Raw genomic sequence first — 227908 nt, 5'->3', positions numbered from 1 at the left:
CCCTCGGCGAGCCGCTCCAGCAGGTCGCCGGCCGTGTCGCCGGGCCGGATCCGCTCGGTCATCACCCCGAACGTCGGGCCGGCGTCGAGCTCCTTGACGATGCGGAACGTCGTCGCGCCGCTGACCTCGTCGCCCGCCCAGATCGCGTGCTGCACCGGGGCGGCACCGCGCCAGCCCGGGAGCACCGAGAAGTGCAGGTTGACCCAGCCGTGGACCGGGATGTCGAGGGCGCTCTGGGGCAGCAGCGCGCCGTAGGCCACGACCGGGCAGACGTCGGGCTGCAGGGCCCTCAGGGCCTCCTGGAACTCCGGGTCGCGCGGGTGCTCGGGCTTCAGGACCGGGATGCCGAGCTCCTCGGCACGCTGGCCGACCGGGCTGGCGACGAGCTTGCGGCCGCGGCCGGCGGGCGCGTCGGGTCGCGTGACCACGCCGACCAGTTCGTGGCCGGAGGCGGCGAGGGCGTCGAGGGAGGGGACGGCGACCTCGGGGGTGCCGGCGAAGACGAGTCTCATGTCGGGATCAGAATCCGAATCCGTTGGTGGCGTGCGGGCTGACCTTGACGGTCGGCTTCTCCAGCCCGAACCAGTCGCTCTCGCGGATCGCCTTCATGGCGGCCTTGCGGGCGTCGCCGTCGAGGCGGTCGACGAACAGGATGCCGTCGAGGTGGTCGGTCTCGTGCTGGATGGCCCGCGCGAGCAGCTCGGAGCCCTCGATGGTCACGGGGTCGCCGTACATGGTGAAGCCGCGGGCGACGACGTGCAGTGCGCGCTTGGTGTCGAAGGCCAGGTCGGGGATGGACAGGCAGCCCTCCGGGCCGTCCTGGCACTCGTCGCTGAGGTCGAGGACGGGGTTGATCAGGTGGCCCAGCTCGCCGTCGACGTACCAGGTGAAGGCGCGCAGGCCCACCCCGATCTGGGGCGCGGCGAGGCCGGCGCCGGGGGCGTCGAGCATGGTGTCGGTGAGGTCCTCGACGAGCTTGCGCAGCTCCTTGTCGAAGTCGACGACCTCGGTCGCGGGCTTGCGCAGGACGGGGTCGCCGAAGAGGCGGATCGGCTGGATGGCCACGGGACTCCTTGCGCTGGGCCACAGGTGGGGATGCGGAAGACAGTCTAGGGACGGCCTGTCGGGCGACGGTCAGAGGCTGGTGGGGTCCACCTGGATGCGGACCGGATCGAGCTTGCGCGCCGACCGGAGCCGCTGCAGGTCGCCGAGCGCCCGGGACAGGGCGGCGCCCTGGTTACGTGGCACGCGGACCACCACGCGGCTCTCGGTGCCGCCCTTGGTCTCACGCTCGACCGGCCCGAGCACCTCGGCGTGCTCGGGGGCGGCGAGGAGGGTGAGGGCGTCGTCCACGGCCCCGGGCTCCCCCGCGATCGTCGCCAGCCGACTCGCCGGCGGCAGGTGGGCCTCCAGGCGCTGCTGGGTCTCGCGGGCCGCGAACCCGCTCATGTCCCAGCGGACCAGCGCCTGGAGGGCGGGGTGGCTGGCGTCGCCGACCACGATCACCTGGCCGCCGGGGCGGACGAGACCGGCGGCGTTGGCCCAGCGCCGCAACGCCTCCTCGTCGGAGCGCAGGTCGGTGCCGCCGAGCGTCAGCCAGGCGTCCATGAGCACGACGGCGGCGTAGCCCTCGTGGGCGGTCGGCTCGGCGCCGGGTGTGGCGACCACGATCGCGCTGCGGTCCGTGACGGTGGCCAGGACCCGGTCGCCGCTGGAGGTGCGCACGAGGGTCTTGGGGAACGTCCGGCCGAGCTCCTCGGCCGTGCGGGCGTCGCCGATGACGGGGGCGCGGAGGCCGCGGTGGCCGCACTCCCCGCACGCCCAGGCGTCGGCCACCGTGCCGCACCAGCGGCAGGAGGGTGGGGTGGCGGGGCCGGTGAGCTCCAACGGGCCTGTGCAGGCGGCGCAACGGGCCGGCGTGCGGCAGCGCTCGCAGGCGAGCGAGGCGACGTAGCCGTGACGGGGGGTCTGGACGAGCACCGGCCCCTGCTCGAGGGCCTGGCGGATCGTCTCGTGGGCCTCCCGCGGGACCCGGCTGGCGCGGGCGTGGGCGTCGCGGTCCTGCGCACGGTCGGCCGCGCCGGCGACGTGGACCCGCGCCCGGCGGCGTGCGACGTCGCGGGTGGGCGAGAGCTCGGCCGCCCAGCCGGTGCGGAGGAGGTACTCGGCCTCGACGGTGCGGGCGAAGCCGCCGAGGAGCGCCCCGGCGTCCTCGTTGCCGGCGCGGAGCAGGAGCGTCTCGCGGGTGTGGGGGTAGGGCGCGCGGGGCTCGGCGTGGAGGTCGTCGCCGTCGTCCCAGACCACGACGAGGCCGAGGTCGTGGACGGGCGCGAAGGCGGCGGCGCGGGTGCCGACGACGACCTTGCGGGCGCCGCGGCTGATCGCGAGGAAGTCGCGGTAGCGGGCCGCCGGCCCGGAGTCGGCGGTGAGGGTGACGTGGTGGCCGGGCCCGAGGACCCGGGTGAGGGCGTCGTCGACGCGGGCGACGTCCTTGCCGTCGGGGACGCAGATCAGCGTGCCCCGCCCCGAAGCGGCGGTCGCAGCCGCGGCGTGGGCGATGAGCAGCGGCCAGTCCTCCCCCGGGGCGGCCGCCCAGACGGCCCGGGGGTCCTTGCCCTCGGTGAGCCTGGCCAGGAAGGCGGCGGCGTGGGCGTGGTCGGCCCACGCGGCGTGCGCGGCCGTGGCGTCGTAGGGCGGGGGGCCGTCGGGAGCCGGCGAGGGCTGCTTCTCGGTCGTCGCGTGCCGCGCGGGCACCGCAAGCCGGAGCACGTCGGAGCGGGTGCCGGCGTAGCGCTCCGCGAGCTCGGCGCTCAACCGCTCGATGGCCGGGCTGAGCACGGGCTCGGGGCTGACCACGCGCCTGAGGTGGGACAGCCGGCCCTGGTGGTCGGTCGTCGCCGCGCGCTCGACGACGTAGCCGTCGACGTCCTGGCCGGCGAAGCGGACCTTGACCCGGGCGCCCGGGACCGCAGCCTCGGCCATCGCGGCCGGCACGGAGTAGTCGAAGGGGCGGTCGAGGTGGGCCAGCGGCACGTCGACCAGCACCCGTGCGACCGGGTCGGTGGCCGCCGTCTCCTGCTCGGCGGCCTTGCGGGCCCGCGTGGCCCGCGCCTTGGCCTGGCTCTGCCTGACCGTCGCCCGGACCATCCCCGGCAGCAGCTCGGGCTGGTGCTCGTCGGGGCTGGTCATGCGCGACTTTCTACCAGCGGGGGCCGACGGCGGGGTGACCGCCGCCGGTGACCCGGTGTGGGACTCAGAGTCCGGCGGCGGCCTTCAGCGCTTCGGCACGGTCGGTCCGCTCCCAGGTGAACTCGGGGAGCTCGCGGCCGAAGTGACCGTACGCCGCGGTCTTGGCGTAGATCGGGCGCAGCAGGTCGAGGTCGCGGATGATCGCGGCGGGACGCAGGTCGAAGACCGACAGGACGGCCTCCTGGATCTTCTCGTCCGGGACCGCGCCGGTGCCGAAGGTCTCGATGAAGACGCCGACGGGCTGGGCCTTGCCGATGGCGTAGGCGACCTGCGCCTCGCAGCGGCGGGCCAGACCGGCGGCCACGACGTTCTTGGCGACCCAGCGCATGGCGTAGGCGGCCGAACGGTCGACCTTCGACGGGTCCTTGCCCGAGAAGGCGCCGCCGCCGTGGCGGGCCATGCCGCCGTAGGTGTCGACGATGATCTTGCGGCCGGTCAGGCCGGCGTCGCCCATGGGGCCGCCGACGACGAAGCGGCCGGTCGGGTTGACCAGGAGGCGGTAGCCCTCGGAGGGGATCTCGAAGGTGTCGAGGACCGGGTCGATGACGTGCTTCTTGATGTCGGCCTCGAGGGTGTCGAGCTCGGTCTCCTCAGCGTGCTGCGTGGAGAGGACGACGGTGTCGACCCGGACCGGACGGTTCTCGGCGTCGTACTCGATGGTGACCTGTGTCTTGCCGTCGGGGCGGAGGTACTCCAGCGTCTTGTCCTTGCGGACCTCGGAGAGCTTCTCGGCCAGGCGCTGCGCGATCACGATCGGCAGCGGCATCAGCACCGCGGTGTCGTCGCAGGCGTAGCCGAACATCAGGCCCTGGTCGCCGGCGCCCTGCTTGTCCATCGCGTCCACGGAGCCGGTGCGGCTCTCGTGGCCGGTGTCGACGCCCTGCGCGATGTCGCCGGACTGGCCGCCGATGGCGACCATGACGCCGCACGACGCGCCGTCGAAACCCTTGAGGGAGGAGTCGTAGCCGATCTCGAGGATGCGCTCACGCACGACCTTCTTGATGTCGACGTAGCCGGTGGTGTCGACCTCACCGGCGACGACGACGAGCCCGGTGGTGAGCAGGGTCTCGACGGCGACGCGGCTGTACTCGTCCTGCGCCAGCATGGCGTCGAGGACCGAGTCGCTGATCTGGTCGGCGATCTTGTCCGGGTGACCCTCGGTCACGGACTCCGACGTGAAGAGACGTCCAGGCACTGTGCTTCTCACTCCCGTAGTTGGTGGTGCAGCAACGATATCGGGCGTCCCACAAGGCGGGACGACGTCTCAATCCTGCAGCCTGCGAGCCACTTCGTCCCAAATGACGTGGGCCAGCGCGCCCTTCGACCCGTGGGGTACGTCGACCGTCGCGCCGTCGGCGGCCAGGATGACCGCCTCGTTGTCGGGGCTGCCGAAGACCGCTCCCCCGCTCACGTCGTTGACCACGAGCAGGTCGCAGCCCTTGCGGGCCAGCTTGGCGCGGGCCAGGTCGGCGACCGACCCGGAGGCGTCGCCGGTCTCGGCGGCGAAGCCCACGATGACGCTCCCGGAACGCGCCCGCTGGGTGGAGATCTCGTGGAGGATGTCGGGGTTCTGGGTCAGCTCGATCGCCGGGGAGCTGCCGTCGGCGGCCTTCTTGATCTTGTGGGTGCTGACGTCGACCGGCCGGAAGTCGGCCGGCGCGGCGGCCATCACGACCGCGTCGGCGGCGGCCGCGGCGGCCACGACCTCCTCGCGCAGCTGGGCCGTCGTCTCGACCCGGACCACCTTGACGCCGGCCGGATCGGGCAGCGAGACGTTGGCGGCGACGAGGGTGACCTCGGCGCCACGGGCGGCCGCGGCACGGGCCAGGGCATAGCCCTGCAGGCCCGAGGAGCGGTTGCCGAGGAAGCGGACGGGGTCGAGGTACTCGCGGGTGCCGCCGGCCGACACCACGACCGAGCGGCCGGACAGGTCGTTCAGACCGGCGGCCACACCGGACGACGACCGGGTGAGCACCTCGAGGCAGTAGTCGAAGATCTCGGCGGGCTCCGGGAGCCGGCCCTTGCCGGTGTCCTTGCCGGTCAGCCGGCCCTCGGCGGGCTCGATCACCAGCGCACCCCGGGCGCGCAGCGTGGCGACGTTGGCCTGCGTCGCGGGGTGCTCCCACATCTCGGTGTGCATCGCGGGCGCGAAGACGACCGGGCAGCGTGCGGTCAGCAGCGTGTTGGTGAGCAGGTCGTCGGCCAGCCCGTGGGCGGCCTTGGCCAGCAGGTCGGCGGTCGCCGGGGCGACGACGACCAGGTCGGCCTCCTGGCCGATCCGGACGTGCGGGACCTCGTGGACGGACGTCCACACGTCGGTGGAGACGGGCTTGCCCGACAGGGCCGCCCAGGTCGGGGCGCCCACGAACTCCAGGGCGGCCGCGGTGGGCACGACGGTCACGTCGTGGCCGGACTCGGTGAACCGGCGCAGCAGCTCGCAGGACTTGTACGCCGCGATGCCGCCGGAGACCCCCAGCACGATTCGCTTCTGGACGGCAGAGTGCCGCTCCCCGACAGGGGGAACGGCACTCGCAGGGTCGGTGGTGCTGGTCAACGCTGGACCGGCTCGGTCACTCGCCGGCGCTGAACGACGACTCGAGGGCGGCCTTGGCGGCAGCCTCCTCGGCGGCGAGCTCGGCGGGGTCGATGTCCTCACACGTCAGCAGGTCCTCGTTGATCTCGCGGAGCGCGATCGAGAGGGGCTTCTCCTGCACGTGGGTGTCGACGAGGGGGCCGACGTACTCGAGCAGGCCCTCGCCCAGCTGGGAGTAGTAGGCGTTGATCTGGCGCGCACGCTTGGCGCTGTAGAGGACCAGCTTGTACTTGCTGTCGGTCTTGGTGAGCAGGTCGTCGATCGAGGGGTTGGTGACACCCTCGGCGGCGATGTTGGGCGAAGACACGCGTGAGCCTCACAAGTTGTCGAATGGGGGGTGCACCGATGGGTGCGCATGGTCGTGCACCATCAAGGTTACCAACTCGTCGGCTGCAGCGTGAACTTCGTGGTTGACGATCGTCACGTCGAACTCCTGCTCGGCCGCCAGCTCCTCGCGCGCGGTGTCGAGCCGGCGCTCCCGCTCCTCCTCGGTCTCGGTGCCGCGGCCGACGAGCCGGCGGACGAGCTCCTCCCACGAGGGCGGGGCCAGGAAGACGAACAGGGCGTCCGGCATGGTCTCGCGGACCTGGCGCGCACCCTGGAGGTCGATCTCGAGCATCGAGGGCCGTCCCGCGGCGAGCGCCTCCTCGACGGGGCCGCGCGGCGTGCCGTAACGGGCGGCCTTGTGCACGACCGCCCACTCCAGCAGCTGGCCGTCGGCGACCATGGCGTCGAACTCCTCGTCGGAGATGAACCAGTAGTGGACGCCGTGGACCTCGCCGGGACGCGGCTTGCGGGTCGTGGCGGAGACCGAGATCCAGACGTCGGGGTGGAGCTCACGCACGGCCGCGGCCACGGTCCCCTTGCCGACGGCGGTGGGTCCGGCCAGGACGAGCAGGCGCGAGCGGGGCTCAGCCACGCCCGGCGAACTCGCGCTCGAGCGCGGCGACCTGCTTGGTCCCGAGCCCGCGGACGCGGCGGCTCTCGGCGATGCCGAGCCGCTCCATCATCTGCCGGGCGCGGACCTTGCCGAGGCCGGGCAGCGACTGGAGCAGGTCGACGACGCGCATCTTGCCGATGACCTCGTTGACCTGGCCCTCGTGGAGCACGTCGAGGATCGAGGCCCCGGAGTTCTTGAGCCGGTTCTTGACCTCGGCCCGCTCCCGACGGGAGGCGGCGGCCTTGTCGAGGGCCGCCTGGCGCTGTTCGGGGGTGAGCGGGGGCAGAGCCACGGGCGCTGGTCCTTAGGTCGAGAGAAGTCGTGCGGGCCGGTGAGGGGTCACACTAGTCAGAACCGCGAGGGTCCAGCAATTGCGGGCCTGAACTGGTCTTTTTGCCGCTCCGGGCTAGAGCGTCAGGGGTGTCTGGCACACGTCGCGGGCCTCCTGGTCCAGGGCCTGGAGCGCCGCGAGGGTCTCCCCGCCGCCGAGCTCGCGTGCCGCCGCGTCGATCGCGGCTTTGTCGTCGGCGCTGAGCCCCGCGGGCGGATGAGCCCGGTCGTACGTCGCGGGGTCGACGCCCGCATCGTCGAGGGCCTTCTTCAGCGCCTGGACGCGGCCGACGACCTGCTGCCACTCGTCGGTGATGTCGCTGGGCGCCTTGGACTGGAGGTCCTCGAAGATGCCCAGTGCCTGGATCAGCGAGTCCTGCGACCCGGTGGAGGAGATCTTGGTGAGCTCCTCCTGGTGGTCCTTGACCGCGCTGCAGTAGCTCTCCTGGGTGTCCTGGCAGCCGGCCAGGACCGGCACGAGGGTGAGGGCGGCGAGGAGCGCGGCCGTCCGCGTGAGGCGCCGCATCAGCCGGCCAGCCCGGCGAGCTCGTCGTTGGTGCGCAGGGCCGCGTCGCGGAGCGCACCGGCATCCGGGCCGTGGCGCAGCAGCTCGCGCGAGGAGCTGGGCAGCACGGCCCCGGCCGAGGCGCCGAAGATCCGCTTCAGGTCGGCGACGGTGCCGCCCTGGGCGCCGTACCCGGGGGCGAGCACGGGTCCGTTGAACGCGAGGTCCTCCCCGGTCTCGCCGATGGTGGCCCCGATGACCGCGCCGAAGGAGCCGAGCGGTGACGCGTCGGCGTTGAGCCGGCGGAGGTGGTCAAGGACGGTGCCGGCGACGGTGGCGCCGGACGCGGCGGTGGCGTGCTGGACCTCGGGGCCCTCCTTGTTGGAGGTCAGGGCCAGCACGAACACCCCGGCACCGTGCTTGCGTGCGGTGTCGATCATCGGGTCGAGCGAGCCGAAGCCGAGGTAGGGGCTGGCCGTGATCGCGTCGGAGGCGAGCGGGGAGGCGGGGTCGAGGTAGGCGTCGGCGTAGGCCTGCGAGGTGGAGCCGATGTCCCCCCGCTTGACGTCGAGGAGGATCAGCGCGCCAGCATCGCGGCAGGCGGCGATCAGCCGCTCCAGCACGGCGATCCCGCGGGAGCCGAACCGCTCGTAGAACGCCGACTGCGGCTTCACGACCGACACGTGCGGCGCAAGCCCCTCGGCGGCGGTCATCGCGAACCGCTCGAGACCGGCCACGTCGTCGTCGAGGCCCCACTCGCGGAGCAGGGCCGCGTGCGGGTCGATGCCCGCGCACAGCGGGCCGCGGGCGGCGACCGCCTCGTGGAGTCGGGTTCCGAACGGTGTCATCCGATGACCTCCCGGTCAGTCGTCAGGGCGCGGGCCAGCCGCGCGGCGGTCGTGGGGTCGTGGAGCAGGGCGGTGCCGACCTGCACGGCGGTGGCTCCGGCAGCGAGGAAGGAGCGGGCGTCGGCCTCGTCGGCGATGCCGCCACAACCGACGATCGCCGCGTCGGGCAGGGCGTCGCGGACCTCGGTGACGCAGCGCAGGGCGAGCGGCCGGATCGCAGGTCCGCTGAGGCCGGCGGGGCGGCCGTCGGGCATCGCTGCGGGCAGGGCGTTGCCGACCACGACGGCGGCGGCGCCGGCCTCCAGGACGGTGCGCGCCGACTCGACCACGCGGATCAGGTCGGGGCGGACCTTGGCGAGGAGCGGGAGCCCGCGCGGCAGCTCCCGGTGCACGGCGGCGACGACGTTTGCCGCGTGGAACGGCTCGCGGACGTCGAGCACCCCCGAGGCGACCGCGTCGGGCGAGGACAGGTTGACCTCGACGGCGGCGACGCCGGGCGCGCGGCCGAGGCGGCGGGCCAGCTCGGCGTACTCGCCCAGGGTGGTGCCCGCGATCGAGACGACGACGCGGGCGCCCTGCTGGACGAGCTGCGGCAGCTCGCTGGCCAGGAACGGCTCGAGGCCGGGGTTCTGGAGCCCGACCGCGTGCACGAGCCCCGACGGCGTCTCCAGGATCCGCGGGACCGGTCCGCCCGCGCGGGGGTTGAGGGTGATCGTGCGGGTGACGAAGGCGCCCAGCTCGGCGAGGTCGACGTACGCCGCGAGCTCGCGGCCGGTGCCTCCGCACCCGGAGGCGACCATCACGGGGTTGGCCAGGGTCAGCCCGCCGAGGTCGATGCTCACGTCGGCTCGCCCGCCTCACCGAGCAGCTCGGCCCAGCGCACCCGGTCGCCGCGGAGCACCGGTCCGTCGGCGCAGGCGCGCACGCGGCGGGCCACGCCGTCCTCGCCGACGACGGGCACCGGGCAGCCCTGGCACAGGCCCGTGGCGCACGTCAGCGGCTGCTCGACGGCAGTCTGGCTCCAGGCGCCGTGCGCCTCGGCGGCCTCGGCGACCGCGTGCAGGGTGCGCAGCGGCCCGGCGGCGTAGACGACCTCGGCCTGCGCCCGGCCGAGCACGTCGTCGACGACGTCGGCCACCTCGCCGCGCAGACCGACCGAGCCGTCGCGGGTGACGACGGTGACCGCACGGGCGGAGCGGCGGGCCTCGAGGGCGGACAGCAGGTGTGCCTCGTCGGCCCCGGCCACGAGCAGGTTGACCGCACACCCGCGCTCACGGAGCCGCTCCGCGAGCGGGAACAGCGGCGCGGCGGCGTACCCCTCCCCCACGAGCAGGCAGCTGACCGGCTCCTTGGGCAGGGCGAACGGTCGACCGAGCGGGCCGGTGACCTCCAGCCGGGCGCCCGGGGCCAGCGACCCCAGCCACTGGCTGCCGGGACCGGTCGGCTCGACGACGAGCTGCAGGGTGGCGCCGTAGCCGCCGACGGGCTTGACCTGGTGGATCCAGAACGCGCGTCGGGCCAGCCGGGTCGTGTCCGACCCGGGGGCGCCGATCGAGACGGCCACGAAGTTGCCGGGACGGAACCGCTCGGGCACGCCGGGCGCCACCACGGTCAGGTGGCGGTAGGCGCCGACCTTCTTGGTCGCGAGCAGCTCACCCGTGACGTGCAGCGGGGTGCGCGTCGCGGTGGTGGGCTCGGCGACCGGGCTCACGGCGTACGGACCCCGCGGAGGATGCGCGTGGGCCACAGGGGGCCCTCGTAGATGAAGGCGGTGTAGCCCTGCAGCAGGGTCGCACCCGCGTCGAGCCGGGCCCGGGCGTCGTCGACGGTGGTGATGCCGCCGACCGAGACGAGGGTGAGGTCCGGGCCGACCTGCTTGCGCAGCAGGGTGAGTACGTCGAGGGCCCGCTCGGTCAGCGGGGCGCCGGACAGGCCGCCGGCACCGATCGCCTCGACCCTGGCCGCATCGGTGCGGAGCCCCTCGCGGGAGATCGTGGTGTTCGTGGCAATGATCCCGTCGAGCCCGATGGCCCCGGCCATGTCGGCGACTGCGACCACGTCGTCGTCGGACAGGTCCGGGGCGATCTTGACCAGCAGCGGCACCCGGGCGGAGGTGACCGCGTCGGCGGTGCGGCGTACGTGCTCGAGGAGGGGCTGGAGGCGCTCCACCGCCTGGAGGTTGCGCAGTCCCGGCGTGTTGGGCGAGCTGACGTTGACGACGAGGTAGTCGGCGTGCGGCGCGAGCAGCCGCGCGCTCTTCTCGTAGTCGGCGAGCACCGCCGGGACGTCGTCCTCGGGCACGACCTTGGTCTTGCCGATGTTGACGCCCAGCACCGGGCCGCCCTGCTCGCGGCTGCGACGTCCGCGGGCGGCCAGGCGGTCGGCCACGACCTCGGCGCCGTCGTTGTTGAAGCCCATTCGGTTGATGACCGCCCGGTCCTCGGGCAGCCGGAACAGCCGCGGCTTGGGGTTGCCGGGCTGGCCCTCCCCCGTGACCGTGCCGATCTCGACGTGGCCGAAGCCGAGCGCGGCCAGCCCGTCGATGCCGACGGCGTTCTTGTCGAAGCCGGCCGCCATGCCCAGGACGTTGGGGAAGGTCAGCCCCATCGCCTCGACCGGGGTGCCGTGGCGCGGCAGCCGGGCCAGGACCGGACCGGCCGCACGGATGGCCCCGAAGCCGGCGTGGTGCGCCCGCTCGGGGTCGGTGCGGGTCAGCAGGTGGTCGAACAGCAGGCGGTAGGCCGTCACGAGCCCCCCACGCCGTCCGCGTTGCGCAGCGCCCAGTCCTGCAGGCTGCGGACGCCGATGTCCCCGCGCTCCAGCGCCTCGATGCCCTGCACGGCCGCGCCGAGACCCTGCACGGTGGTGATGCACGGGATGTTGGCCATGATCGCGGCGGTGCGGATCTCGTAGCCGTCCACGCGCGCCGAGCCACCGCTGGTGGAGCCGTGCGGGGTGTTGATGACGAGGTCGATGTCGCCGGCCAGGATCATCCCGACCGTGGTCGGCTCACCGCCCGGCCCCTCGCCCTCGAAGTGCTTGCGGACGACGGTCGCCTTCACGCCGTTGCGGCGCAGCACCTCGGCGGTGCCCTGGGTCGCGATGATCTCGAAGCCGTGGTCGGAGAGCACCTTGATCGGGAAGATCATGTGCCGCTTGTCGCGGTTGGCCATCGAGACGAAGACCTTGCCGCTGGTGGGCAGCGAGCCGAACGCCGCGGTCTGGGCCTTCGCGAAGGCCGTGCCGAAGTCGGCGTCGAGGCCCATCACCTCCCCGGTCGACTTCATCTCCGGGCCGAGGACCGTGTCGACCTGCTTGCCGTCGGGGGTGCGGAACCGGTTGAACGGCATCACCGCCTCCTTGACCGCGATCGGCTGGTGGGGCGGCAACGAGCCACCGTCACCCGTCGCCGGCAGCACGCCGGCCTGGCGCAGCGAGGCGATCGACTCGCCGAGCATCACCCGGGCCGCGGCCTTGGCCAGCGGCGTCGCCGTCGCCTTGGACACGAACGGCACCGTGCGGCTGGCGCGCGGGTTGGCCTCGAGGACGTAGAGGACGTCCGAGCCGAGGGCGTACTGGATGTTGAGCAGGCCGCGCACGCCCACGCCCCGGGCGATGGCCTCGGTGGCCTCGCGGATCCGGCGGATCTCGGCGTCGCCGAGGGTGATCGGCGGCAGCGCACACGAGGAGTCGCCGGAGTGGATGCCGGCCTCCTCGATGTGCTCCATGACGCCGCCGAGGAAGAGCTCCTCGCCGTCGAAGATCGCGTCGACGTCGATCTCGACCGCGTCGTCGATGAACCGGTCGACCAGCACCGGGTGCTCGGGACTGATCTCGGTGGCTCGCTCGATGTAGCCCTCGAGCGCGACGTCGTCGTAGACGATCTCCATGCCGCGGCCGCCCAGGACGTACGACGGGCGCACCAGCACGGGGTAGGCGATCTCGTCGGCGATCCGCTTGGCGTCGGCGAACGACGTCGCCATGCCGTGCTTGGGCGCGGGCAGCCCGGCCTCGGCGAGCACGCGGCCGAAGGCGCCGCGCTCCTCGGCGAGGTGGATCGCGTCGGGCGAGGTGCCAACGATGCGGACGCCGTTGGCCTCCAGCCCCTTCGCGAGACCCAGCGGGGTCTGGCCGCCGAGCTGGCAGATGACGCCGGCGATCGGCCCGGCCTGCGACTCCGCGTGCACGATCTCGAGGACGTCCTCGAGGGTCAGCGGCTCGAAGTAGAGGCGGTCGGAGGTGTCGTAGTCGGTCGAGACGGTCTCGGGGTTGCAGTTGACCATGATCGTCTCGTAGCCGGCCTCGGACAGCGCCAGGGAGGCGTGGACGCAGGAGTAGTCGAACTCGATGCCCTGCCCGATCCGGTTGGGCCCGGAGCCGAGGATGATCACGGCTTCCTTCTCCCGCGGCGCGACCTCGGTCTCCTCGTCGTAGGAGGAGTAGTGGTACGGCGTGGTCGCGGCGAACTCCGCCGCGCACGTGTCGACGGTCTTGTAGACCGGCCGGATGCCCAGCGCCTGCCGGACGCCGCGGACGACGTCCTCGCGCATGCCACGGATCTGGCCGAGCTGGGCGTCGGAGAAGCCGTGCCGCTTGGCCAGGCGCAGCGTCGCCTCGTCGAGCCGCGTGGCGGAGGCGACCTGCTCGGCGACCTCGTGGATGAGAAAGAGCTGGTCGACGAACCAGGGGTCGATCCTGGTGGCGTCGAAGACCTGCTCGGGGGTGGCACCGACGCGGATCGCGTCCATGACCTCCTTGAGCCGGCCGTCGTGGGGCGTGGCGACGCGGACCAGGAGCTCCTCGAGGCGGGCCGCCCGGTCCAGGTCGTCGGGGAGCGGGGTGAAGTCGAAGACGGCATTCTTGCTCTCCAGCGAGCGCAGCGACTTCTGGAGCGCCTCAGTGAAGTTGCGGCCGATCGACATCGCCTCGCCGACCGACTTCATGTGCGTGGTCAGCGTCGGGTCGGCGCCCGGGAACTTCTCGAACGCGAACCGCGGCACCTTCACCACGACGTAGTCCAGCGACGGCTCGAAGCTGGCCGGGGTCTCGCGGGTGATGTCGTTGGGGATCTCGTCGAGGGTGTAGCCGATGGCGACCTTGGCCGCGATCTTGGCGATCGGGAAGCCGGTGGCCTTGGAGGCCAGGGCGCTGGACCGGGAGACCCGCGGGTTCATCTCGATCACGATCAGCCGGCCGTCGGCCGGGTTGACGGCGTACTGGATGTTGCAGCCGCCGGTGTCGACGCCGACCGAGCGGATGATGCCGATGGCGAGGTCACGCATCGCTTGGTACTCGCGGTCGGTCAGCGTCATCGCCGGCGCGACCGTGATCGAGTCGCCGGTGTGCACGCCCATCGGGTCGAGGTTCTCGATCGAGCAGATGATCACCACGTTGTCGGCGGTGTCGCGCATGACCTCGAGCTCGTACTCCTTCCAGCCGAGGATCGACTCCTCGAGGAGCACCTCGGTGGTGGGGCTGGCGGCGAGGCCCGCGCCGGCGATGCGGCGCAGGTCCTGCTCGTCGTAGGCCATGCCGGAGCCGGTGCCGCCCATGGTGAACGACGGGCGCACCACCATCGGGTAGCCGAGCTCGGCGGCGGCGGCCAGGCAGTCGTCCATCGTGTGGCAGATGACCGACTTGGAGCACTCGCCGCCGAGGTCCTCGACGATCTTCTTGAAGACCTGGCGGTTCTCACCGCGGTCGATCGCCTCGATGGAGGCACCGATCAGCTCGACGTCGTACTTCTCCAGGACGCCGGCCGCGTCGAGGGCCATCGCGGCGTTCAGCGCCGTCTGGCCGCCCAGGGTCGCCAGCAGCGCGTCGGGGCGCTCCTTGGCGATCACCTTCTCGACGTACTCCGGCGTGATCGGCTCGACGTAGGTCGCGTCGGCGAACTCCGGGTCGGTCATGATCGTCGCCGGGTTGGAGTTGACCAGGATCACCCGGATGCCCTCGTCCTTCAGGACGCGGCAGGCCTGGGTCCCGGAGTAGTCGAACTCGCAGGCCTGGCCGATGATGATCGGCCCGGAGCCGATCACCATGACCGACTTGATGTCCTCGCGCTTGGGCATCAGGAAGTCCTCTCCATGAGCTCGACGAACCGGTCGAAGAGGTACGCCGCGTCGTGCGGGCCGGCGGCGGCCTCGGGGTGGTACTGGACCGAGAACGCCCTCAGGTCGCCCTCGGGGGTGCGCAGCTCGAGGCCCTCGACGACGTCGTCGTTGAGGCAGACGTGGCTGACCGTCGCGACGCCGTAGGGCGTCTGCGTCGGGCCGTCGAGCGGCGCGTCCACGGCGAAGCCGTGGTTGTGCGCGGTGACCTCGACCTTGTTGGTCGTGCGGTCCATCACCGGCTGGTTGATGCCGCGGTGGCCGTACTTCAGCTTGTAGGTGCCGAAGCCGAGCGCGCGGCCGAAGAGCTGGTTGCCGAAGCAGATCCCGAAGTAGGGCAGCCCCTGGGCGAGCGCGCCCTGGAGCAGCTCGACCTGGCCGACGGTGGCCGCCGGGTCACCGGGCCCGTTGGAGAAGAACAGCCCGTCGGGCTGGACAGCGAGCACGTCCTCCAGGGTGGACGCGGCCGGCAGGACGTGGACCTCGATCCCGCGCTCGGCCATCCGGTAGGGGGTCATCGACTTGATGCCGAGGTCGAGGGCCGCGACGGTGAAGCGCTTCTCCCCCACCGCCGGGACGACGTACGCCGCGTCCGTGGACACCTCGCCGGCGAGCTCGGCGCCCGCCATCTCGGCCGAGGCCAGCACGCGCTCGAGCAGCGCGGCCGGGTCGGACTCCGTGGTGGAGATCCCGACCCGCATCGCACCGCGCTCGCGCAGGTGGCGGGTCAGCGCCCGGGTGTCGACGCCGGAGATCCCGACGACGCCCTGCTCGCGCAGCTCGTCGTCGAGGGTGCGCCGGGAGCGCCAGTTGGAGGGCACGCGGGCGGGGTCGCGGACGACGTAGCCCGAGACCCAGATCCGGCGCGACTCGGGGTCCTCGTCGTTGATGCCGGTGTTGCCGATGTGCGGCGCCGTCATCACGACCACCTGGCGGTGGTAGGACGGGTCGGTGAGCGTCTCCTGGTAGCCGGTCATGCCGGTGTTGAAGACCGCCTCGCCGAAGGTCTCGCCCTCGGCGCCGTAGGCCTGGCCCCGGAAGGCGCGGCCGTCCTCGAGGACGAGCAGGGCCGACGTCACCCCGGCGCTCACTGGAGCTTCCCGTCGAGCACCGTGGCGGTGCCGCGCAGGAACGTCGCGACGACCCGGCCGGGCAGCTCCATCCCGGCGTACGGCGTGTTGCGCGAGAGCGACGCGGACTCGCTCGCCTCGATGGTGCGGCGGACCGAGGGGTCGTAGAGCACGACGTTGGCCGGCTCCCCCACCTCGATCGGGCGACCGTGGTCGGTCACGCGACCGATCCGGGCCGGGGCGTGCGACATCCGCTCGGCGACGCCGGCCCAGTCGAGCAGGCCCGGGTCGACCATCGTCTGCTGGACGATCGAGAGCGCGGTCTCGAGGCCGAGCATGCCGAAGGCGGCGGCCGCCCACTCGCAGTCCTTGTCCTCGTGGGGGTGCGGGGCGTGGTCGGTGGCGACGATGTCGATCGTGCCGTCGGCCAGGCCGGCGCGCAGCGCCTCCACATCGGCCTGCGAGCGCAGCGGCGGGTTGACCTTGTAGATCGGGTCGTACGTCGCGGCCAGGTCGTCGGTCAGCAGCAGGTGGTGGGGGCACGCCTCGGCGGTGACGTTCCAGCCCTTGCGCTTGGCGTCACGGACGATCTCGACCGACCCGGCGGTGGACACGTGGCAGACGTGCAACCGCGAGTCGACGTGGGCAGCGAGCAGGCAGTCGCGGGCGATGATCGCCTCCTCGGCGACGGCCGGCCAGCCGGCGAGCCCGAGGCGGCCGGAGAGCTCGCCCTCGTTCATCTGGGCGCCCTCGGTCAGGCGCGGCTCCTGGGCGTGCTGGGCGATGACGCCGTCGAACGCCTTGACGTACTCCAGCGCGCGGCGCATCAGCACCGCGTCACTGACGCACTTGCCGTCGTCGGAGAAGACCCGGACGCGGGCGGCCGAGTCGGCCATCGCGCCGAGCTCGGCGAGCTGCTCGCCCTTCAGCCCGACGGTGACGGCACCGATGGGATAGACGTCGCAGTGGCCGGCCTCGCGGCCCAGCCGCCAGACCTGCTCGACGACGCCGGCGGTGTCGGCGACCGGCTCGGTGTTGGCCATCGCGTGGACGGCGGTGAAGCCGCCCATCGCAGCGGCGCGGGTGCCGGTCTCGACCGTCTCGGCGTCCTCACGGCCCGGCTCACGCAGGTGGGTGTGGAGGTCGACGAGGCCGGGCAGCGCGACCAGGCCGGTGGCGTCGATGGTCTCGACGGGCTCGACCGACGAGAGCGACGCCGCGGTGATCGTCCCGATCTCCTTGACCACGCCGTCGGCGAGGAGCAGGTCGGTCGGCTCGCCGCCGAGGACGGCGACGTTCTGGATGAGGTAGCTGGTCACTCGGTCTCTCCGATCGAAGGCTCGGAACCACCGAGCAGCAGGTACAGGACGGCCATCCGGACGGCGACACCGTTGGTCACCTGCTCGACGATGACCGAGCGGTCGGAATCGGCCACGTCGGCGGTGATCTCCATGCCGCGGACCATCGGGCCGGGGTGCATCACGATCGTGTGGTCCTGGAGCATCGCCATCCGCCTGCCGTCGAGGCCGTAGCGGCGGGAGTACTCCCGGGCCGTGGGGAAGAAGCCACCGTGCATCCGCTCGCGCTGGACGCGCAGCATCATCACGGCGTCGGCCTTGGGCAGCACGCTGTCGAGGTCGTACGACGTCTCGACCGGCCAGCCCTCGATCCCCACCGGGAAGAGGGTCGGCGGGGCCACCAGGGTGACCTCCGCGCCCAGCGTGCGGAGCAGCAGCGCGTTGGAGCGGGCGACCCGGCTGTGCAGGACGTCGCCGACGATCGCGACCTTGCGGCCCTCGAGGCCGCCGGGCTTCGACTCGCCGATGTGGCGCCACATGGTGAAGGCGTCGAGCAGGGCCTGCGTGGGGTGCTCGTGGGTGCCGTCGCCGGCGTTGACCACGCTGGAGCGCACCCAGCCCGAGTGGGCCAGCCGGTGCGGGGCACCGCTGGCGCCGTGCCGGACCACGACCGCGTCGGCGCCCATGGCCTCGAGCGTGAGCGCCGTGTCCTTGAGGCTCTCTCCCTTGGACAGGCTGGAGCCCTTGGCCGAGAAGTTGATGACGTCGGCCGAGAGCCGCTTGGCCGCGGCCTCGAAGGAGATGCGCGTGCGGGTGGAGTCCTCGAAGAAGAGGTTGACCACCGTGCGGCCGCGCAGGGCCGGCAGCTTCTTGATCGGCCGGTCGGCCAGCGAGCGGAGCTCCTCGGCGGTGCGCAGCACCAGCTCGGCGTCGTCGCGGGTCAGGTCGGCCGCACTGAGCAGGTGTCGCTTCACGCGTCGGCTCCGTCCGTCGTCACGCTGCCGTGGATGGTCACCGCGTCGACGTCGTCGATGCCCTCGAGCCGGACCTTGACCCGCTCGACCAGCGAGGTCGGGAGGTTCTTGCCGACGAAGTCGGCGCGGATCGGCAGCTCGCGGTGCCCGCGGTCGACCAGCACGGCCAGCCGGACCGCCTTGGGCCGTCCGAGGTCGTTGAGCGCGTCGAGCGCGGCGCGGATGGTGCGGCCGGAGAACAGCACGTCGTCGACGAGGACGACGGTCTTGCCGTCGATGCCGCCGGCGGGGATCTGCGTCGGCAGCAGCGCGCGGGCCGGCTTCATGCGGAGGTCGTCGCGGTACATCGTCACGTCGAGCGAGCCGACGGGCACGTCGTACCCCTCGACGGAGGCGATCCGCTCGGCGATCCGCTGGGCCAGCGGGACGCCCCGGCTCGGGATGCCGAGGAGGACGAGGTCGCCGGCGCCCTTGTTGCGCTCGAGGATCTCGTGGGAGATGCGGGTGAGGGCCCGGGTGATGTCACGGGCGTCGAGGACGGTGCGGCCATCGGTCGCGGCGTCGGGTGAAGCCTCGGGTGTTGCCTGGGGCGCAGTCACAGAACTGCAGACCTCCTTCTCCGCCTCACGGGACGGCTCGTTAAAGGATGTCGAACGGCCCCGACCCTACCAGTCGGCGACGTCGACGAGGACCTTGCCGACCACGCCGGACTGGACGGCGTCGTGGGCGGCGGCCAGCTGGTCCAGCGGGTAGTGGTGGAGCGGTACACCGGCGTCCGCGCCCACACGGAGGGCACCGGCTGCGACCGCGGCGGAGACATCCTCGACCGCGGCCCGTCGCAGCGACTCGTCGAGTGTGTAGAGGATCACGAACTGGTAGCGCAGGTTCTTGGAGAAGGTCGACCGCAACGGCACGGTGAGCTCGTCGCCGCCGTTGTTGGCGTAGATCGCGATCGTCGCGTGGACGCGGGTGACGGCCAGGTCGATCTCGTTGTTCTGCGCGGGGGCGACCTCCACGACGAGGTCGATGCCGCCCGGGGCGGCCGCCAGGATCTGCTCCTCGGGGTGTCCCTCCCGGTAGTTGACGACGTGGTGCGCGCCGGCGGCGGTGGCGAGCGCGGCCTTCTCGGGGCTGCTGACCGTGGTGACGACGGTCGCCCCGGCCCAGCGGGCGAGCTGGATCGCGGCATTGCCGACGGCGCCGGCGCCGCCCTGGACCAGGACCGTGCGACCGGTGAGCGCGCCGGGGCCGAGCCGGGTGGGTCCGCCCTCACCCGAGGTCAGGGCGCGATGGGCGGTGACCGCGGGGACGCCGAGGCTGGCACCGAGGTCGAAGTCGGCACCGTCGGGCAGCGGCACGACCCGGTCGGCCGGCTGGACGGTGAACTCGGCAGCCGCCCCGTGGGCGCGGCCGTGCTGGGCCAGCACCAGCCACACCCGCTGCCCGACCGCCAGACCGGTGACGCCCTCCCCCACGGCGTCGACGACCCCGGCGCCGTCCTGGCCGGGGGTGACCTCGTCGTAGGCCAGCTGGGGCGCCGTGCGGAACTTCCAGTCGGTCGGATTGACGCCGGCCCGGGCCACTCTGACCCGGACCTCACCCGGCCCGGGCTCGGGCAGGTCGCGCTCGACCACGCGCAGGACGGACGACGGACCGGTCTCGGTGTGGACGACAGCACGCATGGCCCCGACGCTAGCTCAGGACAGGAGCCCCGCTTCGAGGTTGGTGCGCAGCCAGTCGACGTACTTGCCCTGCGACCACCCCCACCCCTCGACCAGGAGGTGGTGGACCTCGGGGCTGGTGAGGGTCCACACCAGGGCCGACGCCTCGTCCACCCCCTGGCGCAGCGGACCGCGGTCATGCATCCACCGGGTGATCGCCGTCGTCGCCTCGCGCCGCCGGCGCAGGTGGAGGTCCTCCCGCACGGCCGCCAGCTCGGGGTCGACGGCGGCGGCGGCGCGGAGCATGTCGTCCAGCGGTCGCACCCGGGCCAGGTCGGCTCCCACACGCTCGGCCAGGAGCGCGACCTGGCGCCGCTGGTCCTCCTCGTCGCGCACGACGGCCGCGCCACCGCTCGCCGCCAGGGTCTCCAGACCGGGATCGGGCTCGCGCGACATCACGGCGCCCAGCAGGCCGCGCTTGGAGCCGAAGAGGTGGAAGACCAGGTCCTCGCTCACCCCGGCATCGCCCGCGATCACCCGCACCGACGCCCGGCCGAAGCCCAGCTCGAGGAAGCGCGTCGTGGCCGCGTCGAGGATGCGGTCGCGGCTCTGTCGGGCCCGCTCGGCGCGCACGGCGGAGCGATAGGGGCGTCGGGGTTTGACAGGCTCGGACATCGGGACCACTCTAGGAGGAGATTCATTCAAGTTCTACCCGAATCAATTTGAGGAGCCTCCCATGAGGAGCGCCTACAGCCTCGCCTACCGTCTCGGCATCACCCCCTGGCAGCGCGCCGGCGCAGTCGAGCGGCTCGGGCTCACCGCGATCCTCGACCGCGAGCAGGCCGAGCGCGACGGACGGCTGGGCCGGGCCCTCGACATCGGGTGCGGATCGGGGCTGCACACCATGGAGCTCTCGCGGCGCGGCTGGGACGCCGTGGGCATCGACGAGGCCCGACCGGCCGTCGACCGCGCCATGCGCCGCGAGGGACCCGAGACCCGCTTCGTCATCGGCGACGTCGCGTACCTCCCGGGGACGGGCATCGGGCAGGACTTCGACCTCTACCTCGACATCGGCTGCTTCGAGGGCCTCACCGGCGCACGTCGCCGGGCCCTGGGCCGCGGCGTGACCCAGCTGGCCAACCCCGGCGCGGCCATCCTGATCTGCACCAGGCCGCGCGGCGCCGGTCTCCTGCGCCGGCGGGGTGCGGACCTCGCCGCCCTCGAGGACGCCTTCCCCGGCTGGCAGATCCGCCAGATCGACCCCCAGGAGGCCAGTGCACACGCTGCCCGGCCGCCGGGGGCTCCCCAGTGGTTCCGACTGGAGCGGCCGGCGCAAGCCGCCGCCTGACGGACCACGAGGGTCGGTCGGGGGACGCATCACCGGCCGGCCCGGGTCCGCCCTCTCAGAGCGCGGAGGCCATCCCCGCGCATGCCTTGAGCCACTGCATCCGGGTGTGGTGGGAGAGCTGGGCGTAGGGCACGACCGATCCGGCCACGAGCGCCGGGTCGTAGGGCACCCGGTAGACGGCACGGGTGCGCTGCTCGTAGACCTCGACCAGGTCGTTGGCGAGCTTGGCGTCCACCTGCGCCGACGGGTCGGAGAGGACCGTGACCGTCTTGTGCTTGAGGTTGGCGTAACCGGCGTCCTGGAGGGCGTCGAGCATCCACAGCCCGCTGTAGCCGGTGTCCTCGCGGACGGTGCTGGTCACCACGAGCAGGTCGGCGGAGTCCGCCGCGGCCAGCCAGTTCTCGGCCCGCATGTTGTTGCCGGTGTCGATGAGGATCACGCGGTAGAAGCGCTCGAGCAGCTTGTGGACGGCCTCGAAGTCGTCGGCCTTGATCGTGCCGGTCACGTCGGGTCGCTCGTCGGAGGCGAGGACGTCGAAGTGGGCGTCGCCCTGGCTGCGCACGAACGCGCCGAGGTCGCCGATCCGCGACTGGTAGACGTCGCTGAAGCGTGAGAGGTCCTCGAGCAGCTCGCGCGTGGTGTTGCGGTGGGTGCTGCGAGTGCCCCGGATGCCGAGCGTGCCGCGGGTCTCGTTGTTGTCCCACGCGACCACGCCGCCACCGCGGACGGTGCCGAACGTGTAGCCCGCGGCGAGGACACCGGTGGTCTTGGCGGCCCCACCCTTGGGGTTGATGAAGGCGATCGTGCGGGGGCCGTCGAAGTCCTTCTGGATGGTCTGCCGGTCCAGCTCGTAGGCCACCTCGGCCGGGCCCATCTTCGGGCTGATCAGACCGCCGCTCCAGCGCCGCACTCCCCCGCGCCAGCCCCACGTCGCCGGGCCGAGCTCCTTGTCGCCGTCACGGCGGTCGAGGAAGTCGGTGGCGGTCATGAACCGCCGCACCTCGCCCTCGGGCTCCGCCTCCGTGGGCAGCACGTCGGTGGCGACCGGCGCGCTGGCCCGGACCGGCTCGACGGGTGGCTGGGTGAAGACCGGCTGGGCCGCAGGCTGGACCGGCGCCTGGGCCGGAGGGAGGTTGACCGGGGGGCCGCTCGGCGGCCGCGGGGCGTGGCTGCCCGTGGGGCCCCCGAGCGGGTCGGTCAGGGGGTCGCCGTACACCGTGCGCTGGGGCGGGCCGGCCGGAGGCGGCGTCAGCCCACCGGGCCGGGTGTCGTGGCGACGCGCGGCGTAGGCGCCGAGCTCCTCGGTCGTGTACAGCCGGTCGCTGGTGTCGGACATCTCGTGCTCGGCGCGCTGTCCGGCGGCGCCGTGGGACGGGTCCTGCGTCATGGGGTCTCCTCCGTTGGTGGTCGTCGCCGAGGGGGCGTCACCGGCCGGCCGAACTACGCGTTGGGGCACCCATCGACAGGATCAGGCGCGCACAGAGGACGCGAAGGCCCCTCACCGAGAACATGAGCGGACTGTGCCCCGGTCGGAGAGCGGCCAAACCCCGCGCCAGACCGCCGGTCAGCGGACGATCACGGGGCCGGTCACACGCCCAGGTCCGCCAGTGCCGCCTCGATCGCGCGGTGGAACGTCGGGTAGGCGAAGTGCATCCCGCGGAGGGTGGCGACCGGGATCTCGGCGTGCACGGCGGCCGCGACGAGACCGAGGACCTCGCCGCCGAACGGGCCGACCGTGGTGCCGCCGACGAGGATGCCGCGATCGCTGTCGGCCACGAGCTTCACGATCCCCTCGTTGCCGGCCTGGTGGATCCAGCCGCGGCTCGACTCGGGCATCTCGGCGTGCCCGGTGACGACGGCGATCCCGGCGTCGCGGGCCTGCCGCTCGGTGAGCCCGACCGACCCCACCTCGGGGTCGGTGAACGTCACCCGGCTGACCGCACGGTAGTCGGCGAGCGGCCCGTCCTGGTCGAGGAGGTCGCGGACGGCGACCGCTGCCTGGTACATCGACACGTGGGTGAAGGCGCCCCTGCCGGTGATGTCGCCGACGGCCCAGAGCCGCTCCCCCGCCCGCATCCGCTCGTCGGTGTCGACCACGCGGCCGGCCGGGTCCAGGCCGACGGTCTCGAGACCCACGTCGGCGAGGTTGGTACGACGACCGGCCGCGACCAGCAGCTGCTCGGACACGACGATCTCGCCGTCGACGAGCACGCGGAAGGTCCCGTCGTGGTCGACCCGGTCGATGGTGACACCGGTGCGGACGTCCACCCCGTCCTCGACGAGGACCCGGTGGATCACCGCGCTGGCCTCGGGCTCCTCGGGCCCGAGGATGCGCTCGGCGACCTCGAGCAGGGTGACCCGGACCCCGAAGCGGGCGAAGACCTGGGTCAGCTCGGCGCCGATCGGCCCGCCGCCGATCACGACCAGCGACGCGGGCAGCTCGGCCAGCCGGACCACCTCCCGGTTGGTCCAGTGGGGGGTCGCGGCCAGGCCGTCGATCGGGAGGGTGGCCGGCTCGGTGCCGGCGTTGAGGACCACCCCGCGGGCAGCGACGTACGTGGTCGTGCCGACGCGGACCCGGCCCGGCCCGTCGAGCCGCCCGTGGCCGCGCACGATCCGGACGCCCGCCTCGGCGAGCCGGGTGGCGTGGGACTCGTCGTCCCAGTGGTTGGTGGCCTGCTTGTCGATCCGGGTGGCGACCCTGCTCCAGTCGGGGCGCACCTCGACGTCGCCGGCGAGGTCCTGGGCACGCCGCGCCTCGGCGAGCGCGTCGGCGGCCCGGATCATCATCTTGGACGGAATGCAGCCGTAGAACGGGCACTCGCCCCCGACCAGGCCGCGTTCGACCCCGACCACGGACAACCCGGCCTCGGCGAGCTTCTGGGCGGCGTGCTCGCCTCCGGGCCCCAGGCCCACCACGACGACGTCGACGTGCTCGGTCTGCTCAGCCCCGTGATCGCTCATGCCGCCAGCCTCGCAGGCGGCTGGTGACTAGCGCGAGAGGTGCCGGGCGCGCGCGAAGCAGAACAGGCCGTAGCAGGCGATGCCCGCGGCGATCACCATGAGCAGCACCGGCCCGTAGGGCTGCTGCAGCACCTTGTGCAGGGCATCGTCGAGACCGCCCGCCTTCTTCGGCTTGTGGCTGGTCGCCGCGTAGACGAACAGGCCGCCGATGACGATGAAGGCCGCACCCTTGGCCATGTAGCCGACCTTGCCGAACCAGATGTAGGCCTTGCCCGCGTCGCCGCCCTGCCCCTCGGCGCTGAGGTGCTCGCGGAACTTCTCGGTCCAGGCACGGCGGATGTTGTTGAGACCGTAGGCGACGATCGCGACGCCGACCAGGCCGATGATCCAGGTGCCGCCCGGCCAGTCCATGATCTTGGAGGTCGTCGACTGCCCGCCCTTGCCGGAGGACCCGCTGCCGGTGGCGACCTTGAAGGCCGAGACCCCCACGGCGCCGTAGATCGCGGCCTTGCCGGCCGAGACGGCCCGCTTGCGCATGCGCTTGCCGCCCTCCTCGTCCCGGTGGCCCAGGGCCGCCTCGAGGAGGCGCCAGATGACGAGCAGGACCATGCCGACCGCGACGAGCCAGACCAGCACGCCCCCGAAGGGCTGCTGGGCGAGCTTGTGGAGCGCGCCCTGGCTCGAGGCCTTGCCGGAGGAGTTGCCCAGCGCCAGCTCTGCGGCGATCCACGCGATCATCAGGTTGACGATGCCGTAGGCCACCATGCCGATGCGGACCGCGTGGTCCAGCCAGTCGCTGTTCTCCGCCTGGCGGCCAGCGCGCTCCGCCTGGTCTGCAATCCCACCCATATCTCCCATGACCTCTTCGTCCCCCTCACAGGGGGACTTGAAACCGTGAGGAAGGACGCAGGCAGGGCTAGAGCGTCGCCTTGTCGCGCGCGATCTTGCCGAGGACGCCGTTGACGAACGCCGGCGACTCGTCGGTGGACAGCTCCGACACGAGGGCCATCGCCTCGGTCACCGCGACGGCGTCGGGCACGTCGTCGGCGTACAGGACCTCGAAGACGCCCAGGCGCAGCACGTTGCGGTCGACCGCGGGCATGCGGGTGAGCGTCCAGCCCTGGGAGTACGTCGACAGCAGCTCGTCGATCCGCTCCTGGTGCTGGACCACGCCGCGCACGAGCGTCGCGGTGTAGGCGTTGGTCGGGCCCTCACCGTCGGCGATGGCACGCTCGAGCGCCTCGACCGGGCTCTCGTCGCGGAGCTCGGAGGCGAAGAGGACGTCCAGTGCGCGCTTGCGAGCCTTGGTGCGGGCAGACATCAGGACTTGACGCGACCCATGTAGGAGGAGTCGCGGGTGTCGACCTTGACCTTCTCGCCCTGGTTGATGAACAGCGGGACCTGGATCTCGTGGCCGGTCTCGAGGGTGGCCGGCTTGGTGCGGCCCGTGGCGCTGTCGCCGGCCAGGCCGGGCTCGGTGAAGGTGATGACCAGCTCGACCGAGGCGGGCATCTCGATGAACAGGACGCGGCCCTCGTTGGTGGCGACCACGACTTCCTGGTTCTCCAGGAGGAAGTTGGCGGCGCCGCCCACGATCTCGGGGCTGATCTCGAGCTGCTCGTAGCTCTGGACGTCCATGAAGACGTAGGACGTGCCGTCGTTGTAGAGGTACTGCATCGAGCGGCGGTCGACCGTCGCGGTCTCGACCTTGGTGCCGGCGTTGAAGGTCTTGTCGACGGTCTTGTTCGACTCGACGTTCTTCAGCTTGGTCCGCACGAACGCGGGGCCCTTGCCCGGCTTGACGTGCTGGAACTCCACGACGGCCCAGAGCTGACCGTCGATGTTGAGAACCATGCCGTTCTTGAGGTCGTTGGTCGATGCCATGCGCGCGTCTCAGCCTTACTGATCGAGAGAGTGGGGGTGCTGCCCACAGCGTGCGGGCAACAGCCGCCGAGTCTATCGGCACCGCGCGGCATTGGCCGAATGCACTAGCGGAAGTCCCACACCACCTGGACCGTGACTGACAGGTCGTCGTGACCGGTGCGGATCGGCAGGGCCCTGACCGCGTCCATGGTCGCGGCCCGCGCGTAGACCAGCGGCCGCGGAGGCTCGGGGTTGGAGGCGCGCACCTCGTGCAGCGTCACGACCGAGCCGAGCTCCTCGCCGGCCGCCTCGGCGTAGTCCTGCGCCTTGGCGGTCGCCTCGGCCACAGCGGCCTTGCGCGCCTTCGCCATCGCAGCCTCGGGATCGCCGACCAGCAGCCGGATGTTCTCGACCCGTACGTCGTTGCCGCCGGTCGCCACGGCCGCGCTCACCGCGGCGCCACCGAGCCTGAGCTCCTTGACGAGCACCGACGCACGCTGGCCGACGTGGTAGCCGCGGATCGTCGGCGGCGAGTACGGGTGGTAGTCGTAGACCGGCTCCATGGAGAGCCCCGTGGTCTGCACGTCGCCCCGCTTCACGCCGTACTTCGCCAGCGACGCCAGCACCCGCTCCATCACGGCGCTGGAGTCGGTCAGCGCGGTGTCGAGGTCGAGCCGGGTGACCCCCACCGACAGCCCGAACGAGAGCTGGTCCGGGATCGCCGTCGCCTTGCCGGTCCCGGTCATCGTCAGGGTCCGGTGCTGGGTCGACGCCTGCGCGGCGGGTGCGGCCTGGGCGGGGCTGCTGCCGCCGTTGCCGCCCAGGAGGTACGCCGTCACCAGCGCCATCAGCACCAGCCCCGACACCAGCAACCCCTTCACGCTGACACTCACCCTGCTGTTCATCGCCCTGCTCCTCGCCTCGACTCGGTCCGCGGGTGGGACGGGTGGCTTCGCGACGTGGTTCCTTGGCGTCCGCATTGCGCCCGCTTCGCGGGCGGATTCCGCTGCGCGGGGCAGCCTCCCCGGGGGGTCCTCCACCCGGCTGGGCCGGTGGGGCGCTCCCGTGGACCCCACGCACGTCGCAGGGTCGGACGCGTCGCCGCCCCCTGACGCCCGCGGTGGGTTACGGCCCGCTGGGGCGGCGCCACGCACGACTTTTACGCGCCGTGCGTGGGGTCCCCGTCCGCGCCCCACCGTCCCGGCTGCTTCCCGGCCACCGGGCGGGCGGGGATCAAGGGGTCGGTCGACCACCCGGTCTGCGCTGCCGCAAGACAGGGGACATGCCGCGTCAGCCCAGGACGGGTCAGCTGGCGACCCTTCACCCCGCCCGCCCGAGAGCCCGGGGACGGCCCGGGGACGGCGGGACGCGCACGCGGGGCCGAGGCGCGTCGCATAAAAGTCGCGCGCGGCGCCGCCCTAGCGGGCCCTCACCACCGCGGACGTCGGGGGCGGCGACGCGTCCGACCAAGCGACGTGCCTCGCGTCCCGCGGGAGCGGGACGCCGGCCCCACCCCGGAGCCCGACGTCCCGGGAAGGCAGCCCCGCGCAGCGGCAACCGCCCGCGAAGCGGGCGAAGGCAAAAACGTGTAACGCAGCCCACAGCTCCCGACATGTACGCAGTGAAGGCGACCGACCGGACGCCGGGACTGGAGATACACGATGCACTTCACCAAGGCCACCAAGGTGCTCGGAGCCACGGCCGCCCTGGCCGTGATCGGCGCGAGCGGCGCGTACGCCGCCAGCAACGGGCACGATGCACCCGTCACCGAGCACTCCCACCCCGCTCACCCGGCCCACCCGGTGCACCCCACGCACCCCGCGCACCCGACCAAGGGCGCGCACCCCACGCACCCGGCCCACCCGGCTCACCCGGTGCACCCCTCGACGCCGGCCACCACCGAGGACCCGACCGACCCGCCGGAGACCGACGACCCCGCTGACGACCAGGACGAGACCGAGGCTCCCGACCCGGCCGAGCCCACCGAGACCGACTCCCCGGACGACCAGGGCGATGACGACCAGGGCGAGAACGCAGACGACCAGGGTGACGACGACCAGGGTGACCAGGGCGACGGCGACCACGCCGACCACCAGGGCTCGGGCGACCACCACACCGACCACGGTGACGACCAGGGCGACGACGACCAGGGCGACCAGGGCGACGACAACCAGGACTGATCTGGTTCACCACTGGACGCTCCGACGGGTGTCGACCCCCTGCGATACCGTCGGAGCGTCCCGGACCGAAGGAACAGCACCATGAAGCAAGCCACCCCGCGACCGCTCGCTCTCGAGCCGCCGTCGGTCACGGTGGACGACGTCTTCATCGCCCGCCTCGCGGCGTTGGCGGTCGCGTCCCGGGCAGCCGTCGTGCCGGTCCGGCCGGCGACGCTCAAGATCGCCGCGGCGGCTGCAAGCGTGGCCGTCATCGCGGCGGGTGGCGCCTACGCTGCCGACCGGATCAACGGGCCGGCGCCGCACCACCACGTGCCGCCGGCGAGCAACCCCAGCGACGACAGCTCCCCGACCGATGACGGCACGAAGGACCGCTCCGAGGCACCCGGTCGCACGACCGACCCGTCTCCCGACGACGCGCAGGACGAGCACACCGGCGGCGACCAGGGTCCGGCCGGCGCGCCGGCTGCTCCCCCGTCCACGCCCGAGGCTCCGCCGGCATCGAGTGGCCCCGACGACCACGGCGGCGACGGTGCCGACGACCAGGGCCAGGACGACCAGGGCCAGGACGACCAGGGCCAGGACGACCAGGGCGGCGACCAGGGCCAGGACGACAACCAAGGGGACGACCAGGGCGGCGACCAGAGCGGCGACCAGGGCGGGCCGCCCGATCAGCAACAGCCCAGCAGCGGCCCGACCCATGCCACGGACGGCGGGGACGGCGGGAGCGACCACGGCGGGGAAGACCACGGCGGGGGCGACCAGGATGACACCGGGCACGGAAGCGGCGAGGACTGAGGACGTGGGTGTCCACCGAGCCTGATCTGGTCGAGCGTGCGCGGCGGGGGGATCCCGCCGCGTGGCGCGAGCTGTACGAGTCCCTGAGCGGTCGGCTGCTGCTCTGGCTGCGCGCCCGGCCCAGCGGCGACTCCGCCGCCGACCCCGAGGACCTGGTCATGGAGACCTGGCTGGTCGCGGCCGACCGGATCGCGGACTTCGACGGCGACGCGGACGCCTTCGCCGGCTGGCTCTTCGGCATCGCCCGCAACCAGGCGGCCAACGCCCGGCGTCGCAGCCAGCGTCGCGCGACCGACCCGGTCGACGTGACCGAGCACGACATCTGGGGCGCCCAGGAGGACACCGACGTCGCCGGTGAGGACTGGGTCCGCCGCACCCTCGCGACCCTGCCCACGCGTCAGGGCGAGGTGCTCTCGCTCATGGAGGTCGTCGGTCTCGACGTCGCCGGCACCGCCGAGGCCCTCGGCATGAGCGCGACCGCGGTGCGGGTCAACCGGCACCGGGGCCTGGCCCGGCTCCGCAAGCAGGGAGCGATGGACCGCACCGGCACTCAGTCGGTGACGAGCAGCCCCAGCGCGATCCGGTAGCCGTCGATGCCGCGACCGGCGACCACCTCGACGGCGTGCGGGGTGACCACCGAGGTGTGCCGGAACTCCTCCGGCCGCTGCGTCGGGTCGGAGATGTGCACCTCGACCAGGGGCGCGGTGAGCTGCGCGCACGCGTCGTAGAGCGCATAGGAGTAGTGCGTCCAGGCGGCGGCGTTGAGGACGACCGGCGTGACGTCGTCGGCCGCGGTGTTCAGCCAGTCGAGCAGCTCGCCCTCGTGGTTGGTCTGGCGGACCTCCACGTCGAGTCCGAGCTCGCGTCCCCACTCGACGCACTGGTGGGCGAGCTCGGCGTACGTCGTGTGGCCGTAGATCTCCGGCTGGCGCCGTCCGAGCCGCCCGAGGTTGGGGCCGTTGAGGACGAGCACCTTCATCGGGGCCCTCATCGCGACACCGCCCGTCCGGTCGCGAGCACCTCGTAGGCACTGCGCAGGTCGACCTCGGACGGCCCCGAGAGCACGGTGGGGACGGCCAGGTCGGAGAGCACGACGAACCGCAGCTGGGAGCCGCGGGCCTTCTTGTCGACCTTCATCGCGGCGTGCAGCTCCTCGAAGGACGCACCGGAGTAGGTCGTGGGCAGCCCGACGTGGGCGAAGGTCGAGTGGTGGCGGGCCACGACCTCGGGCGCGAGAGTGCCGGCGCGGGCGGCGAGCTCGGCGACGTAGACGCACCCCATCGCGACGGCCTCGCCGTGGCGGACGGTGTAGTCCTCGGCGCGCTCGATCGCGTGGGCCATCGTGTGGCCGTAGTTGAGCACCTCGCGGCCGGGGTGGCCCCCGGAGCCGCCGGTCTCCTTGAGGTCGGAGACCACGACGTCGATCTTGACCCGGATGGCACGCTCGACGAGCTCGCGCAGCACCGCGGAGTCGGCGGTGAGGCTGGCCGGGTCGGCCGCCTCGACGAGGTCGAGGATCCGCGGGTCGGCGATGAAGCCGCACTTGACGACCTCACCGAGGCCGGCAACGAGCTCGGCACGGGGCAGCGAACGGAGGTGGGCGAGGTCGCAGAGGACACCGGCGGGCTCGTGGAAGGAGCCGACGAGGTTCTTGCCGCTGCGGGTGTTGATGCCGGTCTTGCCGCCGACCGCGGCGTCGACCATGCCGAGCAGCGTGGTCGGCACGTGCACGACCCGGACACCACGCAGCCAGGTGGCGGCCACGAAGCCACCCACGTCGGTGGTGGCGCCACCGCCGAACGTGACGATCGCGTCGGAGCGGGTGAAGCCGGCCTCGCCGAGCGCCTCCCAGCAGGACGCCACGACGGTCGCGGCCTTCGCACGCTCGCCGTCGGGGATCGGCAGCACCGTGACGTCGTACGCCGTGGCGAGCGACTCGAGCACGGGGCGCACGAGCTCGCCGAGGTCGTCGGAGAAGATCACCGCGACGCGCTGCACCCCACCGCCGAGCACCTGCGGCAACCGCTCGGAGAGGTCGGTGCCGACGACGACGTCGTACGGCGCGGCGCCGGTCACCGGCAGGACGGTGTCAGACACGTTCACTCACGCTCGCTCACCCAGGGCCTTCCCGATCTCCCCCGCGACGTCGCCGGGGGTGCGTCCATCAGTGTCCACGACGAGGGTGGCCACGGACTCGTAGATGGCCGAGCGCTCGTCGAGCAGGGTCTTGATCCGGCTCCGGACGTTGCCCAGCAGGAGCGGGCGCGACGAGCCCAGGCCCACCCGCTTGACCGCGTCGGAGAGGCCGACGCGCAGGAACACGACGTGGTGGTCGGCCAGCAGCGCCCGCGTCGACTCGTCGAGCACGGCACCACCACCGAGGGCGAGCACGCCCTCGTGGTCGGCCAGCGCGGCGGCGACCGCCTGCCGCTCGAGCTCGCGGAAGTGCGCCTCCCCGGAGTCCACGAAGATGTCGGCGACCGAGCGCCCCTCGAGGGACTCCACGTCGTGGTCGGTGTCCCGCACCGGGACGCCCCACTCGTCGGCGAGCAGGCGGGCCACGGTGGTCTTGCCGGCACCCATGGGGCCGACCAGGACCACCGGCCAGCGGCGGGTCACGCGAACCTCAGCGAGTCCAGGTAGCCCCGGACGTTGCGCCGGGTCTCCCCCACGGAGTCGCCACCGAACTTCTCGAGCACCGCCTCGGCCAGCACCAGCGCGACCATCGCCTCGGCCACGATGCCGGCGGCGGGGACGGCGCACACGTCGGAGCGCTGGTGGTGGGCCACCGCCTCCTCACCCGTGCTGACATCGACGGTGCGCAGCGCACGGGGGACGGTGGCGATCGGCTTCATCGCGGCGCGCACACGGAGCACCTCGCCGGTGCTCATGCCGCCCTCGGTGCCGCCGGAGCGACCGCTGACCCGGCGGATGCCGTCGTCGGTGGGGACGATCTCGTCGTGGGCGAGCGATCCCGGCGTGCCGGCGAGCTCGAAGCCGTCGCCGACCTCGACGCCCTTGATGGCCTGGATGCCCATGAGCGCGCCGGCGAGGCGCGCGTCGAGGCGACGGTCCCAGTGGACGTGGGAGCCCAGGCCCGGCGGCAGGCCGTGCACCACGACCTCCACGACGCCGCCGAGGGTGTCGCCGTCCTTGTGGGCCTGGTCGATCGCGGCCACCATCCGGCCGCTCGTCTCGGCGTCGAGGCACCGCACGGGGTCCTCGTCGAGCCGGGCGACGTCGTCGGGGGCCGGCCACACGCCGGCGGGGGCACGGACGGCGCCGAGCTGGATGACGTGGGAGACGATCCGGGCCCCGGTCGCCTGCTCCAGGAAGTTGGAGGCAACCCGGCCCAGGGCCACCCGCGCGGCGGTCTCGCGGGCGGAGGCCCGCTCGAGGATCGGGCGGGCCTCGTCGAAGTCGTACTTCTGCATGCCGACGAGGTCGGCGTGGCCCGGGCGCGGCCGGGTGAGCGCGGCGTTGCGGGCCAGCGCGTCGAGCTCGGCACGGTCGACCGGGTCGGCCGACATGACCTTCTCCCACTTGGGCCACTCGGTGTTGCCGACCTGGATGGCGACCGGGCCGCCCATCGTCTCGCCGTGGCGGACCCCGCCGGTGATGGTGACCTCGTCCTGCTCGAACTTCATCCGCGCGCCGCGGCCGTAGCCGAGGCGCCGGCGGGCCAGCGAGTCCGCGATGTCACTCGAGGTGACCTGCACATGGGCGGGCAGCCCCTCGAGGATGGCGACCAGGGAGGGGCCGTGGGACTCGCCTGCAGTGAGCCAACGAAGCATGCCGGCAGTCTTTCACGACCGAACCGCTCCGAATTCAGGCTCCCCCGGCCACGAGATGGCTCCAGATCCGTGCTCCGGCAACCACGCCGAGCAGGGCACCGGCCAGCATCGCCGGGCCGAAGGGGTACGGCGTCCTCAGCAGCGCCCGGTCGCGCCGGGCGACGGCGAGCGCGAGCCCCGGCACGCCGAAGAGCAGGAACGAGCTGTAGGTGCCGACGAGCAGCTGGCCCCAGCCGAGGTGCCCGAGCACGAGGCCGAGCACCGCGGAGAGCCGGACGTCGCCGAAGCCCATCCCGGCCGAGCGGACCCACCACAGCACCCAGAAGAACGAGCGAACGGCCACCAGCCCGACCAGGGCCCGGACCAGGGCGTCCCGGTCGCCCTCGACGGCCGAGACGGCCACCACGAGGACGAGCGCCACGACGGTCGCCGGCACGACCACGATCGACGGCAGCAGCCGGGTGCGGAGGTCGACGTACGCGAGCAGGACGCCGACGGGGACGAGCGGCACGAGGTAGACCAGTGGCCAGTCCCAGCCGACGGCCCAGCCCACGAGGGCACCGGACAGCGCCGCGATCGCCACGGCCCACGCCCCGAGGTGGGGCCGGGCGGCCAGGTCGACGTAGAGGGGCTTGGGCCCCTCCTTCTCGACGAGCGCGGGATCCGGCTCGGGCTCGGGGAGCCGGGCGACCCAGCGGGGCACGAGGGCCCCGCCCAGGCCGGCGAGGAGGGCGCTGATCGCGACGGCGAGGAGGGTGCTCATGCGTGGCGCTCCGCGAGAGCGGCCTCGCCGGCAGCACGCAGGGCGTCGACCGGACAGGCCACACCGGTGAAGAGCTCGAACTGGAGCACCGCCTGGTGGACGAGCAGGTCCAGCCCGCCGACCAGCACCCGGTCGGCGGCCGACGCCGCCAGCGGCGTGGGCCACGGGTCGTAGAGCGCCTCGAAGACCAACGGCACGTCGGCGCACCGAGCCACGAGCTCGGGGTCCTGGGCAGCGGCCGGGATGGTGGAGACCACGACCTCGCCCGTGACCGGGTCGCCGGCCAGCGACCCGACCAGCACCTGCGGCCCCGCGGGGTGCCGAGCGATGGCGGCCACCGCCTCAGCGGCCCGCTCCGGGGAGCGCACCATCAGGGTCACCGTCCGGGCGCCGAGCTCCACGAGCGCCAAGCCGGTCGAGGCGGCCGTCGCTCCCCCGCCCAGGACGGTGCCGGCCGTGACCGGCCCGTCCCAGCGCTCGCGCACCGCCGCGACGGCGCCCGGCAGGTCGGTGTTGTCGACCTGCACGATCGCGCCGTCCTCCAGCAGCACCGTGTTGGCGGCGCCCGCGAGCCTGGCCCGGTCGGTGACCGACGGTGCCAGGTCGAGCACCGTGCGCTTCAGCGGCATCGTCAGCGACAGCCCGCGCCACGTCGCGTCGAGGCCGGCCAGGAAGCCCGGCAGGCCGTCGGCGGCGACGAGGTGCGCGTCGTACTGCCAGTCGAGGCCGACGGCGGCGTACCCGGCGCGGTGCAGGACGGGCGACAACGAGTGCGCGATGGGGTCCCCGAGGACCCCGCACCTCATCGCCATTGGCAGGGCCGGTGGCAGGTCAGCAGGCACCCGCGGACTCGGTCTCGCAGTACTGCCTCAGCTCGTCCTTGTAGCGCAGGAACTCGTCGTAGGTCTCGGCGAACTTGGTCTGGCCGGTCGCGAGGTTGACGGTGACGTAGTAGTACCAGTTGCCGTCGGCCGGGTGCGTGGCCGCAGCGATCGCGGCGTCTCCGGGTGCCTCGATCGGGGTCGGCGGCAGGCCGGGGTGCACGTAGGTGTTGTACGGCGAGTCGATCTGCAGGTCGTCGGTCGTCGGGACCGCGCCGAGCTGGTTGTCGGTGGCGTAGTTGACCGTCGAGTCGATCTGGAGCAGGCCGTTGGTCTCGGTGCCGGTGATCCGGTTGTAGATGACCCGGGCGATCTTGGGCATGTCGGAGCCCCGGCCCTCGGACTGCACGAGGCTGGCCACCGTCATCAGCTGGGCGGGGGTGTAGCCCAGGCGCTGGGCAGCACCCTCGAGGTCGGCGTCGTCGGCCGCCTGCTTCCAGCGGTCCACCATGTCGGTGAGCATCTGCGCCGGCTTCTCGGTGGGGCCGAAGTCGTAGGTCGAGGGGAAGAGGTAGCCCTCGGGGTTGCCCTGGGCGTAGTCGGGCAGACCGAGCTGGTCGGGGTTGTCCAGCACCTTCTGGAACTGGCCGGCCGAGAAGTCGGTCTTCTTCGCCAGGAGCGCCACGATGTCGACGACCCGCAGGCCCTCGGGGATCGTGACGGTGTCCTTGACGATGTTGGCCGGGTCGATCAGGACCGCCAGGGCGTCGGCCGCCGGCATCTCCTTCTGGAGCTGGTAGAAGCCGACCTGGATGCCGGTCGACCTGGGCTCGGCGGCTGCGGCGTCGGTGAACGCCTGGACCGAGGCGATCACGCCGGCGGCCTTCAGGTTGCGGCCCATCGCGGCGATGCTGTCGCCGTCGTGGACCTCGAAGGAGACCTTGCCGTGGGCGGGGCCGTTGAAGTCCTCGGCCGAGCTGAAGTGGCTGCTGATGAAGTCGACGCCCCTGGTCACGACGAAGTAGAAGCCGCCGACGACGACGGCCAGCGCGACGAGCACGGCGAGGCAGCCCTTGAGCCCGCGTCCCTTGCGTCGTCGTCCGCCGACCGGCGGGAGGAGATCGTCCTCCTGCTCATCGGCGCCGTCGTGGGGGCCCTCGGGCTCGGTGGGGCGCTCACTCATGCGTCATCACTCTCAGTCACAGGCGTCTCCTCGACGATCTCGCCCGGCGCGGCCCCCGTCGCGCGTTCGGTGTCCAGTGCGTGTTGCAGGATCAGTACGGCGGCGGCCTGGTCGACCACCGCACGTCGTTTGCCGCCCTTGCGGCCTCGGTCGCGCAGCATAGCCTCCGCGGACACGGTGGTCAGGCGCTCGTCGACCAGCCGCACCGGCACCGGCGCGATGCGCGCGGCCAGCCGCTCGGCGAACTCCCGGGTCTTCGCGGCCGCGGGCCCCTCGCCGCCGGAGAGCGACCGGGGCAACCCCATGACGACCTCGACCGCCTCCTCCTCGGCGAGGATCTGCGCGAGCCGCTTGAGGTCGCCCTTCCCCCGGCGCACCGTCTCCACAGGGGTCGCGAGGAACCCGGACGGGTCGCTGCGCGCGACGCCGATCCGGGCGTCCCCGGGGTCGATCCCGAGCCGGACGCCGAAGCGCATCAGGCGTTGCTCACCGTGGCGACGGCGGCCGCCAGCGCCTCGTCGATCCGGGAGGTGTCGGTGCCGCCGCCCTGGGCGACGTCGTCCTTGCCGCCGCCCTTGCCGCCGACCAGCGGGCCGACCGCGCGGACCAGGTCGTTGGCGCTGACGCCGCGCTCGCGGGCGAGGTCGTTGACCGCCGCGACGACCGACACCTTGCCGTCGGCCGCCCCGATGATGACGACCGCGCCGGGCGCGCCCTGCGGGAGCCGGCCCCGGACGTCCAGCGCGAGGGTGCGTACGTCGCCCCCGCCGGCGCCGTCGGCCCGGTGGGCCACGACCTGCACGCCGTTGACGTCGACGGCGGACGCGGCGAGCTGGCCGGCCGCGGCCAGCAGCTGGCCGACGCGGGCCTTCTCGATCTCCTTCTCCGCCTGGCGGAGCCGCTCGACCAGGTCGCCCACGCGGCCGACGAGGTCGTCGGGCTGGGTCTTGAGCAGGCCGGTGAGCTGCGCGACGACGTCGCGCTCCCTGGCGAGGTAGCCGAAGCCCTCGACGCCGGTGAGCGCCTCGATGCGCCGGTTGCCCGAGCCCACGGAGGACTCGCCCGTGATCACGATCGTCCCGATCTGGGAGGAGTGCTCCACGTGCGTGCCGCCGCAGAGCTCGCGCGACCACGGGCCGCCGATCTCGACGACGCGCACCTTGCTGTCGTCGTAGGTCTCGCCGAACAGCGCGATCGCGCCCCACTCCTTGGCCTCGGGCAGGGTCATGTACTGCCAGCCGACGGGCAGGTCGGCACGCAGCGCGTTGTTGGAGACCGTCTCGAGGTCGCGGACCTGCTGCTCGGACAGTCCGGTGGTCCAGCCGAAGTCGAGGCGGAGGTAGCCGGGCCGGTTGTAGGAGCCGGACTGCAGCGCACTGGGGCCGAGCACCTCGCGCAGCGCCGCGTGCACCACGTGGGTGCCGGAGTGCGCCTGGCGGGCGCCGGTGCGCCACTCGGGGTCGACCTGGGCGAGCAGCCTCGAGCCGGGGTGGAACTCGCCGTCGACGACCCGCACCTGGTGGACCACGAGGCCGCGGACCGGGCGCTGGACGTCGAGGACCTCGAGGCGTCCCCCGTCGAACTCGATGGTGCCGGCATCGGCGACCTGGCCGCCGGACTCGGCGTAGAACGGCGTGCGGTCCAGGACCAGCTCGCCGATGTCGCCCTGGGCCAGGACCGTCGCGGGCGCGCCGCCGCTGAGCAGCGCCAGCGCCTTCGACTCGGTCTGGAGGGTCTCGTAGGCCAGCCACTCGGTCGGCCCGTGCTCGTCGAGGATGCCGCGGTAGACGCCGGTGTCGGCGTGCTGGCCCTTCTTGGAGCGCGCGTCGTCCTTGGCGCGCTGGCGCTGCTCGGCCATCAGCCCGCGGAAGCCGTCCTCGTCGACGCTGAGGCCGGCCTCGGACGCCATCTCGAGCGTGAGGTCGATCGGGAACCCGTAGGTGTCGTGCAGCGCGAAGGCCTTGGCCCCCGACAGCCGCGTCTCGCCGCTCGACCTGACCTCCTGCGCGGCGAGGTCGAAGATCTGGGTGCCGGCCTGGAGCGTCTTGCGGAACGCGTCCTCCTCGGCGTACGCGACCCGCGCGATGCGGTCCCAGTCGCGGGAGAGGTCGGAGTAGGTCTCGGCCATCTTGTCGCGGCTGACCGGCATCAGCTCGGGCAGCGCCCGGTCGTCGTACCCCAGGAGCCGCATGGAGCGGACCGCGCGGCGCAGCAGGCGGCGCAGGACGTAGCCGCGGCCCTCGTTGCCGGGCGTCACGCCGTCACCGATGAGCATCATCGAGGAGCGGACGTGGTCGGCCACGACGCGGAAGCGGACGTCGTCCTCGTGGTTGGCACCGTACTTCTTGCCGCTGAGCTCCATCGCCCGCTCGATGACGGGGAACATCACGTCGATCTCGTACATGTTCTGCTTGCCCTGGAGCAGGAACGCGACCCGGTCCAGGCCCATGCCGGTGTCGATGTTCTTCTTCGGCAGCGAGCCGGCGATGTCGAAGTCCTCCTTGGACCGCACAGCGCTGAGCTCGTCCTGCATGAAGACGAGGTTCCAGAACTCCAGCAGCCGGTCCTCGAGCGCGACCGGCATGTCCGGGCCGAGGGTCGCCGGGTCGAAGTCGGGACCCCACGCGGGCCCGCGGTCGTAGAGGATCTCCGAGCACGGGCCACCCGGGCCCGGGACGCCCATCGACCAGTAGTTCTCCTTGCGCCCGAGGCGGACGATGCGCTCGTCGGGCAGCCCGGTGACCTTGCGCCAGAAGCCCACCGCCTCGTCGTCGCCGATCAGCACCGAGGGGTAGAGGCGGGACTCGTCGAGGCCGAAGCCGCCGTCGGCGACCGGCTTGGTGATCAGGTCCCAGGCCAGCTCGATGGCGCCTTCCTTGAAGTAGTCGCCGAAGGAGAAGTTGCCGCACATCTCGAAGAAGGTGCCGTGGCGCGTGGTCTTGCCGACGTCCTCGATGTCGGGGGTGCGCACGCACTTCTGGACGCTGGTGGCGCGGGTGTACGGCGGCGTCTCCTGGCCGAGGAAGTAGGGCTTGAACGGCACCATCCCGGCGGGCACGAAGAGCAGGTTGGGGTCGTCGGCCAGCAGGCTCGCGGACGGCACGGCCGTGTGACCGGCCGCCTCGAAGTGCGAGACGAACCGGCGTCGGATCTCCGCGGTGTCCATCAGGTGGTGCCTTCCTGCTTCTCGGTGGCCAGATTCTGGGTGGCCAGATGCTGGCGGGTGGGGGTGGTGACGGCACGGTGCCGGCCACCCGTCAGCTCAGGTGTCCCATGAGGCACGAGCCCGTAGCGCTCGCGCAACTCGGTTTCCTTCTCGACGCGGCCCTGGGCGACCTCGTCGCGGAGCAGCCGCGCGCCGACCTCGAGGCCGGCGAGCCGGTCCTTGAGGCCGTCCACGGTGAGGACCTCGGCGGCGCGACGGCCGCGCACCATCGCGTAGACGCCGGCGCCCGCGCCCGCTGCGAACCAGAAGCCGCGCCTCATGCCGCGGACCCCTCATCGGTGATGGTCGACCGCTGGCGGGCCTCCCAGTCGCGTCGGGCCTCGCGAACGTCGGCACGGCGCTGCTTGCGGGCGCGCTTGACCTCGCGGCGCATCTCGAACCGGATCCGGTTGCGCACCTCGGGAGCCAGGGCACGGCGTACGCCGTGGGCGAGCGAGGCCGCCTTCACGACCGTCTCGCGGAGCACCAGGTCGGCGAAGAGCGCGCCGTCGATGCGTTCGACCGACGTGCCCGGAGCAGCCGCGGCGGGATCCGCCTCGCCGAGGTGGGTGATGACGTAGCCGGTCTCCAGGACGGGCCGGGTCCGCTCGGGAGCGGTCAACCGGCGCTCGATCTCCTCGACCTGGGCGCGCAGCGCGGCGGCTTCGGCACGCGCCGACGCCAGCTCCCGTGCAGTGCCGGCCCGGACGCGCAGCAGCGCGACGAGCAGCACGACGGCGAGCAGCGCGGGCACACCCACGACGACGGGCACGATCCACTGCTGCATGGTGACCGACCCTATCGCGGGTCCCGGCGGCCTCCGCCCTTCGGCCCGGTCCCGCGGATCAGGCCGCGGACCCGCTCCCACCGGTCCTTGATGCCGGCCTCCGCGCCGAGGGCGGTGGGCCGGTAGTACTCGGCGTCCTTGACGACGTCGGGGGCGTACTGCTGCTCCGCGATGCCGTACGGCGCGTCGTGGCTGTACTGGTAGGTCGAGCCGTGACCCAGCTTCTTCGCCCCCGCGTAGTGCGCGTCGCGCAGGTGGGACGGGACCGGGCCGATCTTGCCGGCCCGCACGTCGGCGCTCGCGGCCGCGATGGCCGTCGTGACGGCGTTGGACTTGGGCGCGACGGCCAGCGCGATGGTCGCGTGGGCCAGGTTGAGCCCGGCCTCGGGCATCCCGATCAGCTGGACCGCCTGCGCGGCGGCCACCGCGGTCGTCAGCGCGGTCGGGTCGGCGAGCCCGATGTCCTCGCTGGCCAGGATCACGAGCCGTCGGGCGATGAAGCGGGGGTCCTCCCCCGCCTCCATCATCCGGGCCAGGTAGTGCAGGGCCGCATCGGCGTCGGAGCCGCGCACCGACTTGATGAACGCGCTCGTCACGTCGTAGTGCTGGTCCCCCTGGCGGTCGTAGCGGACCGCGGCCTGGTCGACGGCGGTCTCCGCGGTCGCGAGGTCCACGACGGCGAGACCCTGCGACGTGGCCGCGCCTGCGGCCGCCTCCAGGTAGGTCAGCGACCGTCGGGCGTCCCCGCCGGCGAGCCGGACCAGGTGGTCGAGGGCGTCGTCCTCCACCGTGACCGTGCCGCCGAGGCCGCGCTCGTCGGCGAGCGCGTGGGCCAGCACCCCCCGGATGTCGTCGTCGGTGAGCGACTCCAGCCGCAGCAGGAGGCTGCGCGAGAGCAGCGGGGAGATGACGGAGAAGAACGGGTTCTCCGTGGTGGCGCCGACCAGCGTCACCCAGCGGTTCTCCACGCCGGGCAGCAGGGCGTCCTGCTGGGCCTTGTTGAAGCGGTGCACCTCGTCGACGAACAGGACGGTCTCGCGGCCACCGTTGACGAGCTCCGCACGCGCCTGGTCGATGGCGGCGCGGACCTCCTTGACGCCCGCCGAGACGGCCGAGACCTCCACGAAACGGCGGTCGGTCTGCTGGCTGACGATCGAGGCGATCGTGGTCTTCCCGGTGCCGGGCGGCCCCCAGAGCAGCAGCGACATCGACTGGTCGCCCTCGATCAGGCGCCGAAGGGGCGCGCCGGGCGCCCTCAGCTGCTCCTGGCCCACGAGCTCGTCGAGGGTGCGCGGTCGCATCCGCACCGCCAGCGGTGCCGACGCGTGCGTGTTGGTGTTGAGGGAGCCGCCCCCGGTCGAGCCGGGAACGGCGAACAGGCCGTCCACAGCGCACACCGTACGGCGTGCGTGGGACGGCCTGTTCGAGGGACGTGCTCGGTCAGTGCCGGATCAGGCGGAGACCATCGACTGCGACTTCACGTCGAACCACTCGCCGGCGTAGCCGGGGCCCTCGTGGAGCGGGATCGGCGTGGAGCCGGGCACGGGGCTGCCGGTGCGGTCGACGCCGAGCAGGTTGCCGGTGACCGGGTTGTCCGGGTGGTTGCCGAGCTCGCCCGCGAAGTGGCAGGCGACCTTGTGGCGGGGACCGATCTGCAGCAGCGGCGGCTCGACCTTGGCGCAGATCTCCTGCGCCAGCGAGCACCGGGTGCGGAACCGGCAGCCGGACGGCGGGTTGATCGGGCTGGGCACGTCACCCTCGAGCCGGATGCGCTCGCGACGACCACCGATGGCGGCCTGCTTCACGTCGGGCACCGCGGAGAGCAGCGCCTGGGTGTAGGGGTGGTGCGCCCGGTTGTAGATCGTCTCGCGGTCCGCGATCTCCACGATCTTGCCGAGGTACATGACCGCGACCTCGGGGCAGAAGTGCCGGACGACGGCCAGGTCGTGGGCGATGAACAGGAACGCGATGTTGAACTCGCGCTGCAGGTCCTGGAGCAGGTTGATGACCTGCGCCTGGATCGACACGTCCAGCGCCGACACGGGCTCGTCGGCCACGAGCAGCTTGGGGTTCAGCGTGAGCGCGCGGGCGATGCCGATGCGCTGGCGCTGACCGCCGGAGAACTCGTTGGGGTAGCGGTTGTAGTGCTCGGGGTTCAGGCCCACGACCTCGAGCAGCTCCTGGACGCGGCCCAGGATCTGCTTCTTCGGGACGATCTTGTGCACCTCGAGGGGCGCACCCACGATCGAGCCGACCGTGTGACGGGGGTTCAGTGAGGTGTAGGGGTCCTGGAAGATCATCTGCACGTTGCGGCGCAGCGGCTTGAGCTGCCGCGGCGACATGTGCGCGATGTCCTCCTGGATGTCACCGAACTTCATCGAGCCCGCGGTCGGGGTGTAGAGCCGCGTGATGAGGCGACCGGTCGTGGACTTGCCACAACCCGACTCCCCCACCAGGCCCAGCGAGCCGCCGGACGGCACCTGGAAGGAGATGCCGTCGACCGCCTGGACGTGGCCGATGGTGCGGCGGATGACGCCCGAGGACTTCACCGGGAAGTACATCTTGAGGTTCTCCACCTCGAGCACCGGCTTGGCGTGGGGGTCCAGCTGCGTCGCGGTGTGTCCCTGGGCGGCGATCTCCTCGAAGGTCAGTCGCCCGGAACCCTCCGGCTGCATCGGCGTGTCGACGACCTCGCCCTCGGGGTCGGCCTGGCCGCGGTCGGGCCTCACGTCGGACATCAGTTCTTCTCCTCGACGAGATCGGGAGCGATCTCCGGCAGCACCTCGGCCTGGTAGACGGCGTCGGCGTTGGCCAGGTGGCATCGCTTGACATGTCCTTCACCGCGCGAGCCGGGCAGCAGCTCGGGCAGCTCGGTCGAGCACAGGCTCGCCGGCACCTTGTCGGTGTGGACGCAACGGGGGTGGAAGGCACAACCGGTCGGCGGGTTGAGCAGGCTCGGCGGGTTGCCCGGGATCGGGATCAGGCGCGCGTTGGTGTCGGCCTGGACGTCCGGGACGCTGGAGAGAAGGCCCCACGTGTAGGGCATCTCCGGGTGAGTCAGGATGTCCTTGCCCTTGCCGTACTCCACGCAGCGACCGGCGTACATCACGAGGACGTCGTCGGCCATCTCGGCGATGACGCCGAGGTCGTGGGTGATGATGATGACGGCGGAGTTGAACTCGCGCTGCAGGTCCTGGAGCAGGTCGAGGATCTGCGCCTGCACCGTCACGTCCAGCGCGGTGGTCGGCTCGTCGGCGATGAGCAGCGACGGGTCGTTGATGAGGCCCATCGCGATCATGGCGCGCTGACGCATGCCGCCGGAGAACTGGTGCGGGAAGTCATCCACGCGACGGTCGGGCTGCGGGATGCCGACCCGGTCGAGCATCTCGATGGCCTTGCGCCGGGCGTCCCGCTTGGAGGCGCTCGGGTGGTGGACCATGTAGGCCTCGGCCAGCTGGCCCCCGATCTTGTAGAACGGGTGCAGCGCGGCCAGGGCGTCCTGGAAGATCATCGCGACCTGGTTGCCGCGCAGCTTGCGCATGCGCGCCTCGGACAGCCCGACGACCTCGGTGCCCCCGACGCGGATCGAGCCGGAGATCCGGCTCGACTTGGCGTCGTGGAGGCCCAGGACGGCCATGCTCGACACGGACTTGCCCGAACCGGACTCGCCCACGATGCCGAGGGTCTCGCCCATCTTCACGGAGTAGCTGAGGTTCGACACCGCGGTGAGCAGGCCGTCCTCGGTCGGGAACTTGACCGTCAGGTCCTCGACGACCAGGAAGGGCTCGCCGGAATCGGCACCGCGGCCAGGAGTGGCGACGGTGCTGGTCTGCTCGGTCACGAAAGCCTCACCCTCGGATCAAGAATGCTGTAGATGACGTCGACAAGAATGTTGCTCATGATCAGCACCGCGGCGCTGAACAGGGCGGTGGCCGACACCACGGGAAGGTCGCGAGCGCCGACCGCCTGGAGGCTCCAGAAGCCGATGCCCTGGATGTCGAAGATGCGCTCGGTGAAGATCGTACCGGCGAGCAGGGTGCCGAAGTCGATGCCGAAGATGGTCACGATCGGCACCAGGGCAGCCCGCAGGCCGTGCTTGTAGACCACCGTCCGCGGCGGCAGGCCCTTGGCCTTCGCGGTGCGGATGTAGTCCTCGCTGAGCGCCTCGACCATGGCGCCGCGACTGTATCGGGTGTACTGCGTGCACCCGTAGATGCCCAGCGCGATCCAGGCGAGCAACATCCCGGAGAACCACTTGGCCGGGTTGGCGGTGATCGGGTGGTACCCCGGATTGCTCAGTCCTGGCACCTCGAAGATGACGGTGCAGTAGAGCCACGCGAGCAGGGCGAACAGGTAGTAGGGAATCGAGCTGAGGAACAGGAAGCTCGAGACCAGGGCCTTGTCCGACACGCTGCCGCGTCTCCGCGCGGCGGCGACCCCGATGGGCACGCCGAAGGCGAGGTAGAGGAAGGCTCCGCCGATGGCCACGGAGAACGTGGCGGGGAGCCGGCCCTTCATCTCGGTCCACACCGGGACCTTGGTGCGGTAGGAGTAGCCCAGGCAGGGCGCCGGGCAGTCGTAGGCCGTCGGGCCGATCTTGATCGTGCGGCCGACGAAGACGCCCTTGGCGAACTTGCCGTACTCCTCGTAGACCGGGTTGTCGTACCCGAGCGAGTGCTCGAAGGTCGCGAGCCGGGCAGGACTGCACCGGTTGTTGGTCTCGCGGTCACAGATGGGTTGGGCCGGGCTCGAGGGGCCATACCAGAACAGCAGGAAGATCGCCATGGAGACCAGGGCGACCACCACCACTCCGGCAAGCAGGCGCTTGACGACGTAGGCGAACATCGGGGGACTCTCTCCGCGTAGACAAACTCTGGGCTGACCGGTGGGGGCCCCTGGGATCCAGGAGCCCCCACCGTCAGTACTACTTCAAACCGACTGGGATGTCGATCACTGCATCACGAACAGGTCCTTGTAGTCGGGGGCGGCAATTTCGCCGTCGCCGACCGGGTTACCGATCTTGGACCCGTACACGAAGAGCTCGTTGCGGAACGCGGTGGGGATGATCGGGAAGTACTTCGTCCCGATCTCCTCGTCCAGCGCACCCCAGGCGTCAGCCTGCTGGTCGAGCGGCTTCGTGGTGATGGCGGCCATCTCGTCGTCGATGGACTTCTCGGAGAACTGCTCGGTGTTGTAAGCAGCACCCGTGCGGACCAGCGGCGGGAGCATGGTGAGACCCGACGGCCAGTCGGAGCACCAGTTGACGCCACGGAGGTTCAGCGTCTTGTTGATCTTGTCGTCCGGGTTCAGCCAGATGTTGTACGGCGAGTCCTGGACCGGGATGCCCTTGACGGTGAAGCCCGCCTCGGCCATGCCCTTGACGAGGACCTTCTGGCCGGCGACGGCCAGCGGGTCGGGCTCGTAGTAGACCATCGTGAGCTTGAACTCGCCCGGCTCGTAGCCGGCCTGCTTCAGCAGCTCCTTGGACTTCTCCGGGTCGTACTTGAACTGCTCACCGTCGGCGAAGTACTCGTGCTTGCCGGCCATGCCCGGAGGCATGATGGAGTTCGCGGGGACACGGGTGACACCCGGGACCTCACCAGTCGCCAGCCACATGTCCTCGTAGGGGTACGCGTACGCGATCGCCTTGCGGACGTTGATGTCGGTGATCTTGGTGTAGTCGGGCGACAGGAAGCTGGTGCACTGGGCCGACTGCTGGACCAGGCGGTCACCGAGCTCGGTGTTCGCGCGGTCGTAGTTGTTCGAGCCGAGAGCCGTCGACAGCGAGGTCTGCGACTCCGTGTTGTCGCTCAGCATGATCTGGTCGACCTTGGCCTGGTCCTGGTTGAACTTGAAGACCCACTTGTCGGCGTACTGGTGGCGCGCCGGGTCAGAGTTGGGGTCCCACTGGTCGTTCTTGACCAGGACGAGCTCCTCGTTGGGGCGGAAGGACTCCACCTTGTAGGGGCCGTTCGACATGATGTGCTGACCGTAGTCCGGCGGCTGGCTGGCCTTGCCCAGCGGCGACGGGCCCATGGCCATGAAGGCGCCCCAGTAGTCCATGTCCGGGAACGGCTTCGCCATCTTGATGGTGATGTCGTTGCCCGAGACGGAGACGCCGTCCCACTTCTTGCCCTTGTCGGTGTAGGGGCCCTTGTACTTGCCAGCGTCCAGGAAGTACGTCTGGGAGTACTCGGTGCCGGGACCGGCCGGGAAGGTGTCGGAGTCCATCGAGCGCTGGATGCCCCAGGCGACTTCCTCGGGGGTGATCGGCGAACCGTCCTCCCACTTGGCGTCGTCACGGAGCGTGAAGGTCCACTCGGTGTAGTCGTCGTTGTGGCTGCCCAGGTCGGTCGCGAGGTCCGGGACGAGGGTCATCTCGCCGGTCTTCGGGTCACGGGCGTACTGCGTGAGCGAACGGCTCGTGAGCGCCTGCTGGATGGAGTTGCCCGTGACGGACCAGCCGTCGGTGGGGTCCATCGAGTCCGGGCCCGGGTCGCCGGGGAGGTACACCGTGATGGTGCCACCAGCGGTGGCGCCCTCGACGTCGGCGGCGGGCGCCTGGCGGGAGGCGTCCTTCCCGACCTCAGGAGCCTTGGTGTAGCTCTTGCTCGAAGAGGGGTTACTGCTGCCACCCGAACCGCCACACGCGGCAAGGGCGAACAGCGCAGCACCGGCGACTACCGCCAGCGGCTTGCTCCGTCTCATTGTCCAGCCTTTCTTTCTGAGTTCGCGCCCCCGAGGAGAATCGGGGACGACGTCGAGGAGTCGCCGCTAGCGGCGGGTCTTGGGGTCGAGCGCATCGCGCACGGCGTCACCCAAGAGGTTGAGAGCCAGGACCAGCGCGACGATGCCGATCATGGGCTCCCAGAGGTAGAGCGGGTAGCTCTCGAAGAACGGGGTCGCCTTGTTGATCGTCTGGCCCCACGAGATGCCGGACGTGACGCCGATGCCGAGGAAGGCGAAGCCGGCCTCGGCGGCCACGAAGGCGGGGAGCGCCAGCGAGACGCTGACGACGATCGGGGCGGTGAGGTTGGGCAGCAGCTCCTTGATCAGGATTCGCGAGGTCGGCATGCCGATCACGCGTGCCGCCTGGACGAACTCCCGCTCACGCAGCGAGAGCACCTCGCCGCGGATCAGTCGTGCCACGCCCATCCAGCCGAAGCCGGCCAGGACCACGATCAGCGCCCAGAACTGGATGCGCGGGTAGTTGTCGCTGGCGTTGAAGCGCTGGTTGATGATCGGGGCGATCACCAGGGCGGCGAGCAGGAACGGGATCGTCAGGAAGAAGTCGATGACGAACGAGATCGTCTTGTCGACGATGCCGCCCATGTAGCCGGCGACCAAGCCCATGAGGATGCCGAAGACCGAGCTGAACAGCGTCGCGGTCGCGGAGATCTCCAGCGAGGTGCGGGCGCCGTAGACCCAGTAGGCGAGGTTGTCGGTCGCGGACTGCGGCGCGATGCCGAACGGGTGGTTGGGGTCGAACCCGTGGAGCGGGGGGCCCTTGAGGGGCAGGCCGCCGCCGAGGGTGTCGAGGTACTGGCTGGGCAGCACCGTCTCCGTGGAGACGTTGAAGAGCGCGCAGATCGGGCCGGCGAAGACCGCCACGATCACGAAGAAGAGGGTGACCACCGCGCAGACGACCGCGATCTTGTCGCGGACCAGTCGGCCCATGGCGATGCGCATCGGCGACTTGCCGGTGATGCCCTGCGCCTTCTTCTCAGGACCCTCGTTGGAGGGTTCGTCACTCAGGTGTCCCAGCGTCTCGGGCCCGGCTGTCTGTGCCGACATGCTCTCCCCATCATCGTCAGAGGCCGGGGATTTCCCGGCCTGCGCCGTGTGCGCCGAAGCGAGACTCTATGTGACGCGGACCGCACGAGCGATCACCTACGCGTAACGATCTGGTCTCGACCAACGGCGTACGTTTTGTTGTTTTTCAGCCCTCGGTGGGCGTGTTCTTCAGGGGCCGGGCGTCGACGCCGGCCTCCTTGCGCTGCTCCGCCGTGATGGGGGCAGGAGCTGCCGTCAGCGGATCGAACCCGCCGCCGGACTTGGGGAAGGCAATCACGTCGCGGATCGAGTCGGTGCCCGCGAGCAGGGCGCAGATCCGGTCCATGCCCACGGCGATGCCGCCGTGCGGCGGCGCGCCGAACTTGAAGGCGTCGAGCAGGAAGCCGAACTTCTCCTCGGCCTGCTCCTCGGTGAGCCCCATGACCGCGAAGACGCGCTTCTGGACGTCCTCGCGGTGGATCCGGATCGAGCCGCCGCCGAGCTCGTTGCCGTTGCAGACGATGTCGTAGGCGTACGCCAGGGCGCTGCCCGGGTCGGTGTCGAAGGTGTCGGCGTACTCCGGCTTCGGACCGGTGAACGCGTGGTGCACCGCCGTCCAGGCGCCCGCACCCACCGCGACGTCACCGCTGGCGACGGCGTCGGAGCTCGGCTCGAACATGGGGGCGTCGACGACCCAGGTGAAGGCGAAGGCGCTCTCGTCGATCAGGCCGCAGCGGCGGCCGATCTCGAGGCGCGCCGCGCCGAGCAGCGCCCGGCTCGACTTGGTGGGACCGGCGGCGAAGAAGATGCAGTCACCGGGCTTCGCGCCGACGTGGGCGGCCAGGCCGGCCTTCTCCTCGTCGGTGATGTTCTTGGCGACCGGTCCCCCGAGCTCGCCGTCCTCCTGGACGAGCACGTAGGCCAGTCCCTTGGCGCCGCGCTGCTTGGCCCACTCCTGCCAGGCGTCGAGCTGCTTGCGGGGCTGGCTCGCACCGCCGGGCATGACGACGGCGCCGACGTACTCGGACTGGAAGACGCGGAACGGCGTGTCCTTGAAGTACGCCGTGCACTCGACGAGCTCGTTGCCCATCCGGAGGTCGGGCTTGTCGGAGCCGTACTTCTCCATCGCGTCGGCGTAGGTCATCCGCGGGATCGGGCGCGGGATGTCGACGTCGATGAGCTTCCACATCGCGGCGAGGACGTCCTCCATCAGCTCGATGACGTCGTCCTGCTCGACGAAGCTCATCTCGATGTCGAGCTGGGTGAACTCCGGCTGCCGGTCGGCCCGGAAGTCCTCGTCGCGGTAGCAGCGCGCGATCTGGTAGTAGCGCTCCATGCCGGCGACCATGAGCAGCTGCTTGAACAGCTGGGGGCTCTGCGGCAGGGCGTACCAGCTGCCGGGCTGCAGGCGGGCCGGCACCAGGAAGTCACGGGCGCCCTCGGGCGTCGAGCGGGTCAGAGTCGGCGTCTCGATCTCGACGAACCGGTGGTTGTCCAGCACGTCGCGCGCGGCCTTGTTGACCTTGCTGCGCAGGCGCAGGGCGTGGTTGGGGCCGGTGCGGCGCAGGTCGAGGTAGCGGTGCTTGAGCCGGGCCTCCTCCCCCACGTCGATGTGGTCGTCGATGGGGAAGGGCAGCGGAGCCGCGGCGCTGAGCACCTCGAGGTCGGTCGCGATGACCTCGATCTCGCCCGAGGGGAGGTTGGGGTTGGCGTTGCCCGCGGGACGCTTGGAGACGGTGCCGGTGACCCGGATGCAGTACTCGCTGCGCAGGGAGTGGGCCACCTCCTCGTCGCGGACGACCACCTGCACCAGGCCGCTGGCCTCGCGCAGGTCGAGGAAGGCCACCCCACCGTGATCGCGGCGCCTGGCCACCCACCCGGCGAGGGTGACGGTCTGGTCGACGTGCTCGGCGCGGAGGGCGCCGGCGTCATGCGTGCGAATCACTGCTGCTTCTCCTTGGTGACCTGCGGGCGCAGGTCCTCGGTGGGTGGGGTCCAGGCCGCCGGATCGGCGGTCACCTGCTCCCCCGTGCGGATGTCCTTCACCTCGTGGCCGCCCTCGGGGCCGGTGAACCAGACGTAGGGGATGCCGCGCCGCTCGGCGTAGCGGATCTGCTTGCCGAACTTCTGCGGGCTGGCCGCGACCTCGCACGGGATGCCGCGGGCGCGGAGCGCATCGGCGATCTCGTCGGAGGCGGACCGTGACTCCTCGTCGGCGAGGGCCACGAGGACGGCGCTGGGCACCGACCGGTCGGCCCCCAGGACGCCCTTGTTGAACAGCGGCACCAGCACCCGGCTGACGCCGAGGGAGATGCCGACGCCGGGGTAGGTCGTACGGCCGTCGCTCGCCAGCGCGTCGTAACGACCGCCGGAGCAGATCGAGCCGAGCGACTCGCTGCCGACCAGCCGGGTCTCGAAGACCGTGCCGGTGTAGTAGTCGAGGCCGCGGGCGATGGAGAGGTCCGCGACCACCGTGACGGTGTCACTGACCAGCGGCGCGCAGCCCCGGACCAGGGCGGCGAGCTCCTCGAGGCCCTCGTCGAGCAGCGGGTGACTGACGCCGAGGGCGCGGACCTGCTCCACGAAGGAGTCGTCGGTGGCCTGGATCGTGGCGAGCCGCAGGCACAGGTCGGCCTGGGAGTCGTCGAGCCCGACCTCGTCGACGAGCAGCTTGCGGACCGCCTCGACCGGCAGCTTGTCGAGCTTGTCGACCACGCGCATGACCTCGTCGAGGTCGGTCGCGCCGAGGCCGGTGTAGAAGCCCTGGATCAGCTTGCGGTTGTTGACCTGCAGGCGGAAGGCCGGGAGGAAGTCGAAGGCCTTGAGGGCGTCGATCATGACGCGGGCGATCTCGACGTCGTGGTGGAACGGCAGCGCGTCGCGGCCCACGATGTCGATGTCGGCCTGGGTGAACTCGCGGTAGCGGCCGTCCTGGGGCCGCTCGCCACGCCACGCCTTCTGGATCTGGAACCGGCGGAACGGGAACTCCAGCTTGCCGGCGTTCTCGAGCACGTAGCGGGCGAACGGCACGGTCAGGTCGAAGTGCAGCCCGAGCCCCGCGTCGCTGGTGGTGTCGTCGGCCTGCAGGCGGCGCAGGACGTAGACCTCCTTGGAGGTGTCTCCCTTGCGGAGCAGCTGGTCCAGCGGCTCGACGGCGCGCGTCTCGATGCCGGCGAAGCCGTGCAGCTCGAAGGTGCGGCGCAGGGAGTCGATCACCTGCTGCTCGACGAAGCGCTGGGCGGGCAACAGCTCGGGGAACCCGCTGAGCGGGGTCGGCTTGGCGTTCATGGTGTGTCAGAGACCTCGGGTCACTCGACCCGCATCGCCCTCACGCTGGAGGTCGAGCAGGAAGGGGTTGGTCGCGCGTTCGCGACCGATGGACGTCTGGTCGCCGTGGCCGGGGAGCACCACGATGTCGTCGGCGAGGGGCAGCACCTTGGTCGTGAGGCTGCGCAGCATCGTGGCGTGGTCACCGCCCGGGAGGTCCGTGCGGCCGATCGAGCCCTGGAAGAGCAGGTCGCCGGAGAACATCAGCTCCGAGATGTCCTGCTCCGGGTAGGGCGTGCGGAAGGTGACCGACCCCTCGGTATGCCCCGGGGTGTGGTCGACCACGAAGCGCAGCCCGGCCAGCTCGAGGTGCTGGTCGTCGGCGAGCTCCTGCACGTCGTCCGGCTCGGCCCACTGGTAGTTGCCGCCGAGCAGCATCTGGGACGTCTCGCGCGACATGCCGGCCATCGGGTCGGTCAGCAGGTGCCGGTCACTGGGGTGGATCCACGCGGTGGCGTCGTACGTGCCGGCGACGGGGGCCACGCACCACATGTGGTCGACGTGGCCGTGGGTCACCAGGACGGCGACCGGCTTGAGCCGGTGCTCGCGGACGACCTCGGCGACGCCGTCGGCGGAGTCCTTGCCGGGGTCGATGACCACGCACTCCGCACCCGGGCCGGTGGCGGCGACGTAACAGTTCGTCCCCCACGGCCCAGCGGGGAATCCTGCGATCAGCACCGCACCACACTATCCATGCGGGACGGTGTTCGTCGCACCGGTGCGGGCCCGCAGTGCCGGCCGCCGCGGCGGGTGTGCGGCGAGCGCTGGGCCGATCTCTGACTAGCATGGGGCCTGCGTCCGGACAGCGAGCGAACAAGATCGAGCGGAGTACACCTGTGACGAGCCACCAGTGGGGTCGAGTCGACGACGACGGGACCGTCTACGTGACGACCGCCGAGGGTGAGCGCTCCGTCGGCCAGTACCCCGAGGGCACGCCCGAGGAGGCCCTCGCCTTCTTCACCGAGCGGTACGCCGCGCTGGCGTTCGAGGTCGAGCTCCTGGAGCAGCGGATCAAGTCCGGCGTGCTCTCCCCGGAGGAGGCCGTCGAGTCGGTCAAGACCGTGCACACGCAGGTCAGCGACGCCAACGCCGTGGGCGACCTGGCCGCGCTCGACACCCGTCTGACCGCGCTCACCCCGGTCATCGAGGAGCAGCGCGAGGCCCGCAAGGTCGAGAAGGCACAGCGTGCCGCCGAGTCGCGTGCCGAGAAGGAGAAGATCGTCGCCGAGGCCGAGAAGCTGGCCGAGAGCAACGACTGGCGCAACGGCGCCAACCGCCTCCGCGAGCTGCTCGACCAGTGGAAGGCACTCCCCCGCATCGACCGGTCCTCCGACGACGCGCTGTGGCGTCGCTTCTCGACCGCCCGCACGGCCTACACCCGCCGCCGCAAGTCGCACTTCGCCGAGCAGCACGAGAAGCGCGACGGCGCCCGGGTCATCAAGGAGAAGCTGGCCACCGAGGCCGAGAGCCTCGCCGGGTCGACCGAGTGGGGCCCGACCGCCGGCCGCTACCGCGACCTGATGAAGCAGTGGAAGGCCGCCGGCCCCGCGCCGCGCGACGTCGACGACGCCCTGTGGAAGCGCTTCCGCGGCGCCCAGGACGCCTTCTTCGGCGCCCGCGACGCCGCCGCGGCCGAGCAGGACCAGGAGTTCGCCGCCAACGCCGAGGTCAAGGAGAAGCTCCTCGTCGAGGCCGAGGCCCTGGTGCCCGTCACCGACCTCGAGGCCGCCAAGCGGGCCTTCCGCGACATCGCCGACCGCTGGGACGCGGCCGGCAAGGTGCCGCGCGACCGCATGAAGGAGCTCGAGGGCCGCATCCGCAAGGTGGAGCAGGCGATCCGCGGGCTCGAGGACGAGCAGTGGCGCAAGTCCGACCCGGAGAAGTCCGCACGCGCCGACGACATGGTCAGCAAGCTCGAGGCCGCCATCGCCCAGGTGCAGGCCGACCTCGACAAGGCGCGCGCCGCCGGCAACGACAAGAAGGTCAAGGACCTCGAGGAGAACATCGCCTCGCGCCAGGCGTTCCTCGAGATGGCCAAGCGCGCCTCGGACGAGTTCTCGAGCTGACCTACTGCGTCACGCGGTAGGCGTCGAACACGCCGGGGACCGAGCGCACGGCCCGGAGCACGTTGTCGAGGTGCTTGGCCTCGGCCATCTCGAAGGTGAAGCGGCTCTTGGCGACCCGGTCGCGGGTGGTGGAGAGCGAGGCGCTGAGGATGTTCACGTGGGCGTCCGAGAGGACCATCGTGATGTCCGAGAGCAGCCGTGCGCGGTCGAGCGCCTCGACCTGGATGTTGACCAGGAACGTCGACTGGCCGGTCGGGGCCCACTCGACCTCGAGCAGCCGCTCGGGCTGCTCCTTCAGCGCGGAGGCGTTGGTGCAGTCCTGGCGGTGCACCGAGACTCCCCCGCCCTTGGTGACGAAGCCCAGGATCGCGTCGGGCGGGACGGGGGTGCAGCACTTGGCGAGCTTGACCCACACGTCGGCGGCGCCCTTGACGATGACCCCGGAGTCGCCGCCGGCCTGCACGCGTGAACGGCTGCGGCGACCGGTGATGGTGACGCCCTCGGCGAGGTCCTCCGCGGCCCCGTCGTTGCCGCCGTGCAGGTCCACCACCCGGCGTACGACGGCCTGGGCGCTGACGTTGCCCTCGCCGACGGCGGCGTAGAGCGCGGAGACGTCGGCGAGCTTGAAGTGGACGGCGGCCAGGGTCAGCGACTCGTGGGACATCAGGCGCTTGAGGGGCAGCCCCTCCTTGCGCATGAGCTTGGCGATCTGCTCCTTGCCCTGGTCGATCGCCTCCTCGCGCCGCTCCTTGGTGAACCACTGGCGGATCTTGGAGCGGGCGCGCGGCGACTTCACGAACGTCAGCCAGTCGCGCGACGGGCCGGCGGTCGCCGACTTGGAGGTGAACACCTCGACCACGTCGCCGTTGTCCAGCGTGGACTCCAGCGGGACGAGGCGGCCGTTGACCCGCGCGCCGATCGTGTGGTGGCCGACCTCGGTGTGGACGGCGTAGGCGAAGTCGACCGGCGTCGCTGCGGTCGGCAGCGCGATCACGTCACCGCGCGGGGTGAAGACGTAGACCTCGGCCCGGTTGATCTCGAAGCGCAGGGACTCCAGGAACTCGCCCGGATCCTCGACCTCGCTCTGCCAGTCGAGCAACTGCCGGACCCAGGTCATGTCGCCGGAGTTCTCGAAGTCGGCCGCGCGGCGGTCGGTGTCGACGCCGTTGCGGCCGTCCTCCTTGTACTTCCAGTGCGCGGCGACGCCGTACTCGGCGCGACGGTGCATCGCGAAGGTGCGGATCTGCAGCTCGACCGGCTTGCCCTGCGGGCCGATGACCGTCGTGTGCAGCGACTGGTACATGTTGAACTTCGGCATCGCGACGTAGTCCTTGAAACGCCCGAGGACGGGGTTCCAGCGGGAGTGCAGGACGCCGAGCACGGAGTAGCAGTCGCGGTCCTCCTCGACGAGGACACGGATGCCGACCAGGTCGTAGATGTCGGAGAACTCCCGGCCGCCGACGATCATCTTCTGGTAGATCGAGTAGTAGTGCTTCGGGCGGCCGGTGACGGTCGCCTTGACCTTCGCCTCGCGCAGGTCGGTCTGCACCTGGGCGATCACCTCGGCGAGGAACTGGTCGCGCGAGGGCGACCGCTCGGCCACCATCCGCACGATCTCGTCGTAGATCTTCGGGTGCAGGGTCGCGAACGCGAGGTCCTCGAGCTCCCACTTGAGGGTGTTCATGCCGAGCCGGTGGGCCAGAGGCGCGTAGATGTCGAGGGTCTCGCGGGAGGTGCGCTCCTGGCTGGCCTGCGGGACGTAGCGCAGCGTGCGCATGTTGTGGAGCCGGTCGGCGAGCTTGATGACCAGGACCCGGATGTCGCGCGACATCGCGACGATCATCTTGCGGATGGTCTCCGCCTGTGCGGAGTCACCGTACTTGACCTTGTCGAGCTTGGTGACGCCGTCGACGAGGTGGGCGACCTCGTCGCCGAAGTCGCGGCGCACCTCCTCCAGGGTGTACGGCGTGTCCTCCACCGTGTCGTGGAGCAGCGAGGCGACCAGCGTCGGCTCGGTCATGCCGATGTCCGCGAGGATCGTGGTGACCGCGAGCGGGTGGGTGATGTAGGGATCGCCGCTCTTGCGCATCTGCGAGCCGTGCATCTTCTCGGCCATGAGATAGGCGCGCTCGAGCAACGCCAGGTCGGCCTTCGGGTGGTTGGCCTTCACGGCGCGGAACAGCGGCTCCAGCACCGGGTTGCCGGGCTGGTTGCGCGAGCCCATCCGGGCCAGCCGGGCGCGGACGCTACGGGTGGCCGGAGGAGGCTCGGGCGCGCGCTCCGGCTCCTGCTGTTGCTGCGGAGCGGTGCGTTCCTCGGTCACAGTTGCAGTCTAGGGGCCAGTGCCCGCGGCTCAGACCGTCATCAGGGTCGTGACCGGCAGGTCACCGATGGTCTCGCGTCCCGGCAGGAAACCCAGCTCCATGAGCACCGCGACCGCGTGGGCCGTGGCCCCGCACGCCTCGATCAGCTCGCGCGTCGCCCGGACCGTGCCGCCGGTGGCGAGCACGTCGTCGACCATCAGCACCCGGTCTCCGGGCGCGACGGCGTCGCGGTGCAGCTCGAGGGTCGCCTCGCCGTACTCCAGCGCGAACGAGACGGCGTGGGTCTCGCGGGGCAGCTTGCCGACCTTGCGGACCGGGACGAAGCCGATACCGAGGGCCAGTGCCACGGGGGCGGCGAGGATGAACCCGCGGGCCTCCATGCCGGCGACCTTGTCCACGACGACGTTGCCGTCGGCGTCCCGACCGGCCGAGGCGAGCGCCTCGATCACGGTCCGGAACGCGTCGTGGTCGGCCAGGAGCGGCGTGATGTCCTTGAAGACGATCCCCGGCTCGGGGAAGTCGTGGACGTCGAGGACCAGCCGCTCGAGCGACGCGCGCGCCGCGGCCAGTCCGTCGCTCACTTCTTGCCCCGCTTGGACTTCGTCTGACGGCTCGGCTGCTGGCGACCCGACGCACCGCTGTCACGCACGGGCCCACGGGCCTGCGGCGTGATCCGGCCACGACCGGCGGCCTCGGGGGTGCGCGGTGCTGCCACGGGAGCGGCCTCCTCGGACCGGACCGCGCCGCGCCGCTCCTCCGGCGAGCCGGGCTCGGCCTGGACCGGCATGTCCTCGGTGAAGGCGGGAACCGACGCGTAGCGGTCGGCCTCCTTGATCTTGCGGGCCGCGTCGCGCTTCTCGGCCTGCATGACCTCGGACTCCCCCGCCTTCATCTGCACGAGCAGCGGGGTGGCGATGAAGATCGAGGAGTAGGCGCCCGCGGCCATGCCGACGAACAGCGCGAGCGCGAGGTCCTTCAGCGAGCCCGACCCGAGCTGGACGGCGCCGACGTACAGGATCGCGCCGACCGGGATGAGCGCCACGAACGAGGTGTTGATCGAGCGCACCAGGGTCTGGTTGACGGCGAGGTTGGCCGCGGCGGCGTACGTCGTACGGCGCTCCCGGAGGTTCTTGGTGTTCTCGCGGACCTTGTCGAAGACCACCACCGTGTCGTAGAGCGAGAAACCGAGGATGGTGAGCACACCCGTGACCGTGGCCGGGGTGACCTCGAACCCGGACAGGGCATAGACGCCGACCGTGATGAGGACGTCGTGGGCCAGCGCGACGATCGCCGCGACGGACATCTTCCACTCACGGAAGTAGGCCCAGATGAAGAGCACCACGAGGACCAGGAAGACCACCAGGCCGATCAGCGACCGCTTGGCGACCTCCTTGCCCCAGCTCGCGCCGATTTCGTCCTGCGACAGGGCGTCGGGCTTGGCGTCGACGGTGTCGAGGATCGTCTTGGAGACCGTGGCGCTCTCCGCGTCGGTGAGCGGCTCGGTCTGCACGATGATCGTGTTGGTGCCGGAGGTGGTGACCACCGGGGACTTGGCGTTGTCGATGCCGGTGTCGGCGACGGCGGCACGGAGCTTGTCGGCGTTGTCCTGGGTGACCTGGCTGCTCTCCAGGTTGACCTTGTACTGGGCACCACCGACGAACTCGATGCCCATGTCGAGGCCCTTGAGGGACAGGCCCCCGACGGCGAGCAGGACGATGACCCCGGACAGGGCGTACCAGAGCCACTTGCGACCGATGAAGTCGATCGAGCGGCGGCCGGTGTACAGGTCGTTGCCGAGACGCGAGAACTTGCCCATCAGGCCCTCCCTCCCACGGTGATGCGGTCGATACCGAGGTTCTCTGCGTCCAGGCCGGAGAGCTTGTGTCCCTTGTTGAAGAAGGGGCGCCGGGCCAGGAGCGAGACCATCGGATGGGTGAACCAGAAGAAGATCGCCAGGTCGATGACCGTGGAGAGGCCCAGCGCGAACGCGAAGCCCTTCACGACGCCGGCGGCGAAGATGTACAGGACGACGGCGGCCAGCAGCGAGATGCTGTCGGCGGCCAGGCAGGTGTTCCGCGCGCGGACCCAGCCGGCCTCGACCGCGACGCGCATCGACTTGCCGTCGCGCATCTCGTCACGGATGCGTTCGAAGAACACGATGAACGAGTCGGCCGTGATGCCGACCGCGACGATCAGGCCCGCGATGCCCGGGAGCGACAGCGTGAATCCGGCACCCTTCGAGAGCAGCAGCACCATGGAGTACGTCGTGGCGCCGGCCACCAGCAGCGAGGCGATGACGACGAGCCCGAGGCCGCGGTAGTAGACGAGGCAGTAGAGCATCACCAGGATCAGGCCGGCGATGCCCGCCGTGATGCCGGCGGAGAGCTGATCACCCGCGAGCGAGGGACCGACCGTCTCGACGGACGTGCCGTTCTTGTCGAAGGCGATCGGCAGCGCGCCGTACTTCAGCGACGTGGCGAGGCTCTGGGCGGTCGACTCGGTGAAGTTGCCCTCGATCTGGGCCTGGCCGTTGGTGATCAGGCCGTTCATCGTCGGGGCCGAGAGGACCTGGCCGTCGAGCACGACCGCGAACTGGTCCTGGGTGCCGTAGAGAGCCTTGGAGATCTTGGTGAACTCGTCGGTGCCGGTGCCGTTGAAGGCGAGCGAGACGACCCAGTTGACCTGGTTGGACGGGATCTGCGCGGACGCGCTCTTCAGGTCGGTGCCCTCGATCATGGCGGCCGAGAGGAGGTACTTGATCCCCTGGTCGTCACACGTGATCAGCGGCTTGGAGGAGTCGTCCTCGACGATCGGCGCGGAGCCGTCGGTCGGGCACTGGAACTTGTTGTAGGCAGCCACCGACGCGGCGTCGGGGTTGTCCTTCCACTTCAGCGGGTCGCCGACCAGGTCGCCACCGTCCGGCGCCGGCGTGGCCGACGGGGTGGAGGAGGCGCTGTCCGAGGGGCTGGCCGACGCGCTGGCCGAGGGGCTCGCGGACGACCCGGCCTTCTTCTTCCCGTCGAGCAGGAAGGGGGCGCGGTTCTTGCCGCTGGACTTGGGCTTCTGGGAGGCCTTCGCCGACGGGCTCGCGCTGCCCGAAGTGCTGGGAGTGGGCTGCGTGGTCACGCCGGCGCCGGGGTCGGTCGCCGGGGCGCCGCCGCAGGAGGCGTCACGCGTCGAGCAGGCCACGAGGCGGAAGCGCAGCTGCGCCTGGCGCTTCACGGTCTCGACGAGGTCGCGCCGGCTCTCGCCGGGGATCTCGACGACGATGTACTGGTTGCCCTGCGTGGTCACCTCCGCCTCGGAGACACCGGAGCCGTTGACCCGCTGGTCGATGATGTTCGCGGCTTCCTTGAGGTTCTCCGGGGTGGGGTTGCCGGTCGCCGTCAGGGTGATCCGGGTGCCTCCCTGCAGGTCCAGGCCCAGGGCGGGCTTCCAGGCGCCACCGAGGGCCACCAGACCGTAGGAGATCGCCAGTCCGAGGAAGAACACCGCGAGGGTGCGTCCCGGGCGAGCGGTCTTGCGTGCCATGTCAGTTCTCCTCCGGCTCGAGGTGCTCGAGCCCTGGGTTGGCGACCGATCCGATGGCGCCGCGGGCGACCTTGATGGTCACCCCGTCGGCGATCTCGACCCGGACGTGGTCCTCCTCCGTCTCGCGGAGGGTGCCGAAAATGCCCGAGGTCAGCATGACCTCGTCACCGGTCTTCAACGCTTGCTGCATCGTGGCGAGTTCCCGCTGACGCTTGCTCTGGGGCCGGATCAGCAGGAACCAGAACAGGAGGGCGATGCCCACCAGGGGCAGCAGGGAGACGATCTCCGGCACGAAACAACCTCTCGACCGTGCAGAAATGGGTGTGGGCAGCCGGGACGGGCCGACCGACGGGCAAGCATAGCCGCGACTGTGATCTGGGCCGCTATCGGTGCCTGCCCGTTGCAGAGTCGTTGTGAACGACCCCGGATCACTCCTCGAACAGGGGCTCCTCGACCGCCTGCGGGGCGGTCGAGGCCGGCGGCGTGAGGCCGAGGTGGAGCCATGCGGCGGCCGTGGCGACCCGACCGCGGGGGGTCCGGGCGAGGAAGCCGTTGCGCACCAGGAAGGGCTCGGCGACCTCCTCGACGGTCTCGCGCTCCTCGCCGACGGCGACCGCGAGGGTCGACACGCCGACCGGTCCCCCGCCGAAGCGGCGGCAGAGCACGTCGATCACCGCCCGGTCGAGCCGGTCGAGACCGAGCTCGTCGACCTCGTAGAGGTCGAGCGCCGACCGGGCCACGCCGAGGGTCACGACGCCGTCGGCGCGCACCTGGGCGTAGTCGCGGACGCGACGCAGCAGGCGGTTGGCGATCCGGGGCGTGCCGCGTGACCGCGAGGCGATCTCGGCGGCGCCGTCGGACGTCAGCTCGACCCCGAGCAGTCCGGAGGAGCGGTGCACGATGAGGTCGAGCTCGTGCGGCTCGTAGAACTCCAGGTGGCCGGTGAACCCGAACCGGTCGCGCAGCGGCCCCGGCAGCAGCCCGGCCCGCGTGGTCGCGCCGACGAGGGTGAACGGCGGGATCTCCAGCGGGATGGCCGTGGCGCCGGGCCCCTTGCCGATGACCACGTCGACCCGGAAGTCCTCCATCGCCATGTAGAGCATCTCCTCGGCGGGCCGGGACATGCGGTGGATCTCGTCGACGAACAGCACGTCGCCGTCGTTCATGCCGGAGAGGATCGCGGCGAGGTCGCCCGCGTGGGTGATCGCCGGGCCGCTGGTCAGGCGCAGCGGCGTGGCCATCTCGTGGGCGATGATCATCGCCAGCGTGGTCTTGCCGAGCCCGGGCGGACCGGAGAGCAGCACGTGGTCGGGGGCGCGGCCGCGCTGGCGGGCCGCCTCGAGCACCAGGCCGAGCTGCTCCCGCACCCGCGACTGGCCCACGACCTCGTCCAGCGTGCGGGGGCGCAACGCCGCCTCGACCGCACGCTCGTCGCCCTCGGCCTCGGCGGCGGTCAGCGACCGGAGGTGTTGCTCCTCGGCGGCGTCCAGGTCCTCGTCGTACATGGATCAGGCCTTGCTCAGCGACTGGAGTGCGGCGCGCAGGAGCGAGGGTACGTCGGGGCTGGGGCCGGCAAGGTCGGACACGGACTCGACCGCCTTCTCGGCGTCACGCGCGGGCCAGCCGAGCCCGACCAGGCCCTGGTGGACCTGGTCGCGCCAGGGCGCGGCGCCGGCGTGAGCGCCGATCGAGCGACCGCCGGTGGGGACGCCGATCCGGTCCTTGAGCTCGAGGATGATGCGCTGGGCGCCCTTCTGGCCGATGCCGGGCACCCGGGTCAGGGTCTTGACGTCGTCCGAGGCGATGGCGCGGCGGAGGTCGTCGGGTGCGAGCACTGCCGTGATCGCCTGCGCCACCTTGGGTCCGACCCCCGAGGCGGTCTGCACGAGCTCGAAGATCTGCTTCTCGTCCTCGTCCGCGAAGCCGAAGAGGGTCAGGGAGTCCTCGCGGACCACCATGCTCGTCGGCAGCGTCGCCGCGTGCCCGGGCCGGAGACTCGCGAGGGTGCCGGGGGTGCACATGAGCTCGAGCCCCACTCCCCCGACCTCGAGCACCGCGCTGTTGAGGGTGACCGCGGCGACCTGGCCGCGCACGAACGCGATCACGACGTTCTCCTTCCGGCGGCGGCGAGCGCCGCGTCGATGCGGGCCTGCGCGCCACCCCGCCAGATGTGGGTGATGGCCAGCGCCAGCGCGTCGGCGGCGTCGGCGGGCTTGGGCGGGGCGTCGAGGCGCAGGATGCGGGCCACCATCGCCCCGACCTGCGCCTTGTCGGCGCGGCCGTTGCCGGAGACCGCGGCCTTCACCTCGCTCGGTGTGTGCAGGGCGACGGGCAGGCCACGCCGGGCCGCGCACACCAGCGCGATGCCGCTCGCCTGGGCTGTCCCCATGACCGTGCTCACGTCGGAGCGCGCGAAGACTCGCTCCACCGCGACCGCGTCGGGCTGGTGCTCGTCGAGCCAGGCGTCGATGCCCTTCTCGATCGTCACCAACCGTTGCGCGACCGGCAGCTGGGCAGAGGTGCGCACGACGTTGACGTCGATGAGCGTGAGCGGACGACCGACCATGCCCTCGACCACGCCCAGCCCGCAGCGGGTCAGGCCGGGGTCGATCCCCAGCACGCGCATCGGTCGCATCCTGCCGCCTTCCGTCCGAACATCTGTTCGGAGAACACGCTAACCGTGACGGACGGCGTACGGCGGGGCGACACGCGGCTCAGGCGTCCTCCAACTGCTCCATGATCTCGTCGGAGACGTCGAAGTTGGCGTAGAGGTTCTGGACGTCGTCGAGGTCCTCCAGGACGTCGACGAGGCGGAACATCTTGGCCGCGGCGTCCTTGTCGAGCTGGACCTGCATGTCCGGGACGAACTGCGCGTCGGCGGAGTCGTAGTCGATGCCGGCCGCCTGCAGCGCCGTGCGGACGCCGACCAGGTCGGTGGCCTCGGAGACGACCTCGAAGGAGTCACCCAGGTCGTTGACCGCGTCGGCGCCGGCCTCGAGGGTGGCCTCGAGGAGGTCGTCCTCGGTGATGGTCTTGCCGTCCTGCTCGACCGGCACGACGACGACGCCCTTGCGGTTGAAGAGGAAGGACACCGAGCCCGGGTCGGCGAGCGAGCCGCCGTTGCGGGACATGGCGGTGCGGACCTCCATGGCGGCGCGGTTCTTGTTGTCGGTGAGGCACTCGATCAGCATCGCGACGCCGGCCGGGCCGTAGCCCTCGTACATGATCGTCTGGTAGTCCGCGCCACCCGTCTCCGCACCGGAGCCGCGCTTGACGGCGCGGTCGATGTTGTCGTTGGGGACCGAGGACTTCTTGGCCTTCTGGATGGCGTCGTAGAGCGTGGGGTTGCCGGTGGGGTCACCGCCGCCCATGCGGGCCGCGACCTCGACGTTCTTGATCAGCTTGGCGAACATCTTGCCGCGCTTGGCGTCGACGATCGCCTTCTTGTGCTTCGTGGTCGCCCATTTGGAGTGGCCGGACATGCTTCCCTACCTCAGCTGCTTGCGCTTACGACTGCCGGACGAGATCGACGAAGTAGCGATGGACGCGATCGTCCGCGTCGACCTCGGGGTGGAACGAGGTGGCCATCAGGTGGCCGGCTCGAACCGCGACGATCCTACCTGCGGCCTCCCCCGACTGGATCGTCGCGAGGGCCTCGACACCCGGGCCGAGCTGCTCGACCCACGGCGCGCGGATGAACACCGCGTGCACCGGCGCGTCGAAGCCGTCGAAGTCGAGGTCACCCTCGAACGAGTGCACCTGCCGCCCGAAGGCGTTGCGCCGCACGGTGATGTCGAGGCCGCCCAGGGTCTCCTGGTCGTGCGCGCCGTCCTCGATCCGGTCGGCCAGCATGATCATCCCCGCGCAGGTCCCGAACGTCGGCATCCCGCCCCGGATCCGCTCCTGGAGCGGCTCGAACAGCTCGAACGTCCGGGCCAGCTTCGCCATCGTCGTCGACTCACCACCGGGAATGACCAGCCCGTCGCACTGGGCCAGCTCCGACGGGCGACGTACGCCGATCGCGGCGACGCCGATCTCCGTCAGCATCCGGAGGTGTTCGCGGACGTCGCCCTGGAGGGCGAAGACGCCGATGGTCCGTGGGGTCGTAGGCACCCGTGGATCGTAGGGTGCTGCCCTACGCAACCGTGAAGGTGATGCTCTGTGTTGTCACATTGCCGAAGTTGTCAGTGACCTGGATGCTGAGGGTGTAGGAGCCGGCCGCACCATACGCTGCGGTGGCGGTCCCGTTGACCGACCAGTTGTTGCCCACCACAGTCGCGTTGCGCCACTGCGTGGAGCAGTTCGAAGCATTCCATCCGTTGTTCCAGCACGTGGTCGTCGCTCCGACCGTCCGACGGAAGTCGAACTGCGTCGTGATGGGCGCCGACACATCGGTTCTGGTGCCACAGGCGGGCGCGGCGGCGCACGAGGTGCCAACGCTGGTCGCGTTCCTTGGGACGCTTGCCGCGTCGACAGGCGCGGTAAAGGCGAGCACGGGCAAGTCGATCTCTCCGCAGGTTGCAGCCTGATTGTTGCCATTGGTCCTGAACTTCCACGTTGTCGTGGCGTTCGATTTCCAGGCGGTGTAGGCGGTTGGGTACCCCACGCCCGTGACGGTGACCAACTTGTTTCGGTTGCCCACCGGAGTGGCGAAACTGATCGTGAGCTTCTTGTCTGTGCCAACGTCTGTGATCGCTGACGTCGCCACAATGGGAGAAATCGTGATGTCGTAGCCCAGCGTGGGCGCGGCGTTCGCCGGCCAGGTGTAAGCAACTGTCTGGCCGGTCGAGTCCGTGCCCAACGCGCACGTCTGGCTGTAGGTGGGTGCGGGAACTGTGTAGCTGGCTGCGGTCACACCGTTGAAACCCGCGTCGTCGCTAAAGTAGGCCCCCGTGTCTTGGGCAGGCGTGGTCCCGTGAAGCACCGTCCCCACGAGGACAAGGGCCACTCCAGCACCCAGCGCATTGCCCTTGCCGGCACCGGGGCGTCGCGACGGGGAACGCAGCGCGAGGAGAACCAGCCCACCCGCGAGGAGTCCGCCCAGGAAGACACCCGCGCGACCGGAGGTCCAGGCGACGACGTAGCCGGCGTACGGCACGTCGAAGACGACCCGCTCGGCCTGCCCCACGTCGTAGACCTGCTGGTCAACCGTGCCGTTGGCGTCGCCCTTGAGCGTGAGAAGAGCGTGTGCGCCCTTGGGCTGGATCTCCACGATGCGGTGCGTGACCCGGGTGCCGTTCAGGGTCTTGACGCTCACGATCTGCCCGACCTCGAGATCAGTCGCCGGCACCGTGTGCGACAGGGCGAGGGCACCCGTCGCGATCGTCGGCTCCATCGAGCCGGACCGCACGATCAGCGGTTTGACGTGGAGGACCAGCCCCGCGAGCAGGAAGAGCAGGCAGACCGTGCCAAGGACGGCGCCGACCGTCAGCGCCACCTCTTGCGAGGTGGCGCCGACCCTGCGCCAGTCAGGGCGCTTCACGGCAGGGTCACTCCGACCTGGGCAGCGGTGAAGGAGAACGCTGCCGACGTGGTCTTGGTCTGGAAGGAGTTGTCGGTGGCGAGCGGCAGGGACGCCACGACGCACATCCATTCAGCGGCGCTCGCCAGGAGGGGACGAGCCGTGGAGACGACGGTCTTGCTCGTGTCCAGAAGCGCGGCAGTGAACGTCTGGGTCGGTGCGGGAGTGCCGCCCGTGCAGGAGCCGGTTCGGGTGCCCAGCAAAGCCGAGCCGGTGTTGGTCGCCGGGGTGGTGGCATCCTGAGCGCCGTCGTACACGGCGAACTGGACGGCGCCGTTCAGCGCCCCCGTCGCCAGGCCCGAGACCTTGTAGGTCAGCGGGGTGACACCGGAGTTGCTGACCTTGACCGCCCACGCGTAGCTCTCCCCGGGGATCAGGTTGGAGACCGTGAAGCCGACCGGGCTGTACGTCCCGCCCGTGCCGTCGGTGGTCGTGTTGGTCGCCGCGTCGAGCCTGAGGTCGATACTGCCGGACGTGAAGCTGCCGCCCTGGAGGGTGGCGTTGTCGGTCCAGTACGCCGTGGTGCCCACCGCACCGATACCGGCGACGATGCCCAGGCTGAGGAAGGCCCGGACCCGGACCGACGAGACCAGGGACCACACGTTGGTCGCGAACTTGTTCATGCCCGCGCCTCCTTCCAGGAAGCCAGCTCGGTCAGGCGTACGGCGATGTCGAAGCGCAAAGAGCGATCCATCGATCTCGCCCCAGCGTCGGGCAGCAACCGGACACGAACCTTCACCGGCACCACCTCGCCACGGTGAGCGAGCATGTGGACCACACCGGTCCGGCCGGCGACGCGCACCGGGGTCCACGCTCCGTTGGCGAAAACGCTCATGCGCAGCCGGCCGGCCTCGAGCCACCTGGTCGGGTCGCTGACGGTGAACGTCACCCGCAGACGGGCGTCCTCGCCGCTCTGGTTGCGGGCATAGAAGGTCCGGGTCTCGTCGTCTCCAGGCACCCAGCGCGCTCCTCGCGAGAACAACGGCTTGGTGAGGTCGGTCGCCCAGATCCTGCCGGTGCTGCTCAGGACCAGCTTGGGCCAGCTCTTGGCAGCCGTGGCCGGCGCCAGCGTCAGGCTGAGGGCGACCATCACCACGGCGAGGAGTGCGGCCACCCGGGGGGTCATGTCCTCACATCCACCGGTTGGTCTGACTGCCCGGCGGCAACCGGCTGCTCGATGTGGAGCACGACCGGCTTGCGCCGTCGCTCCTTGATCGCGCCGCGGAAGTTCGCTCCGGCATATCCGATCAGACCAAGCACCACCAGGATGCTCAATGCCTCGCGCTGCTGGCTGGTGACGAACGAGGTGACGTATCCGAGGTACGGGATGGAGTACCAGCGCTCGCCCTTGACCTGGACGGGCAGCACCCAACTGGCGTCCATCGCATCGTTGGCGTCCCCCTGGGTGCGCCACCGGGCCTGTCCGGTGGCGTCGATGCCTTGAGCAACGACGCGGTGGGTCACGACCGTCGGGTCTCCGGACTTGATCTGGTAGGTGATCACATCACCCGGTCTGATCTGGTCCTGAGCAACTGGGCGAACCACCACCAGGGTGCCGGGAGGCATCGTGGGCGTCATCGAAGACGTCTCAATGACGTAGGGCGTGGCGCCGGCCAGACGCGGCACGATCAGCGCCGCGGCGAGCACCGCAGCGACAAACAACATGACGAACCACGACAGGACCGTCAGCGACCACCGAGCGGTCTCAGCAACTCTGCTCATGGATGGCTCACCCTTTCATCACCGACCCGGATCGTGACGCTGCTGCCCCTACAGGTGCGAACGGCGATCAGTTCGGGTTGTCCTGGGTGAGCGTGACGGTCAGGGTGTCGAGCGTGGACGTGATTCCCTGCGTGTCATTGGCATTCACCGGAGGGATACCGGCCTCGTCGGTACCGAACGGCACAGTGACCACGTACTTGATCGTGATCACCTTGTTGTCGTCGGCGGACGTCACGTGGTCGCCGTCGACCAGATCGGCGGTGCCGAGCTTGTACGTCGTGACCACATCAAGATCCAGGCTCGGTGAGGCCGGGGACGGCGTGTAGGTCACGGTGGTGGGTGCATCCAACGTTGCCGAGAGGTTGTCGCCTGTCGCGTCCAACGTCGTCGTGCACTGCTTCGTGAGCACGTCGCCCGGCACAATCAGAGCAACGGTTGCACCTGCATTCGCGGCGCCAGCGTTATAGACCCAGTTCGTGTCACACGTCGGGTTGGTCAGGCTCAGAGTTCCGGACGCGAACGAGCCACCGTTGACATCGCCCGTAGCCGTCCAGTAGGCAAGCGACCCGGCTCCGCCCAGCAGCAGCGAACCTGCCGCAGCGGCCGCCAGTGCGCCCTTGGTTGCCTTCTTCATGGTGGTTGCCCCTCACCGGTGTCCCCGAGGAGCTCACCGAGTGGTGGCCCCTTATCGGCGACTCTCGGGTGCACGCGAGGGAAAAGACATAGTTGTTACTCAGACGTGGATCTCCTGTGGAGAAGACTTGTCCACGCGTGGCCGGGGCGTGGGACGGGTGTTACTCGCGTGACGAAGCCCCGACGACGGTCGTCCACACCGCCGGGAGGAAGCTGAGGCCGACGAGGAGCGCCCAGAACCACGCCGGGATCTGGGGGTCCATGCTGACCGCGTAGCTGCCGTGCGGGTCCGCACGACGGACGTCGACGCTGGCGACCTGCCCGCTCCGCACCACCGCCGAGTCGGCGCCGTCCCAGCTGCTCATCCGGATGGGGAAGACACCGGTGCCGACGTACGACGCTCGCGCCCCTCCCCCGTCGATCGGCACGAACGCGAGCTGCTCGGCCTGGACGAGGGGCTGGTAGATCATCAGTGCCGCGGTCAGCGCCAGGGACGCACCGCCCACCACGACCGAGAGCCGCCACGACCGTCGCACGACACGGACGAGGAGGGCGATCACGAGGGCGCCGAGCAGCAGCACCGGAGCCGCCTGCACGATCCAGCCGATGCCGCGCCAGACATGGACCACCCGACCGACGACGTCGGACGGCTCCACGCGCCAGGGGTCCTTGCCGCTGATGGCGCCCTGCGTCGACAGCGTGCCGTCGTCGTGGACGGCGCGGACCAGGTGGCTGTAGGTCTGCTCGGGATGGCCGGGAGGGTGGAAGGTGATGAAGTCACCGGCTCGGAGGTCGCCTGCGTCGACGGGGCGCACCCACAGCAGCGACCCGACCGGCGCGCGGGTGCCCATCGACGGAGACTCGACCCGCTCGAGGTGGCCGCCGGTGACCCGCCATCCCACGACGGACGCGAGCCCGAGGACGACGACCGCGAGGAGCAAGCGGCTGACGACCCGACTGACGCGGCGCGAGTTCATGCCACGACCACTGCGTCGGCGCCGGTCCAGGCGAAGGCCAGCGACCACGGGCTGCCGGTCGGCACGGACTCGACGGTCCAGCTGATCGGAACGTAGAGGCGCAGCCCCGCGGCGTCGGGGTCGTACGTCGAGCCGCGGCTGATCGTCAGCGTCGACGACTGACTCCCACCGGCGGCTGGCGCGGCGACGGGTCGCGACGAGTTGTCGGCAAAGGTCCCGAGCCCGAGACCCGACACCGGTGTCGACGCCGGCGAGGTGAACGACCAGGTGACGTCGAACATCGTGCACGGCGAGGCGGTCGTGCCGGGGACGGTGCCGGCGAACGTCGTGGTGCCGGTGTCGTCGAGCTTCCACTGCTCGGTGGCGGAGGACGCGAAGGTGTCGAAGGCCGTCTGGGAGGCGGGATTGGTGGACGGTGCGTTCGGTGCCTGGCTGGTGTGGAAGACGACGAAGTTCGACAGCGATCCCGCGAAGTAGTTGCTCAGCCCGGTCCCGTAGGGGCGCGCGGCCAGCGGAGACCAGCCGAGGTGCCAGTAGCCGGTCGAAGAGGTTCCTCCGAGGCCGACGCCGGCACTCGGGCTCCCGGACACGCCGTCGACGTAGAGCCTCCATGTGGTGGTGGTGACAGTCAGCACGGAGGTGACGTCCACCCGGGCGTAGGCGAAGTGCCACTCGCCGTCGTTGAAGGTGCCCGGTGGGGAGCCCGTGGCGGACGTCGCGCTGTAGCCGAAGCCCAGGCGGCCGGCTGCGTCCATGTAGAGGAGGTGATCCACGTTGGCCGTGCTCGTGGTGTCGGGTTTGTCGGTGAACCCGAACAGGGCTCCCCCGGCTGTGCTGGTGGTCTTGAACCAGACACCCCAGCCGTAAGCAGCTCCGAGGCTGAAGCCCGAGGGGGTCGACTGCTGAGTCACGGCCGCCGCGAAGGCAGTCGAGCCATCGAGGGACATCGCCCTGGATCCGGTCCACGGACCCGCCGCCTGAAAGCTCGTGGCGTAGCGCGGGAGCAGGGGGTTGGCGTTCGATGCCTTGGCATTGGCGAGCTGCACCGGCGCACACGAGGACGCCTTCACCGCAGCCGAGAGCCGGCCGCTCCCCAAGTCGCCCAAGTTGCTGATGGTGTCCGACCCGACCATCGAGCCGGCGCAGGTCTGGGTCCCCGACACGCGAGGCCCGGCCGAACAGGACGTCGATCCGTACGCGTGGGTGAAGGCAAGCGAGGCTGCCCTCGCGGAGCCCGGGTCGTTGGCGAGGGTGGACACGGTCCAGCCCGACCGGGTCGTCCCAGTGGCGAGCCACGCGGTGAGCAGGGCGACCACCGCCGCGACCACGAGGGCCCGCAACGGACTCGGCAGCCGGACCTGAGTCACTTCACCAGCGTCCAGGTCATCGGCTGGGTGACGGTGACGGCCTGGTCGAGCACGTTGGCCGAGCCGCTGAGCGCCACGGTCAGCCGGCAGGTCGCCGATCCGTTCGCGGCGAGGGCACCCGTGTGCGTCAGCGTGGCGCCGATGCTGGCCGGGGCGACGGCGGACTGCACGAGGTCGGTCCACGCAGTCCCCGAGCTGTACGTCGATCCGGCCGAGCAGCTGATCGCCACCGTGAGGTCACCATTGGTGCAGACGTTGGCGACGGCCGGTGTCCCGGTGCCGGCGACCGGCGACTGGGTGCAGGTGCCGGGAGCGACCGCGAAGCTGGTCGCGGCCGCCGCGCCCACGTTGGCGAACGTGACGTCGACTGTCTGGCTCCCGCCAGGGGTGAGCGGAGTGCCCGTGCCGCCGTAGACGTTGATCGTGGTGCAGGTCGAGCTGTTGGTCGCGTTGGTGCTGGAGTAGCAGTCAACGCCGCCCGAGCTCTCCTTCAGGATCACCGCCGTCGCGGTGGCGGCAGTGTTCGTGTCGTTGCTGACGACCGCACTGGTCCACGACGACAGCGTCCCGTTCACCGACAGCGCGAGCGCGAGCGCGCTGACTCCGCAGACTGCCCAGACGCCGGGCAGGAAGCGTGGTCGGCCCATGTCAATCCTCCCCCGAGGTGGCCGGAGCCGGATCAGGTCGCGCTGAGCGTCCAGGTCAATGGCTGGCTGACGGTGGTGTTGGAGACGCTCGCGGGCGCAGTCGCCGCCAGTGAAACCGTGATCCGACAGGTGATCTGGTCATCCGGTGAGATGGTCGCGACGTGGGCGTCCTCGGCCTGGTGCGAGGGATCGTCAGCCGCCCACACGAGGTCGGTGTAGAGGTTCTGGTCGTCGTACGTCGCGCCGTCGCTGCACGTCACGGATACCTGGAAGTTGTCGTCCGCGCACAGGGTCGTGCCCGGGTCGGGATCGACGCAGGTGCCGGGAGTGAGCTTGAGCCGCGCTGCATCTCCCGAGCCTGTGTTGGTGAACGTGACGTCCACGTCGCGCGTGTCGCCGGGCGAGAGCTTGGTCGTCGTCCCGCCGAACTTGTTGATCGAGCAGGTGATCGAGTTGTCCGAATCGGCCACCGTGTCACACGTCGCGACGCCGTCGGTCTCCGACAGCGCTACCGCGAGCGCCGACTCCGCGTTGTTGGTGCCGTTGTTGATGACGGCCTGCGTCCAACTGGACAGCGTCCCGTTGACGCCGAGCACGAGCACGAGAGACGCGAGCGCCCCCGTCCCCCAGGCGACCGGTGCGAATCTGGCGCCTGCGGCGCCGCGTGCGACCTTCATTGGTTTCACCCCCGTGAGAACCCGGGGTCGCCCTCTCGGCCCCGGAACCGAGCGCTACGAAAGCCGAGACTTGAGGAAATCTTGCGAAAAGGAATGGCAAATGACCCGGACGGACCACGCCAAAGTAAAGACCGTGGCCCGATGAGGTCATCGGGCCACGGTCGAAAGGTCTAACGGGGTGAGGTCACCAACCGCGCTCGGAGAGGCGGTGCGGCTGGGGCAGCTCCTCGACGTTGATGCCGACCATGGCCTCGCCCAAGCCACGCGAGACCTTGGCGACCACGTCGGGGTCGTCGAAGAACGTGGTGGCCTTCACGATCGCCTCGGCGCGCTGCTCGGGGTTGCCGGACTTGAAGATGCCCGAGCCCACGAAGACGCCCTCGGCGCCGAGCTGCATCATCATCGCCGCGTCCGCGGGGGTCGCGATGCCGCCGGCGGTGAACAGCACGACGGGGAGCTTGCCGTTGGCGGCGACCTCCTTGACCAGCTCGTACGGCGCCTGCAGCTCCTTGGCCGCCACGTAGAGCTCATCGCCCTCGAGCGCCGCGAGCCGCCGGATCTCGGCGCGGATGGTGCGCATGTGGGTGACGGCGTTGGACACGTCACCGGTGCCGGCCTCGCCCTTGGAGCGGATCATCGCTGCACCCTCGGTGATCCGGCGCAGCGCCTCACCCAGGTTGGTCGCACCACACACGAACGGCACCGTGAAGGCCCACTTGTCGATGTGGTTGGCGTAGTCCGCGGGGGTCAGAACCTCGGACTCGTCGATGTAGTCGACACCGAGGGACTGGAGCACCTGGGCCTCGGCGAAGTGGCCGATCCGGGCCTTGGCCATGACGGGGATGGAGACGGCCTCGATGATCGAGTCGATCATGTCCGGGTCACTCATCCGGGACACGCCACCCTGAGCGCGGATGTCGGCGGGCACCCGCTCGAGGGCCATCACGGCGACCGCGCCGGCGTCCTCGGCGATCTTGGCCTGCTCGGCGGTGACCACGTCCATGATGACGCCGCCCTTGAGCATCTCTGCCATGCCGCGCTTCACGCGCGTGGTGCCGGTGTTTCCGTCTGCGGGGGTGTTCTCGACCATGCCTCGATCCTAGTGCGACACGCCCGGGCGTCTCGCATCGGGAGCGGTCAGGACGCCGCCTCGGCCAGCGCCTGCTGACGCACCACCCAGATCCGCTGGGCAACCGTGACGGTGCTCGCGACCGACAGGGCCCACAGGGCGACGTACAGCAGGATCGGGAGGTCGAACAGGCCACTGAGGCCGGTCATCACCAGGATCGCGACGAGGCGGTCGGCGCGCTCGGCGATACCGACCTTGGCCTGGAAGCCGAGGCCCTCGGCGCGGGCCCGGGCGTACGACGTCACCGAGCCCATGACCGTGCAGACCAGCGCCAGGACGAGGTAGAGCGTGCTGTCGCCCGGCCCGGCGAAGTAGAGCGCGAGCCCGCCGAAGATGGCACCGTCGCCGACCCGGTCGAGCGTCGAGTCGAGGAACGCCCCGAACTTGCTCGACTTGCCGGTCAGCCGGGCCATGTAGCCGTCGATGAGGTCGCTGAAGACGAACGCGGTGATCACCAGGACACCGGTGAGCAGCTTCCCCTGCGGGAAGAACACCAGCGCGCCGGCACAGACGCCGAGCGTCCCCACGAGCGTGACGGCGTCGGCGCTGACGCCGAGCTTGATGAGCAGGTGGGCAACCGGGGAGATGACCTTCGTCCAGAAGGCGCGGAAACGTTCCATCATGGCGCGAGCAGGCTACCCGTAGCCGGTCCCGGGGTTGGTGATCAGGCGTAGTGTCACCAGTACGGAGCCATTCAGGCTTCCGATCAGAGGACCGCACATGAGCGACAAGTCGCCGCGGCAGGGCATGACCAAGAAGACCGGCAAGTCCATCAAGGAGAAACGCGCGGACAAGCGCGCCAAGGGCCACGAGGAGACGTTCTCCGAGAAGCTCGTCACCAAGAAGAAGTGACGCTCCTGTCGCTGGGGGTCATCGGGTCCTCGGCCAAGGAGAACGAGCACCGGCTGCCGCTCCACCCGGACCACCTCGCGCTCCTCGACGCCGACCTGCGCGCACGGATCACGCTCGAGCACGGGTACGCCGCGCGCTTCGGCGTGCGCGACGAGGACCTGGCCGACGTGGTCGCCGGGTTCGCCTCCCGCGAGGAGCTGCTGACCGGCTCCGACGTCGTGCTCCTCCCCAAGCCGCAGCACGCCGACGTCGCCGCGCTGGGCCCCGGCCAGGTGCTGTGGGGCTGGCCGCACTGCGTCCAGGACACCGAGCTCACGCAGCTCGCGATCGACCGGCGCCTGACGCTGATCGCCTTCGAGGCGATGAACCACTGGACCCGCGACGGCAACGTCGGCGTCCACGTCTTCCACAAGAACAACGAGCTCGCCGGCTACTGCTCGGTGCTCCACACGATGGAGCTGGCGGGCATCACCGGAGACTACGGCCGACGGCTGAGCGCCGTCGTGATCGGCTTCGGCGCGACCGCGCGCGGGGCGGTCACCGCGCTCAAGGCGCACGGCGTCCACGACGTCGCGGTGCTCACCAACCGCCAGGTCGCCGCGGTCGGCTCACCGATCCACTCTGTGCGGATCCGGCAGTTCGACCACGACCCCGACTCCCCCCGCGTCAGCCACGTGATCACCGACCGCGGCCGCGAGCCGCTGGCGGCGTACCTCGCGGAGAACGACATCATCGTCAACTGCACCCTGCAGGACACCGCGGCTCCGCTCATCTACCTCGGCGAGGAGGACCTCGGCGCGTTCCGGCCCGGGAGCCTGATCGTCGACGTCTCCTGCGACCTGGCGATGGGCTTCACCTTCGCGCGCCCGACGACGTTCGACGAGCCGACCTTCGACGTCGGCAACGTGCACTACTACGCCGTCGACCACACCCCGTCGTACCTCTGGAGCTCGGCGACCTGGGAGAACAGCAACGCTCTCATCCCGTTCCTGCGGCCGGTGCTCGAGGGCGGGGCGTCGTGGGACGCCAACGAGACGCTCAGCCGGGCCATCGAGATCCGCGAGGGACGCATCGTCAACCCGCGGATCCTCGACTTCCAGGGGCGTCTCGCGGCGCACCCCCACCTGGTCTCCTGACGGCTCACACCAGCTCGGGCAGCCTCAGGTGGGCCACGACGACGTCACACTCGGCCACGTCCAGTACGTCGACCCCCGCGTCGCGGAGTCCCGCGTCGCGGATCGCCCAGCTGCGCTCGCGGCTGGCCGCCAGCGACTCGGCGCTGTCGTAGACGGTGGTGTTGCAGGCGCGGCCGTTCTCCCGGTCGACCAGCAGGCTGGCGCTGCAGAATCCCGCCAGTGACTCCATCTCGGGGATCATCGCGTCGCGGTAGATCCCGATGCCGCGCTCGACGTCCCCGTGGTTGACCCGCAGCCACGTCACCCGGCAGCAGGCACCCGCGGTGACCATGTGCCGCCGGTGCATGACCGCGACCTCCCACTCGGCGAGCTCGGGCGTCGCGCCCAGGATCTCCGCGCCCCGGAGCCGGGCGTTGGCCAGCCGCGGCAGGCTGGCCCGCATGGCCTCCTTGGAGTCCCAGGAGCTGGTGACGATGCTCAGGCCGGTGTCGCGGTCCACGACCATCGACAGGCCGATGCAGCCGTCGAGACGGGAGGTGGTCGGCAGCACCTCGTCGCGGACGAAGTCGACTCCCTCGTCCTGACGGTCGGCGTCGCCGTGGAACGTGATGGAACGTGCGTACATGGGTCCTCCGGTGTCATGAAGGGGCTGGCGGGCCACGGCCGGCCCCCCGCACGGGGAGGGGGCCGGCCGGGTCGCCGGGTCAGACCAGCTCGGGCACCCTCAGGTGGGCAATGGCCAGCTCGAACTCGGCGATGTCGAGGAACTCGACACCCATCTCGCGGGTGGCGGTCTCGCGCATCCGGGCCGCGTCCTCACTGGTGGCGTCGAGCGCCGCCTGCGAGTCGAACACGGCGGTGCCGCAGGTGCGGCCGCCCGCGCGGTCGATGAGGAAGCTGGCGCTGCAGAAACCGTCCATCCCCTCGAGCTGCGTCAGCACACGGGACTTCCAGAACTCGACGGTCCCGTCGAGGTCACTCGCCCGGGTCCAGGTGATCCGGCAGCAGGCGCCCGGTGAGGTCTGGTGGTCGCGGTGCATCACGGCCACTTCCCACTCCTCGACGGTGGGGGTGCCGCCGAGCACCTCGCCGCCGCGGGCGCGGTACGACGCGAGCCGGTCGCCGCTCGCGCGCATGGAGGCCTCGTCGTGCCAGGAGCTGGTGGCGATGCACTGGCCGGAGGAGCGGTCGACGACCAGCGACATGCCGGCGCAGCCGTCCATGGCCGTGATCGCCGGCATGACCTCGTCGCGGATGTAGGCGATGCCGGCGTCGATGTTGCCGGGTTCGCCCTTGATCGTGGTGGAGCGCGCGTACATCAGTAGGCCTCCTTGGGGGCATCGGGGGCGGCACCCCGACGGCGCCGCCGCTCTCGACACGATGCTCCCGACCACCCCGATGGGCAATGGCCCGGACGGGTCAGGGCGCCCCGAGGGCGTCGCAGACCTGGGCCACCGACGCGGGGGCCCCGGCGACCGACCAGACGACTCCGCCGGCCTCGACCTGGCGGGCCACGCCCCCGACGCCCCGGATGATCGCGGCCCCCGGGAGCCGGTCCCAGTCGGCGACGGTGTGCTGGAAGCTCACCCCCATCTGCCCCTGCGCGATCGCCATCGCGTCCATGGTCCCGGAGCCGAGCATCCGCAGGGTGGCGACCCCGGCCGCGGCCCGGGCGAAGGCCGCCGCGATCGCAGGGTCGTCGAAGGGCGGGTGCAGGTAGGTGGTCGCGCACGTCTCCCCCAGGGGTACGTCGACCAGCGCGGGCAGCTCGTGCCCGTTGCGCGTCGAGGGCAGCTCCGGGCCGCCGACGAAGAGGTCGTCGTCGTGCGGGTGGAACACCGCGCCCAGCAGCACGTCGTCCTCGTCGACCAGGGCGAGGGCCGAGCACCACCAGGTGAGTCCGCGGTGGAAGTTGTAGGTGCCGTCGACCGGGTCGATGACCCAGGTGCGACCGCTGGTGCCGGCCCGGTCGGTGCCCTCCTCGCCCACGATCGCGTCGTGCGGCCGCTCGGCGGCCAGGCGGTCGACGACGAGCCGCTCGGCGGCCTTGTCGGCCGCGGTCACGATGTCGGAGATCGACGTCTTGTGCTCGGCGGCCAGCCCCTCGGCGCGCATCCGCTGGGCGAGCCGGCCGGCCTCGCGGACCAGGTCGGCGGCCAGCGCCGCGTCGTCGAGGAGGTCGCTCACGCCGTCCAGGCCTTCGCCAGCAGCCCGCGGGTGTCGCCGAGCAGCTCGGGCAGGGTCTTGGTGCGCCCGATGATCGGCATGAAGTTCTGGTCGCCGGGCCAGCGGGGCACCACGTGCTGGTGCAGGTGGGCGGCGATGCCGGCTCCCGCGACGAACCCCTGGTTCATGCCGATGTTGAAGCCTCCGGCCCCGGACACCGACCGGACCACCTGCATCGCGTGCCGGGTGAGGTCGGCGATCTCGGCCGCCTCCTCGTCGGTGGTCTCGGTGTAGTCCGCGATGTGGCGGTAGGGGCAGACCATCAGGTGGCCCGGCGCGTAGGGGTAGAGGTTGAGCACGACGTAGGCGAGCTCACCCCGGTGCACCACCAGCCCGTCCTCGTCGGACAGCGTGGGCACCCGGCAGAACGGGCACTCCCCCGACGACCCGTCGGCCGGCTTGTTCTCCCCCCGGATGTAGGCCATCCGGTGGGGAGTCCACAGCCGGTCGAGGGCGTCGGGGTCACCCACGCCGTCCTGGAAGAGCCCCTCGTCGGGCAAGGCTCAGACCTGCTCGCGCGACTCGACCGCGGCGACCACGCGGGCGATCGCGTCCTCGATCGAGACGCCGTTCTCCTGCCGGCCGTCGCGATAGCGGAACGACACCGCTCCGGCCGCGATGTCGTCGCCGCCGGCGATCATCATGAACGGCACCTTCTGCAGCTGCGCGTTGCGGATCTTCTTCTGCATCCGGTCGTCGGAGTCGTCGACCTCGACCCGGATGCCGGCCTTCTGCAGCTGCTTCGCGACGTCGTAGAGGTAGTCGACGTGCGCCTCGGCGACCGGGATCGCCTGCACCTGCACCGGAGCGAGCCACGGGGGGAACGCGCCGGCGTAGTGCTCGACCAGCACGCCGATGAACCGCTCGATCGAGCCGAACTTGGCGGAGTGGATCATCACCGGCTGCTGGCGCGAGCCGTCGGGGGCGACGTACTCGAGGTTGAACCGGTCAGCGGAGGGCTGGTTGAAGTCGTACTGGATCGTCGACATCTGCCAGGTCCGGCCGATCGCGTCGCGCGCCTGGACCGACACCTTCGGTCCGTAGTAGGCCGCGCCGCCGGGGTCGGGGACGAGCTCGAGGCCCGACTCGATGCAGACGTCCTCCAGCACCTTGGTCGCGATCTCCCAGTCCTCGTCCGAGCCGATGAACTTGTCGGGCTTGGAGTCGTCACGCGTCGACAGCTCGAGGTAGAAGTCGTCGAGGCCGAAGTCGCGGAAGAGTCCGAGGCAGAAGTCCAGGAGGTGCTTGATCTCCGCCGGCGCCTGCTCCTTGGTGACGTAGGAGTGCGAGTCGTCCTGGGCGAAGCCGCGCACGCGGGTCAGGCCGTGGATGACACCGGACTTCTCGTGGCGGTAGACCGAGCCGAACTCGAAGAGCCGCAGGGGCAGCTCGCGGTAGGAGCGCTGGCGCGACCGGAAGATCAGGTTGTGCATCGGGCAGTTCATCGCCTTGAGGCGGTAGTCCATGCCGTCGACGTCGAGCGGAGGGAACATCCCCTCGCCGTAGTAGGGCAGGTGACCGGAGGTGTAGAAAAGCCCCTCCTTGGCGATGTGCGGCGTGCCGACGTACTCGAAGCCCTCCTCGATGTGCCGGCGGCGGACGTAGTCCTCCATCTCCCGCTTGATCACGCCGCCCTTCGGGTGGAAGACCGGGAGGCCGGAGCCGATCTCGTCGGGGAAGCTGAAGAGGTCGAGGTCGCGACCGAGCTTGCGGTGATCGCGGCGCTCGGCCTCCTCGATCCGGAAGAGGTGCTGCTCGAGCGCCTCCTTGGACTCCCAGGCCGTGCCGTAGATGCGCTGGAGCTGCTTGTTCTTCTCGTCGCCGCGCCAGTACGCCGCCGCCGAGCGCATCAGCTTGAAAGCCGGGATGCGCTTGGTGGTGGGCAGGTGCGGGCCGCGGCACAGGTCGCTCCACGCGACCTCGCCCTTGCGGTTGATGTTGTCGTAGATCGTCAGCTCGCCGGCGCCGACCTCCACGCTGGCGCCCTCGGCCGCGTCGTCGGACTTGCCGGAGCCCTTGAGGCCGATGAGCTCGACCTTGTAGGGCTCGTCCTTGAGCTCGTTGAGCGCGTCGGCGTCGGTCGTGACGCGCCGGTCGAACTTCTGGCCCTCCTTGATGATCTTGCGCATCGCGCTCTCGATCTTCGTGAGGTCCTCGGGGACGAACGGGGTCTCGACATCGAAGTCGTAGTAGAAGCCGTTCTCCACCGGCGGTCCGATGCCGAGGCGGGCCTCGGGCCACAGCTGCTGGACGGCCTGCGCCATCACGTGTGCGGTGGAGTGCCGCAGGATGTCGCGGCCGTCCTTGCTGTCGATCGCGACACCCTCGACCTCCGCGCCGTCGGCCAGCTCGTGGGCCAGGTCGCGCAGGGCGCCGTCCACGCGGGCAGCGATGATCGACGGGTCGTCGGCGAAGAGCTCCCACGCCTTCGTGCCCGTCGTCACGGTCTTCTCCTCACGCGCATCGGCGTGGACGAGGGCGACCTTGATGTCGGACACAGGAGTGCTCCTTGGATCGGTGGACACGGCTCGGTCGAGCCGGACCCCGCGATCGTATCCGTCGGCTCCGGGCCGTCGCCCCCCGGTTTCGGGTCACCGGTCCTACCCAATCCCGATGACCCGGTGCCGCGTCTGCCCGCGCCACTCGCCCTCGACCGGGGATGGTGACCACCTCATCTCCCCCGCGTGGGAGGAATACGTGCTAGTGGCCGGGGGACACATGTGTGACGCGACGCTGGACAAAGGATTCCGACCGGGAGCGGGCCGCCGCTGGTGGCTGAAGGTGCTGGCCAGGCTGGCGCGCACCGTAGCCGCGCCGCGCGCGTCCAGGTTCACACCGGCTCCGGGTCCGCAGCTCATTCCTGGTTGCTGAGCGCGCGTACCTGGTACGCGCTGGACGACCGGCCGGGCCCGACCCCCGACCGGGCCCGGTCGGTGCCACCCCACCTCAGCGCCTGGTGGCCTTGAAGGTCGCGTCGGCGCCGGTGCACGCCACCTGGGAGAACGTGCCCTTGGCGACCGTCTTCGAGGTGAACGTGCCCTTCACCTTGGCCACGACGATGTCGTAGTCCGGGTGCTTGATGACGTTGCGGAACGTGCCGTCGTCCTTGACCTTCACGTTCTTGAAGGTCGTGGTGGTCCCGCACGAGTCGACCACCTTGATGGACGTGATCAGGTGCTGGGTTTCGACCGCGATCTTGATGGTGCCGTCGCCGTCCGAGGTCCCCCCGGCGTACGTCGCCCCCGCCTTCGGGAGCGCGGCCGACGCGGCGGTGGCGAGCGCGAAGGTCAGTGCGACCGCGAGCACGACGAGCTTGGTGAGTCTGGACATGGATCCCCCTTGGATTCGTCCCCCGTGCCCACGAGGGTAGGAAGGCACGGCGGGCCACGACATGGCCCTCACGGGCCACGGGCGTCCTGGGGTGTGGCGTTGACCCAGGGCAAGAAAAAAGACCCGCAGGTGGGGGACTTCTCCCCCGAACTGCGGGTCCTGATGGTGGGCGATACTGGGTTCGAACCAGTGACCTCTTCGGTGTGAACGAAGCGCGCTACCACTGCGCCAATCGCCCCTGCGGTGCGGTGCGAAACCTTAGCGTATGCCCGCGCCGCCATCACATTCCGGGATCGCCGTCACGAGTGGCGGGTTGGTGCGTCTCCTCGACAGACCGGTGCACGGGGGCCGGCAGGACCGAGGAACCGAGCACCCACATGACCCAGCAGCCCGTCCCGCAGCAACCGATGTCCCAGGCACTGTCGCAGGAGCTGACCCTGCACTGCCTCGACGGCCGCGGCCGCAGCCTCGAGCTCGCGGCATCGTTCGGCTACGACCCGCGCGACCCGTACGCCGTGTGGATCACGTTCCCCAACCCCGCCGGTGACGTGCGGTGGGCGATGAGCCGCTCCACGCTGCGCCGCGGCATGACCGACCCGGCCGGCCAGGGCGACCTCCAGGCGTGGCCCAGCATCGACGAGGACGGCCGCGCCGTGGTCGTGCTCGAGTTCCACTCCCCCGACGGCCGACTGGTCGCCCAGGCCCACACCGACGCGGTGCACCAGTTCCTGACCCGCTCCCTGGCCCTGGTCCCGGCCGGGACCGAGAGCGATCACCTCGACCTCGACGGGCTCGTGGCGGCCCTGCTCGGCTCAGCGGCCCAGTAGCTCCGGCTCGCGCTTGCGCCAGGTCGCCATCGCTTCGAGCGTGACCGGCCCGGGCGCGGGCAGCTCGATGTCGTCCCAGTGCGAGACCGCCTGCACGTCGCGGGTGGTCGAGACGAGGAAGACCTCGCTGGCCCGCTCGACGACCTCGATCGGCTCGTCGACCTCCCGACCGCCGTACCACTCGAGCAGCAGCGCCCGCGTCACGCCGGCCAGGCAGCCGCTCGCCAGCGTCGGCGTCCGCAGCTCGCCGTCGAGCACGTAGAAGACGTTGGTGCCGGTGCCCTCGCAGAGGTTGCCGGCGGTGTTGGCGAAGATCGCCTCGCTCGCCCCCCGCTCGTGCGCGGCGGCCAGCGCGACGACGTTCTCGGCGTACGACGTGGTCTTCAGGCCGGCCAGCGCGCCCCGCTCGTTGCGCGGGTAGGGCACGGTCGCCACGCGCGTCGTCTCGGGCCATTCCCCCATCGCGTCCGCGACGACGATCAGGGTCGGGGGCGCGTCGCCGCGGCCGGAGCCCAGCGGCGCCGGTCCGCCCGTGTAGGTGATCCTGATCCGGCCCAGCGGCAGGTCCTGGCCCTCGAGCACGGCGGCCACCCCACGGCGTACGGCGTCGGTGTCGACCTCGGGCAGCGCGAGGCCCGCGGCGGAGCGGGCGAGCCGCTCCAGGTGGAGCGTCAGGGCGAACGGCTGGCCGTCGACGACCTTGACCGCCTCGAAGACTCCGTCGCCCACGGTGAGCCCGTGATCGGTCACTCCGACGGCCGGGGCGGTCGGGTCGGACAGGACTTCACCGTTCATCCAGGCGCGCATGGCGCCCACTCTAGGAGGGTGAACGAGCCGTGCACGGCGGGCGAACACGCCCGAGGGGGGCCGATTTTGCACGCCCGTGGGGTTCGGCTAATGTTCCTTTCGCACCGAGGCCCCCGGGCCGCGGATCGCAAGCGGACGTAGCTCAGTTGGTAGAGCGCAACCTTGCCAAGGTTGAGGTCGCGAGTTCGAGCCTCGTCGTCCGCTCGGAGAGGTCTCTCTCTTGGTTTGACCTCCACGGTGGAGTGGCCGAGAGGCGAGGCAACGGACTGCAAATCCGTCTACACGGGTTCAAATCCCGTCTCCACCTCGAACATCATCGATCCCCTTGTGGGATCGTTGTTGCTCTCGGGCGATTGGCGCAGTGGTAGCGCGCTTCCTTGACACGGAAGAGGTCACTGGTTCAAACCCAGTATCGCCCACTTCCAAACCCGCTGGTCAGAGGCACATTCCTCGGCCAGCGGGTTTCTTTGTGCCCTCTATGTGCCCGCCGGGTCGCCGTTCCGACCCGAATACTCGGGTCTGAGGGTGGTGTACGTAAGACTGGCGTCGTCATGCTCAATCACAGCAGCCGAGGGGACGCGGGCGTGGTTTCGCCGACCGCCAGACACCGAGAAGTCATCATCTCGCAGACCAAGACCCGCCAGCGCGTCCGGGATCTCGCCGAGGTGTACACGCATGAGCGAGAAGTCACCGCCATGCTCGACCTGGTGTCCGACATGTTCCCTTCACTTGATCGCCCGCGAGACATAGGCCGCACATTCCTTGAGCCAGCCTGCGGGGCTGGGAACTTTCTGGTCGGCATCCTCGATCGGAAGTTGGCCTACGTGAAGTTCGGCGGGCTCTACCGCAGCGTCGCAACTTTCGAGACAGCCGTGTTGAGGGCACTCTCCTCCATCTACGGAATCGACATCGACCCAGAGAACGTGGAGCAGTCGCGCCAGTTTCTCAAGGCCGACATCGCGCACCACATGAATCTTCAACTCAACACCGTCCCAGTTTCGGACGGCTTCTGGCTCGCGGTGGAGGCGATCCTGGGCACGAACGTCATCCGAGCCGACACCTTGAAGGACGGTCAGAGGATTCGCCTCGTTGAGTACCACTGGCAGCGCAAGACCGGATATGTCATCCGGGACTGGTCGCCATTGGAGGAGCCCAACGCACAGTTCGACCTATTCGGCGAAGTCCCTGACGAGTGCCAGCGCGATGAGGTAGCCATTCACTACAGCCTGCTAGCGGACAGTCCAGAGGCAGTCAGGGTCGAGAGGCACGGGGGAAGGACCAAATGAGCGTCCACGAGTTGGCAAGACAGATCAGGACGGGGCAGCACATCCCGGACATCCTCGATTGCCTGGCGCAACTGTCGAACGACGAGGTTCCGACGCCGCCCAAGTTGGCACGCGCGATGCTCGACATTCTCCCGGACGAGGTCTGGAGCAAGATCGATTACGTATGGCTCGACCCGTTCTGCAAGTCGGGCATCTTCCTCCGTGAAGTGGCGGCACGGCTACTCGAAGGGCTGAGCGAACAGATCCCAGACTTCAACCAGCGGCGTGACCACATTTACCGCGACATGCTCTGGGGGACGTCGATCACAGAGATGACTGGGATGATCTCGCGTCGCTCGCTCTACTACAGCCGCGATGGCAGCGGGCCTGTCTCTGTGATCAAGTTCGACCATTCGCAGGGCCACCTGCCGTATGTCCGCGCCGAACACACCTTCCCAAAGAAGAAGGACGGCACCGTGACAGGCGGCTGCACGCGATGCGGCGCTCCTTTAAGCCTGGAACGCGGCGAGAGCCGTGAGAACTACGCCTACTCGTTCATTCACGGGGCTTACCCGACCGAGGAGATGAAGAACATGAAGTTCGACGTGATCGTCGGGAACCCGCCCTACCAGGCTGGTGACAAGAAGAACGAGGATGATCGGGCCGCCCCGGTGTACGACCGCTTCGTGACCCAGGCCATCGATATGAACCCGCGCTATGTCGTCATGGTGACCCCCTCGCGGTGGTTCACCGGAGGCTGGGGTTTGAACGAGTACCGCAAGCGGATGCTGGCGGACCGGCGACTGCGGGTCATGGTCGACAATCCGAAACTGTTCGACTGTTTCCCAGGTGTCGAGATCAAGGGCGGGGTCTCGTACTTCCTTTGGGATCGCAACCACAACGGCGACTGCGAGTTCTCGACACGCATCGAAGGGGTCATCAGGTCGACCGTGACCCGAGACCTTCGCGAGGGCGACGGCGTGCTCATGCGCGACAACAGGGCCGCTGAGATCGTTCACAAGGTCAAGGAACGCCATGAGGGCCGCTGGGTTGAGGACGTGTGCGGCCCGCAGATGCCGTTCGGGCACATGCGCACCAACTTCTCGGGCGATCACCCTGTCAAGCAGCCCGGTGACGTGGCCCTTGTGCTCGGATCTCGGGGCGGCTACATCTCTCCCGATGTCATCGACAAGAACCACGACTGGGTGGACCAATGGAAGGTGCTGATGCCCAAGGCAGGGGACGGCCACGGACGCGAAGAGTCGTTCGTCTTGGGCGAGCCAATCGCGTTGGCTCCAGGTTCCGCCTGCACGCAGACGTACATCGTCGCTGGCCTATTCGACACCCGCGAGGAGACCGAGAATTACGCCCACTACCTCGCCACAAAGTTCGTCCGGTTCCTTGTACAACCCCGCAAGGCCAGCCAAGACATCTTCGACGAGCGGTTCCGATTTGTGCCGATGTTGGACATGACCCGCTTGTGGACCGATGAGGACCTCTACGACCGCTTCGACCTCACCGAGGATGAGCGGGCCTACATCGAGCGGACCATCAAGCCTCGGTCGGTGAATCTGTCGCTTGACTCCCCCATCCCGGCCAGCCATCTGCCAGGCGGCGCCAAGTACAAGCCCAAGGGGAGCGACGCCGATGAGTGAACCTTTGGACTCGGCCGAGGTTGAAACCGTCGCATCTCCGGCGTCGCAGAAACGCATCTACGTCTACCGGATCATCAACGAGAACGACGTCGACTGGGAGCGCCACGTCGGCTCAACCAAGTCGACCGGGCGGGGCTTGCTGAAGGTGGGCGAAACCACCAAGCCGACGGCTAGAGAGCGGATCTACCAGCAACTCGGCACCGCCTATCCGGGATTGGCCGGGGTGGAGATACTGATCGACGAGCCCGCGCAGCGCGCGGACGGCACATGGTTCGGGGATCGTGACGTCCATGCCGTCCTGAAGGCGCAAGGCATCAAGGCGATCCGGGGGCCGAAGAAGGACTCCGAGAAGTTCGAAGCAACGCTCGACGAGGTGAAGGCCGCGATCGTCGCGGTGCGAAACGGCACAACCTTTGAGTCGAGCCGAACTCTGGACTTCCCAATGCGCCCGGAACAGGAGGACGCGGTCGCGCTTACGGCCGGGTACTTCGCAGCGCACGCGGACGACAAGCACACCCCGAAGTTCTTGTGGAACGCGAAGATGCGGTTCGGCAAGACCTTCACGGCGTACCAGGTGGCCCGCGAGATGGGTTGGAAACGGGTCCTCGTCCTGACCTACAAGCCCGCGGTGCAAACGGCCTGGAAGGATGACCTGCTCAGCCATGTCGACTTCGAAGGCTGGCAGTTCGTCGACAGGGACACTCCGGTGGCGCAGGCGACCGCACTGGCAAACGACGAGCAGACGCCTCTGGTTTGGTTTGCCTCGTTCCAGGATCTGGGAGGGAAGGATGCCGAGGGTGCGATCAAGGAGCGCAACGAGACGATCCATCTGACCGATTGGGATTGCATCGTCCTTGACGAGTACCACTTCGGGGCATGGCGCGAGGGAGCGCGAGAACTCTACGACCCGGCCGACAAGGGCCTTGCCGAAGTGGAGGAGCCGGACGACTGGGTTACCGCGGAAGACGACTTGGGGCTGGACACCAAACACGTCCTCTACTTGTCAGGCACTCCGTTTCGGGCCATCACCGGCGGGGAGTTCACCGAGGACCAAATTTTCAACTGGACCTACGTCGACGAACAGCGCGAGAAGGCCAAGTGGGAAGGCGACAGCAACCCCTACATCGACCTGCCGCAGATGCGGATGTACGCCTACGAGATGGGAGCGAGCGCTGCTCACTGGGCCGAAGACGGTGAGTTCAACGGCTTCTCCCTCAGCGAGTACTTCCGCGCCCGCAGGGCCGACCCGGAGTCGAAGTCCCGCAGGGTCGAGACGGGTACCTATGTGTTCGATGACCCCACACGCGTCTCGGAGTTCCTAGAGATGCTGCGCGGCAAGTTGACCGACCAGATGAAGAGCCAGGTCCTCGGCGGGTCAGGGAAGAAGGCCCCCTTCCCCTACGAGTCCCCGGACTTCACAGACGCCATCAAGCACTCGGTCTGGTACATGGCCGACGTCGCGGCATGCTTTGCGATGCGTGACCTCTTGCAGTCTCACCCCTACTTCAAGGGCTTCGAGATCGTCGTCGCTGCTGGGTCCGGGGCGGGCATGGGGGCGGCGGCCAAGCCACCCGTCGAGCAGGCGATCGACCGGGCATCCAAGCAGCACAAGTCCGGCTCCATCACTTTGTCGTGCGGCAAGTTGATGACGGGCGTAACGATCCGCGAGTGGGGTGCGATCCTTATGCTGCGTTCGCTGAAGTCTCCGGAGTCCTACTTCCAGGCCGCATTCAGGGTTCAGTCGCCGTGGTCCTATCGAGAGCCGGACGGCAGCGTGGTCGTCTTGAAGGACCCTGTGCTGGTCTTCGAGTTCGACCCCAACCGCGCCCTCGGCCTCGTCGCCGAGTACGGCCTGAAACTGGGTACAACCGGCGACACCACGCCGCAGCAGGCGATCGGCGAACTCATCAACTATCTCCCCATCTTCCAGTTCTCTGGCGGGGCCATGCTGCAACTCGACGCTGCGGACGTGCTCAACATCGCCACAACAGGTGTTGGCGCGTCTGCACTGGCTCGCCGCTGGAACGACCCCCTTTTGGTGGAGGTCAACGAGCACACGCTCAGCGCGTTGCTCGACCAGCCCGACCTGCTGGAAGCACTGGAGCAGATCGAGGACTTCCGCAACCTGGCGAACATGGCCGAGCAGGTTGTGACATCGACCAAGAAGTTGAAGAAGGCCGAGCGCGATAAGGGCAAGAAGAACCTCGACGACGACGAGAAGAAGGAGAAGAAGGAGTCCAACAGCGTCAAGAAGCAGATCCGCGAGAAGTTGCAGAAGTTCCTCGCCAAGATCCCCGTCTTCATGTACGTGACCGACTTCCGGGAAGAGGCGCTGAAGGACATCATTGAGTCGCTCGACTCCGACCTCTTCACCCGAGTAACTGGCCTCACGGTCGAGGACTTCCGACTGCTCAACAAGATCGGCGTCTTCAACGCGAGTCAGATGGACGCAGCAATCTGGCAGTTCCGTTCCTTCGAGAACGCATCCCTTCACTACGCCGACGTCGACGGGGTTGGCGACCTGCATGGCAAGGTCGGTCTCTGGGACACCACGGTCGACGCCGACGAGATGCTTGAAGCCGAGCAGGCGGTCGGCTGATGGCACTCGAAATGGGGCTGTGGCGGGCTGACGGCGACAAACTCAGCCGGATCACACCGACTGCCGTTGGCCTGGAGTCGCAGTTGGAGAACTACATCGAGTCAGACCCGTCGATGCTCGGCGAAGGCTTGCTCATCGTGGGACGACAGGTGCCAACGGCTCACGGCGGGTTCATCGACCTGCTCGCCGTGGACGATTCCGGAAACGTCCACGTCATCGAGTTGAAGCGCGACAAGACACCACGCGACGTAACCGCGCAGACCATCGACTACGGGTCATGGGTGTCCTCTCTCGGCCACTCTGACATCACCGAGATCTTTGCCGTCTACAAGCCGGGGGTCCCCTTCGAGGAGGCCTTCGCCGAGCAGTTCGGCGAGGCTCCGCCTGAAGAACTCAACGCCGCTCAGGTGTTCACCATCGTCGCCGCATCGGTCGACAACGCGACGGAGCGCATCGTCCGGTTTCTCAACGAGTCCTTCGGCGTGCCGATCAACGTGGTCTTCTTCCGTCACTTCGAGGACGGGGGTGTGTCTTATCTGGCCCGAACTTGGCTCGTCGAACGCGAGACTCAGGCCCCAGCGGGCGGCTCGGCGAAGAAGAAGTCGAAGGAGCCTTGGAACGGCCACGACTGGTACGTCTCGTTCGGCGAGTTCCCCAACGGACGCCAGTGGGTCGATGCGATGAAGTACGGCTTCGTGTCGGCCGGCGGCGATAAGTGGTTCTCCCGGACCCTGAAGAACCTGCCCGTCGGGGCGCGCGTCTTTGCTTGCATCCCCAAGGTCGGTTACGTGGGGGTGGGCCACGTGCTTGCGGAGGCGAAGCGGTTCGACGAGGCAACTGTCGAAGTCGACGGCGTGGAGAAGCGCCTCGCGGACCTCGACCTGGTAGGCAACTACAGCCACGACGGAGACGAGGCAGACGAGTTCGCCGAGTGGGCCGTCCCAGTCCAGTGGACTCGGGCAGTACCCCGCGAGCAGGGCTTCTGGAAGACCGGCATGTTCGCCAACCAGAACAGTGCGGCGAAGTTGCGTCAACAGTTCACCATCGAGCAGGTGCTCGCGGCCTTCGAGATCACCGACTGATGGCCGAGGCCAAGTGCGCCATCTGTGGCGTGAACGACGCCAGCGGGGTCGGCGAGCACGTGTGGCCCAAGTGGTTCCTCAAGCAAATGGACGCGTCGGGAAAGCCGCCGAATGCCTGGTCCCGGAACGGCAAGCCGATCCTCAAGCCCGGCGGACAACAGGTGAAACTGCCCCAAAGAACGCGAGTCTTCTTGCCTGTCTGCATCCCCTGCAACAACAAACTGGGCGCGAGGTTCGAGGACCCCGCAGTTGCGGCTATCAAGCAGTTGGCCGCAAACCGCTGGGCAGGATCCCATAGCGCCACCGAGTGGCGGGCCGTCGGCATGTGGTGGGCGAAGATTGGATTGATGCTCGGTCATACCGCTGCTTCGTACAATCATCGCGATCTGAATGACCAAATGATCCGCTTTGAAGGCCGACCACCTGACTACTCATGGATGGTGGACGGTTCACCGCCGCCAAATCACCTTTCTGTCTTTGTGCATCACACCTCCATGCAGGCAGGTGAGACGGAAGCGGTTCTGGGTGTACCTGAACATGTGCAAAGGTTTGACGGCTCAGTGTCGGTGAGCCACGTCTTCCAGATCGCGACGCCGGACCTGGCGGTTGCGGTCGTTTCGCACCCCGGAATGACAATCGTTCACCCACTGGTCGAGCGCGGGGAAGCCTGGGAACTACTACGTGACCCTCCCTTACTCGGCGACCTAGCGTCGCTCCCTCAGTTCGGGCACAGGCGCGTTGTCTTCCGTCAGGGGCTCCTGGTCAATGAGGGATTCCAGATCGACTCAAGCGAGACTTCTCGGTTGCTTTCGATTTTCGCCCATGAGATAGAACAGGCCCCTGAGGTCTATCCCGGCTACCAGCCGGAGCAGCCGCAACCGCCTAGGTGGCGACGAGTGATGAACCGGGTGCTGCGCCGTCCAGACAGTTGATCGATGAAGCGGGCGGTCCGGCAATCCACGCGATCCGCGAAGTTGGCGGCAGTTCACGACTGATCAGGTGCTCGCATCGTTTGTGATCGCGGACTGATGCCTACAGAGGACTTGGTTTCGTACCGCTATCGATTGCCGCCGCGATCGAGGTCGACAGTCACGTGAGGCGCTGGCTCCGGAGTTGGCACCGTTTGCATGCTGAAAACTTGCAGGCCGACCGCGACCAGAACAAGGGCGAAGGCACCCACCCGGTAAAACCACTGCAACTTGTCTGTCGACTGCATCGTCTCGCGTCGGCTGAGGAATCGGACCAGGCCGTTCGGCTGGTACGCGCTTCCGGCAGTGATAGCCGTCGCGTGCCCGCCAACCGGGAGGACCTTGGTTATCTCTTGCTCGATCTTCTCCGTCTGACCCACGGAGGCGCGTAGCAACTGGTGGTACCAGGCCAGGTCCACGAAGTAGAAGGCATACCAGAGCAGGAGGCCAACCACTAGGAGCAGCGAACCAACGCTCACACCGAACGCCGTCGCACCTTCTCGCGAGGCGACGCCCGCCGCGCCGATGCTGAATGTCGCGACCGTCAGTGCCAAGCCCCGGATGCGCCATTCGATCTCGTTGAAGTGCTGATTGACCTGCGTGGCCTGCTTCCACATCTCGATGTAGTGCCCCACTCGCTCGCTGTCGCTGAGCGCCGTCGCGTCGGGCTCGGTCTCACTCGCGCTCGTTCCAGGCATCTGCGTTTCACTCACGCCGACACCCGATCGAGGCCGAAGACCGGCAGCAACTCGGCAAAACCCCGTTGAAGGACAACCGTCGGACGTACCTCGGGCCTCAGACTCAGTTCCTTCTCACGCTGAACATCCTTGTCAGTCCAGTGCGTAACGCGTCGCAACAGTTCGTACTCCGCCTTCTCGTGGGCTTCGCCGTACTTCGCGTGCACGTCGAGGACACCGACGGACTGCGCCATCGCGATGTCCTTCATCAGGCTGTCGCCGACGTAGACCACCTGGTCCGGCTGTACACCGCAGTCATCAAGGATCGAGCGAAGGATCTCGGCGTTGGGCTTCATGACTCCCCGCGGAAGCGGGAGGTGCTTTGTGTGCCTGAGGCCGTACTCGTCGTCCGCCTTGGTTCGGACTTGTTCACGGGTCAGACCGTTCGGTAGGTCGTGGTCAGGCGCAGAGTAGAGCCGGTCGATCAGTCCATCCAGTCCGGTCCATCGGATGCGCCACTCGGTCCAATACGCGAGGGACTCGGTGTAGGCAGCAACCGCAATCCCAGCCGCCTTCAGGCTTGTGAGGGTGTCCAGTACCCCTGGATACAGGCGGGTCATGGCGCGCCGACGGGAGTGCAACTGGTGGAGGGCCTCGTCGTACCGCTGGGACGGCGGCACAGTCCCGCTGGCCTCGACTAATGCAGGTACCTCATCCAGAAGGAAAGAGTACTCGGCTGTGCCGCGAGCCTGATGAACCGCGCGGATCTGCGGCTCCAACACCTCGGCCGGCACCCCGCTGATCTCAGTCAACCGGTCCAGCATGGCCGAGAAGGACGCGTGCCAGGCAGCGAACCAGTCCCACAGGGTGTTGTCGAGGTCCGTCACCAGGAGGCGGGGGCGCGAGTCAGTTCGGCTGTTCACGTCTGCAACCGTAACGAGCCCAACCGACATTCCTTGACTCACGCGGCCCGTCACAGGCGATCGATCAGACGTCGCAGGTGAGACCAAGGCTCTGCGCTCGGCGGCTGACGCGAGGCCCACCAAGCGGGCAGCGTCGGCGGGAAGTCGCTGTCGATCATCGATCGCAAACGCTGCGCCTTCTGTGGTGACGAGTGCCTGAGATAGGAAACGACCGCCCGAGAGCGGGCACGCCAACCAACTCCGCCGACCTCGTCGATGGCATCGGTGCAGTCTGGGCATACGTGGCCTTCGACGCGGTCCGGGCTGGGCATGCCGCCGAGGGACGTCCGATCGACGAGCACCGCCCGCCAGGTCGCCAACTGGGTTGCCCCGACGCTCCCACGTCGCGACACCTCGATCGCCGGGCGGGAGATCGTCGCGACGCCGCACATCAGGCATGCGGTCGAGGGAGAGGCGATGATCACCGGCCCCGCCTTCAACGCGAGGCGGTCGCGAAGGGCTGCGCCGAAGGCAGCCCGTAGCGCGGCGCGATCCGACATCCCCACGTGCGCCCATGCGTAAGGCGAGCACTCGCGTCGCGCTATGTGGTTTGAACCACGGAAACCGACGTTCTGGCCGAGGCTCTGGAGGCGCGCCAGCATCACGGGAACGTCGACAGCCCGCATGGTTTGCCCGATGACGGCCAGCCCCCACAGCGTCCACTCGATGCGGTCGATGACGACCGGGATGCCGAGGCGGCTATTGAGGTACGGGTGCCCATCAGCCAACTCCACGGCGTGCCCGTGCAACGCCTGGCAGTCATGACAGCGGGCGTACGGCGCGCGCCTTGTCTTCTTCGGCTCGATCACCTCAGCGAATACGTCCACCGGCACGGCCACGCCGCAGACCTCGCAGGCCAGGTGTCCAACCGGGAGCGGGATCGGGTCGTCGGGGACCTGCGACCGCAGATGTTCGGCGCGCTCGGTAGTCATCTTTCGCGGGCTCTCATCGCTTGTCACCCATCGATCGGGTCGCGACCACGCCCGAAAACCCCGCCGACCGTATTCGGGTGTTGCACACCGCCGCGTGATCGAGCGGCCACCAGCACGGCTCACCCGACTTCACGCCGTGAGCCGGGCACGCGGTGTCGAGGACGCGGCGGAAGGCGGCGGACGACGCGCGCTGGGCGTTCTCGATGCGCAGGGCCTCGCGCTGGTCCTCGTTGACCTGGTGGCGGTCGAGGACGGCAGTAGGGCCGAGCCGGCCAGCGGCCTCCGCCCACTTCGTGTCCGTCCGGCTGCGCTGCGCGACGAGGCGGTCGCGGCGGCTGTCGATGCTGCGCGGACCGGCGTGGTCGCCGATCTGGTGGGCGAGCGATGCGCCGACGTTGCGGCGGTTCGGTGCGGGCATGGGCACCCCTCGGTGCTCTCAGGCCCGGCCCATCTGCCAGCGGCGGTTGAAGTCATGGCAAGGAAATCACCTTGGAGGAGACGTGTCGAGCCCTAGCATCCGCGCATGAGCGAAGCACGTGTTAGCGACACCGCACACAAGGTCTGGATCGCCCTCGCGGTCGCGGGCATGGTCTTTGTATTCGCCTGCTTTGTGAACGGCTGGGAGGTTCCCTGGAAGAGCAAGGTGCTCTTCGACTGCCCCCCGAAGGGTGACGGTCTCTACGTCGAACTCGACCCGCATGAATACCAGCCTGACTGTAAGTACTTCGGCCCTCCAGAGAGTGAACGCTGAGCGGACTCCGCGGGTGCTGACCGGTCGAGAGCGCACGTTAGTAAGGCGCGCACCGTACTACGTAGATCGGGCCAACCCTCTAGTAGTGGTTGAGGGTTGGTGGGAGACTGGCCGCGAGAGAGAACCGCGAGTGACACCGATCGGAGACACATGACCACCGCGACCATCGCGAAGTCCCACACTCTGACCTACGAGGAGAAGCGCCAGGCGCTGCTTGCTCAGGGCAGCCCCGTCCGCCTGTTCGACCAGTACGCAAAGTTCAAGGCCGCGACCGAGGGCCGTCGCCTGTCCCACTGACCGGGCCGGGACCTTCCGGCGTGTCCCACGTCCCGTGTCCCGGCCCGTACCTAAAGGTACGGAGGCCGGGACGCGAGACACGGGGCACAGGACCGGAGCCCGGCCCATGCCGGGACGGGACCGGCTTCCCGAGCCCGTCCCGCGCCGGGACAGGGACGGGACCGGCCTGCCAGCGTGCCGACGGGTGTCGGTGCCACCCTTCGCCCCGATGCCCTCAGATAGCCGATTCCGCTACTGGCCCTTGCGCAGCCGGTGGCCCGCCTCGACCATCGCCTTCGGCGGGTGCCCGGCGATCTCCTTCGCCTTCGCCCACGCCTCGCGGTAGGTGAGGTCGGTGGAGATGTCGTTCTCGGCCAGCCAGGCGCGCACCGTCTCCGGGGTCCAGTCCTCGACCTCGACCTCGACTTCTGTCGAGCCGATCAACTTCTTGCCGGTGCTCAGCACCGCCTTCGCCCGCTCGATCTGCTCGGCCACCTTGTGCCGGACGAACTCCTCACTCGCGCCCGACCACGATCTGCGGACCTGCTTCTCGACGTACTCCGGGTGCGTGACCTCGTAGCGAGCGATGAACTCACGAGTCGCCTTCTCCATCTCACGGAAGATGTGGCCCATCGGACTGTCATCCGGGCGGGCCTCCCAGAAGGGGTCGGAGTCGCCGTCCTTCATGATCCGGTCGATCACCTCGTCCGGCGTGTCGTCGGGGAAGTCATCCACGTCGATCCACCCCGGCTTGTGATCGGGGTGGCCGTTGTCCTCGTGGCCCCGGCAGGTCACGAGCCAGCAGTCGATCATCTTCTGACTGCACACAGAGCATCCGGCGTCGCGGCCCTCGTCCTTACTCACCGTCAGTGTCCCGTGGTGCGGGTCCACCAGCAGACGCACTTTCGCGAAGGACGCCCCGTCGTTCGAGACGTGCGACCACGGGCAGTCGATGTCGATCGCGAGGTCGAGGGTGGTCGGGTACTTCCCACCGCGCCACGCCTTCGCGAAGTCGGCCCGGACGCCAGCCGACTTGAGCCCGGCGAGGATCACCTTCGCCACGTCGCGGGCTTCGACGATGAAGTCGTCCAGCCAGCCGCCCTCCTTGCGGAGCGAGATCACGTTGCTCATGCCGTCGCCTCCTTCCGTGCGCGGGCGTACGCCTCGCGCATCTCGGCCATGACTTCCTCGTGGGTGGGTTCTTCGCGTTCGAGGCGAGGCGGGTGCTCGCGCTGCCACTGGTGCCAGCAGGGCTGAGAACAGAAGCGGTAGCCGCGCCCCAGCGGGGCACCGCACGTCTCGCACACGAAGGCGTCTGCCGTGCCAGGCTGGGCGGGCGGTGAAGTCGCGGGGGCCGGGTCGCTGGCCCGGTCCTCGCTCACTGGTCGTCCTCGAAGACCTCGGCCACGACGGACGCGCCGACCGGAGCCGTCTTGACGTTGCCGTTGAACTTCGGCTGGCCGTAGACGAACTCCTGGCGTGCGACGCCAGTCGGGATCGCCTTCAACTTCGACGTGATCTCGTCGCGGTCCACGCGAACCGCGCGGACGCCCGGAATCTTGTAACCGGTGATGACCCCGCGGCTGATCATGTTGCGGATGGTGCGGTCGGTGACGCCGAGCATGTCGGCCCCGGCCTGCTGCGTGATCAGACGCATGCCGAGCATGGTCATGAGAAAGGCCCCGAGCAGGGCCTGGAAACGGATGAAGATCATGCTGCTGCTCCTCAAGTGAAGATGAGAAGCGCCTTTGATCTCGTGACGGCACCTTGTCCGCTACGGGGCCGACGTGTTCCCCCGCCGAGTGCGGGACTACAGAGGTCGTCGTCTGCGGTGGTCTTACCGTCCTCCCCGCTCATGTAGGAGAGGCAGCGCGATGTTGCTGGTTCCAAGGTTACCCGACGTTCCTGGCCGTCCGGGTCACCTCAACAGCACGCTCGGGCTACTGGTCGTCCTCGGGATCGAGGTCGGGCAGGCCCTCCGGCATCTCGTCGTACAGGTCCCTGCTGAGCCAATCGACCATCGGGCTCGACAGCCTGTCCGGTGGCAACGCGAGGGCGTCGAGCCGGGCCTGATCGAAGTTCTCCTGCGGGCCGTAAACCTGATCCGCGAACGCTAGATTCACGATCCTCACCTTGTCCTCTCGAATCGGATCACCGAACATGCACCAGACCTTGCGCACCCGGTCCGGCGTGTAGAGGTACAGATTCGTCGCCCGGTAGAACTTGCCCGGCTCCCCGAAGGTGCGGACCAGCCTCGCGACCCGCAATGAGTCGTCACGAGTGAAGCCGGGCGTCGTTCCTCCTCGGACGTACCAATGCGGCACGTCGGGCATGGACTTGGCGAACCGCCACTTCAACGTCGGCGCGAGGTCCCACCACCAGCGGAGGTCCTCGCGCCCCATCACCCGGTGCTCTCCATCGCGAGCAGGAGCAGCGCGGCGACCTTCTCGCACTGCTCATCCGTCAGGGGCGGCAGGCTGGCCGCTACCTCCTGCGGAGTCACTGCTTCGACCCGCCGTAGCCCGCCGCCATGCGCTCGGTGATCTCCCTCATCCGGTCCTCGGCCGCATGCTGGTATCTCTGGCTCGCGACCGTGGTCGAGTGGCCGGCCTGCCGCATGACCTCAGCCGTGGTCGCGCCGGTCTGGGCGAACTTCGTCAGGTGCGCGTGGCGCAGGTCGTGGAACCGCAGCGTCGGCAGCCCCGCTTTCGCCCGAGCCTTGTAGAACACCTTCGCGAGGGTGGACTGGCGCAGGTGCTTCGCCGGGTCGTCCTTCGACGGGAACAGCAACTCCGGCCCGGCGTGCTGCAACAGGTGCTCGCGCAGTGCCGGGAGGACGTGCGAGGGAATCCACACGTCGCGCTCCCCCGCCGCGCTCTTGGTGGACTTCACCACGAACTCACCGCGCACGAGGACCACAGCCCGACGCACGTGCACGATGCCGTCCTTGGTGTCCACATCGGCACGGCGCAACTCGGTCAACTCCCCGAACCGCAGCCCGCACCAGTACGCCAGCAGCATCATCGCCTTGTAACGGTCGGGCATCGCCGCCACGAGGGCATCGAACTGGGCATCGGTCGGCAGGGTCACGCGGTGCTTGCGGTCCACCGAGCCCGCGCCCCGGACCTTCGCCGGGTTCGCGGTCAGGTGCTCGTCCTCGACCGCCGTCGCGAGGATCGCTCGGAGCAGCGAGTAGGCACGGGCGCGGGTCGTCTCCTTGTCCTCGGGCAGCGTCTTGTACCACTCGTTCACGAGGGCCTTGGTGATCGTGTGCACCGGGCGCTTGCCGAACGTCGGGTTGATGTACGTCGCCAGCAAGGACTCGTACCCCTCGACCGTCCGAGCCGCCAACGGGCGACCGCGCACGCGGCGCTCCTTGAGCCAGCGGGCGACGTACTCATCGAACCGAACGGCCATCGTCGCCTCGACCGGTGACCACTTCCCCCGGCTCACGTCGGCGTGCATCATCGCCAGCCAGGCGTTCGCGTCGCGCTTCGTGAGGAACGTCTGAGGTGCCGGGCGGCGTACGCCGTCGGGGAAGGTGTAGCGCGCCTGCCACCGCCCCGACTTCATCTTGCGAAGCGTCCCCGTGCTTGCTCTCGGCATGGGCTAGGTCTCCGTTCCTCGTGCCCGCTATGTGCCCTCTAAGTGTACCCTTCCGTTCCCTTTGGTTCCTGCCGGTTCCACCGCGTTTCCGCAGGTCAGAGGGCCTTTCCGCAGGTCACTCCGCATACGTGGATTCACTTTCAAACCCAGTATCGCCCACCAGAGTTTCAGCAGATCAGAGACACAGAAGCCCCTCAGCCGATCAGGCCGAGGGGCTTTCTTGTTGCCGAGCGGCGACCCCTGCGACGCGGCTTCATCGTGGCTTCATCCGCCCCACCTACGCTGAGTCTTCAACGACCGGCGCTCGGCAGACGCCAAGGTCCGCCGAGGTACGCCGAGGGAGGTCAGACGTGACGACCGCAACCGACGAACCGGTCGGAGGCTGATGCCGATGTGGCTCTCCTTCCAGCGCGACTGGTTCCTGTCGGTCAACCACTTCGCCCGGTACACCCCGCTGCTGCACGCTCCCTTCGAGGTCTACGCGAAGTACGGCGTCGCGCTCTTCGCGGCCGCGCTGCTGCTGTCCTGGTGGCTGGCTCGTCGTGAGTCGCCACGGGTGATGGCCGCTGCCCTGTGGGCACCCGTGGGCACCCTGGTCGCCGTCGGGCTCAACCAGCCGTTGGTCGGGCACTTCCATGAGGCCCGGCCCTACACGCTCTTCCCCCACGCACTGCTGCTCGTCTCGCGCAGCCAGGACTTCGCGTTCCCCAGCGACCACGCCGTGATGGCCGGCGCGGTCGCTGCCGGTGTACTGCTTGCGCACCGCCGGTTGGGGACGCTCACCGCGGTCGCCGCCGTGCTCATGGCGTTCACGCGGGTCTACGTCGGCGTCCACCTGCCCCTGGACGTCGTGGTCGGCCTGCTGTTCGGAGCGGCCGTGACCACCCTCGGCTACCTGCTGTTCCACAGGCCGATTGCCGCCCTCGTGGCGAGGCTGTCCCGTACGGCCATCGGGCCCCTGCTGACGCGTGCCCACCCGGTCGACGCTGGATGATGGGTCATCACGGCAGTCCGTGATCCGTCCGAGCTGGTGCGGCTGGCCGCTCCCTGGCCTGCTGGCCACCACCGTCACGGGTGACCAGAACACCCGGCCGAGCGGATACTGGAGGCATGGCCACCAACTCCCCCGGCCCGGCGGTGACCGGGTCGTGATCCAGCCGCTGCACGTCGTCGGGAGCCGGCCCGCCGGCCCCACCTCCGGCGCGCTGCTCGGCCTCCTCGCGGGCAGCCTGGTCTTCGCGGCCTGGTTCAACGACCACCTGCTCGGGATCGCCGTGGCCGGGGTCGCCCTGGGACTCATCGCGTGCGTGCTGTCAGCGGCACCCGGATGGGAGCGGTTCGGCGCGGCCCTCCTGGTGGGCACGGCGGTCGCCGCGGCCGCGTGGTGGGTCGCCTTCCACCTGGGTGGCTGACGGCGGGCTCAGGCCGGCTGGCGGCGCCGCCCGCGCGGCATGGCCGATCGCGCCTCAGCGGTGACCCATGAACCGAACCACCGCCTCGAAAGGTTCGCTCCCCACCGCCCGGCCGGCCCAGCGGTGAGGCACGAACCCTTTCGGTCGGTGAAGCGGTTCACACCTCACCGCTCCACCCGACCAGGGGCCGACTCGAGGCTCAGGCGTCCACGGCGAGGATCGGCGTGATCCACGACTGGTGGGTGGCGGCGTTCTTGGTGATGGCCAGCAGCTCGTCGACGTGCGGCTCGAGGCCGGTGACCTTGTCGAGGGGGACGCCGATGATCAGCTGGAAGCCGAGCCCCTTCCAGGCCTCGACGGCGCGGCCGGCGAACTCCGAGTCGGCCTTCACGAAGCCCTCGTCGAGGAAGACGGGTGCAAAGCGCGGGCGTGACCGCATCTCGTCGCCGAGCCGAAACCGCAGCGCCGACCCCACGATGAACGCGACCAGCTCCTGGCTCTCGCCGCCGCTCTTCTCCCCCAGAGTCCGGTAGGTCGCCTTCATCTCGCCCGTGGTGTGGTCGTAGCGCTCGGCGCTGATCTCCACGTGGCGGCGTACGTCGAGGAGCCGGTCGCGGTCGGAGCCGCCGACGGGCTGCTCGCCGGACTGGGTGGGCTTGCGCAGCTGCTGCATGAAGCGGCTCAGGTCGGTGAACCGCTGCTCGAGGTCGGCCTCGGCCAGGTCGGTCGTCGACTCGGCGGCCAGGGCGCGCAGGTCCTTCATGAAGACCTGCACGTGGGCCGGGCTGAGGCGGCGCAGCCGGATCCGCAGCCGGTGGCCGGACGCACCGAACTCCAGCCGCCGCAGGATCGCGTTGATCGGCTCCAGACGGTCCTCGATCTCCTCGATCGAGGCGGCCATGGCGCCGACGAGCGGCACGAGGTCCTGGCCGCTCCACTCAGTGAGCCGGCGGCGCCACTCGGCGCGGCGCTGGGCCAGCCCCTTGCCGCGGATCTCCTCGAGGATGCGGGCGAAGTCCGGGTAGGAATCAGCGCTCGCCACGAGGTTGGGCGAGTCCCAGTGGAAGGTGTAGACCCGGAAGATCGCGACCAGGTCCTCCTCGGCCCGTCGGATCTCGGTCTGGGCATCGGACACGGCCGCCTGCAGGCGCTCGGTCAGCCGGTGGGCGTTGGCCTGGAAGCGGTCGATGTCGTCGGGGTCGTCGGGCGTGACCGCGGCGGCCAGCTCGACGGCGAGCGAGGCGTCCTGCTCGTCCGTCAGCGTGACCGTCCCGGCGCGCTCGAGCGCCTCGATCCGGTCGTTCACGAGGTCCTCGGACTCGACCAGCTCGCCGTGGCGGGCGGTCAGCTCCTCGCGACGCCGGTCCAGCTCGAAGCGGGCCCGCTGGGCGCGGTCCAGCCGCTCCACGAGCGTGTCGATCTGTCCCTGCAGCACCTGGAGGCGGTCGTCGGCAGCGAGGATCTCCTCGCGGCGACGCTCGAGCTCGGAGATGCGGCGGTCGCTGCCCTCGACGTCGAAGTCGTCGAAGCGCGCCGCGGCGACGGCGTCGTACGCCGCGCGGAGCCGCTCGTGGACGCTGCGGGTGCGGTCGATCTCGCGCACGTCGTCCTCGATCGCGCCGAGCCGCTGCTCCAACGCCGCGATCTCCCGGTCGATGTCGGCGATCGCGTCCTCATTGGAGAAGCCGATGATGTCGCGGACGTCGTTGCGGCCGTGGGCGCCGCGGCGGCCGCTGCGGGTCTGCCCCGCCAGGGTCACCCGCAGCCCGTCGCCGTCGAGGTCCGACGCCGTCTCCACGCAGAGCGCATCGCGCGCGGGATCCGCGACGTGGGCCTGGACCCAGCCCGAGAACGGCGAGTCCTTGTGGAGCAGCTTGCCGGAGATACGTTCAGGGTCACCGGGGCCGCGGTCGGGCAGGTCGAGCGCCACGCCCTCGAAGGTGAGCCGACCGCGCAGCCGCAGCCCGTCGATGCCCCGGGAGAACTCCTCGAACCGGTCGAGCGGCACGAGCATCACCCGGGCCGAGCCACCCAGCACGGTCTCGACGGCCGTCCGCCAGCGCGCCTCCTCCGGCGCGACGTCGACCAGCTCGGCCACGAACGGCAGCTCCTCGACGTCCAGCCCGCTGGCGCGCGCCACCTCGGCGCGCAGCTCGTGCATGCGGGCGGGCATCCGGCCGGCGCGACCCTCGAGGGAGGCCCGCTCGCGGCGCAGCTCGCTCAGCCGCTGGCTGAGCGGGAACCCCTTGTCCCGGGTGGCGTCGCGCTCGTGGGTCAGGCGAGCCAGGTCGTCCGCGGCGGTGCTCAGCCAGCGTCGGGCCCGCTCCTGCAGGGCCGAGAACGCCTCCACCGACATGAGGGCCTCGTCGACCTTGGCCGCGTCGTCGTCCGCGGCGTCGATCAGCGGCAGCAGTCGCTCCTGCAGCACCGCGCGACGGCCGAGCCGGTCCTCCCGGACCACGGCCTCCTGCTCCAGCGACAGCGCGAGCGACTGGAGCGTGCCGCCACCGGCTGCGCGGTGCTCCTCCTTGGCCGCCTCCAGGTCGGCCTGCAGCTCGGTCTCGGTCGAGACCGAGGCCGACAGCTCCTCGGTGGTCCGCGCCCGGGCCGCGCGGTTGTCCGCGACGGCAGCGCCGAGCAGCCGGGCGTGGGTGCGCAGCAGCCAGAGCCGCAACGGGCTGTCGCCCGGCAGCGTGACGCCGTAGGAGTCGAGCTCGGCGAGGCGGGCGCGGGCCGCGACCTGCCGCTGGTGGAGGTCGGAGATCGGGTCGAGCAGCTCGAGCTTCTGCTCCTCGGTGCGCATCGCGGTGTAGGCGGTGTCGAGGTCGTCGAAGTGCTCGATGGCACGGTCGGCGGCGGCGTACGTCGAGGGCTGCTCGAGGACCATGTCCTTGTAGAGCTCGTCGACGCTGCGGACGTGGTTGCCCGCCTGGATCCGGGCCAGCAGGCGCAGCGCCTTGGCCCCGTCGCCGTTGGCGCCGATCCCCAGGCGGGCGTGGAGCACCGCCGAGAAGTCGGCGTAGGTGCGGTGGACGCGGATGCCCGGGAAGAGCTTCTTGAGGGTGTTGGCGTGGAAGCGCTCCGGGACGGCGACCTCGAGCGTCTCGAGCGCGAGGGAGCCCTCGTGGGTCGCGAGCTGCATCTGCACGTCGCTGGAGCGGACGGCGCGCCTCGGCACGTAGTAGGTGCGGAGCGCGGTGAACCGGCCACCGCGGTCGTTGACGAAGGTCATCGCCACGGCACCCCAGGTGTCGGTGCCCCTGCCCCGGAGGAGCTGCTCGACGGGGCGTCCCGTCTTGGGGTCGTCGACGACGTCGACCGCACCGCGCAGGTAGGACAGGAGGGTGCGCTGGCCCGCGCTGCGGGCGCGACCGCCGACGGCGTCGTTGGAGGCGCCGTTGAACTTCGTGTCCGACGGCATCATCAGCGCGGTGTAGGCGTCGAGGATGGTGGACTTCCCGACGCCCGAGGCGCCGGAGATCATCGTCGCCTCGCCCCGCAGCGGGATCGTGGTCAGCCCGACGAAGCCGCCCCAGTTGACCAGCTGCAGCAGCGTGGCGCGCCACTGGACGGTGTCGTCCGTCGGGTGGTCGACCATCCCCTGCTCGAACAGGCCCTCGCTCATGCGTCCGTCCCCCCGGTCTCGTCGTCGGCCCCCTCGTTGGCGTAGCCGAAGAGCTCGCGCTCCTCGTCGAGCTCGCCGCGCCCGGCGCTGGCGTCGTTGGCCGCGCGCAACGCCTCGAGCAGCTCGCGGAGCAGCTCGAGCGGCAGCAGCGGCTCGACGGCCTCACTGATCTCGTAGCGGTCGTCCCCGACGGAGCCGATCAGCAGCCCCGACTTCACGACGCCGGCGACCGCGTTGCGGGCCCGGCGCTCGTCGCCGGCCGCGTCGGTGGCGTGGGCGGGGCGGAAGCTGGCGACGTACTCGACGAGGTCCTCACGGTCGACGTAGGTCTTGCCGTCTCCCCCGGCGTGCCCGGCACGGAGCCGGTCGCGCAGGTGCACCAGCACCAGCGTCTCCTCACGCGACCAAGCCGCGTCGTAGAGCAGCGTCGGGAACTTGCTGCCGGTCTCGGAGACGGCCTGCCGCTTCCACGCGACCTCTCGGACGCGGTCGACGGCGAGGTCGAGGAACACGTCGTTGAGCCGCGAGCGCAGGACCCGCTCGTGCTCGACCAGGATCCGCCAGTCGCGGGGATGCGTGCGGCTGCTGATGAACCGCTGCCGGAGCAGCGTCACGAGGGCGTGCCGCTGGGCGTACTCCAGGCCGCCCTCGTCCCCCTCGAACAGCGAGACGGACCGGTCGTCGAACTCGCCCTCCAGGTCGGTGTCGGCGTCGTGCTCGGTGTCGATGGTCATGCTCCGGTGTCGCTCTCGGGTCGGTCGGGGTCGGGCAGTCGGGTGCGGGGCACGGCGAAGGCGCGCCGTGACCCGTCGGGGCGTACGGCGTCGTAGGCCTCGAGGTCCTCCTCGCTGCCCCAGTCGCGGCCCGCCGCCAGGTGCAGCAGGCCGAAGATCTCCACCGGACGCCGCAGCGAGGGCTCGAGCCCGCTGAACAGCTCGCCGAGGGACCCGGCCGGGAGCAGCGAGGACAGCGTGGCGTCGAGGCGCTGCCGCAGCTCGGCCAGCTGGGGCCCGCCCTGGGCCATCAGGTCGGCCAGCGAGACCGGCGGGGCCTGGCTGGGGTCGGACTCCTCGATCGGGTCGGGCAGCACGTCGTCGGCGGGGTCGTAGAACCGCTCGCGCAGGTGCTCGACCGTGGCCCGCCGCGGGAGCAGTGGCACGTCGTGGGTCGCGCGCGGGCCGGTCGTGGCGAGCCAGCCCATCAGCTCGGACTCGAGCTGCCGCAGGGTCTGCTCGAGCTGGCGGTCCCGGACGGCGTCGTGGGAGACGATGTAGTCCTTCAGGGTCGCGGTGACCCGGGACCGCTGGGTCAGCACCCGGTCGAGGCCGTCGCGCACGAGGTGGACGGTGCCGCGCAGCTCCGCCCGGTCGGCGTCGCTGAGGATCCCGTCGGACAGCGGGTGGTCCAGCAGCGCGGTGAGGTCCTCGCGCAGCTGCGCCACCAGGGCGTCGTCGCGCAGGAGGGCGAACGCGCCCTCGAAGGCCCGGCCCTCGTGCGTGGAGGTCATCAGGGAGTCCGCGCGGGCGAGGTAGTCGTCGATGACCTCGCCGGCGGGTCGGTCCTCGGCGCGGAAGGCCGCGAGGACCTCCCCGCGGATCGCGGCGAAGCGCTCCTCGACCCGGGCGAAATCGCTGGGCAGGGCCGAGATCAGGCTCAGCAGCTCGGTGAACCCCTCGGCCATGAAGTCCTCGGTCGCGCCGACCATCTCGGCCCCGTCGACCAGCCGGTCCCGCTCGGCCTGGAGCCGGGCGATCTCCTCGTTGAGGATCGTCACGCGGGCCGTGCGGTCGGGGTTGGCCTCGGAGTTGAAGCGGCGCACGCTGCCGAGGATGGTCGCGATCCGGTGCTCGCTCAGCGTGGCCCGGTCGCGGGCGAGGCTCTTGACCAGCTCGAGCGCCTGCTGGGCGTGAGAGGTCAGGGAGTAGACCTCGTTGTCGCGCTCGTCGAGCGAGCGCACCAGCCACTGGCCGCGCATCCACCGGCGGCAGACCTCGTGGCCGCTGCCGACAGGCACGTCGGACTCCCCCGTGCGCCGCACCTGGGCGAGGTGCTCCTCGACCTGCGCGTGCAACCGCGCCGTCGGGATCGGCTTGTTGTTGCGCCCGAACGCCGCCCGGAAGATGGCGATCACCACCGGTGCCTGACGCTGGTGCAGCAGCGTCAGCGTCGGCTGGGAGAACGCCCCACGCACCCGGGCGAGCTCACCCGCGACCTCGCTCATCGACACCTCTCCATGGCCTTGTCCGACCGCCCAGCATGTCAGAGCGGGCCGACGGAGCCACGTCCGGGCGTCAGTCGGGCACAGGCACCGCGGTGTCCGTCGCAGCAGCGCGGGCCGCGCGCTCCTGACGGTCCATCAGCAGCATCAGCTCGATCAGCCCGGCGTGCCACCAGGCGTGCCCGTCGCGACCGCTCTCGGCGACGATGCAGAAGCACCGGTCGCAGGTGAAGAAGCCCCCGTGCGTGGCTGGATCAGAGCTCATCATTGTCCCCCGTGATGACCGCGTCCGAGACGGCCCCGCATGGCACGACCGCGATGGCACGAAGATACGGGACGTGACCCGAACGGACTAGGTGAACCACAGGAAAATTGCAGGTGGGGACCAGAACACACATCGTCCGGAAATAAGCAGAACCGCCGGCGTCTCGGGTCACCGGCGGTTCTGATGACTACGTTAGCGGCCGGTCCTGCAAGCCAGCCTCGGGATTCCCTCAAGAAACCCTCAAGGTTCCGAAAGTGAAGTTTCCAGCGGAAATGCGACGGTACGGCGGACCCCGGCGTACCGTCGAAGGATCCGGGCGCTTCTCGTGTCCCGCCACCAAGGCGCCTCCGCTCCCGGACCAATGCCCCAGAATCGCGGCGCCCGTGACCCTGACCGTTCGCTCCTCGATGAGTCCCCCCACCGTCCGCGTGCAGGTGCGCGGCGATCTCGACCTGTTCTCGGCCCGACGGGTGGGCATGCGCATCGACCGCGCCCGCCAGCAGGGGTGCCACCAGGTGCTGGTCGACGCCGGCGGGGTGACGTTCGTCAACGGGTCGGCGCTCGGGGTCTTCATCCGGACGCTCCGCGCGCTCACGGAGGAGTCCGGGTCGATGCAGTTCACGTCGGTGAGCCCGAGCTTCGAGCGGCTCTGCGCCCTCACCGGGATCGACACGGTGCTGGGTCTGGGCTCGCTCACCGTCCCCGAAACCCCCGTGGATCGGGGACGATGAGCAGTGCCGTTGCAGGCGCGACCATCGTGACGTCCCCGCCCGAGGCGGCGACACACCCGAACGGGTGACGATCAGTCCGGTCCGCCCGACGGCAGCGTGAACTCGAACACGGTGCCCTGCCCACCCGGGTTGTCGCGGGCGCCGATGCTCCCGCCGAGCCGGGTCACGATCCGACGGCAGATCGCGAGTCCGAGCCCGGTGCCCTCGTAGGCGCCGGTGTTGGCGCGGTGGAACTCCGTGAAGACCTTCTCGTGCTCGCCGGGAGGCACCCCGATGCCGTTGTCGGCCACGGCGGTCACGACGAGCCCGTCCTCGACCCGGCCGAAGACCTCGATCTTGGGCTCGACCCCGGGGGCGACGTACTTGACCGCGTTGCCGATCAGGTTGTCGAGCAGCTGACGCACGAGGACCGGGTCGGCGTGCACGGGCGGCAGGTCGCGCACGGTGACGAGCCCCTCGACCTCGCGCGAGGCGGCCACGTCGCGCACGATCGGCGCCAGGTCGACGCGTGCGAGCTCGAGGTCGGCGGCGTCGCTGGTGGCGTAGGCCAGCAGGTCCCGGACCAGCTCCCCCATGCGGCCGGCCGAGGAGCGGACGCGGTCGACGAAGTCGCGCAGCAGCGACGGGTCGAACTCCCCCGCCTCCATCTCGTCACCGATCAGCTCGGTCCAGCCGTCGATGGCGGCCAGCGGGTTGCGCAGGTCGTGGGCGACGACGCCCGCGAAGTTCGTGAGGTCCTCACGGCGGCGGTAGTCGTCGGTGACGTCGTGGAAGAGCAGCATCGCCCGGGCGCGGTCCTGGTCCTCGTCCCGCGGCAGGGGGACGGCCGAGATGGTGAGGACGCGACCCTGACCGTCGTCGCCGACGAGCACCTCGACGTTGCGCACGGTCTCGCCGCGCAGCGCACGCTGGGAGGGACGCTGCCCCTCCGGGATGGGTGAGCCGTCGGCGAAGGTCCCGGCCAGGCTCGGCAGCCCGGGCAGCGGACCGTCCGGGCCGTTGCCCATCGCCTCGCTCGCGGCGGGGTTGCGCATCAGGAAGGCACCGGTGTCGTCGATGACCGTGAGGCCCTCGGTCATCGAGGTGATGACCGAGTTGAGCAGCTCGGCCTGGTAGACCGCCTCCTGCTCGTTGCGCCGCACCTCGGCCTCGAGGCGGCGGCGCTCGTCGAGGCCCGTGGAGAGGCTCAGCCCCGTGACCACGATGGTCACGATGTAGAACTGCGCGAGCAACGCCCCGACCTGCGGATCCTCGACCGCGGCGAACGGCCCGATGTGGTTGAGCGTGAGCCGGATCGTGGCGATGCCGTTGAGGGTCGCGTACGCCGCCGAGACCACCGTCGTGTACCGCATGCCGACCCACACGACACCGGCCACGAGGGGGAAGGCGAGGGGCAGGTCGTCGAAGGTGAACGCGAGCGCGTACATCGCGATGGTGAAGGCCCCAGCGGTGGCGAGCTCGGGACGGCCGGCGGGTCCGATCACCGGCTCGTCGGCCGGCACGGAACGCAGTCGGGCCACCAGGAGCCCGGCGGGCACGACCATCAGCACGCCGCACAGGTTGCGGCCCAGCCAGAGCACCGCGCCGGTGCCGTCGAAGCCTCCGGCGAGCAGGGAGGTCCCGGCCGCCCCGAGGGCCGCCCCGAGGCCCGTCGCGACCACGGCGGTGGACAGGAACCGCACCAGCACCCCGGGCGAGTCGAGCGGGCGGTCGCCCCCGGCCCCCCACAGCTCCGGGCAGTAGCGCCGGACCAGGGCCACGGCGGCGAGGGTCTGCGCCACGTTGGTCACGACGAGGAGCAGGCCGATGTCGTACGGCGCCCCGGTGACCACGTTGACGGCGTACGTCGCGATCGCGAGCAGGGCCGTGTCGACCGATCGGGGTCCGGCGCCGCGGAGCAGGAACCAGAGCACGGCAAGACCGCCGGCCGGCCAGATCAGCGCGAAGGTCGTCCCCTCGCCGATCGTCCACCGACCGACGAACCCCAGTGCGACGTAGGCCGCCACGAACCCCGCCACCACGGTCGGTGACGAGTCCACGACGCCCTGTCGTCGGGTCCCCGACATGAGTTTCCCCTTACTGGGCCCCCACCCCGGACCGAGGCTAGTGGGAAATCCCGGACCCGTCGGGGAAACGCGCGAGTGGTCCGGCTCAGTCGTCGGAGGCGAAGTCCTCGTCGTGGGTGCCGGGCCGCGGCGCCCAGGGCAGCTCGCGCGCCGGGCGGACGACGATCAGCCGGTCGCCGCGCGCCAGCTGGGTGACCACCGGGTCGAAGTAGCGGTAGACCTTCTCGTCGCGCACCACCGCGATGACCTGGTCGGGCAGCGCCTGCGGCTGCTGGCCGACCTCGTTGACCAGCAGGTCGCGCTCGGCGACCTCGAGGCCCTCGCCGTAGGTCAGCAGGTCCTCCATGACCGAGCCGAGCATCGGCGACATCGAGGACAGGCCGAGCAGCCGGCCTACCGCGTCGGAGGAGGTGATCACCGAGTTGGCGCCGGACTGCTTCATCAGCGGCGCGTTCTCCTGCTCACGGACCGCCGCGACGATCCACGCGTCGGGGTTGAGCTGGCGGACCGTCAGGGTGGCGAGCACGTTGGAGTCGTCGCGGTTGGTCGTGATGATGACCTGGTCGGCCTCGGCGACGCCGGCGCGGCGGAGCACCTCGCGCCGGGTGGCGTCGCCCGTGACGACGGCCAGGCCGTCGGAGTGGGCGTCCTCGAGCGCGATCTTGCTGGGGTCCACGACGACGATGCCGTCGCGGTCCTGGCCGTTGTTGACGAGGGTCTCGACGGCGCTGCGACCCTTCGTGCCGTAGCCGATGATGACGACGTGGTGACCCATGGTCTTCCTCCAGCGGGCGACCCGGAAGAGCTCGCGGCCCTGCGAGGCGAGCACCTCCAGGGTGGTTCCGATCAGCAGCACGAGGAAGCCGATGCGGGCGGGTGTGATGACGAAGGCGTTGACGAGGCGGGCGCGCTCGGAGACCGGGGCGATGTCGCCGTAGCCGGTCGTGCTGAGCGTGACCGTCGTGTAGTAGATCGCGTCGGCGAGGTCGACGACCCCGGTCGGGTCGTTGCCGTCGCGGTAGCCGCTGCGATCGGCGTACACGATCACGACGGTGCCGACGAGGATGATGACGGCTGCGAGGAGCCGGCGGGTCAGGGCGTACCACGGGGACCGCACGGGCTCGGGCAGGGAGACCTTGCCGCTGGCGCGCCCTGCCATCAGGTCGCTCGGGTCGTCAGGCACGGTCGAGAATCTAGTCGACCGACCGGGTCAACCGGGCGGTGGTCGTGGTGGTCTGGGGGAAGACCGTGTCGAACGCCGCGTTGACCGCGGCACCGATGAGCACGGCGATGCTGACGAGGTAGAGCCAGATGAGCACCGCGATCGGCGCCGCCAACGGACCGTAGATCGACTTCGAGTCGGCGGCGGTGACGGTGAGGATCGCGCGCAGGACGTAGGAGCCCAGCACCCACACGACCAGCGAGAACGTCGCGCCGGGCAGGTTGAAGCTCCAGTTGGTCCGCACCGGGACCGACACGTGGTAGAGCGTGGCGAGGAAGCAGACGCAGATCACCACGACCACGGGCCAGTAGAAGTGCAGGACGAAGTCGAAGCTCGGCGGCAGCCAGTCGTCGACCAGGCCCGGACCCGCCACGACGAGTGGGATCGACAGCACGCCGGTGACCATGGCCAGCACGTAGAGGCCGAAGGACAGCGCGCGGGTCTTGATGATCCCGCGGTGCCCGCCGAGGCCGTGCATGATCGTGATGGTGTCGACGAAGACGTTGAGGGCGCGCGAGCCGGACCACAGGGCGAGCACGAAGCCGAGCGAGATCACGTCGAACCGTCCGCCGCGCAGCACGTCGTCCAGGGTCGGGATGATGATCCGGTTGACCGCGGTCTCGGTCAGGGCCCGCCGCGACAGGTCGATCAGGGCCGCCCGGACGTCGGTGACCTGGGCCGGCGAGAACTGGTCGGTCACGTAGCCGATCGCACCCGCGAGCGCGAAGATCAGCGGCGGCACGCTCAGGACCGCGAAGAACGCCGCCTCCGCGGCCAGTCCGGTCACCCGGTGGCGCAGGCACGAGCTCACCGTCGTGACGACCAGGCGCCAGAGAGTGTCGAGCGCCCGGTGGAGGCGATCGTCCGGGGCCGCCTCGGACGGCTGGTTCTCCGAGGGCGGCATGGCTCTACGGTATCCACATGGGCACTGACATCCGGGTATCCACCAACCAGGCGCCGCCGCTGGTCGGTCACAACGTCGTCACCGCCGACCGGGCGCTCGTCGAGGCGATCACCCGTCACGGCTCCGCCGACGTCGTCGAGGACCTGGCCCCGCTGGGTGCCGAGGCGGGGTCGGCCGAGGCCCGCGAGCACGGCATCCTCGCCAACGAGAACCACCCCCAGCTCACGCCGTACGACCGCTACGGCAACCGGATCGACGAGGTCCGCTTCCACCCGTCCTGGCACTGGCTGATGGAGCGGGCGGTGGGCCACGGGCTCGCCGCGACGCCGTGGGAGCAGGACTCCCCCCACGCCCACGTGCGCCGCGCGGCCGGGTTCATGGCCTGGTCGCACACCGAGCCGGGCCACGGCTGCCCGATCTCGATGACCTACGCCTCCGTGCCGGCGCTGCGCGCCGACGACGCGATCGCCAAGGAGTGGACGCCGCTGCTCGCCTCCACCACCTACGACCCCGGCCTGCGTCCCCCCGCCACCAAGCGCGGCGCCCTCGCCGGCATGGGGATGACCGAGAAGCAGGGCGGCTCCGACGTGCGGGCCAACGTCACCGAGGCGCGGCCGACCTCGGTCGACGGCGAGTACACCCTGCACGGGCACAAGTGGTTCACCTCGGCCCCGATGAACGACATGTTCCTCGTGCTGGCCCAGGCGGCCGACGGCGTGACCTGCTTCGTGGTCCCGCGGGTGCTGGCCGACGGCAGCCGCAACCGACTGGACGTCGTACGCCTCAAGGACAAGCTGGGCAACCGCTCCAACGCCTCCTCGGAGCTGGAGTTCGACGGGACGATCGGGCAGCGCCTCGGCGACGAGGGCCGCGGCGTGCGGACCATCATCGAGATGGTCGCGGCCACCCGCCTCGACTGCGTCCTCGGCTCGACGTCGCTGATGCGCCGCGCGCTGTCCGAGGCGTCCTGGCACGCCGCGCACCGCTCGGCGTTCGGCTCCCTGCTCATCGACAAGCCGCTCATGCAGAACGTGCTGGCCGACCTCGCGATCGAGACCGAGGCCGCCACGGCGCTGGCGATGCGGCTGGCCGCCGCCGTCGACGGTCTCGACAAGCTCGACGACCGGGATGCCGCCCACGAGGCGGCGTTGCGCCGGATCGCGCTGCCGCTGGCGAAGTTCTGGGTCTGCAAGAGGACCCCGTTCATGGTGGCCGAGGCCCTGGAGTGCCTCGGCGGCAACGGCTACGTCGAGGAGTCGGTGATGCCGCTGCTCTATCGCGAGGCCCCGCTCAACTCCGTGTGGGAGGGCTCCGGCAACGTCAACGCACTCGACGTCCTGCGCGCGCTCTCCCGCGAGCCCGAGGTGCTGACGGCCTGGATCACCGAGGTCGGCCGGGCCCGCGGCGCCGACGCCCGCCTGGACCGCGCCGTCGACGAGACCCTCGCGATGCTCGGCGACTCCGCCACGCTCGAGGTCAACGCCCGCCGGCTCGCCGGCCGGATGGCGGCGTGCCTGCAGGGTGCCCTGCTCGTGCAGTTCGCGCCGACCGAGGTGGCCGACGCGTTCTGCGCCTCGCGGCTCGGCACGTCGTACGACGGGGTGTTCGGCGCGCTCGAGAGCGGGGACCTGCGGGCCATCGTGGACCGCGCGACCCCCGCCCTCTGAGCGAGCGGGTCAGACCAGCGCGGGATCCCGCTGCGGCTCGACCGCCGGCCGGGGCTCGTGGTCGTCGACCATCGTGGTCTCGTCGAAGGGCAGGTCCCCGGCCAGCACCCGGTCCAGGCGCGCCCGGTCGAGGCCACCGGTCCAGTGCGCCACCAGCACCGTGGCGACCGAGTTGCCGGCGAAGTTGGTCAGCGCCCGGGCCTCGGACATGAAGCGGTCGATGCCGACGATCAGGCCGACGCCGTCCACCAGCTCGGGGCGGTGAGAGCTGAGCCCGCCGGCCAGGGTGGCCATGCCGGCGCCCGTGACGCCGGCGGCGCCCTTCGAGGCGATCATCATGAAGAGGAGCAGGCTGATCTGCTCGCCGAGGCTCAGCGGGTCGCCGGTGGCTGCCGCGATGAACAGCGAGGCCATCGTCAGGTAGATCGCGGTGCCGTCGAGGTTGAAGGAGTAGCCCGTCGGGACGACGACGCCCACGGTCGGCTTGTCGACGCCGGCGTGCTCCATCTTCGCGATCAGCCGCGGCAGCGCCGACTCCGAGGAGGAGGTGGACAGGATCAGCAGGAACTCGCGGCCGAGGTAGCGGAAGAGGCTGAGGATGTTGACCCCCGTGGTCACCCTGAGAATCGTGCCGAGGACCACGAAGACGAACAGGGCGCAGGTGATGTAGAAGCCGAGCATCAGCACGGCCAGGCTCTTGAGGGCGTCCACGCCGGTCTCACCGACCACGGCGGCCATGGCGCCGAACGCGCCCACCGGGGCGGCCCACATGATCATCGAGAGGACCCGGAACACGAGCTTCTGCAGGTGCCCGACGCCACGCAGGACCGGCTCCCCCGTGGAGCCCATCGCCTGCACGGCGAAGCCGACGAGCAGCGCGACGAGCAGCGTCTGCAGCACCTCACCCGAGGTCAGCGACGACAGCATCGACGTCGGGATGATCCCGACGAGGAAGTCGACCGTGGAGCCGTGCGCACCGGCCGCCTGCTCCGCGCCGGCGCTGGCGACCTCGTCCGTCAACTGCAGCCCGGAGCCGGGGTGCAGCACGTTGCCGACGACCAGGCCGATCGCGAGGGCGACGGTCGACATCACGAGGAAGTAGCCGAGCGCGAGGCCGCCGACCTTGCCGACCCGCGCGGCGCTGCGGACCGAGCCGACGCCGAGCACGATCGTGCAGAAGATCACCGGCTGGATCATCATCTTGATCAGCGCGACGAACGCGGTGCCCAGCGGCTTGAGCTGGACGGCGAAGTCCGGGGCGACGAGGCCGACCAGGATGCCGAGGCCGACGGCGACGATGACGGCGACGTAGAGGTAGTGCGTCCGGCTGCGGGGTACCGCCCGGTTCGTGGTGGAGGGAGTGGTCATGCGCTCACTGTGTCGACGGCTGTGACGGGCGTCACCGTTGTGGTCGTTGAGTTCACGACCCGCTGACCGGCCGCGCGGTGCGGCACAATGCGCCCATGCAAGCGAGGGAGCCGTCCGTCGCGCGCCAGATCCTGGTGCTGCAGGTGGCGGTCGTCCTCGTGCTGGTGGTCGCCTCACTGGCGCTCGCGGCGTACGACGCCCGGCGCCACGCCCGGGCGACCGCCACCGAGCGGGCGGTGGCCGTGGCCACCACGCTGGCCGACTCCCCCGCGCTCCTCGCCGCCCTCGACGACGCCGACCCGAGCGTCGCGATCCAGCCGATGGCCGAGCGGGTCCGGCACGACGCGGAGGTCGACTTCGTCACCGTCATGAACCTCGACCTGATCCGCTACAGCCACCCCGACCCGTCCCAGATCGGCCGGCACTTCGTCGGCGACGTCGGCGGTGCGCCCGAGGGCCGCACCTTCACCCAGGAGTACGCCGGCACGCTCGGCCCGTCGATGCGCGCGGTCGTGCCGGTGCGGGACGGCTCGGGCGACGTCGTGGCCCTCGTGTCGGTCGGCATCACCATCGACCGGATCGACCGGGACCTCCGGGGCGACGTCCTGCTCATCGGGCTGGCCGCGCTGGCAGTGCTGGCGGTCGGCCTGGCCGGCACCTGGCTGGTCGGGCGGCGGTTGCGGCGCGCCACCCACGGGATGGGTGAGCGCGAGATCACCCGGATGTACGAGTACTACTCCGCCGTCCTGCACGCCGTCCGCGAGGGGCTGCTGCTCCTCGACGACCAGGGGCGCGTGCAGCTGGCCAACGACGAGGCGGCACGGCTCCTCCACCTGCCGCCCGACGTGATCGGCCGGTCCGTGCACGACCTGGGCCTGCCGCCGGGACTGGTCGCCGCGGCACTCGGTCGGACGGCGGAGAGCGACGACATCTACGTCGCGGGCGAGCACGTGCTCGTCGTCAGCTCGGCCCCCGCGACCTGGCAGGGCCGCGAGGTCGGCGCCGTGGTGACCCTGCGCGACCACACCGAGCTGCGGTCGGTGACCGGCGAGCTGGACGTGGTGCGCGGGCTCACCGACTCGCTGCGCTCGCAGAACCACGAGGCCGCCAACCGGCTGCACACCGTGGTCTCCCTGATCGAGATGGGACGTCCCGAGGAGGCGGTGGCCTTCGCGACCGAGGAGCTCGAGGTGGCCCAGCTGCTCACCGACCGGATGGTCGGCGCCGTCGGCGACCCGGTCGTGGCCGCCCTGCTGCTCGGCAAGCGCTCGGACGCCGCCGAGCGTGGCATCGACCTGGCCATCGACGGTGAGCTGTCCGCCGAGGCAGCCGTGCCGGCCCGCGACCTGGTGACCGTCCTGGGCAACCTCGTCGACAACGCCTTCGATGCCGTCGCGGGCGAGCCGGTCCGTCGCGTGGCGGTCCGGCTCGACGGCTCGGGCGACACGGTCCGGGTCGTCGTCGGCGACAGCGGCCCGGGGCTCACCGAGGCGGAGGCAGCCCGCGTCCTCGAGCGCGGCTGGACCACCAAGGCCACCCGTGCCGTCGGCGGGCGCGGCATCGGACTGGCCCTGGTCGGACAGGTCGCACGCCGGCACGGCGGCAGCGTCGAGATCGGCACGTCGCCCCTGGGCGGCGCGGAGTTCCGGGTCACCCTGCGCGCGACCGGTGGTGCCGCATGACGATCCGGGTGCTCGTCGTGGAGGACGAGCAGCTGGCGGCCGAGGCGCACGCGGCGTACACCGCCCGCGTCGAGGGCTTCGAGGTCGCCGGCGTCGCGCGCTCCGCCCAGGAGGCGGCCCGCCTGCTCAACACCGACCGTCACGTCGACCTGCTCCTGCTCGACATGCACCTGCCCGACGGGCACGGGCTCGGCCTGCTCCAGAAGCTCCGCGCCGCCGGGCACCTGTGCGACGTGATCGCCGTGACCTCCGCCCGCGACGCCGACGTCGTGCGGCACGCGATGGCGCAGGGCGTCGTGCTCTACCTGCTGAAGCCGTTCACCTTCGCGACGTTCCGCGCCAAGCTCGAGCAGTACGCCGCCTACCGCGCGCAGCTCGCCGCCGCACCCGCCGAGGTCGTGCAGGACGAGGTCGACCGGCTCTTCGGGTCGCTGCGCCACACCCCCGGCGGGGAGCTCCCCAAGGGCATGAGCGCCGAGACGCTGCGCGACATCACCGAGGCCCTGCGGGCCGCCCCGCAGCCGCTGTCGGCGAGCGAGGCGGCCGAGGCCGTCGGGGCGTCCCGGGTGACCGCGCGGCGCTACCTCGAGCACCTCGCCGACACCGGGCGGGCCGAGCGCCGGCCGCGCTACGGCGGCAGCGGCCGGCCCGAGGTGGAGTACCGCTGGCGCTAGGTCAGCTGAGCTCGAGACCGGGGTAGAGCGGGTGCTTGTCGAGCATCTCGGCGCTGGCGTCGCGCACCTTGGCGGCGATGCCCTCGCCCAGCGTGTAGCTGGCCTGCGAGGGAGTCCCGGCCTTGGTGGTCCCGGCCTCGGTGTTGCTGAGGACGTGCACGATCAGCTCCGCCACGTTGTCGAACTCGTCGTGGCCGAAGCCGCGCGTGGTGAGGGCGGGCGTGCCCAGCCGGACGCCCGAGGTGTACCAGGCGCCGTTGGGGTCGTTGGGGACGCTGTTGCGGTTGGTCACCACGCCCGCGTCGAGCAGCGCCGACTCGGCCTGGCGGCCGGTCAGGCCGAACGACGAGACGTCCAGCAGCACGATGTGGTTGTCGGTGCCGCCGGTGACCAGGTTGGCGCCGCGGGTCAGGAAGCCCTCGGCCAGCGACTTGGCGTTGTCGGCGATCTTCTGGGCGTAGGTCTGGAACGCGGGCTGGCGCGCCTCGGCGAGGGCGACCGCCTTGGCGGCCATCACGTGCGACAGCGGGCCGCCGAGCACCATCGGGCAGCCGCGGTCGACCGACGGGGCGTACTCCTCCTGGGCCAGGACGAGGCCACCGCGCGGGCCGCGCAGCGACTTGTGGGTGGTCGTGGTGGTGACATGGGCGAACGGGACCGGGTCCTCGTCGCCGGTGAAGACCTTGCCCGCGACCAGGCCGGCGAAGTGCGCCATGTCGACCATCAGGGTCGCGCCGACCTCGTCGGCGATCTCGCGCATCTTGGCGAAGTTCACGCGCCGGGGGTAGGCCGAGTAGCCGGCGACCAGCACCAGCGGCTTGAACTCGCGGGCCTTCGCGGCGACCTTGTCGTAGTCGAGCAGGCCGGTCTCCGGGTCGGTGCCGTACTGCTGCTGGTGGAACATCTTGCCGCTGATGTTGGGGCGGAAGCCGTGGGTGAGGTGGCCGCCGGAGTCCAGGGACATGCCGAGCAGGCGCTGGTTGCCGAGCTCGTGGCGCAGCGTCTCCCAGTCCTCGTCGGTCAGCTCGTTGACGTTCTTGGCGCCCAGCTTCTCCAGCGCGGGTCCCTCGATGCGATGAGCGAGGATCGACCAGAACGCGACCAGGTTGGCGTCGATGCCGGAGTGCGGCTGGGCGTAGGCGTAGGGGGCGCCGAACAGCTCGCGGGCGTGCTCGGCGGCCAGCGCCTCGACGGTGTCGACGTTCTGGCAGCCGGCGTAGAAGCGGTGCCCGACGGTGCCCTCGGCGTACTTGTCGCTGAACCAGGTGCCCATCGTCATCAGGACCGCGGGCGAGGCGTAGTTCTCGCTCGCGATCAGCTTGAGCGAGGCCCGCTGGTCGGCCAGCTCCTGCCGGGTGGCCTCGGCGATGCGGGGTTCGACCGAGGCGATGACCTCGAGGGCCTGCTGGTAGGCGCTGCTCGTCAGCTGGGAGAGATCGCTCATGGGCACAGCCTAGGGCTGCGGCCCGTGTGACGTGGACCGCACCCCGGGGCGTGGCAGGCGGGAGACGGCGTACCGCGTCTCGCATCGTGGTCGTCGTGTCCACATCATGGGATTTCACCTTGTGGGAAGGGCGTCCGACCCGTGAGACTCCTTGACATGATCAGCGCTGCAACGTCCGCCTTCCTCGTGGTACGCCGCCACGTGGACTTCGGGCGCACCCGCAGCATGATGTGTTGGCCTTCCTGACCAGCCGCCCACCGCGCAGCTGACCCGGCCGGGCCCGAGTCCCCGAGGACGTGGACTCCCCCCGACCGAGCGTCGCGCGCCACCCGTCAAGGAATGCCTTTCCCATGACCGACCTCCGCCACACCGCCAAGCGACCGGCCCACACCGAGATCCCGCGCCCCAAGCGCGGCGAGGGCCAGTGGGCGCTGGGCTACACCGAGCCGCTGAACAAGAACGAGCAGTCCAAGAAGGACGACGGCCCGCTCAACGTGCAGGCCCGGATCCTCAACATCTACTCCAAGCGCGGCTTCGCCTCCATCGACCCGGCCGACCTGCGCGGCCGCTTCCGCTGGATGGGCCTCTACACCCAGCGCGCCCCGGGCTTCGACGGCGGCAAGACCGCGATGCTCGAGGAGGAGGAGCTCGACGACGAGTTCTTCATGATGCGGGTCCGCAGCGACGGCGCCCTCCTCTCCCACGACGCGGTCCGCGCCCTGGGCACGATCGGCGTCGACTTCGCCCGGGACACCGCCGACGTCACCGACCGCGAGAACATCCAGTACCACTGGATCCGCATCGAGGACGTCCCCGCGATCTGGGAGCGGCTCGAGGCCGCCGGCCTGTCCACCCTCGAGGCGTGCGGCGACAGCCCGCGCCCCTTCCTCGGCTCGCCGGTCGCCGGCGTGGCCAAGGACGAGATCATCGACGGCACCGCGGCGCTGGAGGAGATCAAGCGCCGCTACATCGGCAACCCCGACTTCGCGAACTTCCCCCGCAAGTTCAAGACCGCGCTGACCGGGCACCCCTCGCACGACGTGGCGCCCGAGGTCAACGACATCGCCTTCGTCGGGACCGTCCACCCCGAGCACGGCCCCGGCTTCGACCTGTGGGTCGGCGGCGGCCTGTCGACCAACCCGATGCTCGCCCAGAAGATGGGCGTCTGGATCCCGCTGGACGAGGTGGCCGACGCCTGGGAGGGCGTCGCGTCGATCTTCCGCGACTACGGCTACCGCCGGCTGCGCTCGCGCGCCCGCCTGAAGTTCCTCGTCCAGGACTGGGGTGTCGAGAAGTTCCGCGAGGTGCTCGAGAACGAGTTCCTCGGCCGCAAGCTCGTCTCCTGCCCCTCTCCGCCGTCGCCCGTCGGGCACCGCGACCACATCGGCGTGCACGAGCAGAAGGACGGCAACCTCTACGTCGGCATCGCGCCGACGGCCGGCCGTGTCTCCGGCACGATGCTGGTCCAGCTCGCCGACCTGATCGAGCAGTACGGCGTCGCCGGCGCCCGGCTCACGCCGTACCAGAAGATCGTGCTGGTGGGGGTCTCCCCCGACGTCGTCGACGCGCTGGTCGAGGCGCTGGACGGCATCGGCCTGTCGGCCCGTCCGTCGGGCTGGCGCCGCAACACGATGGCCTGCACCGGCATCGAGTTCTGCAAGCTCGCCATCGTCGACACCAAGAACCGCGCCCGCGACCTGGTCGCCGAGCTCGAGAAGCGCTTCCCCGACCTCGACGTGCCGATCACCGTCAACGTCAACGGCTGCCCCAACGCCTGCGCCCGGACCCAGGTCGCGGACATCGGGCTCAAGGGCCAGCTCGTGATGTCCGACGGCGAGCAGGTCGAGGGCTTCCAGGTGCACCTCGGCGGCGCGACCGGCCTCAACGCCAACTTCGGCCGCAAGCTCCGCGCCCACAAGGTCACCAGCAAGGGCCTCGACGACTACATCACCAACGTCGTGAACGCCTTCCTGGCCGACCGCGAGGACGGCGAGTCGTTCGCGACCTGGGTGGCGCGCGCCGACGAGGACCTGCTGCGCGGCGAGCGCGTCGACGTGCCCGAAGTCGCGGCGGTCTGAGATGTCGGAGCGCGCGATTCCCTTCCACTGCCCCTTCTGCGGCGACGAGGACCTGCGCCCGCACGAGGTCGTGTCCGAGACCGGGGAGACCACCTCCCCGCACGGTACGTGGGAATGCCGGTCGTGCCTGCGCGCCTTCTCCCTGAAGATGCTCGGCTTGATCCGACCCAGCCTGGGAGCCCCCGAATGACTGCAGCCACCACCCGCAAGGCCCGCGCCTTCCGCGGCACCCACACCGAGGGCCGCACGCCCGAGGAGCTGCGCGAGCTGGTGTCCCACGCGGGCGCCGAGCTCGAGCTGGCCCCGGCGGAGCACATCATCGAATGGGCCGTCGCGACGTTCGGTGACCGCTTCTGCGTGACCTCCTCGATGGGCGACGCGGTGCTGGCCCACCTCGCCGCCAAGGTCGCGCCGGGCGTCGACGTGGTCTTCCTCGACACCGGTTACCACTTCGTCGAAACCATCGGCACGCGCGACGCCGTCGAGGCGACGATGGACGTCAACCTGATCACGATCACGCCGGTGCAGAGCGTGGCCGAGCAGGACGCGGCGTACGGCAAGGACCTCTACAAGACCGACCCCGACCTGTGCTGCAAGCTGCGCAAGGTCACGCCCCTGGCCGAGTCGCTCGACCAGTACGACGCGTGGGCGACCGGGCTGCGCCGCGCCGAGACCCACAACCGGGTCATCGCGCCGGTCATCGGCTGGGACGCCAAGAAGGGCAAGGTCAAGGTCTCGCCGCTGGCGCGCTGGTCCGACGAGCAGGTCGAGCAGTACATCGCCGACAACGGGATCCTGGTGAACCCGCTCGTCTACGACGGCTACCCCTCGATCGGCTGCTGGCCATGCACGCGCCGCGTCGCGCCCGGCGAGGACCCGCGCAGCGGGCGCTGGGCCGGCACCAACAAGACCGAGTGCGGGATCCACTCATGACCCCGACTCCCACCCTCTCCCCCGAGATCGACAGCGCTGTCGGTCGACACCACATCACCACCCCGGCACCTGCCGGCAACACGAGGAGGCCGCACTGATGGCAGCTCCTGCACTGGTGGCCCTGGCTCACGGAAGTCGTGATCCCCGGTCCGCCGCGACGATCAAGGCCCTGGTCGACGAGGTCCGCGCGCTGCGCCCGGACCTTCGCATCGAGCAGGCGTTCCTCGAGCTCTCCAAGCCGTCGTTCAACACGGTCGTGGACAGGCTCGTCAAGGCCGGGCACGACGAGATCGTCGTCGTCCCGTTGCTGCTCACCGAGGCCTACCACGCCAAGGTCGACGTGCCCTCGGCCGTCGCCGAGGCGTCTGCCCGCCACGAGGGTCTGCAGATCCGGGCCACCAGCATCCTCGGCCTCGAGGCGTGCTTCCTCGAGGTGCTCGACGTCCGGATGCGCGAGGCCCTCAAGGCCCACCGCGTGCGGGAGCTCGACGCCCTGGTCCTCGCGGCCGCCGGCTCCTCGGACCCGCTGGCCAACCAGGCCGTGGCACGGCTCGCCCGCGTCTGGGGCCAGCGCCACAAGCTGCCCGTCACCGCGGCGTTCGCCTCCGCCGCCCCGCCGGCGACGGGTGAGGCGGTCCGCCAGTTCCGTGCCGAGGGCCGCCGCCACATCGCCGTCGCCTCGCTTTTCCTGGCCCCGGGCTTCCTCCCGGACCGGGCCGCCGAGCTCGCCGTCGAGGCCGGAGCCATCGCGGTGTCCGAGCCGCTCGGCGCCCACCCCGAGGTGGCCCGCACGATCCTGGCCCGCTACGCCGTCGGCGCCGTCGAGCTCGTCCCCGTCTGAGTCGCGAGAGGGCACTTGGGGGCACTCTGAACGCGCCGAGAGGGCCCTTGGAGGCACTCTCGCAGGACTGAGAGTGCCTCCGAGTGCCGCCTCACGCGGCTGAGAGTGCCTGCGAGTGCCTTCTCAGCCGACGAGTCGCGCCAGCAGGTGGTCGAGGGTGCCGGCGGGGTCGAGGGTGAGCCCGCCGTGCACCGGGCCGGGCTGCAGCACGGTGCTCTTGGGCGCGCGGAGGAAGCCGAACCGCTGCCCGATCGGCTTGCCGGCCGCCACTCCCCCGCGCGCGTCGCCGGCGCAGACGCCGTCGACGAAGTCGAGCGCGTCGCAGACCTGGTCGAGGTCGATGCCCGGGTCGAGGGCAGCAAGCCGGTCACGGTCGACGGCCCACGCGACGGCGAGGAAGTCCGAGGCCTGGCAGTAGAGGACCACCCCGACGTTGAGGAACTCCTCGCGGTCGACCCGGGGCACGCAGCGCAGGACGACGTACTGGTAGGCGAGGTGGCCGCTCACGCGGACGCCTCGACCGGCAGCCAGGCGCGCGCGGCGAGGCGCGCGGTGAGGAACGCGACGTACGCCGCCCGCACGGCGTCGGGCGTCTCCGCACCGGGGACGGGCTCGAGCCAGGCGTCGGGCACCTCGGCCAGGACCTCCGCGAACGTGTCCGGCCCGAGCAGGGCGCGGATCGCGTCGTCGGCGGCGGGCAGCCCGTGGGCGTGGGTCCCCAGGACGTGGTCGGAGGGGTCCCACGGCTGTGCGGCGAAGCGCTCGGCCGCGCCGTCCTTGAGCAGCGCGCCACCGGGCCAGGCGTGGTGGAAGTACAGCGAGGCGCCGTGGTCGATCACCCACAGGGCGCCGTGCCAGAACAGCAGGTTGGGGTTGCGCCAGGAGCGGTCGACGTTGGCGCAGAACGCGTCGAGCCACAGCACCCTGGCCGCGATGCCCGAGGCGGTGGGCAGGTCGCCGTCGAACCCGAAGGCCCCCGGCAGGAAGTCGACGCCGAGGTTGAGGCCGGGGCTGGCGTTGAGCAGGTCCTGGACCTCCTCGTCCGCCTCGTAGCGGGCGATCTCGGGATCCAGGTCAAGGGCGACCAGGCGCGGGGTGCGCAGGCCGATCCGCCGGGCGAGCTCGCCCACGACCACCTCGGCGACGAGCACGCGGACGCCCTGCCCGGCACCGCGGAACTTGCACACGTAGGTGCCGAGGTCGTCGGCCTCGACGATCCCGGGCAGGCTGCCGCCCTCGCGCAGCGGGGTGACGTAGCGCGTGACGCCGACCGTCTCGATCATCGCGTGGGCGCCTCGGTGGTCAGTCGCTCGCGCTCGGCCTCGATGTCGAAGTCCGCCTCGGGCCACCGGGGACGCATCGCCTTGAGCGTGTCGTGCAGCAGGTTGCCGATGGTGAGGTTGCGGTACCACTTCTTGTCGCTGGGGATCACGTGCCAGGGCGCGTGCTCGGTGTTGGTCCGCTCCAGGGCGATCTCGTACGCCTCCCGGTAGGCCGACCACTTCTGGCGCTCGTCGATGTCGCCCGGGTTGAACTTCCAGTACTTCGTCTCGTCGTCGAGCCGCGCCAGCAGGCGGGTCTTCTGCTCCTCGGCCGAGATGTGCAGCATGCACTTGACGATCGTCGTGCCGCCCTCGACCAGCTCGCGTTCGAAGTCGTTGATCGCGTCGTAGCGGCGCTCGATCTCCTCGGGCGGGGCGAACCCCCGCACCCGGGCGATCAGCACGTCCTCGTAGTGGGACCGGTCGAAGACGCCCACGATCCCCTGCTGGGGCAGGGCCTTGCGGATCCGCCAGAGGAAGTCGTGCTCCTTCTCCTCGTCGGTGGGCGCTTTGAAGGAGGTGATGCGCACGCCCTGCGGGTCCACGAGGCCGACGGTCTTGCGCAGCACCCCGCCCTTGCCCGAGGTGTCCATCCCCTGGAGGACGAGCAGGATCCGGCGCTGCGAGCCGCCCTTGCCCTCGGCGTACAGGCGCTCCTGCAGGGTCGACAGGTCGTCACCCAGCGCGAACAGCGCTGCCTTCCCCTTCTTCTTGCCCCCGTCGAAGCCGGGCGCCGTGTTGGTCTCGAGGGCGCTCAGGTCGACCGGGCCGGCCGGCAGTCGGTGCTGGTGCTCGGTCATGGGCACATCATGTCCTAGCTAGCCGAGGACCCGCCGCACGTCGAGGGTGCAGCCGACGACGGTGTCGACGCTGCCGTCCTCCTGGGGCTCGTCGAACCAGAGCCCCTCGGTGAAGCCGGCCTTGGCCAGGATCCGCAACGACGCGGCGTTGCGGTGGTCGGGGGCGGCGAAGAACTGCTCGGAGGTGGGGAAGCGCTTGTGGGCGCGGAGCATCCAGGCCCACAGGACACGTACGCCGAGCCCGCGGCCGGTCCACACCGGGTCGCCGATCGCGTAGTCGACGCCGATCGCCGCCGGGTCCGGGCCCAGGAGGGCGTAGTCGGGGTAGTCGCCGATCCGGTAGTCCTGCACGAAGCCCACGGAACGGCCGTTGACCTCGACCACCCACATCCGGGTGGGGGTCATGCCGTCGATGCTGGGGCCGTACTTGGCCGCGACGGTCTCGACGGTGGCCGCGCCGTCGGAGGCCCACCACTTGTGGACGTGCTGCTCCTGGCGCCACCGGGTGACGGCCGGCAGGTCGCCGCGGGTCATCGCCCGCACGGTGACCACCCAGTCGTGGTCGACCGCGAAGTGCTTCACCTCGCCGGACAGGTCCAGCGGCACCGGCTCCGCGTGCCGGCTGGCGGCCATCCGTCGGGCCGCGGCCGCCCACGACTCCCCCGCATGCACGACGCCCGCGAGCTCACGACCACGGTCGTGCACCACGACGTGCTCCGGATGCTGGGCCACGCCCCGAGACTAGGGGACGTCGGGCTCTTGCCGGCCGGACGCGGCCAGCTCCTCGCGGACGACGGCGAAGGCCAGGCCCGAGGGGTAACCCTTGCGCGCGAGCAGTCCGACGAGCCGCCGCGTGGCGACGGTGTCGTCGACGCGGGACAGGGTGCGCAGCTTCTTGCGGACCAGGACCCGGGCCGCGGTCTCCTCGTCGGCCGGGTCGATCTCGTCGAGCGCCTCCTTGGCGACCTCGTCGTCGATGCCCTTGCGGCGCAGCTCCTGGGCGAGGGCCCGGCGGGCCAGGCCCTTGCCCGGCTGGCGGCTGGCGATCCAGGACCGCGCGAAGGCGTCGTCGTCGACGAGCCCGACCTCCTCGAACCGGTCGAGGAGGCGGGTCGCGATCTCGTCGGGGACGCCCTTCTTGCCCAGCTTGTCGCTGAGCTCCTTGCGGCTGCGCGCCTGCCCGGTGAGCTGGTCGAGCAGGATCTTGCGGGCCACCGACTCGGGGTCGGCGTCCGGGCCGAGCGCCTGCTCGTCCACGGGCGGCGGCGGGAGGGGCGTGGATGCACCACGCGTCCACGCCGCCACGCCGTCCGCGACGTCGCCCAGCCAGCCAGGGGCTGGACGAGTCTCGCGCTCCGCCGCCATGTCTCTCGCCTCATCAGGTCTCGACACGCCGGTTCACCGCCTTCGCGGGCTCAGGCGGTGACGGCTCGCTCGACCACCACCAGGACGTCCGCTGGCGCGTCCGTCCTCAGAAGTCATCGACACCCAGCGGGTCGGCCATCGGGTCGGCCGGCTGGTCGACCGTCGGGCCGACTCCGAGCTTCTCGAGGATCTTCTTCTCCAGCTCGTCGGCCAGGTCGGGGTTGTCGCGCAGGAAGTTGCGCGCGTTCTCCTTGCCCTGGCCGAGCTGGTCGCCCTCGTAGGTGTACCAGGCGCCGGCCTTGCGGACGAGGCCCGCCTCGACGCCGACGTCGATCAGGCCACCCTCGCGGCTGATGCCCTTGCCGTACATGATGTCGAACTCCGCCTGCTTGAACGGCGGGGCGACCTTGTTCTTGACGACCTTGACGCGGGTGCGGTTGCCGACCATGTCGGTGCCGTCCTTGAGCGTCTCGATGCGGCGCACGTCGAGGCGGACCGAGGCGTAGAACTTCAGCGCCTTGCCACCGGTGGTGGTCTCGGGCGAGCCGAACATGACGCCGATCTTCTCGCGCAGCTGGTTGATGAAGATCATGGTGGTGCCGGAGTTGTTGAGGGCACCGGTCATCTTGCGCAGCGCCTGGCTCATCAGGCGGGCCTGCAGGCCGACGTGGCTGTCGCCCATCTCGCCCTCGATCTCGGCCCGCGGCACGAGCGCGGCGACGGAGTCGATGACGATCAGGTCGAGCGCGCCGGAGCGGATCAGCATGTCGGCGATCTCCAGGGCCTGCTCACCGGAGTCGGGCTGGGAGACGAGGAGGGCGTCGGTGTCGACGCCGAGGTTCTTGGCGTAGTCGGGGTCGAGGGCGTGCTCGGCGTCGATGAAGGCCACGATGCCGCCGGCACGCTGGGCGTTGGCCACCGCGTGCAGGGCGACCGTCGTCTTGCCGGAGGACTCCGGGCCGTAGATCTCCACGACCCGCCCACGCGGGAAGCCGCCGAGGCCGAGCGCGACGTCGAGGGCGATCGAGCCGCTCGGGATGATCTGCAGCGGCGCGCGCACCTCGTCGCCGAGCCGCATGACCGAGCCCTTGCCGAACTGCTTCTCGATGTTGGCGAGGGCCGCGTCCAGGGCCTTCTCGCGGTCTGCACCAGCCATGGTGTTTCCCTTCTTCTGGGGCTTCGCGCCGCCGGGTCGTGGTCTTTTCGTCTGAGTAGTCATCGTCGTGAGAGACGCTAGAGGAGACCTCCGACAGAACCGGGACGGAGCCTGCTCCGCACCTGTTCGCTGGGGACAACGTCGACCTGCGCGCCACCTGTGGACACACAGTAGCCCGAACACGTGTTCGACTCGCGCACGACGTACGGCGTGTCGCGGGGACCCACTCAGGAGAGCGGCAGCCGCACCAGGAACCGGCAGCCGAACGCCGCCTCGGCGTCGGGGACGTTCTCGACCAGCACCCGGCCCCGGTGGGCCTCGACGATGCCCTTGACGATCGCGAGCCCGAGGCCGGCCCCGCGTCCCACCTCGGCGGGGCCGTGCTCGGGCGTGCGGGCACTGCTCCCCTGCCAGGCCAGGTCGAAGACCCGCTCCATGTCCTCGGGCGGGATCCCGCCGCAGCCGTCGGTGACGCTCAGCTCGATCCCGTCGGCCACCGAGCGGCCGTGGATCTCCACGACCCCGTCGGCCGGCGTGTGCCGGATCGCGTTCATGATCAGGTTGGAGACCACCCGCGAGAGGCCGGCCGGGTCGGCGCAGACCTCGATGCCCTCCTCGACGCTGCCGCCGAGCCGCACGCTCCGGGCCCGGGCGACGGGGTCGGCCCCCGCGATCGCCTCGCTGACCAGGTCGCCCACCATCAGGGTCTCGGGCGAGAGCCGCAGGACGCCGGCATGGATCCGGGAGAGCTCGAAGAGGTCGTCGACCATCCGCACCATCCGGTCGACCTCGGCGCGGATCTGGCGGCGGTAGCGCTCCGGGTCCGGGGCCATCCCGTCCTCGAGCGCCTCGGTCATCGCCCGCATCCCGGCCAGCGGGGTGCGCAGGTCGTGGGAGACCCAGGAGACCAGCTCACGGCGCGACTCCTCCAGCCGCGCCTCCCGGACCCGCGACTCCTCGAGCCGCTGGCTGGTTCGGGCCAGCTCGTCGGACAGGGCCTGGAACTCCGTGGGACCGCGCCGCGCGGCCGTGAACGAGCCGGGCGTCGCCAGCCGGCGTGCGTCCTCCCGCAGCGACAGGGACCAGTGCACGACGGCGGCGCCGAGGGCCAGCGCGACCACGACCGACACGAGCCCGGACACGACCGCGACCAGGCTGACCACGCCCCAGTCGTGGTCGGAGATGAACATGAGGCGGGAGGCGGCGACCACGCCGACGAGCACCGAGAACGTCGCGACCACGGCCACCAGCGAGAGCTGCCACCGGATCGAGCGCCGGCGCAGCAGCCAGGCGGCGAGGAGGCCGAGCGCACCGACGGCGACCGCGGACGCGGCGGCCACGCCGGCGATCTGGAGCTGGTCCGACGTCATGATGCCTCCCAGCGGTAGCCGACTCCCCAGACCGTGAGCAGGCGCTCGGGCCGGGTGGGGTCGCGTTCGATCTTCTCGCGCAGGCGGCGTACGTGGACGGTCACCGTCGAGCGGTCGCCGATCGACCAGCCCCACACCTGTTGGAGCAGGTCCTCGCGCGAGAACGCCGTGCCGGGGTGGGCGAGCAGGAAGCGCAGCAGGTCGAACTCGCGGCCGGTCAGGGCGAGGACGGCGCCGTCGCGCGTCGCCTCGTGCCGCACGCTGTCGACGCGGAGGTCGCCGTCGGTCAGGACCTCGGGGACCTGCGGTCCCGGCTCGCCCGTACGACGGAGCACGGAGTCGACGCGGAGCGCCAGCTCGCGGGGGCTGAACGGCTTGGTGACGTAGTCGTCGGCACCGTGCTCGAGGCCGACCACGCGGTCGGTCTCGTCGCCGAGGGCGGTGAGCATGATGACCGGCACGTTGCTCGACTGGCGCAGCCGCCGGCACACCTCGAGGCCGTCGATGCCCGGCAGCATCAGGTCGAGCACCACCAGGTCGGCCGGGGTCTCCTGCATGGTGCGCAGCGCGGTCTCGCCGTCACCGGCCTCGAGGACCTGGTGCTCGTGGGCGCGCAGGTAGGAGACCACGACCTCGCGGACGGTGTGGTCGTCGTCAACGACCAGGACGCAGGCCACGGGCGCTCCTCTCCCCGCGCGCGGTCCGCCACCGGACCAGCGACGCGACCGTCACTGCTGCCAAGACTAGTGCGGCGAGCACGAGCCACCCGGTCGTGTAGTCGCGGTCCAGCAGGGTGGCGTTGTCGCTCCGCGCGCCGAACCGGCCGAGCACCGGCACGGCGAGCAGGGTCGTCGCGCCCAGCACGACCAGGCCGACGACGGCAGGGGCGCGGGCCGGTCCCGGGAGCAGCCGCGCCCCGAGGGCGACGACCACCAGCACGACCGGCGCCAGGACGAAGTCGTGCAGGACCACACCGCCGGCCAGCCACGTCCCCGCCGCGACGAGCTGGCCGAGGTCCTGGCGGCTGAGCAGCAGCCACGCGCCGTACAGGCCGAGGAGGGCGCCGAGTGCGCCGAGCAGGCGCCGGATCATGCGTCCACCTCCAGCCGGGTGACCCACTTGGTCTGCAGGACACCGGGCCGGTCCGGGGCGATCAGCCGGGCCGGGTAGCCGTGGTCGACCGCGAGCGTCTCGCCGTCGAGGGCGAGCGCGAGCAGGGTGCGCGGGTCGTCGGCGAAGTTCGCCTGCAGCAGCGTCTCGCGGTAGTGGCCGGACTGCTGGAGCGACACGACGCGTACGTCGCTCCCCTCGGGCACACCCGCGAGGTCGAGGAGCGACCGGACCGGCACGCCGGTCCACGACCCGCTCGCGCTCCAGCCCTCGACGCACGCGATGGGCAGGTCGTGGGTGACCTGCGGCATGGCGAGCAGCTGGTCGCGGGTGAAGGACAGGGTGGACGCGCCGCGGACGACCTCGAGCCGGTAGGCGGAGCTGGTCGCGGTGGCGGTCACGCCCGCGGCCCGGGCCGACTTGTTGATCGGGATCCCGGCCGGGCCGTCGCCGGACCGGACCCCGAAGACCGAGACCCGGCGGAGCACCGGCACCGTGGAGCCGGCGGTCACCAGGACCGCGACCCCGGTCGCCAGCCAGGTCGTGCGGAGCAGGCCGCGGCGGCTGAGCACGCCGGGCTCGGTGGAGGTGGGCCGGTCGTGGACGGTGTCCTCGACGTCCGCGCCGAGGGCGTGCCGGATGACCGGCAGCTTCACCGCGATGTGCACGACCAGCGCGCCGATGGTGATCCAGCCGACGGCGTAGTGGGTGGTGCGGAACGAGAAGGCCCACGGGTACCACTGCGCGGAGTTGGCCAGACCCGAGGCGAGCAGGAAGACGGCTCCCGCGACGAGGACGCCGATGGAGGCCCGCTCGGTGGCATCGACCACGGCGGCCCTCAGGGCGCGAGGGGGACGCAGGAACAGCCGCGGGTAGACGGTCCAGAGCTTGACCAGCAGCAGTGGGACGGCTGCGGTGCCGCTGATGACGTGCAGTCCCTGGGTGACGCGGTAGCCCCACGCGGGGCTGGTCGGGAACGGGATCGGCTGGTCGGGCAGCTGCGCGTAGTGGCTGATCAGTCCCGTCACGAACGCGAGGCCGAAGCAGATGCCCAGCCACAGGCCGACGCGGGCCGTGACGGCCGCGCTGCGCAGCCGACTGGTGAAGTCGCGGTCCGAGGGGATCCTCACGCCGCCTCCTCCAGGACGGCCGACCAGCGCTCGCCGTGGGCGTGCGTGCCGACGACCGCGAGCCCGGCCCGGGCGGCGACCTCGTGGATGGCGTCGATACCGACGACCGACCAGCGGAACGGCCGGCTGCGGGCGTCGCCGCACTCCAGCGCCGCCCACACGGACTCCACGCCCACGCCCGGCCCGGCGAGCTCGACGACGATCCGGCCACGCGGGTCGAGCACCTCGCGGAGCCGGCGCAGCAGCGCGACCGGGTCTCCCCCGATGCCGACGTTGCCGTCGGCCAGCAGCGCGCTCTGCCAGCGACCCTCCCCGGGCAGCCGGTCGAAGATGTCGCGGACCAGCGCTGCGACGCCGCGGCCACGGGTCTGCAGGACGGCCTCACGGACGACGTCGATGCCGAGCACGACGTGGCCGAGCTCGGCGAGCCGGGCCGTCAGCCGGCCGGGGCCGCAGCCGACGTCGAGCGTGGCGCCGATGCAGTGCCTCAGGAGCGAGTGGTCGACGTCGTCGGCGTCGCGGGTCCAGTCGGCGACCGGCAGCGGGAGCGGCTCGGCCCCGATGCCGACCACCGAGCACGGGTGGCCCCGGAGGGCACGCGAGAACACCTCGGAGAAGGAGAGCTCGGGCAGGCTGTCGATGCTCATCGCGCAGTCACCGCCGACCAGGCCCGGGAGAAGTGGCTGTCGGGGACCGTCGCCGCCACGTGGTGCGCGTCGGCGACGGTGTCGACGTCGCGCAGCATCGCGGTCGTCCCGACACTGGCGCCGGCGCCGAGCAGCGCCGCGCGGGTGTCGTCGTACGTCGTGGGCGTGGACATCGGCACCCGGGCCAGCACACCGGCGGCGCGGGGGTCGCGCAGCGCGAGCACCCACCAGCCGCCGTCCTCGGCGGGTCCCAGGACCGCGTCGTGACCGTCGGTGCCGCTCGCTGCCTCGAGCAGCATCCCGGCGGTGACCTGCGGGGTGTCCATCCCGATCTGGACGACCGGGCCCGCGCCGACGTCGTGGTGGGCGTTGACCAGCCGCTCGGCGAAGCCGTCCCCGCGCTGGACGTGCACGGTCCAGCCGCGGACCGCGTCGGCGAGCTCGGCGCCGCGGACCGCCCCGGCGAGCTCGCCGTCGAGGGAGAGGTGGCAGCGCCCGGCCCCGGCGGCCGCGGTGCAGGCGAGCAGCGAGTCGAGGAGGGATGAGGCGGCGACCTCGGCCGCGGCGGCCATGCCGATGACGGCGCCGAGCCGGGTCTTGACCCGGCCGGCAACGGGCGCCTTGGCCACGACCAGCATCCGGGCGGTGCTCACGCCAGCACCTTCGCGAAGTCGCGGGCCGTGCGGAGCGTGCCGCGGACCGACCCGGAGACCTTGGACCGGGTCCCCTCGGCGCGCGGGTGGTAGGACACGTCGTGCTCCTCGAAGCGCCAGCCGGCACGGGTCGCCTTCTGGAGCAGCTCGACGGGGTAGCCGAAGCGCCGGTCCCGCACGTCGAGGGCGAGCAGCTCGGCCCGGCGGGCGACCCGCATCGGGGCGATGTCGTGGGCCGGCAGGTCGATCCGGCGGCGCAGCCAGGACACGATCAGCGCGTTGCCGGCACGCGCGTGCCAGGGCCAGACGCCGGCGCGGACGGGGCGGCGGCGACCGACGGCGAGGTCGGCGCGGCCGGCGCGGACTGCCTCCAGCAGCGGCAGGAGCTCGTCGGGGTCGAAGGAGCCGTCGCCGTCCATGAAGGCGACGTGGTCGCTGGTCGCCGCCTCGAGCCCGGCATGAACAGCGGCGCCGTAGCCGGGCACCGACTCGTGCACGACGGCGGCGCCCAGCCGGCGCGCGACCGCCGCGGTGTCGTCGCGGGAGCCGTTGTCGACGACGATCACGGCGAACTCCGCGGGCACGCGCGGCAGCAGCGCCGCCAGGGCGGCGGCCTCGTCCTTGCAGGGCAGGACGAGGTCGCAGACGGTCTCCATGTGTGCACCGTAGGGGCGGGTCCGGCCACGGGACGGGCCAAAGGCTTACGAAGGAATGACGGTGCGCGCGCTGGCACCGCTCGCGCTCACCCGCCCCCTAGCCTTGCCGTCATGGCGACGGAGCGGTCCACGGGCGTCGGGCTGTCCGCGGCGCTCGTGCTCGTGCTGGCCGCCACCGTGATCCCACCACTGACCGGCTGGGACGTGCATGCCCGCGACACCGGCGCCGACGTCTTCCCGCCCCTGCACGGCTACGTCCAGGCCAAGCTCGGCCCCGGCACCATCCCGGCCCTCGTGCTCGCCCTGCTCGGGTGGCGGCACGCCCGGGCGCTGGCCGACTGCCTCCCGTGGCGTCGCCTGCTCGTCACGTCGTACGCCGCCGGGCTGGGGTGGCTGCTGTCGCTGGCGTACGTCGACGGCGCCGCGGGGATCTCCCGGGTGCTGGGCAACCACTACGAGTACCTGCGGACGGCGCGGCAGGTCACGTCGGTCCACACGCTCCTTCAGGTCTACGTCGACCGCATCCCGGAAGGATCGGCTGGTCAGTGGCCGGTGCACGTCGCCGGCCACCCGCCGGGGACGCTGCTGTTCTTCGTGCTGCTCGACCGGATCGGGCTCGGCGGCGACTACGCGGCAGGCCTGGTCGTGACGGTGCTCGCGGCGACCACCGCCCTCGCGGTGATGGTCACCCTGCGGCTGCTCGGGGGCGAGGCGGTCGCCCGTCGGGCAGCCCCCTTCCTCGTGCTCGGCCCGGCCGCGGTCTTCATGGCCGTCTCGGCCGACGCCCTGATGGGCGCCGTCGTGGCCTGGGGTCTTGCCGCCCTGGCCGCCGGCGCGACCGCCGCCTCACGCGGCCGGATGGTCGCCTGGTCGACACTGGCCGGGCTGCTGCTGGGCTACGCGTGCCTGATGTCCTACGGGCTGCCGCTGGTCGGCCTGCTCGCCGTGGCCGTCCTCGTCCTCGCCCGCTCGTGGCGGCCGCTGCCGGTCGCCGCAGTCCTCGCGCTGGCCGTGGTCCTCGCCTTCGCCGCCGGCGGCTTCCGGCTGTGGGAGGCCTACCCCGTGCTGGCCGACCGCTACTGGGCCGGCATCGCGGCGGTCCGCCCCGCGTCGTACTGGATGTGGGGCAACCTCGCCGCGCTCGTCATCTCCGCGGGCCCGGTGCTCGGCGCCGGGCTCGCGAACCTCCGTCGCACCACCGACCGGCTCGTCCTCTGGCTGGCGGGGTCGGCGGTCGCGGCCGTGCTGCTGGCCGACGCGTCGCGGATGAGCAAGGCCGAGGTCGAGCGGATCTGGCTGCCGTTCGTCCCGTGGCTGCTGCTCACCACGGCGCTGCTGCCCGAGCGGTGGCGCCGGCCTGCGCTGGCCCTCCAGCTGGTCACGGCGCTGCTCGTGCAGCACCTGCTGTACACCAGCTGGTAGCTAGCGGCGGAGCGGCGCGGTCGCGAACGCCCGCAGCCCCTCCTCGGGTCGCACCAGCGCGCTGAACCCCAGGTGGGCCCGCGCCCGCTCGGGCGAGGCGACGATGTGCCGGACGTCGCCGAGGCGGTAACCGCCGGTGACCTCGGGCGCGAGGTCGCGACCGGTGCCCTCGGCGACCCGCTCGGCAACCTCGCGGATGGCGACCGGGTGACCCGAGGCGACGTTGTACGCCGCGTAGTGGCCGCCCCGCTCCCCCGCCACCGCCCGGATGGAGGCGACGTTGGCGCGCGCGACGTCGTCGACGTGCACGAAGTCGCGCATCTGGCCGCCGTCCTCGTAGACCTGCGGCGCCTCACCCCGCTCGAGCGAGCTGCGGAACATCGCCGCGACGCCGGAGTAGGGAGTGTCGCGGGGCATGCCCGGCCCGTAGACGTTGTGGTAGCGCAGCGCGATCGCGGCGGCGTCGGCCTGCCGCACCCACGCGGAGGTGTAGTGCTCCTGCGCGACCTTGCTGGCGGCGTACGTGCTGCGCGGGTCCAGACGGGCCGTCTCGTCGACGAGCGCCCAGCCCAGGGGGCCGTCGCAGACGGGGCAGTGGTTGTCGAAGTCGCCGGCGTCCAGCGCCTCCCGGGACCGCGGCGCCGGCACCTGGTCGCCGTGGTCGGCACAGGCGTAGCGACCCTCACCGTAGACGACCATCGACGAGGCGACCACGAGCCGATCGACCCCCGCGCCGTGCATCGCGGACAGCAGCGCGGCGGTGCCGAGGTCGTTGTGCGCGGCGTAGTCGGGCAGGTCGGAGACCTTCACGCCCGCCCCGACGAGCGCGGCCTGGTGACAGACCACGTCGACCCCGCGCAGCAGGTCGCGCCACTGCTCGGCGTCGCGGACGTCGACGCGGTGGGTGCCGGCCGGCGCGACGGCGGAGCCGTGGGCCATCGGCAGCATCACGTCGACGGGGACGACCTCGTCGCCGGCCTCGGCCAGCTGCCGGGCGATGGCGCTGCCGATGAACCCGGCCGAGCCGGTGAGCAGGACCCTCACGGGCTGACGCCCGGGATCGCGTAGGTCAGGTCGAGGCCGTCGGCCCACGTGGAGCAGGTGCAGCCGTCGGGATCGGGCAGGGACGCGATGGTCGTGGTCAGCAGCCCGGTGAGCCGGTCGAGGTTGGCCTTGAACAGGGCGAACACCTCCTCCTGCCCGACGCCGACGCCGCTCTCGGCGCCGGCGTCCATGTCGGTCACCAGCGCGATCGGCGTGTAGCACTGCCGCATCTCCCGGGCCAGCGCCGCCTCCGGAGCACCGGTCATGTTGATCAGGGTCCAGCCCTCGCCCGCGTAGGCACGCGACTCGGCCCGGGTGGAGAAGCGCGGGCCCTCGATCACGACCATGGTGCCGCCGTGGGTGATGCTGATGTCGTTGCTGGCCCCCGTCACGGCGGCGGCAAGCCGCGCGCAGTAGGGGTCGCCGAACGGCACGTGCACCGCGCCACGCTCGACGTAGGACGGGACGCGACGCCAGGTGCGGTCCACGAGCTGGTCCGGCACGACGATGTCGCCCGGCGCCACCTCGTCGCGCAGGCCGCCGACCGCGCACGGGGCGAGCACCTGCCGAACGCCCAGCGAGCGCAGCGCCCACAGGTTGGCGCGGTAGGGGATCGAGTGCGGCGCGTGGTCGTGGTGCGGCCCGTGCCGGGGGACGAACGCGACCCTGCGACCCGCGACCGTCCCGACCGCGATCGGCGCCGAGGGGGCGCCGTACGGCGTCTCGACGACGTGCTCGGTCGGGTCGTCGAGGAAGGAGTAGAAGCCGGTGCCGCCGATCACGGCGACGTCGGCCACGCTGTCCGGCGAGGGGGCGCTCATGCCGGCGATCCTGCCAGCCGGGTCCTGAGCGCCGCCCCGAGCACGACGAGCACGAGGGCGCCGGCGAGCAGCGACAGGACCGCGTAGCCCCACTCCCCCACCACGAAGCCGGCGAGGCCACCCGCGGCCGCCGCGGTCACGCCGGTGACGAGGTCCGAGACGCCCTGGACGTCGGTGCGCGCGTCGAGCGGCGCGTGGTCGGCGACCATCGTCGAGGCGGACACCGTGGCGAAGGACCAGCCGAGGCCGAGGAGGAACAGGCCGACGAAGATCTGCCACGAGGAGCCGTCCGGGGAGTCCGCGCAGACGACCAGCGAGATCGCGAGCAGGACACCGCCGACGGCGAGGGTCTGCGGGCGGCCGAACCTGTCGGCGAGCCAGCCGACGACCGGCGAGAACGCGAACATGCCGAGGACGTGCACGCTGATCACGATGCCGATCACCCGGAGCTCGGCGCCGCCGTGCGCCATGTGGAGCGGCGTCATCACCATCACCGCGACCATCGCGGCGTGCGCGCAGCCCATCGCCGCCATCGCCTGGCCGAGGATCGGCCGCTCCCGGACGGCCTCGATCGCCCGGCCCCAGCTGGTGCCCTGAGGCGGGGTGGCCGCGACGCCGGCGGCCTCGCGGCTGAGCAGGAGCGGGTCGGGGCGGAGGAACACGCCGACCACCAGCGCGGCCGCCAGCATGCCGATGCTGCCCAGCGCGAACGGCCCGGTGAGCTCGGGGATGTGGAGCCGGTCCGCGAGCGCGCCGGCGGGCCCGGTCAGGTTGGGGCCGGCGACCGCGCCGATGGTGGTGGCCCACACGACCGTCGACAGGGACCGGGCGCGGTGGGCGGCCGGCGCGAGGTCGGTGGCGGCGTACCGCGAGCCGCTGTTGGCCGCGGACGTCGCACCCAGGAACACCGCGCCGACGAGCAGCAGGGACATCGAGCCGAGCACGCCCGCCACCACCGCGAGCAGGGCGCCAGCGGCCCCGAGCAGGTAGCCGGTGACGAGGCCGACCCGCCGCCCCCGCCGCGACATCAGCCGGGCGAGCAGGAAGGCCCACCCGGCCGTGCCGAGCACCTGCGCGGTCTGGCTGAGGCCGGCGAGCTTCTCGGAGCCGGACAGGTCCCGGGCCAGCAGCGACGCGGTGGCGATGCCGATCGTGATGCCGACGGCACCGACGACCTGGGCGGCCATCAGCGTGCGGATCGTGCGGCGCTGGGCCTGCTCGAGATTCACCGCTGGGTTCAACGGTCGGACGCCGGGAGGTCCAGCGCGCGCCAGACGGCCGCCCAGACCTGCTTGGGCGGGACGCCCGCGTCCAGCGCCTCGGCGGCGGTGCGCCCGCCGAGGTCGGCCATCACGAACTGGCCCGCCCACGCCTTCGCATACGCCGTCCCCAGGGCCAGCTCCATCCGCTCCCAGAACTCCGTGTGCCTCATGTGTCCTTCCGCATTGCTCCACTCACGTCGTGCAGATGGTGCACCACGTCGTGCAGGTGGTAGCGACCGAGGCTCTCGACGGTGAACCCGCTGCCGTTGCTGCGGATGCCCGCGCGCCCCCACGCGTCGTCGGGCACGGCGGCGTACCGCTCGGCGACGGCGTTCGCCGCGACGGTCAGCTCGCGCCCGACGACGACCGGGTCCTGGAGGTCGTAGCGCTGCTGGACGGCGGTCTCGTCCTGGTCCCAGTTGGCGAAGTGCGGGACGTCCTCCTCGAGCATCAGGCGGACCCGCTCGTCGAAGACCCGGTGCACGTCGCGGACGTGGCAGGCGTACTCCGTCGGCGACCACACCTGCGGCGCCGGCCGCTTCGTCAGGCCGGGCCCACCGTCCAGCACGCGGGCCCACGACGCGGCGTTGGCCAGCAGCCGCCCCGCGAGGTCACGTGCCGGGACGTCTGCGGCCACGAAGCCGCACTCGGGGCAGGGCCGGTCGAGCACCCAGGTCCAGTCCTTGGTGTCGGGGGTGACAGGTTCCATGCGCCCATTCTGGCAAGGTCTGCCCCCATGGAGATCCGTCTGGCCACATCCGCCGACCTGCCCGCGATCGCGGCGATCTACGACGCGGAGGTGCTCGGCGGGATCGCGACCTTCGCGACCGTCCCGCCGGGGATCGACTACTGGGAGAGCCGGCTGCACTCCCCCGCCACCGGCGACCACGTGTTCGTCGCCGAGTCCGACGGCGCGGTGGTCGGCTACGCCTACTCCGGCTCCTACCGTCCCCGCGACGCCTACGCCCGCACCCGCGAGACCTCGGTCTACCTCGCCGACGCGGCCCGGGGCCGCGGCACCGGCCGGGCCCTGTACGACGCCCTCCTGGCGACCCTGCGCGCCGACGGGATGCGCCTGGTGGTGGCCGTGGTGGCGCTCCCCAACGATGCCAGCGTCGCCCTGCACCGCGCGTGCGGCTTCAGCAGCGTCGGCGTGCTGCACGACGTGGGCCACAAGTTCGGCCGGTGGATCGACACCGAGCTGTTCGAGCTGCTGCTCACCTGATTGGGGTATCCGGGTTCGCTCACCGGTCCCCACGTCGTCGCTGCGTGTCACAGTGCCGATCGGGGAGCCGAACGGGCGCGCGCGGTGAGGGGAGGCGTGGATGTCGACTGACGAGACCGTCCGCGTCAGCCCGCCTGCGACCGGGGGCGGCGACCTCACCCCGGCACTGCTCGCGAAGGACGTGTGGGACGACTCCGACCTCGCGGCCGTGGGCATCCCGGTCCGCGACGTGCCGTTCGTGACCGTCGGTGCCGGCATCGGCTCCTTCGTGACGGTCGACTACCTGCGCATCGCGGGCGTCCCGGCGTCCAGCATCAAGGTGCTGGGCAACAACGAGACCCCGTGGTCGACGTACGAGTACCTCACCCGCAACTCGCAGATCCCGCGCAACGAGCGGCTCCGCTCGGACTCCGCGTCCTGCCCGGACTGCATCTGGGGCTTCCCCAGCTACGCGATCCGCGAGGCCTGGTCAGCGAAGGGCCTCCGGGCCAAGCTGGCGCCGCTGTGGAACGTGCTCACCGAGCCCATCCTCTCCGACTACTGGACCCCGCGCGCCGGCCAGGTCTTCGAGTCCCTGGAGAAGGAGGCGGCGCGGATCGGCTACTACGAGTGCCTCGAGAAGGGCCTGGTCCGCGTGGTGCGCCGTCGCAACGGGGGCGGCTACTTCACCATCCTGACGCCGCCGGCGGGCACGTCACCGACCAAGCGGGTCGCCTACCGCAGCCGCTTCGTGCACGTCGCGGTCGGCTACCCCGGCCTGAAGTTCCTGCAGGACCTCCAGGACTACCGCGACACCTACCAGGACTACGCGAGCGTCGTGAACGCCTACGAGCCGCACGAGGGGCTGTACGCCGAGCTGCTGCGCCGCCCGACCACGGTGGTGATCCGCGGCAGCGGCATCGTGGCGTCGCGGATCCTGCAGCGGCTGATCGACGACCGCGACCGGCACGGCAGCCAGACCACCATCGTGCACGTCTTCCGCACCTACGTGACCGGCTCGCACGGCCCGAGCATCTTCATGCGGCGCCGCGGTGGCGACGGGTGGGCCTACCAGGGCTTCAACTACCCCAAGTCGGTGTGGGGCGGCCAGCTGAAGAGCCGGATGCGCCGGCTGGAGGGCGAGGACCGGGCCGCGCTCTACAAGACCATCGGCGGGACCAACACGCCGGTCCGCTCGCTGTGGCAGGAGCAGCAGTCCCGCGGCCGCAAGGAGGGCTGGTACCGCACCGTCACCGGCACCGTGCAGTCCGTCGTGCCGGCCGGCGACGGCGCGGGCGGCGGCACCGTCACGCGCATCATGACCGACCAGGGCGTGCTCGAGCTGCAGGCCGGCTACGTCATCGACTGCACCGGGCTCGAGGCCGACATCGGCGAGCACCGGCTGTTCGCCGACCTGCTCGAGCACACCGGCGCGGGCCGCAACCCTCTGGGTCGCCTCGATGTCGAGCGCACCTTCGAGGTCCGCGGCACCGCCAACGGCGACGGTCGCCTGTACGCGTCGGGCACCGCCACCCTCGGTGGCTACTTCCCCGGCGTCGACACGTTCCTGGGTCTCCAGATCGCCGCGCAGGAGATCGCCGACGACCTGGCCCGCCAGGGCTTCGGGAAGCGGATCGGCCCGGTCCGCTCGGTGGTCCAGTGGCTGCGCTGGGCGCGCGGGAAGGCGGTCTGAGCATGCTGCCGACCCTCCTCGGGCGTCTCCAGACGCGCGTCTTCCTGATCGCCGTCGTGGGCGGGCTGTGGGCGCTGGTCATCGCCCCGCTGCTGCCCGGCGGCGGCACGCTGACCGACCGCTACCGCGCGATGTACGCCGTGCTCGCGATCGTGCTGGTCCTCGGCCTGGTGTGGGAGGTCGTCTACCACCTGCTCCAGCAGTTCCGCTGGGAGAAGGACTGGCCGACACTCTTCGCGCTCCTCGTGGGCGTGCCCGAGGGGCTGGCGGCGTACGCCGTGGCCCGCAGCGGTGTCCTGTCCTGGGCCGAGGACATCACGCCGGCGGCGTTCGTCGTCGGCTTCGGCACCACCTGGCTGGTGACTTGGCTCGTCGTGAGCGGGCCGATGCGCGCCCTGACCGTCCACTGGCGGTTCCGCGGAGGGAGACTGGTGTGACCGAGATGTCCGTCCCGACGGCGGGTTCAACGTCGTCGTGGACCTCGATGCGGGTGGTGCTGGCGCCGGGTGACCTCGTGGTCGCCCGGGAGGGCCTGGCCATCCTCGTGGCCGACCCACGCACCCCCGGCCAGGAGTCGGTCGTCGACCGGTTGCAGGAGCTGTGCACCGAGGTGGGCAGGTCCGTGGCCCCCGGCGCGGCCCGGGACCTGGTCCGCGCGTGCGCGATGCTCCTGGCCAACAGCGCTCCGCCCGACGTGCCGGCGCTCGGGGTCGTGACCGTCGACCGGGACCACCTGGTCGTGACCCTCACCGACGGCATGCGGATGGCGGTGACCGGCCCGGACGGTACCAGCGACCTGGTCTCGACCGACGACTCGCTGCTGCCGGTCAACCGGGTGCTGCGGCCCGGGGTCATGCGCGTGGTCGTCGGACCCGACCCCGGTCGCCTGGACCCCGACCGTCGCAGCAACCTCTCCGGCGGCGTCGTCCGCGCCGGCGGGGTCTTCCTCGAGCCCACCGCGCCGGTGGCGCAGGACGGGCACCTGCACGAGACGCTCGTGGACCTGGAGCCCGTGCCCCAGCCGGAGCCGGAGCCCGAGCCCCTGCCCGAGCCACCGACGTTCACCACGTTCTCGCTCGAGCCGGAGCCGGAGCCCGAGCCCCAGCCCCAGCCCCAAGCAGCTGCGCCGACCCCTGCTCCGACGCCCGTGCCCATGCCGGACGTCGACGAGGACGGCCCGCTGGTGCGCGGCATCGTCTGCTCCCGCGGCCACTTCAACCCACCGGACGCCCGCTTCTGCGAGCGCTGCGGGATCTCCACGGTCCAGCAGACCCACAACGTCATCACCGGTCACCGGCCCCCGCTGGGGGTGCTGGTCCTCGACGACGGCTCCGTGCACGCGCTGATCCGCGACTACGTGATCGGCCGCGACCCGGGTGCCGCGGACGACGTACGGGACGGGCGCGCCACGGCCCTCGTGCTGGAGGACCCCGACCTGTCCCTGTCCCGCGTGCACGCCCGCCTCGTCCTGGACGGCTGGGACGTGCGGGTGGAGGACGCCGGGTCGGTCAACGGGACCTACGTCGCCGATCCCGGCTCCGAGGAGTGGCGCCGGCTCGAGGCGGACGTGCCGACCACGATCCCGGCGGGCTCGCGGCTGCGGATGGGCGCGCGCACGATGACGTTCGAGTCGCACCACAAGCTCTGAGCGATGCCCCGACGGCCCGAGCCGTCAGGGCGTCGCGAGGTCAGCGTCGGACGATGTACTCGCGGTAGCGGGCGTGGTCCGTGGGCGAGCCGTCGCAGTTGATCAGGCCCTCGTAGACGTCGGTGAGGCGCTGTGTGCCCTCCAGGCGCACGGGGAGCCCGTCGGCGTCCTTGCGGACGACCCGCAGGGGCGACCACACGATCGTCGAGGTGTCGCGCCCCTTGGTGCCCGGGACGTCCTTGCCCGTCTGGGTGTCCTGGCAGACCCCCTCGAAGACCGACTTGCCGCCCTTGGGCGGGATGACCACGAAGTGCTTGCCGTCGTAGGTGTAGCGGAACACCGAGCCGCTCGAGGAGTGGATCACGCCGGCGCACGACTGGTGCTTGCACTTCTTCAGGTCCAGCGTCCAGACGCGGTGCTCCTTCTTGGGCCCCTTCGGGGTGTAGGTGCTGGACAGCAGCACTCGCGTGAAGTCGTACTTGCCGGAGGGCGTCAGCTCCTCCAGGGTCTTCGGCGTGGGCGACGGGTCGTCGACCGGCTGGGCCGACGGCGAGTCGCTGGCCGCCGGCGGCGTCGCCGTGTGGTCGGGTCCGCCCCCGGTCTTGGCCGCCACGGTGGCCACGGTGGCGACGACCACTGCCCCCACGACGCCGCCGATGAGGGCGAGCCGCTTGGTGCCGGACTTCGCGGCCTTGACCGCCTGCGAGGACACGATCGAGGCGGTGTCGACCAGGACGGTCGGCGCTGCGGTGGAGCCGAGGCCCGCAGCGGCCAGCGGCGCGGTGGCCGCGACCAGGGCCGCGATCGAGGCCCGCTGGAGCCAGGCCGGGCCGAAGCGGCGGCGAGCCGCCTCCTCCAGCTCCGCGAGGAACGCGCGAGCGTCCTGCGGTCGCTGGGCGGGGTCCTTGGCCATGCTGCGCCGGAGCAGGTCCTGCAGGTCGGCGCCGTGGCCGTCGAGCAGCGGCACCTCCTCCTCGACGTGCCGGCGCACGGTCGTGGCCAGGTCGGAGCCGGCGTACGGCGGGTGGCCGGCCAGCAAGGTGTAGAGGACCGCGGCCGTGGAGTAGACGTCACTGGCGCGGCTGAGGCTGCCCCCGACGCCCGCCTCGGGGCTCATGAAGGCCGGGGTGCCGACGAAGCCGGCCTCGCCCGTCGGAGCGGCCAGCCCGAAGTCGACGAGCTTCGAGGTGCCTTGCAGGTCGGCCAGGATGTTGCGCGGCGACACGTCGCGGTGCAGCAGCCCGCGGTCGTGGGCGAAGGCCAGCCCGAGCACCGCCTCGCGGATCACGCCCACGGACTGCTCGGGGGTCAGGGTGCCGTGCTGCTCGAGGATGCGGTCGAGCGAGGCGCCGTCGACCCACTCCTCGGCGAGCCAGGCGCGGTCGTCCTCCTCGACGAAGTCGTAGACCTCGACGACGTGCGGGCTCTCGAGCCCGGCCAGGATCTCGGCCTCCGCGCGCAGTCGCTCGCGCATCTCGGCCGACCGGGAGATCGCCTCGGACAGGACCTTGATCGCCGCGGGCCGGTCCAGGGCCACGTGCCGGGCCCGGTAGACCGTGCTGGTGCTTCCCTCGGCCACTCGCTGGAGGACCTCGTAAGGCCCGTACATCTCGCTCATTGCGTCCCCCCTGACGCCCCCGAATGATTGAGTGCGCGGCCGTTCGGGGACGGGCCGCCCGATCCGAAGGTAGGGCGCGCGGCGCCTGATCGGCGGTCGTGCGCGACCGTTCCCCCAATCGCGGTACGCCGTTCCGCAGGGACTCGAGCCGGGCCGTGACGGCTCTACGATCGCCGGATGGACGAGGGGGCCGTGCCTGCCGGGTACGAGCTCGTCCGCGTCCTCGGCGCCGGTGGTTTCGGCGAGGTGGTCCTGGCCCGGCACACCGCACTCCACCGGATGGTGGCCGTCAAACGCATCCACGCGGTGGCGCTCGCCGACGCCGACAGCGTGGCCCGCTTCCAACGGGAGGCGAAGCTGCTCGCCTCCCTCGACTGCCCCTCGGTCGTGCGCGTCTACGACCTGACCGTGGGGACGCGGCAGGCCCACCTCGTCATGGAGTACGTGCCCGGCGAGGCGCTCTCCGACATCGTCGCCCGCGGGCCGCTCCCGGGCCCCGAGGCGGTGCCGGTGCTGCGGGACGTGGCGGACGCGCTCACCACGGCCGCCGGGCACGGGATCGTGCACCGCGACGTCAAGCCGCACAACGTCTTCGTGCTCCCCGACGGGCACGCGAAGCTCGGGGACTTCGGGCTCGCCCGGGCCGTCTCGGACCCGTCGGTCTTCCGGACCGACGCCGCGTCGGCGATCGGCACCCCGGCGTACTTCCCGCCCGAGCTGGGGCTCGGCCAGGGCGAGCCGGACGCGCGCTCGGACGCCTACAGCTTCGCGATCGTGGCCTACGAGGCCCTCACGGGACGGCGACCGTACGACGCCCCCGACGCCCTGGCCCTGATCAGCGCGCACTGGCGGCTGGAGCCCCCCGACCCGCGCAGCCTCCTGCCCGGGCTGCCGGCCAAGGCGGCGAGCGTGCTGCTCGCCGGCCTCGCCAAGGACCCCGCGGGCCGGCCGCTCCCGGACGAGCTGGTCGCCCGGCTCGAGGCGATCCCGACCTCCGCGTGGCCGGCCGTCGAGCGCCGGCCGGCACCACCTCGCGCGACCCAACGCAGCGCCCCGACCGTCCGGGTCGAGGCGCCCACGGCCCCCGCTCCACCGCCACCGCGGCGCCGGCCACGGCGCCGCCTCCTCGTGGGCGCGGCCGGCCTCGCCGTGCTGCTGGGCGTCGGCGGCGTCGCCTGGGCGACCCACCGGCCCGCCCCCGCGATCACGGTTGACTCGGTCCGGCTCACCAGCGACCCGGACCCCGCCTCGGTGGTGTGCCCCGACGGCACGGTGCGGCTGGACGCCGCGTTCGCGACCAACGGGGGCACCGGGTCGTTCACCGTCCGCTGGACCGGGCCGGACGGGACGACGCTCTCCGAGCGGCGCGTCGCGGGCCGGTCGGGGCAGCACACCGTGCGGAGCACGCTCCGGCTCGACCTCAGCGGGCCGCGGCCGATCACCGGTGACGTCACCGTCGTGGTCGTCGGGAGCGACGTACGGGCGAGCCGGGCGGTGCGCTACCGCTGTCCCTCGCGCTGATCCACCCGCGGGCGCTCGCAACGCCGGGTGAGCATCGCGTCGAGCCGCTCGTCGTTGTCGTGCGCGCTCCCCCGGACCTCCAGCACGGGCCCCGTCCCCGCCGCGGGGTGCGGCCCGTCCGCGACGCCGCGCACGAGCACGAGGGAGCCGCCGTCGAGGCCCGTCCGCTCGAGGAGATCGTCCTCGGTGGTCTGGCTGGCGGCGATGCCGGCCTCCTCCAGCCGACGCTCGAGGGTGCTCGCCCGGCGCGTCTCGCGACGGCCGCCGCGGGTGACGAGCTGCAGGGGTACGCCGAGCCGCTCGGCCACCCGGGCCGCCTGCTCGACCGCCGCCGTCCCGTCCGCCGTGGTGCCGACCCGTGCGGCGACGCCGGTGACGGTGGTCGCCGCGTCGGGGACGTGCAGCGTCACCACGACCGCGTCGTCGTGCTCGGCCGCCGCCGCGGCCAGGGCCGATCCGGCCGCCGCCAGCACCACGTCCGCGCCGGTCGCCTCGGCATGCACCCGCGCCTCGGCGACGGGATCGTCGGCCAGCTCGGAGTGGACGTGCACGACGGCGCCGGCGGCCGTGGCCCGCCGGGCCAGGGACTGGGTCGCCTCGAGCGAGGTCGCGAACGCGGCCAGGTCGGCCAGGCGCCCCGAGCCCACCTCGACCCGGCGGAGCGGGCGGGCCTCGATCCGGCTGATGACCAGCTCGCTGTCCTCGCCGGTGCCGAGCAGCCGAACGCCCCAGTCGACGAGCTGCCCGTCGGGAGCGTCGGCGCCCTCCGCCAGCACCAGCACCCGGTGCTCGGCCGACAGCCCGAGCGCGGCCCGCTCGGCCTCGAGGATGTCCCGCTGGACGGCCCGGTCCGGGTAGATCAGCCGCAGCAGCGGCTCGGTCATCACCGTGGTCAGGATCGCCATCAGGACCATGACGGTGAAGAGGCGCTCGTCGAGGACACCGACGCTCAGGCCGACGTTGAGCACGACCAGCTCCGTCAGGCCGCGGGTGTTCATCAGCACGCCGATGGCGGCGGCGCGCCGGGACCGGATACCCAGCCCCCGGGCGGCCGCGGCCGCACCCAGGAACTTGCCGAAGCAGGCCACGGCCATGACCGCGAGCAGCTCGACCAGTCCCGAACGGCCCAGGGCCGTCACGTCGACGTTGAGACCGGTCACCACGAAGAAGACGGGGAGCAGCAGCAGCACCGTCACCTGTTCGACCCGCTCGAGGATCTCCTGCGAGAGCCGCTCGGCGCCGCGCCGCGGCATGGCCGCCCCGAAGAGGAAGGCCCCGAAGATCGCATGGATCCCGATCCGGTCGGTGAGGAAGCTCGAGAAGAGCACCCCGACCAGGACGACGGCGAAGATGTCCGGCGTCAGTCCGCCGGCCGCGTCACGTCGGTCGACCAGGACACGCAGCCGGGGACGCACGACCAGGAACATCACGACCACGAACCCGACGGACTCCGCGACCATCCGCACCAGGTCGGCGCCACCCGAGGAGCGCACGATCGCGAGCACCACCGCGAGCATGATCCAGGCGAGCACGTCGTCGACGGCCGCGCAGGCCAGCGCGAGCGCGCCGGTGGGCGTGCGCTGCATGCGCCTCTCCTGCAGGATCCGGGCCAGGACCGGGAAGGCGGTCACGGACATGGCGGCGCCGAGGAACAGCGCGAACGGCACCAGGTCGACGTGCTGTCCCGCCACCGTGTCGTGGCGGCCGTGCAGCCACAGCGCGAGGACGGTGCCGAGACCGAAGGGCAGCGCCACCGAGCAGGCCGAGATCGTGCCGGCCGTCGCGCCCTTGCCGCGGATCAGCCCGAGATCCAGCTCGAGCCCCACGACGAACATGTAGATGGTCAGGCCCAGGGCCGCCACCACGGCGAGGTAGGGCCGGACGTCGGGCGGGAACAGGTCGTCGGTCGGGTTGCCGGGCAGCGCGCCCAGCAGGGAGGGCCCCAGGGCGAGGGCGGCCAGGATCTCGGCGACGACCGTCGGCTGGCGGAGGCGGCGTACGAGGGGGCCCAGCAGGCGCGCGACGAGCACGATCACGGCGATGTCGAGGAAGACCAGGGCGATGGTCTCCTGCGTGTCGTGAGCAGCCATCAGCGCTCCCCCCGTCTCTTGGCACACCTTGGCCGCCGAGATCTCGAAAGTACCCCGGCGACTCGGGCGCGGGGATCACCTGAATCGGTGTCGTCGGCGTCCGCCGAGCGGTGCGATGCTTCCCCCAGGGGGACGGTTCGGAGGACTGATGGACGGGGTGGCTGACTACACCTTCGTGGAGTTCCTGGGCGCCGCAGGTCACGGCAGCCGCTACCTCGCGAGGACACCCGCGCGGCTCGGTGTGAGTGCCCCCTGGGTCGCGGTCAAGGTGTTCTCCGGGGCCACCGACGAGGACGCGTTGCGACGCGCGACGCGCGAGCTCCGGGCCTTCGCCGCGGTCAGCTCGCCCTTCCTCGTGACCCTGCTGGACGCCGGCCGCGACGGCCCGACCTTCTTCTACGCCGTGGAGCACTGCGCGGGCGGCTCGCTGGAGTCGCCGAACCACCGGCTCACCCGTGGCGAGCGGCTGCTGGCCGTCGCCCGGGCGGCACGCGGCGCCCACGCCCTGCACCTGGCGGGCCTGGTGCACCGGGGCATCAACCCGGGCAACATCCTGCTCGCCGACGACGGGGCACGGCTGGCCGACCTGGGGCTCGCCCAGGCCCTGGACCCGTCCGCGTCGGTCACCGGGCTGGGACCCGCGACGTCGGTGGAGTACCTCGACCCGGGCGTGCTGGCCGGCGAGGTCGCCACCCCGGCCTCGGACATCTGGTCGCTCGGCGTGACCCTGCACCGGGCCCTGACCGGCACCGGCGTGCACGGCGAGCTGCCCGTCCACGACCCGCTCCTCGCCGTACGACGCGTGCTCGGTCAGCCCCCGAGGCTCTCCGAGTCGCTCACCGACGACGAGGCCAACCTCGTCGGCCGCTGCCTCGCGCCGGAGCCGGAGCGACGGCCCGGGAGCGCGCTGGAGCTCGCCGAGGAGATCGAGCTGATCCAGGGGTTCGCCCAGGTCAGATGAGCGTCAGGTGAGCAGCAGCTTGTCGAGGCGGCGGCGCACGACCATCAGGCCGACCAGGCCCATGACGACGAGGTAGACGACCGAGGCGGCCGAGCCCCACGACAGGGCGCCGGTGGTCAGCTCGCGGCAGAGCACCACGCCGCGGTAGAGCGGGGTGAGCTCGACGATCCAGCGCACCGCGCCGGGGAAGGCCGTGACCGGGAAGAACGTCGCCGAGAACAGGAACATCGGCAGCGTCGCCAGGGTCACGAACTCGAAGTCCTGCCAGCTCCGCATGTAGGTCGTCAGCGCCATGCAGACCCCGCCGAACGCCAGCCCGATCAGGAGCGCGGCCGGCACGACCAGCACCGCCCACCAGGAGCTGACCAGCCCCATCGCCAGCATCACGACCAGGAAGCCCGCGGAGTAGATGCCGCCCCGGAGCAGCGACCAGCTCAGCTCTCCGCGCGCGATGTCCATCGTGGTCAGCGGCGTGGCCAGCATCTGGTCGAAGAGCTTGTTGTACTTGAGCTTGAAGAAGAAGTTGAACGTCGAGTCGAGCAGCGAGCCGTTCATCGCCGAGGCCGCGAGCATGCCCGGCGCGACGAACTCGGCGTAGGGGATGGTCTGGCCGTTGAACTCGAAGCCGCTGATCAGCTGGCCGACGCCGACGCCGATCGAGAAGAGGTAGAAGACCGGCTCGAGGAAGCCGGAGACGAAGATGTACCAGGCACGGCGGTAGGCCAGGTAGTTGCGGTAGAGCAGCAGCCCGGTGGCCTCGCCGGCCGAGACCGGGGAGGCGGCGGCGCGGCCGACGCTGGTCGTGAGCATCGCCATCAGAGAATCATCCGCTTCTGGAGTCGGTGGACGGCGGCGAACCAACCGGCCAGGGCCAGCACCGTCAGGTAGACGAGGTGGACCAGCACCATCGACCCGTCGACCTGGCCGAGGGTGAGCATCCGGGTGAGGTCGACGCCGTGCCACAGCGGGGTGACCTTGGCGACCGCCTCGAGGAAGGGGCTCAGGTTGGCGATCGGGAAGAAGGCGCCCGAGAAGAGGAAGAGCGGGATCATCCCGAGCCGGAAGACCAGCGAGAACGCCGACTCGTCCTTCAGGCCCGCGGTGAAGGCGTAGATCGGGGTCGCAAAGGCCATCCCGATGAGGAGCTGGACGAGGAACGCCGCGATCACCCCGGGGACCGAGGCGAACACGCCGAACGGCGCCATCACCGCGAAGAACACCGCGCACGTCGTCGCGACGCGGAACGCCACGAAGCCGAGGTGGGCCAGGATCACCTCGGGCACGCCCAGCGGGGTGGCGATCATGCCGTAGTAGGACTTGTGCCACTTGATCATGCCCATGACGGGGTAGGTCACCTCGCCGAACACGGTCGTCATGGCCTGGGCCGCGACCATGCCGGGAGCCACGAACGCGAGGTAGGACGTCGCGCCCTCGAGCTTGGCGGGGTCACCCTTGATGAACCCGCCGAGCAGCACGCCCATCGCGACGACGTACAGCAACGGGGTCACGAAGGACGAGATCGCGCTGCCCTTCCAGGTGCGCTTGTAGGCGATCGCCCAGTAGTCGAAGAGGCGGGCCGCGCCCGCGAAGACGTTGGTCTGGGGCTGGACCTCGACGCTCATCAGTCCACCAGCGTCCGGCCGGTGAGGCGCAGGAAGACGTCCTCGAGGGTGGAGCGCCGCACCAGGACGGCCACCGGCTCGAGACCGCGCTCGTGGACCTTGGCGATGACCTCCTCGCCGTCGTTGCTGTAGACGAGCAGGCGGTCGGGCAGCACCTCGACGCGGTCGCCGAGGTCGGCGACCTTCTCGGCCAGCTGCTCGTGGCTGTCGCCCTCGGCCGCCACCCCGAACCGGAGCTCGGCGACCTCCCGGGTGGAGTGCTCGCGGATGAGCGAGAGCGGGGAGCCCTCGGCCACGATCAGGCCCTTGTCCATGACCACCAGCCGGTCGCAGAGCTGCTCGGCCTCGTCCATGTAGTGGGTCGTGAGGACGAGGGTCACGCCCTGCTGCTTGAGCCGGAAGAGCCGGTCCCACACGACGTGGCGGGCCTGCGGGTCGAGGCCGGTGGTCGGCTCGTCGAGCAGCAGCAGGTCGGGCTTGTTGATCAGGCTGCGGGCGATGGTGAGGCGCCGCTTCATGCCGCCCGAGAGGTCCTCGACCATCGCGTCGGCCTTCTCGGTCAGCTGCACGAACTCCAGCAGCTCCTCGACGCGCGAGCGGACCTCCTTGCGCGGCAGGCCGAAGTAGCGGCCGTAGACGAAGAGGTTGTCGCGCACCGTGAGCTCGGTGTCGAGGGTGTCCTCCTGCGGGCAGACCCCCAGTCGGCTGCGCACGGCCGGGCCGTCGGTGTCCGGGTCGAGACCGATCACCCGGAGCTCGCCCCCGCTGACCGGCGAGACCGCCGCGATCATCCGCATCGTCGAGGACTTGCCGGCACCGTTGGGACCGAGGAAGCCGAAGGCCTCACCGCGACGGACGTCGACGTCGATGCCCCTGACGGCCTCGAAGTCGCCGAAGCTCTTGCGGAGCCCTTGGGCATGGATCATGGAATCGGTGTCAGCCACGTCACGAGACCCTAATTGTTCCCGCCGACAGTCCCCACCGAAAAACCCAGAAAGGCAGAGGAATCGCGGGCCGGAGCCGGGAACCGGACGGATCGCTCGGGGCTCGTGTCTTCAGTGCTCGATTCTTCAGGACCTGGTGGCAAGGAGGGACGCATGGACGAGACAGCCGAGCTGGCGGAGCTGTACGACGCGTCGTACCGGCGCCTGGTCGTCCAGCTCTACGCCGTGTGCGGGGACCTGGCCGACGCCGAGGACGCGGTGCAGGAGGCCTTCGTGACCGCGATCCGCAAGGGCCGGGGTCTCCGCGAGGTCGCCAACCCCGAGGCCTGGATCCGCACCGCCGCGCTGAACCGGCTGCGGCACTCCTGGCGGCACTCCTCGGTCGTCCGCCGCTACCAGCCGCGCGTGCCGGGTCCGCAGGCGCCGGTCGAGGCCGGCCCCGACCGGGTCGCGATCGTGACCGCGCTGGCGCAGGTCGAGCGCGACCAGCGCGAGGTGGTGGTGCTGCACTACCTCGCCGACCTCGGCATCGCCGAGATCGCCACCGAGCTGGGGGTGCCCGAGGGCACCGTGAAGTCCCGGCTGGCCCGGGCACGGTCCCGGCTGGCGCCCCTCCTCGACGAGAAGGAGGACCGTCATGTCTGAGCTGGACCTGCTCCGCGGCCTGGGCGACGAGCTCGTCCCGCCCGACTTCGACGCCCTCGTCACGACCGCCCGCCGGCGGACGCGTCGTACGGCCACCACGACGGTCGTCGCCGCCGCTGCGGCGCTCGCGCTCGTCGCCGGCGCGACCTTCCTGGCCCTCTCCGACGACGACGGCCGGCCGACGCCGGTCGGCCCGCCGAAGATCATCACCCATCCGCTGACCTACGCGGAGGGCGCGATCATCCACTACGGCGACCAGGACGTCACCGCCGCCAGTGCCGTGGTCGAGCTCGACGTGACCGACGACGGCGTCCTCGCCCGTCTCGACGACGGCGGGATCTGGTTCACCGACGGGACCGACCTCGAGCAGGTCGGGACGCTCGGGCAGCCGACACCGGCGTTCACGGAGATGCCGCAAGGCCCGCCGAACGTCCCTCCGGGCTTCGTCGTCTCCCCCAACACGGGCTCGCAGGCCGCGTGGTTCGAGTTCCCGGAGCCGGGGAAGCCGGAGCTGGTGGTGTTCGACACCCACACGGGTGAGGAGTCCCTGCGGACGCCGGTCGACGTGGGCAGGGCCGGGTACGCCGTGCTCGCCGCGGTCACCGACACCTCGGCGTACTGGTACACCAGCCACGAGCCCGACAGCCTCGGCGAGTACGACGTGCTCGTCCCCGACGCGCGGATCGACCTGGCCACGGGCGTGCAGGGCCCCGACGACACGCACCAGTTCACCGCCGAGACGCAGGTGCAGAACACGCCCCGCACGATGATGGTGAGCCACGCCCAAGGCAACGAGCCGGTGCGGTACGCGGTCAGCGACGGCATCTTCTGGCAGTTCGGCGTGGGCAAGCACAAAGTGGAGCCCGCGGGCGCCCAGCCGCTCGACGCCCGCGACGGGGGGACCAGCGCGCCCTTCACCTTCACGCCTCCCCCGGGCCAGCCCGAGTCCGGCGTCGACTGGCTGACCCAGTGGCTCGACGACGACACCGTCGTGATCGTCGCGAACGCCCACGGCCAGGACGACCTGATCGAGTGCCACGTCTCCACCCGGGCGTGCGACCTGGCCCTCGAGGTGCCCGAGGCGGCGGTCATGCCGGAGATCGGCTGAGGCCGTGCCCGGCCGGGGCGCCACCGCTGCGCTCGCCCTGGTGGTCGTCCTGTCCTGCGTCGCCGCGGCGGGCTGCCGGGACGATCACGCCAGTGCGCCGCGGGCGGACGCGGACGAGGCCAGCCCGACGCCGTCGGTCTCGCCGGCCCCGCGACCTCCACGCGTGGTGACGCTGGGCTTCGCGGGCGACGTCCACTTCCAGCTCAACCTGACGTCGCTGCTCGACGACGACACCCTCGGCCCGATCACGCCGGCCCTGCGGGACCCCGACCTGACGATGGTCAACCTCGAGACCGCGATCACCGGTGACGGCGTCCGGGACCCCAAGGAGCTCGAGGTGCCCGACCAGCGCTACTGGTACCGCGCACCGCCGCGGGCCCTCGACCTGCTCGCTCGGAGCGGCGTCGACGTGGTCACGATGGCCAACAACCACGGCGCGGACTACGGCCCCGAGGGGCTCGCCGACACGCTGCGGGCGGCCAGACACGGCCCCGTGCGGGTGGTGGGGATCGGCCGCGACCGCGCCGCGGCCTTCACGCCGTACCGCGTCTCCCTCCACCACACCCGTCTCGCCGTCTTCGCCGCCGACGCGACGCCGCGCGAGGGCGCGAGCTCCGTGTGGGAGGCCGGCGCCCACACCCCCGGGATCGCCGCCGTCCGCGACCGGGAGTCGTTCCGGCGGCTCCTGCGGGGGCTGCGCGCCGCCGACCCGGACGAGGTGGCGGTGGTCTACCTGCACTGGGGCGTCCAGGAACAGTCCTGTCCGAGCTCGACCCAGCGACGGATGGCGCACGCCCTCGCGGCTGCCGGCGCCGACGTGGTCGTGGGAGCGCACACCCACGTCCAGCAGGGCGCGGGGTGGCTCGGCGACACCTACGTCGCCTACGGCCTGGGCAACTTCGTCTGGTACGTCAACCACCACCCCGACACCGGCGTGCTCCGGGTGCGGCTGGAGGACGGGCACGCCGTGTCGGACGACTGGGTGCCGGCGGAGATCCAGCTGTTCGGGCGGCCCCTCCCCCGGCACGGTCGCGAGCGCGCCGCGGCGGTCACCCGGTGGCGGGCGCTCCGGGCGTGCGCCGGCCTGGCGGCGCGACCCGACGACCTGCCGGCCTTCCGCGGATCGGTGCACCGGGTCGACTCCGTGGTCGATGCTCGCTGTCCCGTGGGGAGGGAGGACCTTCGGGCCCTGCGGCTGTCCTACGTGGGCTTCGACCGGCGTCGCCACCGGGGCGAGCTGGTCGTCGCCGCCCGCTACGCCCGCGACGTGGTGGCCGCCTTCGCCGTCCTGTACGACGCGCGGTGGCCGATCCGGCAGATGCGACCGGTCGGCGACTTCGGCGGCGACGACGACCGGTCGATGGCCGCCGACAACACCTCGGGCCACAACTGCCGCCGCGTCGCCGGGAGCCACGCCTGGTCGGCCCACGCCTTCGGGGCGGCGGTCGACATCAACCCGGTGGAGAACCCCTACCTGCTCGACGGGTCGGTCCGGCCGCCGGGCGGTCGCCGCTTCGCGCACCTCGACCGGTCCCGCGGGTCGCCCGTCCCGCGCGGCGCCATCCGCGACGGCGACGTCGTGGTCGAGGCGTTCGCCGCGATCGGGTGGGAGTGGGGCGGCGCCTGGGCGGAGCCGGACTACCAGCACTTCGCAGCGCCGCGTCGGTGAGTGCTGCTAGGCCACTAGCTCGAGGTCGACGTCGATGTGGCTGGTGTAGAGCTCGACGACGATCGCTCGTGCGGTGTCCGTGGTGCTGGGTTCGACGGGTAGCGCGGGGGCGCGCGAGTGGTGTCGATGTCCGGTGGGGGTGGTGATCTCGACGGTGTGCTGGTCGGGCCAGGTGCTGGTCGTGCGATGTCGCCAACCGGGTTGTTCCTTGGCGTAGTTGCAGGCCTCGCAGAGTCCCTGGCCGCCGTCGAGGGAGGTGGTGCCGCCGGCGGCCCTGGGGGTGACGTGGTCGCCGTGGCGTGGGGGTGCGTCGCACCACGGGGTGCGGCAGGTGTCGCCGTCGCGGGCGTGGAGGAGGCGGCGCAGGTTGCCGGTGAAGACGATGTCGGTGGAGTCCATCGCGACCAGGGTGTTGGTCCAGGGGTCGGCGTAGATCCGGCGGACCAGGACGTCTTCCTCGGCCTCGGCGATGAGGTCCGCGGCGGTGCCGGGGGTGATCGGGCCGTAGCCGACGAGGTGGGGCGGGGTGGTCCGGTCGCGGCCGAGGAGCATGTCGGCGCTCATCACGAGCTGGACCCCGACCCGGCGGGTGCCGGCCAGCGCGGGCGCGTCGAGGCGGTTGCAGAGCTCGTCGGCCATGATCTGGTCGCGACTGCGGTCATCCCCGGCTGCGCGGAGCACGGCGGCGCGCTGCCGCAGCTCGGTGATCGCGCAGTGCGCGTCGGCGGCAGGCAGGTCGGCGGAGATCCGGGCCATCCCGTCGCCCAGCGGCCGCAATGTGACGCGGCGTCGGGTGCGGGCCCGGTGGGCGCGCTCCTCGGCGCCGGCGACGTCGAGCTCGTAGGCGATCCGGCGGGCCGCGACCAGGACGTCGTGGTTCCCCAGCCCGGCCAGCTGCGGGCCGAGGGTGGCGTCCAGGCAGTCCCGGGCCTCGCGGCTGAGGTCGGCGGACTCGCGGACGACGATCTGGGCGCGCTGCTCGTTGATGTCGCCGCGGGCCAGCGCCGCGTAGGTGTGCGGCATGTCCTGCAGGGCCAGGGCCAGCGCGAGGTGCTCGCGGCCGGCGTGCGGGGACTCCCGGCGGGCCATCGCGACCTCGTGCCCGACGGCGCGTGCCAGCCGCTCGGCCGGCACTCCCACGGCGCGCTCCGCAGTGACGCGCCGGCGGTGCAGCTCGGCGGTCAGCCGGGCCTTCGCGGCGGCCGATGCCGAGGTCAGCCGCTCCTGCGCGGCGAGCTCGTCGACGATCTGGGCGTCGGACAGCTCAGCCGGCTCGATGTCCCCGAGCAGGCCCACCCACATCGAGGCGTGGTCGATCGCCACCTCGGGGGTCGCCGCCTGTTCGAACATGTCTTCGATTATACGCTTGACTGCCGACACTGGGAAGGCCCGACCCTCACCTGGTTCTGCTCCCGCCGAACCGATCGGGTCGTCTCCCGGGCGGCCGGACCCACGCGCGCACTCAACCAGGCACGACCGCGCACCACCCGGCATGAGCGGACGGTGCAGTGGATACTCCCGGCATGACTGACTCGGGTGAAGGCGGCGAGGCCGCTTCCTTGAGCGCCATCGGCCTCGATGCTCAGGTCCCGCAGAACGTCCGGTACGTCGCCCCGAAGTCGCCGGGGGCAGGGGCGGCGTACCGCTCGAGCCCGGGACGCTCGTCGTACGGCGCGGTGACGGCGTCGAGGAGAGCAGTGAGCGGCGCGAGGTCGCCGGCGGTGGCGGCGGCGAGGGCCTCCTCGACGAGGTGGTTGCGGGGCACGTAGACGGGGTTGACCGCGTCCATCGCCGTGGCCGACGGCGAGAGCGCCAGCCAGCGCGCGACCCACGCGTCGAACCCCGCGAGGTCGAGGAAGAGGGCGCGGGCGGGCTCGACGTCACCCCGGGCCGCCACGCCGAGGGCGCGGTAGCCAGACGTGTGGTCGACGTGGCCGGCCTTCATCAGGCCCAGCAGCTCCTCGACGAGCGGCGACACGACGGAGGCGTCGAGGCCGGCCGGCAGGCCGAGCTTCTCCCGCATCCCGGCGGACCAGGCGGCGGAGTAGTGGACACGGAACTCCCCCAGCGCGGCGACCGCGATCTCGACCGCCTGCTCCTGGTCGTCGTGCAGGAGCGGCAGCAGAGCCTCGGCCAGCCGGGCGAGGTTCCACTCGGCGATGAGCGGCTGGTTGGCGTAGGCGTAGCGGCCCTGCTCGTCGATCGAGCTGAACACCGTCGCCGGGTCGAAGGCGTCGAGGAACGCGCAGGGCCCGTAGTCGATCGTCTCCCCCGAGATCGTCATGTTGTCGGTGTTCATCACGCCGTGGATGAAGCCGACGAGCATCCACCGCGCGACGAGCGAGGCCTGTGCGGCGACGACCGCCTCGAAGAGGGCGAGGTACGGCGCCTCCGCGGCCGCGGCGCCCGGGTGGTGGCGCGCGATCGCGTGGTCGGCGAGCCGGCGCAGCAGGTCGCGGTCACCGGTGGCAGCGGCGTACTGGAAGCTCCCCACCCGCAGGTGGCTGCTCGCGACCCGCGCCAGCACGGCACCCGGCAGGATGCTCTCGCGACGCACCGGACGTCCGGTCGCGACGACGGCCAGCGACCGGGTGGTCGGGATCCCGAGGGCGTGCATCGCCTCGCTGACGACGTGCTCGCGGAGCATCGGACCCACCGCGGCGAGCCCGTCGCCGCCGCGGGCGAACGGGGTGCGACCCGAGCCCTTGAGGTGCAGGTCGCGCAGCCGGCCGTCCGCATCGGTGAGCTCGCCGAGCAGCAGCGCCCGCCCGTCACCGAGCCGCGGCGAGAACCCGCCGAACTGGTGCCCGGAGTAGGCCTGCGCCACCGGCGAGGACCCTTCCGGCACCGCGTTGCCGACCAGCAGCCGCACGCCCTCGGGGGCACGCAGCGCCTCGGGGTCGAGGCCGAGCTCGACGGCGAGCGGCTCGTTGAGGACCAGCAGGCGCGGGTCCGGCGCGTCCTCGGCCTGCCAGGGCACGGCCATCTCCGGCAGCTCCCGGGCGAAGCGGGAGCCCAGGGTCACGGTCGGGGCAGGTACGACGCTCACGCCTCCGAGGGTACGTGGGCCCACCGCCACCGCCGTCAGCCCACGAGGTCGACCAGGGCGGCCACGGCTTCAGCCGGAGGTGGCAGCTCGGCGATGGCTCCGGCGATACGTCGGGCGGAGGCGGCGTACGACGGGTCCTGCAGGAGGGTGGGAAGCTTCGCCGCGGCCTGCGCCACGGAGCCCGGTCCCTGGCCGACGGTGTAGCCGGCCCCCACCGCCGCGACGTGGTCGCCGTTGACCACCTGGTCGAAGGAGAAGAGCGGCGCCACCGCCTGCGGCACGCCCGCGACCAGGGCACCCATCGTCGTGCCGAAGCCACCGTGCCCGAGCATCGCGGCGGCCCGCGCGAGCACGGCGTCCTGGGGGAACCACGGCAGGACGAGGGCGTTCGCCGGCACTGCTCCGAGCTCCACCGGCTCCCGGGTCCGTCCGACCGTGAGCAGGACCCGCACATCGGCCCCGGCGAGGGCGTCGAGCGCCTGCCGGAAGACACCGGCGAAGGGCGGCAACGAGCCGGTCACCGAGCCGAAGGTGACGTAGACCAACGGGGCCTCGGGGTCGCCCCAGTCCGGGAGCCCCTGGGCGGGCACGTCTGGCGCCGGCTCGTGGAACCGCCGCGGGCCACCCGCGGGCACCATGCCGTCCGGGTGGTCGAGCGCCTCGGGCACGAGGCTGAACATGGTCTCGCCCGCGAGCGCCGTCGTCAGCCGTCCCTCGTCGAGCCCGGCGAGCCGCCCCAGCTCCTCCAGTGGGTCGCCGATGATCGCCGCGAAGTGGGAGGCCACCTCGTGCATCCCGATGCAGACGTGCACGGTCGGTACGCCGGCGCGTGCCGCGGCCGCCAGCGACGCGAGCTCCGCCGACTCCCGCAGCACGACGTCGGGTCGCCACCGCTCCACGGTGTCGACCAGCGCCGGCAGCCCGGCCTGCGCGTCGATCCGGGCGAACACCTCGCCGACGACCAGGTCGTCGGCCTCCTGGAAGGACAGCGTCGGCAACCGGGCCATGACCGGCCCGACGAGCTCGGGCGGGGCGTCGGCGAAGGGCTCGTGCGCGAACCCGGCACGCGTCACCGCCGCGGCGTACGACGTCGGCGCCGCCACCCGCACCTCATGACCCGCGTCCGCGCACGCGCGCGCGAAGGGCCGCAGGGGGCCGAAGTGGCCGTCGTTGGCCGTCGTCGCACACAGCACGCGCACCTCGCGAGGGTCCCACCCGGCGAGAGTCCGGGCAACGGCTCTCCACTCGACCACGGCTTGTCGGTGCCGTGCGCAAGGATGGGTAGGTGGCCAGTCCCCTCGACCGTTTCAGCGCGGCGACCCGCACCTGGTTCGGTGCGGCGTTCGCCGAGCCGACGCCCGCCCAGGTGGGGGCGTGGGACGCGATCGGGGCCGGTCGGCACGCACTGGTGGTCGCGCCCACCGGCTCCGGCAAGACGCTGAGCGCGTTCCTCTGGTCCCTCGACCGGCTGCTGACGACGCCCAAGCCGGAGGACCGGACCAGGCGCTGCCGCGTCCTCTACATCTCCCCGCTCAAGGCGCTGGGCGTCGACGTCGAACGCAACCTGCGCGCCCCGCTGACCGGCATCCGCCATACCGCCGACCGGCTGGGCTCGCCGGTCCCGGAGGTCACGGTCGGGGTCCGGTCGGGCGACACGTCCGCGGCCGACCGGCGCAAGCTGGTCACCAGCCCGCCGGACATCATGATCACCACGCCCGAGTCGCTGTTCCTGATGCTCACCAGCCAGGCCCGCGAGTCGCTGCGCGGCGTCGAAACGGTGATCCTCGACGAGGTCCACGCCGTGGCCGGCACCAAGCGCGGCGCCCACCTCGCCGTGACCCTCGAGCGCCTCGACGCGCTGCTGGAGCGGCCCGCCCAGCGCATCGGGCTCTCCGCCACGGTCCGCCCTCTCGAGGAGGTGGCTCGCTTCCTCGGCGGCAGCGCCCCGGTCGACATCGTGTCGCCGCCCTCGGCCAAGCAGTGGGACCTCAAGGTCGTCGTCCCGGTCGAGGACATGACCGCCCCCGACGACGCTGCGTTCGACGAGGAGGGCTCGGAGTCGGGCGACCCGCAGCGGTCCACCTCGATCTGGCCGCACGTCGAGGAGCACGTCGTCGACCTCGTCGAGCAGCACCGCTCCACGATCGTCTTCGCCAACTCGCGGCGCCTCGCCGAGCGGTTGACCGCGCGGCTCAACGAGATCGCGACGCAGCGGGCCGGTGGTGAGGTGGGCGACGCCGTCGACCACGCGTTCAGCCGGCCGCCGGCCCAGGTGATGGCGCAGTCCGGGATCTCGACAAGCTCGATCAACGATCCGGGCGCGACCGTGATCGCCAAGGCACACCACGGCTCGGTCTCCAAGGAGCAGCGCGCCCTCATCGAGGACGACCTCAAGCGCGGCCGGCTCCCCTGCGTGGTCGCCACCAGCAGCCTCGAGCTCGGCATCGACATGGGCGCGGTCGACCTCGTGATCCAGATCGAGTCGCCGCCCAGCGTGGCCAGCGCCCTCCAGCGCGTCGGCCGCGCCGGCCACCAGGTCGGCGAGGTCTCGCGCGGCGTGCTGTTCCCCAAGCATCGCGGCGACCTCGCCCAGACCGCCGTCGCCGTCGAGCGCATGCGCACCGGCGCAATCGAGTCGCTGCGCGTCCCGGCCAACCCGCTCGACGTCCTGGCCCAGCAGGTCGTGGCGATGACCGCGCTCGACGCCTGGGGTGTCGACGACCTCTTCGCCGTCGTCAAGCGGGCGGCGCCGTTCACCCAGCTGCCGCGCTCGGCGTACGACGCCACGCTCGACCTGCTCAGCGGCCGCTACCCCTCCGACGAGTTCGCCGAGCTGCGCCCCCGCATCGTGTGGGACCGCGTCGGCGGGACGCTCACCGGCCGGCCGGGGGCCCAGCGGCTGGCGGTCACCAGCGGTGGCACCATCCCCGACCGCGGCCTCTTCGGCGTCTTCCTCGTGGGCGCCAACAATGAGCAGAGCGGGCCGGGTCGACGGGTCGGCGAGCTGGACGAGGAGATGGTCTACGAGTCCCGCGTCGGCGACATCTTCGCGCTCGGCGCCACGAGCTGGCGGATCGAGGACATCACCCACGACCGGGTGCTGGTGACGCCGGCCCCCGGGATCCCCGGGCGGCTCCCGTTCTGGAAGGGCGACAGCCTCGGCCGGCCTGCCGAGCTGGGTGCGGCGATCGGCGAGTTCACCCGCGAGCTCGGCGCCCTGCCCCCCGACAAGGCCAGGCAGCGGGCCCGCGACAACGGCCTCGACGAGTGGGCCGCCGGCAACCTCGTCACCTATCTCACCGAGCAGCTCGAGGCGACCAACGTCCTGCCCAGCGACCGCACCCTGCTGGTCGAGCGGTTCCGCGACGAGCTCGGCGACTGGCGACTGGTCGTCCACTCCCCCTACGGCACGCCGGTCCACGCGCCCTGGGCGCTGGCGATCAACGCGCGGCTGCGCGAGCGCTACGGCGTCGACGGCCAGGCCGTGGCCTCCGACGACGGCATCGTGATCCGGATCCCCGACACCGACGCCGAGCCACCGGCCGGCGACGTCATCGTCTTCGAGCCGGGCGAGGTCGACGACCTGGTCACCCAGGAGGTCGGCGGCTCGGCGCTGTTCGCCGCGCGGTTCCGGGAGTGCGCGGCCCGCGCCCTGCTGCTCCCCCGCCGCGACCCCGGTCGCCGCAGCCCCCTGTGGCAGCAGCGCCAGCGCTCGGCCGCACTGCTCGAGGTCGCCGTCAAGTACCCGTCCTTCCCCATCGTCCTCGAGGCCGTCCGCGAGTGCCTCCAGGACGTCTACGACCTGCCCGCCCTCGTCGGGCTGATGGGTCGGGTCGACCGCCGCGAGGTGCAGGTCGTCGACGTCGCCACCCAGTCGCCGTCGCCGTTCGCCCGCAGCCTGCTCTTCGGCTACGTCGCCCAGTTCGTCTACGAGGGCGACTCCCCCATCGCCGAGCGCCGGGCCGCCGCCCTCTCCCTCGACCAGGGGCTGCTCGCCGAGCTGCTCGGCCGGGCCGAGCTCCGCGAGCTGCTCGACCCCGAGGTGCTCGCCGAGGTCGAGGCCGAGCTCCAGCGGCTGGCCCCCGACCGCCGCGCCCGCGACGCCGAGGGCGTCGCCGACATGCTGCGCCTGCTCGGTCCGCTGACCACCGACGAGGTCGCGCTGCGCAGCGAGGAGGGTGCTCCGGTCGGCTCTTGGCTCGCGGCGCTGGCCGACAGCCGCCGGATCGTCGAGGTCCGGGTCGCCGGCGAGGAGCGCTGGGCCGGCATCGAGGACATCGGCCGGCTCCGCGACGGTCTCGGCGTGCCCGTCCCGCCCGGCACCCCCGACGCGTTCACCGACCCGGTCGAGGACCCGCTCGGCGACCTCGTCGCGCGCCACGCTCGCACCCACGGACCCTTCACCACCGAGGACGTCGCGGCGCGGCTGGGGCTCGGGCCCGCCGTCGTACGCCACACGCTGCAGCGGCTCGCCGCCCACGGCCGGGTGCTCGACGGTGAGTTCCGGCCGTCCGGGGCGGGCTCGGAGTGGTGCGACGCCGAGGTGCTGCGCAAGCTCCGGCGCCGCTCGCTGGCCCGGCTCCGCAAGGAGGTCGAGCCGGTCGAGCCCGAGTCGCTGGGCCGCTTCCTCGCCGCGTGGCAACACGTCTCGGCAGGCTCGACGACCAGGGGGCTGCGGGGCGTCGACGGCGTGCTGTCGGTGATCGACCAGCTGGCCGGCTGCCCCGTCCCGGCCTCGGCGCTGGAGCCGCTGGTGCTCTCCTCCCGGGTCCGCGACTACGAGCCGTCCTACCTCGACGAGCTCACCGCGTCGGGCGAGGTGATCTGGGCCGGCCACGGCAGCCTCCCGGGCGCCGACGGCTGGGTGAGCCTGCACCTCGCCGACCAGGCGGCACTGACCCTGCCCGAGCCCAGCCCGTTCGAGCACTCCGAGCTCCACCAGGCAGTGCTCGATGCCCTGGCTCCCGGCGGAGCGTGGTTCTTCCGGCAGCTGTCCGACGCAGTCGGCTCGACCGACGACAAGGCGCTCTCGGCCACCCTCTGGGAGCTGGTGTGGTCGGGCCGGATCAGCAACGACACCCTCACGCCCCTGCGCGCGCTGACCCGCGGCGGCACCCCCAGCCACCGGTCGCGCCGGCCACCACCCCGCGTGCGGATGGCGTCGACGACCGGCGGCCGCCGGATGCCGGCCCGCACCGGTCCCCCCGAGACGGCCGGGCGCTGGGCGCTGCTCCCTGAGATCGACACCGACCCGACCCGGCGCGCGCACGCCACCGCCGAGCGGCTGCTCGACCGCCACGGGGTCGTGATCCGCGGCGCCGTCGTCAGCGAGCGGGTGCCGGGCGGCTTCGCGGCCGTCTACAAGGTGCTCAGCGCGTTCGAGGACTCCGGGCGCTGCCGTCGCGGCTACTTCGTCAGCGGGCTCGGCGCCGCGCAGTTCGGCACCTCCGGCGCCATCGACCGGCTGCGCACCTTCAGCGAGGTCTCGACAGGCTCGACCACCGGCGGGGACGCCAAGCCCACCGCCGTCGCGCTCGCGGCCACCGACCCGGCCAACCCCTACGGCGCGGCCCTGCCCTGGCCGGTCTCGACCAGCTCGACCACCGAGAAGGGACACCGGCCGGGCCGCAAGGCCGGAGCCCTGGTCGTGCTGGTCGACGGCGCGCTCACGCTGTACGTCGAGCGCGGCGGCCGCACCCTCCTCACCTGGACCGACGACCCCGACCTGCTCGCGCCGGCAGCCGAGTCGCTCGCCGACGCCGCCCGCCGCGGCACGCTGGGCCGGATGACGGTCGAGAAGGTCGACGGCGAGCAGCTGCTCGGGTCCGGCACCACCCCGCTGCGCCTCGCACTCCAGTCCGCCGGGTTCGTCTCCACGCCGAAGGGCCTGCGGATCCGTGCCTGAGGGCGACACCGTCTTCCGCGCGGCCCGGCTGCTCGACCGGTCACTGTCCGGCCAGGTCCTGACGGCGACCGACTTCCGGGTCCCCCAGCTCGCGACGTCCGACCTCAGCGGCGGCACCGTCACCGCCACGGTCTCCCGCGGCAAGCACCTGCTGACCCGCATCGAGCGCGACGACGAGGCCTGGACCCTGCACACCCACCTCAAGATGGAGGGTGCCTGGCGGGTGCACCGGCCAGGCGAGCGCTGGAAGCGCCCGGTCCACCAGGCCCGCGTCGTGCTGACCACCGCCAGGGCCGTCGCGGTCGGCTTCCAGCTCGGCATCGTCGAGCTGCTCCCCCGCGACCAGGAGGAGTCCGCCGTCGGCCACCTCGGGCCCGACCTGCTCGGCCCCGACTGGGACGAGGCGGAGGCCCTCCGCCGACTCCTCGAGGACCCGGCGCGACCGGTGGGTGAGGCGCTGCTCGACCAGACGGCCCTGGCCGGGATCGGCAACATGTACCAAGCGGAGCTCTGCTTCACCAGCGGCGTGCACCCACGCACCCCGGTCGGGCAGGTCCCGGACCTGACCCGCCTGGTGCGGCGGGCCAAGCAGATGCTGGAGCTCAACAAGGAGCGTGCGACCCAGTCGACGACCGGCAACCTGCGCGAGCCGCTCTGGGTCTACCGCCGCGACGACCGGCCGTGCCGCCGCTGCGGCACGACCGTCCTCGTCGCGATGGTGGGTCCGGCCGGGCGCGAGCGGGCGTCCTACTGGTGCCCGTCGTGCCAACCCGAGTCGAGTCAGGGCTGACGCTCGAGCAGGCCGAGCCCCTCGATCCGCACCGGCTTGTCGTCGAGCGCGACGATTCGCACCTGTCCGCTGGCGGCGTGGGCGAGCGTCGCGACGCTCATCAGCACCTTGCCGCGTGCCTGGGCCGACGCCAGGTCCAGCACCGCGAGCCGCTGGCCCTTGAACAGCACCGCGACCCGCCCGTAGCCCGGCCCCGTCCCGACCACCACCGCGATCCGGGTGACGCTCTCGCCGTGCCGGGTCAGCGCCTGGCCGGACCGGGCCGTGCTCAGGTAGCCGCCTCGGTAGGCCGACCTCGTGTGGTGCCGCGTCCACCCGTCGGTGACCCGGTTGACCTGCCCGACGGAGTACGGCGCCACGAAGACCCGCCGGGCCGGCGTGGCGTCGACGTTGCCGGCCTCGTCACGGGCGGCCACCTCGAAGACGTGGGTCCCGGGGGTCAGGCTGCGCAGCGTCGTCCCTGAGCCGGCGCAGTCGACGTCGTCACCGTCGAGCGAGCACTCGAACGTGCCGGCCTCGTCGGAGGCGTAGCCGATCGCCGCCTGGTAGCCCAAGACGAACGGTCCCGGGCCCGACGTGATCGTCGTCGACGGTGCCTGGTGGTCCGACGGATCGTTCGAGGTGACGGTCACCAGGCTGTTGTCGGCCGCGTTGTCCCGCAGGAAGCGGCCGCCGACGACGGTGCCGACGGTGTAGCTCGTCGAGGGTCCGGTCCGGGTGAGCGTCGCCGTGCAGGCGGCCGTGCCCGACCCGCCGGCGCCGCCGCCCGTAACGGACGCGACGCACAGCGTCTTGTTGGTCGACCGGTCCTTGAACGTCACGGAGGCGAGCGTGATGTCGCCGATCGACCCGTCCGCAGGCTGGCCGATGGTGGCGCTCAACGGGACCTGGACGGTGGTGTCACCGACGGCGGTGTGGGCCTCCGCCGGTCCGGTGTACGACGCCGTCGCGCCCTCGGCGGTCACGGTCACGGTGAACGCGTCGGTGGCCACTGCGGCGTCCGGCGCGCTGCCCTCCTTGACGCTCAGGGTGGCCGTGTAGGTGCCCGGTGCGACGTCGGCGACGCCCCCGATCGCGTAGGTCGCCGTGCCCGGGCGCACGCCGTCGGCGCTGGTCTGCGTGGTGGTGACCGTCAGGCCCGGCACGCCGCTGAGCGTCGCGGTCAGCTGGTCGCCGTCGACGTTGTTGCTCGAGGCGGAGGTGGTCGGCGTCGTGGCCGGCCCGTCGGCGTACTGCATCGACTGGTCGGGGATCGAGGAGCCGAGCGCGAAGGGCGAGGTGATGCTGAAGTCGGCGTCGTTGACGTCGAAGAAGTAGTTGCCGACCGCCTCGATCTTGATCCGCGCCCGGTTGGTGCTGACCATCGGCAGGGTCACGGCCTGGCTGCCGTCGTTGGGTGTGCTGGCCGCCAGCTCGTAGGGGAAGCTCTGGCCGCCGTCGGCGGACAGCAGGATCCGGACGTTGGGCGCCAGCGAGGCGGCCTGCGTGCCCGCGACGTCCCAGGTGACGTTCTCGGTCGTGCCGCCCGTGGCGGGCGCGGACGGTGTCGCCCGCGACGTCACCAGGAACGGACCGGCCGAGCTGTCGACGACGAGCGCGACGTCGTCGTGCTGCACGCCGCCGCCGGTCGGGAAGCCGTCGCGCGCGGTGAGCCGGAAGTGCAGGGTGCCGCCGGCCAGGCCGCCGTAGTCGGCGGTCGGCAGGAACTCCGAGTAGCAGTCGACGACCGCGACGGGCACCTTCGCCTTCGGATCGGCCGGGGCCGCCGGGCAGGTCCCGGTCTTGGCGTTGGTGTTGCCGGCGAGGACCTGCGCCATGTCGGGGAAGGTCCGCGAGCCCGACGTGGTGGCGAGGTTCTCCCCCGGCGCCGGCGAGGTCAGGGCCTGGGCGGTCGAGACGTCGGCCCGCAGACCGAACACCCGGAACAGCGGGCCATCGGCCTTGGTGTTGTCCACGAGCCCGGTGCCGCCCGTCGGCGAGAGGCTGCCGACGTCGTTCTGCTCCCACAGGTAGGTCAGCGTGGTGCCGGGGTCGGAGTCGGTCGCCGAGCCGGACAGGGTGAACGGCGTCTGCGCCGGGATCGTCTTGTCGGCGGGCGCGACGACGGCCGGGGCGTGGTTGCCGGTGGCGTCCTGCGTGCCCTGGTTGGTGTCGGGACCACCATTGACCTGCACGCCGACGAAGCCGGTGACGCCGCCGGTGGTGGTGCCGACGCCCATCCGGGCCAGGTCGGTGAGCCGGCAGCCCACCCCGCTGTTGAAGGTCGCCGAGAAGCCCTTGTCGCTGAGCTGGGGGCTGCCCGAGTCATAGCCGGTCAGCGTCGGCCGGCAGCCGGTCAGGGTGTTGATCGTGGCGGACACCTGCAGGGCGGTGTAGCCGATGCCGCCGCGGGTGATCGTCACCGGGTCGTGTCCCGGGTAGGTCAGCTGGAAGGAGTCACCGTCGGTGTCGAAGCCGGCGAGCGTCACCGTCTGGACCTCGTTCTCGCTGCCCGGCGCCGCGTCGGTCGTCGCGGTGATCTCGTCGATGCTGCGCTGGGAGAAGTACGGGTCGGAGTGCGGCTGCAGGTCGTCCTGGTCGCAGATGCCGGCGTAGGCCATCACCGAGGAGCCCGAGCCGGGCTCGACGGAGGTGCCGCCGTTGCGGTTGGTCAGCGAGCAGTTGTTCTGGGTGCCGTTGAACGTGTGGTTGCCACCCATCTGGTGGCCCATCTCATGGGCGACGTAGTCGATCGCGTAGAAGTCGCCCTCCGGGAACGGCAGGCCCGTGCAGCCCTCGGCCTTGTTGGCGCCACCGACGACCCCCAGGCCGGCGACACCGCCGCCGTTGACGCCCAGGCCGATGTGGCCGACGTCGAAGGTGTCGGCGCCGACGAGCTGGCCCAGCACCCAGTCGTTCCGGGAGAGCGTGCTGCCTTGGCAGGACGTGAGGTCGGCGGTGGTGAAGCAGGCATTGGCGCCGCACGGACCGTTCACTCCCGTGGCCTTGGCCGCGGTGTCCAGGTTGAGCTTGGTGTCGGTGCCGTCGATCAGCACGAAGCGGATCGCGAGGTCGTCGTTGTAGACCTGGTCGACGCGGTTGATGAGCGTGACCTTCTCGGCCAGCACGTTGGCGCTGCCGAAGTAGGCGGCGTACGTCGGGTCCGTGAGCAGCGCGAGCCGGAAGGTCTTGCGCGTCACCGCACCGTTGGGGCCGGCCAGGGACGGGGCGCCAGCAGCAGCCTGCTGCGCGGTCGCGGCGAGCTCGCGCTCCACGAAGCGCTCGGGCGCCGGCACGGCCGAGCCGACGTAGCTGAGGTGCGTGGTCGTGCCGCGCTCGTTGGTCGCGGGGTCGACGTACCAGGACGCACGACCGTCGACGCTGCGCACCGAGGCGTGGAAGCCCATCGGCGTCACGTCGAGCCGGATCGTGCGCAGTGGGTCGGTGATCCCGCGGCCGGCGTAGGTGCGCAGCTGGGGGTGGCGGGCCGCGAGCCCGGCCTGCATCACCGAGACGCGCTGCACGGCGAACTTCTCGAGGTGGCCGGCCGGGTCAGGCACGGAGAAGGTCACCGGCTCCGCCCCACGACGTACGGCGCCCTCGCCCGGCGCGGCGGCCAGGGCGGACCGCACGCCGGCCAGGTCGACCCGGTAGGCCTCGTAGTGACGGGGCGCGACCCGCGTCCGGTCGTCCCTGGTCAGGGCCAGGTGCGGCAGCGGGGTGAACAGCGACCCGGCGTCGCGGGTGGCCGCTTGGGCCGGGGCGCCGAGCGCCACCGGCAGGAAGGCCACGGCGAGCGCCAGGACGAGGAACCGGGCAGCACGAGCGACCATGGAACAACCCCCACGAACCGGCGCACAGCGGCGCGTCACACACGACGGCGGTCGCCGTCGCCAGCCCAACGAAGGCAGTAGATCGCGGTTATGTGAGCGGTGTCCCGCGATTGAAGTGACTGGACCGGCCGTCAGGCGGCGGAGGCCACGACCTCGCCGGAGCGGCTGCGCGCGGTGACGGAGATCGGCGTCGCGGCGACCGCGGCCTCCTCCACGGCAACGGCGTCGGAGACCTCGCGCAGCACGTCGCTCAGCGGGACGTCGAGCGCGGAGCACAGCGAGGCGAGCAGCTCCGAGGAGGCTTCCTTCTGGCCGCGCTCGATCTCGGAGATGTAGCCCAGGCTCACGCGTGCCCCCGCGGAGACCTCACGCAGCGTCATCCCGCGCTCCATGCGACGGTCCCGGAGGACGTCGCCGAGCAGCCGACGGAACAGCACCATGCGCGTCTCCCTTCACCTGTCCACACCGTCCGAGCACGACGTGCTGGCCCAACGCTACCCGAGAGTGGTTTCTTCCCTCACGAGGACAGACCGGAGAAGTTCGACACAACGCAGGCAGGTGGCGTCCTGGACGGCCCACCGGTCCCCCGCCAGCGCGAGCTCGAGGACCTCCGACCCGTCCGGCCCGGCGAGGGCGACGTACACCGTGCCGGCGGGTTTGCCCTCCTGGAGGTCGGGGCCGGCGACCCCCGTCGTGGCCAGCGCGTACGTCGCTCCCGCGACCCGGCGCATCCCCTCGGCCATCGCCCGGGCGCACTCCGCGGACACGACGCCGTGCTCGGCGACCAGCGCCTCGGGGACACCGAGCATCGAGACCTTCAGCGCGGTCGCGTAGGTGACCGCTCCCCCGACGTAGGTCGCCGACGCGCCCGGCACCCCGGTGAGCAGCGCGGCCAGCCGGCCCCCGGTCAGGGACTCGGCGGTGGCGACGGTCGCGCCCCGCTCGGCGAGGAGGCGGTGAACGTCGGCGACGGGATCCGGGGTCACCCCCGGATCCTAGAGGTGCCCCTCAGCCCTGGGAGTCGCCCTCGATCACGACGACGCCGTACTGCTCGTCGAGGCGGACGTCGACGGTGTGCCCGTCGGTCCTGGTCACCTCGACCTCGTAGGTCGCGCCGTTCTCGGTGTCGCTCTCGACGCTGTTGACGGTCCCGCCGCCGGTCGCCTCGAGGGCGGCCTTCTTCGCGGCGTCGGCCTGGGCCTGGGTGTACTGGTGGCTCGCGGCCCCGTCGTCGCCGTTGCCGGCCACGGCGACCCCGCCGGCCGCCACGGCTCCGGCCACGGCCAGCCCCGCGGCGCCGATGATCACGGACTTCCTCATGGGGTCTCCTCTCGTTGGTTTCGCCCACCCTCCCCCGGTGCCGCTGAAGCCACCCTGAACAGGCGATCGGGTTCAGCGGGGATTCAGCCGGTCTTCAGCGCGACCGTGCCACGCTGGGCGCATGCGGATCCTGGTCGTCGAGGACGACAAGCAGCTCGCCGCCGCGCTGCGCCGCGGCCTCGAGGGCGAGGGGTACGCCGTGGACGTGGCCCTGGACGGGTCCGAGGGCGAGTGGCTGGCGCAGGAGAACGACTACGACGCCCTGGTGCTCGACGTGATGCTGCCGGGGCTCGCCGGCGACGAGCTGTGCTCGCGCCGCCGGGAGGCCGGCGACTGGACGCCGATCCTGATGCTGACCGCCCGCTCCGGTCCCGAGCAGGAGGCCCGGGCCCTGGACTCGGGCGCCGACGACTTCCTGGCCAAGCCCTTCTCCTTCATGGTGCTGCTCGCGCGCCTGCGGGCTCTGGCCCGGCGCGGCCGCCACGAGCGGCCGACCGTCCTGGAGGCCGGCGACCTGCGGCTCGACCCGGCCACGCACCAGGCCTGGCGCGGCGAGACCCGGGTCGACCTCACGCCGCGCCAGTTCTCGATGCTGGAGTTCCTGATGCGCCGGGTCGGCGACGTGGTGTCCAAGCAGGTGATCCTCGAGCACGTCTGGGACTTCTCCTTCGACGGCGACCCCAACATCGTCGAGGTCTACGTCCGCCAGCTCCGCCAGCGCATCGACGAGCCCTTCGGCCGGGCCAGCCTCCAGACCGTGCGGCTCGTCGGCTACCGGCTCGACCCCGAGAGCGGGTGACCGCGATGCGCCCCCTCACCCTCCGCACCCGCACCACCCTGCTGGCCACCCTCATCACGGGGCTGACCCTCGTGCTCGGCTCGATCGCCCTCGTCGTCACCCTCGACGCCCACCTCCGCTCCGGGGCCGACGACCTGGCGCAGTCCCGGGTCCGCGACCTGCTCGCCCTCGCCGCGTCGGGCAACCTGCCGCACACGCTGACCAACCTCGACGACAACGGCGTCGCCCAGGTCGTCACCTCCGACGGGTCCCGCGTCCTGGCCGCCTCGCCCAACGTCCGGAGCCAGGGCCGGATCGCGGACTTCGACCCCGGCAGCAGGCTGGTCGTCGAGACCGTCCGCGCACCCGACGACGCCGAGACCGAGACCTACCGGCTGTGGGCCGCAACCGGGGACTCCCCCGACGGCCCGGTCGTCGTCTACGTCGGCACCGCCCTGGAGTCGGTCCACGAGGCCACCCACACGCTTCGGCGCTCTCTGTACGTCGGCGTCCCGTTGGCCGTGCTGCTGCTCGGGCTCGGCACCTGGCTGGTCCTCGGTGGCGCGCTGCGGCGGATCGACCGGATCCGGGCCGAGGTCGACACGATCACCGAGGACCGGCTCGACGCCCGGGTCCCCGGGTCGGGTGTCGACGACGAGGTCGGCCGGCTCGCCGACACCATGAACGGCATGCTCGGCCGGCTGGAGTCCTCGGCCCAGCGGCAGCGCGACTTCGTCGCCGACGTGTCCCACGACCTGCAGAGCCCGCTGGCCGCCCAGCGCGCCCAGCTCGAGGTCGCCCTCACCGCGTCGCAGGACGGCCTGGCCCGTGACGTGCTCGCGACCACCGAGGAGATGGAGCGGCTCGTCGCCGACCTGCTCGTCCTCGCAGCGGCCGACTCCGGACCGCCCGCAGCCGCGCCGACCCTGCTCGACCTCGAGGACGTGGTGCTGGAGGAGGCGGCTCGCGCCCGGACCACCGGCCGGGTCGCCATCGACACCAGCCGGGTGTCAGCGGCGCCCGCGCTGGGCCACGACACCGAGGTGCGCCGGATCGTGCGCAACCTGCTCGACAACGCCCTCGCCCACGCCGGCACCCGGGTCGAGCTCCGCGTCACCTCCGTCGACAGCGCTGCCGATGGCTGGGCCCGGCTCGACGTCCTCGACGACGGCCCCGGCGTCCCGCCCGAGGATCGGGAGCGGATCTTCGACCGGTTCCACCGCGGCGACGCGTCCCGCTCCCGGCACAGCACCGGCAGCGGCCTGGGCCTCGCCATCGCCCGCACCCTCGCCGAGCGCGCGGGCGGGTCGCTCGAGGTCGACACGGACGGCGGCTCGGACGGCGGCGCGACCGGCGCACACTTCGTCCTGCTGCTCCCGGCTGGGCCCGTCGCCTAACCTCACCGGCATGGCCCTGCCCATCGAGGACTACGCGCTCATCGGCGATCGACGTACCGCCGCCCTGGTGGGCCGCAACGGCTCCATCGACTGGCTGTGCCTGCCCCGCTTCGACTCCGACGCCTGCCTGGCGGCGTTGCTCGGCACCGAGGACCACGGTCACTGGCAGCTCTGCCCGGTCGACGAGTTCACCTCCGAGCGTCGCTACGTGGACGGCTCGAGCGTGCTGGAGACGACGTTCACCACGGCAGACGGCGTGGTCACCCTGACCGACCTGATGCCGCGTGGGGACGGGCGCGCCGACGTCGTACGCCGTCTCACCGGCGTCCGCGGCACGGTCCGGATCCGGCACGAGTGGATGGTCCGTCTCGACTACGGCAAGGTCCGGCCGTGGGTGCGGCGCCGGGAGATCGGCGGCGAGCACGTCATCACCGCCGTCGGCGGCCCCGACCAGCTGATCCTGCGCGGTCCCCGGCTGCCCGTGGCCACCGACCACCGGCACAACGACGAGTTCGAGGTATGCGAGGGCGATGAGCTCGTCTTCTCCACGACCTGGCTCCCCTCGCACGTCGAGCTCGACGACCTCGGCGACCTGCAGGACCGGATCCGGATCACCATCGATCAGGACGAGGAATGGGCGAGCCGGTGCCCCGCGGACGTCCCGCACGCCGACGTCGTGCGCCGCTCGCTGCTCACCCTCCGGCTGCTCACCCACGAGCAGACCGGCGGGATCGTGGCCGCGCCGACGACCTCGCTGCCCGAGGACTTCGGCGGCGAGCGCAACTGGGACTACCGCTACTGCTGGCTGCGCGACGCCGCGCTCACCCTCAGCTCGCTGATCCGGGCGGGCTACACCGAGGAGGCCGAGCTCTGGCGGGGCTGGCTGCTCCGCGCGGTCGCGGGCGATCCCGAGGACCTGCAGATCATGTACGCCGTGGACGGCGCGCGCCGACTGCCCGAGCACACCCTCGACCACCTGCCGGGCTACGCCGGCTCCACGCCCGTGCGCATCGGCAACGGAGCCGTCGAGCAGCTCCAGTCCGACGTCCTCGGCGAGGTGATGATCGCGCTCGAGCACACCCGGACGGCCGGCCGCAGCCCCGACGACAACGCCTGGGCGTTGCAGGTGGCGCTCGTGGACCAGCTCGCGCGGACCTGGGACCGGCCCGACAACGGGCTGTGGGAGATCCGGGGCGTGCCGCAGCGGTTCACCCACTCGCGGGTGATGGTGTGGGCCGCCTTCGACCGGGCGGTCCGCGCCGTCGAGGAGCACGACCTGCCCGGCCCGGTCGAGGAGTGGCGCGCCGTACGCGATCAGGTCCGCGAGGAGGTCCTGGACAAGGGCTTCGACCGCGACCGCAACACCTTCACCCAGCACTACGCCACCACCGAGGTCGACGCGTCCCTGCTCGTGCTGCCGCTGGTCGGGTTTCTCGACGGCGACGACCCCCGGGTCCTGGGCACGATCGCCGCCATCGAGGCGGACCTGCTGCGCGACGGCCTGGTGCGGCGCTACCGCACCGGCTCCGGCGTCGACGGGCTCAGCGGCGACGAGCACCCGTTCCTGGCGTGCTCGTTCTGGCTGGTGTCTGCCTACGCCGCCGCCGGACGCACCGACGACGCCCACGCGCTGTTCGACCGGCTGGTCGGCCTGGTCAACGACGTGGGCCTGCTGTCGGAGGAGTACGACGTCGGCGAGGGCCGGATGGCCGGCAACTTCCCGCAGGCGTTCAGCCACCTCGCCCTCGTCCAGGCCGCGTTCGACCTGGCGGCCACGAAATGACACCGACCCGCCCGGTCGTCCCGGGCGGGTCGGTTTCGGGTGGATCAGCGGGGCGTCAGCGCTTCACGACCTCGATCACGTCGGTGGCGCGGTCCTTCTCCACCGTGTCCGAGCCGTTGTAGGTGAGCACCACCGTCTTCTTGCCCGGCTTGTCGAACTTCGGCAGCTTCACCGAGGCCTGGCCGTTCTCGACCTGCACCTTGAGGACGTCGCCGCCCGGTAGCTCGACGCGGACCGTGCCGTTGACGGGCGTCCCGTCGACCACGAGGCCGATCTGCAGGGTCACCCGGGTCTTGCCGGCCTTGGCGCGGCTCGGGGAGTGGCTGACGGTCAGCTTGGAGCCCTGCTTGACCACGTTCACCGAGGTCGTGCCCTGCGAGCCCGAGACGTTCGCGTCACCGCTGTAGCGGATCGTGACCGTCTGCTGGCCCACGCGGTCGAACGGACCCACGTGCAGCGTCGCCGAGCCACCGGACAGCGTCGCGGTGGCCACGACCTGGCCGTCGACGAGCGCCTGGACCGTGCCGGTCGGGACGACCCCGTCGGCCGAGACCGTGACGGCGACGTCGGTGGTGCCCTTCTTGACCTTGACCGTGCCGGGGCTGGCGCTGGCGACCGTGGTCGTCGAGGACGCCTTGGTCACCGTCACCGTCACCGTGCCCGTGCTGGCCTTGTTGGCGGCGTCACCGGCGTAGGCGATGGTCAGCGTGTGGCTGCCCACGGAGAGCGCCTTCGCCGGCACCAGCACCGCGGCGGTCCCGTCGGCCGCCACACTCGCGGTGCCGATGGTGGTCGACCCCTCGCGCAGCACCACGTTGCCGGTGGTGTCCTTGGTGGACTTCACCGTCACGTAGACCGTGCCGCCGTTGCCCCAGGTGATGGGGTCTGCCGAGCCCGTCACCGTGGTGTCGACCGGCGTCGGCGTACCGCCGCCGCCGCCGGGTGCGGTCACGTGGAGCGCCACCGAGGTGCTCGTCGCCGAGTTGTCGGCGTCGCCGGAGTAGGTGAGCGTCACCGTCTTGTCACCCACGGTGGAGAACGGACCGACCGTGCAGGTCGCCGTGCCGTCGGTCACCGGGACGTCGGCCGGAGAGCCGTCGTCGCAGGTGACGGTGCCACCGAGCTGGTCGGCCGCCGTGGTGAGCGTGACCGTGATGGTCGACGTGTCGGTGTCCCGGACCAGCGAGGTCGGGCTTGCCGTCGCGCTCATCGTCGGGGTCGCCTTGGTCACCGTGACCGTCGTGGTGGTGCTGCCCGGAGCCGTGACCTGGTCACCGCCGTAGCTGACCGTGACGGTGCGGTCCCCGGCCGTCCCCCACGGACCCACGACACAGGTCGCGTCACCGCTGGCGTCGAGCGTGCCCGTGGAGTCGTCCAAGCCCGGAGCCGAGCAGGTCACCGAGCCCGAGGGAGTCACCCCGATCGCCGCCACGTGGGCGGTCACCGTGCTGGTCCCACCAGGAGCCACCGACACCGGCGTCGCGTCCGCCGTCACCGTCGACTCGACCTTGGTCACCGTGACGGTCACCGTCGAGCTGGACGGCGCGTGGCTCGCGCTGCCGCTGTAGCGCAGCGTCAGGGTGTGCACCCCCACGGGGAGGCTGCTGGACGTGAAGGTCGCGGCGCCGTCGGAGACGTCCACCGTGTCGAGCAGGGTCGTGCCCTCCTTGACCGTGACCGTCCCGGTCGCTGCCGACGGGCTCACGCTGATCTCCAGCGTCGCCGGCTGACCGTAGGACACCGTGACGTCCTCGGCCGAGACCGTCGTGGCCGTCCGTCCCTCGTCGGCAGCGACGGGGAGCGGCACGTCGGTGCCGGTCGTGTCGCCGACGACGTGGAGCTGTCCGCCCGGGATGCCGGTCGGCAGGACGAAGGACACCGATGCGGTGCCCCAGTGGTCGTCCGGGTTCGTGCCGTTGCCGTGCGCCACCGGCACGTCGGAGGCCACGACCTGGTCGCCCACGAGGACCTTGACGGTGTCGTCCTTGACCGCGCCCGGGGAGTTCAGGTCGAGCGAGGCAAGGTCGAACGCGACCGTAGCGCCCGGCGCGTACGACGTCGGTGCATCCGCCGGGAAGGTGACCCGGACACCGCGCTGGGACGAGTCGACCTGGAGCGGCTCGGTGGCGTACTGCTTCATGTAGTCGACCTGGCCCTGCAGGTCGGTCTGCTCGGTGTCGAGCTTGTCCTTGCCGTTGTTGAGCTCCCAGAAGTTGTCACCGCCGGTGGCGAGGAACGAGTTCACCGTCACCGAGTAGGTGGCGTCGAGGTCGATCGGTTCGCCGTTGAGCCACATCCCCGTCACCGTGCCGAGCATGGCGCCGGTCGGCTTCGCCGGGTCCTGCTTCTCGGAGTAGGTGTAGGTGAAGCCCTTGCTGATGCCGAGCTTGAGGAACGGGCGCGCCGGGATGTTCCCGGACGCGTCGCGCTGCCACTGCTGCTCGAGGACCTTCTTGATCTGCGCGCCGGTGAGCTTCATGTTGACGAGCTCGTTGGCGAACGGCTGGACGTCGGCGGCCTCACGGTAGGTGAGGTCGTAGACGTCACCGTTCGGCGTGCCGAGAGCATCCGCGCGCAGGCCACCCGGGTTCATGAACGCGATCTGCGCCCCACCCTGCTGTGCTCCGCGCGTCGCCCAGCGCTGGATCTCGGCGACCTGGTTGCCCAGGACCGACTCACCACCGCGGTTGTCGGTGCCGTCGGACAGCTTCGACCGGTACATCGGGGCGGTCATCTTGCCGAGGACCTTGGCTCCGGCGACCGCAGAGTCGGCGACCGCCTGGTCGACGATCGGCTGCACCTCAGCATCCGGGCCGTAGCTGAACAGTGCGCCGCCCGGACCCTTCACGCCCACGTTGTTGGCGATCAGGTCGACCGGCTTGTTGTCGGCGTCGAAGGAGTAGACCAGCTGGTCGAGCGCCGTGCCGTACGACGCACCCTGCATCACCGGACGCGTGGTCAGCGGGTTGCTGTCCGTGGCGCCCTTGGCGAAGGAGCAGGAGTACTCGAGGTGGGTGTGGCCCGAGAGGATCGCGTCCACGTCGTCGTCGACGCCGTTGAGGATCGTCGAGAACGCCGTGCCGGCGGTCTTCATGGTGCTGCAGGCCGTCGTGGCCGCACCTTCGTGGGTGAGCAGGACGACCAGGTTGGCACCCTGAGCCTTCAGGTCAGCCGCGTAGTGGTTCACCGCAGCGACCGTGTCGGCGTTGTCGAGGACGGTGACGCCCTCGAGGTTCGCCGGGCTCTGCAGTGAGGGCAGGTCGGAGGTGACCGTGCCGACGAAGCCGATCTTGATCGGCGTGCCGGACAGCGAGTTCGGGACCTCGATCATCTTCGTCGGGTCGGAGATCGGCTGACCGGCCGTGTGACCGTCGGTCGAGTCCTTCCACACGACGTTCGCCGCGAGGTAGTCACCCCACGTGAGCGCGTGGTCCGCGCCGTACGGGTTGGTCTCGCTCTTCGGCTGCTCGATGCGGTTGAGCAGGTCGCCCACGCCACGGTCGAACTCGTGGTTGCCCACCGAGGAGACCTGGAGGTTCATCGCGTTGAGCGCGTCGAGGGTCGGCTTGTCCTCCTGGGTGAAGGACTCGAAGATCGACGCCCCGACGTTGTCGCCGGCCGAGGCGAGGACGGTCTCGTCCGCGCCGTAGATGCCACGCAGGGAGCTGACCGCACCGGCGAGCGGCGCAGCGCCACCGTCGGCGGAGTCCGCGATCAGGCGACCGTGGAAGTCGTTGATCCCCAGGATCTGGACGTCGGTGACCTTCTTGCCGGCACCCGCACTGGGCAGGGTGAGGTCGATGACCTCCGGGTTGTGGTCCGAGCCACGCCACGGCACGGTGCCGTCGAAGAAGTCGGTGGCGTTGGTGTTGAACCGGCCGTAGTCGTAGACGTCGGACTCGTTGGCGTTGATCTCCCAGATGTCGGTGCGCGGGTTCGTCGCCCGGGCACCGGCGCTGGCCAGGATGTGGTCGAGCGAGCCGGCGCCGCCGTAGCCGATGCCGTTCACCTTCGTCGTGAAGACGTAGCTGGTGTCGTTCGGGTCGTCGGAGTGGATCTCCTTGAAGTCCAGCGGGTCCTCGGTGTCGTTCGCGTCGGTGATCGCGTGGATCGGGTCCTCACCCGAGTAGGCGTTGAAGTCACCGAGCATGAACACCTTGTCGGTGTGCCACTTCGCAGCGAAGGCGTTCGCGAAGCGCATGACCTCCTTGGCCTGGGCCACACGGCTCGCGTTGAAGGCGCCGTGCAACGGGTCGTTCTTGTCGCCACCCTTGGCCGGACCGGCCGGAGCGGCCGCGTCGCCCTTGGACTTGAAGTGGTTGACGATGAGCGCGAAGCCCTCGTCGTTCTTCGCACCGACGGGCTTGAAGTACTGCGCGAACGGCTCCCGGGCGTTGTCGAACGGGGAGGCGTCGGGCGCGAACACGTGGTTGCCCCACGCGTCCGAGACACCGTTGACGGTGTAGCCAGGCAGGTCGAGGTCGGCCTGGCCGACCGGGACCACCGTGGCCTTCTTGTAGATGAAGGCCGAGCGGATGACGTCCATGCCCGAGGAGTAGGAGCAGGTGCCGGCGAGGTTGGCCGGACCGGGCACCGGGGTGCCGTTGGGCTGGACCTTGGCGCACAGGCCCGGGACCGAGGTCGCGTCGGTGGTCTCCTCCGGCGAGGCGGCGAAGGCCCACTGCTCACCGGCCGGCAGGCCCTGGTTGAGGTGGTCCACCAGGTAGGAGACCGTGGCGTCGCGCCACTGCAGCGCGGTGCCCTGGCCCTGGTCCTTGGTGTTGGACACGTCAGGGTTGAGCGGAGAGTTCTTGACACCGAGCTTGAGCTTGTTCGGGTTGCCGATCTCCTCGAGCGCGACGACGTCCGCGCCGAGCAGGTTGATCGCGGTGACGATCTTCTGCGTCTGACGGTCAAGGTCTTCCTGGCGACCGGCGCCACGCGGAGCGTTGGCCAGGGCCGAGCCGTAGGCCGTGACGGCACCGGTCACCGGGTCCCAGGCGGTGGGCATGCCGGTCGGGTTGGTGCAGTCCTTGGCCTGGATGGGGTTGCCGTCGCGGTCGGAGTTGTAGGTGCAGGAGTACCACGGGTTGGCGTCGGCGAAGTCCTTGGCCGGGACGGAGAAGAAGTTCTCCACGTTGTACGTCGCGAACCGGATGTTGCTGCCGGCCGGCGCGGGGCGCGGGGCGGCGTTGTCGGCGCGGGTGTCCTCGAAGGTGACGACGTCGCTGCCGAGGTCGACCTGGCAGCCCGAGTGGGGCGCCGCGGCCGTGCAGCCGGTCGCGACGACCGAGCGGGGCGGGTTGAGGTACCACTTCTTGTTGCGCGAGTCGAGGATCGCGCCCTGCGGGAAGGTGACCTGCGCACCGACGCGGGCCGAGTGGGTCTTGTCGATGAAGGGGTAGGGGATGTCGGAGTTCTTCGCCTTGTTCGGCGTGTAGATGTTCGACGAGCCGAGGTAGGTCGTGCCACCGGTGAGGAAGTAGCCACGGTTCTTGACGTCCGCCTGCGCGGCCTGGATGCAGGGCGAGTCGCCGTCGCGGCAGATCTGACCCGGCTGCTGGAGCGGAGCCTCGGAGACGCCCTCGAGCGCCGTGGCGACCGGACCCGTCGGGGCACCGGCGGCCAGGCCGAGCTCGCCCTGGCTCTCGAAGTTGTAGGTGTCGGTCACGACGACGTCGGTGGGCTGGAAGATCTCACCCTCGTGCGCCTCCCGGGCGGCGTAGGTCGCCGGGGCGGAGCCCTGCATCACCACGCCGCCGGCCTGCGGTGCGGTCACCGAGATGTTGGCGGAGGTGGCGTTGATCTGGGTGAGCGTCTCGCCGCTCCCGAACTCGGCGACCTTGCCGGTGACGCTGACCGCGTCGCCGATCGCGACCGTCGGGTTGGTGAACGTGCTGCCGGCGCTCACGAAGACGGCGTCGGAGGCACCCGGGGTGTCCACGGTGCCGGGCGTCTGGATGTAGAACCCGCAGTAGCCGCAGGTCGCGGCGCCGGCGGTGCTGAAGCCCTTGCTGTAGATGGCGGTCACCACACCCGTCGTGGTCACGGTGCAGTTGATGTAGGGCGAGAAGACCGCGTCGGTGCCCTGGACCTGCGCGATCGTCGGGTTGGCGGGCAGGCCGGAGTTACACGTGGTCGGCAGCACGACCTTGCCGGTGTTGCCCACGACACCGTCGGAGTTGGTCGGCGTGAGGTCGCCGAGCGTCCAGTCGAGGTTGCTGTCGTTGCTGTCGTTGTCGACGGGCAGGCGCGACACGGAGGTCTCGCTGCTGAGGTTCGTGGGCTGCTTGGTGCCCTCGAAGGTGTTGGCCGTGCCGTAGCCGACGGCGTCGATGATGTGCGCGTTGCCGGCAGCTGCAGCGTTGATGTCGCCGGACGGGAGGGTCGGCGCAGTGGTGTTGTCGAGCAGCGCGATGAAGCCGTCGCGGTAGTCGAAGGTGTTGTAGTCGATGTCGACCGTCGCGTCGGCGTCGGGCAGGGCGGCACCGCCACCGTTGGCGTCGCTCTGGCCCAGGATCAGGTAGTAGCCGCCCGCCGGGATCGTCTCCGAGCCCGTGATGGTGAGCGGGTAGGTCGGCACCGCGGTGTTGTTTCCGCGGTTGTAGGGGGCGTAGCCGATCGACCAGCCGGAGACGTTCACCGGGTTGGCGGTCGGGTTGTAGAGCTCGATGTAGTCGTTGGCGAACGGCGCGTCGGTGTATCCACCGTCGCCCCACACCTCGCTGACGAGGACGTGGTCGGCGTGGCTCGGCGCGACGGCGTTGAGCTGGAAGGTCCGGCTCGCGGTCTCGGAGCCGGCGGTCACCGTGGCCGTCAGGCTGTAGACGCCGCCGTCGGTCGGGGTGCCGGAGATCAGGCCGGTCTGGTCGATGGACAGGCCACCCGTGTTCGGGTCACCCGTGAGCGCGTACGTCTTGGTCCCCGTGCCACCCGAGGCCTGGGTCTGGAGGGCCACGGCCTTGTTGGTGAACGTCTTCACGTTAGAGATCGCGGCCAGGGCGAGTGGCGACGAACCGCCGCCCTCGACGGTCGAGCTGTTCTTCGGCGTAGGCGCCACGGCCGTGAAGTCCGCACTGTTGCTGTCGGTGTCGCCGTGCGTGGCGTTACGTGTCGCCGACGTGGAGTTGGACGGCGCGGGCGTGGGGCCGGTGCCCTCGTAGGAGGTCGCGGTGCTCCCGAAGCCGACGAAGTCGACGAGGCCGGAGAGGCTCTGGCTGTTGACGTTTCCGGCGGTGACTCCCGTCATGGCGGTGTTGTTGCTACGGAGCAGCACCTTGCCGGCCGTGCCGCTCAGAGCGAGCGTGCCGGTTGCATCGGGCGTCGGCAGGGCGCCCGACGCGGTGGATCCCGCCGCCTCCTGAACCAGGAAGTAGCCACCCGCGGGCACCGTGCCGCTGATGGACGTGACAGCCCACGTGGTTCCGCTACCCGAGGCGTACTGCACCGACCAGTTCGACATCACCACCGCGCTGCTGGTCGGGTTGAACAACTCGATGAAGTCGTTCGTGTACTGCGCCCCCGAGTTGCCGCCGCCGCCGTACACCTCATTGATGACGAGCCCGGTTCCCCCGGTGTTCGCCTGCGCAGGTGCGGCCAGGACAGCGAGCGGTGAGACGACGACGGCGAGCAGGACGGCGAGCATCCCCCCACGGCGTACGGACGGTTGAGTGGCGCGAAGCCAGGGGAGCATGGACACGCAAGTGACCTTTCGAGAGCGCGCAGGCAGCAGCAGTCCGTCCCGAGCGGACAGCAGCGAAGGGGGTGTGGTGCTAGGGGGTTGGTGCGAGGGGAAGTCCCGAGAGCAGCACCTGACCCCGGGAGTCGGCACACTGTAATCAGCGCCACACTCTCCACCGAGGGGCTCCGCTGAATTCCTGACGACAACTTCTGACATTTCTGGCGTCGCCGAAATGTCAGAAGTTGCAGACTCTGCAGGTCAGAGGGAGTTCCGGGCGGAGTGCCCTCCGGCTCGGCTCAGCTGGCGCGGATCGCGTGGCGCTGGCGCCACACGTCGCGGAAGAACTCGTAGCCCGACCAGACGGTCAGCCCCACGGCCACGGCCAGGCACACCTGGGCGGTGTAGAACACGAATTCCGCTGGGGGCTGGAGCCCGGTCGGCAGGTCGCCGTCGCGCAGCGGCAGCGTCAGGGTCGCGAGGGCGATGGCCTGCACGGTCGTCTTGAGCTTGCCGAGGTCCTTGGCAGCGATCACGACCCGCTTGAGGATCGAGAGGCGCAGCAGCGTCACGCTCCACTCGCGCAGCAGGACCACGATCGTGACCCACCACCAGATGTCGCCCACGACGGACAGCCCGATGAAGGCCATACCGGTGATCGCCTTGTCGGCGATCGGGTCGGCGATCTTGCCGAAGTCGGTGACCAGGTTGCGGGCGCGGGCGATGTCGCCGTCGATCTTGTCGGTGATCATCGCGATCCCGAACAGCAGCCAGGCCACGAGCCGCCACGTGATCGAGTCGCCGCCGTCGATGAGAAGCGCCCAGCCGAAGAACGGCACCATCACGATCCGCAGCGTCGTCAGGACGTTGGGGATGTTGAAGTTGGAGACCTTCTGCTCGGACACCTCGGGGGTCTCGGTCATCGCACGTCTCCGATCAGGTCGACGCCGTCCGTGCCGACGACGGTGGCGCTCAGGAAGTCTCCCACCGCGACGCCGTCCGGGGCGCCCTCGAGGGTGGTGGTGCCGTCGACCTCGGGGCCCTGGTGGGCCGCCCGGCCCTCCACGATCCTGCCTTCCGGGCCGTCCTCGATCGACTCCACGAGCACGACGACCTCCTCGCCGATCCGCTCCTCGGCCCGCTGGGCGTTGAGTTCCTCGACCAGGGCGGTCACGTGCTCGGTGCGGGCCCGCACCTCGTCCTCGTCCAGCTTGCCGTCGTACGACGCCGCCTCGGTGCCGTCCTCGTCGGAGTAGCCGAAGACGCCGGTGACGTCCATCCGCGCCTCGACGAGGAAGTCGCACAGCGTCTCGAGGTCGTCCTCGGTCTCGCCCGGGAAGCCGACGATCACGTTGGACCGGACACCGGCGGTCGGCGCGAAGGAGCGCACCTTCTCCAGCAGCCCGAGGAAGCTCTCGGGGTCGCCGAAGCGGCGCATCCGGCGCAGCACGGAGGCGGAGGCGTGCTGGAAGCTCAGGTCGAAGTACGGCGCCACGCCCGGCGTCGTCGCGATCCGCTCGATCAGGCCGGGCCGGGTCTCGGCGGGCTGGAGGTAGGACACGCGGACCCGCTCGACGCCGTCGATGGCGGTCAGCTCGGGCAGCAGCGTCTCGAGGAGGCGGATGTCACCGAGGTCCTTGCCGTAGGACGTGGAGTTCTCGCTGACGAGGAACAGCTCGCGGGCGCCGTGCTCGGCCAGCCAGGCGGCCTCCTGGATGACGTCGCTGGGCCGGCGGCTGACGAACGAGCCGCGGAAGCTCGGGATCGCACAGAAGGAGCAGCGACGGTCGCAGCCGCTGGCCAGCTTCAGCGGAGCCATCGGGCCGTCGTCGAGGCGACGGCGTACGGCGCGGGGGCCGGTCGCGGGGGCGCCGGCGCCGATCTCGTCGGTGGTCGAGCCTGCCGAGACCCCGTGGCCGGGCACCGGCGCGGTCGAGGCCGCCCGGTCGACCGGGCTGATCGGCAGCAGCAGGCGGCGGTCCTGCGGGGTGTGCGGGTGGTGGGTCTCCCCCGCCACGATCGACCGGAGCCGGGCGGCGATGTCGGGGTAGTCGTCGAAGCCGAGGACCGCGTCGGCCTCGGGCAGCGACTCGGCCAGGTCCTTGCCGTAGCGCTCGGCCAGGCAGCCCACCGCCACGACGGCCTGGGTGTGGCCGTTGCCGGCCTTGGTCTGGGCCTTGAGGTCGGCCGCCTGGAGCAGCGTGTCGACCGAGTCCTTCTTGGCCGCCTCGACGAAGCCGCAGGTGTTGACCACCACGGTGTCGGCGTCGGCGGGGTCCTCCACGAGCTGGAAGCCGCCGGCCTCCAGGCGCCCGGCCAGCTCCTCGGAGTCGACCTCGTTGCGCGCGCACCCGAGGGTGACGAGGGCCACGGACAGGAGCGGCTGCGGGGCGGTCACGGACTCGTCGGGGGAAGTCGTCGTCATGATCCGACGAGTATCCCAGCCGGGGCCGCCCCAGCCCCAATCAGTGACGGACCCAACGCCGCCCCTCAGCGCACGGTGAAGGTGTCCTGCGCGGGCTCCCCGGTGGCGCCCAGCGCGCCGTGGTCCTCGCCGTCGACGCTGACCTGCAGCGACCCGTCGGAGGACTGCACCCGCACCGGCGGGGCGACGTCCTTGAGCGTGCGGCTCTCGCCGAAGGACAGCGGGCCCCGGAAGGCGATCTCGCCGGCACCGTCGCGGACGATCACCTGGGCGCCGCCACCGGCAGCGGTGATCACGACCGGGACGGGGTCGCCGAGCTGCTGGAAGCTGTGGCTGCCACCGGACCCGTTGAGGACCGGCGTCGTGTGCAGGTCCACCGGGCTGTCCATCACGAGGCGGGCGATCGACCAGGCCAGCACGAGCGTCATCACCGCGGCGATGAGCACCGACCAGTTGGGGCCACCGCGGGTGCCGCGGATCGAGCCGTGGGACCCGGTGGCCAGCTCGGCCTCGAAGACCCGGCGCGGGTTGATCGGGGCGTCGGCGTAGCGCTCGTCGTACGACGCCAGCAGCGGCGCCACGTCGATGCCGAGCACCCGCGCGAGGGTGCGCAGGTGGCCGCGGGCGTAGAAGTCGCCGCCGCAGGGCGCGAAGTCGTCGACCTCGATCGACTCGATCACGTGCGGGCGGATGCGGGTGCGATCGGCCAGCTGGTCGACCGTGAGGGCCAGGCGGGTGCGGGCCGCGGCCAGCTCGGGACCCACGACCGGGTCGTCGGCGGGCTGGGCCTCGAACTCGTCGATCAGCAGGGGCGCGACCGGCTCGCCTGCGCGGGCGATCGGGCGGACCCGGTCACCCCAGACCTGGGTGTCCTCGACGAGGTTGATGCTGCCGGGGCGGCGCAGCTCGCGGGCCTCCGGCAGCTCGCGCGTGGTGCCGTCCTCGCTGCTGTCGGGGCGCAGGGCCGTTGCGCCCATCGTCAGGTCGCTGCGGACCTCGATGCGCGCGGCCGAGACGGGCTCGCGCAGGGGGCTCGGGGTCGCGCTGGCGGCGACCGCCGGCAGGGTCTCGGTGGGCTCGGTGTGCTCGCCGTCCTCGACCGGCATGCGGTCGCGCTGGAGACGGGCGGCCACGGCGCCGATGCCGCGGGCCAGGGCCGGGCGCGGGTCGTGCCAGCGCGTGGCCGGGGTCTCGTCGGTCTCATCGACCTCGTCGACCTCGTCGACCTCGTCGATCTCCTCGACCAGGTCCTCGGCCGGCTCTTCGACGGAGTCCTCGGCGGAGTCCTCGAGGGCGGGCTCGGCGGCGACCACCTCGACGACCAGCTGGGCGTCGCCGGCGAGCCGGACCAGCGCCACGGTCAGGTCCTCGCCGGCGCCGCTCACGCGGGTGGTGAGGGCCAGGGGGACGGCGAACGGGGCGCCGTAGAGGCGCGTGGCCAGCGTCGACTGGCGGCGACCGGAGGCGTCCAGCTCCGCCAGCACCCGCTCGGGGTTGCGGGCGACGAGGACCAGCCGGCCGTCGCGCAGGAAGCCGCGGCGCGGCGTGTGCTCGACGTGGGACAGCGCGCCCCACGGCATGCCGCGCCAGGTGCGACCGAGGCGGATGCGCACGCCCTGGGTGTCGGCTACGAGCAGCGGGGTGCGGGCGTCGACGAAGGCGACCAGGTGGGCCACGCCGAGGACGCCCATGAGGACCGCGAGGGTCCAGTCGACGACCGCACCGGTGGCGGCCGCACGGGCGAGGTAGGCGATGGCCACGGCCGAGGCGACGCCACCCACGAGGGCGGCGAGCCCGGCGTTGCGGCGCACCTCCACCGGGTCGGGTGCCAGGCCGAGGGGCTCGGGCGTCGACTGCTCGTCGTACTGGTCGTCGTAGCGGTCGTCGTGGACCTGGGCTGCGCTCACGTTGTTCACATCTCCCCCTGCAGGGTGGCGATCACGCCGTCGATCTCGTCGGGCTTCACGAGCACGTCACGGGCCTTGGATCCCTCGCTGGGACCCACCACGCCACGGCTCTCCATAATGTCCATCAGGCGTCCGGCCTTGGCGAAGCCGACGCGGAGCTTGCGCTGGAGCATCGAGGTCGACCCGAACTGGGTCGAGACGACGAGCTCGATGGCCTGGATGACCAGGTCCATGTCGTCGCCGATGTCGTCGTCGAGCTCGCGCTTGCTGGCGGCGGGCGCGGTGACGTCCTCGCGGTACGTCGGCTCGAGCTGGCTCTTGCAGTGCTTGACGACCTGCGCGATCTCGGCCTCGGTGACCCAGGAGCCCTGGACGCGCACGGCCTTGGATGAGCCCATGGGCAGGAACAGCCCGTCACCCTGGCCGACCAGCTTCTCGGCGCCCGGCTGGTCGAGGATGACCCGGCTGTCGGTGACCGAGGAGGTGGCGAACGCCAGCCGGGACGGGACGTTGGCCTTGATCAGCCCGGTGACGACGTCGACGCTGGGTCGCTGGGTGGCGAGCACCAGGTGGATGCCGGCCGCGCGGGCCAGCTGGGTGATCCGCACGACCGCGTCCTCGACGTCGCGCGGGGCGACCATCATCAGGTCGGCGAGCTCATCGACGATGACCAGGAGGTAGGGGTAGGGCGTGAGCTCGCGCTCGGAGCCCGGCGGCACCTGGACCTTGCCCGCCCGGACGGCCTTGTTGAAGTCGTCGATGTGGCGGAAGCCGAAGTTGGCCAGGTCGTCGTAGCGCATGTCCATCTCGCGCACGACCCAGGCCAGCGCCTCGGCGGCCTTCTTGGGGTTGGTGATGATCGGGGTGATCAGGTGCGGGACGCCCTCGTAGGCGTTCAGCTCGACCCGCTTGGGGTCGACCATGATCATCCGGACCTCGTCGGGCGTCGACCGCATCAGGATCGAGGTGATCATCGAGTTGATGAACGACGACTTTCCGGAGCCGGTGGCACCCGCGACCAGCAGGTGCGGCATCTTCGCGAGGTTGGCGACGACGAAGCCGCCCTCGACGTCCTTGCCGAGGCCGGCCACCATCGGGTGGTGGTCCGAACGCGCGGTGTTGGACCGGAGCACGTCGCCGAGGGAGACGATCTCCTTGTCGAGGTTGGGGATCTCGATGCCGATCGCGGACTTGCCGGGGATCGGGCTGAGGATGCGCACGTCGGCCGAGGCCACGGCGTAGGCGATGTTCTTGGAGAGCGCGGTGACCTTCTCGACCTTGACCGCGGGGCCGAGCTCGACCTCGTAGCGGGTGACCGTCGGGCCGCGGGTGTAGCCGGTGACCTGGGCGTCGATGCCGAACTCGTCGAGCACGCTCGTGAGCCGGTTGACGACCTCGTCGCTGGCCTTGGAGCGGGCCTTGTGCACCGAGCCGGGCTTGAGCACCTCGTTGGCGGGCAGCGAGTAGGTGACGTCGCCCGACAGGGCGAGCTGCTCGACCCGAGCGGGCAGCGGCGAGTGCGGCGGCGGCTCGAGCTCGGTCTTGCCGGCCGCCGGGACGGCCGCGGCGGCGTCGAGGATGTCCAGGCCGACGGCGTCGGTCTCCTGGGTCTCCTCCATGCCCTCCATCGCGACGTCGAGGGCGTCCTTCTTGCGACGCTTCCTGATTTCGCGGTCGGTGAGCACCGGGGAGTCGTAGGCCGGGTCGCCTTCGGGGTCGTAGTCCTCGACCTTGCCGCGGCGGCTGCGGATCGGCTGGGTCTCGTCGAGACCGTCGGTGCCGTCCTCGACGTGGTGCTCGCGGCCGAGCATCCGGTCGCGGAGCTCGGCGAGACGGGCCGGCACCTGGTAGAGCGGCGTCGCGGTGATGATCAGGACACCGAAGAAGGAGAGCAGTGCGAGCAGCGGCACGACGACGTACGGCGTGCGCAGCAGGTCGAGCAGCAGCGAGGAGACGACGAACCCGACCGCTCCCCCGGCGCCCTGGAGCTTGCTGGCGTCGCCCATGACCGGCTGCGGGTTGCCGTTGGCGATGTGGACGATGCCGAGGATGCCGAAGGCGAAGGCGGCCCAGCCCACGACCTGGCGACCGGCCGGGCCGTTGTGGATCGGGTCGCGCATGTTGCGCCAGCCGACGTAGACGAGCGCCAGCGGGACGAACCAGCCGACCTTGCCGACCGTCCCGGCGACCACGGTCCGGGTGAAGCCCATGGCCGGCGCGTCGATCTGGAACCAGACGGCGGCACCCACGACGACCGAGAGGCCGAAGAGGAACAGGCCGACCCCGTCGCGGCGGTGCTCGGGCTCGAGGTCGCGTGCGGTCCGGCCGATGCCGCGCGCGGCGGCACCGAGGGCGTGCGCGACACCCAGCCACACCGCGGCGATGCCGCGGAAGACGGCGGTGAACGTCCGGGAGATCGGCCCGGGACCGTTGCGCACGGCGCGGGGCGCCGGACGCTTCGAGCGCGCGCTGGGAGCCGGCTTGCGCTTGCTGGTGCTGCGCGCCGTGCTCGTGCTCTTCGTCGGGGTGTTGCCGGTACTCCGGGATCGGGTGCTCGAGGTCCCTCGTGCGGGGCTCTTCGACCCGGTCGAGGACGTGCTCTTGCTCCGCGACCCCGGCGGGGAAGACGTACGGGTCGCCATGGTCAGCACGGTAATCGATGGTCCCACCCGTCACAGGGATCACAGGAGCGTGTCGGCCGGCTGTCCTCACGGGCAGTTGTTTCAGCCACCGGTTCCGAAAAGATTCGCGGGTCTGCTGGCACGGACAGCAAGGTCTCCATAAGGTGCCCGGTGGGTGTCGTAGTTCACACGCGGCACCAGGGGACCACTTCGGAGGGAAAACCACACGTGAAACTCACTCGGCTAGGGATCAGCCTTGCCCTCGTGGGCGCCGGCTTCGCCGCCGTGCCCGGGATGCAAGCGGTCGCGGCAGGCACCAGCCCCGCGGCAACGAGCGACTCGCTCGTCCAGCAGCTGCGCGGCGAGGCCACCGGGTCCGTCGTACTCACCCAGGAGCGCGCCACCGGCAAGGTCGGCTTCGTCCGGTCCGCCGCGGGCGGCGACCTGATGCCGACGCTCGAGGGTGACTCGCTGCGCGGTGCCGTGGACAAGGCCAACGCCTACCTCGGCAAGTACGCCGGCGTCTTCGGCGCCACCAAGGACCAGCTGCGCCAGACCGACGCGGCGGCCGGCCGCTACGGCTGGACCGTCACCTACAAGCAGTACTACCAGGGCCTGCCGGTCTTCGGCTCCACCATCAAGGCCAACCTCGACAAGGCCGGCGACCTGACCTCGGTCAACGGCTACGCCGCCCCGGGCCTCGACCTGTCGGTCACGCCGCGGGTGAGCAAGTCGATCGCCTCCTCGCACGCCATCGGCACCGTGCACGCCAACCCGCCCGGCTCGGCCGAGGCCCCGGCCAACGTGACGGGCCTGGAGGCCTCCTCCGCCGAGCTCGTGATCTACCGGACCGGCGCGATCCGCGGCCAGCAGGGCACCAACATCCTCGCCTGGATGGTCGGCGTCACCAACGCCCACGGCGTCAACGACCGCGTCTTCGTCGACGCGGCCACCGGCAAGGTCGTCAACCGCTACTCGATGACCGACGGCTTCGAGACCGACCGTGAGCTGTACGACGGCACGCAGGACCCGGCCCACCTGGAGTGGAAGGACGGCGACGCCTTCCCGGGCACGCTGTCGACCTACCAGCAGAACCTGATGTACGACGCGGGCAACTCCTACTGGCTCTACGCCAACACCTTCGGCCGGGACTCCTTCGACGGCCAGGGCACCAAGATGGTCACGGTCGAGAACTACCAGGACCCCAACGACCCGAACTACTGCCCCAACGCCAACTGGAACGGCCAGCGCATCAACATGTGCCCCGGCTCCGAGGCCGACGACGTCGTCTCCCACGAGTGGGGCCACGCCTACACGCAGTACACCTCGGGCCTGATCTACCAGTGGCAGCCCGGTGCGCTCAACGAGTCCTACTCCGACGTGTGGGGCGAGACGATCGACCTGATCAACGGCCGCCACGACGAGGGCGAGGGCGACATCACGACCCACCGACCCGTGGGCCAGTGCTCCACGCACTCCCCCTCGCAGCCGACCGTGACGATCAACAGCCCGGCGTCGATCCAGCGCGACTGCGCGACGGCCGCCGCCGGCTACGGCCCGCAGCTCGACTCCACCGGCATCACTGGTGACGTCGTGCAGGGCGTCGACGGCACCGCCGACGGTGGGACCTCCACCGACGGCTGCTCGCCCTTCGACAACGCCGCCGCGGTCGCGGGCAAGATCGCGATCGTCGACCGGGGCACGTGCACCTTCGACACCAAGACGGCCAACGCGCAGGCCGCCGGCGCGGTCGCGCTGATCATCGGCAACCGCGACGAGGCGCCGTTCTCGGCGTCCGGCGACGGCACCGGCATCACGATCCCGACCGTCATGATCGGTCTCAGCGACCGCGAGGCCATCAAGACGGCCCTCGCCAGCGGTCCGGTCAACGTGACCATGAAGGACACCGCCGGCCAGCGTTCGAACTCCTACCGCTGGCTCATCGGCGAGCAGGCCCCGGCGTTCGGTGGCGCGCTCCGCGACATGTGGGTGCCCACCTGCTACGGCGACCCGGGCAAGGTCGCGGACGCCGAGTACAAGTGCTCGACCGACGACAACGGCGGCGTGCACAGCAACTCCGGCATCCCCAACCACGGCTACGCCCTGCTGGTCGACGGTGGCACCTACAACGGCGTCACGGTCCCCGGCATCGGCCTGGACAAGGCCGCCAACATCTGGTGGCAGACCCAGCTGGACTACCTGACCCCGATGTCGGACTTCACCGACATGGCGGACAGCCTCGACGCGGCCTGCACCGCGCTCGTGGGCCAGCCGATCCAGAAGCTGTCGGTCCAGCGCCTGACTCCGGGTGGCCCGGCGGCGCCCATCACCGCCGCCGACTGCCAGGCCGTCTCCGCGATGGAGCAGGCCGTGCAGTTCCGCACCCCGCCGACGCAGTGCAACTTCCAGCCGCTGCTCGCCAAGGGCGCCCCGGCTGCCTGCGGCAAGGCGTTCACCACCTCCAAGGTGTGGGGCGACGACTTCGAGAAGGGCCTGGGCAACTGGACCAAGGGCGGCTCGACGGTCTACCCCGCCGGTCACGGCTACCCGTGGCGGACCACCGCCGCGGCACCCGGCTCGCACGCGAGCAAGGTGGCGGCCGGCCCCGACCCGCAGGGAGGCAGCTGCTCGGGTGACGCCAACGACATCTCCAGCGTCGACACGATCGCCAGCCCGGCGGTCTCGCTGCCCAACGGCGCCTCGCGGCACCTGGTGTTCCAGCACTACGTGTCCACCGAGGCCGGGTTCGACGGCGGCAACGTGAAGATCAAGGTCAACGGCGGCGCCTGGAAGCTCATCCCGGCCGGTGCCTACACGTTCAACGGCCCGAACTCCACGCTCGCCACCAACGACGAGGGCAGCACCGACCCGCTCGCCGGCCAGGACGCCTGGACCGGCACCGACGGCGGCCAGGTCCACGGCTCGTGGGGCACCACGGTCGTCGACCTCAAGGCGGCCGGCGCCAAGGCGGGCGACACCGTGAAGTTCCGCTTCGACATGGGCCGTGACGGCTGTGGCGGCGTCGAGGGCTGGTACCTCGACAACGTCAAGGTCGTGGTCTGCAAGAAGAAGGCCAACGCCCAGGGTCGCCACGCGGCTCTCGGCCACCGCCGCTGATCCACCCGTCTCACCAGGAGGCCCCGTCGGACACGTCCGGCGGGGCCTCCTGCCATGCTCGGCTCGTGCCCGCCCAACTCGATGCTGCACAGCTCATCTGGATCCTGCCCGCAGCCTGTGCGCTGACCGACTGGGCCGCGGTGGCCCGCGGCGATCGACGTACGGAGACGTGGGCGAAGCCCGCGACCCTCGCGTCGCTGATCGTGGCGGCGGTCGTGCTGGGTGCCGCCTCGGACAGCGCCGGGGTGTGGCTGCTGGTCGCGCTGGCCTTCGGCCTGCTCGGCGACGTCGCCCTGCTCTCGGACTCGCTCCCCCGCTTCAAGGCCGGCGTCGCGGCGTTCCTGGTCGGGCACCTGGCCTTCCTGGTCTGCTTCGCAGACCTCGGCCTGCCGCGCCCGGCCTGGTCCTGGGCGGTCTTCGCGGTCCTCGCGGTCAGCGTCGTCGTGACCCGGGACGTCGTCCCGCGGTGCCACCGCCTCGGCGGGGCCTCCCTGTCGGTGCCCGTCGCCGTCTACACCGCCGTGATCGGGGCGATGCTGGTCTGCGCGTGGTTCACCGGGGAGTGGCTCGTCGCCCTCGGCGCCACCGTCTTCGTCAGCAGCGACGCCACCCTCTCGGTGGACCGGTTCGTCCGGCCCATCCCCCACGCCAAGCTCGCCCTGATGGTGACCTACCACCTCGGCCAGGCACTGATCGTGGCCGGCGTCCTCGCCGCCACCTGAGGCGCGAGAGGGCACTCAGGGGCACTCCCAGACGCACGAGAGGGCGATCCTGCCGGCAGGATCGCCCTCTCGGTGGCTTGAGAGTGCCTGGAAGTGCCCTCTCGCGTCAGGCCTCGATGACCACCGGGATGATCATCGGGCGGCGGCGGTGGGTGTTGCTGACCCAGCGGCCGACGACGCGGCGGACGGTCTGCTGGAGCTGGTAGGAGTCGGTGTTGCCCTCGGCGATGGCCCGGTCGAGCGCGTCGATGATCGGCTGCTTGATCGCGTCGAAGGTCGAGTCGTCCTCGGCGAAGCCCCGGGCGTGGATCTCGGGCCCGCCGGAGACCTTGCCGCTGACGGAGTCGACGACGACGATCACCGAGATGAAGCCCTCCTCGCCGAGGATCCGGCGGTCCTTGAGGTCGGACTCGGTGATGTCGCCGACCGAGGAGCCGTCGACGAAGACGTAGCCGCAGTCGACCTTGCCGGCGATCGCGGCCACGCCGTCGACGAGGTCGACCACCACGCCGTCCTCGGCGATGACGACGTTGGGCACGCCGGTGGCGCGGGCCAGGTCGGCGTTGGCGCGCATGTGCCGGATCTCGCCGTGCACGGGCAGGACGTTCTTCGGCTTGACGATGTTGTAGCAGTAGAGGAGCTCACCGGCGCTGGCGTGGCCCGAGACGTGCACGAGCGCGTTGCCCTTGTGCACGACGTTGGCGCCCCAGCGGGCCAGGCCGTTGATGACCCGGTAGACGGCGTTCTCGTTGCCCGGGATCAGGCTGGAGGCGAGCAGGACGGTGTCGCCCTCCTCGATGTGCACGAAGTTGTGGTTGCGCTGGGCGATCCGCGACAGCGCGCTCATCGGCTCGCCCTGCGAGCCGGTGGAGACCAGCACCTGGCGCTCCGGCGGCAGGTCGGCCAGGTCCTTGGTGTCGACCAGCACGCCCGGCGGCACCTTGAGGTAGCCCAGGTCCTTGGCGATCGCCATGTTGCGCACCATCGAGCGGCCGACGTAGGCGACCTGCCGCTCGTGGGCGTACGCCGCGTCGAGCACCTGCTGCACGCGGTGCACGTGCGAGGCGAAGCAGGCCACGATGATCCGCTGCTGCGACTCGTGGAAGACCCGGTCGATGACCGGGGTGATGGACTTCTCGGCGGGCGTGAAGCCGGGGGTCTCGGCGTTGGTGGAGTCGGTCAGGAAGAGGTCGACGCCCTCCTCGCCGAGCCGCGCGAAGGCGCGCAGGTCGGTGATCCGGCCGTCCAGCGGGAGCTGGTCCATCTTGAAGTCGCCGGTGTGCAGGACCAGGCCCGCACCGGTGCGGATGGCGACGGCGAGCGCGTCCGGGATGGAGTGGTTGACCGCGACGAACTCCAGGTCGAACGGGCCGAACGAGACCCGGTCGCCCTCGCGGACCTTGTGGTGCACGGTCTCCTTGAGCCGGTGCTCGCGCAGCTTGCTGCCGAGCAGGGCCAGCGTCAGCTCGGAGCCGACGAGCGGGATGTCGCCGCGCTCGCGGAGGAGGTACGGCGTGGCGCCGATGTGGTCCTCGTGGCCGTGGGTCAGGACGAGCGCCTCGACGTCGTCGAGGCGGTCCCGGATCGAGGACCAGTCGGGCAGGATCAGGTCGACGCCGGGGTGGTGGTCCTCGGGGAACAGCACGCCGCAGTCGACGATCAGCAGCCGCCCGTCGTACTCGAAGACGGTCATGTTGCGGCCGACCTCGCCGAGCCCGCCGAGCGCGGTGATCCGCAAACCCCCCTTCGCCAGATCGGCCGGTGCGGAGAGTTCGGGATGAGGATGGGACAAAGTCGTTCCTTACGGGATGAGACCGGAGGCAACGAGGCCGGCGCGCAGCGCGGCCACCTCGTCGTCGTCCAGCGGCACCAGGGGCGCGCGGACGTTCCGGTTGTCGAGTACGCCGAGGAGCTGGAGTGCTGCCTTGGCGGTGGTGGCTCCGTAGTTGGGGACGCCCATGACGGCGTCCGTCGCGGGGAGCAGCCGCGTGAAGATGGTGAGGGCCTGCGCGTGGTCGCCGGCCCGGAAGGCCTCGATCATCGCGCGGATCTGGTCGCCGGCCGCGTGGCCGACGACGGAGACGACGCCGGCGGCGCCGTGCGCCAGCCAGCCGAGGGTGGAGACGTCGTCGCCGGAGTAGAGGGCGTAGCCCATCTGCATGATCTTGACGCCGCGGGCGTAGTCGCCGACCGCGTCCTTGACCGCGACGACCTGCTCGAGCTCGAAGGCCTTCTCGTAGACCTCGAGCGAGATCTCGGTGCCGGTGCGGCCGGGGACGTCGTACAGCATGACGGGTACGTCGCTCGCCTCGACGACCGTGCGGAAGTGGTGCAGCACGCCGGCCTGGCCGGGCTTGTTGTAGTAGGGCGTGACGAGCAGCAGCCCGTCGGCGCCGATCTTCTCGGCCTGCTGCGCCAGCTCCACCGAGTGGGCGGTCGCGTTGGTGCCGACGCCCGCGACGATGGTGGCCCGGTCGCCGACGGCGTCCTTGACGGCGGCCAGGATCTGGCCGTCCTCCGCGACGGTCGTGGTCGGCGACTCCCCGGTGGTGCCGGAGACGACGACGCCGTCGTGGCCGTGGTCGACCAGGTGGGTCGCGATCCGCGCGGTGCCCTCGAGGTCGACGGATCCGTCGGCGTGGAACGCGGTGGCCATGGCGGTGAGCACGCGGCCGAACGGAGCGGCGGGCTGGGTCGTCATGCCCGAAGGTTATCGCTTCCCCGCCGCTCCCCCGACGCGCGGGACGGCGCGGGACGTTCGGCGACGTTGCCGGGCCGCACGCCTCTCCCCGGCCCGCCCTCCACGGCAGAGGGTGGAAGGAGGCGGGACCCGTCCGTGGCCCGCCGGGAGGAAGCCCGCCATGAACACCTGGGCCGTCGTCGGACTGGTGGTCGCGGTCGTCGCCGCGGTCGGTCTCGCCCTGTCGATCAGGGTGGTCACGCAGTACCAGAAGGGGGTGCTCTTCCGGCTCGGACGCGTCATCGGGGTCCGGGAGCCGGGGCTGCACTTCATCATCCCGGTCATCGACCAGCTGCGCCGCGTCTCCCTGCGGATCGTGACGATGCCGATCCAGTCCCAGGGGATCATCACGCGGGACAACGTGAGCATCGACGTGGCTGCGGTGGCGTACTACCGGATCGTCGACGCGACCAAGGCGATCGTCGCCATCGAGAACGTCGCGGCCGCCATCAACCAGATCGCCCAGACCACGCTGCGCAACGTCGTGGGGCAGAGCTCGCTGGACCAGACGCTGTCGGAGACCGACTCCATCAACGCCAGCATCCGGGAGATCCTCGACGTGACGACCGCCGACTGGGGCGTTGTGGTCACGCTCGTCGAGCTCAAGGACATCCAGCTCCCGGAGAGCATGAAGCGCGCGATGGCCCGCCAGGCCGAGGCCGAGCGGGAGAAGCGCGCCAAGATCATCGCCGCCGAGGGCGAGGCTGCGGCCGCTGCCGCGCTGGGCGACGCGTCCGACACGATGATGGCCCACCCGCTCGCCCTGCAGCTGCGCAACCTGCAGAGCCTGGTCGAGATCGGCGTCGACAAGAACACGACCGTGGTCTTCCCGGCGCCCCTGATGAGCACCATCGCCGACCTCGGTGCGTTCCTGCGGCGCGAGGCCGCCGCCGCGGAGCCGTTCCCCCGGCCGCGGCGCGCGTCAGACGTGCGGCGCGACCTCGGCGGCGATGAGCCGCAGGTGGTCCAGGTCCCCCAGGTCGAGCACCTGGAGGTAGGCGCGCTCGGCACCGAGGGCGGCGTAGCGGCGGAGCTTGTCGACGACCTCACCCGGTGAGCCGGCGAGCCCGTTGGTGCGCAGCTCCTCGGGCTCCCGCCCGATCGCCTTCGCCCGGCGCTCGACCTCGGCCTCGTCCGCGCCGACGCAGACCACGAGGGCGTTGGACCAGGTCATCGTCGCCGGGTCGCGGTCCTGGGCCTCGCACGCGGCGCGGACCCGGGCGAACTGCGTCGCGGTCGTCTCCTCGTCGACGAAGGGCAGGTTGAACTCGTCGGCGTAGCGGGCGGCGAGCTCCGGGGTCCGCTTCTTGCCCAGCCCGCCGATCAGCACCGGCGGCCGCGCCTGCGTCGGCTTCGGCAGGGCCGGGGAGTCGAGGACCTCGTAGTGGGTGCCGCGGTGGGTGAACCGCTCCCCCACCGCCGTGCCCCACAGCCCGGTGATGATCGCGAGCTGCTCCTCGAACCGGTCGAAGCGCTCGCCGGTGGAGGGGAAGGGGATGCCGTAGGCCGTGTGCTCCTGGGCGAACCAGCCCGCACCGATCCCGAGCTCCACCCGACCACCGCTCATCTGGTCGACGTTGGCGACCTGGATGGCGAGGGGACCGGGATGCCGGAACGTCGCGCTCGTCATCATCGTGCCGAGCCGGATCGTGCTGGTGTCCCGCGCCAGGCCGGCCAGCGTCGTCCAGGCGTCGCTCGGGCCGGGCAGCCCCTCGGTGCCCATGCCGAGGTAGTGGTCGGACCGGAAGAAGGCCCCGAACCCGAGCTCCTCGGCGGTGCGGGCGACCGCGAGGAGGTCGTCGTACATCGCTCCCTGCTGGGGTTCGGTGAAGATACGCAGCTCCATGCGCACCACCCTGACAGGTGCCCCCAACCCGATAGGGTCCGGCCCATGATGGCCATGGCCCAGGCGGGCTTCGTGTTCCTGTCGATGACGAAGACGGGCTCGACGACCATCCAGCGCGAGTTCGAGCGGCACGCCCAGCTCGTCGCCTCCAAGCCGCCGCCGATGAAGCACATGACGGCGCGCTTCTTCGAGGCCTCCATCGCGCCGGTGCTGACGCACTACGGCTTCGCGCGCGAGTCCTACGAAACGGTCGCAATGGTCCGCGAGCCGGTCGACTGGGCCGCCTCGTGGTGGCGCTACCGGGCCCGGCCGGGCACCGAGGGCCGCAGGACCTACACGGGCGACATGGGCTTCGACGAGTTCGCCGACCGGATCTGCACCGGCGAGGTCTACCTCGGCAGCTCGGCGAAGTTCGTCAGCAGCCTGGAGGGCGAGGTCCTCGTCGACCGGATCTACCGCTACGAGCACCTGGACCGGGCCGCCGCCTGGATGGCCGACAAGCTGGGCGTGAAGATGCCCGAGCTGGCGCCGGCCAACGTCTCCCCCGAGCGCGCCGCCGCCATCGACCCGGCGACCCGGGCCAAGCTCGAGGCGCACTACGCCGCCGACCTCGAGGTCTACCGCTCGGCGCTCTAGGGCGCGGGGGTTGCGCGCTCGGTCAGCAGGCGCAACGTCGCCTGCAGGGCGCCGAACTCGTCGGGCGTGAGCCCGAGCAGGTCCTTCATGTCGCAGTGGATCCGGCTCGCGTGGCGACGCATCGCCTCACCGCTCTCGGTGAGGGCCACCTCCACGAAGCGCTCGTCGAGGTCGGCACGACGACGCGTCACCACGCCGTTGGCCTCCATGCGGCGCAGGAGCGGCGTCAGGGTGCCGTGGTCGAGCCTGAGCACGTCGGCGAGATCCCGCACGGTGCACGTGCCGTGCTCCCACAGCACGAGCATCACGAGGTACTGAGGATAGGTCAGCCCCAGCTCGCGCAGGACCGGGCGGTAGGCGTTGGTGACGGCCCGCGAGGCGGCGTACAGGTCGAAGCACAACTGCTCCTCGAGCGAGGGAGTCGTCGCGCTGGCCATGTCTGCCATTCTGGCACGCCGTGCGCTACCTTGTGCCCTAGTTACTTGTGCACAAGATGTAGCGGTTGCCATGGGGGTTCCGTTGCCGACTGAAGGACGACCATGCCCAGTCGCACCGCCCGCACCGCCCCGGAACCCGCCCTCGACACCCTCCTGTCCGCCGTCGGCCGGCATGACGCGGAGGCCTTCGCCGCGCTCTACGACGAGCTCGCGCCGCGCGTCCACGGGATGGTCCTGCGCGTCCTGCGCGACCCCCATCAGTCCGAGGAGGTCACCCAGGAGGTCCTGCTGGAGCTCTGGCGGTCGGCCTCCCACTTCGACCCCGACCGCGGCTCGGCAATGGCGTGGGTGATGACCATCGCGCACCGCAGGGCCGTGGACCGGGTGCGTGCCAGCGACGCCGGGCGACGCCGCGACGACGCCGCTCATGCCGAGTCGACCCTCGAGCCGGCGTACGACGCGACCGCGACGGCCGTCGAGTCCTACCTCGCGGCCCGGGCCGTGCAGGCGGCCCTGGCCGAGCTCTCCACGATTCAGCGCCAGGCGATCGAGCTGGCCTACTTCGGCGGCCACACCCATGTCGAGGTCTCCGGCCTGCTCGGCATCCCGCTCGGGACCGCCAAGAGCCGGATCCGGGACGGCCTCCTCCGGCTGCGGGACCTCCTCACCCTGGTGGCGGCGGAGCCGACGTGACCGCCCGGGCACGCTCGAGCCAGACGACGTCCCAACCGGTGTCGTAGCCGTCGTGCTCCTCGCGAGCGGTCTCGACCCAGTCGTCGGCGTCGTACGCCGGGTAGAAGGTGTCGCCCTCCGGCGAGCGGTGCACCCACGTCAGCACCTGGTGGGTGGCGAGCGGCATCGCCTGCTCGTAGACCGTCGCTCCCCCGGCGACCATCACGTCACCGGGCAGGTCGGCGGCCAGCGCCAGCGCGGCCTCGAGCGAGTCGGCGACGAGGACGCCTTCCGCCGACCACGAGGGTGAGCGGGTGAGCACGATCGTCGTACGTCCCGGGAGCGGGCGGCCGATCGAGTCGTAGGTCGCCCGGCCCATGACGAGCGTGTGGCCCAGCGTCGTCCGCTTGAAGTGCGCGAAGTCCTCGGGGATCCGCCAGGGGATGTCCCCGTCGGCACCGATCACGCCGTTGTCGGCCACGGCGGCGACCAGCACGACTCTTCGGTGGTCGAGTCTTTGGTGGTCGAGCTCGTCGAGACTCATACCGCGATGGGGGCCTTGATGCCGGGGTGCGGGTCGTAGCCCGCGAGGGTGATGTGCTCGAGCTCGAAGGCGTCGAGGTCGGTGACCGACGGGTCGAGGGTGAGCGTCGGGAGCGGCCGCGGCGAGCGGGTCAGCTGGAGGCGGGCCTGGTCGAGGTGGTTGGAGTAGAGGTGCGCGTCGCCGAGGGTGTGCACGAAGTCGCCGACCTCGAGGCCGGTCACCTGCGCGACCATGTGGGTCAGCAGGGCGTACGACGCGATGTTGAACGGCACGCCCAGGAACACGTCGGCCGAGCGCTGGTAGAGCTGGCAGCTCAGCCGCCCCTGCGCGACGTAGAACTGGAACATCGTGTGGCACGGCGCCAGCGCCATCTGCGGGATGTCGGCGACGTTCCACGCCGAGACGATGTGGCGGCGCGAGTCGGGGTTGGTGCGGATCTGCTCGACGACCTCGGCGATCTGGTCGACGTGCCGGCCGTCGGGGGTGGGCCAGGAGCGCCACTGGTAGCCGTAGACGGGCCCGAGGTCGCCGTTGTCGTCGGCCCACTCGTCCCAGATCGAGACACCGCGGTCCTGCAGCCACTTCACGTTGGTGTCGCCGCGCAGGAACCACAGCAGCTCGGCGAAGACCGAGCGGGTGTGGATCTTCTTGGTCGTCACGAGGGGGAACCCCTCGGCGAGGTCGAAGCGCATCTGGTGCCCGAAGACCGAGCGGGTGCCGGTGCCGGTCCGGTCGCCCTTCTCCGCGCCATCGTCGAGGATCCGCTGGAGGAGGTCGAGGTACTGCTGCACGGCGTTGACACTACCGCCGGTGGGCGGTCAGGGCGTGACGGTTCCGGCGATGGTCGTGCGTGTCTCGCCGCCCACCCAGACCGTGCCGTCCTCGAGCGAGACGTGGACGCGACCCGCACGCTGGAGGGCGGTGCCCTGGCTGGCGACGTACGACGTGGGCAGGCGGGTGCCCGCCAGCCACTGGCCGATCCCGGCGTTGAGCGAGCCGGTGACCGGGTCCTCGGGCATGCCGTAGCCGGGGCAGAACGCGCGCACCTCGACGGCGACCGGCCCGGCGGCGTACTCCCCCACGACCCCGACCTTGAGGTCGCCGAACGCCGCCCAGTCCGGGTCGAGCGCGAGGACAGCATCGGCATCGGCGAGCCGGACGCCGACCCAGCCGGGGCCGTTGTCGATCCACTCCGACTCCAGGACCTCGTCGTCGGTGATGCGCAGCGCCCCGCAGATGGCCGCGAGGTCGTCGTCGGAGACCGGCCCGGTCCGGGTCAGCGGCGGCGCGGCGAACGCGAGCCGGTCGCCGTCGCGCCGCACCCGGACCAGCCCGGCACCGCACTCCTGGACGACGCGCTCGCTCGAGGCCGGCACTCCCCCGGCTTCCAGCCAGGCGTGGCAGGAGCCGAGCGTCGGGTGGCCGGCGAACGGCAGCTCGCCGCCAGGCGTCCAGATCCGGACCCGGTAGTCCGCCTCCGCGGACGTGGGCGCCAGGAGGAAGGTCGTCTCCGAGAGGTTGGTCCAGCGGGCGAAGGCCGCCATCTCGTCGTCGCTGACGCCGTCGGCGTCGTGGACGACCGCCAGGGCGTTGCCACGCAGGGGCTCGCTGGAGAACACGTCGACCTGGCTGAAGCGCATGTCCCGGAGGGTAGCGATCAGTGGGCCAGGACGGGCAGCGCCCCGGTGTGGGGGAACTTCGTGACGGTGAAGCACGTGCGCTCGCCGAGGTGGCAGGTGCGCAGCTCGTAGGGGCCGGAGAAGGACTGCCGGACGAACTCCCCCGCCTGCGGCTGGTCCGCGGCGTGCGCCACCACGTAGGTCACCTCGTCGTCGGGGCCGAGCGACGCGGCGACGGCCAGGTCTCCCGGCTCGAGACCGGTCCAGAGCTGGTCGCCGGTGCGGGTGTCGTAGATCCGCGGCGTGCCGACCTGGTTGTCGGCGGTGGGCTGGTGCGTGAGGAGGTACTCCCCCGCCGGGGACAGCTGCGCACCGGTCCCGGCGACGTCGAACGAGATGCCGTACGTCGACTGCTCGACGTGGACGCCCGAGCCGCGCGCCGTGGCGCGGGTGCCGTGGGAGTCGGCCAGCAGGGCCGGGATGCCCAGGCCGGCCCGCTCGCCGTCGGGCAGCTGCCACGACCACTCGCCGTCGGCGGCCGCGTAGTAGAGGCGGGTGCCGTCGATGGCCACCGGGTGCGGACCGTCCTCGAGCTGGTCGGCGAGCGGGCCGTGCGCCGCGACGTCGAGGTGGGCCAGCTCCTGCCCGGCGGCGAGGTCCCACACGATCAGGCGCGTGACGCCCGGACTGCCCGGATCCACCCAGGCCGCCCACCCGTGCTGGTCGGAGGCGACGAGCGGCGCGAGCGGCACCTTGTGACCGATCCGGGTCACCTCGCCGTCGTCGCCGACCCACGAGACGTCGCCCTGCTCGTCGCCGATGACCGCACCGTCGCCGACCTCGACCAGATCGGTGACCCGGGGCAGCTCGACCTCGACCCGGGGCAGGTGCAGCACGCCGTTGGCCCACCAGGCGACCTCGGCGAGGTTCTGCGCGCGGGTGACGTGCGGCCGATCGGCGGCGGGTGCCGGCGGCGGACGGGTGCCGGCCCACGCGCCGAGGCCGACCAGCACGAGCACCGCGGCCGTCGCGCCGGCGATCCGCTTGAGCTCCCGGCGCCGGTGGTCCCGGGCCGTGGCGACGACGGCGTCGATCGGCGGAGCCAGTACGTCGATCGCCGCCGCCGCGTCCCGGACCTCGGCGGGACCGGGCCGGCCCGCGGCGGGCGACGTACCGGGCGTGGTGCCGAGGAGGCGGGCGAGCTGGTCCGGTTCCAGCCCGGCGACCGCCTCGAGCACGAGGGCGGCCCGGACCGGTGGGGTCAGCCGGTCGAGGGCAGGGACGAGGTCGAGCACCGGCTGCGGCTGCCCGAGCCCCGGGTGCGGCCAGACGGTGCGCCGCCCGGCGGCGCGGGCGACGGCCTCGAGCAGCGCCTCGTGGACCCGGGCGTCGATGTCGCCGGCGTGCCGCTCGCGCTCCCAGCCGCGGTGGCAGCGGGCGAGCGCGTCGCGGACGACGTCCTCGGCCTCGGGACGCGGGCAGCCCAGCAGCACCACGGTGCGGACCAGCGCAGGCCAGCGCGCCGCCAGGTAGGCCGCGAAGTCGCTGTCCTGCTGCATGCACCCATCCTCACGTGGCGGCTCCGTCCCGGGGAGTGTTCGGAGACGAGGACGCCACGGATGGGCGACGGGCGTGTCAGGCGTGCAGCGACATCGGTCCGTAGACCTGCCGGTCGTGCTCGAAGAGCGTGACCGCGTCGACGCCCTCGGCCGCCAGGTCGGACCAGATCTCCCCGACCCACGACTCCGCGTCGGCCTGGCTGGCGAAGCGCTCGCCCGCGAGGTCGGCGGAGACGTTCACCTCGACGCCGGCCTTGTTCTCCAGGCGCCACCACCAGGGGCGCTCGGCCGGCGTCGGCGGTCGGAACGTCGGCGGCTGCTCGGGCAGGTTCACGGGTGCATCAGGCCTCTCGGACGGACGGATCCACGAAGGGTGGCTTGACCAGCTGGAAGATCTCGCGGCGGCCGCGGACGTCGACGCCCACCTCGGCCTCGGGGTTGACGAAGGTCGGCACCAGCGCCAGGCCGATGCCCTTGCGCAGGGTCGGCGAGAAGGTGCCCGAGGTGATCTCGCACAGCGGCACGTCGTGGGTCAGCGAGACCCGCATGCCGGGGCGCGGGATGCCGCGGCCGACGGCGACCAGGCCGCGGAGCAGACGCTTGGGGCCCTCCTCCTTCTCGGCCAGCAGCACGTCGCGGCCCCAGAAGGACTCCTTCGTCCAGCCGACCGCCCAGCCCAGGCGGCCCTGGTTGGGGGTGACGTCGAGGGAGATGTCCTGGCCGTGGAGCGGGTAGCCCATCTCGGTGCGGAGCGTGTCGCGCGAGCCGAGGCCGCAGGCGAGCATGCCGAACTCCTCGCCGGCCGCCATCAGCGCGTCCCACAGCTCGCCGGCGACGTCGTTGGAGGCGATCAGCTCGTAGCCTCGCTCGCCGGTGTAGCCGGTCCGGCAGACGACGACGCCGCTCCCGGAGAACTCCGCCTCGACGAACGACATGTAGTCGTGGCCGACCGGCAGGCCGACCTTCGCGAGCACCTCGTCGGACTTCGTGCCCTGGACGGCGAGCACCGCGTAGTCGCGGTGGTGGTCGACCACCTTCACGCCCTCGGGCGCCGTCGCCTGCAGGCGGCGTACGACCTCGGCGGTGTTGGCCGCGTTGGGGACGAGCAGCACGTGGTCGTCGTCGTGGAAGTAGGCGATCAGGTCGTCGACGATGCCGCCGGTCTCGTCGTCGCAGCACAGGGTGTACTGCGCCTTCCCGGGTGCGATGCGGCCGAGGTCGTTGGTCAGCGTGGCGTTGACGTACGCCGCGGCGCCGGGGCCGACGACCATCGCCTTGCCGAGGTGGCTGACGTCGAAGATGCCGACCGACTCGCGGACGGCGGTGTGCTCCTTGACCGTGCCCGAGGGGTACTCCAGCGGCATCGACCAGCCGCCGAACTCCGCGAACTTGGCCCCCAGGGCCTCGTGACGGTCATGGATCGGGGACCTGAGCAACGCGGGCCCGTCGGTCGTCGTGTCGGACATGGCGCGAACCTACCGCAGCAGGCACCGCCGGCCGGGAGGCTGGCTACCATGCCCCGGTGACCTCGTACACGCTTCGAAGCGCCAGCCCCGCCAAGACCCGCACCGACGCCGTCGTCGTCGGTGTGCTGCAGACGCCGAAGGGCGCCACGATCGCCCCCGGTGGGGAGGACGTGGCCAAGGCCTACGGGCGCAAGCTGAGCCCGCTGCTGTCGACGCTGGGCGTCACCGGCAAGGCCGGCGAGGTCGTCAAGGTGCCCACGCACGGCACCCTCACGTCCTCGCTGCTGGTCCTGGTGGGCCTGGGCAAGACGGCCACGACGAGCGACGTACGCCGCGCCGCCGGCACCGCCGCGCGCGCCGTCACCAACGCCGCCTCGGTCTCGCTGGCGCTGCCCGCCGACACGCCCGAGCTGGTCCGCGCGGTGATCGAGGGCTACCAGCTGGGCGCCTACACCTACACGGCGTACAAGCACGACTCGAAGACCGACGCGACCGACCCGGGCGACGTCGTCGTGCTCGCCGCCGACGCGCGCAAGAAGGAGTACGTCGCTGCGTTCACCGATGCGCAGGTCCTCGTCAAGGCCGTCACCGGCACCCGCGACTGGGTCAACTGCCCTCCCGGCGACCTGACGCCGCCGAAGTTCGCCGACGCCGTCTCGGCCGCCGCCAAGGAGCTGACCAAGGGCCGCGGCGCGCCGAAGGTGACCGTGAAGGTCATCGACGAGAAGGAGCTCGCCGAGCTCGGCTGCGGCGGCATCCTCGGCGTCGGCGCCGGCTCGGACGCGCCCCCGCGCCTCGTCGAGATCACCTACGCCCCCAAGGGCGCGACCAAGCACCTCGCCCTCGTCGGCAAGGGCATCACCTTCGACTCCGGCGGCCTGACCATCAAGCCGGCCCAGGGCATGCAGGAGATGAAGAGCGACATGGGCGGTGCGGCCGCCGTCGTCCAGGCGACGTTCGCGATCGCCGAGCTCGGCCTGCCGATCAAGGTCACCTGCTACGCCCCGATGGCCGAGAACATGGTGTCCGGCTCCGCGACCCGTCCCGGTGACGTGCTGCGCATGTACGGCGGCAAGACCGTCGAGGTCCTCAACACCGACGCCGAGGGTCGCCTGGTCCTGGCCGACGCACTCGTCCGCGCCACCGAGGCGAAGCCCGACGTCATCCTCGACGTCGCCACCCTGACCGGCCACATGGTCATCGCCCTCGGCGACCGGGTCGCCGGCGTGATGGGCTCGCAGGAGATCGTCGACGGCGTCCTCGCCGCCGCCGCCTCGTCCGGCGAGGACCACTGGCCGATGCCGATCCCCGAGCAGATGAGCGAGCGGATCACCAGCAGCAAGGTCGCCGACCTCGCCCAGCACGACTGGATCCGCTGGGGCGGCGGGCTGTTCGCCGGTGCCTTCCTGCGCGAGTTCACCGCCGGCCTGCCCTGGGCGCACCTCGACATCGCCGGCCCGGCCTTCAACTCCGGCAGCCCGTGGGGCCACGTCACCTCCGGCGGCACCGGCTTCGCCGTGGCCACCCTGGTCGACTACGCGCGGTCGCTGGCCGAGTAGCCGCGGCGGCCTCCCGGCCTGCGACGACGCTTCACCATGTGAAGTGGGTGGAGCTGCACTTCTCATGGTGAGTTCACCGTGAGAAGTGACGGCTCGACCACTTCACATGGTGAAGCTGCGTCGGCTGGGGCAGGGCTCGGCTGCGCTGCGCCGCCGTCTTGCCCCAGGCGCACCCCCGACCGGCCCCAGCGGTGAGCCAGCGACCGTACCCGGCCTGTAAACGGTTCACCACCCACCGCCCGGCCGACCCGATGGTGAGCCATCAACCGGACCGGGCAGGGAAAGGGTTTGCAGCTCACCGCTCATCCCACGGCTCTGGGCGCCCGCGCATGCGGGCGGCGCGGGCGAAGCCCGTGCCGACAAGCGCGCCGCCGGCCGACCGTCCGGGTCCCGGAGTCAAGGACGGCCGCAGGCCGCCGCGCAGCGGACCGAGCGAAGCGAGGGTCCTTGATGCCGGGAGACGGTCGGCCACGCGCGCGGGCGCCCCCTGCCTGCGAGGACGCCTCACCATGTGAAGTGGGCGAAGCTGCACTTCTCATGGTGAGTTCACCGTGAGAAGTGACGGCTCGACCACTTCACATGATGAAGCTGCGTCGGCTGGGACAGCCGCTCTACAGCCCCTGCTGCTTGCGCCGCCGGTTGTAGTCGCGCATCCGCTGCGGCACGCCGACGACGGCGGCGTCGTACGACGGCACCTGGTGCCCGTTGCAGAACTTGTGTGCCCACTGCACCGACGGCACGCGACGGCGGGTCCACTCCCCGTCGTGGGCGACGAGCAGCAGCGTCACGTCGCTGACGGCGGTGCGGGGCTCGACGAACCCCTCGACGCCACGGCGTTCGGTGACCCACTGGTGGAGGTGCTGCTCGTCGGCGTTGGTCGAGGCACGCACGCGCGTCGATCCGGTGCGGGCGGCATCACGGGCCGGGCGACGCATGCGCGTGCCACGACGGAATCGGTCCAACCAAGCCATGCGTACAGGCTACTGACCAGTCGCATCGGGCCGGTGTGGACAGGCTCGGGAGAAGTGCAAAGATGGGGCCGACATCCAGCCCCTCCGGGCGACCTCACGGAAGGACCAGCGTGGCCGACGCCGACTTCGACGTACTCATCCTCGGTGCGGGCAGTGGCGGTTACGCCTGTGCCCTGCGGGCCGCCCAGCTCGGGCTGAAGGTCGGCCTGGTCGAGAAGGGCAACCTCGGCGGCACCTGCCTCCACGTGGGCTGCATCCCCACCAAGGCCCTCCTGCACGCGGCCGAGGTCGCCGATTCCGCGCGTGAGTCGGAGCAGTTCGGCGTCAACGCGACGTTCGAGGGCATCGACATGGCCGGGGTCAACTCCTACAAGGACGGTGTCGTCTCCCGTCTCTTCAAGGGCCTCACCGGACTCATCAAGGGCCGCGGCATCACCGTCATCGAGGGCGAGGGCCGCCTGACCGGACCCAAGCAGGTCACGGTCGGCGACACCGCCTACACCGGCGCCCACGTCGTGCTGGCCTCCGGCTCCTACTCCAAGTCGCTGCCGGGCCTGGACGTCGACGGCGAGCGGGTCATCACCTCCGAGCACGCCCTGCGCCTCGAGTCGGTCCCGAAGTCCGTGATCGTGCTCGGCGGCGGAGTCATCGGCTGCGAGTTCGCCAGCGTCTGGAAGAGCTTCGGCGCCGAGGTCACCATCATCGAGGCGCTCCCCCGGCTCGTCGCCGTCGAGGACGAGGCGTCCTCCAAGGCGCTCGAGCGGGCGTTCCGCAAGCGCAAGATCAACTTCAAGGTCGGCACACGCTTCCACAGCGTGAAGTCCACGAACGACAGCGTCGCCGTCACGGTCGAGGGGGCCAACGGTGAGCAGAGCGTCATCGAGGCCGACCTGCTGCTCGTCGCGGTCGGCCGCGGTCCGTCGACCGCCGGTCTGGGCTACGAGGAGCAGGGCATCGCGATGGAGCGCGGCTTCGTGCTCGCCGACGAGCGCTGCCGCACCAACGTCGAGGGCGTGTACGCCGTCGGCGACATCGTCCCCGGCCTGCAGCTCGCGCACCGCGGCTTCCAGCAGGGCATCTTCGTCGCCGAGGAGATCGCGGGCCTGGCCCCGCAGCCGATCGACGAGGCCGGCATCCCGCGCGTCACCTACAGCCACCCCGAGATCGCCTCGGTCGGGCTCGACGAGGCGAAGGCCACCGAGAAGTACGGCACCGACGGCATCGAGTCGATCACCTACGACCTCGGCGGCAACGGCAAGAGCCAGATCCTCAAGACCTCGGGCTTCGTGAAGCTGATCCGCCAGAAGGACGGCCCGGTCATCGGCGTCCACCTGGTCGGCGACCGCGTCGGCGAGCTCATCGGTGAGGCGCAGCTGATCTACAACTGGGAGGGTCACGCCGAGGACGTGGCGCCCCTGATCCACGCCCACCCCACCCAGAACGAAGCGCTCGGCGAGGCCCACCTGGCCCTGGCCGGCAAGGCGCTGCACGCCCATTCCTGATCCAGACTTCCACCCAGCTTTCTCCACCAGACACAGACGCGAGCGAAGGAACTCCATGGCCACCGAAGTCAACCTCCCAGCACTGGGCGAGTCCGTCACCGAAGGCACCGTCACCCGCTGGCTGAAGTCGATCGGCGACACCGTGGCCGTCGACGAGCCGCTGCTCGAGGTCTCGACCGACAAGGTCGACACCGAGATCCCCTCGCCGGTCGCGGGCACGCTGCTCGAGATCAAGGCCAACGAGGACGACACCGTCGAGGTGGGCGCAGTGCTCGCAGTCATCGGTGACGAGGGTGAGTCCGGCGGGTCGTCGGAGTCCGCGGAGGCGCCGGCGGAGGAGGCGTCCACCGAGGAGGAGACCCCTGAGCCCGCCGCCGAGGAGCAGGCCGAGGAGCCCGAGGAGGAGCAGGCCCCCGAGCCCGCCGCCGAGGAGAAGCCGGCCGCCGAGAGCAAGCCGTCCGGTGGGGGTGGCGGCGGCACCTCCGTCACGCTGCCCGCGCTCGGCGAGTCCGTCACCGAGGGCACCGTCACCCGCTGGCTGAAGGCGGTCGGCGACGAGGTCGCCGTCGACGAGCCGCTGCTCGAGGTCTCCACCGACAAGGTCGACACCGAGATCCCCTCGCCGGTCGCCGGCACCCTGCTCGAGATCAAGGTCGAGGAGGACGAGACCGTCGAGGTCGGTGCCGAGCTCGCCGTGATCGGTGACGGCAGCGCCGCCCCGGCCGAGGAGAAGGCTGAGGAGAAGGCTCCCGAGCCGGAGCCCGAGCCTGCCAAGGAAGAGCCCCAGGCCGAGCCGAAGGCCGAGGAGAAGGCTCCCGAGAAGGCCCCCGAGCCCGCCAAGGAAGAGCCCAAGGCCGAGCCCAAGGCCGAGCCCAAGGCCGAGGAGAAGGCACCCGAGCCGGCGCCCGAGCCCGCCGCCGAGTCGACCCGTGGCGGCGACGCCTCGGGCTACGTCACGCCCCTGGTCCGCAAGATGGCCGGCCAGCACGGCGTCGACCTGTCGACGGTGACCGGCACCGGCGTGGGTGGCCGGATCCGCAAGCAGGACGTCCTCGACGCCGCCGCCGCCAAGCAGCAGCCCGCCGCCCCGGCTGCCGCCTCCGCGGCGCCTGCCGCGGCCGCCTCGTCCGCGCCCGCGTCGACGACCCCGTCGCCGCTGCGGGGCACGACCGAGAAGATGTCGCGCCTGCGCAAGATCATCGCGACCCGGATGGTCGACTCGCTGCAGACCTCGGCCCAGCTGACCCAGGTGATGGAGGTCGACGTCACCAACATCGCGCGGCTGCGCGAGAGCGTGAAGGCCGACTTCCTCGCCCGTGAGGGCGTGAAGCTGACCTACCTGCCGTTCTTCGCCAAGGCGGCGATCGACGCGCTCAAGGTGCACCCGAAGCTCAACGCCGCGATCGACACCGAGGCCGGCGAGGTGACCTACTACGACCGCGAGAACGTCGCGTTCGCGGTGGACACCGAGAAGGGTCTGCTCACCCCGGTCGTCAAGGATGCGGGCGACCTCTCGATCGCCGGCCTGGCCAAGAAGATCGCCGACGTCGCCGAGCGCACCCGCTCCAACAAGATCGGCCCCGACGAGCTGTCCGGCGGCACCTTCACGATCACCAACCTCGGCAGCTTCGGGGCGCTCTTCGACACCCCGATCATCAACAAGCCGCAGGTCGCGATCCTCGGTCCGGGCGCCGTCATCAAGCGCCCGGTCGTCATCGACGACCCCAACCTCGGCGAGACGATCGCCGTGCGCCAGATGGTCTACCTGTCGCTGTCCTACGACCACCAGCTGGTCGACGGCGCCGACGCCGGCCGCTTCCTCAAGGACGTCAAGCAGCGCCTCGAGGCTGGCCAGTTCGAGGTCTGACCGACGCGATCCCGTTTCTCACGCCTGGACGACGAACCTTCGTCGTCCAGGCGTGAGTTTCGTCGGCCGGCCGACGAAACTCGGGCCCGGACATGGTTGGGTGGCGTCATGCACGTCGTCGTCGCGGGAGCCTCGGGCTTCCTGGGCACCCACCTGACCCGCGAGCTCACCACCCGGGGACACCAGGTCACCCGACTCGTCCGGGGCACCTCACCCGGCCGCGGCGAGTCCTCCTGGGACCCCTACTCCGGCACCCTCGACCACGACGTCGTCGCGTCCGCCGACGTCGTGGTCAACCTCGCCGGCACCCCGACGGCCGGCAACCCGCACTCCAGGACCTGGGCCCGCGAGCTGCGCGAGAGCCGGGTGACCACGACCCGCGTCCTCGCCGAGTCGATCGCGGCCAGCGGCACCCACCCGGCGTACCTCGCGGGCAACGGCATCAGCTGGTACGGCGACCACGGCGACGAGGTCCTGACCGAGGAGTCCGACAGCCGGGGACAGGCCCTGCTCACCCAGGTGACCCGCGACTGGCAGGCGGCCACCGAGCCGGCGTCCGTCGCGGGGGCCCGTGTCTGCGTGCTGCGCACCGCGCCAGTCATGGACCACCGCAGCGCCCCGCTCAAGCAGCTCGCGACCGTCTTCCGGCTCGGTCTCGGGGCGCGGCTCGGCGATGGCCGCCAGCACATGGCGATGGTCTCGCTCCGCGACTGGGTGGGCGGCGTGGTCCACCTCGCCGAGCACGACGACGCGCACGGACCCTTCAACCTGTGCTGCCCGCGCACCCCCACCAACGCGGAGTTCACCAAGACGCTGGCCCGGCTGCTGCACCGGCCGGCGTTCGCGTTCGCCCCCGCCGCCGTGCTCCGGGTCGGCGCCGGGGAGATGGCCCCGGAGCTGCTCGGCTCGCTCAACGTCCGCCCCGCCGCCCTGCAGTCCGCGGGCTACTCCTTCCGCGACCGCGACGTCACCGAGGTGCTCGCCACCGGGCTGGGCTGACCCCCTGCCAAGAGCGCAAAAACGGGACGACGTACGTCGGTCCCGGGACGTAGCGTCGTCCTCGATGACGCTCACCGAGATCCCCACCCCTCACCCGGTTGCGACGACCCCGCCGCCGGGTCCCGAGCGCACCGTCGACTGGCGCCGGCTGCGCAGCCCGATCGCGGCCTGGGCGCTCGCGGCCTGCGCCCTCGCGGCCGTCGGCACCTCCCTCGGCTCGCTGGTCGCCGGCCGGCTCGCGGAGCACGCCACGACCGACCTGCTCTGGGCGCTGGCCGGGTGTGTCGTCGGCGCGGCCGTGCTCGACACCGCCGCCCGCACGCTCTGGGCCGGGGTCGTCGACCGCGCCGAGGGACGGCTGCGCGCCGACCTGCTCGACGCGGCGCTCCACCAGCCGCTGGCGGCCCTCACCGAGCAGGCCGTCGGCGAGGTCCTCGACCGGGTCGACGACGACACCCACGAGGTCGGCGTGCTGCTGCGGCAGAGCGCGTGGCAGGCAATCCGCACCTCGCTCGCCGCCGTCCCCCTCTGGATCGTGGCCGGCACGACCTGGTGGCCGGCGTTCTTCCTCTTCCCCGTGTCGGGCCTCGCCGCCGTCGCCGTCGTGCGGCCGCTGCTCGCGCCGCTGGCGGCCCGCAAGGTCGAGGAAGAGGCCGCCTGGACCGACCACGCGGCCGCGATGGAGGAGGGCGTGGCGGGCCGCGACGACCTGCGCGCCAGCCTCGGCCAGGCCTACCTGCTGCGTCGCTGCACCGAGCTCGCCGCGACCGTCCACCACCGCTTCGCCGTCGTCCTCGGCTACGAGAGCCGGATCGGACGACGCACCGGCACCCTGCTCCACGGGGTCCTCGCGGCCACCGCCGTCGTCGGCGTGGCGCTGGTCGTCGACGGCCGGCTCGACACGGCCGCCCTCGTGACGCTCTACCTCGTCACCACGATGTTCGTCGGCCAGGTCGACCAGCTCGCCCGGCACCTGCCCGACCTCCAGGCGGGCTTCGGCGCGGTGCTCCGCCTGCGGGGCCTGCTCGGCTCCGAGCCCGAGCCGGTCGGCGGCGACGCGCTGCCCGCCGGCTCCCTCGACGTGCAGTTCCGCGACCTCCACTTCGCCTACGCGGAGGGCCGCTTCGCCCTCCAGCACGTCGACCTCCGAGTCCCCGCCGGCACCACCTGCGCGCTGGTCGGCCGCACCGGCTCCGGCAAGTCCACCCTCGCCTCGCTGCTGTCCCGCGCCGTCGAGCCCGAGCCCGGGTCGGTCCTGCTCGGCGGGGTCGACCTGCTCGGCGTCGACCTGCAGCAGCTCCGCTCCGCGGTCGGCGTGGTCACCCAGCGCACCGAGATCCTGGCCGGCACCCTCGCCGAGAACATCACCCTCTTCCAGCCCGTGCCGCGGGCCGAGGTCGAGGCCGCGATCGTCGAGCTCGGTCTCGAGGACTGGGTCGACGGCCTGCCCGACGGCCTCGAGACGCTCCTCGGGCCGGGCGGCACCAGCCTGTCGTCGGGCGAGGAGCAGCTGGTCGCCTTCGCCCGGCTGCTGGTCCGGCACGTGCGCGTCGTGGTCCTCGACGAGGCGACCGCCCGCATGGACCCCGTCACCGAGGCCCACGTCGTGCGCGCCGCCGACCGGCTGCTCGCCGGCCGCACCGGCCTGCTCGTGGCCCACCGGCTCTCGACCACCGAGCGCGCCGAGCAGGTGGCCGTGCTCGAGGGCGGCCGGATCGTGCAGCAGGGCCCGCGGGCGCGGCTGGCGCAGGCCGACGGTCCCTTCCGCGACCTGCTGGCGGCCTCGCGCGACGCCGAGCAGCACGAGCACGACCACGGGGCCGCCCACCCCGGCACCGCGGTCGGCACCGCCCGCCGCACCGGCGAGCCGCCGGCCGCGCCCACGCTGCGACCGATCCCCGGCCTGGCCCGGGCCACGACGTCGGCGCTCCTGATCGAGCCGCGCTGGGGCCTGCTCTCGGTCGGGCTGTTCCTGGTCTCGGCGCTGACCGGTGCCTTCGGTGCGGTCACCGGATTCCTCTGGGGCCACCTCGTGGCCGGCCTCCAGCGCGGCGAGGACCCGTGGGTCCTGGTCACCGCGCTCGTGGTCTCCCTGCTCGTCGGGCCGCTGCTGATGGCCGAGGCCTTCCGGCGCTACCCGCGTTGGTGGATCTCGGTGATGCTGCGGGCCCGCACGGCCGTCCTCGTCGGGCAGACGATGCAGCGCCGGCTCGACCGCACCCCGCCGGGCGAGGTCGTGGCCCGCACCATGGACGCCGACCGGCTGGCCCGCTACGCCGACCGCTGGGTCGACTTCGTCAACGGCCTGATCATCGCGGGCGTCACCGCCGTGGCTGCCCAGAGCTTCCTGGCCGGCGGCGTCCTGCTGATGGTGATGCTGGCCAGCTCGCTGGCGTCGTCGTTCGGCCGCCGGATCGCGGGTCGCTCTGCCGCGGCCTCGTCGGCCGCCCGCGCCCGCTTCGGCCGCTCCCTGGTCTCCACGCTCGACTCCGTCCGCACGGTCAAGCTGGCCGCGGCGACCCCCAGCGTCCACGCCCACCTCCGTGAGGTCGACGGCGGCCGCGTCGACGCGGCGGTCCGCGAGCACCGCGTCCAGGCGCTGCTCGACGGCGTCCCGATCGTCATGGTCCAGTGCGGCGTCGTGACCGCCTGGGCGGTCCTGGTCGGCGGCGGGTGGGGGCTGGCCACGGCCCTGCTCGTGGCCGGCGCGGTCAACGGGTTCGACTGGTTCGGCCGCGTGGCCGGCTCGGTCATCACCGAGGCGCCCGGCACCCGCGCGTGGATGCGCGCCACCAGCCGGCTGGCCGGTGGCGGAGACCTGATGGAGCTGCCCCCGGGCGTCGACCTCGTCACCGGCGCCGCCCCCGCGCCCACCCCGGTGCCCCGCGAGGAGCTGCGCACGCTCGAGCTGGTCGGCCTGACCGCCGTCCACGACGACGGCACGGTCGGCGTCAGCGACGTCGACCTGACCCTCCACCGCGGCGAGCTGGTGCTGCTGCTCGGCCAGGTCGGCTCGGGCAAGTCCAGCCTGCTGTCGGCGCTGAGCGGGCTGGTCTCCAGCACCGGCGAGATCCGCTGGAACGACCGCCCGGTCGAGGACCCCCAGACCTTCCTGCGCCCGGGCCGCGTCGCCCACGTCGCGCAGGTGCCCCGGGTGCTGTCCGGCACGTTCGGCGAGAACGTCAGCCTCGACCACGCCACCCGCCTGGTCGACCCGTCCCTCGAGGCGGCCCGCCTCGGCCGCGACGTCGAGGAGGCCGGCGGCCCCCACGCGGTCGTCGGCCACCGCGGCGTGCGGCTCTCCGGCGGCCAGGTGCAGCGCCTGGCGCTGGCCCGTGCCCTCGCCTGCGACGCCGAGCTGCTCGTCGCCGATGACGTCTCGTCTGCGCTGGACGCCGCCACCGAGATCGAGCTGTGGCGGGGGCTCCGCGAGCGCGGTGCCACGGTCGTCGGTGCCACGTCCAAGCGGGCCGCGCTCGCCCAGGCCGACCGGGTCGTCGTGCTGGTGGAGGGTCGGGTCGCGGCCGTCGGTCCCTGGGCCGAGCTGTCGGCGCGGTGGGGGCGGCTCGCGGGCTGACCGTCAGCCTGCGTCCCGCACCTCGCCGACCCGCCACTCCCCCGCGACCCGCACGAGCACCACCACGCGGCGCGACACCTCGTCGCGCGGGAGCGGCACGCGCCGTCCGCCCACGACCGCCTGCGCGCCCACGAGCCGGTCGGTCACCCGCAGCACCAGCCGGCGGGACGTCGCGGACAGCTCGCGCGCCGCGAGCACCTGCATCGACATCCCCTCGACGCGCACGCCGCGGGCGCGCCACTCCCGCAGCATCGCGACGTCGGCGGCGCCCGACGCCGACCCGGCGGCGTACAGGCTCCGCAGCGCGGGTACGTCGGCGTGTGCCCAGGCCGCGGCACGTGCGGCGTCCCACGCGTGGAGGACCTCGAGCGGGTCGGGCGAGGCGGGAGCCACCGGGGGCGCCAGGGCGGTGAGCAGGGCGAGCGACGGGAGGATCACGCCCACCTCCTACCCACTCCGGCGCGGCCACCCGCCGGTTGTCCACAGGGCTGGGAGACTGGTGGCATGTCTCGGTCGATCAGCCGCCGTTCGCTCATCCTGGGCGGCACCGCCGTGGTCGGGGTCGCCGCGGTGGCCGGCGCGGGCGTCGGGATCGAGCGGCGCGTGCTGCCCGGCCGCCCCTGGCTGCAGGAGCACCTGGGGCTCAACGGCGACGCCGGCACCGTCCCCGACATCGAGCCAGGTCCGGTCGTCAGCGGGACGTTCACCTCGCGGCACCGCCTCGGCGCCGAGACGGGCTGGTCGCTGGTGATGCCGCCCGTCAGCACCGGCATCCTCCCGCTGGTCGTCGCCCTGCACGGCCTCGGCGAGGACCACGCAACCCTGACCGGCCCGTCGTTCGGGCTGGGCCGCTACCTCGCCCAGCACGTCGCCGACGGGGGCGAGCCGTTCGCGATCGCGACGGTCGACGGCGGCACGTCGTACTGGCACCCGCGCCCCTCCGGCGAGGACGCCTCGGCGATGGTCACCGACGAGCTGCTCCCGCGGCTCGCCGGCCACGGCGTCGCGACCCACCGCTACGGCCTGATCGGCTGGTCCATGGGCGGGTACGGCGCCCTCCGCCTCGCCGGTCTGCTCGGCAACGAGGTCGTCCCGGCCGTGGTCGCCTCGAGCCCGGCCCTGTGGACGGACGCGAATGACGCGTCCGACTCCGGCTTCTCCAGTCCCGAGGAGTACGAGCAGAACACCGTCTTCGGACACCAGTCCGACCTGGACGGCATCGCCGTGCGCATCGACGTCGGCACCGGCGACCCGTTCTTCCCCGCCGTCGTGGACTACGTCGCGGGCTTCCCCGACGGCACCGTGGTCGCCATCAACGAGCCGGGCGGGCACGACACCGGCTACTGGCGGCGGATGCTGCCCGAGCAGCTGGCCTTCCTCGGGGCGAGCCTCGGGGCCTGAGCGGCGCCGGAGTAGGGTCGAATCCGTGAGCGACCTGACCTTCCGGACCGTCGGCCTCGGCCCCGACGCGGTGGACTACCTCGCCGCCTGGGACCTCCAGCGCGACGTGCACGCGGCGGTCGTCGCGGGTGACCTCCCCGCCACGGTCCTGCTGCTGGAGCACCCGCCGGTCTTCACCGCCGGCAAGCGCACCGACCCCCACGAGCGGCCCGCCGACCCCGGTGGCGCCCAGGTCATCGACGTCGACCGCGGCGGCAAGATCACCTTCCACGGCCCGGGCCAGCTGGTGGGCTACCCCATCGTCACGCTCCCCGACCACGTCAAGGTCGTCGACTACGTCCGCCGCGTCGAGGAGGCCCTGATCCACGTCTGCGCCGACCTCGGCGTCACCACCGCCCGGGTGCCCGGACGGTCCGGTGTCTGGCTGCAGGCCGACGACAAGGGCCCCGAGCGCAAGATCGCCGCGCTCGGCATCCGCGTCAGCCGCGGCGTGACCATGCACGGCTTCGCGCTCAACTGCGACGTCGACCTCGGCTGGTACGACCGCTTCGTCCCCTGCGGGATCGCCGACGCCGGCGTCACCTCGCTCAGCCAGGAGCTCGGCCGCGACGTGACCGTCGACGAGGTGCTGCCGACCGTGCAGCGCCACCTGCGCGACTACCTCGCGTGGGCGCCGTACGACGCCACGCCGGACTACGAGCCGAGGCCCGAGCCCGGCCGCGCGCCGCGCATCGAGCTGCTGACGCCGACGCGCTCCTAGTCGTCTCCTAGGAGATGGTCATCGCGGTGGTGTCGGGGGCGCCGCCGCCGGCCGTCTTGAGGTGCACGTCGAAGGGCGTGGACAGCACGAGGATCTTGACCTTCGCGCTCTCGCCCGGCCCGAGGGTGAAGCTCGAGACCTTGACCCGCGCGGCCTCCGCCGGGTCGATGACGACCTGGTAGGCGTCCGGCAGCCGGCCGGTGTTGGTCAGCGTCTCGGTGAGCACCTGCCCGGGCTGGCCGGTGGTCGGGCCGACGAGCGTGGAGTCGAACGGGTTGTCCGCGCTGCCCTGGCTCGGCACGGCCTGCGAGGTGGGGGCACCCGTGGAGGAGTCGGCCGACGAGGGCGTCGAGGAGTCGTCGCCGCAGGCGCTCAGCAGGGAGCCCAGCAGGACGATCGAGGAGGCGGCGAGCGCACGGCGTGCGCGTGCGGTGGTGGCTGCTCTGGTCATGGTGCCCCGACCGTATCCCGCGCCCGGTTGACCGAATTGGGTGGCCCACGCCCCCGGCGTAGAGTTGCGCGACGTGACGCAACCCGAAGGCCGCAAGCTCCTCCGCCTCGAGGTCCGCAATGCCGAGACCCCGATCGAGCGGAAGCCGGAGTGGATCAAGACCCGGGCCAAGATGGGCCCCGAGTACAAGCACCTCCAGAGCCTGGTGAAGTCCGAGGGCCTCCACACCGTGTGCCAGGAAGCCGGCTGCCCCAACATCTTCGAGTGCTGGGAGGACCGCGAGGCGACCTTCCTCATCGGCGGCGACCAGTGCACGCGGCGCTGCGACTTCTGCCAGATCGACACCGGCAAGCCCCAGCCCCTCGACCGCGACGAGCCCCGCCGCGTGGCCGAGTCGGTGCAGAAGATGGAGCTGCGCTACGCGACCATCACGGGCGTCGCCCGCGACGACCTCGAGGACGGCGGTGCCTGGCTGTACGCCGAGACCGTCAAGCAGATCCACGAGCTCAACCCCGGCACCGGCGTCGAGAACCTCATCCCCGACTTCAACGGCAAGCCCGACCTCCTTCGCGAGGTCTTCGAGTCGCGCCCCGAGGTGCTCGCCCACAACGTCGAGACGGTGCCGCGCATCTTCAAGCGGATCCGTCCCGCGTTCCGCTACGAGCGCTCGCTCGACGTGATCACCCAGGCCCGCGACTTCGGCCTCGTGACCAAGTCCAACCTCATCCTCGGCATGGGCGAGACCCGCGAGGAGGTCAGCCAGGCGCTGCGCGACCTCCACGAGGCCGGCTGCGAGCTGATCACCATCACGCAGTACCTCCGCCCCTCCGCCCGGCACCACCCCGTCGAGCGCTGGGTCAAGCCGGAGGAGTTCGTCGAGCTCAAGGACGAGGCCGACCAGATCGGGTTCTCCGGCGTCATGTCGGGCCCGCTCGTGCGCTCGTCCTACCGCGCCGGGCGCCTCTACCAGCAGGCGATGGCCGCTCGCGAGGGCGCGAGCGCCTGATCCGGCAGTAGCCTTCCCCTATCCGGCACCACCAGCCCGCACCACCGCAGGAGACCGCACACACCATGGCCAAGGCCCCCACCGATCCCGAGAAGATGAGCCGCCGTCGGCAGTTCGTCGAGACCTACCGGATGGCGAAGAAGACCGACCCCCGGCTCGGTCTGCTGCTGGTCGTCGCCTTCCTCGTCGCCGCCGTCGTCGGCTTCGCCGTGTTCTGGTTCCTGCCCGGTGGCGGGGTCATCGGCCTGGTCATCGCGATCGTCGGCGCGATCCTCTTCGGCTCGCTCGCGGCCCTCATCGTCTTCGGCCGGCGCGCCCAGAAGGCCGCCTACGGCCAGATGGAGGGACAGCCCGGCGCTGCCGCGGCCGCCCTGCGGATGCTCAAGCGCGGCTGGCGCACCGACCCGGCCGTGGCCTTCACCAAGCAGCAGGACATCGTGCACCGCGTGGTCGGCCCTCCGGGCATCGTCCTGATCGGCGAGGGCAACCCCAACCGGGTCCGCCAGCTGCTCGCCGGCGAGCGCCGCAAGCACGAGCGCGTCGTCTCCGACGCCCCCGTCCACGAGATCGTGTGCGGCAACGGCGAGGGCGAGGTGCCGCTGCCCAAGCTGGCCCGTCACGTCCAGAAGCTCGGCCGCTCGGTCAAGCCCGCCGAGATGACCGACATCCTCAACCGCCTCAAGGCGCTCGACGCCAACCGGTCGGCCATCCCGATGCCCAAGGGCCCGGTGCCGACCAGCATGAAGGGCATGCGCGGCAACATGCGGGGTCGCTGACCCGCATCAGCCCCGATGCGTGCCCTGTCCGCCCCGCGCTGTTTGCAGGGTGACGGTGGCGGTGCGTGCCATCAGGTCGTGGAGGCCGCGGCCGTCGGGCCGGAAGACCAGCGGCGGGATCACCGCGATGACCAGGATGCTGCGCGCCAACGACGGCAGGAACGGCACCGGGCGGCCCGAGCCGTCGAACCGTACGACGCGCAGCCGGGTGGCCAGCTGGCCGAACGAGCCGCCGGCCAGGGTCACGAGCAGCGCCGTCTCGAGCACGAAGACCAGCAGCGTGAGCATGCCGGGCAGGGGGTCGGGGTGCTTGGACTGGTCGGCGAAGAAGCGGCCCGGTCCCAGGATCAGCACGACCACGAGGCTCGAGGCGAACCAGTCGACGACCAGGGCCAGGATCCGGCGTGCCCAGGACGCGGTCTCGAGGGAGTTCACGGGGTCAGGCTAGAGGGGCGGTCCGGGCGGTCCGGGGTCCGGCCACCTGTTACATGGCCGAAACAAACCAGATACGGTCAAGAAACTGCCCGAGCCTAGGTTCGGGCAGTGCCCGGCGCAGCGCCGCTCCGGGCCGACTACTCGCTTGCTTTGTGTCGGCTGCCCACCGAGGTCGCAGCCAAGGAGGACGAATGTTCCAGAACAGCGACGAGCTGCTCAAGTACGTCAAGGATGAAGGCGTCGAGATGGTCGACGTCCGCTTCTGCGACCTTCCCGGCGTCATGCAGCACTTCACGGTCCCGGTGTCGTCGTTCGACCAGTCCGTCTTCGACGACGGCCTCAACTTCGACGGCTCCTCCATCCGCGGCTTCCAGGCCATCCACGAGTCCGACATGTCGCTGTTCCCGGACCCGACGACGGCGTACCTGGACCCCTTCCGCGCGGCCAAGACCTTGGTCGTCAACTTCTTCATCCACGACCCGCTCACCGGTGAGGCCTACTCCCGCGACCCGCGCAACATCGCGCGCAAGGCGATGGCCTACTTGGCGAGCACGGGCGTCGGCGACAAGGCCTACTTCGCCCCCGAGGCCGAGTTCTACGTCTTCGACAACGTGCGCTTCGAGACCAAGCAGAACGCCGGCTACTACGAGATCAACTCCGTCGCCGGCGCCTGGAACACCGGCGACTCGTTCGAGAACGACAACCGCGGCTACAAGGTGAAGTACAAGGGCGGCTACTTCCCGGTCGCCCCGACCGACCACTTCGGCGAGCTCCGCGACGAGATGGTCATCGAGCTGGAGAAGTCCGGCCTGCAGGTCGAGCGTGCCCACCACGAGGTCGGCACTGCCGGCCAGGCCGAGATCAACTACAAGTTCGACGAGCTGCTCAAGGCCGCCGACGACGTGATGAAGTTCAAGTACATCATCAAGAACGTCGCCTGGCGCAACGGCAAGTCGGCCACCTTCATGCCGAAGCCGATCTTCGGTGACAACGGCTCGGGCATGCACGTCCACCAGTCCATCTGGGACCAGGGCGAGCCCCTGTTCTTCGACGAGACCGGCTACGGCGGCCTCTCGGACATGGCCCGCTACTACATCGGCGGCATCCTCAAGCACGCCCCGTCGCTGCTGGCCTTCACCAACCCGACGGTGAACTCCTACCACCGCCTGGTGCCCGGCTTCGAGGCCCCGATCTCGCTGGTCTACAGCCAGCGCAACCGCTCGGCCTGCGTCCGGATCCCGATCACGGGCTCCAACCCGAAGGCCAAGCGCATCGAGTTCCGCTGCCCCGACCCGTCGGCCAACCCCTACCTCGCCTTCTCGGCGCTGCTGCTGGCCGGCCTCGACGGCATCAAGAACAAGATCGAGCCCGCCGCCCCGATCGACAAGGACATCTACGAGCTCCCGCCGGACGAGATGGCCGACATCGACCAGGTCCCCACGTCGCTCAACGCCGTGCTCGACTCCCTCGAGACCGACCACGAGTTCCTGACCCAGGGCAACGTGTTCACGCCGGACCTGATCGAGACCTGGATCGACTACAAGCGCAGCAACGAGATCCTGCCCGTGCAGATGCGCCCGCACCCGCACGAGTTCGAGCTCTACTACGACATCTAGTCACTTGTGCACGTAGAGCTCGAACTCAGGGTTCGACACCGAGGGCCCCGGTCTAGCTGGGGCCCTCGGTGCTTTTGTCCGCGAGCTTGTCGAGAAGGAATTGCCGGGTCCTGCCGTACCCGCCCGCGCAGGGCCGCAGCGATCCGGATCGGCCACCAGGTCGCAGCTGGGCGCCCCAGCTTCACCGGCTCACACGGTCGCGGCGGCGAGCATGATGACAAGTGAGGCCGCCATGGACCCGGCTGCGACACGGACGCTCGCGGAGGCGGTGGCGTCGCGCATCACGCGCCACGTGACCGGGAGGTAGACCGCCGTACCGGCGATGGCCGCGACCAGCAGGCCGCCGAGCGCGGTCTCGTGCGCCATGTCGTGGACGTGCCCGACGCGGTGGGTCTCGCCTGCCAGGGCGTGCACGTGACCGCGAACGGCCATCACTGCGGCACACACTGCCATCAGCGCGGTGCCCAGCACGCTGTGCGCGCAAGGGGGTGCCAGGCTCAGCCGCGAAGACAGGGCGAGCCACCCTGCCGTGCCGATGAGGACCGTGGACCACGCGGCGGCGGAAAGCACAGGCGACCCAAGCGCCAGGTCGAGCATCGCCAGCAGCATGAGCGCAGCCGCACACATCTCCACCACGCGCGCGCGATCTCGTGCGACGCAGCACAGCCCCACCGCAGCCGGCACCACCGCACCGGCATGCAGCACCTCGCTCACGCCACTCCCCCGCAGCATCCGCCGTCAGCATCGGCGGCTTCCGGCGCGCAGTGGCCGCGGGGCGGTGCCGGGAGGTCCAGGGTCGGGTTGCGGTCGAAGAACCCATCAGGCTTCAACATGAACCCGGCGTAGTCGACCGGCATGATCGGCCAGTCCTCCAGCCGTGGAAAGTGGGTCAGTCCGAAGGTGTGCCAGAGCACGATGTCCTGACCGTCGATGTCACGGTCGTCGTTCGTGTACTCGGGCAGTCCTGCGCCACCGGGGTGCTGGTTGACCAGCTCCCCCGACGCCCACAGCTGTTCGTCGTCGTACCGGGTGACCCACAGCGCCTTCGTCGCGAAGGCGGCGCGCCGGCGGATCGAGGAGTCATCGGCGGCGAGGAGGAGCGGCGACTGGGTCGGGTAGAGGACGTACGCCGGCCGACGTCCCATCCGGTTGGACGTTTCAGTGTTGACCACTGCCCATGTGCGGCCGACCGATGCGTCCGCCTCGCGCTGCGCGTCCTGCTCACTGCGAAAGCGGGTGATCGTCCGGGTGAAGGCGTTGCCGACCGGGTTGTTGTCGCCCATCGGCACCCGCGCCACGTCGATTTCCTCCACCGCGTTGGCAGTGCCGTCGACCTCCATGTCGAGGCGGGCCGAAAATAGATGCTGGTGCACCGGGGCGCCCAGTCCTGGCGCGATCTCCGTGGCGTACGGGTAGTCCCCGCCCGGATGTCCCGAGGTGAAGACGATGCCGGTGGCCTTGGCCTCGAGCTCGATGCCGCCATCGAGGTAGAGGTACCAGTAGAAGCCGTAGTCGTAGTTGCCCACGGTCACGAAGAACGAGACGACCAGCCGCCGCTGCCGACGGACCTCGCTGGTGCCGGAGAACGTGTCGTTGTGCTTCCAGAGGATCCCGTAGTCCTCCTCGTGGATGCAGATGGCGTTCTTGATCTCGCGGGGCTTGCCGTGGTCATCAGCGACGGTGGCCGATACGTAGGTGATGTCGCCCAGACAGTCGCAGCCGAGCTCGAGGGGGTTGGCGAGCCGGCCGAACTGGTACTCCCCTACGTCGAAGTAGTTCTGCCAGTCGTGCGTCGGGGTCGGGTCGCCGTAGGGCACGACCATCTCGGCAATCGATGCCCGGTTGAGGATCGGGCGCTCCGTCCCACGGTCGTCAAAGGTGAGGCGGTGGAGGGTGAGGCCTTCGCGGCCGTTGAACCCGAGCCGGACGCTCCAGTTCTCCCACGTGAGTACGTTGCCCTCGAGCTGGAAGGACACGCCTTCGGGCTGGGTGATCACGAGCGGCTTGAGGCTCTCGCGCAGCGTTCCCCTGACCTCGGGGTCGAGGTAGTCGCCGGACTCGGCGGGGACGTGCTCGATGTCCGTCTCGACGACGCGCAGCACCTTCTGGTTCGTCAGGTCGACGTGCGCGACGACGCCGTCGACGGGATGGGCCCACATCGAATCGGTCGGGTGGGTCAGCTGAAACGCGAGCACCCGAGCAGAGCGGACCGCGCGCTCGTCCTCATAGCCGAAGGAGCCGGCCGACAACGCGACACATCGGAGCTGGTCGAGCTCGCTGATTCCCCGGCGGCGTACGGCGTCGACCCAGCGGGCGTCCGCCTTGCACAGCTCGTCGACGCACACGAAGTCTTCGTCGAGGATCGGGCCCTGCCCGGTGTCGGGCTCGACCTCCCGCGTGGCGAGCACCGAACGTGCGGTGACGTCGACATCGACCCATGTCGTCGTGCGCTCGGCAAGATCCAGGAGCAGTCCGCGGACCTGGCGGGCGACCGCATCGCCCGGGCTGTGCGCTCCGACCAGGTCCTTGCCCGGCTCGACCAGGGTCACGTAGGCGAAACGGGTCGCCTCGGTGACCATGCCGGCCGCCTCCAGGGTTCCGCGGAATGCGGTGATCTCCGCGGCGCTCAACGGGTCCAACGGGTGCTCGGCGACGGCAACGTCGGCGATCTCGATGGTCACGACAGATCCTCCCTGGCGTGGCCCGACACGATGCGCGCGGCCCTCATGCCGCTCTCGATCGCGCCGTCGATGAAGCCCATCCAGCCGTTGGCGTAGTCAGAGCCGGCCAGGACGACGCGCCCCTCCGGCCGCTGCAGCTCCTCCAACGCACCGGTCAGCTGGTGGGTGCGCAACATGGGCCAGGTCTCACGCGACAGCGGGTCGGCGACCCAGTCGTGACTCGCCGTGGCGATCACCTGGACGTCGGGGATCCACTGCGCGAGTGCGTCCTGCGTCGCCTGGCGGTCGGTGCCGTCGAGAAGGCTCGCGTTCGAGCCGAACATGACGACCAGGGTCTCCCCGTCCCCGACGTGCTCGACCTGGGCCAACGTCAGTGGGGAGGTGCTCGGCGCGAGCGCGACGAACGGCTCGTACTCGCCCGCGATGCGAGCCCACACCTTCACTCCGCTGGATGCCTGACCGTCGGCTGCCGCAGCCTGCTTCACCACGCTCAACGCAGGCTCGAACTCGATGGCGCCGAGGGCGTTCAGCGGCGTGGTGACGACGACGTGAGCGGCCTCCAGCCGGGTGCCGTCGGTCAGCTCGACGACGATCCCCTCCTGATTGTGACGAATCGCAGCGACGATGGTGTCAAGCCGCAGGTCGGCGCGGCTGTCCTCGAACATCGCCTGGACCAGTCGGCCGGTCCCTCCCTCGACCTTGTACGTCGCGCACGCCTCGAACATGAGCTGCCAGCTGCCGCCAGCGAGGGCGCACCACCTCAGGCCTTGGGTGTAAGCGCCGACGTCGGTGGCGCCGTTGAAGTTGGTCGCCCACATTCCTTCAACGAGGTCGAACTCCTCGGGCGAGAGCTCGAGCTGCTCGATCCTGGTCCGGATCGAGACGCCGTCCACGTCTGCCGGGACGTCTGCGGCCAGCGGCTGGTAGGGAGTCGGGAAGTAGGTCAGCGCCTCGGACGTGGTTCCCCGCATCCCCTTGTCGATGAGTGCCATCAGGTCGTCCGCGGTGCCGGCATGCCGCCTGCCGTCGGCAAGCCAGTAGGCCTGCACCGGGGTCGGCGATGACACCGCCCCTATGCCGTAGCGCGTCATCTCCGCCCACACGTGCGGCTGGACCCAGTGCACCCAGGTGCCGCCCATCTCCAGCGGACGACCCCACGTGTCCTCGGTCCAGGTGCGTCCGCCGATCCGGTCGCGTGCCTCGACGATCACCACACGGCGGCCGCGGCGGTGTAGCTCACGAGCTGCGGTGACGCCGGCGAAGCCGGCGCCGACCACGACCACGTCGTAGGTGCTGCTGCTCATGCTCGTCTCTCCGATGGTCGTCGCGGTCAGGCGACGACGAAGAACTTCTTGAAGTCGCTCGAGGTCCGCCAGGTCGCGGTGTAGCCATCGGGGAGCGAGATGATGACACCGGGGACGAGCTTGATCGACGTGCCGTCGACTTGCTCGAGGACGGCCTCGCCCTCCAGGACCTGGAACATCTCCGTTCCGGCGACGGCGTACGGCAGCTGGGCACCGGCCTCGGCGCTGATCCGCCAGAGCCCGGACACGACTGGTCCGCTGTCGCGGATCTCCTGGCTCAGCCAGTGGACCTCGCCCACTTGCACGCCTTCGTGGACGAACGGCTCCCAGCGCTCGTCGGCGTCGGCGGCGGACGTCAGGGCGGTGGTGTTGTTCATTCGCTTCTCCTCTGCTTGGGGGTGACGATCTTCAGCTGACGGTGGCGGGGGCTGTGCCGCCGGTGTCTGGTTCCATGTGGCCCGCTTCCGTGGCGTGGCCACGCAGGTGGCCGAGGGCCCAGCCGCCGGCGAAGACCACGGGAACCGTTGCGGCCAGGACCGTGGCGGTGGTCGTGGAGCCGCCGATCAGAGTCGGGAGGTTCCTCAACACCAGGACCGTCCCGGCGACGATCAGCACGGCGGAGGCGACCGGGGCGATGAGCGTGTTCCACAACCTGGGGTCCAGGCCGCTGCGCCGGAAGTACACGACCACTGAAACCGAGGTGAGGAAGTACAGGACGACCAGCGCAAGCACCGCCAGGCCGCTGAACCAGGAGAACAGCGTCAGGACCGGGTCCTTGTCGAGCACTGCGAACGGGATCACCAGTGCTGCAGCCACCAGCGTCTGGATCGCGCTGGCGATGTAGGGCGCACCCTGCTTGTTCGTGCTGGCGATGCGACCGTGGAAGACCCCGGCCTCCGAGAGCGAGTGGAAGTAGCGGTTGATCCCATTGTGGAACGCGAGGATCCCGGCGAGCAGCGACGTCGCCAGGAGGACACCGGCGATGTCGGTGGTCCAGGTGCCCAACGTGTCCGCGATCGCGGCGAAGACCAGCGACGTCGAGTCTCCAGACGCCAGCGCACCCTCCGCCGCAGCCGTAGCGTTGCCGGCCCCGTAGTGACTGACCACCATCCAGGAGACGAAGGCGAAGAAGATCGCGATCGTGCAAACCGCTAGGTAGGTGGCCCTCGGGATCGTCCGCGCCGGGTCCTTGGCCTCCTCCGCATAGATCGCGGTGGACTCGAACCCGAACATCGAGGCGATGGCGAAGGTGAGCGCCACGCCGGGCGCTCCGGCCATGAGGGCGTCCGGGCTGAAGCTGGAGCCGGGGTCGAGGCCCTCGGGGCCGCCGCCGGTCACGAACTCGACCACAGCGAAAGCCAGCAGGATCGAGAACTCCGCGATGACCAGAACCGCCAAGAACTTCGCACCCAGCTCGATGTTCAGCGAGCCGAGGGCCTGCACGACAGCCATCGTGACCAGTGCCCACACCCACCACGGCAGGTCGAGGGACAGATGGGTGTTGGCGAGGCCGCTGACCACGACGCCGTACAGGCCGTACATCGCTGCCTGGATGGTGTTGTAGGACAGCAGCGCGACCTGCGAGGCACCGGTTCCGACGCGGCGGCCGAGCCCGCGACTGACATAGGTGTAAAAAGCCCCGGAATCAGAGACGTGCCTGCTCATCGCGATGAATCCGACCGCGAACAGGACGATGACGCCCCCGACCATCAAGTAGGCGGCCGGCGCACCGGCGCCGTTGCCGAGCAGGATCGCCACGGGAAGAGCTCCGGCGATTCCGGTCAGCGGGGCCTGCGCGGAGAGGACGAAGAAGAGGATCCCCGCCACGCCGACGGCGTTCCTCCGCAGGGCGGTCGAAGGCGTGCTCGTGGTGTTGGTGCTCATGACTGAGCCTCATTCCTTGTGGGGCACAAACTTGCCAGTTGGATAGCATGGTGCTCGTGATTGAGCCAGAGCGAGCTGTCAGGTACGGCAGTGGGCGAGATGCCCTGATCGAGGCGACCATCCGCGTCGTCGCGAACCACGGGTTGCGGGGGCTGACGAACCGCACCGTCGCCGAGGAAGCGGGAGTCACGCACGGCCTGGTGTCGCATCACTTCGGCTCGCGCGACGCGCTGATCTCGGCTGCACTCCGGTACGAGGTCGAGCGGAGTGTCTCCGATCCCGTCCTCGGTGCGGAGATCCGAACTGTCGACGAGTTCGCGGACAACCTGGTGCAGATGGTCGATGCAGACGCGGACGGCCAAGCGTTCCTCTACGAGCTCATCCTCGAGGGACGCCGCAATCCCGAGCTCGCCGACGCCGTTCGCGCGCAGTACGACGAGTTCCGCGAGGCAACCCGGCGCCAGCTCGAGCGTCTCGGCCTCGAGAGCGTGCCTGGCCTGCACCTGGCTGTCTTCGCCTGCCTCGACGGACTGGTGCTGCAGTACCTCGCCGAGGGCAGGTCCGACAGCACCCGCGAGGCCGTCGAGGCGCTGCGCCACCTGCTCCGTGCCGTGGGGGCGTCGTAGTCGGGCATAGCCTGATGTTCTCGTCATGGTCCTCACGCCCGTCAGCCGTTGATGACCTGAGGGACCGACACGGCCTTGAGCCCCTCGATGCCGAACTCCAGGCCGTAGCCCGACTTCTTCACCCCGCCGAACGGGACCATCGGGTGCACCGCGCCGTGTGCGTTGATCCAGACGGTTCCGGCCTGGAGCCTGGCCGCCACCTCTCGCGCAGCGTCCTTGTCGCTGCTCCACACCGAGGCGCCCAGGCCGACCTCGAGGCCGTTCGCCATCGAGATGACGTCGTCGAGGGCTTGGTAGCGCACGATCGGTAGCGCCGGACCGAACTGCTCCTCGGCGACCAGCGGGTTGCCGTTGTCGATGTCGGCGACGAGGGTCGTGGGGTAGAAGTGCCCGGCCGCGGATGGATCCGGGTCGCCGCCGAGCAGGATCTTGGCACCGGACTGGCGAGCAGCGTCGACGAGCCGCGCGACGACGTCGTACTGCGCCTTGTTCTGCAGCGGTCCGAGCACGTTCTCCTCGTCCAGGCCGCGGCCCATCGGCATCGCCCGGGCGACGTCGACGAGTGCGTCGCAGACCTCGTCGTAGACGTCGGCGTGCACGTACAGGCGCTTGAGCGCGGCGCAGGTCTGACCGGTGTTGATGAACGCTCCCCAGAACAGACCCTCGGCGATAGCGCGCGGGTCGACGTCAGGGAGGACGATGCCAGCGTCGTTGCCACCCAGCTCGAGGGTCAAGCGCTTCACCGTGTCGGCGGAGCTCCGGATGATCGCTTGGCCGGTGGCAGTGGAGCCGGTGAACATCAGCTTGTCGATGTCTGGGTGGGTGGACATCCGCTCTCCCAGGTCGCGTCCGCCGGCCACGACTGAGAGGACGCCGGCCGGAAGGACGGTGTTGAGCACCTGGGCCAGGGCCAGTACCGACAGCGGCGTGTGCTCCGAGGGCTTGACCACGACTGCATTGCCCATCCGCAGCGAGGGCGCGACCTGCCAGGTGGTGATCATCATCGGCCAGTTCCAGGGCCCGATCGCGCCCACCACGCCGACCGGGCGATAGTGCAGCTCGGCGTAGACCTCGCCGTCATCGACGACCGTCCCACCGGGCAGCTCTGTGGCAGCGGTCGCCCGGAGCCAGGCCGCGCACGCCCCGACCTCGAAGCGGGCGTTCGGACCGTTCAGCGGCTTGCCCTGCTCACGCGAGAGGAGCTCAGCCAGTGGCTCGGCCGCTGCCTCGACGGCGTCGGCTGCGGCCAGCAGGAGCTGGATCCGCTCGGCATCGCTACGCCCTGCCCAGCCGGGCTGTGCATCCCGGGCGCGGCGCACGGCCTCGTCGAGGTCGGCCACCGACCGGTCGGCGACCCGGCCGACGCTCTCGCCCGTGGCGGGGTCGAGGATCTCGCGGCCGGCCGGGTTGGTGACCGCGCCTAGGAGGGACTCGTAGGTCGTCTGCGCCATCGTCTTGCCTTCGTCTCACGTGACCGCAGTCACATCGGTTCGGATGGCTCCACGATGCGTTCACGGACAGGCCATCCGCATTGGATGGCCGCGCACACCGATTGGCTGTTCGCGAACTCCTCGAAGTCGCGTCAGGCCGACTGAAGGTCAGGGCCGCGGTAACGTGCCCGGTACTCACCCGGCGGCACCCCGAAGTGGGTCCGGAACACCCGGGAGAAGTGCCCCGCGTCGACGAAGCCCCAACGTGCTCCGATGGCTGCGGCCGAACGAGGCTGGGCCAAGTCGGCCAAGTCGACGCTGCACCGCTCCAGCCGCCGCAGCCGGATGTATCCGGCCACGTTCGCGGCCTCCTCGGCGAACGCCTTCTGCAGGTACCGCACCGAGACGTGATGGGCCTGCGCCACTCGGGTGACGTCGAGCGAAGATTCGCCCAGGTGCTGCTCGATGTACGCCTTGGCGCTCTCGCGCAGAGTCACCAATCGATCACCGCTCCGTGGCTCGTAAGCCGCTGGCGCCGCCAGGCTCGCTGCGAGGAGGCTCAGCACCGCGTCGCATACATGGCCGCCGCCAGCAGGGGCGCCGTCCCGGCACTCTCGCGCTACGCCGTCGAGGAGCGGGCTGAGCAGGGCGCCGGCCCCATCGACGCTGCGGAGGGTCCGCGCCGTGCGGGTCCTCAACTCGGCCGTCGGGATCCTGAGCAGTGAGCGGCGGAACATCAGGACGAGCATCGTGTATTCGTCGTGGAACTCGAGCTCGTACGGGCGGGCCGTGTCGTAGAGCGCGAAGTCGCCCGCCACGAGGGTCGTTGATCGACCGTCCTGGCGCAGGATCGCCGACCCTGCGAGCTGCACCCCCAGCTTGAGGTAGCCGGGGTCGTCGCCGGCGTCCCGTCGTACGACGTGCGCGGTGGCCTCGACCTCCGAGACCTGCAGCAGACCCATCTCGCTCGAGCGCAGCCGGCAAGAGAACGCGTCGACCGCTCGGCTGGGCTCGGCCAGGAGGGGCACGAACGTGCGGGACACGGCGTTGCGATAGGCGTCGAAGGCGTCCTCGCCGGTACGGCCTGCGGTGTCGAGTACGACGGTCATGGCGCCTCCGTTGTGAAGGGGGTGTGACTCAGGGTGCGCGGCCCCGAGCAAACTTGTCAAGTGGCTAGTTCTGGACCGCTGGTCCGGTTCTCTGTCGGACCTCGTCCAGGTCCACGCCCGGGGCGAGCTCGACCAGACGCAGGCCGTCGGCTGTCACGTCGAGGACGCAGAGGTCAGTGATGATGCGCCGGACGAGGCCTCGGCCCGTGTAGGGCAGCGTGCACTTCTCGACGATCTTGAGGCTGCCGTCCTTCGCGACGTGCTCCATCAGCACGATCACCTTGCGGGCACCGTGGACGAGATCCATCGCGCCGCCCATGCCCTTGACCATCCGTCCGGGAATCATCCAGTTGGCGATGTCACCGGTTTCCGAGACCTGCATGGCGCCCAGCACGGCCACGTCGATCTTGCCGCCGCGGATCATCCCGAAGGACGTAGCCGAGTCGAAGAAGCTGGCGCCGGCCCGGATCGTGACTGTTTCTTTCCCGGCGTTGATGAGGTCCGGATCGACCTCGTCCTCGCTGGGATATGCCCCGGTCCCGAGGATTCCGTTCTCACTCTGGAGCACGAGCTCGACGTGGTCCGGCACGTAGTTGGGCACCAAGGTCGGCAGCCCGATCCCGAGGTTGACGTAGGCACCGTCGGTGAGCTCAGCCGCTGCGCGGGCCGCCATCTCCTCACGCGTCCACGTCATCGCATCGTCCTCTTCTCGATGCGCTTGTCTGCGGCCTGCTCCGGGGTCAGCTCGACGAGGCGGTGGACGTAGACACCGGGCAGGTGCACCTCGTTGGGATCGATCTCGCCGGGCTCGACGAGCTGCTCGACCTCGGCGACGCAGGTCCGGCCGGACATGGCGGCGAGCGGGTTGAAGTTGCGAGCGGCGTCCTTGAACACCAGGTTGCCGTGCCGATCGCCCTTCCAGGCACGGACCAGGGCGAAGTCGGCGACGATCGCTCGTTCGAGGACGTACGTGCGACCGTCGAACACCTGGGTCTGTTTGGCCGGCGACGCGATCACGACCGTGCCGTCCGCGGCGTACTTCCAGGGCAGGCCGCCGTCGGCCACCTGGGTGCCGACGCCGGTTGCGGTGAAGAAGGCCGGGATGCCGCACCCACCGGCGCGCATCCGCTCCGCCAACGTGCCCTGTGGAGTGAGCTCGACCTCGAGCTCGCCCGCAAGGTACTGCCGCGCGAACTCCTTGTTCTCCCCCACGTACGACGCCACCATTCGCCGCAGCCGGCCGGCCCTCAGCAGCAGGCCGAGGCCCCAGTCGTCGACTCCCGCGTTGTTGGAGACCACCTCCAGGTCGTCGGTGCCGGCATCAAGGAGGGCGCCGATGAGCACGGACGGGATGCCGCACAGGCCGAAGCCACCCACCGCGAGGGTGGCACCGGAGGGGATGTCGGCGACGGCCTTGGCAGCCGATGCTCGCACCTTGTCCATCACGAGCCCTGCTTGCTTGCCAGAATGCGCCCGCGGGCCTCGCCGAAGCCGATCCGGGCGCCGTCCGGTCCCGGAGCCGTGGCAGAAAGGACGATCTCGTCGCCGTCCTCGAGGAAGGTGCGCCGGGCGCCGCCCACGTCGACGGGCTCCTTCCCGCCCCAGGTCAGCTCGATGAACGCACCGCGCTGCTCCTTCTCCGGCCCGGAGATCGTGCCGGATGCGAAGAGGTCCCCCGTGCGGGTCGGGGCGCCGTTGACGGTGAGGTGGGCCAGCATCTGGGCGGGCGACCAGTACATCGCGGCGTACGGCGGTCGGCTGACGACGTGGCCGTTCCACGCGATTTCCAGGTCGATGTCCAGTCCCCACGGTTCGTCCAGAGCCAGGTAGGGCAGCACTGTCGGCTGCTGGACGGGGGTGGCGACCCGGGCGGCCTCCAGCGCGAGCAGCGGAACCACCCACGGGGAGATCGTCGAGGCGAACGACTTGCCGAGGTTGGGCCCGAGCGGCACGTACTCCCAGGCCTGGATGTCGCGTGCGGACCAGTCGTTGAAGAGCACCACACCGAAGATGTGCTCCTCGGCCCGGTCGACCGGGATCGGTTCGGCCATCGGGTTGCCCGTGCCGACGACGAAGCCGAGCTCGGCCTCGATGTCGAGCCGGGTCGACGGGCCGAACACGGGGGCGTCGTCCGATGAGGCCTTGCGCTGGCCTGTCGGGCGCACGATGTCGGTGCCCGACACCACGATCGACGAAGAGCGGCCGTGGTAGCCGATCGGCAGGTGCTTCCAGTTCGGTGTCAGCGGGTCCGGGCTGTCGGGCCGGAACAGCCGCCCGAGGTTCGCGGCGTGGTGCTCGGAGGCGTAGAAGTCGACGTAGTCGGCGACCTCGAACGGCAGGTGCAACGTCACCGACCCCAGCGGGTGAACCGCCGTCCGGGGCACGTCTCCTTTGAGCGCTTCGGTGATGCGGGCTCGGACCTCGATCCAGCGGTCCCGCCCTTGCGCCAGGAATGCGTTCAGCGATCCCTGACCGAAGGTGGGCTCGTCGTCGAGAAGGACCCCGAGGTCGACGACGTGATCTCCGTACCGGACCGCGACCCGCGGGGCCTGGCCGGCCACGGTGTAGACCCCGTACGGGAGGTTGTGCCGGCCGAAGGGGTCGTCGGGCGGGACGTCGAGTGTGGTCATGCGAGGTTCTCCGTCAGTCGGGTGTCGATCAGACCAAGCCCGGCGAGCTCCTCGACCGGCTCGGTGATCGAGCAGGTCCCGAAGGACCGGAAGGTGTCGCGGACCTCGGCGGGCAGGGTCCGCACCCGGTCGGCGACCCGCGTTCCGTCACGGTCCGCGAGCAGGTTCGCGAGCTCGTCGACCCCGGCTCCGTCGAGCACGGCGCCGCTGGCGGTGAGCAGGTTGAGGAATCCGTGTTGCTCGAATCCCGTCTGGCGGTCGGTGTTGCGGACCGCGTGGTGCAGGCCGGCGGTGGCCTTGAAGGGCACGCCGGCGGCGGCGAGGGAGGCGACGGCGGCGGCCAGCTCGGACTCGTCCGGGTAGAGGTCGGCGCGGACCCCACCGGTGCGCAGCTTGGCCATCAAGCCGGTGCCGAGCAGCGCATCGACCAGCTTCGCGCGACGTTCGTCCCTGGGCAGCTCGACGAAGACAGGGACCGAGCGGTCGCCCAGCGCGCGCTCTAGGGAAGGCACCACCTCGGCGGGACGCGCGTCGTCGGGCAGGGCGACTTCGACGGACTCCAGCTGCGCGGCCGCGAGCGCGTCGACGTATCCCACCGCCGCCGCGACCTGGCGGAGCGGCACGGTCAACGACAGGCGGAACGAGCGCGGCGCCAGGCTCGCGACGAGCGAGGCCAGCCCTTCGAGGTCCTTCGCGGCGAGAACGAAGGCCCCGACCATCGGCGCGTACGCTGCCGCCCGGTGCTGGGCGTGGGCAGGCACGGCATCGGCCAGCGGCAGGTTGCCCGGCGGGAAGACGGCCGCGTCGTCACAGAGACCAGCGAACAGGGGTGGTACCTCGACGCTCACCCGTCCGTCGCTCCCGTCTCGCCCTTGTCCCCGCGCGCCCAGGAGTAGGCGTAGACGCCGTCATCGGTGGCCCGCGCGGCCTCGCCCAGCTCGAGCGGGCGGAACGTGTCGACCAT

206 protein-coding genes, 4 tRNA genes and 1 pseudogene (2 of these 211 only partly in view) are annotated in these 227908 nt (G+C 71.2%); 58 read left to right on the top strand and 153 right to left on the bottom strand.

All coding sequences use genetic code 11. The features are described from left to right. The 20 genes from fmt to EJF31_RS04165 form a co-directional block, all read right to left on the bottom strand. On the bottom strand, positions 1-512 hold the 5' portion of the coding sequence (gene fmt / locus EJF31_RS04260; RefSeq protein WP_125035814.1) for a methionyl-tRNA formyltransferase. Its footprint begins 415 nt before the window's first position; only the first 512 of its 927 coding nucleotides appear in the window; it begins with the start codon at positions 510-512; its stop codon lies beyond the left edge, outside the window. A 7-nt stretch (positions 513-519) separates the two neighbouring features. Continuing rightward, positions 520-1065, bottom strand: coding sequence for a peptide deformylase (def, locus tag EJF31_RS04255; RefSeq protein ID WP_125035813.1), 546 nt, complete (start codon positions 1063-1065; stop codon positions 520-522). 69 nt (positions 1066-1134) lie between these two features. Further along, positions 1135-3189, bottom strand: coding sequence for a primosomal protein N' (locus EJF31_RS04250; protein WP_125035812.1), 2055 nt, complete (start codon positions 3187-3189; stop codon positions 1135-1137). A 64-nt stretch (positions 3190-3253) separates the two neighbouring features. Continuing rightward, positions 3254-4444 carry a methionine adenosyltransferase gene (metK, locus tag EJF31_RS04245; protein WP_125035811.1) on the bottom strand — a complete coding sequence of 397 codons (1191 nt, stop codon included), beginning with the start codon at positions 4442-4444 and terminating at the stop codon, positions 3254-3256. Positions 4445-4513: 69 nt separating this feature from the next. After that, positions 4514-5731: a bifunctional phosphopantothenoylcysteine decarboxylase/phosphopantothenate--cysteine ligase CoaBC gene (gene coaBC, locus EJF31_RS04240; protein ID WP_260430621.1), complete on the bottom strand. Its 1218-nt coding sequence runs from the start codon at positions 5729-5731 to the stop codon at positions 4514-4516. Between the two features lie 88 nt (positions 5732-5819). Next, positions 5820-6149: a DNA-directed RNA polymerase subunit omega gene (gene rpoZ, locus EJF31_RS04235; protein ID WP_125035809.1), complete on the bottom strand. Its 330-nt coding sequence runs from the start codon at positions 6147-6149 to the stop codon at positions 5820-5822. 9 nt (positions 6150-6158) lie between these two features. Beyond that, positions 6159-6761, bottom strand: coding sequence for a guanylate kinase (gene gmk / locus EJF31_RS04230; protein WP_125035808.1), 603 nt, complete (start codon positions 6759-6761; stop codon positions 6159-6161). Further along, entirely contained in the window at positions 6754-7074 is a 321-nt protein-coding gene (gene mihF, locus EJF31_RS04225) for an integration host factor, actinobacterial type (RefSeq protein ID WP_125035807.1), read from the bottom strand. The genes gmk and mihF overlap by 8 nt, the downstream gene beginning before the upstream one ends. A 114-nt stretch (positions 7075-7188) precedes the next feature. Beyond that, the gene (locus tag EJF31_RS04220; RefSeq protein ID WP_125035806.1) at positions 7189-7638 is read right to left on the bottom strand and encodes a hypothetical protein; all 450 of its coding nucleotides are present in this window, start codon (positions 7636-7638) and stop codon (positions 7189-7191) included. After that, positions 7638-8465, bottom strand: a complete 828-nt coding sequence (pyrF, locus tag EJF31_RS04215; RefSeq protein ID WP_125035805.1) for an orotidine-5'-phosphate decarboxylase — start codon at positions 8463-8465, stop codon at positions 7638-7640. Before pyrF ends, EJF31_RS04220 begins: the two co-directional genes overlap by 1 nt. Next, positions 8462-9307, bottom strand: a complete 846-nt coding sequence (locus EJF31_RS04210; RefSeq protein ID WP_125035804.1) for a tRNA-dihydrouridine synthase — start codon at positions 9305-9307, stop codon at positions 8462-8464. The genes pyrF and EJF31_RS04210 overlap by 4 nt, the downstream gene beginning before the upstream one ends. Then, complete coding sequence (locus EJF31_RS04205; protein ID WP_185736131.1) at positions 9304-10176, bottom strand: dihydroorotate dehydrogenase electron transfer subunit; 873 nt, start codon at positions 10174-10176, stop codon at positions 9304-9306. Before EJF31_RS04205 ends, EJF31_RS04210 begins: the two co-directional genes overlap by 4 nt. After that, positions 10173-11198, bottom strand: coding sequence for a quinone-dependent dihydroorotate dehydrogenase (locus EJF31_RS04200; protein WP_373994687.1), 1026 nt, complete (start codon positions 11196-11198; stop codon positions 10173-10175). Before EJF31_RS04200 ends, EJF31_RS04205 begins: the two co-directional genes overlap by 4 nt. An 11-nt stretch (positions 11199-11209) precedes the next feature. Further along, the gene (carB, locus tag EJF31_RS04195) at positions 11210-14536 is read right to left on the bottom strand and encodes a carbamoyl-phosphate synthase large subunit (RefSeq protein ID WP_125035801.1); all 3327 of its coding nucleotides are present in this window, start codon (positions 14534-14536) and stop codon (positions 11210-11212) included. Then, complete coding sequence (gene carA, locus EJF31_RS04190; RefSeq protein ID WP_125035800.1) at positions 14536-15666, bottom strand: glutamine-hydrolyzing carbamoyl-phosphate synthase small subunit; 1131 nt, start codon at positions 15664-15666, stop codon at positions 14536-14538. The genes carB and carA overlap by 1 nt, the downstream gene beginning before the upstream one ends. Further along, positions 15663-16964, bottom strand: a complete 1302-nt coding sequence (locus EJF31_RS04185) for a dihydroorotase (RefSeq protein ID WP_125035799.1) — start codon at positions 16962-16964, stop codon at positions 15663-15665. Before EJF31_RS04185 ends, carA begins: the two co-directional genes overlap by 4 nt. Further along, positions 16961-17917 (bottom strand): aspartate carbamoyltransferase catalytic subunit, encoded by a 957-nt coding sequence (locus tag EJF31_RS04180; protein WP_125035798.1) that lies wholly within the window; start codon positions 17915-17917, stop codon positions 16961-16963. The genes EJF31_RS04185 and EJF31_RS04180 overlap by 4 nt, the downstream gene beginning before the upstream one ends. Next, positions 17914-18516: a bifunctional pyr operon transcriptional regulator/uracil phosphoribosyltransferase PyrR gene (pyrR, locus tag EJF31_RS04175; RefSeq protein WP_125035797.1), complete on the bottom strand. Its 603-nt coding sequence runs from the start codon at positions 18514-18516 to the stop codon at positions 17914-17916. The genes EJF31_RS04180 and pyrR overlap by 4 nt, the downstream gene beginning before the upstream one ends. Positions 18517-18582: 66 nt before the next feature. Next, entirely contained in the window at positions 18583-19599 is a 1017-nt protein-coding gene (locus EJF31_RS04170) for an NADPH:quinone reductase (RefSeq protein ID WP_125035796.1), read from the bottom strand. A gap of 15 nt (positions 19600-19614) precedes the next feature. Continuing rightward, on the bottom strand, positions 19615-20253 hold the full coding sequence (locus tag EJF31_RS04165; RefSeq protein ID WP_125035795.1) for a TetR/AcrR family transcriptional regulator: 639 nt from the start codon (positions 20251-20253) through the stop codon (positions 19615-19617). 61 nt (positions 20254-20314) lie between these two features. Here EJF31_RS04165 and EJF31_RS04160 point away from each other — a divergent pair, with 61 nt between their 5' ends. Continuing rightward, entirely contained in the window at positions 20315-20926 is a 612-nt protein-coding gene (locus EJF31_RS04160; RefSeq protein ID WP_221767453.1) for a bifunctional 2-polyprenyl-6-hydroxyphenol methylase/3-demethylubiquinol 3-O-methyltransferase UbiG, read from the top strand. Between the two features lie 55 nt (positions 20927-20981). Here EJF31_RS04160 and EJF31_RS04155 read toward each other — a convergent pair whose 3' ends face one another. From EJF31_RS04155 to EJF31_RS04130, 6 genes are all read right to left on the bottom strand, one after another. Continuing rightward, the gene (locus tag EJF31_RS04155; RefSeq protein WP_125035794.1) at positions 20982-22313 is read right to left on the bottom strand and encodes a hypothetical protein; all 1332 of its coding nucleotides are present in this window, start codon (positions 22311-22313) and stop codon (positions 20982-20984) included. 200 nt (positions 22314-22513) lie between these two features. Then, positions 22514-23890, bottom strand: a complete 1377-nt coding sequence (locus EJF31_RS04150) for an NAD(P)/FAD-dependent oxidoreductase (RefSeq protein ID WP_125035793.1) — start codon at positions 23888-23890, stop codon at positions 22514-22516. Between the two features lie 27 nt (positions 23891-23917). After that, a complete protein-coding gene (locus EJF31_RS04145) occupies positions 23918-24739 on the bottom strand; it encodes a DUF1206 domain-containing protein (RefSeq protein ID WP_185736130.1) in 822 nt (273 codons plus the stop codon). Positions 24740-24806: 67 nt separating this feature from the next. Next, entirely contained in the window at positions 24807-25211 is a 405-nt protein-coding gene (gene nusB / locus EJF31_RS04140; RefSeq protein WP_125035791.1) for a transcription antitermination factor NusB, read from the bottom strand. Beyond that, a complete protein-coding gene (gene efp, locus EJF31_RS04135) occupies positions 25211-25774 on the bottom strand; it encodes an elongation factor P (RefSeq protein WP_125035790.1) in 564 nt (187 codons plus the stop codon). Before efp ends, nusB begins: the two co-directional genes overlap by 1 nt. Before the next feature lie 104 nt (positions 25775-25878). Then, a complete protein-coding gene (locus EJF31_RS04130) occupies positions 25879-26658 on the bottom strand; it encodes an SIMPL domain-containing protein (RefSeq protein WP_125035789.1) in 780 nt (259 codons plus the stop codon). A gap of 756 nt (positions 26659-27414) precedes the next feature. On the opposite strand from EJF31_RS04130, the gene EJF31_RS04125 reads away from it, so the two are divergent. The 3 genes from EJF31_RS04125 (at position 27415) to EJF31_RS04115 (ending at position 29315) form a co-directional block, all read left to right on the top strand. Next, entirely contained in the window at positions 27415-27933 is a 519-nt protein-coding gene (locus tag EJF31_RS04125) for a hypothetical protein (protein WP_125035788.1), read from the top strand. 81 nt (positions 27934-28014) lie between these two features. Further along, a complete protein-coding gene (locus tag EJF31_RS04120) occupies positions 28015-28728 on the top strand; it encodes a hypothetical protein (protein WP_125035787.1) in 714 nt (237 codons plus the stop codon). Positions 28729-28736: 8 nt separating this feature from the next. After that, positions 28737-29315 carry an RNA polymerase sigma factor gene (locus EJF31_RS04115; RefSeq protein ID WP_185736129.1) on the top strand — a complete coding sequence of 193 codons (579 nt, stop codon included), beginning with the start codon at positions 28737-28739 and terminating at the stop codon, positions 29313-29315. On the opposite strand, the gene EJF31_RS04110 is transcribed toward EJF31_RS04115, so the two are convergent. The 20 genes from EJF31_RS04110 to EJF31_RS04015 form a co-directional block, all read right to left on the bottom strand. Further along, entirely contained in the window at positions 29279-29707 is a 429-nt protein-coding gene (locus EJF31_RS04110; protein WP_125035785.1) for a type II 3-dehydroquinate dehydratase, read from the bottom strand. The two genes, EJF31_RS04115 and EJF31_RS04110, sit on opposite strands and share 37 nt — an antisense overlap. Before the next feature lie 8 nt (positions 29708-29715). Then, positions 29716-30825 (bottom strand): 3-dehydroquinate synthase, encoded by a 1110-nt coding sequence (gene aroB / locus EJF31_RS04105; RefSeq protein ID WP_125035784.1) that lies wholly within the window; start codon positions 30823-30825, stop codon positions 29716-29718. 6 nt (positions 30826-30831) lie between these two features. Continuing rightward, complete coding sequence (locus tag EJF31_RS04100; RefSeq protein WP_260430601.1) at positions 30832-31347, bottom strand: shikimate kinase; 516 nt, start codon at positions 31345-31347, stop codon at positions 30832-30834. Beyond that, a complete protein-coding gene (aroC, locus tag EJF31_RS04095) occupies positions 31344-32522 on the bottom strand; it encodes a chorismate synthase (RefSeq protein WP_125035783.1) in 1179 nt (392 codons plus the stop codon). The genes EJF31_RS04100 and aroC overlap by 4 nt, the downstream gene beginning before the upstream one ends. A 34-nt stretch (positions 32523-32556) precedes the next feature. After that, positions 32557-33285, bottom strand: a complete 729-nt coding sequence (locus EJF31_RS04090; protein ID WP_125035782.1) for an A24 family peptidase — start codon at positions 33283-33285, stop codon at positions 32557-32559. Continuing rightward, a complete protein-coding gene (locus EJF31_RS04085) occupies positions 33282-34091 on the bottom strand; it encodes a shikimate dehydrogenase (RefSeq protein WP_125035781.1) in 810 nt (269 codons plus the stop codon). The genes EJF31_RS04090 and EJF31_RS04085 overlap by 4 nt, the downstream gene beginning before the upstream one ends. Before the next feature lie 25 nt (positions 34092-34116). Next, the gene (gene mltG, locus EJF31_RS04080) at positions 34117-35289 is read right to left on the bottom strand and encodes an endolytic transglycosylase MltG (RefSeq protein WP_125035780.1); all 1173 of its coding nucleotides are present in this window, start codon (positions 35287-35289) and stop codon (positions 34117-34119) included. Beyond that, positions 35286-35765, bottom strand: a complete 480-nt coding sequence (gene ruvX, locus EJF31_RS04075; protein ID WP_125035779.1) for a Holliday junction resolvase RuvX — start codon at positions 35763-35765, stop codon at positions 35286-35288. The genes mltG and ruvX overlap by 4 nt, the downstream gene beginning before the upstream one ends. Continuing rightward, the gene (gene alaS, locus EJF31_RS04070) at positions 35765-38455 is read right to left on the bottom strand and encodes an alanine--tRNA ligase (RefSeq protein WP_125035778.1); all 2691 of its coding nucleotides are present in this window, start codon (positions 38453-38455) and stop codon (positions 35765-35767) included. Before alaS ends, ruvX begins: the two co-directional genes overlap by 1 nt. Then, on the bottom strand, positions 38455-38775 hold the full coding sequence (locus EJF31_RS04065; protein ID WP_125035777.1) for a DUF6167 family protein: 321 nt from the start codon (positions 38773-38775) through the stop codon (positions 38455-38457). Before EJF31_RS04065 ends, alaS begins: the two co-directional genes overlap by 1 nt. Beyond that, on the bottom strand, positions 38772-39281 hold the full coding sequence (locus EJF31_RS04060) for a hypothetical protein (RefSeq protein WP_125035776.1): 510 nt from the start codon (positions 39279-39281) through the stop codon (positions 38772-38774). The genes EJF31_RS04065 and EJF31_RS04060 overlap by 4 nt, the downstream gene beginning before the upstream one ends. An 11-nt stretch (positions 39282-39292) precedes the next feature. Continuing rightward, complete coding sequence (locus EJF31_RS04055; protein ID WP_221767452.1) at positions 39293-40669, bottom strand: replication-associated recombination protein A; 1377 nt, start codon at positions 40667-40669, stop codon at positions 39293-39295. Positions 40670-40732: 63 nt separating this feature from the next. Next, entirely contained in the window at positions 40733-41842 is a 1110-nt protein-coding gene (locus EJF31_RS04050) for an ABC transporter ATP-binding protein (protein WP_373994686.1), read from the bottom strand. Between the two features lie 176 nt (positions 41843-42018). Beyond that, positions 42019-43122 carry an ABC transporter ATP-binding protein gene (locus EJF31_RS04045; protein ID WP_125035774.1) on the bottom strand — a complete coding sequence of 368 codons (1104 nt, stop codon included), beginning with the start codon at positions 43120-43122 and terminating at the stop codon, positions 42019-42021. Continuing rightward, a complete protein-coding gene (locus EJF31_RS04040) occupies positions 43119-44126 on the bottom strand; it encodes an ABC transporter permease (RefSeq protein ID WP_125035773.1) in 1008 nt (335 codons plus the stop codon). Before EJF31_RS04040 ends, EJF31_RS04045 begins: the two co-directional genes overlap by 4 nt. Positions 44127-44231: 105 nt before the next feature. After that, complete coding sequence (locus EJF31_RS04035; protein WP_125035772.1) at positions 44232-45989, bottom strand: ABC transporter substrate-binding protein; 1758 nt, start codon at positions 45987-45989, stop codon at positions 44232-44234. Positions 45990-46055: 66 nt separating this feature from the next. Further along, a complete protein-coding gene (locus tag EJF31_RS04030; protein ID WP_125035771.1) occupies positions 46056-47075 on the bottom strand; it encodes an ABC transporter permease in 1020 nt (339 codons plus the stop codon). A gap of 145 nt (positions 47076-47220) precedes the next feature. Beyond that, positions 47221-48999 carry an aspartate--tRNA ligase gene (gene aspS / locus EJF31_RS04025; protein ID WP_125035770.1) on the bottom strand — a complete coding sequence of 593 codons (1779 nt, stop codon included), beginning with the start codon at positions 48997-48999 and terminating at the stop codon, positions 47221-47223. Further along, positions 48996-50342, bottom strand: a complete 1347-nt coding sequence (gene hisS, locus EJF31_RS04020) for a histidine--tRNA ligase (protein WP_125035769.1) — start codon at positions 50340-50342, stop codon at positions 48996-48998. The genes aspS and hisS overlap by 4 nt, the downstream gene beginning before the upstream one ends. Before the next feature lie 6 nt (positions 50343-50348). Next, positions 50349-51059 carry an MBL fold metallo-hydrolase gene (locus EJF31_RS04015; RefSeq protein ID WP_125035768.1) on the bottom strand — a complete coding sequence of 237 codons (711 nt, stop codon included), beginning with the start codon at positions 51057-51059 and terminating at the stop codon, positions 50349-50351. A gap of 158 nt (positions 51060-51217) precedes the next feature. Here EJF31_RS04015 and EJF31_RS04010 point away from each other — a divergent pair, with 158 nt between their 5' ends. Next, entirely contained in the window at positions 51218-52447 is a 1230-nt protein-coding gene (locus EJF31_RS04010; RefSeq protein ID WP_125035767.1) for a DUF349 domain-containing protein, read from the top strand. 1 nt (position 52448) lies between these two features. On the opposite strand, the gene EJF31_RS04005 is transcribed toward EJF31_RS04010, so the two are convergent. The 21 genes from EJF31_RS04005 to pgsA (EJF31_RS03905) form a co-directional block, all read right to left on the bottom strand. Beyond that, entirely contained in the window at positions 52449-54671 is a 2223-nt protein-coding gene (locus tag EJF31_RS04005) for a bifunctional (p)ppGpp synthetase/guanosine-3',5'-bis(diphosphate) 3'-pyrophosphohydrolase (RefSeq protein ID WP_125035973.1), read from the bottom strand. A 129-nt stretch (positions 54672-54800) separates the two neighbouring features. Continuing rightward, the gene (locus EJF31_RS04000) at positions 54801-55340 is read right to left on the bottom strand and encodes an adenine phosphoribosyltransferase (RefSeq protein ID WP_125035972.1); all 540 of its coding nucleotides are present in this window, start codon (positions 55338-55340) and stop codon (positions 54801-54803) included. Positions 55341-55348: 8 nt separating this feature from the next. Continuing rightward, complete coding sequence (gene secF / locus EJF31_RS03995) at positions 55349-56587, bottom strand: protein translocase subunit SecF (protein ID WP_125035766.1); 1239 nt, start codon at positions 56585-56587, stop codon at positions 55349-55351. Then, positions 56587-58302, bottom strand: a complete 1716-nt coding sequence (gene secD, locus EJF31_RS03990; protein WP_125035765.1) for a protein translocase subunit SecD — start codon at positions 58300-58302, stop codon at positions 56587-56589. Before secD ends, secF begins: the two co-directional genes overlap by 1 nt. Before the next feature lies 1 nt (position 58303). Beyond that, positions 58304-58594, bottom strand: coding sequence for a preprotein translocase subunit YajC (yajC, locus tag EJF31_RS03985; protein WP_260430600.1), 291 nt, complete (start codon positions 58592-58594; stop codon positions 58304-58306). Between the two features lie 136 nt (positions 58595-58730). Next, the gene (gene ruvB / locus EJF31_RS03980) at positions 58731-59807 is read right to left on the bottom strand and encodes a Holliday junction branch migration DNA helicase RuvB (protein ID WP_125035764.1); all 1077 of its coding nucleotides are present in this window, start codon (positions 59805-59807) and stop codon (positions 58731-58733) included. Positions 59808-59810: 3 nt separating this feature from the next. Continuing rightward, positions 59811-60407, bottom strand: coding sequence for a Holliday junction branch migration protein RuvA (gene ruvA / locus EJF31_RS03975; RefSeq protein WP_125035763.1), 597 nt, complete (start codon positions 60405-60407; stop codon positions 59811-59813). After that, complete coding sequence (ruvC, locus tag EJF31_RS03970) at positions 60404-60919, bottom strand: crossover junction endodeoxyribonuclease RuvC (protein ID WP_220481581.1); 516 nt, start codon at positions 60917-60919, stop codon at positions 60404-60406. The genes ruvA and ruvC overlap by 4 nt, the downstream gene beginning before the upstream one ends. 97 nt (positions 60920-61016) lie before the next feature. Continuing rightward, complete coding sequence (locus EJF31_RS03965; protein WP_125035761.1) at positions 61017-61784, bottom strand: YebC/PmpR family DNA-binding transcriptional regulator; 768 nt, start codon at positions 61782-61784, stop codon at positions 61017-61019. Between the two features lie 25 nt (positions 61785-61809). Next, on the bottom strand, positions 61810-62415 hold the full coding sequence (gene pdxT / locus EJF31_RS03960) for a pyridoxal 5'-phosphate synthase glutaminase subunit PdxT (RefSeq protein WP_125035760.1): 606 nt from the start codon (positions 62413-62415) through the stop codon (positions 61810-61812). A gap of 22 nt (positions 62416-62437) precedes the next feature. Further along, positions 62438-63784 (bottom strand): signal peptidase I, encoded by a 1347-nt coding sequence (locus EJF31_RS03955; protein WP_185736128.1) that lies wholly within the window; start codon positions 63782-63784, stop codon positions 62438-62440. Then, positions 63781-64446 carry a SipW-dependent-type signal peptide-containing protein gene (locus EJF31_RS03950; RefSeq protein WP_125035758.1) on the bottom strand — a complete coding sequence of 222 codons (666 nt, stop codon included), beginning with the start codon at positions 64444-64446 and terminating at the stop codon, positions 63781-63783. The genes EJF31_RS03955 and EJF31_RS03950 overlap by 4 nt, the downstream gene beginning before the upstream one ends. After that, positions 64443-64949, bottom strand: coding sequence for a hypothetical protein (locus tag EJF31_RS03945; protein WP_125035757.1), 507 nt, complete (start codon positions 64947-64949; stop codon positions 64443-64445). The genes EJF31_RS03950 and EJF31_RS03945 overlap by 4 nt, the downstream gene beginning before the upstream one ends. Next, entirely contained in the window at positions 64946-65545 is a 600-nt protein-coding gene (locus EJF31_RS03940; protein WP_125035756.1) for a signal peptidase I, read from the bottom strand. The genes EJF31_RS03945 and EJF31_RS03940 overlap by 4 nt, the downstream gene beginning before the upstream one ends. A gap of 67 nt (positions 65546-65612) precedes the next feature. Continuing rightward, positions 65613-66179 (bottom strand): alternate-type signal peptide domain-containing protein, encoded by a 567-nt coding sequence (locus EJF31_RS03935; protein ID WP_125035755.1) that lies wholly within the window; start codon positions 66177-66179, stop codon positions 65613-65615. 160 nt (positions 66180-66339) lie between these two features. Next, positions 66340-67155: a hypothetical protein gene (locus EJF31_RS03930; RefSeq protein WP_125035754.1), complete on the bottom strand. Its 816-nt coding sequence runs from the start codon at positions 67153-67155 to the stop codon at positions 66340-66342. Continuing rightward, positions 67152-68522 carry a hypothetical protein gene (locus EJF31_RS03925; protein ID WP_125035753.1) on the bottom strand — a complete coding sequence of 457 codons (1371 nt, stop codon included), beginning with the start codon at positions 68520-68522 and terminating at the stop codon, positions 67152-67154. The genes EJF31_RS03930 and EJF31_RS03925 overlap by 4 nt, the downstream gene beginning before the upstream one ends. Next, a complete protein-coding gene (locus EJF31_RS03920) occupies positions 68519-69169 on the bottom strand; it encodes a hypothetical protein (protein ID WP_125035752.1) in 651 nt (216 codons plus the stop codon). The genes EJF31_RS03925 and EJF31_RS03920 overlap by 4 nt, the downstream gene beginning before the upstream one ends. Before the next feature lie 32 nt (positions 69170-69201). Continuing rightward, positions 69202-69846: a hypothetical protein gene (locus tag EJF31_RS03915; protein ID WP_125035751.1), complete on the bottom strand. Its 645-nt coding sequence runs from the start codon at positions 69844-69846 to the stop codon at positions 69202-69204. A 184-nt stretch (positions 69847-70030) separates the two neighbouring features. Further along, entirely contained in the window at positions 70031-70936 is a 906-nt protein-coding gene (gene pdxS, locus EJF31_RS03910; RefSeq protein WP_125035750.1) for a pyridoxal 5'-phosphate synthase lyase subunit PdxS, read from the bottom strand. A 47-nt stretch (positions 70937-70983) separates the two neighbouring features. Then, positions 70984-71598 carry a phosphatidylinositol phosphate synthase gene (pgsA, locus tag EJF31_RS03905; protein WP_125035749.1) on the bottom strand — a complete coding sequence of 205 codons (615 nt, stop codon included), beginning with the start codon at positions 71596-71598 and terminating at the stop codon, positions 70984-70986. A gap of 97 nt (positions 71599-71695) precedes the next feature. On the opposite strand from pgsA (EJF31_RS03905), the gene EJF31_RS22280 reads away from it, so the two are divergent. Together EJF31_RS22280 and EJF31_RS03900 are read left to right on the top strand one after the other, a co-directional pair. Next, positions 71696-71827 (top strand): hypothetical protein, encoded by a 132-nt coding sequence (locus EJF31_RS22280; protein ID WP_260430599.1) that lies wholly within the window; start codon positions 71696-71698, stop codon positions 71825-71827. Beyond that, positions 71824-72963, top strand: coding sequence for a N(5)-(carboxyethyl)ornithine synthase (locus tag EJF31_RS03900; RefSeq protein ID WP_125035748.1), 1140 nt, complete (start codon positions 71824-71826; stop codon positions 72961-72963). Before EJF31_RS22280 ends, EJF31_RS03900 begins: the two co-directional genes overlap by 4 nt. Before the next feature lie 4 nt (positions 72964-72967). On the opposite strand, the gene EJF31_RS03895 is transcribed toward EJF31_RS03900, so the two are convergent. The 7 genes from EJF31_RS03895 to EJF31_RS03865 form a co-directional block, all read right to left on the bottom strand. Then, positions 72968-73588, bottom strand: a complete 621-nt coding sequence (locus EJF31_RS03895; protein ID WP_125035747.1) for an antibiotic biosynthesis monooxygenase — start codon at positions 73586-73588, stop codon at positions 72968-72970. 79 nt (positions 73589-73667) lie between these two features. Continuing rightward, positions 73668-74282, bottom strand: a complete 615-nt coding sequence (locus tag EJF31_RS03890; protein WP_125035746.1) for a hypothetical protein — start codon at positions 74280-74282, stop codon at positions 73668-73670. 100 nt (positions 74283-74382) lie between these two features. Next, positions 74383-75150: an inositol monophosphatase family protein gene (locus EJF31_RS03885; RefSeq protein ID WP_260430598.1), complete on the bottom strand. Its 768-nt coding sequence runs from the start codon at positions 75148-75150 to the stop codon at positions 74383-74385. Continuing rightward, the gene (locus EJF31_RS03880; RefSeq protein ID WP_260430597.1) at positions 75147-75689 is read right to left on the bottom strand and encodes an HIT domain-containing protein; all 543 of its coding nucleotides are present in this window, start codon (positions 75687-75689) and stop codon (positions 75147-75149) included. Before EJF31_RS03880 ends, EJF31_RS03885 begins: the two co-directional genes overlap by 4 nt. 3 nt (positions 75690-75692) lie before the next feature. Further along, entirely contained in the window at positions 75693-77687 is a 1995-nt protein-coding gene (gene thrS, locus EJF31_RS03875; protein WP_125035745.1) for a threonine--tRNA ligase, read from the bottom strand. A 448-nt stretch (positions 77688-78135) separates the two neighbouring features. Beyond that, positions 78136-78519, bottom strand: a complete 384-nt coding sequence (locus tag EJF31_RS03870) for a hypothetical protein (protein WP_125035744.1) — start codon at positions 78517-78519, stop codon at positions 78136-78138. Positions 78520-78682: 163 nt separating this feature from the next. After that, positions 78683-78757, bottom strand: a tRNA-Val gene (locus EJF31_RS03865). A gap of 139 nt (positions 78758-78896) precedes the next feature. Between EJF31_RS03865 and EJF31_RS03860 the strand changes: the two genes are divergently transcribed. Then, positions 78897-79346, top strand: a complete 450-nt coding sequence (locus tag EJF31_RS03860; protein ID WP_260430596.1) for an SsgA family sporulation/cell division regulator — start codon at positions 78897-78899, stop codon at positions 79344-79346. Here EJF31_RS03860 and EJF31_RS03855 read toward each other — a convergent pair. After that, the gene (locus tag EJF31_RS03855) at positions 79332-80153 is read right to left on the bottom strand and encodes an aminotransferase class IV (protein WP_125035743.1); all 822 of its coding nucleotides are present in this window, start codon (positions 80151-80153) and stop codon (positions 79332-79334) included. The genes EJF31_RS03860 and EJF31_RS03855 overlap by 15 nt on opposite strands. A gap of 131 nt (positions 80154-80284) precedes the next feature. Here EJF31_RS03855 and EJF31_RS03850 point away from each other — a divergent pair. From EJF31_RS03850 to EJF31_RS03815, 8 genes are all read left to right on the top strand, one after another. Beyond that, positions 80285-80357 (top strand) — tRNA-Gly (locus tag EJF31_RS03850). A 32-nt stretch (positions 80358-80389) separates the two neighbouring features. Further along, positions 80390-80460: transfer RNA gene (locus EJF31_RS03845), tRNA-Cys, on the top strand. Between the two features lie 40 nt (positions 80461-80500). Then, positions 80501-80572 (top strand) — tRNA-Val (locus EJF31_RS03840). Positions 80573-80737: 165 nt separating this feature from the next. After that, positions 80738-81439, top strand: a complete 702-nt coding sequence (locus EJF31_RS03835; RefSeq protein ID WP_221767449.1) for a hypothetical protein — start codon at positions 80738-80740, stop codon at positions 81437-81439. Beyond that, a complete protein-coding gene (locus tag EJF31_RS03830) occupies positions 81436-83073 on the top strand; it encodes an Eco57I restriction-modification methylase domain-containing protein (RefSeq protein WP_125035742.1) in 1638 nt (545 codons plus the stop codon). The genes EJF31_RS03835 and EJF31_RS03830 overlap by 4 nt, the downstream gene beginning before the upstream one ends. Continuing rightward, positions 83066-85672, top strand: a complete 2607-nt coding sequence (locus EJF31_RS03825) for a GIY-YIG nuclease family protein (protein ID WP_125035741.1) — start codon at positions 83066-83068, stop codon at positions 85670-85672. Before EJF31_RS03830 ends, EJF31_RS03825 begins: the two co-directional genes overlap by 8 nt. Then, on the top strand, positions 85672-86754 hold the full coding sequence (locus tag EJF31_RS03820) for an endonuclease NucS domain-containing protein (protein WP_125035740.1): 1083 nt from the start codon (positions 85672-85674) through the stop codon (positions 86752-86754). The genes EJF31_RS03825 and EJF31_RS03820 overlap by 1 nt, the downstream gene beginning before the upstream one ends. After that, positions 86754-87686, top strand: a complete 933-nt coding sequence (locus tag EJF31_RS03815) for a hypothetical protein (RefSeq protein WP_125035739.1) — start codon at positions 86754-86756, stop codon at positions 87684-87686. The genes EJF31_RS03820 and EJF31_RS03815 overlap by 1 nt, the downstream gene beginning before the upstream one ends. A gap of 125 nt (positions 87687-87811) precedes the next feature. Here the strand turns inward: EJF31_RS03815 and EJF31_RS03810 are convergent, their stop codons facing one another. The 4 genes from EJF31_RS03810 to EJF31_RS03795 are packed head-to-tail and all read right to left on the bottom strand — an operon-like array spanning position 87812 to position 90711. Beyond that, positions 87812-88435, bottom strand: coding sequence for a hypothetical protein (locus EJF31_RS03810; RefSeq protein ID WP_125035738.1), 624 nt, complete (start codon positions 88433-88435; stop codon positions 87812-87814). Beyond that, positions 88432-89322, bottom strand: a complete 891-nt coding sequence (locus EJF31_RS03805; RefSeq protein WP_221767448.1) for an HAD family hydrolase — start codon at positions 89320-89322, stop codon at positions 88432-88434. The genes EJF31_RS03810 and EJF31_RS03805 overlap by 4 nt, the downstream gene beginning before the upstream one ends. 50 nt (positions 89323-89372) lie before the next feature. Beyond that, positions 89373-90293, bottom strand: coding sequence for a hypothetical protein (locus tag EJF31_RS03800; RefSeq protein ID WP_125035736.1), 921 nt, complete (start codon positions 90291-90293; stop codon positions 89373-89375). 13 nt (positions 90294-90306) lie between these two features. Then, on the bottom strand, positions 90307-90711 hold the full coding sequence (locus EJF31_RS03795) for a hypothetical protein (RefSeq protein ID WP_125035735.1): 405 nt from the start codon (positions 90709-90711) through the stop codon (positions 90307-90309). 105 nt (positions 90712-90816) lie between these two features. On the opposite strand from EJF31_RS03795, the gene EJF31_RS03790 reads away from it, so the two are divergent. Beyond that, the gene (locus EJF31_RS03790; RefSeq protein ID WP_125035734.1) at positions 90817-91044 is read left to right on the top strand and encodes a hypothetical protein; all 228 of its coding nucleotides are present in this window, start codon (positions 90817-90819) and stop codon (positions 91042-91044) included. A 150-nt stretch (positions 91045-91194) separates the two neighbouring features. Next, positions 91195-91341, top strand: coding sequence for a hypothetical protein (locus tag EJF31_RS21750; protein WP_185736127.1), 147 nt, complete (start codon positions 91195-91197; stop codon positions 91339-91341). A gap of 231 nt (positions 91342-91572) precedes the next feature. On the opposite strand, the gene EJF31_RS03785 is transcribed toward EJF31_RS21750, so the two are convergent. From EJF31_RS03785 to EJF31_RS03770, 4 genes are all read right to left on the bottom strand, one after another. Beyond that, positions 91573-92451, bottom strand: a complete 879-nt coding sequence (locus EJF31_RS03785) for a hypothetical protein (RefSeq protein ID WP_125035733.1) — start codon at positions 92449-92451, stop codon at positions 91573-91575. Positions 92452-92698: 247 nt separating this feature from the next. Then, complete coding sequence (locus EJF31_RS03780; RefSeq protein WP_221767447.1) at positions 92699-93034, bottom strand: AlpA family transcriptional regulator; 336 nt, start codon at positions 93032-93034, stop codon at positions 92699-92701. 226 nt (positions 93035-93260) lie between these two features. After that, positions 93261-93722 (bottom strand): hypothetical protein, encoded by a 462-nt coding sequence (locus EJF31_RS03775; RefSeq protein WP_125035732.1) that lies wholly within the window; start codon positions 93720-93722, stop codon positions 93261-93263. Positions 93723-93819: 97 nt separating this feature from the next. Further along, positions 93820-94893: a site-specific integrase gene (locus tag EJF31_RS03770; protein ID WP_185736126.1), complete on the bottom strand. Its 1074-nt coding sequence runs from the start codon at positions 94891-94893 to the stop codon at positions 93820-93822. A 424-nt stretch (positions 94894-95317) separates the two neighbouring features. Here EJF31_RS03770 and EJF31_RS03765 point away from each other — a divergent pair, with 424 nt between their 5' ends. Together EJF31_RS03765 and EJF31_RS03760 are read left to right on the top strand one after the other, a co-directional pair. Continuing rightward, positions 95318-95920 carry a phosphatase PAP2 family protein gene (locus EJF31_RS03765; protein ID WP_260430595.1) on the top strand — a complete coding sequence of 201 codons (603 nt, stop codon included), beginning with the start codon at positions 95318-95320 and terminating at the stop codon, positions 95918-95920. 19 nt (positions 95921-95939) lie between these two features. Continuing rightward, entirely contained in the window at positions 95940-96338 is a 399-nt protein-coding gene (locus EJF31_RS03760; protein WP_125035729.1) for a hypothetical protein, read from the top strand. A 199-nt stretch (positions 96339-96537) separates the two neighbouring features. Here the strand turns inward: EJF31_RS03760 and EJF31_RS03755 are convergent, their stop codons facing one another. The 4 genes from EJF31_RS03755 to EJF31_RS03740 form a co-directional block, all read right to left on the bottom strand. Further along, positions 96538-99963: an ATP-binding protein gene (locus tag EJF31_RS03755; protein WP_125035728.1), complete on the bottom strand. Its 3426-nt coding sequence runs from the start codon at positions 99961-99963 to the stop codon at positions 96538-96540. Next, positions 99960-100697 carry a DUF4194 domain-containing protein gene (locus EJF31_RS03750; protein WP_125035727.1) on the bottom strand — a complete coding sequence of 246 codons (738 nt, stop codon included), beginning with the start codon at positions 100695-100697 and terminating at the stop codon, positions 99960-99962. The genes EJF31_RS03755 and EJF31_RS03750 overlap by 4 nt, the downstream gene beginning before the upstream one ends. After that, complete coding sequence (locus tag EJF31_RS03745; protein ID WP_125035726.1) at positions 100694-102184, bottom strand: DUF3375 domain-containing protein; 1491 nt, start codon at positions 102182-102184, stop codon at positions 100694-100696. The genes EJF31_RS03750 and EJF31_RS03745 overlap by 4 nt, the downstream gene beginning before the upstream one ends. A 70-nt stretch (positions 102185-102254) precedes the next feature. Then, positions 102255-102446 carry a hypothetical protein gene (locus EJF31_RS03740; protein WP_125035725.1) on the bottom strand — a complete coding sequence of 64 codons (192 nt, stop codon included), beginning with the start codon at positions 102444-102446 and terminating at the stop codon, positions 102255-102257. A gap of 383 nt (positions 102447-102829) precedes the next feature. Between EJF31_RS03740 and EJF31_RS03735 the strand changes: the two genes are divergently transcribed. Continuing rightward, the gene (locus EJF31_RS03735) at positions 102830-103177 is read left to right on the top strand and encodes an STAS domain-containing protein (protein WP_185736125.1); all 348 of its coding nucleotides are present in this window, start codon (positions 102830-102832) and stop codon (positions 103175-103177) included. Positions 103178-103248: 71 nt separating this feature from the next. Here the strand turns inward: EJF31_RS03735 and EJF31_RS03730 are convergent, their stop codons facing one another. The 3 genes from EJF31_RS03730 to EJF31_RS03720 all read right to left on the bottom strand — a co-directional run bounded on the left by EJF31_RS03730 (position 103249) and on the right by EJF31_RS03720 (position 107369). Next, entirely contained in the window at positions 103249-105243 is a 1995-nt protein-coding gene (locus tag EJF31_RS03730; RefSeq protein ID WP_125035723.1) for an ATP-binding protein, read from the bottom strand. Positions 105244-105328: 85 nt separating this feature from the next. Next, positions 105329-106402, bottom strand: a complete 1074-nt coding sequence (locus tag EJF31_RS03725; RefSeq protein ID WP_125035965.1) for a TrkA family potassium uptake protein — start codon at positions 106400-106402, stop codon at positions 105329-105331. A 34-nt stretch (positions 106403-106436) separates the two neighbouring features. Beyond that, the gene (locus EJF31_RS03720; RefSeq protein WP_125035722.1) at positions 106437-107369 is read right to left on the bottom strand and encodes a YihY/virulence factor BrkB family protein; all 933 of its coding nucleotides are present in this window, start codon (positions 107367-107369) and stop codon (positions 106437-106439) included. A 17-nt stretch (positions 107370-107386) separates the two neighbouring features. Here EJF31_RS03720 and EJF31_RS03715 point away from each other — a divergent pair, with 17 nt between their 5' ends. Then, the gene (locus EJF31_RS03715) at positions 107387-109036 is read left to right on the top strand and encodes an acyl-CoA dehydrogenase family protein (RefSeq protein WP_125035721.1); all 1650 of its coding nucleotides are present in this window, start codon (positions 107387-107389) and stop codon (positions 109034-109036) included. Positions 109037-109045: 9 nt separating this feature from the next. On the opposite strand, the gene EJF31_RS03710 is transcribed toward EJF31_RS03715, so the two are convergent. After that, positions 109046-110404 carry a cation:dicarboxylate symporter family transporter gene (locus EJF31_RS03710; protein ID WP_125035720.1) on the bottom strand — a complete coding sequence of 453 codons (1359 nt, stop codon included), beginning with the start codon at positions 110402-110404 and terminating at the stop codon, positions 109046-109048. A gap of 95 nt (positions 110405-110499) precedes the next feature. Between EJF31_RS03710 and EJF31_RS03705 the strand changes: the two genes are divergently transcribed. Both EJF31_RS03705 and EJF31_RS03700 read left to right on the top strand, forming a co-directional pair. Beyond that, positions 110500-112086, top strand: coding sequence for a sensor histidine kinase (locus tag EJF31_RS03705; protein WP_125035719.1), 1587 nt, complete (start codon positions 110500-110502; stop codon positions 112084-112086). Further along, positions 112083-112760, top strand: coding sequence for a response regulator (locus EJF31_RS03700; protein ID WP_125035718.1), 678 nt, complete (start codon positions 112083-112085; stop codon positions 112758-112760). Before EJF31_RS03705 ends, EJF31_RS03700 begins: the two co-directional genes overlap by 4 nt. Position 112761: 1 nt before the next feature. On the opposite strand, the gene EJF31_RS03695 is transcribed toward EJF31_RS03700, so the two are convergent. After that, positions 112762-114204 (bottom strand): glycine hydroxymethyltransferase, encoded by a 1443-nt coding sequence (locus tag EJF31_RS03695; RefSeq protein WP_125035717.1) that lies wholly within the window; start codon positions 114202-114204, stop codon positions 112762-112764. 350 nt (positions 114205-114554) lie between these two features. On the opposite strand from EJF31_RS03695, the gene EJF31_RS03690 reads away from it, so the two are divergent. The 3 genes from EJF31_RS03690 to EJF31_RS03675 all read left to right on the top strand — a co-directional run bounded on the left by EJF31_RS03690 (position 114555) and on the right by EJF31_RS03675 (position 118056). After that, positions 114555-116282, top strand: a complete 1728-nt coding sequence (locus EJF31_RS03690; RefSeq protein ID WP_125035716.1) for a nitrite/sulfite reductase — start codon at positions 114555-114557, stop codon at positions 116280-116282. Positions 116283-116468: 186 nt separating this feature from the next. Next, on the top strand, positions 116469-117215 hold the full coding sequence (locus tag EJF31_RS03680; RefSeq protein ID WP_125035714.1) for a phosphoadenylyl-sulfate reductase: 747 nt from the start codon (positions 116469-116471) through the stop codon (positions 117213-117215). Positions 117216-117312: 97 nt separating this feature from the next. Further along, positions 117313-118056 (top strand): sirohydrochlorin chelatase, encoded by a 744-nt coding sequence (locus tag EJF31_RS03675; protein ID WP_125035713.1) that lies wholly within the window; start codon positions 117313-117315, stop codon positions 118054-118056. 123 nt (positions 118057-118179) lie between these two features. On the opposite strand, the gene EJF31_RS03670 is transcribed toward EJF31_RS03675, so the two are convergent. The 13 genes from EJF31_RS03670 to EJF31_RS03610 form a co-directional block, all read right to left on the bottom strand. Continuing rightward, positions 118180-118563 carry a DUF3037 domain-containing protein gene (locus EJF31_RS03670; RefSeq protein WP_125035712.1) on the bottom strand — a complete coding sequence of 128 codons (384 nt, stop codon included), beginning with the start codon at positions 118561-118563 and terminating at the stop codon, positions 118180-118182. Further along, the gene (locus EJF31_RS03665; RefSeq protein WP_125035711.1) at positions 118560-119339 is read right to left on the bottom strand and encodes a HipA family kinase; all 780 of its coding nucleotides are present in this window, start codon (positions 119337-119339) and stop codon (positions 118560-118562) included. The genes EJF31_RS03670 and EJF31_RS03665 overlap by 4 nt, the downstream gene beginning before the upstream one ends. After that, a complete protein-coding gene (locus tag EJF31_RS03660) occupies positions 119336-120178 on the bottom strand; it encodes a PPK2 family polyphosphate kinase (protein WP_125035710.1) in 843 nt (280 codons plus the stop codon). Before EJF31_RS03660 ends, EJF31_RS03665 begins: the two co-directional genes overlap by 4 nt. An 18-nt stretch (positions 120179-120196) precedes the next feature. Beyond that, positions 120197-120910: an acetyltransferase gene (locus tag EJF31_RS03655; protein ID WP_260430593.1), complete on the bottom strand. Its 714-nt coding sequence runs from the start codon at positions 120908-120910 to the stop codon at positions 120197-120199. Positions 120911-120919: 9 nt separating this feature from the next. Beyond that, positions 120920-121543, bottom strand: a complete 624-nt coding sequence (locus EJF31_RS03650; RefSeq protein ID WP_125035709.1) for a regulatory protein RecX — start codon at positions 121541-121543, stop codon at positions 120920-120922. A 106-nt stretch (positions 121544-121649) separates the two neighbouring features. Further along, entirely contained in the window at positions 121650-122699 is a 1050-nt protein-coding gene (gene recA / locus EJF31_RS03645; RefSeq protein ID WP_125035708.1) for a recombinase RecA, read from the bottom strand. Positions 122700-122926: 227 nt separating this feature from the next. Further along, positions 122927-124069 (bottom strand): cell wall metabolism sensor histidine kinase WalK, encoded by a 1143-nt coding sequence (locus EJF31_RS03640; RefSeq protein WP_125035707.1) that lies wholly within the window; start codon positions 124067-124069, stop codon positions 122927-122929. Further along, a complete protein-coding gene (locus EJF31_RS03635) occupies positions 124066-124746 on the bottom strand; it encodes a response regulator transcription factor (protein ID WP_125035706.1) in 681 nt (226 codons plus the stop codon). The genes EJF31_RS03640 and EJF31_RS03635 overlap by 4 nt, the downstream gene beginning before the upstream one ends. Further along, entirely contained in the window at positions 124724-125161 is a 438-nt protein-coding gene (locus EJF31_RS03630) for a hypothetical protein (protein WP_185736124.1), read from the bottom strand. Before EJF31_RS03630 ends, EJF31_RS03635 begins: the two co-directional genes overlap by 23 nt. Then, on the bottom strand, positions 125158-126309 hold the full coding sequence (locus EJF31_RS03625) for a molybdopterin-dependent oxidoreductase (RefSeq protein ID WP_185736123.1): 1152 nt from the start codon (positions 126307-126309) through the stop codon (positions 125158-125160). Before EJF31_RS03625 ends, EJF31_RS03630 begins: the two co-directional genes overlap by 4 nt. Beyond that, positions 126306-126956 (bottom strand): bifunctional 2-polyprenyl-6-hydroxyphenol methylase/3-demethylubiquinol 3-O-methyltransferase UbiG, encoded by a 651-nt coding sequence (locus tag EJF31_RS03620; protein ID WP_125035705.1) that lies wholly within the window; start codon positions 126954-126956, stop codon positions 126306-126308. Before EJF31_RS03620 ends, EJF31_RS03625 begins: the two co-directional genes overlap by 4 nt. Next, entirely contained in the window at positions 126953-127609 is a 657-nt protein-coding gene (locus tag EJF31_RS03615) for a DUF2064 domain-containing protein (RefSeq protein WP_221767446.1), read from the bottom strand. Before EJF31_RS03615 ends, EJF31_RS03620 begins: the two co-directional genes overlap by 4 nt. Continuing rightward, positions 127606-128265: a glycosyltransferase family 2 protein gene (locus EJF31_RS03610; RefSeq protein WP_125035704.1), complete on the bottom strand. Its 660-nt coding sequence runs from the start codon at positions 128263-128265 to the stop codon at positions 127606-127608. The genes EJF31_RS03615 and EJF31_RS03610 overlap by 4 nt, the downstream gene beginning before the upstream one ends. 111 nt (positions 128266-128376) lie before the next feature. Here EJF31_RS03610 and EJF31_RS03605 point away from each other — a divergent pair, with 111 nt between their 5' ends. Beyond that, positions 128377-129687 carry a hypothetical protein gene (locus EJF31_RS03605; RefSeq protein ID WP_125035703.1) on the top strand — a complete coding sequence of 437 codons (1311 nt, stop codon included), beginning with the start codon at positions 128377-128379 and terminating at the stop codon, positions 129685-129687. Here EJF31_RS03605 and EJF31_RS03600 read toward each other — a convergent pair whose 3' ends face one another. Genes EJF31_RS03600 through EJF31_RS03580 form a run of 5 tightly spaced genes read right to left on the bottom strand, consistent with a single transcriptional unit; the run spans position 129688 to position 133523 of the window. Beyond that, on the bottom strand, positions 129688-130731 hold the full coding sequence (locus EJF31_RS03600) for an NAD(P)-dependent oxidoreductase (protein ID WP_125035702.1): 1044 nt from the start codon (positions 130729-130731) through the stop codon (positions 129688-129690). Further along, a complete protein-coding gene (locus EJF31_RS03595; RefSeq protein ID WP_125035701.1) occupies positions 130728-131552 on the bottom strand; it encodes an S-methyl-5'-thioadenosine phosphorylase in 825 nt (274 codons plus the stop codon). Before EJF31_RS03595 ends, EJF31_RS03600 begins: the two co-directional genes overlap by 4 nt. Next, complete coding sequence (locus EJF31_RS03590) at positions 131549-132781, bottom strand: MFS transporter (RefSeq protein WP_260430592.1); 1233 nt, start codon at positions 132779-132781, stop codon at positions 131549-131551. Before EJF31_RS03590 ends, EJF31_RS03595 begins: the two co-directional genes overlap by 4 nt. An 8-nt stretch (positions 132782-132789) precedes the next feature. Beyond that, positions 132790-132984, bottom strand: coding sequence for a DUF3046 domain-containing protein (locus EJF31_RS03585; RefSeq protein ID WP_125035700.1), 195 nt, complete (start codon positions 132982-132984; stop codon positions 132790-132792). Further along, positions 132981-133523 (bottom strand): DinB family protein, encoded by a 543-nt coding sequence (locus tag EJF31_RS03580; RefSeq protein WP_125035699.1) that lies wholly within the window; start codon positions 133521-133523, stop codon positions 132981-132983. Before EJF31_RS03580 ends, EJF31_RS03585 begins: the two co-directional genes overlap by 4 nt. A gap of 27 nt (positions 133524-133550) precedes the next feature. On the opposite strand from EJF31_RS03580, the gene EJF31_RS03575 reads away from it, so the two are divergent. The 4 genes from EJF31_RS03575 (at position 133551) to EJF31_RS03560 (ending at position 137359) form a co-directional block, all read left to right on the top strand. Further along, the gene (locus tag EJF31_RS03575; RefSeq protein ID WP_125035698.1) at positions 133551-134039 is read left to right on the top strand and encodes a GNAT family N-acetyltransferase; all 489 of its coding nucleotides are present in this window, start codon (positions 133551-133553) and stop codon (positions 134037-134039) included. 100 nt (positions 134040-134139) lie between these two features. Beyond that, on the top strand, positions 134140-135711 hold the full coding sequence (locus tag EJF31_RS03570) for a hypothetical protein (RefSeq protein ID WP_125035697.1): 1572 nt from the start codon (positions 134140-134142) through the stop codon (positions 135709-135711). A gap of 2 nt (positions 135712-135713) precedes the next feature. Then, positions 135714-136148 (top strand): hypothetical protein, encoded by a 435-nt coding sequence (locus tag EJF31_RS03565; RefSeq protein ID WP_125035696.1) that lies wholly within the window; start codon positions 135714-135716, stop codon positions 136146-136148. A gap of 5 nt (positions 136149-136153) precedes the next feature. Further along, positions 136154-137359, top strand: a complete 1206-nt coding sequence (locus EJF31_RS03560) for an FHA domain-containing protein (protein ID WP_260430618.1) — start codon at positions 136154-136156, stop codon at positions 137357-137359. 40 nt (positions 137360-137399) lie between these two features. Here the strand turns inward: EJF31_RS03560 and EJF31_RS03555 are convergent, their stop codons facing one another. Then, a complete protein-coding gene (locus tag EJF31_RS03555) occupies positions 137400-138977 on the bottom strand; it encodes a serine/threonine-protein kinase (RefSeq protein ID WP_125035694.1) in 1578 nt (525 codons plus the stop codon). Positions 138978-139154: 177 nt separating this feature from the next. On the opposite strand from EJF31_RS03555, the gene EJF31_RS03550 reads away from it, so the two are divergent. Further along, positions 139155-140498, top strand: a complete 1344-nt coding sequence (locus EJF31_RS03550; RefSeq protein ID WP_125035693.1) for a serine/threonine-protein kinase — start codon at positions 139155-139157, stop codon at positions 140496-140498. On the opposite strand, the gene EJF31_RS03545 is transcribed toward EJF31_RS03550, so the two are convergent. Then, the gene (locus EJF31_RS03545) at positions 140477-142588 is read right to left on the bottom strand and encodes a cation:proton antiporter (protein ID WP_125035692.1); all 2112 of its coding nucleotides are present in this window, start codon (positions 142586-142588) and stop codon (positions 140477-140479) included. The genes EJF31_RS03550 and EJF31_RS03545 overlap by 22 nt on opposite strands. A 157-nt stretch (positions 142589-142745) precedes the next feature. On the opposite strand from EJF31_RS03545, the gene EJF31_RS03540 reads away from it, so the two are divergent. Beyond that, positions 142746-143549 carry a serine/threonine-protein kinase gene (locus EJF31_RS03540; RefSeq protein ID WP_221767445.1) on the top strand — a complete coding sequence of 268 codons (804 nt, stop codon included), beginning with the start codon at positions 142746-142748 and terminating at the stop codon, positions 143547-143549. Between the two features lie 3 nt (positions 143550-143552). On the opposite strand, the gene EJF31_RS03535 is transcribed toward EJF31_RS03540, so the two are convergent. The 3 genes from EJF31_RS03535 to EJF31_RS03525 are packed head-to-tail and all read right to left on the bottom strand — an operon-like array spanning position 143553 to position 146097. Further along, positions 143553-144365 (bottom strand): ABC transporter permease, encoded by an 813-nt coding sequence (locus EJF31_RS03535; protein ID WP_125035690.1) that lies wholly within the window; start codon positions 144363-144365, stop codon positions 143553-143555. Continuing rightward, a complete protein-coding gene (locus EJF31_RS03530; protein ID WP_125035689.1) occupies positions 144365-145171 on the bottom strand; it encodes an ABC transporter permease in 807 nt (268 codons plus the stop codon). Before EJF31_RS03530 ends, EJF31_RS03535 begins: the two co-directional genes overlap by 1 nt. Then, positions 145171-146097, bottom strand: coding sequence for an ABC transporter ATP-binding protein (locus tag EJF31_RS03525; protein WP_125035960.1), 927 nt, complete (start codon positions 146095-146097; stop codon positions 145171-145173). The genes EJF31_RS03530 and EJF31_RS03525 overlap by 1 nt, the downstream gene beginning before the upstream one ends. A 171-nt stretch (positions 146098-146268) precedes the next feature. On the opposite strand from EJF31_RS03525, the gene EJF31_RS03520 reads away from it, so the two are divergent. Genes EJF31_RS03520 through EJF31_RS03510 form a run of 3 tightly spaced genes read left to right on the top strand, consistent with a single transcriptional unit; the run spans position 146269 to position 149537 of the window. Further along, on the top strand, positions 146269-146760 hold the full coding sequence (locus EJF31_RS03520) for an RNA polymerase sigma factor (RefSeq protein WP_125035688.1): 492 nt from the start codon (positions 146269-146271) through the stop codon (positions 146758-146760). Next, a complete protein-coding gene (locus EJF31_RS03515; protein WP_125035687.1) occupies positions 146753-147868 on the top strand; it encodes a hypothetical protein in 1116 nt (371 codons plus the stop codon). The genes EJF31_RS03520 and EJF31_RS03515 overlap by 8 nt, the downstream gene beginning before the upstream one ends. A 4-nt stretch (positions 147869-147872) precedes the next feature. Beyond that, the gene (locus EJF31_RS03510) at positions 147873-149537 is read left to right on the top strand and encodes a CapA family protein (RefSeq protein ID WP_125035686.1); all 1665 of its coding nucleotides are present in this window, start codon (positions 147873-147875) and stop codon (positions 149535-149537) included. Positions 149538-149543: 6 nt separating this feature from the next. Here the strand turns inward: EJF31_RS03510 and EJF31_RS03505 are convergent, their stop codons facing one another. The 3 genes from EJF31_RS03505 to EJF31_RS03495 all read right to left on the bottom strand — a co-directional run bounded on the left by EJF31_RS03505 (position 149544) and on the right by EJF31_RS03495 (position 153785). Beyond that, a complete protein-coding gene (locus EJF31_RS03505; protein WP_185736122.1) occupies positions 149544-150887 on the bottom strand; it encodes an HNH endonuclease signature motif containing protein in 1344 nt (447 codons plus the stop codon). 232 nt (positions 150888-151119) lie between these two features. Then, on the bottom strand, positions 151120-152586 hold the full coding sequence (locus EJF31_RS03500) for a YdiU family protein (RefSeq protein WP_125035684.1): 1467 nt from the start codon (positions 152584-152586) through the stop codon (positions 151120-151122). A 35-nt stretch (positions 152587-152621) separates the two neighbouring features. Next, positions 152622-153785 (bottom strand): glycosyltransferase, encoded by a 1164-nt coding sequence (locus EJF31_RS03495; protein WP_125035683.1) that lies wholly within the window; start codon positions 153783-153785, stop codon positions 152622-152624. Positions 153786-153871: 86 nt separating this feature from the next. Between EJF31_RS03495 and EJF31_RS03490 the strand changes: the two genes are divergently transcribed. Both EJF31_RS03490 and EJF31_RS03485 read left to right on the top strand, forming a co-directional pair. Then, on the top strand, positions 153872-158491 hold the full coding sequence (locus EJF31_RS03490; protein ID WP_125035682.1) for an ATP-dependent helicase: 4620 nt from the start codon (positions 153872-153874) through the stop codon (positions 158489-158491). Next, positions 158484-159281 carry a DNA-formamidopyrimidine glycosylase family protein gene (locus EJF31_RS03485; RefSeq protein WP_125035681.1) on the top strand — a complete coding sequence of 266 codons (798 nt, stop codon included), beginning with the start codon at positions 158484-158486 and terminating at the stop codon, positions 159279-159281. The genes EJF31_RS03490 and EJF31_RS03485 overlap by 8 nt, the downstream gene beginning before the upstream one ends. Here EJF31_RS03485 and EJF31_RS03480 read toward each other — a convergent pair. The 4 genes from EJF31_RS03480 to EJF31_RS03465 form a co-directional block, all read right to left on the bottom strand. Beyond that, positions 159272-163093 carry a M12 family metallo-peptidase gene (locus EJF31_RS03480; RefSeq protein WP_125035680.1) on the bottom strand — a complete coding sequence of 1274 codons (3822 nt, stop codon included), beginning with the start codon at positions 163091-163093 and terminating at the stop codon, positions 159272-159274. The genes EJF31_RS03485 and EJF31_RS03480 overlap by 10 nt on opposite strands. Positions 163094-163224: 131 nt before the next feature. Next, positions 163225-163533: a helix-turn-helix domain-containing protein gene (locus tag EJF31_RS03475; RefSeq protein WP_125035679.1), complete on the bottom strand. Its 309-nt coding sequence runs from the start codon at positions 163531-163533 to the stop codon at positions 163225-163227. A gap of 54 nt (positions 163534-163587) precedes the next feature. Next, positions 163588-164079, bottom strand: a complete 492-nt coding sequence (locus EJF31_RS03470; RefSeq protein WP_125035678.1) for a CinA family protein — start codon at positions 164077-164079, stop codon at positions 163588-163590. Between the two features lie 22 nt (positions 164080-164101). Then, positions 164102-164413, bottom strand: a complete 312-nt coding sequence (locus tag EJF31_RS03465; protein ID WP_125035677.1) for a PepSY domain-containing protein — start codon at positions 164411-164413, stop codon at positions 164102-164104. 121 nt (positions 164414-164534) lie between these two features. Between EJF31_RS03465 and EJF31_RS03460 the strand changes: the two genes are divergently transcribed. The 3 genes from EJF31_RS03460 to EJF31_RS03450 are packed head-to-tail and all read left to right on the top strand — an operon-like array spanning position 164535 to position 168371. Beyond that, a complete protein-coding gene (locus EJF31_RS03460) occupies positions 164535-165212 on the top strand; it encodes a response regulator transcription factor (RefSeq protein WP_125035676.1) in 678 nt (225 codons plus the stop codon). 5 nt (positions 165213-165217) lie between these two features. Further along, positions 165218-166588, top strand: a complete 1371-nt coding sequence (locus EJF31_RS03455; protein WP_125035675.1) for an ATP-binding protein — start codon at positions 165218-165220, stop codon at positions 166586-166588. 10 nt (positions 166589-166598) lie between these two features. Then, positions 166599-168371: a glycoside hydrolase family 15 protein gene (locus EJF31_RS03450; RefSeq protein WP_125035674.1), complete on the top strand. Its 1773-nt coding sequence runs from the start codon at positions 166599-166601 to the stop codon at positions 168369-168371. Between the two features lie 55 nt (positions 168372-168426). Here EJF31_RS03450 and EJF31_RS03445 read toward each other — a convergent pair whose 3' ends face one another. The 5 genes from EJF31_RS03445 to EJF31_RS03425 form a co-directional block, all read right to left on the bottom strand. Beyond that, positions 168427-176064, bottom strand: a complete 7638-nt coding sequence (locus EJF31_RS03445) for an ExeM/NucH family extracellular endonuclease (protein ID WP_260430617.1) — start codon at positions 176062-176064, stop codon at positions 168427-168429. A 284-nt stretch (positions 176065-176348) separates the two neighbouring features. Then, on the bottom strand, positions 176349-176972 hold the full coding sequence (gene pgsA, locus EJF31_RS03440; protein WP_125035672.1) for a CDP-diacylglycerol--glycerol-3-phosphate 3-phosphatidyltransferase: 624 nt from the start codon (positions 176970-176972) through the stop codon (positions 176349-176351). Continuing rightward, a complete protein-coding gene (rimO, locus tag EJF31_RS03435; RefSeq protein ID WP_125035671.1) occupies positions 176969-178474 on the bottom strand; it encodes a 30S ribosomal protein S12 methylthiotransferase RimO in 1506 nt (501 codons plus the stop codon). The genes pgsA (EJF31_RS03440) and rimO overlap by 4 nt, the downstream gene beginning before the upstream one ends. A gap of 65 nt (positions 178475-178539) precedes the next feature. Further along, on the bottom strand, positions 178540-180381 hold the full coding sequence (locus EJF31_RS22085) for a helix-turn-helix transcriptional regulator (RefSeq protein WP_221767444.1): 1842 nt from the start codon (positions 180379-180381) through the stop codon (positions 178540-178542). Positions 180382-180386: 5 nt separating this feature from the next. Beyond that, on the bottom strand, positions 180387-183023 hold the full coding sequence (locus EJF31_RS03425; protein ID WP_185736120.1) for a DNA translocase FtsK: 2637 nt from the start codon (positions 183021-183023) through the stop codon (positions 180387-180389). Between the two features lie 243 nt (positions 183024-183266). Between EJF31_RS03425 and EJF31_RS03420 the strand changes: the two genes are divergently transcribed. Next, on the top strand, positions 183267-186119 hold the full coding sequence (locus EJF31_RS03420) for a M4 family metallopeptidase (RefSeq protein ID WP_125035670.1): 2853 nt from the start codon (positions 183267-183269) through the stop codon (positions 186117-186119). Positions 186120-186184: 65 nt separating this feature from the next. Beyond that, positions 186185-186841 (top strand): lysoplasmalogenase, encoded by a 657-nt coding sequence (locus EJF31_RS03415; protein WP_185736119.1) that lies wholly within the window; start codon positions 186185-186187, stop codon positions 186839-186841. A 106-nt stretch (positions 186842-186947) separates the two neighbouring features. Here the strand turns inward: EJF31_RS03415 and EJF31_RS03410 are convergent, their stop codons facing one another. Both EJF31_RS03410 and dapA read right to left on the bottom strand, forming a co-directional pair. After that, positions 186948-188633 (bottom strand): ribonuclease J, encoded by a 1686-nt coding sequence (locus EJF31_RS03410; protein ID WP_125035668.1) that lies wholly within the window; start codon positions 188631-188633, stop codon positions 186948-186950. A gap of 9 nt (positions 188634-188642) precedes the next feature. Beyond that, positions 188643-189542, bottom strand: a complete 900-nt coding sequence (gene dapA / locus EJF31_RS03405; protein WP_125035667.1) for a 4-hydroxy-tetrahydrodipicolinate synthase — start codon at positions 189540-189542, stop codon at positions 188643-188645. Here dapA and EJF31_RS03400 point away from each other — a divergent pair. Continuing rightward, positions 189496-190275, top strand: a pseudogene (locus tag EJF31_RS03400) (SPFH domain-containing protein); the annotation flags it as partial. The gene dapA and the pseudogene EJF31_RS03400 overlap by 47 nt on opposite strands. A gap of 228 nt (positions 190276-190503) precedes the next feature. On the opposite strand, the gene EJF31_RS03395 reads toward EJF31_RS03400, so the two are convergent. Next, positions 190504-191427 carry an LLM class F420-dependent oxidoreductase gene (locus EJF31_RS03395; RefSeq protein WP_125035666.1) on the bottom strand — a complete coding sequence of 308 codons (924 nt, stop codon included), beginning with the start codon at positions 191425-191427 and terminating at the stop codon, positions 190504-190506. A gap of 45 nt (positions 191428-191472) precedes the next feature. Between EJF31_RS03395 and EJF31_RS03390 the strand changes: the two genes are divergently transcribed. Then, positions 191473-192063 (top strand): hypothetical protein, encoded by a 591-nt coding sequence (locus tag EJF31_RS03390; RefSeq protein ID WP_125035665.1) that lies wholly within the window; start codon positions 191473-191475, stop codon positions 192061-192063. Here EJF31_RS03390 and EJF31_RS03385 read toward each other — a convergent pair. Next, positions 192060-192500, bottom strand: coding sequence for a MarR family winged helix-turn-helix transcriptional regulator (locus EJF31_RS03385; RefSeq protein ID WP_307718964.1), 441 nt, complete (start codon positions 192498-192500; stop codon positions 192060-192062). The two genes, EJF31_RS03390 and EJF31_RS03385, sit on opposite strands and share 4 nt — an antisense overlap. A 102-nt stretch (positions 192501-192602) precedes the next feature. Between EJF31_RS03385 and sigK the strand changes: the two genes are divergently transcribed. Next, a complete protein-coding gene (gene sigK, locus EJF31_RS03380) occupies positions 192603-193193 on the top strand; it encodes an ECF RNA polymerase sigma factor SigK (RefSeq protein ID WP_125035663.1) in 591 nt (196 codons plus the stop codon). Here the strand turns inward: sigK and EJF31_RS03375 are convergent. The 6 genes from EJF31_RS03375 to gcvT form a co-directional block, all read right to left on the bottom strand. Continuing rightward, the gene (locus tag EJF31_RS03375) at positions 193165-193716 is read right to left on the bottom strand and encodes a dihydrofolate reductase (protein ID WP_125035662.1); all 552 of its coding nucleotides are present in this window, start codon (positions 193714-193716) and stop codon (positions 193165-193167) included. The genes sigK and EJF31_RS03375 overlap by 29 nt on opposite strands. Then, a complete protein-coding gene (locus tag EJF31_RS03370) occupies positions 193713-194507 on the bottom strand; it encodes a thymidylate synthase (protein ID WP_125035661.1) in 795 nt (264 codons plus the stop codon). Before EJF31_RS03370 ends, EJF31_RS03375 begins: the two co-directional genes overlap by 4 nt. A gap of 27 nt (positions 194508-194534) precedes the next feature. Continuing rightward, the gene (locus EJF31_RS03365; RefSeq protein WP_125035660.1) at positions 194535-195356 is read right to left on the bottom strand and encodes a PhzF family phenazine biosynthesis protein; all 822 of its coding nucleotides are present in this window, start codon (positions 195354-195356) and stop codon (positions 194535-194537) included. 17 nt (positions 195357-195373) lie between these two features. Next, positions 195374-196894, bottom strand: a complete 1521-nt coding sequence (locus tag EJF31_RS03360) for a hypothetical protein (RefSeq protein WP_125035659.1) — start codon at positions 196892-196894, stop codon at positions 195374-195376. 76 nt (positions 196895-196970) lie between these two features. Then, positions 196971-197228 carry a hypothetical protein gene (locus tag EJF31_RS03355; RefSeq protein WP_125035658.1) on the bottom strand — a complete coding sequence of 86 codons (258 nt, stop codon included), beginning with the start codon at positions 197226-197228 and terminating at the stop codon, positions 196971-196973. Positions 197229-197235: 7 nt separating this feature from the next. Beyond that, complete coding sequence (gene gcvT, locus EJF31_RS03350) at positions 197236-198360, bottom strand: glycine cleavage system aminomethyltransferase GcvT (RefSeq protein WP_125035657.1); 1125 nt, start codon at positions 198358-198360, stop codon at positions 197236-197238. Between the two features lie 56 nt (positions 198361-198416). Between gcvT and EJF31_RS03345 the strand changes: the two genes are divergently transcribed. After that, positions 198417-199919, top strand: a complete 1503-nt coding sequence (locus tag EJF31_RS03345) for a leucyl aminopeptidase (protein WP_125035656.1) — start codon at positions 198417-198419, stop codon at positions 199917-199919. Between the two features lie 611 nt (positions 199920-200530). On the opposite strand, the gene EJF31_RS03340 is transcribed toward EJF31_RS03345, so the two are convergent. Next, the gene (locus EJF31_RS03340; protein ID WP_246377105.1) at positions 200531-200890 is read right to left on the bottom strand and encodes a hypothetical protein; all 360 of its coding nucleotides are present in this window, start codon (positions 200888-200890) and stop codon (positions 200531-200533) included. 110 nt (positions 200891-201000) lie between these two features. Here EJF31_RS03340 and lpdA point away from each other — a divergent pair, with 110 nt between their 5' ends. The 4 genes from lpdA to EJF31_RS03320 all read left to right on the top strand — a co-directional run bounded on the left by lpdA (position 201001) and on the right by EJF31_RS03320 (position 208835). Continuing rightward, a complete protein-coding gene (lpdA, locus tag EJF31_RS03335) occupies positions 201001-202392 on the top strand; it encodes a dihydrolipoyl dehydrogenase (RefSeq protein WP_260430590.1) in 1392 nt (463 codons plus the stop codon). Between the two features lie 55 nt (positions 202393-202447). After that, on the top strand, positions 202448-204259 hold the full coding sequence (gene sucB, locus EJF31_RS03330) for a 2-oxoglutarate dehydrogenase, E2 component, dihydrolipoamide succinyltransferase (RefSeq protein ID WP_125035654.1): 1812 nt from the start codon (positions 202448-202450) through the stop codon (positions 204257-204259). Positions 204260-204367: 108 nt separating this feature from the next. Continuing rightward, entirely contained in the window at positions 204368-205258 is an 891-nt protein-coding gene (locus EJF31_RS03325; protein WP_125035653.1) for a TIGR01777 family oxidoreductase, read from the top strand. Positions 205259-205322: 64 nt separating this feature from the next. Then, a complete protein-coding gene (locus tag EJF31_RS03320) occupies positions 205323-208835 on the top strand; it encodes an ABC transporter ATP-binding protein (RefSeq protein WP_125035652.1) in 3513 nt (1170 codons plus the stop codon). Between the two features lie 3 nt (positions 208836-208838). Here the strand turns inward: EJF31_RS03320 and EJF31_RS03315 are convergent, their stop codons facing one another. Next, on the bottom strand, positions 208839-209273 hold the full coding sequence (locus EJF31_RS03315; RefSeq protein WP_125035651.1) for a hypothetical protein: 435 nt from the start codon (positions 209271-209273) through the stop codon (positions 208839-208841). 66 nt (positions 209274-209339) lie between these two features. Here EJF31_RS03315 and EJF31_RS03310 point away from each other — a divergent pair, with 66 nt between their 5' ends. Both EJF31_RS03310 and lipB read left to right on the top strand, forming a co-directional pair. Beyond that, complete coding sequence (locus EJF31_RS03310) at positions 209340-210236, top strand: alpha/beta hydrolase family protein (RefSeq protein ID WP_125035650.1); 897 nt, start codon at positions 209340-209342, stop codon at positions 210234-210236. Positions 210237-210261: 25 nt separating this feature from the next. After that, entirely contained in the window at positions 210262-210996 is a 735-nt protein-coding gene (lipB, locus tag EJF31_RS03305; protein ID WP_125035649.1) for a lipoyl(octanoyl) transferase LipB, read from the top strand. Between the two features lie 7 nt (positions 210997-211003). On the opposite strand, the gene EJF31_RS03300 is transcribed toward lipB, so the two are convergent. After that, the gene (locus EJF31_RS03300) at positions 211004-211447 is read right to left on the bottom strand and encodes a hypothetical protein (protein WP_125035648.1); all 444 of its coding nucleotides are present in this window, start codon (positions 211445-211447) and stop codon (positions 211004-211006) included. 73 nt (positions 211448-211520) lie between these two features. On the opposite strand from EJF31_RS03300, the gene lipA reads away from it, so the two are divergent. Beyond that, positions 211521-212453 (top strand): lipoyl synthase, encoded by a 933-nt coding sequence (lipA, locus tag EJF31_RS03295; protein ID WP_125035647.1) that lies wholly within the window; start codon positions 211521-211523, stop codon positions 212451-212453. 65 nt (positions 212454-212518) lie between these two features. Then, on the top strand, positions 212519-213229 hold the full coding sequence (locus EJF31_RS03290; RefSeq protein ID WP_125035646.1) for a DUF4191 domain-containing protein: 711 nt from the start codon (positions 212519-212521) through the stop codon (positions 213227-213229). 6 nt (positions 213230-213235) lie between these two features. On the opposite strand, the gene EJF31_RS03285 is transcribed toward EJF31_RS03290, so the two are convergent. Further along, a complete protein-coding gene (locus tag EJF31_RS03285) occupies positions 213236-213664 on the bottom strand; it encodes an RDD family protein (RefSeq protein WP_125035645.1) in 429 nt (142 codons plus the stop codon). A gap of 191 nt (positions 213665-213855) precedes the next feature. Here EJF31_RS03285 and glnA point away from each other — a divergent pair, with 191 nt between their 5' ends. Continuing rightward, on the top strand, positions 213856-215280 hold the full coding sequence (glnA, locus tag EJF31_RS03280) for a type I glutamate--ammonia ligase (RefSeq protein WP_125035644.1): 1425 nt from the start codon (positions 213856-213858) through the stop codon (positions 215278-215280). 189 nt (positions 215281-215469) lie between these two features. Here glnA and EJF31_RS03275 read toward each other — a convergent pair whose 3' ends face one another. The 5 genes from EJF31_RS03275 to EJF31_RS03255 are packed head-to-tail and all read right to left on the bottom strand — an operon-like array spanning position 215470 to position 221149. Then, complete coding sequence (locus tag EJF31_RS03275; RefSeq protein WP_125035643.1) at positions 215470-215994, bottom strand: hypothetical protein; 525 nt, start codon at positions 215992-215994, stop codon at positions 215470-215472. Beyond that, positions 215991-217961, bottom strand: coding sequence for a primary-amine oxidase (locus EJF31_RS03270; protein ID WP_221767443.1), 1971 nt, complete (start codon positions 217959-217961; stop codon positions 215991-215993). The genes EJF31_RS03275 and EJF31_RS03270 overlap by 4 nt, the downstream gene beginning before the upstream one ends. Further along, a complete protein-coding gene (locus EJF31_RS03265) occupies positions 217958-219265 on the bottom strand; it encodes an NAD(P)/FAD-dependent oxidoreductase (RefSeq protein ID WP_125035642.1) in 1308 nt (435 codons plus the stop codon). Before EJF31_RS03265 ends, EJF31_RS03270 begins: the two co-directional genes overlap by 4 nt. 26 nt (positions 219266-219291) lie before the next feature. Continuing rightward, positions 219292-219642, bottom strand: coding sequence for a cupin domain-containing protein (locus EJF31_RS03260; protein ID WP_125035641.1), 351 nt, complete (start codon positions 219640-219642; stop codon positions 219292-219294). A gap of 31 nt (positions 219643-219673) precedes the next feature. Beyond that, positions 219674-221149: an APC family permease gene (locus tag EJF31_RS03255; protein WP_125035640.1), complete on the bottom strand. Its 1476-nt coding sequence runs from the start codon at positions 221147-221149 to the stop codon at positions 219674-219676. 56 nt (positions 221150-221205) lie between these two features. Between EJF31_RS03255 and EJF31_RS03250 the strand changes: the two genes are divergently transcribed. Beyond that, a complete protein-coding gene (locus tag EJF31_RS03250) occupies positions 221206-221775 on the top strand; it encodes a TetR/AcrR family transcriptional regulator (RefSeq protein WP_221767442.1) in 570 nt (189 codons plus the stop codon). Positions 221776-221816: 41 nt separating this feature from the next. Here the strand turns inward: EJF31_RS03250 and EJF31_RS03245 are convergent, their stop codons facing one another. The 7 genes from EJF31_RS03245 to EJF31_RS03215 form a co-directional block, all read right to left on the bottom strand. After that, entirely contained in the window at positions 221817-223226 is a 1410-nt protein-coding gene (locus EJF31_RS03245; protein WP_125035638.1) for an aldehyde dehydrogenase family protein, read from the bottom strand. A 131-nt stretch (positions 223227-223357) separates the two neighbouring features. Then, the gene (locus EJF31_RS03240) at positions 223358-224314 is read right to left on the bottom strand and encodes a helix-turn-helix domain-containing protein (RefSeq protein ID WP_125035637.1); all 957 of its coding nucleotides are present in this window, start codon (positions 224312-224314) and stop codon (positions 223358-223360) included. Positions 224315-224378: 64 nt separating this feature from the next. Continuing rightward, a complete protein-coding gene (locus EJF31_RS03235) occupies positions 224379-225008 on the bottom strand; it encodes a 3-oxoacid CoA-transferase subunit B (protein WP_125035636.1) in 630 nt (209 codons plus the stop codon). Further along, complete coding sequence (locus EJF31_RS03230; RefSeq protein WP_125035635.1) at positions 225005-225757, bottom strand: CoA transferase subunit A; 753 nt, start codon at positions 225755-225757, stop codon at positions 225005-225007. Before EJF31_RS03230 ends, EJF31_RS03235 begins: the two co-directional genes overlap by 4 nt. Continuing rightward, complete coding sequence (gene fahA, locus EJF31_RS03225; RefSeq protein ID WP_125035634.1) at positions 225757-226944, bottom strand: fumarylacetoacetase; 1188 nt, start codon at positions 226942-226944, stop codon at positions 225757-225759. The genes EJF31_RS03230 and fahA overlap by 1 nt, the downstream gene beginning before the upstream one ends. After that, positions 226941-227792 (bottom strand): hypothetical protein, encoded by an 852-nt coding sequence (locus EJF31_RS03220; protein ID WP_125035633.1) that lies wholly within the window; start codon positions 227790-227792, stop codon positions 226941-226943. Before EJF31_RS03220 ends, fahA begins: the two co-directional genes overlap by 4 nt. Next, positions 227789-227908 carry the 3' end of a homogentisate 1,2-dioxygenase gene (locus tag EJF31_RS03215; RefSeq protein ID WP_125035632.1) on the bottom strand. It continues 1095 nt past the right edge of the window, so the window shows 120 of its 1215 coding nt (coding positions 1096-1215); its start codon lies off the right edge, out of view — the gene reads right to left on this strand; its stop codon occupies positions 227789-227791. The genes EJF31_RS03220 and EJF31_RS03215 overlap by 4 nt, the downstream gene beginning before the upstream one ends.

This window comes from Nocardioides sp. LS1, assembly GCF_003865225.1.
Classification (GTDB): Bacteria; Actinomycetota; Actinomycetes; order Propionibacteriales; family Nocardioidaceae; genus Nocardioides; species Nocardioides ginsengisegetis.
This window is presented reverse-complemented; position numbering and strand designations above follow the sequence as displayed.

What these genes read in the sequence shown, in the direction of transcription:
- EJF31_RS04250 (WP_125035812.1), bottom strand. Translation starts at nt 3,189, where the DNA reads ATGACCAGCCCCGACGAGCACCAGCCCGAGCTGCTGCCGGGGATGGTC.
- EJF31_RS04220 (WP_125035806.1), bottom strand. Translation starts at nt 7,638, where the DNA reads ATGCGGCGCCTCACGCGGACGGCCGCGCTCCTCGCCGCCCTCACCCTC.
- pyrF (WP_125035805.1), bottom strand. Translation starts at nt 8,465, where the DNA reads ATGACACCGTTCGGAACCCGACTCCACGAGGCGGTCGCCGCCCGCGGC.
- carB (WP_125035801.1), bottom strand. Translation starts at nt 14,536, where the DNA reads ATGCCCAAGCGCGAGGACATCAAGTCGGTCATGGTGATCGGCTCCGGG.
- EJF31_RS04170 (WP_125035796.1), bottom strand. Translation starts at nt 19,599, where the DNA reads ATGCGTGCTGTCGTCCACACCGAGACCGGTCCGTCGTCCGTCCTGCGC.
- EJF31_RS04165 (WP_125035795.1), bottom strand. Translation starts at nt 20,253, where the DNA reads ATGTCCGAGCCTGTCAAACCCCGACGCCCCTATCGCTCCGCCGTGCGC.
- EJF31_RS04160 (WP_221767453.1), top strand. Translation starts at nt 20,315, where the DNA reads ATGAGGAGCGCCTACAGCCTCGCCTACCGTCTCGGCATCACCCCCTGG.
- EJF31_RS04155 (WP_125035794.1), bottom strand. Translation starts at nt 22,313, where the DNA reads ATGACGCAGGACCCGTCCCACGGCGCCGCCGGACAGCGCGCCGAGCAC.
- EJF31_RS04150 (WP_125035793.1), bottom strand. Translation starts at nt 23,890, where the DNA reads ATGAGCGATCACGGGGCTGAGCAGACCGAGCACGTCGACGTCGTCGTG.
- EJF31_RS04145 (WP_185736130.1), bottom strand. Translation starts at nt 24,739, where the DNA reads ATGGGTGGGATTGCAGACCAGGCGGAGCGCGCTGGCCGCCAGGCGGAG.
- nusB (WP_125035791.1), bottom strand. Translation starts at nt 25,211, where the DNA reads ATGTCTGCCCGCACCAAGGCTCGCAAGCGCGCACTGGACGTCCTCTTC.
- efp (WP_125035790.1), bottom strand. Translation starts at nt 25,774, where the DNA reads ATGGCATCGACCAACGACCTCAAGAACGGCATGGTTCTCAACATCGAC.
- EJF31_RS04130 (WP_125035789.1), bottom strand. Translation starts at nt 26,658, where the DNA reads ATGAACAGCAGGGTGAGTGTCAGCGTGAAGGGGTTGCTGGTGTCGGGG.
- EJF31_RS04125 (WP_125035788.1), top strand. Translation starts at nt 27,415, where the DNA reads ATGCACTTCACCAAGGCCACCAAGGTGCTCGGAGCCACGGCCGCCCTG.
- EJF31_RS04120 (WP_125035787.1), top strand. Translation starts at nt 28,015, where the DNA reads ATGAAGCAAGCCACCCCGCGACCGCTCGCTCTCGAGCCGCCGTCGGTC.
- EJF31_RS04110 (WP_125035785.1), bottom strand. Translation starts at nt 29,707, where the DNA reads ATGAAGGTGCTCGTCCTCAACGGCCCCAACCTCGGGCGGCTCGGACGG.
- aroC (WP_125035783.1), bottom strand. Translation starts at nt 32,522, where the DNA reads ATGCTTCGTTGGCTCACTGCAGGCGAGTCCCACGGCCCCTCCCTGGTC.
- EJF31_RS04090 (WP_125035782.1), bottom strand. Translation starts at nt 33,285, where the DNA reads ATGAGCACCCTCCTCGCCGTCGCGATCAGCGCCCTCCTCGCCGGCCTG.
- EJF31_RS04085 (WP_125035781.1), bottom strand. Translation starts at nt 34,091, where the DNA reads ATGAGGTGCGGGGTCCTCGGGGACCCCATCGCGCACTCGTTGTCGCCC.
- mltG (WP_125035780.1), bottom strand. Translation starts at nt 35,289, where the DNA reads ATGAGTGAGCGCCCCACCGAGCCCGAGGGCCCCCACGACGGCGCCGAT.
- ruvX (WP_125035779.1), bottom strand. Translation starts at nt 35,765, where the DNA reads ATGCGCTTCGGCGTCCGGCTCGGGATCGACCCCGGGGACGCCCGGATC.
- alaS (WP_125035778.1), bottom strand. Translation starts at nt 38,455, where the DNA reads ATGGACACCGCGGAGATCCGACGCCGGTTCGTCTCGCACTTCGAGGCG.
- EJF31_RS04065 (WP_125035777.1), bottom strand. Translation starts at nt 38,775, where the DNA reads ATGAGGCGCGGCTTCTGGTTCGCAGCGGGCGCGGGCGCCGGCGTCTAC.
- EJF31_RS04060 (WP_125035776.1), bottom strand. Translation starts at nt 39,281, where the DNA reads ATGCAGCAGTGGATCGTGCCCGTCGTCGTGGGTGTGCCCGCGCTGCTC.
- EJF31_RS04050 (WP_373994686.1), bottom strand. Translation starts at nt 41,842, where the DNA reads ATGTACTTCCCGGTGAAGTCCTCGGGCGTCATCCGCCGCACCATCGGC.
- EJF31_RS04040 (WP_125035773.1), bottom strand. Translation starts at nt 44,126, where the DNA reads ATGTTCGCCTACGTCGTCAAGCGCCTGCTTGCCGGAGTGGTGGTGGTC.
- EJF31_RS04035 (WP_125035772.1), bottom strand. Translation starts at nt 45,989, where the DNA reads ATGAGACGGAGCAAGCCGCTGGCGGTAGTCGCCGGTGCTGCGCTGTTC.
- EJF31_RS04030 (WP_125035771.1), bottom strand. Translation starts at nt 47,075, where the DNA reads ATGTCGGCACAGACAGCCGGGCCCGAGACGCTGGGACACCTGAGTGAC.
- hisS (WP_125035769.1), bottom strand. Translation starts at nt 50,342, where the DNA reads ATGAACGCCAAGCCGACCCCGCTCAGCGGGTTCCCCGAGCTGTTGCCC.
- EJF31_RS04005 (WP_125035973.1), bottom strand. Translation starts at nt 54,671, where the DNA reads ATGGGCTCGCGCAACCAGCCCGGCAACCCGGTGCTGGAGCCGCTGTTC.
- secF (WP_125035766.1), bottom strand. Translation starts at nt 56,587, where the DNA reads ATGGGCAAGTTCTCGCGTCTCGGCAACGACCTGTACACCGGCCGCCGC.
- secD (WP_125035765.1), bottom strand. Translation starts at nt 58,302, where the DNA reads ATGGCACGCAAGACCGCTCGCCCGGGACGCACCCTCGCGGTGTTCTTC.
- ruvB (WP_125035764.1), bottom strand. Translation starts at nt 59,807, where the DNA reads ATGTACGACGAGGACCTGGACGCCGCCGAGGAGCAACACCTCCGGTCG.
- EJF31_RS03965 (WP_125035761.1), bottom strand. Translation starts at nt 61,784, where the DNA reads ATGTCCGGCCACTCCAAATGGGCGACCACGAAGCACAAGAAGGCGATC.
- EJF31_RS03950 (WP_125035758.1), bottom strand. Translation starts at nt 64,446, where the DNA reads ATGAACAAGTTCGCGACCAACGTGTGGTCCCTGGTCTCGTCGGTCCGG.
- EJF31_RS03945 (WP_125035757.1), bottom strand. Translation starts at nt 64,949, where the DNA reads ATGACCCCCCGGGTGGCCGCACTCCTCGCCGTGGTGATGGTCGCCCTC.
- EJF31_RS03940 (WP_125035756.1), bottom strand. Translation starts at nt 65,545, where the DNA reads ATGAGCAGAGTTGCTGAGACCGCTCGGTGGTCGCTGACGGTCCTGTCG.
- EJF31_RS03935 (WP_125035755.1), bottom strand. Translation starts at nt 66,179, where the DNA reads ATGAAGAAGGCAACCAAGGGCGCACTGGCGGCCGCTGCGGCAGGTTCG.
- EJF31_RS03930 (WP_125035754.1), bottom strand. Translation starts at nt 67,155, where the DNA reads ATGAACTCGCGCCGCGTCAGTCGGGTCGTCAGCCGCTTGCTCCTCGCG.
- EJF31_RS03920 (WP_125035752.1), bottom strand. Translation starts at nt 69,169, where the DNA reads ATGGGCCGACCACGCTTCCTGCCCGGCGTCTGGGCAGTCTGCGGAGTC.
- EJF31_RS03915 (WP_125035751.1), bottom strand. Translation starts at nt 69,846, where the DNA reads ATGAAGGTCGCACGCGGCGCCGCAGGCGCCAGATTCGCACCGGTCGCC.
- pdxS (WP_125035750.1), bottom strand. Translation starts at nt 70,936, where the DNA reads ATGGTCGAGAACACCCCCGCAGACGGAAACACCGGCACCACGCGCGTG.
- pgsA (WP_125035749.1), bottom strand. Translation starts at nt 71,598, where the DNA reads ATGATGGAACGTTTCCGCGCCTTCTGGACGAAGGTCATCTCCCCGGTT.
- EJF31_RS22280 (WP_260430599.1), top strand. Translation starts at nt 71,696, where the DNA reads ATGAGCGACAAGTCGCCGCGGCAGGGCATGACCAAGAAGACCGGCAAG.
- EJF31_RS03895 (WP_125035747.1), bottom strand. Translation starts at nt 73,588, where the DNA reads ATGTACGCACGTTCCATCACGTTCCACGGCGACGCCGACCGTCAGGAC.
- EJF31_RS03890 (WP_125035746.1), bottom strand. Translation starts at nt 74,282, where the DNA reads ATGTACGCGCGCTCCACCACGATCAAGGGCGAACCCGGCAACATCGAC.
- EJF31_RS03870 (WP_125035744.1), bottom strand. Translation starts at nt 78,519, where the DNA reads ATGTCCAGACTCACCAAGCTCGTCGTGCTCGCGGTCGCACTGACCTTC.
- EJF31_RS03860 (WP_260430596.1), top strand. Translation starts at nt 78,897, where the DNA reads ATGACCCAGCAGCCCGTCCCGCAGCAACCGATGTCCCAGGCACTGTCG.
- EJF31_RS03855 (WP_125035743.1), bottom strand. Translation starts at nt 80,153, where the DNA reads ATGCGCGCCTGGATGAACGGTGAAGTCCTGTCCGACCCGACCGCCCCG.
- EJF31_RS03830 (WP_125035742.1), top strand. Translation starts at nt 81,436, where the DNA reads ATGAGCGTCCACGAGTTGGCAAGACAGATCAGGACGGGGCAGCACATC.
- EJF31_RS03825 (WP_125035741.1), top strand. Translation starts at nt 83,066, where the DNA reads ATGAGTGAACCTTTGGACTCGGCCGAGGTTGAAACCGTCGCATCTCCG.
- EJF31_RS03820 (WP_125035740.1), top strand. Translation starts at nt 85,672, where the DNA reads ATGGCACTCGAAATGGGGCTGTGGCGGGCTGACGGCGACAAACTCAGC.
- EJF31_RS03815 (WP_125035739.1), top strand. Translation starts at nt 86,754, where the DNA reads ATGGCCGAGGCCAAGTGCGCCATCTGTGGCGTGAACGACGCCAGCGGG.
- EJF31_RS03800 (WP_125035736.1), bottom strand. Translation starts at nt 90,293, where the DNA reads ATGACTACCGAGCGCGCCGAACATCTGCGGTCGCAGGTCCCCGACGAC.
- EJF31_RS03795 (WP_125035735.1), bottom strand. Translation starts at nt 90,711, where the DNA reads ATGCCCGCACCGAACCGCCGCAACGTCGGCGCATCGCTCGCCCACCAG.
- EJF31_RS03790 (WP_125035734.1), top strand. Translation starts at nt 90,817, where the DNA reads ATGAGCGAAGCACGTGTTAGCGACACCGCACACAAGGTCTGGATCGCC.
- EJF31_RS21750 (WP_185736127.1), top strand. Translation starts at nt 91,195, where the DNA reads ATGACCACCGCGACCATCGCGAAGTCCCACACTCTGACCTACGAGGAG.
- EJF31_RS03785 (WP_125035733.1), bottom strand. Translation starts at nt 92,451, where the DNA reads ATGAGCAACGTGATCTCGCTCCGCAAGGAGGGCGGCTGGCTGGACGAC.
- EJF31_RS03780 (WP_221767447.1), bottom strand. Translation starts at nt 93,034, where the DNA reads ATGATCTTCATCCGTTTCCAGGCCCTGCTCGGGGCCTTTCTCATGACC.
- EJF31_RS03775 (WP_125035732.1), bottom strand. Translation starts at nt 93,722, where the DNA reads ATGGGGCGCGAGGACCTCCGCTGGTGGTGGGACCTCGCGCCGACGTTG.
- EJF31_RS03770 (WP_185736126.1), bottom strand. Translation starts at nt 94,893, where the DNA reads ATGAAGTCGGGGCGGTGGCAGGCGCGCTACACCTTCCCCGACGGCGTA.
- EJF31_RS03765 (WP_260430595.1), top strand. Translation starts at nt 95,318, where the DNA reads ATGTGGCTCTCCTTCCAGCGCGACTGGTTCCTGTCGGTCAACCACTTC.
- EJF31_RS03755 (WP_125035728.1), bottom strand. Translation starts at nt 99,963, where the DNA reads ATGAGCGAGGGCCTGTTCGAGCAGGGGATGGTCGACCACCCGACGGAC.
- EJF31_RS03750 (WP_125035727.1), bottom strand. Translation starts at nt 100,697, where the DNA reads ATGACCATCGACACCGAGCACGACGCCGACACCGACCTGGAGGGCGAG.
- EJF31_RS03745 (WP_125035726.1), bottom strand. Translation starts at nt 102,184, where the DNA reads ATGAGCGAGGTCGCGGGTGAGCTCGCCCGGGTGCGTGGGGCGTTCTCC.
- EJF31_RS03740 (WP_125035725.1), bottom strand. Translation starts at nt 102,446, where the DNA reads ATGAGCTCTGATCCAGCCACGCACGGGGGCTTCTTCACCTGCGACCGG.
- EJF31_RS03730 (WP_125035723.1), bottom strand. Translation starts at nt 105,243, where the DNA reads ATGTCGGGGACCCGACGACAGGGCGTCGTGGACTCGTCACCGACCGTG.
- EJF31_RS03725 (WP_125035965.1), bottom strand. Translation starts at nt 106,402, where the DNA reads ATGGCAGGGCGCGCCAGCGGCAAGGTCTCCCTGCCCGAGCCCGTGCGG.
- EJF31_RS03720 (WP_125035722.1), bottom strand. Translation starts at nt 107,369, where the DNA reads ATGCCGCCCTCGGAGAACCAGCCGTCCGAGGCGGCCCCGGACGATCGC.
- EJF31_RS03715 (WP_125035721.1), top strand. Translation starts at nt 107,387, where the DNA reads ATGGGCACTGACATCCGGGTATCCACCAACCAGGCGCCGCCGCTGGTC.
- EJF31_RS03710 (WP_125035720.1), bottom strand. Translation starts at nt 110,404, where the DNA reads ATGACCACTCCCTCCACCACGAACCGGGCGGTACCCCGCAGCCGGACG.
- EJF31_RS03705 (WP_125035719.1), top strand. Translation starts at nt 110,500, where the DNA reads ATGCAAGCGAGGGAGCCGTCCGTCGCGCGCCAGATCCTGGTGCTGCAG.
- EJF31_RS03700 (WP_125035718.1), top strand. Translation starts at nt 112,083, where the DNA reads ATGACGATCCGGGTGCTCGTCGTGGAGGACGAGCAGCTGGCGGCCGAG.
- EJF31_RS03695 (WP_125035717.1), bottom strand. Translation starts at nt 114,204, where the DNA reads ATGAGCGATCTCTCCCAGCTGACGAGCAGCGCCTACCAGCAGGCCCTC.
- EJF31_RS03690 (WP_125035716.1), top strand. Translation starts at nt 114,555, where the DNA reads ATGACCGACCTCCGCCACACCGCCAAGCGACCGGCCCACACCGAGATC.
- EJF31_RS03680 (WP_125035714.1), top strand. Translation starts at nt 116,469, where the DNA reads ATGACTGCAGCCACCACCCGCAAGGCCCGCGCCTTCCGCGGCACCCAC.
- EJF31_RS03675 (WP_125035713.1), top strand. Translation starts at nt 117,313, where the DNA reads ATGGCAGCTCCTGCACTGGTGGCCCTGGCTCACGGAAGTCGTGATCCC.
- EJF31_RS03665 (WP_125035711.1), bottom strand. Translation starts at nt 119,339, where the DNA reads ATGATCGAGACGGTCGGCGTCACGCGCTACGTCACCCCGCTGCGCGAG.
- EJF31_RS03660 (WP_125035710.1), bottom strand. Translation starts at nt 120,178, where the DNA reads ATGACCGAGCACCAGCACCGACTGCCGGCCGGCCCGGTCGACCTGAGC.
- EJF31_RS03650 (WP_125035709.1), bottom strand. Translation starts at nt 121,543, where the DNA reads ATGGCGGCGGAGCGCGAGACTCGTCCAGCCCCTGGCTGGCTGGGCGAC.
- recA (WP_125035708.1), bottom strand. Translation starts at nt 122,699, where the DNA reads ATGGCTGGTGCAGACCGCGAGAAGGCCCTGGACGCGGCCCTCGCCAAC.
- EJF31_RS03640 (WP_125035707.1), bottom strand. Translation starts at nt 124,069, where the DNA reads ATGACGTCGGACCAGCTCCAGATCGCCGGCGTGGCCGCCGCGTCCGCG.
- EJF31_RS03630 (WP_185736124.1), bottom strand. Translation starts at nt 125,161, where the DNA reads ATGATCCGGCGCCTGCTCGGCGCACTCGGCGCCCTCCTCGGCCTGTAC.
- EJF31_RS03620 (WP_125035705.1), bottom strand. Translation starts at nt 126,956, where the DNA reads ATGAGCATCGACAGCCTGCCCGAGCTCTCCTTCTCCGAGGTGTTCTCG.
- EJF31_RS03610 (WP_125035704.1), bottom strand. Translation starts at nt 128,265, where the DNA reads ATGGAGACCGTCTGCGACCTCGTCCTGCCCTGCAAGGACGAGGCCGCC.
- EJF31_RS03605 (WP_125035703.1), top strand. Translation starts at nt 128,377, where the DNA reads ATGGCGACGGAGCGGTCCACGGGCGTCGGGCTGTCCGCGGCGCTCGTG.
- EJF31_RS03595 (WP_125035701.1), bottom strand. Translation starts at nt 131,552, where the DNA reads ATGAGCGCCCCCTCGCCGGACAGCGTGGCCGACGTCGCCGTGATCGGC.
- EJF31_RS03585 (WP_125035700.1), bottom strand. Translation starts at nt 132,984, where the DNA reads ATGAGGCACACGGAGTTCTGGGAGCGGATGGAGCTGGCCCTGGGGACG.
- EJF31_RS03580 (WP_125035699.1), bottom strand. Translation starts at nt 133,523, where the DNA reads ATGGAACCTGTCACCCCCGACACCAAGGACTGGACCTGGGTGCTCGAC.
- EJF31_RS03575 (WP_125035698.1), top strand. Translation starts at nt 133,551, where the DNA reads ATGGAGATCCGTCTGGCCACATCCGCCGACCTGCCCGCGATCGCGGCG.
- EJF31_RS03570 (WP_125035697.1), top strand. Translation starts at nt 134,140, where the DNA reads ATGTCGACTGACGAGACCGTCCGCGTCAGCCCGCCTGCGACCGGGGGC.
- EJF31_RS03565 (WP_125035696.1), top strand. Translation starts at nt 135,714, where the DNA reads ATGCTGCCGACCCTCCTCGGGCGTCTCCAGACGCGCGTCTTCCTGATC.
- EJF31_RS03560 (WP_260430618.1), top strand. Translation starts at nt 136,154, where the DNA reads ATGTCCGTCCCGACGGCGGGTTCAACGTCGTCGTGGACCTCGATGCGG.
- EJF31_RS03555 (WP_125035694.1), bottom strand. Translation starts at nt 138,977, where the DNA reads ATGAGCGAGATGTACGGGCCTTACGAGGTCCTCCAGCGAGTGGCCGAG.
- EJF31_RS03550 (WP_125035693.1), top strand. Translation starts at nt 139,155, where the DNA reads ATGGACGAGGGGGCCGTGCCTGCCGGGTACGAGCTCGTCCGCGTCCTC.
- EJF31_RS03545 (WP_125035692.1), bottom strand. Translation starts at nt 142,588, where the DNA reads ATGGCTGCTCACGACACGCAGGAGACCATCGCCCTGGTCTTCCTCGAC.
- EJF31_RS03535 (WP_125035690.1), bottom strand. Translation starts at nt 144,365, where the DNA reads ATGGCGATGCTCACGACCAGCGTCGGCCGCGCCGCCGCCTCCCCGGTC.
- EJF31_RS03530 (WP_125035689.1), bottom strand. Translation starts at nt 145,171, where the DNA reads ATGAGCGTCGAGGTCCAGCCCCAGACCAACGTCTTCGCGGGCGCGGCC.
- EJF31_RS03525 (WP_125035960.1), bottom strand. Translation starts at nt 146,097, where the DNA reads ATGATCCATGCCCAAGGGCTCCGCAAGAGCTTCGGCGACTTCGAGGCC.
- EJF31_RS03520 (WP_125035688.1), top strand. Translation starts at nt 146,269, where the DNA reads ATGGACGAGACAGCCGAGCTGGCGGAGCTGTACGACGCGTCGTACCGG.
- EJF31_RS03515 (WP_125035687.1), top strand. Translation starts at nt 146,753, where the DNA reads ATGTCTGAGCTGGACCTGCTCCGCGGCCTGGGCGACGAGCTCGTCCCG.
- EJF31_RS03505 (WP_185736122.1), bottom strand. Translation starts at nt 150,887, where the DNA reads ATGTTCGAACAGGCGGCGACCCCCGAGGTGGCGATCGACCACGCCTCG.
- EJF31_RS03480 (WP_125035680.1), bottom strand. Translation starts at nt 163,093, where the DNA reads ATGGTCGCTCGTGCTGCCCGGTTCCTCGTCCTGGCGCTCGCCGTGGCC.
- EJF31_RS03475 (WP_125035679.1), bottom strand. Translation starts at nt 163,533, where the DNA reads ATGGTGCTGTTCCGTCGGCTGCTCGGCGACGTCCTCCGGGACCGTCGC.
- EJF31_RS03465 (WP_125035677.1), bottom strand. Translation starts at nt 164,413, where the DNA reads ATGAGGAAGTCCGTGATCATCGGCGCCGCGGGGCTGGCCGTGGCCGGA.
- EJF31_RS03460 (WP_125035676.1), top strand. Translation starts at nt 164,535, where the DNA reads ATGCGGATCCTGGTCGTCGAGGACGACAAGCAGCTCGCCGCCGCGCTG.
- EJF31_RS03455 (WP_125035675.1), top strand. Translation starts at nt 165,218, where the DNA reads ATGCGCCCCCTCACCCTCCGCACCCGCACCACCCTGCTGGCCACCCTC.
- EJF31_RS03450 (WP_125035674.1), top strand. Translation starts at nt 166,599, where the DNA reads ATGGCCCTGCCCATCGAGGACTACGCGCTCATCGGCGATCGACGTACC.
- EJF31_RS03445 (WP_260430617.1), bottom strand. Translation starts at nt 176,064, where the DNA reads ATGCTCCCCTGGCTTCGCGCCACTCAACCGTCCGTACGCCGTGGGGGG.
- pgsA (WP_125035672.1), bottom strand. Translation starts at nt 176,972, where the DNA reads ATGACCGAGACCCCCGAGGTGTCCGAGCAGAAGGTCTCCAACTTCAAC.
- rimO (WP_125035671.1), bottom strand. Translation starts at nt 178,474, where the DNA reads ATGACGACGACTTCCCCCGACGAGTCCGTGACCGCCCCGCAGCCGCTC.
- EJF31_RS03425 (WP_185736120.1), bottom strand. Translation starts at nt 183,023, where the DNA reads ATGGCGACCCGTACGTCTTCCCCGCCGGGGTCGCGGAGCAAGAGCACG.
- dapA (WP_125035667.1), bottom strand. Translation starts at nt 189,542, where the DNA reads ATGACGACCCAGCCCGCCGCTCCGTTCGGCCGCGTGCTCACCGCCATG.
- EJF31_RS03395 (WP_125035666.1), bottom strand. Translation starts at nt 191,427, where the DNA reads ATGGAGCTGCGTATCTTCACCGAACCCCAGCAGGGAGCGATGTACGAC.
- EJF31_RS03390 (WP_125035665.1), top strand. Translation starts at nt 191,473, where the DNA reads ATGATGGCCATGGCCCAGGCGGGCTTCGTGTTCCTGTCGATGACGAAG.
- EJF31_RS03385 (WP_307718964.1), bottom strand. Translation starts at nt 192,500, where the DNA reads ATGGCCAGCGCGACGACTCCCTCGCTCGAGGAGCAGTTGTGCTTCGAC.
- sigK (WP_125035663.1), top strand. Translation starts at nt 192,603, where the DNA reads ATGCCCAGTCGCACCGCCCGCACCGCCCCGGAACCCGCCCTCGACACC.
- EJF31_RS03375 (WP_125035662.1), bottom strand. Translation starts at nt 193,716, where the DNA reads ATGAGTCTCGACGAGCTCGACCACCAAAGACTCGACCACCGAAGAGTC.
- EJF31_RS03365 (WP_125035660.1), bottom strand. Translation starts at nt 195,356, where the DNA reads ATGCGCTTCAGCCAGGTCGACGTGTTCTCCAGCGAGCCCCTGCGTGGC.
- EJF31_RS03360 (WP_125035659.1), bottom strand. Translation starts at nt 196,894, where the DNA reads ATGCAGCAGGACAGCGACTTCGCGGCCTACCTGGCGGCGCGCTGGCCT.
- gcvT (WP_125035657.1), bottom strand. Translation starts at nt 198,360, where the DNA reads ATGTCCGACACGACGACCGACGGGCCCGCGTTGCTCAGGTCCCCGATC.
- EJF31_RS03340 (WP_246377105.1), bottom strand. Translation starts at nt 200,890, where the DNA reads ATGGCTTGGTTGGACCGATTCCGTCGTGGCACGCGCATGCGTCGCCCG.
- sucB (WP_125035654.1), top strand. Translation starts at nt 202,448, where the DNA reads ATGGCCACCGAAGTCAACCTCCCAGCACTGGGCGAGTCCGTCACCGAA.
- EJF31_RS03325 (WP_125035653.1), top strand. Translation starts at nt 204,368, where the DNA reads ATGCACGTCGTCGTCGCGGGAGCCTCGGGCTTCCTGGGCACCCACCTG.
- EJF31_RS03320 (WP_125035652.1), top strand. Translation starts at nt 205,323, where the DNA reads ATGACGCTCACCGAGATCCCCACCCCTCACCCGGTTGCGACGACCCCG.
- EJF31_RS03310 (WP_125035650.1), top strand. Translation starts at nt 209,340, where the DNA reads ATGTCTCGGTCGATCAGCCGCCGTTCGCTCATCCTGGGCGGCACCGCC.
- EJF31_RS03300 (WP_125035648.1), bottom strand. Translation starts at nt 211,447, where the DNA reads ATGACCAGAGCAGCCACCACCGCACGCGCACGCCGTGCGCTCGCCGCC.
- EJF31_RS03290 (WP_125035646.1), top strand. Translation starts at nt 212,519, where the DNA reads ATGGCCAAGGCCCCCACCGATCCCGAGAAGATGAGCCGCCGTCGGCAG.
- glnA (WP_125035644.1), top strand. Translation starts at nt 213,856, where the DNA reads ATGTTCCAGAACAGCGACGAGCTGCTCAAGTACGTCAAGGATGAAGGC.
- EJF31_RS03265 (WP_125035642.1), bottom strand. Translation starts at nt 219,265, where the DNA reads ATGAGCAGCAGCACCTACGACGTGGTCGTGGTCGGCGCCGGCTTCGCC.
- EJF31_RS03260 (WP_125035641.1), bottom strand. Translation starts at nt 219,642, where the DNA reads ATGAACAACACCACCGCCCTGACGTCCGCCGCCGACGCCGACGAGCGC.
- EJF31_RS03255 (WP_125035640.1), bottom strand. Translation starts at nt 221,149, where the DNA reads ATGAGCACCAACACCACGAGCACGCCTTCGACCGCCCTGCGGAGGAAC.
- EJF31_RS03245 (WP_125035638.1), bottom strand. Translation starts at nt 223,226, where the DNA reads ATGGCGCAGACGACCTACGAGTCCCTCCTAGGCGCGGTCACCAACCCG.
- EJF31_RS03240 (WP_125035637.1), bottom strand. Translation starts at nt 224,314, where the DNA reads ATGACCGTCGTACTCGACACCGCAGGCCGTACCGGCGAGGACGCCTTC.
- EJF31_RS03235 (WP_125035636.1), bottom strand. Translation starts at nt 225,008, where the DNA reads ATGACGTGGACGCGTGAGGAGATGGCGGCCCGCGCAGCGGCTGAGCTC.
- EJF31_RS03230 (WP_125035635.1), bottom strand. Translation starts at nt 225,757, where the DNA reads ATGGACAAGGTGCGAGCATCGGCTGCCAAGGCCGTCGCCGACATCCCC.
- fahA (WP_125035634.1), bottom strand. Translation starts at nt 226,944, where the DNA reads ATGACCACACTCGACGTCCCGCCCGACGACCCCTTCGGCCGGCACAAC.